This is a genomic window from Simplicispira sedimenti, assembly GCF_022760965.1.
In the GTDB taxonomy this organism is placed as follows: domain Bacteria; phylum Pseudomonadota; class Gammaproteobacteria; order Burkholderiales; family Burkholderiaceae_C; genus Simplicispira; species Simplicispira sedimenti.
This window is the reverse complement of the sequence record NZ_JAKVIJ010000004.1, coordinates 1-223,774: the sequence shown is the minus strand read 5'-3', so window position 1 is coordinate 223,774 and position 223,774 is coordinate 1. Positions and strand designations below refer to the sequence as shown.

Sequence of the window (223,774 nt, the reverse complement as noted above, 5' to 3'; positions counted from 1 at the left end):
AGCCCAGCACATTGCCAAAGCGCACCATGGAAAAACGCGTGGGGCATTGCCATGCACGGGCCTGCTCGGTGGCTGGGCCGAATGGAGGCTGGGGGCTTGCGGCCACGGCCTGCAGGATCAACTCGGCCACGCGCTTGCTGGCCCCCATCACATTGGTGGGGCGCACGGCCTTGTCGGTGGAGATGAGCACGAAATGCCGTGCCCCATGCTGCAGGGCCATCTGCACCATGGTGAGGGTGCCGAACACATTGTTGAGCACGCCTTCACCCGCGTTGGCTTCCACCATGGGCACGTGTTTGTAGGCCGCGGCGTGGTACACAAGGGCCGGGTGGTATTGCGCGCCAATGTGCTGCATGCGCTGCGCATCGCACGCACTGGCCAACAAGGGCACCAGCTCGCAGCGGTGTGCGCCCTGGTCGCGCAGGGTTTGCAGCTCGTGGTGGATGGCGTAGAGCGCGTATTCGCTGTGCTCCACCAGCAGCAGTTGCGCGGGGCCTTCGTTCACGATCTGGCGGCACAGCTCGCTGCCGATGCTGCCTCCGGCCCCGGTCACCAGCACTACCTGGCCCGCAAGCGCAGGGCCCAGCAGGCCGGACAAGGGGGCCACGGGCTCGCGGCCGATGAGGTCTTCCAGCCCCAAGTCCTGGAAATCGGCCACCGTCACGCGGCCACTCGCCAGGTCCGACAGGCCCGGCAGCGTGCGGATGCGCAGTGGCAGCCTGTGCAGGCCCTCCAGAATGGCGCGGCGGCGCTGGCGCGGTGCGCTGGGCATGGCCAGCAGCATGTCGGTGACGCCCAGGCGCTGCACCAGGTCGGGCAGGGTGTGCGTGCCGTACACGCGCACGCCATTGATGCTGCGGCCCACCTTGATCGGGTCGTCGTCCACAAAGCCCACCAGCTCATACTGGCGCATGCCGGCCAGACCCGCTGCCGTCTGTGCGCCTGCGCTGCCTGCTCCGTAGATCAGAAGATGGCGTGGGGCCTCGCCTGGCTGGCCGGCCAGCCACAGCCATCCCAGCGCACGGCTGGCGCCCACCAGCAGCAGAAAAATCAATGGCTGCAGGATACCCACGCTGCGTGGCACGCCCTCCCACTGGGCCAGCAACAGAACGGCCAGCAGCAGCGCGCCATACCAGGCGACGGCCCGGCCCGTGGTGATGAGCGCGCGAATGCCGGTGTAGCGGAAGATGGCGCGGTAGAGCCCCAGGTTCACAAAAATGGGAAACGCGAGCAGCGGCCCCAGGGCATAGACCAGCCACTGAAGCCCTTCGGGGCGGTGCAGTGTTTCGAGCCGCAATGTGAAGGCCAGCCACATGGCGAGCAGGCCCATGCCTGTGTCCAGAGCCACCACCACCAGGCGCTTGGCGTTGCGGGGCCATAGCAGGATGCGGGTGGGCAAGGTGCTGGACATGGCTGGCTGCGTGTGGTGTGTGCTACGCCCGCGCAATGCCCGTACGGTCGAGCACGTCCGCCACGAGCTCCAGCCGCACCAGCGGGTTGTCCAGTTGCATCAGCTGCTGTTTCAGCTCTTGGGGAACGGGCAGCAGTTCACACCAACGGTTGGCCACCCAGCCGCAGTCGCCCAGTTGGTCTGCGGTGGGCTGGGGGGTCGGCCGGTGGCCTGGCCGCTCGGGTAACGAGGCCATTACCCGCGCCAGCGCCGCGCTGGCCACCATCAGGTGGGGGGGGACTGCCGTGGGGTGGTCTGCGGGCAGCAGCTGCACATCGGCCACCCAGAGGCCGTGGGGCAGGACATGGCTGCGCTGGATGTGAAAGCGCTGGGTGCCCTCGCATTCCAGGTGGATCAGCGCAGGTTGGGGGCTTTGCAATTGGGTGATGCGGGCCAGTGTCCCCACGGCGTGCAGTTGCTCTTGTGGGGCGCCCGCCTTGCGCACCTCGCTGCCGCTGCGCAGGCAGACCACGCCGAACGGCGCGCCTGCTTGTTGGCATTTGCGCACCATGTCGAGGTAGCGCACCTCGAACACGCGCAGGGCGAGGTGGCCACCGGGCAGAAGCACGGCGGCCAGCGGAAACAGCGGCAGGCTGGTGAGGGTCAGAGGCTGGGGCATGGAAATGAAGGGGCTATCATCCCATGCCGCCGTGCGGTCAAGAACGGATTCCAGCGATGCTCCATCAGATTGTTACTTTTTTGCTCGACGTGGTGGCAGGCCTGCTGTGTGGCATGTGCCTGCTGCGCATCTACATGCAGTGGCAGCGCATCCCTTTCTCCAACCCCGTGGGGCGCCTGGTGTTTGCGCTGTCCGACTGGCTGGTGCTGCCCTTGCGTCGTGCCATTGCACCGGTGGGGCGCCTGGATCTGGCCAGCCTGCTCGCTGCCTTGGCGGTGGAGCTGGTGCAGTACCTGTTGTTGTGGCTGCTCTTTGGTGCGGGCACGGGTTGGCAGTGGCTGCCCTGGCTGGCGGTGTTTGGCATGGTGCGCGTTGCGCTCACGGGCATGGCGGGATTGCTCATTGCCTATGCCGTGCTCTCGTGGGTGCAAGCGCACTCGCCGGTGTCGGACGTGATTGCGCGCCTGAGCGAACCCTTGCTGCGGCCCGTGCGCCGGGTGTTGCCACTGGTGGGCGGGGTGGATCTGTCCCCGCTGGTGGTGCTGGTGCTGGTGCAGGTGGCGCTGATGGCATTGGGCCATCTGCAGTTCGGGCCCTTGCGATGAAATCACACTAAAAACGGGCCCTGGGGCTTATCTGCAGGGCGCTAGCAGCTATTGTTTTTGTAGCTTCCAACCGCCGTGGGTGGTGGTTGGCAGAGTGGTTATCAGGCCACGGCGTCGGCCGGCAGGCGTTGCAGCATGGCCAGGCTGCTGGCAATGGTGTTGCGTAGCTCGCGGCGGTCGCAGATCAGGTCCACGGCACCCTTTTGCATCAGGAACTCGGCGCGCTGGAAGCCCTCGGGCAGGGTCACGCGCACGGTGTTTTCAATGACGCGCGGGCCGGCAAAGCCGATCAAGGCCTTGGGCTCGGCAATCACGATGTCGCCCACAAAGGCAAAACCTGCACTCACGCCGCCCATGGTGGGATCGGTCAGCACGCTGATGTAGGGCAGGCCCTTCTTGGCCAGGCGCGTGAGCGCCGCGTTGGTCTTGGCCATCTGCATGAGCGAGAGCAGGCCTTCCTGCATGCGCGCGCCGCCGGTGGCGGTGAAGCAGATGAAGGGCACTTTTTGCTCGATCGCGCTTTCCACGCCGCGCACGAAGCGCTCGCCGACCACACTACCCATGGAGCCGCCCATGAAGTCGAATTCGAAGCAGGCGGCCACCACGTTGATGCTCTTGACCGCACCGCCCATGACGATGAGGGCGTCAGTCTCGCCCGTGTTCTCCAGGGCTTCCTTCAGTCGCTCGGGGTACTTGCGGCTGTCCTTGAACTTGAGTGCATCGACCGGGATGACCTCCTGGCCGATTTCGTAGCGGCCTTCCGCATCGAGGAACGCGTCAAGCCGGGCGCGCGCGCCGATGCGGTGGTGATGGCTGCACTTGGGGCAGACGTTCTGGTTCTGCTCCAAGTCGGCCTTGTAGAGCACGGTCTCGCAGCTGGGGCACTTGATCCACAGGCCCTCGGGCATCTGGCGGCGCACCGTGGGGTCGCTTTGCTGGATTTTGGACGGCAGGAGTTTTTCAAGCCAGGACATTCGTCTTCCTTTGTATGAGTGGGCCAGCAGAATGCGGCCTGTGAAACTGGCACACCCCATGCCAGGGACGCCGTGGAACTGGCTTTGCCAGGCCACCGGCGTCGTCCCCCTTCCCGCAAGCGAAGCGCAGCGAGAGAAGGGGGAAGCGGCAAAGCCGCTCAGGGGGGTGCCTTCTTATTATGCGTCGAGCGCCTTGCGCACACCGCGCAGGAAGTCCACGGCCACGGGAACGATTTTCTCGTGGGGCTGGTCTTCGAGCAACTGGATGATGCGGCTACCGATAACGACGGCGTCGGCCACCTTGCCGATGGCCTGGGCCGTGGCCGCGTCGCGGATGCCGAAGCCCACGCCCACGGGGATGTGCACATGCTGGCGGATGCGCGGCAGCATGGCCTCGACGGCGCCGGTGTCGAGCGCGCCCGAGCCCGTCACGCCCTTGAGCGACACGTAGTACACGTAGCCGCTGGCCACGCGGGCCACTTCCTGCATGCGCTCTTCCGTGCTGGTGGGGGCCAGCAGGAAGATCAGGTCCATGCCGTGCGCGCGCAGCTTGGCGGCGAAGTCGGCGCATTCCTCGGGCGGGTAGTCCACGATGAGCACGCCATCGACGCCCGCCTCGGCGGCGTCGCGCACGAAGGCATCCTTGCCGTGGATCTGGTCGTAGCGTTCCACGGGGTTGGCGTAGCCCATCAGCACGACGGGGGTGTCCTTGTTGCGGCCGCGGAATTCGCGCACATGGCCCAGCACCTGCTTGAGGCCGGTGCCCAGCGCCAGGGCCTTTTCGCCGGCTTTCTGGATGACCGGGCCGTCGGCCATGGGGTCGGAGAAGGGCACGCCCAGCTCGATGATGTCGGCACCGGCATCGACCATGCCATGCATGAGCGCGGGGGTGATGTCGGCAAACGGAAAGCCGGCCGTGACGTAGGGAATCAGCGCCTTGCGGCCCTTGGCCTGCAGGGCGGCGAAGGTGGCGGCGATGCGGTTCGGTGTGGTGTTCATGCTGCGGGTCCTCCCTTCACGGCGTGGCCGCGCATGGAGGGGCGGTCGTAGAAATCTTCGCCCGACAGGTCGGCCACGGTGCCGATGTCCTTGTCGCCCCGGCCCGAGAGGTTGACCAGGATGGACTGGTCGGGGCGCATTTCCTTGGCCAGTTTCATGGCGTAGGCAAAGGCGTGGCTCGATTCGAGCGCGGGGATGATGCCTTCGGTGCGGCACAGGTAGTGGAAGGCGTCGAGCGCCTCGCTGTCGGTGATGCCGACGTACTGCGCGCGGCCGATTTCCTGCAACCAGGCGTGCTCGGGGCCGACGCCGGGGTAGTCCAGGCCCGCGCTGATGCTGTGTGTCTCGGTGATCTGGCCGTTCTCGTCCTGCAGGATGAAAGTGCGGTTGCCGTGCAGCACGCCGCTGGAGCCGCGTTGCAGGCTGGCCGAGTGCTTGCCGCTGTCCAGGCCCTCGCCGGCGGCCTCGACGCCGATCAGGCGCGTCTTCTCGAACGGAATGTAGGGGTGGAAGATGCCCATGGCATTACTGCCGCCGCCCACGCAGGCGACCACGGCGTCGGGCTGCTCGGCCGCTATTCTTTGCTCGGCCAGCATGGCGGGCATCTGCGCGAGGCACTCGGTGCCGATCACGCTCTGGAAGTCGCGCACCATCATGGGGTAGGGGTGGGGCCCCGCCACGGTGCCGATGATGTAGAAGGTGTCATCCACGTTGGCCACCCAGTCCCGCATGGCCTCGTTGAGCGCATCCTTCAGCGTCTTGCTGCCCGATTCGACCGGCACCACGGTGGCGCCCAGCAGCTTCATGCGGAACACGTTGGGGCTCTGGCGCTTGACGTCCTCCGAGCCCATGTAGACCACGCATTCGAGGCCGTAGCGTGCGCAAATGGTGGCCGTGGCCACGCCGTGCTGGCCCGCGCCGGTCTCGGCGATGATGCGCTTCTTGCCCATGCGGCGCGCCAGCATGGCCTGGCCGATCACGTTGTTGATCTTGTGGGCGCCGGTGTGGTTGAGGTCTTCGCGCTTGAGGAAGATCTGCGCGCCGCCCATCTCGCGGCTGGTGCGCGCGGCGTGGTACACGGGCGAGGGGCGGCCGACGAAGTGCGCCAGCTCGTAGTTGAATTCGGCGATGAACTCCGGGTCGTGCTGGTAACGCGCGTAGGCCGCCTGCAGTTCGCGCAGGGCAAAGGTCAGCGTCTCGCTCGCGAAACTGCCGCCGTAGGGGCCGAAATGGCCCGAGGAATCAGGTTGGTCGTACTGGAACATGGGATTGCTTTGCAAGTTGCTCGTCGGCCGCGCGCACGGCGGCCACGAAGCGCTGGATCTTGCCGGCGTCCTTGACGCCCTTGATGGGCTGGCCATCGGGGCCGTCAAGCTCGACGCCGGAACTGACATCAACCGCCAGCGAGATGCCTCGCGGGCGCACCTGCAAGATGCCATCGGTCACGTTTGCAGGCGTGAGTCCACCACTTAAAACGAGGTGAGAGGCGACGCTTGGAGGAAGGAGTGACCAATGGAATGCCTTGCCGCCACCGCCATAGCCTTCGACATGGGCGTCGAGCAGGATGGCCCGGGCGCGGGAGTGAACATGGGCATATTCTACGAGGTCGAATCCGAAACCTTGCTCCCCCAGGGGAATGCGCGCGGCGCGCAGGTAAGGGCGGGTGCCTCGGCCGCTGGCCTCCCAGCACTCTTCGGCCGTCTCATCACCATGAAATTGCAGCATTGCGCCCGCCACCATTGCGCTAGCAGCTATCACATTCGTAGCAGTTTCGTTGACGAACAGCAGCACCGGGGTGACGAAGGGCGGCAGGCGCGCTGCCAGTTGCGCCGCGCGCTCGGGTGTCACGGCGCGCGGGCTGGGGGCGTAGAGCACGAAGCCCACGGCGTCCACGCCGGCGGCGACGGCGGCATCCACGTCCTGCTCGCGCGTGAGGCCGCAGACCTTGATGCGCGTGCGGGCGGCGGGGAACGGTGCGGAAAAGGGCGGGGTTTGCGGGCTGCTCATGGCAACGCATCATACGCAGCCGTGCGGCTGGGCAGGCCCCAGGCGGCGTCGTAGAGCGGGCCGAGGAAGTACAGGCCATCGGGCGAGAAGGTGGGCGCGGCGGCGTCGCGCGAGCGTGCCGCCAGCACTTCGGCCATCCAGGAGACTGGCTTGGCGCCCTGGCCGATGGCCACCAGGCAGCCCATGATGTTGCGGATCATGTGGTGCAGGAAGGCGTTGCCTTCGAACTCGAAGCGCCAGTAGCACGGGCTCCAGTCCTCGCCGGGCTCGGGCTGGGCCGGGCCTTTGCGGGTGATGTCGATGCGGTGCAGGGTCTTGACCGGCGAGAGCGCCTGGCAGGCCGAGGCGCGGAACGAGGTGAAGTCGTGCTCGCCCAGCAGGTGGGCGGCGGCCTGGCGCATGGCATCGCCATCGAGCGGGCGAAACACCCAACCCACGCGCCCGGCCTCCACGCTGGGGCGCACGGGCGACTGCAGCAGCACGTAGGCATAGCGCCGCGCGGTGGCGCAGGCACGGGCGTGGAAAGCTTCCGGTACGGGCCGGGCCCAGTGCACGGCGATGTCGGGTGGCAGGAAGGCGTTGGTGCCGCGCACCCAGGAGAACGGGCTGCGTTGCAGCTCCGTATCGAAATGCACCACTTGCATGAGCCCGTGCACCCCGGCATCGGTCCGCCCTGCGCACAGGGTACTGACGGGGTGGGTGGCAAATTGTGCCAGCGCGGCCTCCAGACAGTCTTGTACCGTCTGGCCTGAGGGCTGGCTTTGCCATCCCTGGTAGCGCTGGCCGAGGTAGCTGACGCCCAGCGCCATCCGCATGGGAGGTGCAGTGCCTTTCAGCCGAGTTCGGACAGCATCTTCTGCGCCCGGGCCTTCAGGTCGCCGCTGGCTTCGGCAATCACTTCTTCGATCAGTGTGCGCGCGCCGTCGCTGTCGCCAATGGTGTTGAACTCCTGGGCCAGTGCCAGCTTGGTGGCCAGCGGGTCGTCGGCCAAGTCACCGGAGGCGGTGGTGGGCTCGTCCATCGGGACAGCGGCGGTGACCTCGGAAGCTGGGGTCTTGAGATCCAGCGAAATGCTGTCGAGGTCGAAATCCATCAAGCCGGAGTCAGAGGGCACATAGGGCTTGGTGGCGGGTTTGTCCAACGCGGTGGGTTGGGTGTCGATGGCCGGCAGATCCAGAGGAACGTCCAGCGGCATATCCAGTGGGTTGACTGCTGCCGCCGGCATGGGTTGCGTGGCAGCAGGCGGCTGCCATTCTGGCGCGGCAGAGGGACTGTCGTAGTCGGGGATTTCCAGCGGCACTGGGGCGCTGTCTTCCAGCACCGGCTGCTGAGCGCTATGCGCTGCGGCAGCAAAGGCACCTGCTGGCGCCGGAGGGGCCTCGGTCAGTGCATCATCGGGAAGGTCCAGATCCAGATCCAGGTCCAGATCCGGTGGAGATGTCACGGCCGCAGCGGCGCCTGTGGCGGCAGCGACGGCGGTAGCTGCTGCAGGGCGACCACCGGGCTGGTACAACGCGTTGTCGGGGTCCAGCGTGCGGCCCAGCTCGGCCACACGGTTCCAGTCGGGACCATCGCCCTGGGTGAGTTGGTGGATCTCGCTGGCCACCGATTCCAGGGCCTTGCGGTCTTGTCGCTTGGCATAGATCTCGGCCAGCTTGGCATGGATGGAGACGCGCGTCGGGTTGTGGCGCACGGCTTCCTTGAGGATTTCCTCCGCCTGTAGATCGCGGCCATAGGCAAGGTAAACATCGGCTTCAGCCACTGGATCGACATCACCACCTGCATCCAACTGGCTGGGCGAATAGGCCATGGATGATCCACCGGTGGTGGAGTCGGTATTGGCCGTGTCCACGCGCTGGCCGCCGCTGGCGCCAAAGAAGGAATCGGGCTGCAGGCGGCTTTCCAGGAAGGAGCTGTCCATGCCAGCGCCAGCGCGGCGGCGCTGGATGACGCGCCATGCGCCAAAGCCCAGCAGCAATGCCAGCAGGCCGCCACCCGCCATGGGGATCATGGGGTCTTCCATCAACTCAGAGAAGAAGCTTGGCTCTTCCACCGGGGCAGGGGGTGGCAAGGCCACACTCGGTTTGGCAGGAGCAGAGGCGGGCTCGGACGCCGGAGCTGCGCTGGGCTCGGAGGCTGCGGCCACTGGAGCCGGAGCGGCTTCGCTCGCGGGGGCGGCAGGGACTTCTGCAGATGCAGGCGCTTCTGCTTGGGGGACTGCAGGAGCAGACGGCTCGGGCGTTGCAGCGGGGGTGGGCGGCGGCACGGGCACGGTCACACCGGGCGCACTGGCGGCAGCGGCGGGTGCGGCGCCCACCGAAGCCGATGCGGTGCCGAGCTTGTTCAGCTCGCTGATGTTTTTGGACAATTCTTCCACGCGCGCAGCAGCCTGCTGCGATTGCTTGCGCTTGGCCAGTTCTTCTTCGGTCGCCTTCTGGCCTTTGACTGCGCCCTTGGAGAGGGTGAGCTTGTCGGGGGCTGCGCTTGCAGGACGCTGGTCTTGCACCTGCGCCTGAACTGCGCCGCTGGCAGAGCGCCCGGAGGTTCCTACATCAGCAGAAGGGGCCGCACCGGCCAGCTTGCGCCGGAATTCGTTGAAATCGCGGCTCTGTGCGGCCAAGACTTGGCGAGCCTCGTCCTTGGAGATCGCGTTGGCCTGGGCCTGGCTCGGCATCTGCAAGACGGCGCCAGAGCGGATGCGATTGACATTGCCTTGAATGAACGCCTCAGGGTTGGCGCGCAACATGGCCACCAGCATTTGATCCAGCGACACATCCGCAGGGCGGTTGGCATTGGCAATGCGTCCGGCAGTGTCTCCGGGCTTGACGGTGACGGATTGTTCGCCTGCCGGTGCGGCCGCACTGGCCCCAGGCGCGCTGCGCACGGGGGCAGAACGCTGCGGGGTGGATTCCACGGGGCGTGCAGGTGCAATTTCGGGTTTGGCAGCCACCTCCACCGGCGCTTTGCGCATGGTGGGGGGATCAAACAGCATGGTGTAGCTGCGCGTCAGTCGCCCGGTGTTCCAGTTGGCATCCACCACCAGGTCCACAAACGGCTCGTTCACGGGCCGATCGCTGCTCAGGCGCAGCACCGTGGAACCGTTGGGGCGCTTCCGCATCTCAATCTGGACACGCGTGACCACGGGCGAATATTCCATGCCTTGGGCGCGGAAGGTCTCAGGGGTGGCGGTGGTGACACGCAGCGTTTCTGCTTCGGAAGAGGTGACCTGCACAAGCTCGATTTCCGCGCGCAGGGGTTCCCCCAAGGCGGACTGAACGGTGATCGGGCCCAGCGCAAGTGCCAAGGCGTTCGAGCTGTACAGACCGAACGATGCCACTGCGGCCGCCGCCAAGGCAGAGTATTTCCAACGATGCATGGTTGCCATCAACTGATTAGATTTGGTAGCTCGGTGGAGCGGACTGGTATTGGTCATGGTCATATGCCCGCTGCGCTCCAGCGTCTGAGAATGTGTAAAAGCACCTTAGCAGCAATGTTTTGCACTGACAAGCTCACGTAGTGGCGAAGCTCCGGCAGGATGCATGAACGGGGGGCAATGCCCCCCACTGTGTTGTCAGACGACAACGTGGGTAACCAGATGTTTCCTCTGGGTACCAAAAGAAAAAGCGCCGTGGGGCGCTTTTTCAAGGGGCAGATTATGCATCCAGCAAGATGCGCAGCATGCGGCGCAGCGGCTCGGCGGCGCCCCACAGCAACTGGTCGCCAATGGTGAAGGCGCCCACATATTCGGGTCCCATGGCCAGCTTGCGGATGCGGCCCACGGGGATGGTCAGTGTGCCGGTGGTCGCCACGGGGGTCAGGTCGGTGATGGTGGCTTCGCGCGTGTTGGGTACCACTTTGACCCACTGGTTGTCGGCAGCAATCATGGCCTCGATGTCTGCCACCGGCACATCCTTCTTGAGCTTGAAGGTCAGTGCCTGGCTGTGGCAGCGCATGGCGCCGATGCGCACGCAAAAACCGTCCACGGGAATGGCGCTGGTGCCGAAGCCTTCGCCCATACCCAGAATCTTGTTGGTTTCGGCCATGCCCTTCCACTCTTCACGGCTCATGCCGTTACCCAGATCCTTGTCGATCCAGGGGATGAGCGATCCGCCCAGCGGCACGCCAAAGTTGGCGGTTTCGGCGCCAGAGAGGGCGCGTTGCTTGGCGATGACCTTGCGGTCGATTTCCAGGATGGCGCTCTTGGGGTCGTCCAGCAAGGCCTTGACCTCGGCATTGAGCGTGCCAAACTGGGTCAGCAACTCGCGCATGTGCTGTGCGCCGCCACCCGATGCGGCTTGGTAGGTCTGCGTGCTCATCCATTCCACCAGACCCGCCTTGTACAGCGCGCCCACGCCCATGAGCATGCAGCTCACGGTGCAGTTGCCGCCGATCCAGTTCTTGCCACCCTTGGACAGGGCGTTCTTGATGACGGGCATGTTGACGGGGTCGAGGATGATGACCGCGTCGTCCTTCATGCGCAGGGTGGAAGCTGCATCAATCCAATGGCCATTCCAGCCCGCTGCGCGCAGCTTGGGAAATACCTCGGTGGTGTAGTCGCCGCCCTGGCAGGAGATGATGATCTCGCAGCGCTTGAGCGCGTCGATATTGAACGCGTCTTGCAGCGTGGTTTCGTTCTTGGCCTGCGCCGGGGCCTTGCCACCGGCGTTGCTGGTGGAGAAGAACAGGGGTTCGATCAGGCCGAAGTCGCCTTCAGCCTCCATGCGATCCATCAACACCGAGCCGACCATGCCGCGCCAGCCCACCAGACCTACCAACTTGCTCATTTCAACGCCCTTTCAAGTGAATATACAGTACCCGACCGGACTGTTCGCCTGGCTCGTCTGGCCAGGAGGGGCGCACGACGAACCGGGGCGGATCAGCCCTTAATGGTCGTGGTTTTGGTGATGGTTGCGCGCGCAGCCAAACCTGCCGAGGTGGCAGGAGCATTTTTCAGAGCGAACGGGTGGGCGGCAAACATTGTGGAATATTGTAATGCAAGGCAAACATAGGGCATTTGCACTGCCGCAAGAGCTTGTGGGCAATGAAAAAGCCAACCGCGGAGCGGTTGGCTTTTTGTGGCAGGTGGTGGAGCTGGCGGGAATTGAACCCGCGTCCGCAAGCCTTCTTCGGGCAGATCTACATGTTTAGCGTTCTGTTTTGAATCTCGCCATCGGTGCCGCGCAGGCGCACGCTGCATCGACGGCCAGCACCCTTGGATCTCGCCTCCTGCCAAGGTGCCCGGCAGGGTGCCAGCTGATGAAAATTCCCTTGCAGCCTGGAGGTATTGCTACCCCCTTGCCCAGCCCATCAGCGTGCTGTTGCAAGGCTCACCGGATTTAAGCGGCGAGTGCGAAACGTTCGTCGTTTGCAGTTAGTTTTTTGAACCGAGATTTACGAGCGTGATTCCAGCTCGACATGCACCACACCGATTCCGAACCCACGTCGAAACCAGGGCAGCCCCTTGGATGGGTATTTTAGGTCAGTCGCAGCAATTGCAAGAGGGCCAGTGGGGTATTTATTTCAGCGTGGGCGCCCCACCGGCGGATATCGGCTTGCGCACCCAGGTAGCCGTAGGTGGCTGCCACCGTGGGCATGCCCGCCGCATGGCCGGCCTGGATATCGCGTTCGTCGTCGCCTACGTAAAGGCATTGCTGTGGAGGTAGGTCCAGACGGGTGGCGGCCTCCAGCAGCGGAGCGGGGTGGGGCTTGGCGTGCGGGGTCGTGTCGCCACTCACCACCGTTTGGGCGCTGGCGAACAAAGGCATGGCCTGCGTCAGAGGGTTGGTGAAGCGGCTGTGTTTGTTGGTGACCACTCCCCAGGCCAGGCCGTGGTCGCGCAGGCGCTGGATCAGGTCTTCCACGCCGTGGAAGACCTGGGTGCGCTCCGTCAGACAGGCTTCGTAGTTGGCGAAGAACTCTTCCTTGAAGGCCGAAAAATCGGGGTGCTCTGGGGGCATACCGAAGGCGCAATCCAGCATTCCCCGGGCTCCAGCGCCTGCCATGGGGCGGTAGTGCTCCAGGGGCAGGGCGGGCAGGCCGCGGTCGGTGCGCATTTTGTCTGCAGCAGCGCCCAGGTCGGGGGCGCTGTCGATCAGGGTGCCGTCCAGATCGAACAGCACAGCACGGATGTGGGCAAACATGTGCTCAGGCGCTGCGGCGGGTGGCCAGCAGGTAGTTCACGCTGGTGTCGCCGCTGAGCCAGTAGCGCCGCGTGATCGGGTTGTACTGCAAGCCCTTGGTCTGCTGCAGGTCCAGCCCCGCATCGCGGCAATGGGTGGCCAGTTCGCTGGGGCGGATGAGGCGGGCGTATTCGTGCGTGCCCCTGGGCAGCATGTTGAGGACGTATTCCGCGCCCACAATCGCCAGCATGAAAGCCTTGGCGTTGCGGTTGATGGTGGAGAAGAACACCCAGCCGCCCGGCTTGACGAGTTGGGCGCAGGCGCGCACCACCGAGCCGGGGTCGGGCACGTGTTCCAGCATTTCCATGCAGGTCACGGTATCAAAGCTGCCTGGTTGCTCTGCGGCCAGGGCTTCCACGCTCACTTCGCGGTAGGTGACGCGCGGGGTCTGTGCTTCCAGTGCGTGCAACTGGGCCACGCGCAGGGACTTGGTGGCCAGGTCTATGCCCAGCACCTCCGCACCTCGGCGGGCCATGGCGTCGGACAGGATGCCCCCGCCGCAGCCCACGTCGAGCACACGTTTGCCGTGCAGTGGTGCCAGGCCGTTGATCCAGTCCAGCCGCAGGGGGTTGATTTCATGCAGGGGGCGGAACTCGCTTTCCGGGTCCCACCAGCGGTGCGCCAGATCGGAGAACTTGGCCAGTTCGGCCGGATCGACGTTGAGGGTGGTGTGGTTCATGCTCGTATTGTCCAACAGCGCGGCAACAAAAAAGCGCCCCGGAGGGCGCTTCGTTGTTTTTGCTGGCAGCGCACCCGTTTCAAACGGCGGGCAGCAGGGCTGCCCGGGCTGTGTGTGCTGTGAGTGAAAAGACTCAGGCAGCGGCCAGGGCCAGGGCCTTGACCTTTGCGGACAGGCGGCTCTTGTCGCGGGCCGCCTTGTTCTTGTGGAAAATGCCCTTGTCGGCAACGTTGTCCACCACGGACTGCATCTTGGCGAACAGTTCGGTGGCTTTGGTCTTGTCGCCTGCCAGAATGGCTTTTTCAACGTTCTTGACGGCGGTGCGGTACTTGGAACGCAGCGAGGAGTTGGCTGCGTTGAGCTTGACGTCTTGGCGCGCGCGTTTGCGGCCCGACGCCAGGCGCGGGTTCTTTTTCTTGGGCTTGGTAGATGCCATGGTAGATGTTCCTTGTGTCTGTGGATGTTGCCAGCAAAGCCGAGCATTATAGCCCACTGAGCCAAGGTGGGTGCAGGTGGCGCCGGGCCGGGTGCCGCGCACTGCGGGCGCAGCGCATACACTGTGCGCCGTGACATTGTTCAAAGCCGCTTCCACCGTCTCCTTGCTGACGCTGGCTTCCCGTGTGACGGGGCTGGTGCGCGACCTGCTCATGGCCTCGGTCTTTGGCGCCAATGCGCTGACCGACGCCTTCAACGTCGCCTTTCGCATTCCCAATTTGTTTCGGCGTTTGTTTGCCGAAGGCGCCTTCAGCCAGGCCTTCGTGCCCGTGCTCGCCGCCACCAAGACCCAGGAGGGCGAAGAAGCCACGCGCGTGCTCATTCGCAGCGTGGCAACGGCCTTGGCCTGGGCCTTGGTGCTGGCCTGCGTGTTGGGCGTGCTGGGTGCGCCGGTGCTCGTGTGGCTGCTGGCCAGCGGCCTGCGGCAAAACCCAGAGGGCTACGACGCCGCCGTGCTCATGACGCGCTGGATGTTCCCCTACATCGGCTTCATGTCCATGGTGGCACTGTCGGCCGGGGTGCTCAACACCTGGAAGCGCTTTGCCGTGCCTGCCGCCACCCCCGTGCTGCTGAATCTGTGCATGATCGTGGCCGCCTGGTGGGGCGCGCCGCTGCTGGCCGCGCGCGGGGTGGAGCCCATCTACGCCATGGCTGGCGGCGTGATGCTGGGCGGTGTGCTGCAACTGGCGGCGCAGGTGCCCGTGCTGCACCGCCTGGGCCTGCTGCCGCGCATTGGCGTGACCTGGGGCGCGGTGCGCACGGCGTGGCAGACGCGGCAGGTGCGCCGCATCCTGACGCTCATGGCGCCCGCGCTGCTGGGGGTGGGGGTGGCGCAGCTCTCGCTGATGATCAACACCCAGATCGCGTCGTACCTCGCGCCCGGCAGCGTGACCTGGCTGTTTTATGCCGACCGTCTGATGGAATTTCCCACCGCACTGCTGGGGGTGGCACTGGGCGTGGTGCTGACACCGCAGCTGGCATCGGCCAAGGCGGCGGACGACAGCGCGCGCTATTCGGCCATGCTCGACTGGGGCCTGCGCATGGTGGTGTTGCTGGCCGTGCCTTGTGCCGTGGCGCTGCTGACCTTTGCGCAGCCACTCGTGGCCACGCTGTTCCACCACGGCAAGCTGACCGATGGCGATGTGGGGCAGATCGCCGTGGCCCTGGCGGGCTATGGTGCGGGTCTGCTGGGCCTGGTCGCCATCAAGGTGCTGGCGCCGGGCTACTACGCCAGCCAGGACATCCGCACCCCGGTGAAGATTGCTGTGGTGGTGCTGGTGGTCACGCAGTTGCTCAACGTGGTGCTGGTGCCCCGGATGGCGCATGCGGGCCTGGCGCTGTCCATCGGGCTGGGGGCGCTGGTCAATGCGCTGTGGTTGCTGGTGGGCCTGATGCGGCGGGGGGCGTATGTGCCCGCGCCGGGGTGGCTGCTGTATGCGCTGCAGGTGCTGGCGGCCAGTTGCCTGATGGCGGTGCTGCTGCTGTGGGCCTCAGACCACTTTGCCTGGCTGGCCATGCGTGCCCACAGCCTGCAGCGTGCTGGCCTGCTGGCCTTGCTGGTGGTGGCGGCGGCGCTGTTGTACTTTGCCGTGCTGTGGGTGGGTGGGTTGCGCCTGCGCAGCCTGTTGCGGCGCTGAAGCGGGGGCAAAGGCATGCCGATGAAACTGGCCGTTCCCACCCCGCTGGAGTATTTCGCGTCGCTGGTGCACAGCGACGAGGGCTTTCCGCTGCTGGAGGCAGCAGCCAGCATTGCCCAGGACGAATACCCCCAGCTCGACATCCAGCAGGTGCAAAGCGAGGTGGACCATCTCGTGGCGCGCCTGCAGCGGCGCCTGGCGCAAGATGCCCCGGCCCTGCAGCGCCTGCGCATGCTCAACCAGTTTTTCTTTGCCGACCTGGGTTTTGGCGGCAACGTCAACAACTACTACGACCCCGAAAACAGCTACCTCAACGACGTGCTGCGCACGCGCCGGGGTATTCCCATCAGCCTGGGGGTGTTGTGGATGGAGCTGGCCCACGGCATTGGGCTGCAGGCCCACGGCGTGGCGTTTCCGGGGCATTTCATGGTCAAGGCGCAGGTGTCGCGGGGGCAGGTGCTCATCGACCCGTTCACCGGCCAGTCGCTCTCGCGCGAAGACCTGGTGGAGCGCCTGGTGCCTTTCCAGCACGGTGTGCCCGAGCCTTTACAGGCCGACGACCTGCCGCTGGGGCTGTTCCTTCAGCCCGCAGCACCGCGCGACATCATTGCGCGCATGCTGCGCAACCTGAAAGAACTGCACCGTTCCAACGAGGACTGGCAGCGCCTGATCGCCGTGCTCGACCGCATGATCATTCTGCTGCCCACCGACTGGCAGGAGTTGCGGGATCGGGGGCTGGCCCACGCCGCTAGTGGCCAGCATGCCCTGGCCTTGCAGGATCTGGAGGCCTACCTGGCCCATGCGGGCGACGCTGCAGACGCCCTCCAAGTGGCGGAACAGATCCGCCAACTGCGAGAAAACTAAGCAAAAACAGCACGCAGCGCCCATTTGGCAAGCGCTGAGTGCTATTTAAATGATAGCAATCAGGCGCTGGGTGCCTTGACGCAGAGCACCGGGCAGGACACGGTCATGAGCAGCTCCTGTGCCACGCTGCCCAAAATCAGCTTGCCCACGGCGGTGCGCTTGCGCAGACCGATCACGAGCACCGAAATGTCCATGGTATCGACCAGCTCGTTGATTTCTTCCACCGCATCGCGGCCGCGCACAAACTGCTTGAACTCGGCCTGCACACCCTGGGCTTCGAGCATGGCCTCGATCTGTTCCACCTCGTAGCCTGGCGCCAGCGATGTGTCCTCCTGCGAGCCTCCGGGGCCTGCGTTGACAACCAGCAGCCGCTCCTGGCGGCGCTTGGCGATTTCAATGCCTTTGTCCAATGCGGCCCGGCCTTCGGGGCGGGGTACGTAGGCGACGAGAATGGTCATGAACGGTCTCTCCTGATTTATACCTGTGTGTGATGACATGTGTGCCCGTCCCTCGGCTTGTGGTCGAGAGACGGGCTGGATGGCACGCCCTGTCGGGATGCGCCTTGCATGGTAGCGCAAGCCGGTCGGTCAGATCAGTCGCAAAGATGCCAACTCTTTTTTCAGGTAGGCATAGCACAGCGGCGCCGCCACCAGCCCGGCAGGGCCGAACACGGCCTCGGCCACAAACATCACCGACAGCAGCTCCCACACGCCCATGTGCGTGCGTCTGCCCACCACCTTGGCGTTGATGACGTATTCGGCCTTGTGGATGAGGATCAGAAAGCCCAGGCATGCCGCAGCCGCCAGCGGCGACACCGACAGCCCCACGATGGTGATGACCACGTTGCACACCAGGTTGCCCACGATGGGCACCAGCCCCGCCACAAAGGTGAAGCTGATGAGCAGCGGCGTGTAGGGCAGGCGAATGCCCCAGTACGGCAGGATGAACAGCAGGAACAGTGCGGTGAGCAAGGTGTTGAACGCCGCAATCCAGAACTGCGCCGCCACGATTTGCCGGAACGCTTCGCCAAACAGCGTGATGCGCTGTGCCAGTTCACGCGCCAGCGGGCCTTGTTGGGTGCTGCGCTGGCGCACGGCGGCCAGTGCGCCGATGATCAGGCCCACATAGGCAAACAGCAGCCCCGCCAGCCAGGCGCGGCCCGTGGTGGCCAGTGCGCCGGCCTTGGCGCCCAGGTAGTTGGCGATCACGCGCTGCACTTCGGCGGCGCCCTCGGGCAATTGCAGCGGAAAGTCGGCCGGGAGCTTGAGGCGCAATTCACGCACCGTTTGCGCCATGTACTCCAGCAGCTCGCGGTACTGCTGGGGCGCTTCGATCAGGTAGGTGCGCGAATGCGTCAGCCCCAGCCCCAGCAGCCCCAGGGGCAGCAACATCACCAGGGCCGCCGCCGCGACTTCGGCCCCACGGGGGGGCAGCGGCGGCAAGGCGCCGGGCCGCAGCCGGGTGAGCCAGCCCACCCAGGCGCGGGTCAGCAAAAAGCCCAGGCACACACACAGCAGGCCGGGCAGGAGGCCGCGCCACAGCACCAGCAGCAGTGCGGCAGCCACCAGCAGGTAGCTGGCCAGCACCACACTGCGTGGTGCTGGCGCGCTCAGCGCAGGCGTGGGTTCAGAACCGGGGGCAGGCGGGGTCTGCGCCATGGGCTGCGCAGCAGGCTCAGGCCACCACCACGGCGGCACCATCGCCGCGCGGCGCAATCGTGCCAATGGCGTACACCGACTCGCCCAAGGCGCGCAGCGTGGCTGCGGTGGCGTCGGCCTGGGCGGCATCGACCACCACCACCATGCCAATGCCGTTGTTGAAGGTGCGGTTCATTTCGATGTCATCGATACCTGCCGTCTTCTGCAGCCAGGCAAACAATTCGGTTTGCGGCCAGCTGCCCTTCTTCAGATGGGCAGCCGTGCCCTCGGGCAGCACGCGCGGGATGTTCTCCAGCAGGCCGCCACCGGTGATGTGGGCCAGGGCCTTGATGGGATGTTGGGCCAGCGCGGCCAGCACATTCTTTACGTACAGGCGGGTGGGGCGCATCACCGCATCCTTGAAGGGCATGCCATCCAGCGTGGCGGGCAGGTTGCCAGCGGCGCGCTCGATGCACTTGCGAACCAGCGAGAAGCCGTTGGAGTGCACACCATGCGAGGCCAGGCCCAGCACCACATCGCCAGGCTTCACGTCCTTTCCGGTCAGGATCTTGCTCTTTTCGACCGCACCCACGCAAAAGCCCGCCAGGTCGTATTCGCCGGCAGGGTACATGCCGGGCATCTCGGCTGTTTCGCCACCGATCAGTGCGCAGCCCGACAGCTCGCAGCCCTTGGCGATGCCACCCACCACGGCGGCGGCGGTGTCCACATCGAGCTTGCCGCAGGCAAAGTAGTCCAGGAAGAACAGCGGCTCGGCGCCCTGCACCAGCACATCGTTCACGCTCATGGCCACCAGGTCGATGCCCACCGTGTCGTGCATGTTCCACTCGAATGCCAGCTTGAGCTTGGTGCCCACGCCGTCGGTGCCGCTCACCAGCACCGGCTCCTGGTAGCGCTTGGGTACCTCAAACAGCGCGCCAAAGCCGCCAATGCCGGCCAGCACGCCCTCGCGCATGGTCTTTTTGGCCAGGGGCTTGATGCGCTCGACCAGCGCGTCGCCCGCGTCGATGTCAACGCCAGCGTCTTTGTAGGACAGGGGGGAGGGGGTCGCAGAGGTGCTCATGGGGTGCTATGGGTGCGGGAAGGCGGCCCAGGCGTGGGCCGCAAGCAGGAGATTTTAAGGGGCTCCACCGCCCGGGTGGGTGCCAGGGGCATGGTGCCGGGGTGGTGCCAGTGCGCCGCGCGCCATCAGGACCAGCACACCGCCCAGCGCCAGCAGCGCCAGAACCATGCCCGCAGAGAAGGTCGCGCGCGCACCCAGCTGGTCCCACAACAGGCCCGCCAGCGCGCTGGCCGCCAGCATGGCGACGCCGCAGACCAGGTTGAACATGCCGTAGGCCGTGCCGCGCAGGTCGGCCGGGGCGGTGTGGGCCGCCATGGCGGCCAGCAGCCCCTGCGTGGCCGCCATGTGCAGGCCCCACAGGGCCACACCCAGCCAGGCTGCGGGGCCCTGGCCGCTCCAGGCCAGCAGCGCATCGGCGGCCACCAGCGGCACCAGCCCCCAGGCCAACAGCTTGCCGTGGTCCATGCCGTCGGACAGTTTGCCCAGCGGATAGGCGCCCAGCGCATACACCAGGTTCATGGCAATTAGCACCAGCGGCGTGAACGCCAGCGGCAGGCCGTCCTGCTGCAGGCGCAGCACCAGAAAAGCCTCGCTGAAGCGCGCCAGCGTGAACACCGCACCCAGGGCGACCACACTCCAGAACGCAGTTGGCAGGCGCCGCAGGTTGTCACGGCGGATGGGGTTGGTCCGCCGCTCCTGGGGCGCGCGCTCGGGTTCCTGCACCCCCCAGGCGAGCAGCGCCACGCACAGCGCTGCGGGCACCACGGCGGCCCAGAAGACGGCGCGGATGTCGTTGGCCCACAGCAGCATCAGCAGCATGGCCAGCAGCGGCCCCAGAAAAGCGCCCACCGTGTCCAGGGACTGGCGCAGCCCAAAGGCCGCGCCGCGGGCCTCCGGGGGGGCAATGTCGGCCACCAGCGCGTCCCTGGGGGTGCCGCGTATGCCCTTGCCGACCCGGTCGATCATGCGTGCCGCCACCACCATGCCCATGCCGGTGGCCAGCGCGAACATCGGTTTGGTCAGCGCGCCCAGGCTGTAGCCCATCAGTGCCAGGGGCTTGCGCTTGCCCCACCAGTCGCTCAATGCGCCTGCAAACACCTTCACGATCAAGGCCGTGGCCTCGGCGGCGCCCTCGATCAGACCCACGGTCAACATGCTTGCGCCCAGCACGCTGACCATGAACACCGGCAGCAGGCTGTGGATCAGTTCGGAGGAGACATCCATCAGCAGACTGACGAATCCCAATACCCAAATGGCAGCCGGGAGCTTGGTGTGTGCGGGGGTGGGAGAGGGCATGGCTGCCTGAAGGCGTCTAAAATCGCGCCATTGTCGTCCATGCGTGCGACGGTATCTGCCCGCGCCGCATGCCCGGGTTATGGCCGCAGTTGCCTGTGGCTGCAGGCCCCACCCCATTCCACAGCGATGCCGCCGATCCACCTCCCGCATTTCATCCTGGCTTTCCTGGCCCTGGCCGTGCCCATGCCTCGGGGGCGCCGCGCATGAAGCAACTGGCCCTGGACATCGGTCTGGCCACCGGCCCCTCGCTGGGCAACTACTTTGCCGGGGCCAACGAGGCCGCGCTGCAGCACCTGCGCCTGTGGGTGGGGCAGGGCAGCCAGCAGGCCACGCGCGCGCCCGTGCCCACCTACCTGTGGGGCGCGCCCGGCAGCGGCAAGTCGCACCTGCTCAAGGCCGTGGCCAGCGCGCTGCGCGAGCAAGGCGCCAGCGTGGGCTGGCTGGACCCCAGCGTGCACGCACGCCCCGAATTCGATGAACGCTGGGCCGCCGTGCTGCTGGACGACGTGCACCTGTACTCCACCGCGCAGCAGGCCCTGGCGTTCAACTGGTTTGTCAACGCCACCAGCCCGGGCAGCGGCGCGCCGCGCTGGGTGTTGGCCGCAGGCAGCGTACCCCCGGCAGACCTGCCGCTGCGCGACGACCTGCGCACCCGCCTGGGCTGGGGCCATGTGTTCCAGCTCCAGGTGCTCGACGAAACCGCCCGCCGCGCCGTGCTGCGCCAGGAGGCCGACGCGCGCGGCATCTTCCTGGCCGACGAGGTGATGGACTACATGCTCAGCCGCTTCTCGCGCGACCTGGGCAGCCTGATGCAGCTGCTGGACCGGCTCGACGCCTACGCCCTGCGCGCGCAGCGTGCCATCACCATTCCGCTGCTCAAGGCCATGCTGGAAGCTGGATGAGGCACAACCCCCTGTGGCGCTGCGCGCCTTCCCCCTTCTCTCGCGCCGCTGTGCGACGCGGGAAGGGGGACGCTCCCGGCGCGGCGGGGCGGCCCTTGCGCGGGAGCACTGGCTTGGGCCGTGCCGATTGCTGCCGCTGACGGCCTAACCACACCAAGAATGAATGACTGAAACCCCGAACCATCGCCCCCGGCTGACCCTGTTCGACCTGGACCACACGCTGCTGCCGCTCGACTCCGACTACGAGTGGGGCGAGTTCACCATCCGCATCGGCTGGACCGACCCGGTGGACTTTGCCCGCCGCAATGCCGAGTTTTACGCCCACTACCAGGCCGGTACGCTGGATGTGCACGACTACGTGCGCTTTGCCACCGAAGCCGTGCGCCAGCGCGGCCCCGAGCAGGCGCGCGCCGCGCACGAACGCTTCATGCGCGAGGTGATTGCGCCCGCCATCCGGCCCGAGGCCCAGCAGCTCGTGCGCCAGCACCAGCAGGCGGGGGACAGGGTGCTCATCGTCACCGCCACCAACGAATTCGTCACCCGCCCCATCGCCCAGGCGCTGGGCGTGCAGGAGCTGCTGGCCATGCAACTGGCGCGCGACGCCAGCGGCTGGTACACCGGCGCCATCCAGGGCACGCCCACCATGCGCGAAGGCAAGGTGCAGCGCATGGAAGAATGGCTGTCTGCGCACGGCCTGCGCTGGGCCGACGTGGAAAGCACCTTCTACAGCGACTCCATGAACGACGTCCCCCTGCTGGAGCGTGTGGACCACCCCGTGGCCACCAACCCCGATGCCCGCCTGCGCGCCCTGGCGCAAGAGCGCGGCTGGCGCATCCTCGACCTGTTTTCTGCACACCCATGATCAAAACCTTCATCGACAAACTGCTGGGCAAGGCCGCCAAGGGTGGCAAAGGCGGCAAGCCGCATTTCGGCAAACGCGTAGAGGTGCCTGCAGCCCAGCACGGCATCGACCCCACGCTGGTGGATCGCCGCGCTGTGGAGGTGGTGCACACCCTCAAGCAGGCAGGCTACGAGGCCTACATCGTCGGCGGCGCCGTGCGCGACCTGCTGCTGGGCCTGCGCCCCAAGGACTTCGACGTGGCCACCAACGCCACGCCCGAGCAGGTCAAGCAACTGTTCCGCCGCGCCTTCATCATCGGCAAGCGCTTTCGCATCGTGCACGTGGTGCATGGGCGCGGGCGCGAGCACGAGGTGATCGAGGTCTCCACCTTCCGCGCCTACCTCGACAACGTGGCCGCCGAACAAGTGGGCGGCAACGAGAAAACCAGCAAGGCGCAACTGGCCGGCATGCAGCACGCCGTGGACGCATCGGGCCGCGTGCTGCGCGACAACGTCTGGGGCCCGCAGGACGAAGACGCCACGCGGCGCGACTTCACCGTCAACGCCATGTACTACGACCCCGAAACCCAGACCGTGGTGGACTACCACAAGGGCATCGAGGACGCCAAGAAAAAGCAGTTGCGCATGATTGGCGACCCCGCCCAGCGCTACCGTGAAGACCCCGTGCGCATCATCCGCGCCGTGCGCTTTGCCGCCAAGCTCAGCGGCCTGGGCTTTGCCCTGGACCCCAAGACCGCCGCGCCCCTGGCCCAGTCACAGCACCTGCTGCAAGAGGTGCCGCAAAGCCGCATGTTCGACGAAATGCTCAAGCTCCTGCAGACAGGCCACGCGCTGGCCACCGTGGAGCAACTGCGCAAGCTGGGCCTGCAGCGCGGCATCTACCCGTTGCTGGATCTGGTCGTTGAACGCGCCGACACCCCCCTGGTGCACGCCGCGCTGCAAGACACCGACCGCCGCCTGGCCGAAGGCAAGCGCGTGGCGCCCAGCTTCCTGCTCGCCTGCGTGCTCTGGCAAGACGTGCGCGAAGGCTGGCAGCGCCGCCTGGACGCGCGCGAACACGCTTTCCCCGCGCTGCAGGACGCCATCGACGAAGTCTTCAACCAGCGCATTGGTGACGTTTCTGGCCGCGGCAAGCTGGCCGCCGACATGCGCGAAATCTGGGTCATGCAGCCCCGCTTTGAAAAGCGCGTGGGCCGCATCCCCGAAAGCATGGTGGCGCAACTGCGCTTCCGCGCAGGTTTTGACTTCATGCGCCTGCGCGCCGACGTGGGCGAAGTGGACGAGGCCCTGGCCGACTGGTGGCAAAAGTTCAGCACCGCCGACGAAGACGAGCGCTACGACCTCATGGAGCAGGCGCGCGAAGAGCAAAAGGCCCGCAGCCGCCAGGCCCAGGGCACCGTGCACCGCGTGCCACCACGCACCAAGGTCGCCGACCCGCGCGGCCTGGCGCTGGACGAAGGCGCCGACAACCACGCCCCCGACGCCGACACCGCACCGCCGCCCGAAGGCAGCGCCCCCAAAAAACGCCGCCGTCGTCGCCGCAAACCCGGCGGCGCCGCAGGCGGCAGCGCCCCCGCTGCCGACGCGTGAGCACGCCCGCAAACCCGCCCCCCGCATCGCAGGCGGGCACACCAGCCCCCGCAGTGCACGCCTGGGTCGGCCTGGGCGCCAACCTGGGTGATGCCGCCGCCGCCCTGCGCCAGGCCCTACAGGCCCTGGCCCACACCCCAGGCATCTGCCTGCTGCGCACCTCGTCGCTGTACCGCAGCGCGCCGGTCGATGCCCACGGCCCCGACTACCTCAACGCCGTGGCCGAAATCGCCACCACCCTCAGCCCCCACGACCTGCTCGCCGCCCTGCAAGCCCTGGAGCACGCTGCCGGGCGCGAACGCCCCTACCGCAACGCCCCGCGCACGCTGGACCTGGACCTGCTGCTGTACGGCACCCAGCACATCACCACCCCCGACCTCACCGTGCCCCACCCCCGCATGTTCGAGCGCGCCTTCGTCCTGCAGCCCCTGGCCGAACTGGCGCCCCAGCACGTGCCCGCGCAGGCGCTGCAGGCCGTGCAGGGGCAGGTGATGGAGCGGTGCCAGGGGGCGGGGTGGGCAGATGGATGTGGAGTGTCTGCGGAAATTTGATGAAAAATCGACCGCATCGCACGCCTAGTAAGCGCAAGTAGCTATAAAAATAATAGCAAAATTGGGCCGCCGACCCTGTGCCCGCGTTGGGCAACACGACCCCAAAGCAGCAGTTCAGCCGCTAATTGCTGCGCGACAGTTCTGAGTACGCGATCCTTGTCTGGTTGCGAGCTATAGTTTGCCTCGTTGGCGCCTGCCAGGTTTTGCGGAGTTTTTATGCCTGATTGTTTGAACAGGCCATCCCTGAAACCTATGCTGCAAGCCGCTTCCGGGAGAAATCAGTGTCCAGAATATCCCGCGCGATCCAGTTTATGCTGCGGTTTTGCGGGATAAATTATGTTAGGTATCCAAGAAGGGAGACTCGAATGAGTATATTTAGCTGGTTTACTGACTTGTTTAGCTCAAAATCTGTTTCATCATCTATTGCTGATGGCATCAGTTCGAGTGCCGGAATCGATTCGTTTGGAATAAACTCGCTTGATGATTTTGCGATAAACCCCGCAAATGGCCTACCGATGGTGGATGGTACTGGGGGTGTAGACGTCGAAGGAAATCCTTACGGCACTGACTTTTCGCATGATCATTTAAGTTCTTCGGGCATCGACGATAGTTGGTCATCCAGTTCTTCCTCTAGTTTTGATGACACATGGAGTTCTGGCTCCAGTGACGGATTTTTGGATTGGTGAGCAGTAATGAAGTGGAAAGCATTGGCTGTAATCGGATGGATAATAATCGTATTCGGGTTTCTCTACGTTCTTTCCCTTGCTTATGAACAACAGAAAACGTTCACCTTATTTGTTTTCTTGGCATTCTCGGGGAACATGGCGTACGACGTCACAAAGACCCTTATCAGCTTACACCCGTTATACCGATCAGACTGGGCCGCATTATGCAGGAAAGGATTATGGTCGGTAATCCTTGTGGTGCTTTCTTTTGGTGGTATCGCGTTGGATATATTTTCCGTATTGCCAGCTCACCTAGGTTTACTCATGTGGCTGATTTTTTACATATGGGCAATGTTCCGCCTCTCTGAAATGGAGGCTCACTTCCGGCGTATGCGGAGCAACGGCATCGCCTAACAAACATATATGGACTCCCCCACAACAGCAAGAGCCTGACCGATTGGTGACCAGAGGGTAAAACACCTGCAGTCGTATATCCGGCATCTGTAGTGGGATCGTGAATGTCCCGTGCCGACATGGAATTTGCGGCACCGCGTCGCCATACGTTGCAAGCGGCAGGCAAGCTGCCGGAAGAGTTATCGGCGTCGTGCGGTGTGGGAGGAGCCCGATGGGCCATGAGGGTCGATCAAACTCTTGATTTCATAGCTGCCAGCGCCCATCCCATAAGCGCCAGAGCCCAGTTTCCTTCAGAAAATCAGCGCGGATGCTTGTCCGCCTCCGAGGTAAACGCATCGGCGTAGAACTCCTCCGGCGGCAGGCCGCGCTGGGCGGTGTAGGCGGTGCGGGCGGAATCGACCACGATGGGGGCGCCGCAGGCATACACCTGGTGGCCCGAGAGGTCGGCAAAGTCGTCCAGCACGGCCTGGTGCACAAAGCCGGTGCGGCCGTTCCAGGCGTCTTCGGGCTGGGCGTCGGACACCACGGGCACGTAGTGCAGTTGGGGCATGTGGGCGGCCTGCTCGCGCACCCAGTCGTCCAGGTACAGGTCGGCCGGGCGGCGGCCGCCCCAGTAGAAGTGCGTGGGCCGGGTGATGCCCTTGTGGCGCAGGTGCTCGATGATGGCCTTGATGGGCGCAAAGCCCGTGCCCGAGGCCAGCAGCACGATGGGCTTGTCGGAGTCTTCGCGCAGGTAGAAGCCCCCAAACGGGCCTTCGATGCGCAGGATTTCCTTCTCCTTCATGGCGCCGAACACATGGTCGGTGAAGCGCCCGCCGGGCATGTGGCGGATGTGCAGCTCGATGCCGGGGGCCTGCGCCTGCGTGTGCGGTGCGTTGGCCATGGAGTAGGCCCTGCGCGCGCCGTCACGCAGCACAAACTCCACGTACTGCCCCGCGTGGTAGCGGAAGGTATCGGCCGCAGGCAGTTGCAGTTGCAGTTGCATCACATCGGCAGAGCGGCGCTGCAGCGTGCTCACGCGCACGGGCAGCTTTTTGATGGGGAAGGCGCTTTCGTCGGTGACCTGGCGCGATTCGAGCACCACCGGCGTCTGTGCCACGCCGCAGCAGGTCAGCACCCAGCCTGCGGCTTCTTCGTCGGCGCTCAGGGCCTTGTCCTGGTGTGTGCCGTGCACCACGGTGCCCTCCAGCATCTTGCACTTGCACGAGCCACAGGCGCCGTCCTTGCAGCCGTAGGGCAGGCCCACGCCGGCGCGGATGGCGGCGGCCAGGATGGTTTCGCCCGGCTGGGCTTCAAAGCTGCGGCCGCTGGGCTGCACGGTGACGGTGTGGGGCAGGGCGGGGGTGGGCGCTGCGGTGGTCATGTTTTGGTTATCCTCGCGGGGGTCGAACACGGCAATGCCCTGGATTGTGCCCGCAGTGTTTACCCCTTTTGCGCGCCGGGCCGATGGCTGGCGCGGCGCACCTTTGAGAGCCCTTGCATGAGTTCTGCCTCCCCCGCCTGCAACCTGGGCGCGCTGCCTGCGCGCTTTCGCCGTGCGCGTGTGCTCATCGTCGGCTGTGGCGACGTGGGCCTGCGTGTGGCGCAGGCCTTGCGCGCCAGCGCCACGGGGCGCTCGCCGGTGCGTGTGCTGGCGCTCACCTCCAGCCCCGAGCGCGCGCCCGCCCTGCGTGCCCAGGGTATCACGCCGCTGCTGGGCAACCTGGACCATGCCGCCAGCCTGCGCCGACTGTCCGGCCTGGCCACGCAGGTGCTGCACCTGGCGCCCCCGCCCGGCCAGGGCGAGCGGGACCCGCGCACCCAGGCCCTGGTGCGGGCGCTGCGCTTGCGCTGCCCGCCTGCGGCGCTGGTGTATGCGTCCACCAGCGGGGTGTATGGCGACTGCGGCGGCGCCTGGGTGACCGAAACCCGCGCCCTGGCCCCCGCCACCGCCCGTGCCCGCCGCCGGGTGGATGCCGAGCGCCTGGTGCGTTTTGCGGGCCGCAGCGGCCTGCGCGCCAGCATTCTGCGCGTGCCCGGCATCTACGCCCCCAATCGCGAGGGCGGCACGCCCGAAGCGCGCCTGCGCCGCGGCACGCCCGTGCTGGTGCCTGCCGACGACGTGTACACCAACCACATCCACGCCGACGACCTGGCCCGCGCCTGCGTGGCGGCGCTGTGGCGCGGCGCCCCCCAGCGCGTGTATCACGCCAGTGATGACAGCGACTTGCGCATGGGCGACTACTTTGACCTGGCCGCCGACCTGTATGGCCTGCCCCGCCCGCCGCGCATTACCCGCGCCCAGGCCCAGACCGACATTGCCCCCATGCTGCTGAGCTTCATGAGCGAATCGCGCCGCATGGACAACACCCGCCTGCACCGCGAACTGCGCGTGCGCCTTTGCTACCCCACGGTGGTGCAGGGGCTGCGCTCCTGATCAGCACGGCGCACGGCCGCCCGCAGAACGGCAGGTGCCGTCCGGCCCGGGCAGGCGCCCTGGGCCTGCCCGGGGGTAGCCCTTGCCCTGGTCGTCAAAGCACTGGAATTCGGAGCAGTGCGTGAGCCGGGGCCGGGGCGGCGGCAGGGTGGGCCGGGGGCGTGCCGTGGGCACGACCACAACCTGCGGGCGCTGGGCACGGGCTCTTTCCATCTCTGCGTAGCCCTCGGGGCCCAGGCAGTCCAGGTCCATCTGGCGCTGGGCGGCTTCCAGGCCGGGTTGCAGCACCATGGGTTCGCGGGTCTGGGCTTCGTTCAGCGTCTGCCATTGGCGGCGCGAAGCCTGGCATTGGGGGGACTGGGCATAGTTGGGGCGCGGTGCCGGGGGGCGTTCCAGCAGTTCGCGCTGGCGCTGTGCTTGCAGGCGGGCGGTTTCGGCCTCCTGGCGGGTTCTTTCCAGCTCTAGGCGCTGCTGTTTGCGCTCCAGGGCCTCGGCGGCCTGGGCGCGTTCCTGGGCCAGTTCTTCGGCGCTTTTGCGCGCCTGCACTTCGCGGGCTTTATCGCCGCCGGAGCATTCGCCGTCGGTGTAGGTGACCTGGCCGGTGCGCGGGTCCTGGCAACGCACCACCTGGGCCTGTGCGCTGGCCGCCAGCAGGCCAGTGCACAGCACCCAGCGCAGGATGACGTGGGCGCGGAGCATGGTGGTGCGTGGATGCGCTGTCAGGGCATGCTCTCGGAACTGGGCAGGCACTGGCCGGTCTTGGGGTTGTAGCGGTCGTAGTCGCAGCGCCCTGGGTTGGGCCGCACGGGGCGCTCGCGGTCGCGCCGGTCGCGTTCTCGGGCTTCGCGCTCACGGCGTTCACGGTCGCGATCCCGTGCCTCGCGGTCATGCCGTTCGCGTTCGCGGGCTTCGCGCTCGCGTTCGCGCTGTTCGCGTTCACGGTCGCGGGCCCAGCGGTCGCGGTCGCGCTGTTCGCGTTCCCAGCGTTCACGATCGCGGCGCTCGCGTTCCCAGCGCTCGCGTTCACGTTCGGATTGGCGCCAGTCGGGGGCGGGGTAGGCCGGGTACACGGGCTGCACGCCGGGGCTGTGGATGATGACCGGGTCTGACGGGTACGGGTAGGGACGGGTCGGGTAGCCCGGACCGTCGCTGTAATAGGGCTCGCCGGTGCTGACGCAGCCCGAAGCCAGCAGCGCCAGCGAGCCCAGGGCCAGCCAGCGTGCATAGGGGGGAATGTGTTTCATGGGGTGTGCTTTCAGGCAAGCGGAGGGCCTGCCAAACATTGACGCGCCAGCCATCCCTGCGGTTGACCTGAGGGGATGGGGCCAGCGCCGTCCAAGGCGTATGGTGCGCCCTATCGCCTGCCCGCGCAAGGGTGCGGCCCATGGTTGGTTTTGCAACCATTTTGTCCATTTTGGTGGGCGGGTGCTTTGCACAATGGCACGTCGCATTCCTGAGGAAACCTTGCCATGACCGTTGCCCTTGCCCCGGACTGGAACATCGCCCCGCTCAACGGCCTCTCGCAGGTCAAGGGCCGGACGGACGCCACGCTGTCGGAGGCGCCCATCCACCGCTTCCTGCTCGATACCGTGCAGCGCTTCGCCGACCGGCCCGCCGTGGTCTTCCGTGAACAGGGTGTGCGCTGGACCTGGGCGCAGTTCCAGGCCGAGGTGGACGCGCTGGCAGCGGGCTTCATCGCGCTGGGCCTGCGCGTGGGCGACCGCGTGGGCATCTGGTCGCCCAACCGTGTCGAGTGGCTGGTGACGCAGTTCGCCACGGCGCGCGCGGGGCTGGTGCTGGTCAACATCAACCCGGCCTACCGCATCGCAGAGCTGGAATACGCGCTCAACCTCTCGGGCTGCCGCGCCCTCGTCACGGCCGAACAGCTCAAGACCTCGAAATACCTGGAGATGCTGCAGCGCCTGGCACCCGAGCTGGCCACCTGCGCGCCGGGTGCCCTCAAGGCCGCGCGCATGCCCGCGCTGGAGATGGTGATCCGCATGGGCACCGACCGCACCCCCGGCATGCTCAACTACGACGACGTGCTGGCCAGCGGCCGCGCCCGCGCGGACCGTGCTGCGCTGGATGCCCTGGGCGCTGGCCTCTCGTGCCACGACGCCATCAACATCCAGTTCACCAGCGGCACCACGGGCAACCCCAAGGGCGCCACGCTCACGCACCACAACGTGGTGAACAACGCGCGCTTCATCGCCCAGGCCATGGACTTCACCGAGAACGACAGCCTGTGCATCCCCGTGCCGCTGTACCACTGCTTCGGCATGGTGCTGGCCGTGTTGGCCTGCGTCTCCACGGGCGCCGCCATGGTGTTCCCGGGCGAGTCGTTCGACCCCGTGGCCACGCTGCAGGCCGTGAGCGAGGAGCGCTGCACCGCGCTGCACGGCGTGCCCACCATGTTCATCGCCGAGCTGGACCACCCGCGCTTTGCAGAGTTCGACCTCTCGCGCCTGCGCACCGGCATCATGGCCGGCTCGCCGTGCCCCATCGAGACCATGAAGCGCGTGATCGCCGAGATGCACCTCTCCGAGATCACCATCGCCTACGGCATGACGGAAACCTCGCCGGTGTCGTTCCAAAGCTCCACCACCGATCCGCTGGAGCGCCGCGTCTCCACCGTGGGCCGCATCCAGCCCATGCTGGAGGCCAAGGTGGTCGATGCCGAGGGCCAGGTGCTGCCCGTGGGCGAGAAGGGCGAACTGCTGGTGCGCGGCTACTCCGTGATGCAGGGTTACTGGGGTGACGCCGAGCGCACGCGCGAGGCCGTGCGCGACTGCTGGATGCATACCGGCGACCTGGCCACCATCGACGCCGAGGGCTACTGCAACATCGTCGGCCGCGCCAAGGACATGCTGATCCGCGGCGGCGAGAACGTCTACCCGCGCGAGATCGAGGAATTCCTGTTCCGCCACCCCAAGGTGCAGTCGGTGCAGGTGTTCGGCGTGCCCGACGCCAAGTACGGCGAGGAAATCTGCGCCTGGATCGTGCCCAAGCCCGGCCAGACCTGCACCGAGGACGAGGTGCGCGACTTCTGCCGCGACCAGATCGCCCACTACAAGGTGCCGCGCTACATCCGCTTCGTGGACGACATGCCCATGACCATCACCGGCAAGGTGCAGAAGTTCGTCATGCGCGAGCGCATGATGGCCGAGCTGGGCCTGCAGGAAGCCAAGACGGCGTGACCTAGCGGGCGCGCAGCCCCTGCACCAGCGCGCCCAGGGCAATGCCGCCCAGCGCCCACAGCAGCGTCCAGTTGCCCGTGCCCAGGCCCGCAATGGCGGGCCCAGGGCACACGCCGCACAGCCCCCAGCCCACGCCAAACAGCGCTGCGCCCACGGCGGTGTCACGGTTCCAGGCGCTGGGGTGGGCATGAAAGCTGCCGCCCAGCAGCGGGCGTGCCCGCAGGCGCGGCGCCAGCTTGTAGGCCAGCAGCGTCACCACCACGGCGCCGCCCATCACCAGCATCAGGCCAAAGTCCTGAAAGCGCAAAAAGCCGAGCACGACCTCGGGCCGCACCATGGTCGAGAGTGCCAGGCCGAAGCCGAACAGGGCGCCCGCCGCCAGCACGGCCACAAAGCGCGATAGAGACATGCCTTGCGCGCTCATGCCAGCCACCATGCCACGATGTTGGCTGTCAGAAAGGCCGTACCCATGAAGGTCAGCACCGCCAGCAGCGACGGCCACTGCAGCGAGCCCAGCCCGCAGATGCCGTGGCCCGACGTGCAGCCATTGCCCAGCCGGGCGCCGTAGCCCACCAGAAAGCCGCCCGCCAGCAGTTGCCACACCGGAATGCTGGTGGACTGCGGTGCGCCATCGGCAAAGCCCAGCCACCACAACAGCGCGCCCAGAATGAGGCCCAGTGCATAGACCAGGCGCCAGCCGCGTGAATCGGTAAAGCGCGCCTGCTGGAAGAACGGCCGCTGCACCACGAACGACCAGGTGGACGAAAACACCGTGCTCATGCCGCCGATCAGGCCGGTGAAGACAAACAGCAGCGCCACCGCGCTGCCGATGAGCAGCCCGCCCAGCAGGTAGTGCTGCCAGCCGAAGGGAAAGAGGGAAAGGGTCAGGTTCATGGAATTTGCTGCGGGTCTGAAATCCGAAGGGGTGAAATGGTCAGTTCGGTAGAAACAGCGCTGGGTCCACCATGGCCCGGTTGAGCATCACGCCCCAGTGCAGGTGCGGCCCGGTGGCGCGGCCCGTGGCACCCACGGCGCCCAGCGGCTCTCCGGTGCGCAGCACGTCGCCCACCTGCACGGTGATCTGGCTCAGGTGGCACACCATGGTGAGCAGCCCGCCGCCGTGGTCCAGCCACACGGTGTTGCCGTTGAAAAAATAGTCGCCCGTGTCGATCACCCGGCCTGGCAGCGGCGCCACCACCGGCGTGCCCGTGGGTGCAGCGATGTCCATGCCGCTGTGTGGGTTGCGTGCCTGCCCGTTGAACACCCGCCGCAGCCCGAACGAGCTGGAGCGCCGCCCCGGCGTGGGTACCTGCATGCGCAGGGAGGCATGCACGGCAGGATCGGGCTCGGTGAACGTGGCCATCACCCCCTGCTGATGGGCACGCTCGCGTTCAAAGCGCGCCTGGTCTTCGGGCGACAGGTCCACGGTGCGCGGCGACACCTTGAGCTGCTGCTCGGCGTAGCGCTTGGCGGCGATGCGGTAGCCCACCGGGCGCGAGCTTCCGTCCGGCAGGCGTACCTTGATGTGCGCGGTGCCGGGCTCGGCCGCCAGGGCAATGCCCACCACGGCCGTCCACTCCCGCGCATCGCCCACCACCAGCAGCGGCACATCGCCCGCAAAGGCCTCGGGCCTGGTGGCCGCAGGCCCCAGCGAGAGGCGGGCCACCCCGCCGGGCACAGGCAGTGCGCGGGGCCAGACCTCAGCATCCGCCGCCGGAGCCGTGGCCGCCGGGGCCGCAAACGCGCGCGCTGGCAGTGCCAGCAGGCCGAGGGTGCCCAGCAGGGCACGCCGCGAGGGAAAAGGGCGGGTGAAACGCATGGCCTGCATTGTGCAGCGGCCATCGGTCCGGGCGCCGTGCGCCTTCAGATAGCATGGCGCATGACCACCCATTACGAGAGCGTGCACCCCGACACGCTGTACCCTGAAGCCTTCCACGTGGCGCCGCCCGACACGCCCCTGGGGCGCAGCCTGGTGCCGCGCCGGCCCGGCGTTTTCATCCGCAAGGCGCCAGCGCCGGAGCAGGCGCCAGTGCAGGAACCCCAGGAGCCGCCCACGGAGCGCGAGAAACCCGTGCGCGAGCTGGCGGCAGGCCAGTTCGGCCTGGTACCGCAGTGGGTCAAGTCGGCGTCCGATGCCAAGCTGCGCTCGACCAAGCTGGTCAACGCGCGGGCGGAAACCGTCACCACCTCCAACAACTTCCGCGAGGCCTGGCTGGGCGCGCGGCGCTGCATCGTGCCCATGATGGCCTTCTTCGTGGATGACCTGCGCAGCGGCAAGCCCGTGCCCACGCGCATCGCGCGGGTGGACGGCCAGCCGATGGGCGTGGCGGGCCTGTGGGAGTGCTGGACGGGGGCCGAGGGCGAGACCATCACCAGCTACACCCTGCTGACGGTGAACGCCAACAACCACGCGCTGATGCACCGCTATGGCCATGACGGCAGCGAAAAGCGCATGCCTGCGGTGCTGAGCGAAGGCGCCTACGACGCCTGGCTTGGCGCCCACCCGGAAAAGGCCCGCGAGTTTTTGCGCAGCTATCCCGCCAACTGGCTCACGGCCAACCCGGTGCAGAAAGAGCGGGTGCGACCAGCGCAGAACTTTTCAGCAAAAAGTGGCCCAAACGCTTGATGGAAAAGCGCTGACAGCTATGAACAATGAAGCAAAAAAAGACCGTTGGAGGGTTTCGGCCGCAGGGGCACTGCTCTGCGCCGCGCTGGTGCTGGCGGGGTGCGCCGCACCACCTCTGCCGCACCATGGGCCGCAGGAGAACTTCGCCTCGGTGGCCACCTATGCGCGCCTGTTCGATGCCGCCCCCGCGCACACCTGCGAGGCTGCGCGCCGCGCCTTGCTCAGCCAGGGCTACCTGATCCAGGCGGCATCGGCCGAGCAGGTGGAGGGGCGCAAGAACTTCCAGCCCGACGCCGAATCGCACCTGCAAATCTACATCCGCGTGGTCTGCGTGCCCGATGCGCCGCAAGGCGTGCTCAGCACCGGCTTTGTCACGGCGGTACAAGACCGCTACACGGTCAAGAAAGTCAGCAACTCCGCCAGCCTGGGCGTGGGCGGCATCGGCTCGGTGTCGGTGCCGCTGACGGCGGGCAGCGAGGCGCTGGTCAAGGTGGGCAGCGAAACCATTGCCAGCGAGGCCTTCTACGACAGTTTTTTCGAGCTGGTGCGCGGCTACCTCGGCACGGCCGAGGCGCAGGAAGACTGAGCGGCCAGGCCTTACTCCTGCGCCACAAACTCGTAGGTCACGGCCTCGCTGTCCACCATGTCGAGGATGTCGTTGAGTTCGTCCTCGTCCTCGGTGCTGCTCCACACGTCCTCGGGGTTGGCGGCAAACAGGGGCTCCACGGCCATGTCCAGGAAGGCGCCGTCGGCCATGCGGATGACTGGCGTGCCTTCGGAGGTCTGCACCAGTTGCCAATCGTCCGGGACGGACATTTCCAGTTCGATGGTGACTTTGAGGGTTTTCATGCGGGCGCTCCAAGGGTAGGTGGGGCCCGAGGGTAACCCATGTGTTGGCACAATGGTGCGAACCACCACCTGCCCACGCGCTGTTTGCCATGCCCTCTGCCTTTGCCCACGCCACCATCGGTACCCCAGGCCAGCCCTGGGGGCCTGCAGACATCGCCCAGTGGCGCGCGCGCCAGGTGCGCCAGCGCAGCCATGCCGACGATGTGCTGGCCGTGCTGGCGGGGTTGGATGCGCAGTGGCAGCGTGAGCCCTACGGCGAGCTGGTGTACGGCAGCCGCCGCTACCCCCTGCACGCCCTGCGCAGCAAGGACTGGCAGGACCACCGACCCACCGTGCTGGTGACGGGCGGCGTGCACGGCTACGAAACCAGCGGTGTGCACGGCGCGCTGCGCTTTGCACGTGAGCATGCCGCACGCTACGCCGGGCGGGTCAACCTGCTGGTGGTGCCCTGCGTCAGCCCCTGGGGCTACGAGCACATCCAGCGCTGGAACCATGACGCCATCGACCCCAACCGTTCGTTCCGCGAGCCCAGCCCGGCGCAGGAGGCAGCGGCGCTCATGCGCCTGGTGGCGCCGCTGCACGGGCAGTTTGCCGCGCACATTGACCTGCACGAAACCACCGACACCGACGAAACCGAGTTCCGCCCCGCGCTGGCCGCGCGCGACGGCAAGCCGTTCGAGCCCGGCAGCATCCCCGACGGCTTCTACCTGGTGGACGACACCGAGAACCCCCAGCCCGCCTTCCAGCAGGTCATCATCGAAGCGGTGGAAAAGATCACCCACATCGCGCCCACTGACGCGCAGGGCCAGCTCATCGGCTCGCCCGCCGTGGCGCGCGGCGTGATCCGCTACCCGCTGCGCACGCTGGGCCTGTGCGCCAGCGTGACCGGCGCGCGCTACACCAGCACCACCGAGGTCTATCCCGACAGCCCCCGCGCCACGCCCGAACAGTGCAACGCTGCACAGGTGGCGGCGGTGTGCGCGGCGATCGATTTCGTGCTGGCGCAGGCGTCGGCCTAGCCGTTGCGCAGTTCGTCCGCCAGCAGATCGAACACGCAGCGGATGCGGCGCGCCGTGTGCAGCTCGCGGTGCGTGACCAGCCATACCGGAAACCGCACCGCAGGCACCTCGTCCAGCACGCGCACCACGCCCGGCGTTTGCTGCGCAATCTCGTCCATCATGGTGCCAATGCCCAGGCCCTGGCGCACCATCTCCCAGGCGGTGGAGGCGTTCTCGGCCAGCACCTTGAACTGCGCCGCCCCCACCGGCAGGCCATGCGCCTGCAGGTAGGCCTGGTAGCGGCCTGCGCGGTCGGCGCCGATGAAGTCGCAGTGCGCCGCATCGGCGGCAGTGCGCGGGTGCCCGTGTGCAGCCACCCAGGCGCTGCTGGCGTAAAAGCCCGCCGTGGCGTGGCGAATCAGCCGCCCGATCAGGTCCGGCTGGTCGGGGGCCACATGGCGGATGGCGATGTCTGCCTCGCGGCGCAGCAGGTCGCTGAGCTGGTTGGTGGTCACCACCTCGATCACGATGCCCGGCGCCTGCTGGCGCAGCCGCGCCACCGCGCGGGGCAGGATGTGGGCCGCCACCGCATCGCTGGCCGACACCGACACCACCCCCTCCACCGCCTGCGAGCGCCCCGTGGCCATGAGCGCCAGGGCATCCGCCGCAGCGCCCATGGCGCGGGCCTGGGCCAGCAGCGCCTGGCCCGTGGCCGTCAGCACCATGCGCTTGCCCACGCGCTCGAACAGCATCACGCCCAGTTGCTGCTCCAGCGCGGCCACCTGGCGGCTCAGCGTCGGCTGGGTCTGCCCCAGCTTGCGCGCGGCGGCCGAGAGCGAGCCGGTGTCCGCCGTCTCCAGAAACGCGCGCAAAAGGTTCCAGTCGGGGTGATTCATGCAAAAACGTATTACCTAACTGCAAATTATGGGCCTATGCAGTTGATTGGTGTATGGATAGCATCGCTGCATGTTTTCACGCCCCGCCATGACGACCACGCCCACCCCCCTGGCCACAAACGCGTTGCCGCCCGCGCCACCCGACCCCGCCGCTCTGCGCCAGAGCGCTCGCTTCTGGGACAAGATGGCGCGCAAGTACGCCGCCAGCCCCATTGCCGACGAGGCCGGTTACGAGGCCAGCCTGCGCCGCACCAGCGAACTGCTGGCCGAGTCAGACCAGGTGCTGGAGATCGGCTGCGGCACCGGCACCACGGCCTTGCGCCTGGCCCACCGGGTGCGGCGCCTGCATGCCACCGATGTGTCTTCCCAGATGGTGTCCATTGCCCAGGAAAAGCTCGCGGCCACCCCGGTGGCGCAACTGGACTTTGCCGTGCTGGACGCTGCAGGCGCCGCCCAGCAAGCACCCCAGGCCTACGACGTGGTGCTGGCCTTCAACGTGCTGCACCTGCTGCCCGACCTGGACGGCGGGCTGGACGCCGTGTGGCAGGCGCTGCGGCCGGGCGGGTTCTTTATCTCCAAAACGCCGTGCGTGGCGGAGATGAACCCGCTGATCCCTTGGGTGGCGCTACCGCTGGCGCGCGCCCTGGGCTTGGCACCACCCGTGCACTGCTTCCAAGGGCCGGCGCTGGAGGCCACCATTGCGCGCCATGGCTTCGAGGTGCTGGCCGTGGAGCGCCACGCCACCAAGGGCCGCGACGTGCGCCCCTACATCGTGGCGCGCAAGCCGCACCAGGCGGCCACGGTGGCCGACCCCGCATCGGCCCCGCGCTGACGGGTGTGTAAGATCTGAATGAAATTGGCCTCTAACGCCCATCAGTAAAGCGCTGGCAGCTATTGAAACAATAGCGCCATCACATGGCCGGAATCTCTGGCTCCACCAGCAGCGCCAGCAGTTGCAGCGAATCCTGCCAGCCCAGGTAGCACTCGGCGGTGGGGATGGCGGCAGGAATGCCCTCCTGCACCACGCGCAGCTCGGTGCCCACGGCCACGGCCTGGAGCGTGACCGTGGTGCGCATCTCGCCCGGAAGGTCGGGGGTGTCGAAGCGGTCGGTGTTCACGATGCGCTCGCCCGGCACCAGCTCCAGGTACTCGCCGCCGAAGGCATGCACCTGGCCGTTGCCCAGGTTGGTGAACTGCATGCGGTAGCGGCCGCCCACGCGCAGGTCCTGCTCCAGCACCCGCCCAGTGAAACCGTGCGGCGGCAGCCATTTGGCCATGGCGTCGGGGTCAAGGAAGGCGCGGTACACGCGCTCGGGCGGCGCGCGCAGCACGCGGTGCAGGGTGACGGTGCCGGTGGGGGCGGTCATGGGCGGGCTCCTTTCGAACAGCGGTGCCGGCAAGGTCCGGGGCGGCACGACCCGGCGCCCACTGTACGACGATCGGATTTTTTCCGCTTCGGACCGCCGCGCCCGGCAGCGCAGCCATAAGGCCGGGCCTTCAGGCCGCGATGGTCTGCACGCGGTAGCTCTCGCTGCCCTCGGCCCAGGCCAGCAGGCGGTCGATGTTGGGGTGCTTGCCGGGGTGGGTCAGCGCGTCCTGCGTGTGCTCGGCGTACCACTCCAGCCCCAGGTGCGCGGCGGCGGGCGTGATGTGGCCGCCGTACAGCGCCGCCAGTGCGGCGTACACCGCCAGCGAGCCGGCCTGGCCGGGTTTGTTCTCCAGGGTGGCCAGCACCTGCCCGTCCGCGCCCAGCAGGTGCAGGGCGGCCAGGTGGGAGGCGGAAGGCAGTTGCTTGAGGCGGTCGGCGAAGTTCATGGTCTGTGGGGGCAGAGGTTTGGATGAAAAGTGCCTTGAAGGCATGTGTATCAAGCGCAAGATGCTACCAAAACCGAAGCAATCAGCGGCTCCCCACGGCGATGGCACGGTGCCGGTGCCGGGCGGATCGCAAGACAACGCGCCCCCTTGCTTGTGTAGTGTTTCACTCTGATTGGCACTTTCAGAGCCCCGAAAAAGCTGCCCGGCTAGGCGCGGCGCGCAGGCAATGGTGGCGCCCTTGTCAAGCGCTGCAACGACGCTGGGCGGCTTTTTCGGGGCTCCCTTCGGGCCAGTGGCCAAGGGGCCATCTGCGTTGTTGCAGTGGCTTGACGTAACCCGTTATGCCTGCGCCCCTGCGCCTAGCAGCTGACCCCTTGGCCACTGGCTGAAAGTACCAATCAGAGTGAAACACTACACTAGAATCCGCCCCACGGGTGCTGAGGGGCGCCCGCCCGCACAAGAGGCTCTCACCCTCGGCCCGCACCACGGGCTTTTTTCTTGTTGCCTGACAGCTTCATCCCTTGTTTCGTCGGCCCCGCGCGGGGGTGGCCGCACACGATGCCAAGGAACCTGTCATGGACTCTTCCCCCGTTTTCCCGTCCCCCCAGCCCGGCGCCGCCGCGCAGCGCCGCGCGCTCACTCGCCACTACAAAGACAACCCGCCGCCCATGGGCGTGTACGCGATCCGCTGCGAGGCGGAAGGGCTCGTCTGCGTCAAGGCCAGCACCAACCTGCCGGGCGCGTTCAACCGCGAGCGCTTCCAGTTGCGCATGGGCGGCCACCCCGACCGGCGCCTGCAGCAGGCCTGGCGCACGCACGGCGAGGCGGCGCTGCGCTTCGAGGTGCTCGATACGCTGAAACCCCGCGCCGATGCCACCGACGCCGAGCACCGCGCCGACCTGGCCGCGCTGCTTGCGCTGTGGCAAGAGGAGCTGGCGGCATGAGCGCGCCGGCCCTCGATCTCTGCCTGGGCATCAGCCTGGCCCACGCCCGGCTGCAACTGGCGCTGGACGACGCGCTGGGCACCTGGCACGGCATTGGCCATGCCGACTTCATCCTGCTGCACGTGCTGGCGCGGGCCGAGGGCGGCTGCCTGCCCACGGCCGCGCTGGTGGCGCCACTGGGCGTGCCGCTGTCGGCGGTGGTGCGCCGCCTGATCCCGCTGGAGAAGACCGGCCACATCGCGCGCGCGGCGGGCCAGGTCAGCCTGCGCCCCGCCGGCCGTGCCGTGCTGGACGAAGCCCGCGCCACGGCCAGCTCGCTGTGTGCTGACGCGCTGCAGGGCCTGCCCGAGGGTGCCACGGATGCGGCGGCGCTGCTGCGCCACCTGGCGCCCACCACCATGGCGGGGTCGGCGTGAACAGCGCGCTGGACGAACTCAAGACCCGCGCCCGCGTGCGGCTCAACCGCGCGCGGCGCGAGGGCGTGGCGGGCAGCCTGCAACTGGCCGACTGCCTGCACGACGCCGCGCGTGCCGTGGGCTTTGCCCACTGGGACCACGCCCGCCGCGTGCTGTGTGGCCAAGCTGCGGCGGGGGACGATCTGGGCGACTTCTGGCACGCACCGGGCACCGGCATCCTGCTCAACCATTGGTTCGCGCGCCACGAGGACGCCCTGGCCGTGCTCGGCACGGATCGCACGGCCTACCTGCTGCCCTACCGGCGCCAGTGCTTCATCGTGCAGGCGCCGTTCATTGAGGCCCTGGGCCTGGACCCGGACGACCCGCACTGGGGCGCGCTGCGCCACGACCTGGTGGCAGGCCTGGGCACGCCCGCGTGGCTGGCGCTGGCGGCGCAGCGCGTGCGCGCGCCGCTGGCGACGTTCGCGGGGCGGTAAAAGCCCGCCAGGCCAGGCCGCCGGCCTGGCAGCGGGCGCTACTCCTCGTCCTCGTTGTCGTCGTCTGCTTTCACGCGGCGGTCCAGCCGCTCGCGCAGCGCCCCGGCTTCTTGCGTGAACTGGGGCACCGGCACGGCGGGGGCCACGCGCAGGCTGGGCGGGAACAGGCTGCTCATGTACAGCTGGTTCGACAGCCGCGCATGGTTGAGCCACTGCACCCCCATCCAGGCGGGCAGGCCCAGGGCCAGCACGGCGCCCACCGTCCAGGCCAGGCCGGTGCGGCGGCGCGGCAGCACGGCGGCCAGGTGGGCGTAGATGCCTGCGGCCAGCACCAGGGTGATGAGCACATAGCCAAAGCGCGAGACAGCCTCCCACGACAGCGCAAACGCCGCCAAGCTGGTCGCCAGCGACACGGCTTCGGCCCCCAGGTACAGCGCGCAGGCAATGCGCATGTGGCGCCAGAACTGCAGGTGGCCGTCGAACACCTTGTTGGCAATGGCCCACAGCCCGGCCCAGCCGCCCATGAACAGCGCTATGCCCAGCAGCGCGCCGGGCAGCGCCTTCAGGTACTTGGTGCTGTCGTCGGCCTTCAGCCACTCAGCGGCCAGCACGGCGGCCAGCATCAGTGCCAGCAGGGCCACGGTGGCGGCCAGTGTGCGCCAGGGGAAGTGCGGCAGCGGCAGCTCTTGCGCGATGGGCGCATCGGCCAGGCGCAGTGCAATGCGCGTGCGGCCGATCTCCAGCGGCGCGCCGTCGGGCCAGTCGAAGCGCTCGCCACTGGCGTGGCGCTTGCGCTGCAGCAGGGCGCCGTTGAGGGTGTGCTGCACCTCCACGCTCACAGTGCGGGGCGCGTCCGCAGCCCGGTCGATGCGCAGGTGTGTGGGCGCCACATGCGGGTCGTCCAGCACCAGGTCGCATTCCAGGCTGCGGCCCACGGTGACGGGCCAGCGCGTGACGGGTGCGCGCGCCAGCAGCGCGCCGTGGCGGTCAAAGGCCTCCAGCAGGGCCAGGGTGGGCATCATGGCGCGGCCTCCCACCGGAAGGACTGCAGAAAGCGCTCGGCCAGCTTCAGGCCGTTGTCAAAGCCAATGCCGCGCACGTCCAGGCGGCCCAGCACGCCCTGCGTGGGCTGGTTGAGGGTGGCGGCCAGCACCGTCATGTCGTACAGGCCGGGCAGCTTGCGGTAGGCCGACATGCAGACCACCGCGCGCAGCGGCAGGCCGCCCTGGTCCACAAAGCGCTCGGCACACTCGGCCGCCGTCTTTTGGCGGCTGCCCCGGTTGAGAATGCGTTCATTGGCAAAGCTGCGCGAATACATGTGCGCGAAGCGCGCCGCGCCGTAGCTGGGGGCGCTGTAGGCCTCGTAGCCCAGGCGCACCGTGCCGGTGCTGAAGTCGCCCGCCACCACATGGCTGTTGGTCTGGCATGCCGAGCGCTCCAGGTGCAGCGCGCTGTAGTCCGGGTCGCGCCCGCTGCCCCAGCAGCGCGCCAGCGCGTCGTCGGGCACGGGCACCAGGTAGTTGCCGTGGCGCTGCTCCTGGAAGGGGGTCTGCAAAAAGCGCTCGGTCAGCAACTGCTGGTGCACCAGCAGTTGCCGCGCCACCTCCTTGTGGGCGGGCTGCGTGATGGGCTGGGCGCTGGCCGCGCGCTGCACCAGGGCCTGGGCAAACTCGGCCGGGATGAGAAAGCTCACCTGCTCGCCATCGAGCCGCTTGGCCACGTTCACGCCCAGCACGCGCCCCGCGTCGTCCACGGCGGGGCCGCCGCTCATGCCGGGGTTGAGCGTGCCGCCAAAGAAGATGCGCGGGTAAAAGCTGCGCCGCACCAGGCCGTTGTAGGTGCCTTCGGTCACGGCAAAGCCAATGTCCAGTGGGTTGCCCAGCGAGTAGATGCGCTCGCCCTGGGCCAGGGGCTCGGCGGCGGGGCGGAACTCCAGCACTGGCGCAGGGGCCGTGCGTTGGCGTGCGCGCAGCACGGCCACATCGTGCTGCACGTCGAACGCCAGCAGATCGACGTCACCCTCCTGCCCGTCGATGGTGACGTACACGCCCCGGTAGCGCTCGGGCTCCAGCGCCAACTGGCTGGCCACATGGAAGTTGGTCACGATCAGCCCATCGGCCGACACGAAAAAGCCCGAGCCAATCGACGCCTGGGTGTTGGAGTTGCGCAGCAGCGTGCGGATCTGCAGCAGCTTGTCGCGCGACAGCGCATGGATGCGCCGGGCGTCACGTGAGAGCGCCGCCGCCTGCGCCGCCGAAGGTTGCGCGGCCGAGGCGGGGGCGCCGGGCGCATCGGCGTTGATGGGTGGGTTCTGGGCACTGGCCAGGCCGCAGGCCAGCCAAAGGAGAGGGGTAACAAGCCGGCGCGGCCAGCGGGAGATGGAAGGCATCGCGGCATTCTAAGAACGTGATGCGGCGCCAACACTGCGCTCGCGCAAGCTCCGGCCTGGGCCGGGTCAGAACGACGAGCCCGGCTCGCTCAAAAACGCCAGCTCCTGCGCCGTGGACGCCCGCCCCAGCACGGCGTTGCGGTGCGGATAGCGGCCAAAGCGCTCGATGATGGCCTGGTGCTGCAGTGCGAAGCGCAGGTTGCCCTCCAGCCCCGGCTGCGCGAAGAGCCGCACCGACTGCGCGTGGATGGCGGCCGACTCGCTGTGCATGTAGGGCATGTAGGCAAAGGCCCGCTGCGCCGGGGGCAGGGCGCGGTCCTGGCCGCTGGCCACCAGCTCTTGCGCCAGCACCAGGGCCATGCCGTCCTGCGCGAAGGCGCGCGGCGTGTCGCGCCACACGTTGCGCGAGAACTGGTCCAGCACCACGATCTCGGCCAGCCGCCCCGGCGTGCTGGCGCGCCAGCCCGACAGCTCGCCGCGTGCGGCGGCCTCCAAGGTGGGGCCGAAGCGCTGGGCAATGGCCGCGTCGAGCGCGGCATCCTTGGCGAAATGCTGCGCGGCGCTCAGCTCGTCGAACCAGAAATGCAGGACGGCTGCTGGATCGGTGGTGGTTGGTGAAGTCATGGTGCATGCCAAAAGTGGTTCGCGGGGCGCATGGGCAAAGCGCTGCAAGTGGGGGTGGCCAGTGGCCTTCAAGCCTGCCACACCCCAAACCCCGCCGAGCGCAGGTCGATGCCGATTTCGATCTCCCTGTCCACCGCCTCTTCATAGCCCATGGGGTTGAAGCCCTCGTACAAGTCAGGCAGCAGCCGCAGGCCGTATTGCGTCACAAACCGGTTGGCCTGGATGCCCGCCTTGTGCTTGTCAAAGCGCACGTCCGGGTCCAGCCCCGTCATGCCCACGTACACGCAGGGCTTGCCGTCGATGTAGCCGGGGTTGCACTTGCGAAAGCGCGGCTCGTTCAGCACGTCCTTGGAGAGTTCGACCACGTAAACGTGGTGGTGGGGTTTGCGGCGGCGCATGGGGGTTGTGGGCCTTCTCACACCTCGGGCACAACCCGCCGCAGGGCGCGCACCTTTTGCCACAACACCGCCTTGGGCATCTGCATGGCCATGGCCTGCATGCAGCGCTCCAGCCAGCCGGTGCGCGTCTGCAGCCGGTCGATCGCCTTGCCCAGGTCGCGCGCCACCGAGGGGCCATAAGCCTCTTCCGCCTTCGCCAGCGCGGCGCGCAGGGCGGGCAGGGGCAGGCCCATCATGGCCAGGTCAATCACGTCGCGGCTGAACACGCCGTCGTCCGCCTGGCGGTCGGAATTGGCCAGCAGCTTGGATGTGGCCAGGTCCAGCCGCGTCAGCGTGCTCACGCCGCACAGCGTGTCGTCGGCCACCTGGGGCTCCAAAGCAATGCGGGCCTCGCGCACGATTTCCAGTTTGATCGCCTGCCCATCCATCTGCACCTGCGTGCGTATGCCGTACTGGTCGGCCCGTATCTCACGCAATGCCGCCAATGGCTGCGCGTGCGCGTGGGTGATGGCAGCCAGCCCGTGCGGGCCGGTGAGCAGTTGCCGCAGCTCGTGGTAACCCGCCGCGTCAGACACCAAAAAAACAATGTCCACCGACTCGCGGTATTCGCCATGGCGCAGCGCAATGCAGGTGCCGCCGCCAAACAGGCAGCCATGCTGGCGCAGCGTGTCCCCGTTCAGTGCCTGCAGCACATGCGCAATGCGCTGGTGGTGCGGGCGCTCAAACTGCATCGCTGGCCCCCGTGCCGGTTTCGGCGCTGGGCGGCAGGGCCAGCCGCAAAGCCTGCAGCAGGGCCTGTTCGTTGGCAGACATGGCCTGCATGTCGAGGTGCCGCGCATTGCGCTCGTATATGCCCAAGGCCTCCGCAGGCGTGAGCGTGTCGGTGCCATGCACCTGCCAGGCCAGCGCGCGCAACTGCGGGTAGTCGGCCAGCGGCACCCGGGCCGGAATCCAGCCGGTGCGGTCGGGTGCTGGCTTTGCTGCATCGGCTGCGCTGGGTGTTGCCTGCAGCCCCATGCCCAGCGCCGCCAAGGCGTTGCACCACGCGCCCATGGTGACCGATGGCTCGCCCTTTTCGATGCGGTGCAGTGTCACCCGCGACAGGCCCGCTGCCTCGGCGGTCACCGTCGCACTCAGCCGCAGCGCCTTGCGCTGGGCGCGAATTTGTGCGCCCAAGGTTTGAAGTTGGGCGGCGCATTGCTCGGGGGTAAGGGGTGCGGGTGATGGCATTTGTTTCTCATTATTTTCAAAACATCAATTTTGTCAAATATGAGAATCACTTTTCCATCTATCGAGCGTTATGGTGCGTAACCTCCGCGCCTATTTCGATTTTCAAAGCCAAATTCGGCTCTGACTCTTGATAGGCAAGCGCAAGCAGCTATAAAAACAGAAGCAAACTGGGTACGCAAGGAATCAAGGCAATGACCCCGGCGTGCCCGCCAGCGCCCCCAGCAACCGCGCGCTCACCTCGGTGGCGTCGGGGGTGGCGAACTGCATGTTGTGCTGCTCTGTCAGCGGGCCGTGGCCGGGCTCCATGCCACCGTCAGCGCCGTAGCCCATGGCCTTGAACTTCCAGACCCCGCCCACCTCTTTGAGCGAGCCCACATGCGTCCCATCGGCCGTGTGCACCGCTACCACCTCGGCGCTGATGGGTAGCAACTGCAAGGGGCCCGCCACCGGGCCGGATGGTACGTGGGCGTAGGTGGGTGCAAAGCCAGGCGGTTGGGGCGGGGTCAGAGGCATGGCGATGTTTGTATCCCAAAACCGCGGCACCCAACCCAGGTGACGGCTGCCTTGGCCTTCACGTCGTCGGCGTAGACGTTGTTGTTTCTGGCGCCGGCCATCGTTTTCACTGCAATCAGTGTTCGGACGTGCTGGCTGGGGCCGCTTGCTCCGTGTGCGCTGTGGTCTTGCGCTTTTCTGCCGGCACCACTTTGCCGAAGGCCTGGGCCAGTTTTTGGGCCTGCTGGGCGGATTGCAGCAGGGCCTTTTGCAGCGCGCGGGGGCTGGGGGTCAGTCGCGGGCCATGGTTTGCAGTTTGCGCCATAGTGCTGTGTCCTCGATGGTCTGCTGTCCGTGGGTCAGATGGGCCACGGTCTGGGCGGTGTGCCCGCTGGAATTGTCAAACACCATCCACTCGTCTGCCACGCCTGCATAAAGCTGCAAGAAGTTCCGCAGGCTGCGCCCGAAGCGGCGCTTGATCACGTCGGCCGGCACATCGTGGCCGCCCAGGGCTACGCGGTGTTTGACGCGGCGCTGGGCCAGCCGGCTGCTGCTCAAGACAAAGTAGTAGATGGCCACATGGTAGCCGCGCTCCTTGAGCCGCAGCAAGAATGGGTGAAAGCTCCTGCTGGACAAAGTGGATTCAAAAGCAAAGTCGGCACGCGCCTGGGCCAGCTCGCGCAAGCGGTTGTGCATGATGCGGCCCGCCGCAAAGGCCACGGTCTCGGTGCGTTGGCCGGCCAGGCCGCGGGCAATGTAGTCCGCATTGACGAAGGTGGGGATGCCCAGCGCTCCCAAGATCGCATCGGCGTGGGTGGACTTGCCGGCCCCGTTGGGGCCAGCAAACACCACGACGCGCGGGGCGGGCGGGTCAAGGGGCATTCACTTCCCCCACGAGTCCTTCAAGCCCGTGACCCGGTTGAACACCGGCTTGCCCGGCGCATGGTCCTTGCGGTCGGCCACGAAGTAGCCAAAGCGCTCGAACTGGAACTTGTCGTCGGGCTGCGCTGCCGCCAGCGAGGGCTCCACATAGGCGGTCACCACCTTCAGGCTGCCCGGGTTCAGCAGGGCCAGGAAGTCCTTGCCGCCTGCGTCGGGCTGGGCGTCGGTGAACAGGCGGTCGTACAGGCGCACCTCGGCCTGTACACCGTCGGCCACGCCCACCCAGGTGATGGCGGCCTTGGCCTTCACGCTGTCGGCGCCGGGGGTGCCGCTCTTGGTGTGGGGGATGACCTTGGCGTGCACTTCGGTGACCTGGCCGCTGGCGTCCTTGGTGCAGCCGGTGCATTCGATAACGTAGCCGCCCTTGAGGCGCACCACGGCGCCGGGGGACGTGGACCCGTCAGGGTTCACCTTGGGCGGGGTCAGGCGCTTGTAGCCCTTGGGCGGCACTTCCTCGAAGTCTTCGCGTTCGATCCACACTTCCTTGCCGATCTGGAACACGCGGTCGGGCGGGGGCGTCTGGCCTTCGGCGATGGCGCTGTGGGGCAGGGCGGGCTGGGTGCAGGCCTCCAGGTAGGCGTCCGAGCCAAACACTTCGGCCCAGTTGGTCAGCACGAGCTTGACCGGGTCCAGCACGGCCATGCCGCGGTGGGCCTTGTTTTCCAGGTCTTCGCGCAGGCAGCCTTCCAGGGTGCTGTAGTCGATCCAGGAGTAGTCCTTGGTCACGCCGATGCGTTCGGCAAAGAGCTGGATGCTGCCTGGCGTGTAGCCGCGGCGGCGCAGGCCCACGATGGTGGGCATGCGCGGGTCGTCCCAGCCGCTCACGTGCTTGTCGTTCACCAGTTGGGCGAGCTTGCGCTTGCTGGTGATGACGTAGGTGAGGTTGAGGCGGGCAAACTCATACTGGCGCGGCGCGGGGGCGGCGAGCAGGCCGCCCTCAATCAGGCGCTCCATCAGCCAGTCGTAGAAGGGGCGTTGGTCTTCAAATTCCAGCGTGCAGATGCTGTGGGTGATCTGCTCCAGCGCGTCCTCGATGGGGTGCGCGAAGGTGTACATGGGGTAGATGCACCATTTGTCGCCCGTGTTGTGGTGTGTGGCGCGGCGGATGCGGTAGATGGCCGGGTCGCGCATGTTGATGTTGGGGCTGGCCATGTCGATCTTGGCGCGCAGCACCATGCTGCCGTCTTCGTGCTGGCCGTCGCGCATTTCGCGGAAGATGCGCAGGTTCTCGGCCGGGGTGCGGCTGCGGAAGGGGCTGTCCACGCCGGGCTTGCCGAAATCGCCCCGGTTCACGCGCATTTGTTCGGCGGTTTGTTCGTCTACGTAGGCGTGGCCGGCCTCGATCAGGCATTGGGCGGCGCGGTACATGAAGTCGAAGTAGTCGCTGGCCTGGTAGGGCTTGTCGTTGCCGGGCTGGGCCCAGTCAAAGCCGAGCCATTTCACGGCGTCGATGATGCTGTTGACGTACTCCTGGTCTTCCTTCTCGGGGTTGGTGTCGTCAAAGCGCAGGTGGCACACGCCGCCGTAGTCGCGCGCCAGGCCGAAGTTCAGGCAGATGCTCTTGGCGTGGCCCACGTGCAGGTAGCCGTTGGGCTCGGGCGGGAAGCGGGTGCGGATCTTGGCCGGGTCGGGCTGGCCGGCCGCGTGGTGGGCGGCGTCGCCGGGGCTGCCGGCCCAGCGGCGGCTGGCGTAGGTGCCTTTTTCGAGGTCGTTCTCGATGATTTGGCGCAAGAAGTTGCTGGGACGGGTGGTTTCGGCAGCCGCGGCGGTGGCCGCGGGTTGGGTGTTGGCGGGGGTGGGGGTGCTCATGCGGGCATTTTAGGGGGCGCCCCCGTGAAGTTTTGCGCGCTGCCAGATGGCGTGTGTACGTCCAGAAACAAAAAAGTGGGCGGTTTCTGCCATCCTTTGGCCTACCTCGTGCGTTAGCTGCACATGGGCAGGGTCTGGCACGGTGCCGGGGCCCTGGCTGGTAAAGGAGATTGTGATGTCCTCAACCCGTTCTTTCCTTGGCATGGTGGCTGCGGCCGGTGTGGCATTGGCACTGGCCGTGGGTGCAGCCCCTGCGCAGGCGCGTGATGTGTATTGGTCTGTGGGGGTCAACTCCCCTGGGGTGTCGGTAGGGGTGGGCAATGGCGGTTACCCCGTGTATGTGGCCCCGGCGCCTGTGTACTACGCACCACCGCCTCCGCCGCGCCCGGTCTATTACACGGCGCCTGCTCCGGTGTACTACGCACCGCCTCCCGGCCATTACTACCGGGAACATCGTCACCACCGCCACCATCACCGCGGCCATCGGGGTCACCGAGACTACGACCGCTGGGATCGCTGATCCCCACCCTGCGGCTGTTGCCGCAGGCCAGGCCGCATAATTCCGCAGGCGGCCCACCATGGCGGTGGGCGCCATGCCACCCCGGAGAGTGCTGCCTGTGAAAACCGTTTTTGTCCTCAATGGCCCCAACCTGAACCTGCTGGGCACGCGCGAACCCGCCGTCTATGGTGCGCAAACGCTGGCCGATGTGGAGCAGATCTGCGCCGCAGCTTGCGCGCGCCACGGTTTCTCGCTGCGCTTTCACCAAAGCAACCATGAGGGCGCGCTGATCGACTGGATCCACGAGGCGGGCCGCCTGCAGGCTGCCGGGGAGTTGGCGGGCCTGGTGCTCAACGCCGGGGCCTACACACACACCAGCGTGGCGCTGGCGGACGCCGTCAAGGGCACGGGCGTGACGCTGATCGAGTTGCACATCAGCAACGTGCACGCGCGCGAGGCGTTCCGCCACCATTCCTACCTGTCGGCGGTGGCGCGGGCCGTGATGTGCGGCTTTGGCGTGGCGGGCTACGGGCTGGCCATCGACGCGCTGGTGCAGATGCAGTGACGACGGCCGCGGCCCTGCCCGCCATCACCGAGGACGAGGTCGAAATCACCGCCATGCGCGCCCAGGGCGCGGGCGGGCAGAACGTCAACAAGGTGTCGAGCGCGGTGCACCTGCGCTTCGACATTGGCGCTTCGTCCTTGCCCCTGGACGTGAAGGCGCGCCTGCTGGCGCTGCGCGACAGCCGCATCACGCAAGAGGGCGTGGTCGTCATCAAGGCCCAGCAGTACCGCAGCCAGGAGCAAAACCGCGCCGACGCGCTGGCGCGGCTCAATGCGCTGGTGCAGAGCGTGGCGCACGCGCCGCTGGTGCGCAGGCCCACCAAGCCCACTTACGGATCGAAGCAGCGCCGGTTGGAGTCCAAAAGCCAGCGCGGCCAGACCAAGGCTTTGCGCGGCAAGGTGCCCATGTAGGTACGTTGTGCTGCCGCGAAGGGCCCCATGGAAGTCATTCGCACCATTTTTGGAACGTAGAGTCGGCGGGCAGGTGCTTTATGCGCGCTTCCTAAACTTTTACAGTGCCGGTAAAGGATGACCACCATGACCGCCACTGCCTCCGCCCACCCCGTTGTTCCCTCGTTGTTCGTGTCGCACGGCGCACCCCTGTTTGCCGTGGATGCGGGCGAGACCGGCCCGGCGCTCACCCGCTGGGGGCAGGCGCTGCGTGCGCAGTTTCCGGGCTTGCGGGGCGTGGTGGTCATGTCGCCGCATTGGATGGCGCGGGGTGTGCGCGTGACCACCGGTGCCCAGCCTGCCACATGGCACGACTTTGGCGGCTTTCCGTCGGCGCTGTATGAACTGCAATACCCCGCGCCGGGCGCACCGGCGCTGGCGCAGGAGGTGCTGGACCTGCTGGCTGCCGCAGGCGTGGCCGCGCAAGGCGATGCACAGCGCCCCTTCGACCATGGCGCCTGGGTGCCGCTGATGCACCTGTTCCCTCAGGCCGATGTGCCCGTGGTGCAACTGGCGCTGCCCGTGGGCGCCGGGCCCGCGCAGGTGCATGCCTTGGGGGCGGCGCTGCGCCCGCTGGCGCAGCAGGGGGTGCTGCTGGTGGGTACGGGCAGCATGACGCACAACCTGGCCGAGTTCATGGGCGGTGGTGATGGCGAGGATGCGCCCGACCCCTATGTGCAGGTCTTCAGCCGCTGGGTGGAAGACGCTGTGCAGCGCCACGATGTGTCGGCCCTGCTCAGCTACCGGGAGCTTGCTCCGCATGCCCGGCGCGCGCACCCCACGGACGAGCATTTTCTGCCCCTGTTCTTTGCTCTGGGTGCGGCGCCGCAGGATTGGCACACCCAATACCTCAGCCGTGAGGTGATGTACGGCATGCTGGCCATGGATGCGTTTGCACTGCAGCCGGTGGTGTGATCGCACCGGCTTGCAGTACCATCAGGCACCACTGCTTTGGGGGCCTGACCATGTTGGATTTGCCGCTCACTTTTCTGCAGCGCCCTGCGGCGCCCGCCACGCCCAAGCCCTGGCTGCTGGTGCTGATGCACGGGGTGGGCAGCAACGAGCAGGACCTGTTTGCCCTGTCTGCGCAGTTCCCGGACCGCTACTACGTACTCAGCCTGCGCGCACCGCACCGCATGGGGCCGGGTTCGTTTGCGTGGTACGACTTTTCCCTGGAGCCCGGTGGCGCGCGCAGCATCGACGAAGCGCAGGAGGCCGCCAGCCGCCAGCTCATCACCCAGACCATTGAGGCCGCGGCCCAGCAAACGGGCATACCGCCCGAGCGCACGGTGGTGGGCGGCTTCAGCCAGGGCGGCACCATGGCACTGTCCATGCTGCTCACGCGGCCCGAGCTGATGCTGGGCTGCATCGTCTGGCATGGGCGGCTGCTGGCGCAGATGCAGCCCCTGGAGGCCAAGGCCGACGCCTTCCATGGCCGCAAGCTGTGGGTGAGCCACGGCGTGCACGACGACGTGGTTCCGCGCTCCAGCGCACAGGCCATCACCCACCATTTCGACAAGCTGCCGGTGTCGGTCACGTTCCGCGAGTTCTCCAGCGCGCACGAAATCCGCCCGTCCGAGCTGGCGCAAACCCTGGCCTGGCTGGAGGGCCTGTCCACCACGCCCACGGCGTTTTAGGGCGTTGCCCTATACCGGCAGCGCCACCGTGCGCTTGACTTCCTTGAGCGAAAAGCTGGTGGAAATCTCGCGCACCCCCGGCAGGCTGCGGATGCTGGTGCGCACAAACTCGGCAAACACCTCCAGGCTGGGCGCCACCACCTCCAGCTGGTAGTCGTAGCGGCCCGAGAGGTTGTGGCAGGCCAGCACCTGCGGCAGCGCCTGCACTTCACGCTCGAAGGCGGCGGTGACTTCCGCCGTGTGGTTGTGCAGGCCCAGTTGCACGAAGCCCAGCACGCCCCAGCCCGCGAGGTGCCGGTCCAGGTGGGCGTGGTAGCCGCTGATCAATCCGGATTCCTCCAACTGCCGCACGCGCCGCCAGCAGGGCGAGGGCGACAGTGCCACGCGCTCGGCCAGCTCGCCCACGGTGGCGCGGCCGTCCTGTTGCAGGGCATGGAGCAGGCTGCGGTCCACAGCGTCGAGTTCGTGTTGGGGTGCGGGCATGAATTGCCTCAATGGTCTGTCAATAAGGCAATTATTTCCAAAAAACGCGCAGATTGGCGCGAAATGAGAGAAAAATTGCCTGCGCCATTGGCAAACAATTTGGCCATACCAACCACTTGACGGAGACATTGCCATGACCCAGGCCACAGACCACAGCGGCGGCTTCGCGACCCGCGCCATCCACTTTGGCTACAACCCGGCCGAGAACCAGGGCGCGCTGGTGCCGCCCATCCACACCTCGGCCACCTGGACGTTTCCGGATGTGGGTTACGGCGCGCGCTGCTTTGCGGGTGAGGAAAGCGGCTACATCTACACCCGCATTGCCAACCCCACGCTGGCGCTGCTCGAAGGGCGCCTGGCCAGCCTGGAGCAGGGCGCGGGTGCGGTGGTGTTCGGTTCGGGCATGGGCGCCATCACGGCCACGCTGTGGTCCATGCTGGAGCCGGGCGACGAGGTGCTGACCGACCTCACGCTCTATGGCTGCACCTTCTCGTTCCTGCACCATGGCCTGGCGCGCTTTGGCGTCACGGTGCGCCATGTGGACATGACCGACGCGGCCAACGTGGCCGCCGCCTTGGGCGACAAGACCCGCGTGGTGTACCTCGAATCCCCCGCCAACCCCAACATGCGCCTGGCCGACATTGCCGCCATTGCGGCGCTGGCCCATGCCAAGGTTGCCAAGGTAGTGGTGGACAACACCTACTGCTCGCCCTACCTGCAGCAGCCGCTGGTGCTGGGTGCGGATGTGAGCGTGCACTCCATGACCAAGTACCTCAGCGGCCATGGCGACTTGACCGCCGGTGCCGCCATCTTTGCCGACGCCGAGCTGGCCCAGCGCGTGCGCCTGTACGGCCTCAAGGACATGACGGGCGCCGTGATGTCCGCCTACGACGCCCACCTGGTGATGCGCGGCCTCAAGACCCTGGCGCTGCGCATGGATCGCCACTGCCAGAGTGCCCAGACGGTGGCCGAATTCATCGCCGCGCACCCGGCCGCCGCCGTGGTGCACTTCCCCGGCCTGCCCAGCTTTCCCCAGCACGCGCTGGCCAAGAAGCAGATGCGCCAGATGGGCGGCATGATCGCCTTCGAACTGCACGGCGGCCTGCCGGCGGGCGTGCGCTTCATGGATGCGCTGCGCCTGGTCACCCGCGCCGTGAGCCTGGGCGATGCCGAAACGCTGGCCCAGCACCCGGCCAGCATGACGCATTCCACCTACACGCCCGAAGAGCGCGCCGCGCACGGCATTTCCGAAGGGCTGGTGCGCCTGTCGGTGGGGCTGGAGGATGTGCAGGACATCCTGGCCGACATCGGCCAGGCACTGGACCTGGTGCAGGCGCTGGACTTCAGCCGCGCGCAACCGACGACGGCTGGGGCAGCGGCAGCGCCGTCTTGTAGCGCACCTGCTTGAGGGCGAAGCTGGAGCGGATCTTCTCCACCCCCGGAATGGGCGAGAGCCGCTCCAGAATGAGCTTTTCCAGCGCCGCCATGTCGGCCACGGCCACGCGCAGCAGGTAGTCGCTGTCGCCGGTCATCAGGTAGCACTCCATCACTTCGTCCTGCTCGGCGATGCGGCGCTCGAAGTCGGCCAGGGCCTCTTTGCTCTGGGTTTTGAGGCTGACGCTGATGAACACATTGAGCCCCAGCCCCAGCGCGGCGGCGTTGGCCAGCGCCACGTAGCGGCTGATGACGCCCGCGGCCTCCAGCGCCTTCACACGCGCCAGGCAGGGCGAGGGCGAGAGATGCACGCGCCGGGCCAGCTCCACGTTGGAGAGCGAGCCGTCGGCCTGCAGTTCGGCCAGGATGCGCAGATCGATGGCGTCCAGCTTCATATGCTGCGTTGGATTTTGAAATTGGAATTTTGTGCTGCGAGCAGGCCATTTTGCCCGCAATACAGCACCCTGTTTTGCCAGCCAAGGAATAGAGTGGCGACCATGAATGCTCCCATCCCACCCCAGGCCCTCGTGCGCCCCGCAGGCTTGCCCGAGGACACCGACCCCCAGGAAACCGCCGAGTGGCGCGAGGCCTTCCTCGCCCTGGTGGCCACCGAAGGCCCCGAGCGCGCGCGCTTCGTGCTCGACGAATTGGCGCGCATGGCGCGCGCCCAGCGCGTGGGCTGGCAGCCGGGCCTGAACACGCCCTATGTGAACACCGTGGCCGTGCAGGACCAGGGTGTATTCCCCGGTGACCTGGCCATCGAAGAGCGTCTGGCGTCCATCATGCGCTGGAACGCGCTGGCCATGGTGGTGCGCGCCAACCAGGCCTATGGCGAACTGGGCGGCCATATCGCCAGCTACGCCAGCGCGGCGGACTTGTTCGAGACTGGCTTCAACCACTTCTTCCATGCCCGCGAGGGCCTGGGTGCGGGCCAGCACCGGGGCGACCTGGTGTTCTTCCAGCCGCACAGCGCGCCCGGCGTGTACGCGCGCGCCTTCCTCGAAGGGCGTTTGAGCGAGCAGGACCTCATGCACTACCGCCAGGAGATCACCGCCCCGGCGCAGGGCGCGCGCGGCCTCTCCAGCTACCCGCATCCCTGGCTCATGCCCGATTTCTGGCAGTTCCCCACGGGCTCCATGGGCATCGGTCCCATCAGCAGCATCTACCACGCGCGCTTCATGCGCTACCTCACGCACCGCAACCTGCTGGACTGCGCTGGTCGCAAAGACACAGAAGGACGCACCGCGATGCGGCGCGTGTGGGGCGTGTTCGGCGACGGCGAGATGGACGAGCCCGAGAGCATGAGCGCGCTCACGCTCGCGGCACGCGAGGGTCTGGACAACCTCGTCTGGGTGGTCAACTGCAACCTGCAGCGCCTGGACGGCCCGGTGCGCGGCAACGGCCGCATCATCGACGAGCTGGAGCGCCTGTTCGCGGGCGCGGGCTGGAACGTGGTCAAGCTCGTCTGGGGCAGCGACTGGGACGGCCTGTTCGCCCGCGACCTCACGGGCGCGCTGGTGCGCACGCTCGAAGGCACGGTGGATGGGCAAATGCAGACCTTCGCCGCCAAGGATGGCCGCTTCAACCGCGACAACTTCTTCGGCCAGAACCCCGAGCTGGCCGCGCTGGCCCAGGGCATGACGGACGAGCAGATCGACCGCCTCAAGCGCGGCGGCCATGACCTGGTGAAGATCCACGCCGCCTACGCGGCCGCCAGCGCGCACCAGGGCCAGCCCACAGTGATCCTGGCCCATACCAAGAAGGGCTACGGCATGGGCCAGGCGGGCCAGGGCAAGATGACCACGCACAGCCAGAAGAAGCTCGACGACAGCGACCTCATCGAATTCCGCAACCGCTTCAACCTGCCGCTCAGCGACGCACAGGCTACGGGCCTGGCCTTCTACAAGCCGCAGGAAGACAGCGCCGAAATGCAGTACCTGCGCCGCCACCGCCAGGCTTTGGGCGGCTACCTGCCCCGGCGCGAAACAGTGTGCGAGGCCCTGCCCGTGCCGCCCATCGCCAGCTACGCGCAGTTCGCGCTGGCCGCCGATGGCAAGGAGATGAGCACCACCATGGCCTTCGTGCGCATGCTGGGCACGCTGCTCAAGGACGCCACGCTCGGCCCCCGCATCGTGCCCATCGTGGCCGACGAGGCGCGCACCTTCGGCATGGCCAACCTGTTCAAGCAGGTGGGCATCTACAGCAGCGTGGGCCAGCGCTACGCGCCCGAGGACATTGGCTCGGTGCTCTCGTACCGCGAGGCGCTCGATGGGCAAATTCTCGAGGAGGGCATCAGCGAGGCCGGGGCGATTGCGAGCTGGACGGCGGCGGCCACCAGCTACAGCGTGCACGGCCTGGCCATGTTGCCGTTCTACATCTACTACTCCATGTTCGGCTTCCAGCGTGTGGGCGACGCCATCTGGGCCGCCGCCGATCAGCGTGCGCGCGGCTTCCTGCTCGGCGCCACCTCGGGCCGCACCACCCTGGGCGGTGAGGGCCTGCAGCACCAGGACGGCAGCAGCCACCTGGTCGCGGCCACCATCCCCAACTGCAAGGCCTACGACCCGGCCTACGCGGGCGAGATGGCCGTGATCGTGGACGCCGGCATGCGCGAGATGGTGACCGAGCAGCGCGACGTTTTCTACTACGTCACGCTCATGAACGAGAACTACGCCCAGCCCGACCTGCCCGCTGATGCACACGAGGGGGTATTGCGTGGATGCTATCAATTCAATAGCTATTCGCGCACGATGGAAGGGCATGGAGAGCCAATTTCGTCCAAGAAATCGGTCACCCTGCTGGGCTCCGGCGCCATCCTCACCGAGGTGGTGAAGGCCGCCGAAACGCTGGCGGCTGAGGGCGTGGATGTGACCGTGCTCAGCGTGACCAGCTGGAGCGAACTGGCCCGCGACGGCGTGGCCTGCGAGCAGCGCGCGCTGGCGGGCGAGGCCGAGCCTGGCGTGCCTTGGTTGACGCAGCTACTTGCGGGCACGCAGGGGCCGGTGATCGCCGCCACCGACTATGTGCGCTCGGTGCCCGAGACGGTGCGTGCCTTCGTGCCGCCGGGCCGCCGCTTCATCACGCTGGGGACGGATGGGTTTGGGCGCAGCGATACGCGGGCGGCGCTGCGGGCGTTTTTTGGGGTGGATGCGGCGGCGGTGGTGCGGGTGGCGTTGTTGGCTTGCTGATGGGTGTTGCTGGTGCTTTTTTGAGGGTGGCTGGCCGGGATGTGCGCCCGGCGGCGCAGTAACTTTCTTTTGCTTCGCCAAAAGAAAGTCACCAAAGAAAAGGCGACCCACAGTCTGCGACCCCTGCGCTGCGCTACGGGGCAAACCTGCGTCGGGGCGCTTGCGGGGTGCGCCGTGGAACTCACTGCGCTGCTGCGCAGCTCCGTTCGGACAACCCCGGCGAGTCAGTGGACGAAGCATGCGCGCTGCGACGCGCATGCCCACCCCGCAAGCGCCCCGCCGCAGGCGCAGCCAGAAGGGGTTTGAAGGCCGCAATCCACACGGGCCATCGCTGCGCCCTGTGGGGCCGAGCGCAGCGATGGCCCGTATGGCCAAGGCCCCTTTTGCCCGTGCCGAGAAGCGCAGGGCGCGGGGTGGGCGTGTGCCGCAGGACACACGCCTTTGTGGTCTGACTTGCTGCGGTTGTCCGAACGGAGCGCCGCAGGCGCGCAGTGAGTTCCGCAGCACGCCCCGCGAACGAGCATCGCAGGCTGCCCCCGCGCGCAGCGTGGGGGTCACGGGCAGCAGGGTCGCCCTTTCTTTGCTTACTTTCTTTCGGCGAAGCGAAAGAAAGTGAGTCGCCCGCCGGGGCGAGACCCGGCTCCCGCCCTCAACAAAAGCAAGCCATCAAAAAAGATAGCTATCGCCGCAATCCCAGCAAGCGCCAAAGCCCCATCGAGGCACAAAATCAGTCCCCAGGCCGAAAGAACGCATCCAGCACCGGCACCAACCCCGGAAACTCCAGCGCAAACCGCTCACGGTTCACAAAGTAGGCCTCGCAGGCCACCGCGAAGAATTCCGCCGGAGCCGTTGCGCCATAGGCATCGAGCCAGGGCCAGTCGGTACCAAAGCGCTCGGCCTTGATCACGGCCTCGCGGAAATGCTGGTAGGCCGGCTCCCAGGCGGCCCACCAGGCCTCGTGCGCGGCGCGCGCGCTGCGCGTGCCCATGAATCCGGCAGGCAGCGGCGGGCAGCCGTTGGCGTGGCCGCTGCGCATGTCCAGCTTGTGCACAAACTCGTGCACCACCACGTTGCTGCCGTGCTGGGCACTGTGCGCCGCGCCTTCCACATGGGGCCAGCTCAGCATCACCGGGCCGCGTTCCATGGCCTCACCGGCCAGCACCTCGGTGTAGCGGTGCATGACCCCGGCTTCGTCCATGTGCTCGCGCCGGGCCACGGCCTCGCTGGGGTGCACGACGATGGTTACGAAGTCGTCGTACCAGCCCAGTGCGTCGCGGGGCTCGCCCCAATGCAGCAGCGGCAGGCAGGCCTGGGCGGCGATGTCGATGGCCATGGCGTCGGTGACCACCAGGCCGTGCGCACCATGGAACTGCTTGCCGTCGAGGAAGAGGGCGCTCAGGGCGCGTAGCTTGGCCTGTTGGGGCAGGCCCAGGGCGGCGAGGAAAGGGTGGCGCCGCAGGGTCTCCAACCAGAGTTCGGCCGGGATGTCGGGCACGGGGGCGAGGGTGCTGCGCAAGCGGTTGCGCAGGCGGTTCAAAAAGGCGGGCATCGTCGTCAGGTGGGGACGATGGCGACGCGTTCCAAGCCCTGGGGCGTGAGGCGCAGCACATCGGCGCGCGGCGGGTGGGCGGCAGCGTCCCAGTCGCTCAGCACCACGCGGGCGAGGCCCGGGACCAAAGCGTGTTCAGCCGGGCGGTGCGTGTGGCCGTGGACCAGGGTGGTGGCGCGGGCGGCCTGCAGCCAGGCGATGGCGGCAGGGCCGTCCACGTCGGCATACACCGCACCGGACTGCTTGCGTGCTTCGCTCTCGGCGCGGATGCCGCGTGCCTGGGCGCGGCGCTGCGCCAGGGGCTGGGCCAGGAAGTGCTCTTGCCACTGCACGCTGCGCGCCTGCACGCGAAAGCGCTGGTAGTCCACATCGTCCAGGCACAGCGCGTCGCCATGGCTGAGCAGCAGGCGCTGGCCTTGCCAGACCAGCACGGTGGGGTCATGCAGCAGGGTGGCGCCGGTGTGCCGGGCAAAGCCGGGGCCGATGAGAAAGTCGCGGTTGCCGTGCAGAAAGAACAGCGCACGCTGGCGGCTGGCGGCTTGGAGCAGGGCACAGGCCTGGGATTCAAAACTGCCGGGGTCATCCAGTGCGTCGTCGCCCACCCAGACTTCGAACAGGTCGCCCAGGATGAACAGGGCATCGGCGGGCGTGGTCTGCAGGTAGTGGTGCCAGGCGGCCAGGGTGTCGGGCTCGCTGGCCTGCAGGTGCAGGTCCGACAAAAAATCGACCGTGCGCCAGTGCGAAGGAGCGACAAGCTCCTCGAACCGGGGCACGGTCGGGCTCACGCGGGCGCTGGCGTGGTCAGAGTGCCACGGCCTTGTCGATCACCACGGCGTCGAAAGGCACGTCGTCGTGGTAGCCCTTGCGCGTGGTGCGCACCTTGCGGATGGCGTCCACCACGTCCTGGCCCTTGACCACCTTGCCGAACACGGCGTAGCCCCAGCCCTGGGGCGAGGGCGAGGTGTGGTTCAGGAAGGCGTTGTCCACCACGTTGATGAAGAACTGGGCCGTGGCGCTGTGCGGGTCGTTGGTGCGTGCCATGGCGATGGTGTAGGCATCGTTCTTCAGGCCGTTGGCGGCCTCGTTCTCTATGGGGGCGTCGGTGGCCTTCTGCTGCATGTCAGGGGTGAAGCCGCCGCCCTGGATCATGAAGCCCTTGATCACGCGGTGGAAGATGGTGCCGTCGTAATGGCCCTTGTTCACGTAGTTCAGGAAGTTGGCGGTGGACTTGGGGGCCTTGGCGTTGTCCAGTTCCAGGGTGATGACGCCGGGGGTGGCGGTGTCAGCGACGTTGATGGTGACGTGCAGTTCGACTTGCGGGTTGCTCATGGCGGTTTCCTTGGGGTTCAGTTACTTGACCAGCGTGGCCGAGGTGATGACGACGGGGGTGGTGGGCACGTTCTGGAACGGGCCCTTGTTGCCGGTGGGTACGCCCTTGATCTTGTCCACGACCTCGGTGCCCGAGACCACCTTGCCGAACACGGCGTAGCCGTGTCCGTCAGGCTGGGGCGCGTTGAGCATGGCATTGTCCTTCACATTGATGAAGAACTGCGCCGTGGCGGAGTCGGGCACGTTGGTGCGCGCCATGGCGATGGTGTAGGTGTCGTTCTTCAGGCCGTTGGTGGCTTCCAGCGGGATGGGCGGGCGCATGGGTTTTTGCACCATGTCGGGCGTGAAGCCGCCGCCCTGGATCATGAAGCCGTCGATCACACGGTGAAAGATGGTGCCGTCGTAGTGCTTGTCGGCCACGTACTTCAGGAAGTTTTCCACCGTCTTGGGGGCCTTGGCGGGGTTGAGTTCGACCACGATGTCGCCCAAGCTGGTGGCGAGCTTGACGCGCGGGGCGTTCTGGGCGTGTACGGGTGCTACAAAAATAGTAGCTGCTGCGGCAATACTGGCAAGCGCCAGAGCGGAATTTCTTCTGGAAATCATCCAATCACTCCTTCGTAAATGATCTGCCAATGCTTGCCCCGGCGGGCCCAGAACTGGCGTTTGACGGGGCCGGTGCGCGACCCGGAGGCCACCTCACCGAACGTGACCACCATGGTGTCCATGCTGTCGGTCCAGCGCAGGATGGCCTTGTCCTTGAGTTCGATTTCGCGTCCGCCCAGGGCCTGGGTTTCGGCGTGCAGTGCGGTGGCCCATTGGGCCAGGGTGGTCTTGCGCTGGCCCTGGAAGTCGGGGGCGTAGAAAGCCATCAGCCGCTGCATGTCGCCCGCCGTCTTGGCATTGCGCCAGCCGTCCAGCACCGCCTCGAAGGCCTTGTGCTCGGCCTGTACGCTGTGCGGTGCCACCCAGTCGAGCTGGCGCGCGATGACCACGGGCGTGGTGCGTGGCTCCACGGTGCGCAGCAGGCGTTCCAGATCGGGGTTGGCCAGGGCCACGCAGCCGTCGGTGGCCTGTGGCGCGCGCGAGAACTGGTCGGGCGGCGTGCCGTGCAGCCAGATGCCGCTGCCGGTCTTGCCGCGCAACTGGTCCAGCGGGTTGGGGTAGTTCAGTGGCAGGGCACCGGCGCCGTAGAAGTCGCGCAGCGTGGCCGGGTCCAGGCGGCTGGTGATGAAGTACACCCCCAGCGGCGTGCGCTGGTCGCCTTCCACCGTTTTTTCGATGCCCAGCTTGCCTACCGAGGCGTAATAGTCGGCCACCAGGCGCAGGCCCTGCGGTGTGTTCTCGAACAGGTACAGGCGCGAGCGCGAGGCATCCACCGCGATGGCGTGGCGGTAGCGCGGCGCCAGTTCAAGGAACTGCGAGGGCACTTTCTGCTGCCCAGGGCGGGCGCCGCGGGCTTCCACGCGGCGCTGGAGTTCGGTGCGCAGCTCCAGCAGCGTGGTGCGTGCCTCGGCATGCAGCGCGCTGGGCACATCGCCCGGCTGCTGCAGGGGGCGGGCGCGGGCGGCCAGCAAGTCACCCAGGGCGAGCTGGGCGAGTTGGAAGTTGGGGTAGTCGCGCACCAGGCGCTCGGCCTGGGTCAGCGCATCGCGCGTTTGCCCCTGGCGCGTGAGTTCCAGCACCTGCAGCAAGCGCTCTTCGGCCTGGCCGTCGCGCAGGGGCGCGGGGGCGGGCGGTGCAGGCCGGGCTTTTTTGGTGCGTGTGGCCTGGGGCTTGCGTGCGGCCTGGGTGCCACGGGAGGCTGACTTGGCCGGTGCCCCCTGGGCTGCGCTGGCGCGCAGCTTGGGCGTGGAGCCCAGGTTCTTGGCCTGCGCATGGCCGCCCAGCTGCACCAGCAGCAGGCACAGCAGCGCAGCCAGTGCGCCGCGCAAAGACACCAGAGACCCCATGCGCAGACTCAGCAAGAAGACCATGCCGCCGGTGGGCGGCCTCCAAGGGACGAAAAACGCTGCATCAGCCGCCGGTGGACTCGCGCACGATGGTCCAGCGGCCCTGCTGCTGCACCAGATCCAGTGTCTTGCGGCTGGACACGTTCAGCGCATCGGCGCTGTAGGCCTGCTGGAAGCGCACGGTGGCCTTGTCGCCTTGCACGCTGACCTGCAGGTTGGAGAGCTTCACGCTGATGCGCGACTTGCCCACGATGCGCGATTCGCGCTCTTTCTCCCAGGCGGAGCGGCTTTGGCGGCCGGGTGGGCTGAAGTCCTTGCCATAGGCGCCCAGGTAGGCCTTCATGTCCTTGGCGGACCAGGCGGCAGCCCAGGCTTCGACGGCCGCCTTCACCTCACGCTCGGCGGTGTCATCGTCGGCCACTTTGGTACTGGCTGGCGCGGGTGCCGGTGTGGGCGCAGCCGCAGGTGCCGGGCTGGCCGTGGCCGCTGGCACTGGCGCCGCAGGGGCAGCGCTGGCCTGCGGGGCGGGCGCTGGGGTGGGGGCAGGGGTGGGCGCTGGGGCTGCGGCCACGGTGGTGCTGGGTTTGGCGGGCTGGGCCGGTGCGGCCGTGGGCGCTGCGGGAGTGGCAGCGCCGGGGCGTGCGCCACGGCCTGCGTCGGCACTGAACAGACTGCGGATCATGGCCAGCTTGGGCTTGACCGAGTTGGCCGTGTTGGCGTCGAGCTGCAAGGCCTTGCTGTAGGCCTGGCTGGCGAGCTTGGCGTAGATGTCGCCCAGGTTCTCGTGCGCGGTGGCGTAGCTGGGGTTGGTGCGGATGGCCATTTCCAGTGCGGCGCGGGACTTGTCGAGCTGGTTCTGGCCTGCGTACAGCACGGCCAGGTTGTTGTAGGGCTCGGGCAGCTCGGGGTATTCCTCGGTCAGCTTGGTGAAGGTGACGATGGCTTCGTTGTGCTTGCCCGCATCGGCCTGGGCCACGCCGCGCAGAAAGCGCAGCTGAGGGTCGCGCGGGGTTTCAGCCAGGCGCTGGTCGGCCTTGGCCAGGGCGTCGGCGGGTTTGCCGGCCTTGAGCAACTGGGTGATTTCGTTGTAATCGTTGGCGTGGGCCAGGCCGGTTCCCACCAGGGTTGCCAGGGCCAGCAGGCGCAGGAATCGGGGGAGAGTGCGGCGAACGTGCGTCATGGGTGCTGTTCAGGGGGATGAAAGCGCCCGAACCCGGGCCGGGCTTATACTTCGGCGGATTGTAGCTGAGGGGGTCTCATGCACGAATCCTGTTGCCACTGGTGATTACCCATGGCGCCCGGCCCTGTCACAGCGGTTGGCGGCGCTGCGAGCCCGTCGTGCCCGACTGCGTTTTCGGCGCGGCAACCACCCCCTTCATTTCCTGAACACCATCCCATGAGCTTGCGTATCTACAACACGCTGTCGCGTGCATTGGAGGATTTTTCCCCGCTCGAACCCGGCCATGTGCGCATGTATGTGTGCGGCATGACCGTGTACGACCTGTGCCATCTGGGCCATGCGCGCTCGATGGTGGCCTTCGACGTGGTGCAGCGCTGGCTGCGCGCCAGCGGCCTGCGCGTGACCTACGTGCGCAACATCACCGACATCGACGACAAGATCATCCAGCGCGCCGTGCAGAACGGCGAGACCATCCGCAGCCTGACCGATCGCATGATCGCGGCGTTGCGCGAGGACGCCGACGCCCTGGGCATCCAACGCCCCGACCATGAACCCCGTGCCACCGACTACGTGCCGCAGATGCTGTCGCTGATCGGCCAGCTCGAAGGCAAGGGCCTGGCCTACCAGGCGGGCAATGGCGACGTGAACTACGCCGTGCGCAAGTTCCCCGGCTACGGCAAGCTTTCTGGCAAGTCGCTCGACGAGTTGCAGGCTGGCGAGCGCGTGGCCGTGCAGGAGGGCAAGGACGACCCGCTCGACTTCGTGCTCTGGAAGAGCGCCAAGCCCACCGAGCCCGCCGAGGTGAAATGGCCCAGCCGCTGGGGCGAGGGTCGGCCGGGCTGGCACATTGAATGCTCGGCCATGGGCTGCGAGCTGCTGGGGCAGAGCTTTGACATCCACGGCGGCGGCGCCGACCTGCAGTTTCCGCACCACGAGAACGAGATCGCCCAGAGCGAGGGCGCCCACGGCCAGCCGCTGGCGCGCTTCTGGATGCACAACGGCTTCATCAACGTGGACAACGAGAAGATGTCCAAGAGCCTGGGCAACTTCTTCACCATCCGCGATGTGCTCAAGGAGTACGACGCCGAGACAGTGCGCTTCTTCGTCGTGCGCAGCCACTACCGCAGCCCGCTGAACTACAGCGACATGCACCTGGACGACGCCCGCGCCGCACTCAAGCGCCTGTACACCGCGCTGTCGCTGGTGGCGCCCGAAGAGGTGACCATCGACTGGACGCAGCCCCATGCCGCGCGCTTCAAGGCCGCCATGGACGAAGACTTCGGCACGCCCGAGGCCGTGGCCGTGCTGTTCGAGCTGGCGGGTGAAGTCAATCGCAGCCAGTCGGCGCAAGCCGCAGGCCTGCTCAAGGCCTTGGGCGGATGCCTGGGCCTGTTGCAGGGAAATCCGCAGGCTTTTTTGCAGGCCGGTGCGGGATTCGACGAGGCCGCCATCCAGGCCCAGATCGCCGCCCGCGCTGCGGCCAAGGCAGCCAAGAACTTTGCCGAGGCCGACCGCATCCGCAAGGAGCTGCTGGAGCAGGGCATCGTGCTCAAGGACTCACCCACAGGCACCACCTGGGAAGCTGCGGCGTGATATTTTTACAGATGAAGTTGGCTTCCAAGGCATATGGGGTAAGCGGTGCCAGCTACTAAAAAGATAGCGGTTGAGGCGTCCGGCCCGGCCTCGCCCGGCTATTGGGCCGAGGCGTGCAAGCACCTCATGAAGAAGGACCGGGTGATGAAGCGCCTGATCCCCCAGTACGGTGACGCCGTGCTGCAGTCACGCGGAGATGCCTTCGTCACGCTGGCGCGCAGCATCGTGGGTCAGCAGATCTCGGTAAAGGCCGCGCAGACGGTGTGGGAGCGCTTTGCCGCGCTGCCGCGTGCCATGACGCCCGCGGCCGTGCTCAAGCTCAAGATCGACGACATGCGGGCGGCGGGCCTGTCGGCACGCAAGGTCGAGTACCTGGTGGACCTGGCCCTGCATTTCGACGCGGGCAAGCTGCATGTGGACGGCTGGCACGGCATGGACGACGAGGCCATCATCGCCGAGCTGGTGGCGATCCGGGGCATCGGCCGCTGGACGGCCGAGATGTTCCTCATCTTCCACCTGCTGCGGCCCAACGTGCTGCCGCTGGACGACGTGGGGCTGATCAATGGCATCAGCCAGAACTATTTTTCCGGCGACCCGGTCAGCCGCAGCGATGCGCGCGAGGTGGCCCAGGCCTGGCAGCCCTGGTGCAGTGTGGCCACTTGGTATATTTGGCGCTCGCTGGACCCGCTGCCGGTGACGTATTGAAGATATGGAGTGGCACTCCCCTGAGGCGCTTTGCGCCTTCCCCCCGCTCTCGCGGCGCTGTGCGCTGCGGGCAGGGGGACGCTCCCTGCGCTGCGGGGCGGCCCTTGCGCGGGAGCCCTGGCCTGGGCAGCGCCGGTTTTGCCCGTAGCGCGCAGCGCATGGATATTTGAAAGACAAGAGGAGAACCATCTTGGCGAAAAAAACCTTCCTGGACTTCGAGTCCCCGATTGCCGAACTCGAAACCAAGATCGAAGAACTGCGCTATGTGCAGACGGAAAGTGCCGTCGATATTTCCGACGAGATCGAGCAGCTCAGCAAGAAGAGTCAGCAGCTCACCAAGGACATCTACTCCAGCCTCTCGCCCTGGCAGATCACAAAAATAGCCCGCCACGCCGAGCGGCCCTACACGCTGGACTATGTGCGTGACCTGTTCACCGACTTCGTGGAGCTGCACGGCGACCGGCACTTTGCCGATGACCTGTCCATCGTCGGCGGCCTGGCGCGCTTCAACGGCCACGCATGCATGGTGCTGGGCCACCAGAAGGGACGCGACACCAAGGAGCGTGCTGCGCGCAATTTCGGCATGACGCGGCCCGAGGGCTACCGCAAGGCCCTGCGTCTGATGAAGACGGCCGAGAAGTTCAAGTTGCCCGTGTTCACCTTTGTGGACACGCCCGGCGCTTTCCCCGGCATCGACGCCGAGGAGCGCGGCCAGTCTGAAGCCATCGGCCGCAACATCTACGAGATGGCGCAACTCGAAGTGCCCATCATCACCACCATCATCGGTGAGGGTGGCTCGGGCGGCGCGCTGGCGCTCTCCGTGGCCGACCAGGTGTTGATGCTGCAGTACTCCGTGTACTCCGTCATCAGCCCCGAGGGCTGCGCTTCCATCCTCTGGAAGACCAGCGACAAGGCCCAGGAGGCGGCCGAGGCCCTGGGCATCACGGCGCACCGCCTCAAGGCGCTGGGTTTGGTGGACAAGATCGTCAACGAGCCCGTGGGCGGTGCCCACCGCGACCCCAAGCAAATGTCCTCGCTGCTCAAGCGTGCCCTGGGCGATGCTTTCCGCCAGGTGGCGGACCTGAAGGTGAAGGACCTGCTCGACCGCCGCTACGAGCGCCTGCAGAGCTACGGGCGCTTTACCGACACCAAGGCCGACCACTGATCTGGCGCGGGTGGGGCGCCATCGTGGCGCCAGGCCCACGGGTGCTTGCAAACCCGTGGGCAGCCAATTGCATCCAGATGTAATATCTTCTCCAAAGCCGCCTCAGCAGGCGGACATAGGAGAGCACCATGGCCATCCTCAAGACCCTGCGGGGTCAAATCTTGTTGATTTGTGTGGTCTGCCTGCTAGCGGGTCTGGGTGCCCTGGCCACGGCCAACTACCTATCGGTGCGCAGCCAGGCCTACAGCCAGCTCAGTGCCCAGTCGCGCGCATTGGCCCTGAGCCACACAGAGGCCCTGCGCGACTGGGTGCGCGCCAAGGCGGCCATCGTCCAGTCCTCGGCTGCCGTCCTCGAAGAGGCAGACCCGGCGCGCTACCTCAACATGCTGCAAAAGGCAGGCAGCTTTCACACCACCTACCTTGGTTACGCGGACAAGCGCACGGTGTTCTCCGAGCCGCAGAATTTGCCGCCCGACTACGATCCTACGGCCCGTCCCTGGTACCAGCAGGCTGCCGCGGCACAGGGGGGCATTCTGACGGCGCCCTATGCCGATGCGGGTGGCGCTGGCTTGGTGGTGACCTTTGCCCAGGCGGCGCGCCAGGGCAGTGACATCAAGGCGGTGATGGCGGGCGATGTCTCGCTGGCGGCGGTGGTGGCCAATGTGGCCTCGATCAAGCCCACCCCCTCCAGCTACGCCTTCCTGGTGGGGGGGGACGGCAACATCATCGCCCACCCGGAGGTGAAGCTGGCCCTCAAGCCAGCGGCAGAGCTTTCGCCCCAGTTGTCTGCGGCGGCATTGGCTGAAATGGCGCGCAGTGCCGAGCTCAAGGGCATGGAACTGCAGGGCCGCCCCGTGCTGCTGGCCGTCGCGCCGGTGGAGGGCACGGGCTGGATGCTGGCCATTGCGTTGGACAAGGCCGAGGCGCTGTCGGCCATCGGTACCATGCTGCAGGTGTCGGTGCTCACCGGGCTGGTGGTGCTGGTGGTGGCAGGTACGGTGCTGGCAGGCATTCTGGCGCAGCGGCTGCGGCGCCTGACGCAGGTGCGCGATGCCATGCGCAACATTGGTTCGGGCGAGGGCGACCTTTCGCGCCGCATCGACGCCCATGGTGAGGACGAACTGGCGCAGATTGCCGAGGGTTTCAACAGTTTTGCCAGCAAGCTCGCCGGCGTGCTGGTGCAGATCCGCGATGCCAGTGGCTCGGTACGCGTGGCCGCCGAAGAGATCGCCACTGGCAACCAGGACCTGAGCAGCCGCACCGAGCTGACGGCCTCCAGCCTGGAGGAAACCACCGCATCGATGCAGCAGTTGACCGAAACCGTGCGCCACAACGCCGATGCCGCGCGCCAGGCCAACCAGATGGTGGCCCAGGCCTCCACTGTGGCGCAGCGCGGAGGCCAGGTGGTGGGGGACGTGGTGCGCACCATGGACCAGATCAACGCCGCTTCGCGCAAGATCGAGGACATCATCCAGGTGATCGACGGCATTGCCTTTCAAACCAACATCCTGGCACTCAACGCCGCTGTGGAAGCCGCACGTGCCGGCGAGCAGGGGCGTGGCTTTGCCGTGGTGGCCAGCGAGGTGCGTGCGCTGGCAGGGCGCAGCGCCGAGGCGGCCAAGGAGATCAAGCAGCTCATTGGCACCTCGGTGGAGCAGGTTTCCAACGGCTCGCGCCTCGTCAACGATGCGGGCACCACCATGTCTGAAGTGGTGCAGGCCGTGCAGCGGGTGTCCGACATCATGGCCGAGATCGCGGCCTCGACCAATGAGCAAAGCACCAGCATTGCCGAGGTCGGACAGGCCGTGGGCCACCTGGACCAGATGACGCAACAGAACGCCGCCTTGGTCGAGGAAAGCGCCGCAGCGGCGCAAAGCCTCAAGGACCAGTCCGTGCGCCTGACCGAGGTGGTGGGGAGCTTCCGCCTGGCGTCGTGACGCGGATTTTCTCCCCTTGCGCAGGGTACTGAAGCGCGGCGCACCGCGCAGCCTGCGCGCTACCGCGCGTCCACGCAGGGCGTCCTGTCGCACAATCAGCGCATGTGCACAGTGCAATTGTCTGGAGCCCGCCGGTGACCTTGGCGATCGATGAGGCCATGGCGGGGTTTGACCCCGTGCTGCCCCTGGCGGTCGCCTTCAGCGGCGGGGCCGATTCCACAGCCTTGCTGCTGGCCTGCGCTGCACGATGGCCGGGCCAGGTGGCGGCCATCCATGTGCACCACGGTTTGCAGGACGCCGCCGATGCCTTTGAGCAGCAATGCACCGCGCTGTGCCAGCGCTTGGGTGTGCCCCTGGTCGTGCAGCGCGTGGATGCGCGCGCGGCACCGGGGCAGAGCCCCGAGGATGCGGCACGCATTGCAAGATACCAGTGTATTGAAGCTGCAGCGCTTGCTGGTATTGCGGAACTAGCTATCAAATCAATAGCATTGGCGCAGCATGCGGATGACCAGGTCGAAACCCTGCTGCTGGCCTTGTCGCGCGGTGCCGGGGTGGCGGGGCTGGCCTCCATGCCGGCGCATTGGCGGGCGGCGGGGCTGCATTGGTACCGTCCGCTGCTGCAAGTGCCCGGCGCCCATGTGCGCGACTGGCTGCGCGCGCGTGGCCAGGATTGGGTGGAAGACCCCAGCAACCAGAATCTGCAGTACACGCGCAACCGCATCCGTGCGCAACTGCTGCCTGCGCTGGAGGCCGCCTTCCCCGCGTTTCGCGATACCTTTGCCCGCAGTGCAGCGCATGCCGCTCAGGCCAGCGAGCTGCTGCAGGAGTTGGCGGCGCAGGACCTGGCCCAGGTGGGCTGCCCGCCGCGCATTGCCGCGCTGCAACAACTGGGTCGAGCGCGCCAGGCCAATGTGCTGCGCCATTGGCTGCGCCAGGTACACCACACCACCCCCAGCGCTGCACAACTGCAGGCGCTGCTGTTGCAGCTCGACGCCTGCCGCACGCGCGGCCACCAGATCCACCTCAAGGTCGGGCGCGGGATGGTGGTACGCGATGGCGATGGCCTGCGTTGGTACAATCCCTGAGTTTTGGCCCCAACTGCACGAAGCCTGGCGGCGCCCACCAAAACAGTGTCCACCCCGCGCCGCAGCCACCGGATTCGTCACACAGCTCTCCCATGGCATTGATCGTTCACAAATACGGCGGCACCTCGATGGGTTCGCCCGAGCGCATCCGCAACGTCGCCAAGCGCGTGGCCAAATGGGCACGCGCAGGCCACCAGATGGTCGTGGTGCCCAGCGCCATGAGCGGCGAGACCAACCGCCTGCTGGCCCTGGCCAAGGAACTGGCGCCCGAGCGCGCCACGCAGGCCTACAACCGCGAGCTCGACATGCTGGCCGCCACGGGCGAGCAGGCCTCTTCGGCGCTGCTGGCCATTGCGCTGCAGGCCGAAGGCATGGAATCCGTCAGCTACGCCGGCTGGCAGGTGCCCATCCGCACCGACAGCAGCTACACCAAGGCACGCATCGAATCCATTGACGACCAGCGCGTGCGTGGCGACTTGGCCGCCGGCAAGGTGGTGATCGTCACCGGCTTCCAGGGCATCGACGAACACGGCCACATCACCACGCTGGGCCGGGGCGGCTCCGACACCTCGGCCGTGGCCGTGGCGGCCGCGATGAAGGCCGACGAGTGCCTGATCTACACCGACGTCGATGGCGTTTACACCACCGATCCGCGCGTGGCGCCTGCCGCCCGCCGCCTGACCACGGTGAGCTTCGAGGAAATGCTGGAAATGGCCAGCCTGGGCAGCAAGGTGCTGCAGATCCGCTCGGTTGAATTCGCCGGCAAGTACAAGGTGCCCATGCGCGTGCTCTCCAGCTTCACGCCCTGGGACATCGACATCAACGAAGAAGCCAAGTCCGGCACGCTGATCACTTTTGAGGAAGACGAAAAAATGGAACAAGCCGTCGTATCCGGCATCGCCTTCAACCGCGATGAAGCCAAGATTTCCGTGCTCGGCGTGCCCGACACCCCCGGCATCGCCTACCGCATCCTCGGCCCCGTGGCCGATGCCAACATCGAAGTCGATGTCATCATCCAGAACCTGAGCAAGGACGGCAAGACCGACTTCAGCTTCACCGTGCATCGCAACGACTATGCGCGCACCATCGAGCTGCTCAAGGAAAAGGTCCTTCCGGCGCTGGGCGCCCAGGACGTGGTGGGCGACGCCAAGATCTGCAAGGTGAGCATCGTCGGTATCGGCATGCGCAGCCACGTGGGCGTGGCCAGCACCATGTTCCGCGTGCTGAGCGAAGAGGGCATCAACATCCAGATGATTTCCACCTCCGAAATCAAGACGTCGGTCGTCATCGACGAGAAGTATCTGGAGCTGGCCGTGCGTGCCCTGCACACGGCCTTCGACCTCGACAAGCCCGCAGAGTGAAAAACGGCCTCAATCTGAGGCATAATATTGGGATTGCCTGGAAACGTGACCGAGTGGCCGAAGGTGCTCCCCTGCTAAGGGAGTATGGGGTGTAGAGCCTCATCGAGGGTTCGAATCCCTCCGTTTCCGCCAAGCATCCAAAGCCCTGCACCTGTTCTGGTGCAGGGCTTTTTTGTTGCTGCTTCGCTGTGGGTTATTCGTCCACCGATGCACTCCAGCGGTCGCCCCAGCCACCGCTGCGCTCGCGTTCCAGTTGGCGGCGGTCGCGTTTGGTGGGGCGGCCTTCGCTCAGGGTCAGGGCGGGTTCGGGGGCCAGGCGGCGCAGTTCCTGCAGGTGCTCGCGTGCCGCGATGCTGTCGGCCGTTTCTTCATAGAGCAGCTGGGCCACCGGCGCAGGCCCGCGCTGCGCGCTGAGGGCGCGTACCGTCACGGTGCGCTGCACCGGGCCCTGGCGCAGCACCACCGTGTCTCCCGGCCGCACCTCGCGCGAGGCCTTGGCGGTCTGGCCATTGACCATGACACGGCCCTTGCTGATTTCTTCGGCCGCGATGCTGCGTGTCTTGAAAAAGCGTGCGCACCACAGCCACTTGTCGATGCGCATGGAATCCAGGGTATTCATGGAGGCATTGTGCCGCGGGGCGTGGCGGCCTGCGCGCTACCATCGGGGCCCATGCCAGACACCTCCGACTCCATACCCGCGCTGCCGCTGGATGCCCAGGGCATTCTGGAGCTGGCAGCGCGGTCGATGTTTCAGCTTTTCTCCACCGTCAGCCAGGGCATGTTTCTGGTGGATTTGCGCGGTCGCATCGTTTGGGTGAACGAGGGCTACCAGCGTTTTTTCCCGGACCTGGGCATCACCTCGGTGGATCAGTTCGTGGGGCGCACGGTGGAGGAGGTGATCCCCAACACCGGTATGCGCCGTGTGCTGGAGACGGGTCAGGCCGTGCTCATCGACCTGCTCACCAACAAGGCGGGCACCTTTGTGGTCAGCCGCATCCCGTTGCGCGACGATGTGGGAAAGGTCATTGGCGCCATCGGCATTGTGCTGTTTGACCACCCCGAGACCACCTTGCAACCGCTCATCAGCAAATTCGCGCTGTTGCAGCGCGACCTGGACGAAGCGCGCCGTGAACTGGCGGCGCAGCGCAGCCAGCAGTTGCGCGGTGCGGGCTCGGGGGATCGCCGCACCAAATACACCTTCGCCAGTTTCGTCGGTTCCAGCCCTGCGGCCACCGAGGTCAAGCGCCAGGCACGGCGCGCGGCGCAATCGGCCAGCCCGGTGCTGTTGCTGGGCGAAACGGGCACCGGCAAGGAACTGCTGGCCCATGCCATCCACGCTGCGTCCCAGCGTGCCAGCGGGCCCTTTGTGGGCGTCAACATTGCCGCCGTGCCCGACACCTTGCTGGAGGCCGAGTTCTTTGGTGTGGCCCCTGGCGCCTACACTGGCGCCGACCGCAAGGGCCGCGACGGCAAGTTCAAGCTGGCCGACGGAGGCACGCTGTTTCTCGATGAAATCGGCGACATGCCCCCCAGCCTGCAGGCCAAGCTGCTGCGCGCGCTGCAGGAGGGGGAGATCGAGCCGCTGGGCTCCAACCAACTGGTGCCCTTCGACGTGCGCGTGATTGCCGCCACCTCGCGCGACTTGTCGGCGCTGGTGCGCGAGGGGCGTTTCCGCGAAGACCTGTTCTACCGCCTGCATGTGCTGCCCGTGCGCGTGCCGCCGCTGCGCGAGCGCCCGGGCGACATTCCGGCGCTGGTGGAGGTGCTGGGTGAGGAAATCGCCCTGCGCAACGGCATTGCCCCGCCAGAGCTGTTGCCCGATGCCATGGCCTTGCTCGCGGCCCAGCCCTGGCGCGGCAACATCCGCGAGTTGCGCAACGTGCTGGAGCAGGCCGCGATGCGCAGCGATGCGCAGTCCATCGATGCCGAGATGCTGCGCGCCCTGCTGCGCGAAGCGGGGGTGGAGCCGGCTGCCCCCGTCAACCAGCCCGCCATGGCGACAGGATCTGCCGCGCCCGACAGCCTGTTGCGCCCCCTGGCCGTGCAGGTGGCCGAACTGGAGCGGCGGGCCATTGCGGCCTCCCTGGCGGCCACTGGGGGCAACAAGCTGGCCACGGCACGGCAGTTGGGGATTTCGCGCGCCACGCTTTACCAAAGGCTGGAAAACCCTGATGAAAATTTGAACATCTGACTGAATTTCAGGCAAAACGATTGTCTGGAATCCAGCCAAATGTGGGTGGTTTGACGGTGCTGTGACAGGGAGGTGACGTTGCGCAAGGGCTGGCACGATTGCTGCAACATTTGGTCACAGATCATTTGCAGGAGACATTCCCATGCACCGCAGAACCCTGGTGGCCTTGGCCGCCCTGGCCACAGGCTTGCCCGCCGCCACCGTTTCCCTCGCGCAGACGGACGAAATCCGCATTGCGCACGTGTACAGCAAGACCGGCCCGCTGGAGGCGTACGGCAAGCAGACGCAGACCGGCCTGATGATGGGGCTGAGCTACGCCACAGGCGGCAGCATGACCATCAACGGCAAGAAGCTGGTGGTGATCGAGAAAGACGACCAGGGCAAGCCCGACCTGGGCAAGAGCCTGCTGGCAGCGGCCTACTCGGACGACAAGGCCGACATTGCTGTGGGCCCCACCAGCTCGGGCGTGGCGCTGGCGCTGCTGCCGGTGGCCGAGGAATACAAGAAAATCCTGCTGGTCGAACCCGCCGTGGCCGACGCCATCACGGGCGACAAGTGGAACAAATACATCTTCCGCACCGGCCGCAACAGCAGCCAGGACGCCATCAGCAACGCAGTGGCGATCGACAAGGCCGGCGTGACCGTGGCCACACTGGCGCAGGACTACGCCTTTGGCCGTGACGGCGTGAAAGCCTTCAAGGACGCGCTGAAGAACGCCAAGCTCGTGCACGAGGAATACCTGCCGACGAACACGACCGACTTCACCGCCGGTGCCCAGCGCCTGATCGACAAGCTCAAGGACCAGCCGGGGCGCAAGATCATCTTCATCATCTGGGCGGGGGCGGGCAATCCTTTCAAGATTGCCGACCTGGACTTGAAGCGCTACGGCATCGAGATCGCCACGGGTGGCAACATCCTGCCCGCCATGGTGGCCTACAACCAGTTTCCGGGCATGGAAGGGGCCACGTACTACTACTTTGGCTTCTCGCGCAACCCGGCCAACCTGTGGCTGGTGACCAACCACTACACCCAGTTCAAATCACCGCCCGACTTCTTTACCGCCGGGGGCTTCACCGCCGCCATGGCGCTGGTCAAGGCGCTCAAGACCACCGGTGGGGATACCGAGACCCAGCGCCTGATACGCACCATGGAGGGCATGAGCTTTGAGTCCCCCAAGGGCTGGATGACCTTCCGCAAGGAAGATCACCAGGCCCTGCAAAGCATGTACCACTTCCGTGTATCGGCTGGTGCGCGGCCCGGCACGCTGGCGGACCTGCGCCTGGTGCGCGAGATCCGTCAGGAGGAGATGGATCTGCCCATACGCAACGCCCGGCAAGACACCGTACAAACCCTGATAAAAACACAGACAATTGTTCAAAAATCAGACAATTGATATGTCTGAAAAATAGACAAATTGTTCTGGCTGCTTGTAAAAATCGTTACCAATCAACGATGTACATGCTGGCACGAAGTGTGCAATATGCAGTCATCACCACAGGAGGCAATCCCATGCAACGACGCACCATGATCTCTCTGGCCGCTCTGGCCGCCACGCTGTCCACCGCTGCCCTGGCGCAGACGGGCGAAATCCGCATTGCGCACGTGTACAGCAAGACCGGCCCGCTGGAGGCGTACGGCAAGCAGACGCAGACCGGCCTGATGATGGGGCTGAGCTACGCCACAGGCGGCAGCATGACCATCAACGGCAAGAAGCTGGTGGTGATCGAGAAAGACGACCAGGGCAAGCCCGACCTGGGCAAGAGCCTGCTGGCAGCGGCCTACTCGGACGACAAGGCCGACATTGCTGTGGGCCCCACCAGCTCGGGCGTGGCGCTGGCGCTGCTGCCGGTGGCCGAGGAATACAAGAAAATCCTGCTGGTCGAACCCGCCGTGGCCGACGCCATCACGGGCGACAAGTGGAACAAATACATCTTCCGCACCGGCCGCAACAGCAGCCAGGACGCCATCAGCAACGCAGTGGCGATCGACAAGGCCGGCGTGACCGTGGCCACACTGGCGCAGGACTACGCCTTTGGCCGTGACGGCGTGAAAGCCTTCAAGGACGCGCTGAAGAACGCCAAGCTCGTGCACGAGGAATACCTGCCGACGAACACGACCGACTTCACCGCCGGTGCCCAGCGCCTGATCGACAAGCTCAAGGACCAGCCGGGGCGCAAGATCATCTTCATCATCTGGGCGGGGGCGGGCAATCCTTTCAAGATTGCCGACCTGGACTTGAAGCGCTACGGCATCGAGATCGCCACGGGTGGCAACATCCTGCCCGCCATGGCCAGCTACAAGAACTTCCCCGGCATGGAAGGCGCCACCTACTACTACTTCGGCATCCCCAAGAACCCGGTGAACGAAGCGCTGGTGGCCGCCCACTACAAGGAATTCAAGACCCCGCCCGACTTCTTCACCGCCGGGGGCTTCTCCTCCGCCATGGCCCTGGTCACTGCGCTCAAGGCCACCAATGGCGATACCAACACCAACAAGCTCATCAAGACCATGGAGGGCATGAGCTTTGACACGCCCAAGGGCAAGATGACCTTCCGCAAGGAAGACCACCAGGCCATGCAGAGCATGTACCACTTCAAGATCAAGGTGGACCCGGCCTTTGCTTGGGGCGTGCCCGAGTTGGTGCGTGAGATCAAGCCCGAGGAAATGCAGATCCCGATCCGCAACAAGCGCTGATTCCGGTTGGCGAGGCCCGGCGCGCCAGCGCGTGCGCCGGGGTGCATCCCGCAGGGGCGGCCGCCCCTCTTTTTCCAGTGAACGCAAGAACCCCGGGCACACGGGGAGGGCGGGCTGTTGCCTGCCCCGACAACCCCACAGGAGACAGACAAGATGACGATGAGATTCCTTCAGACGGCGGCCGCCGTGGCAGTGTGTGCGATGGCGGGCTCGGCCTGGGCGGCGGTGGAACTGCCCGCCCTGCAACTCGACAAAACCCAGACCACGGTATCGGGCCTGTCCTCGGGCGGGTACATGGCGGTGCAGTTGCACGTGGCGTTTTCCTCGGTGTTTGCCAAGGGGGCGGGCGTGGTGGCGGGCGGCCCGTTCTATTGCGCCGAGGGATCGGTGGTCAACGCCACAGGGCGCTGCATGGCCAGCCCTGCGGGCATTCCCACCAGTACGCTGGTAAGCACCACCAACACCTGGGCCAGCCAGGGGCATGTGGACCCGGTGTCCCACCTGCAGAATTCCAAGGTCTATCTGTTCTCGGGCTCGGTGGACAGCGTGGTCAAGACCAGCGTCATGGACGCCCTCAAGACCTACTACAACAGCTTTGTACCTGCCGCTAACGTGGTGTACAAAAAAGACATCGCCGCAGAGCATGCCCTGGTGACCGACGACTACGGCAGCGCCTGCTCGGTCAAGGGCTCGCCCTACATCAACGATTGCAACTTCGACCTTGCCGGTGCCATGCTGCAGCACCTGTACGGGCCGCTCAACGCGCGCAGCAGCACGGCCCTGCCCGAGAGCAGCTTTGTCGAGTTCAAGCAAAGCAGCTTCATCAGCGGCCACGGCATGGCCAGCAATGGCTGGGCCTACATTCCGCAGGCTTGCCAGAGCGGCGCCACCTGCCGCCTGCACGTTGCGCTGCACGGCTGCAAGCAGAACGTGAGCGACGTGCAGCAGCAGTACGTGCGCAACACCGGCTTCAACCGCTGGGCCGAGACCAACCACATCGTGGTGCTGTACCCGCAAACCAGCACCGCCGCCACCAACAGCTGCTGGGACTGGTGGGGCTACGACAGCGCCAACTACGCCAAGAAGACCGGCCCGCAGATGGCCGCCATCAAGGCCATGGTGGACCGCCTGGGCAGCGGTGGTGCAACGCCGCCCGACCCCGACCCGGTGCTGCTGCCCGCTCCCACGGGCGTGAGCGCCTCGGGCGCCACCGCCAGCAGCATGGCCCTGGGCTGGAACAGCGTGGCTGGGGCCGACGGCTACCACGTGTACCGCAACGGCAACAAGGTCAATGCGCTCACCGTGTATGGCACCAGCTATACCGACACTGGCCTGTCCGCCTCCACCACCTACCAATGGACGGTGCGTGCCGTGGACGCCCAGGGCGTGGAAGGCACCGCCTCGGCCCCCGTATCGGCCACCACCCTGGCGGCCAGCGGCGGCGAGACACCCACCTGCACCACTGCCAGCAACTACGCCCACACCCTGGCGGGCCGGGCCTATGCGCTGTACGGTTTCACCTATGCCAACGGTTCCGGCCAGGGCATGGGGTGGTGGAACATTTTCACGACCACCACACTGAAGAAGACCGGCCCCAACTACTACGTGATCGGCACCTGCCCCTGAGCCCACAGGGCCTGCCTGGTGGCGGGAACACCCAAGGAACGAGACAGTGAAAGCGAGCAAGAACCCATGAGTACCCTGGCCACCCGGGACTTGACCATCCGCTTTGGCGGCCACGTGGCGGTCAATGCCGTGACCTGCGCCTTCGAGCCAGGCACGCTGACCGCCATCGTGGGCCCCAACGGCGCGGGCAAGACCACCTACTTCAACCTGATCTCCGGCCAGCTCAAGGCCACCAGCGGCTCGGTGACGCTGGGCGGTCGTGAGCTGACGGGGCAATCCGTCTCGCAGCGCACGCGCGCCGGGCTGGGGCGGGCGTTCCAGCTCACCAACCTGTTCCCCAACCTCACGGTGCTGGAGAACGTGCGCCTGGCCGTGCAGGCCACGCAAGAGGGCAAGCACCGCCGGGGCCTGAATCTCTGGAGCATCTGGAGCGACCACCGCCAGCTCACCGAGCGGGCGCAGGCCATCTTGCACCAGGTGGCGATGTTCGAGCGCCGCGATACCCCGGTGGCCAGCCTGCCGCACGGCGACCAGCGCAAGCTCGAAGTCGCGCTGCTCATGGCGCTGGAGCCGCAGGTGTACATGTTCGACGAGCCTACGGCGGGCATGAGCCACGACGAGGCACCCGTGATCCTGAACCTGATCCGCGAGCTGAAGAAGGACAAGACCAAGATCATCCTGCTGGTGGAGCACAAGATGGACGTGGTGCGCGAGCTGGCCGACCGCATCATCGTGCTGACCAACGGCACGCTGGTGGCCGACGGCCTGCCGGCCGAGGTGATCGCATCGCCCGTGGTGCAGGAAGCCTACCTGGGCGTGAGCAAGGACGCAGACAAGGAGGCCGCATGAGCACCCCCCACCTTCTGGAACTCAAGGGCGTGCACACCCATATCGGGGCGTACCACATCCTGCACGGCGTGGACCTGGCCGTGCCGCGCGGCGAGCTGACCATGCTGCTGGGCCGCAATGGCGCGGGCAAGACGACCACCCTGCGCACCATCATGGGCCTGTGGCAGGCCTCGCAGGGCAGCATCCACTTTGGCGGGCAGGACATCACGCGCATGCACACGCCGCAGATTGCAGGCCTGAACATCGCCTATGTGCCCGAGAACATGGGCATCTTTGCCGACCTCACGGTGAAGGAAAACATGCTGCTGGCCGCGCGCAAGGCCAGCCATGCCGGGCAGATGGACCAGGCCCGGCTGGAGTGGATCTTCAAGCTGTTCCCGGCCGTGGAGAAGTTCTGGAACCACCCCGCCGGCAAGCTCAGCGGCGGGCAGAAACAGATGCTGGCCGTGAGCCGCGCCATCGTCGAGCCGCGCGAGCTGCTCATCGTGGACGAGCCCAGCAAGGGTCTGGCGCCGGCCATCATCAACAACATGATCGACGCCTTCGACCAGCTCAAGAAGAGCGGCGTGACCATCCTGCTGGTTGAGCAGAACATCCACTTCGCCAAGCGCCTGGGCGATGCGGTGGCCGTGATGGACAACGGCCGTGTGGTGCACTCCGGTCGCATGGCCGACCTGGCCGCCGACGAGGCGCTGCAGCAGTCCTTGCTGGGACTCGCACTCTGAGGAGGTTTATATGAGAAATATGCCTCTAAAGCCCATGAATAAAGCGCAAACAGCTATAAAAACAATAGCAAAACAAACCGCAGGAAAGGCCACGCCATGAACCGCCGCGACCTGGATTGGAAACCCCTGGCCCTGGTGCCGCTGCTGGCGCTCATCGTGCTGCCGCTTATCGGCTCGCCCAGCACCTGGCTCACGCTCACGGTGGCGGGGCTGGCCATGGGCATGATCATCTTCATCATCGCCTCGGGCCTCACGCTGGTGTTCGGCCTGATGGACGTGCTGAACTTCGGCCACGGCGTGTTCATCGCGTTGGGCGCCTTTGTGGCCACCAGCGTGCTCGGCGCCATGGGCGACTGGACGGGCAGTGCCGAGCTGTGGCGCAACCTGGTGGCCGTGCTGCCCGCCATGCTGGTGGCCATGGCCGTGGCGGGTGCGCTGGGCCTGGCGTTCGAGCGCTTCATCGTGCGCCCGGTGTACGGCCAGCACCTCAAGCAAATCCTCATCACCATGGGCGGCATGATCATTGGCGAGGAGCTCATCAAGGTCATCTGGGGACCGCAGCAGATCCCGCTGCCGCTGCCCGAGGGCATGCGCGGCTCGCTGCTGGTGGGCGATGCAGCGATCGAGAAGTACCGCCTGGTCGCCGTGGCCGTGGGCTTGGTGGTGTTCGGCGTGCTGGCCTGGACGCTCTCGCGCACCAAGGTGGGCCTGCTCATCCGCGCGGGCGTGCAGGACCGCGAGATGGTCGAGTCGCTCGGCTACCGCATCCGGCGCCTGTTTGTGGGCGTGTTCGTGGCGGGCTCGGCGCTGGCAGGCCTGGGCGGCGTGATGTGGGGGCTGTACCAGCAGAACGTCGTTCCGCAGATGGGCGCGCAGGTCAACGTGCTGATCTTCATCGTCATCATCATCGGCGGCCTGGGCAGCACGGGCGGTGCGCTCATCGGCGCTTTGCTGGTGGGCCTGATGGCCAACTACACCGGCTTCCTGGTGCCCAAGGTGGCGCTGTTTTCCAACATCGCCCTGATGGTCGCCGTGCTGCTGTGGCGCCCGCAGGGTGTCTATCCCGTGACGAACCGTTGAAGAGGCGCCCGACATGTTTAACCGACTTCTCTCCGGTGACTACCCGCGCAGCAAGGTGCTGGCGGTCATTCTGCTGGCCATTTTGCTGGGCCTGGCGTTTGCGCCCTTCCTGTTTCCTGGTGTCAAGCCGCTGTCGGTGGCCGCCAAGGTGCTGGTGTTTGTGGTGCTGGTGGCCAGCTTCGATCTGTTGTTGGGCTACACCGGCATCGTGAGCTTTGCGCACACCATGTTCTTCGGCATTGGTGCGTACGGCATTGCCATTGCGACCACGCGCCTGGGCGCCACCTGGGGCGCACTGGCCGTGGGCGTGGGTGGGGCGCTGCTGCTGTCGCTGCTGCTGTCGCTGGCGGTGGGGCTGTTCTCGCTGCGCGTGCGCGCCATCTTCTTTGCCATGATCACGCTGGCCGTGGCGGCGGCGTTCCAGACGCTGGCCTCGCAGCTTTCGGACTTCACCGGCGGTGAGGACGGCCTGACTTTCAAGGTGCCCGAGCTGCTGTCGCCCAGCTTCGAACCCTTCGAGGAACCCTTTCTGGGCGTGACCATCGACGGGCGCCTGATCTGCTACTACCTGCTGTTTGTCACGGCGGTGGCTCTGGTGCTGGCGCTGCTGCGCATCGTCAACTCGCCCTTCGGCCGTGTGCTGCAGGCCATCCGCGAGAACGAGTTCCGCGCCGAGGCCATTGGCTACCGCGTGGTGGTGTACCGCACCACGTCCAGCGTGCTGTCGGCCCTGTTCGCCACGCTGGCGGGCTGCATGCTGGCGCTCTGGTTGCGCTACAACGGGCCGGACACCTCGCTCAGCTTCGAAATCATGATGGACTGCCTGCTCATCGTGGTCATCGGCGGCATGGGCACCATCTACGGCTCGGCCATCGGCGCCGTGCTGTTCCTGGTGGCGCAAAGCTACCTGCAAGACCTGCTGCGCCTGGGGCATGAAGCAGCTTCCAGCCTGCCCTGGCTGGCCGCGCTGCTCTCGCCCGACCGCTGGCTGCTGTGGCTGGGGGTGCTGTTCGTGCTCTCGGTCTATTACTTCCCCACGGGCGTCGTCGGCCGCCTGCGCGCCGCGGCAGCGCATTGAGACCACGCCACGCACCCCGCACCACAAGGTTGCCCACCATGTCACCCCAATCCCGCTACGCCACCTGCGCTGGCTATGAAATCCACTACACCGAATGGGGTGCAGGCGATGCCCCCGTGGTGATCGCCTGGCACGGCCTGGCGCGCACCGGGCGCGACATGGACGACCTGGCTGCGCACCTGGCAGGGCGCTACCGCGTGATCTGCCCCGACACGTTGGGCCGGGGCCTGAGCCAGTGGAGCCGCAACCCGGTGCAGGACTACCGCCTGGCCTTCTACGCACGCCTGGCGGCTGACCTGTTTGACCAGTTGGGCATTGCCCAGGCGCACTGGATCGGTACCTCGATGGGGGGCGCCATCGGCACGGTCTGCGCTGCAGGCCTGTTCGAGCCGCGATTGCACGGGCGCATCCGCAGCCTGCTGCTCAATGACAACGCGCCGCGCCTGGCCGATGCGGCGCTGGAGCGCATCAAGTCCTACGCGGGCCAGCCCCCCGCGTTCGATACCGTGGCCGAGCTGGAGGCCTTCTTCCGGCAGGTGTACCAGCCCTATGGCTGGCTGAGCGATGCGCAGTGGCGCCGTTTGACGGAGACCTCCACCCGCCGCCTGCCCGACGGCCGCGTGACGCCGCACTACGACCCGGCCATGGTGCAGCAGTTCACCCACCACGAGAACGACTACCTGATCTGGGACCACTACGACCGGCTCGACATCCCCGTGCTGTGCCTGCGCGGGGCAGATTCGGACCTCGTGCTGCCCGAGACCGTCGCAGAAATGCTGACCCGAGGCCCTGGTGCACGCGGCCTGGCGCAGGTGATCGAGGTGCCCGGCTGCGGCCACGCACCCGCGCTCAACGTGCCCGCGCACTACGCGCTGGTGGACGCCTTCCTCGCGAGGGCAGAACAGGCAGTTTGAGCCCCTCCCGTGCTGCCGCCTGGTGGGCGCGCGGGAGGGCTTTCTTTGCGTTCGTTGCACCGCTTGCGGCGTATCCAACGGGCGCAGCCCAGTCCGGCAACCATCGCGCAAGGGCCGCCAGTGCTCCGAGTGTGGGCGCAGCCGCTCAGGGGGCTGTCCCCTTTACCTCCTGAACCGCTCGCCGTTGAAGTAGGTCAGCTCCACGAAGTCGGTTCCGTCGTGGTCGTTAGGGCCGTAGCGCACCTCGAAGCCGCCCATGTCGTAGGGGCGCATGGAGTGCAGGGCCTCGATGAATTTCTCGCGCGAGGCGGCGCGTCCGGCGCGGCGCAGGGCCTCGATGAGGATGCGTGCATTCACATAGCCCTCGAACGAGGAATAGCCAATGTCCACATTCCCCAGCTTCTTGATGGCCTCCTGGTAGGCCTTGACCACCGGGATGGCGGGATTCGTGGGGTTGGGCACCACTTGCGCCACGGTGATGCCGGCGGCCGCTTCGCCCAGCGCCGCCAGCAGCGGCCGCGAGCCCAGGAACGAGATCGAGAACGCAGGCGCCTTGATGCGTTGGCGCAGTGCCTTGTAGAACGGAATGCCGCTGGCGCCGATGGCCAGGGACATCAGCGCATTGGGCTGGAACTGCACGATCTCCTGCACCGCTTTTTCAATGCCTTCAGGGGTTTCCTGCACCAGAAATGGCTTCCACTGTGTGTTGTTCGTGGCACGGGCGGCCGCCTCGAAGGCCGCCAGCGTGGCCTTGCCGAAAGGGTTGTCGAAGTAGCCCACGGCCATCTTGGTAAAGCCCGTGGAGCTGAGCTGGCGCGCAATCTTGGCCAGTTCCTGTGCGTAACTGGCCCGGGTGTGGAACACCAGTGGGTTGAAGGGGCGCAGCGCGTCCGAACCCGTGGCCGGAGCCAGCAGCGGTACCTTGGCTTCGGCCAGCACCTTGAGCGCACCCATCACGCTGGTGGTGCCGCCGCAGGCAAACATGGTGAACACCTGGTCCTTCTTGAGCAGCGTGGCCGTGTTTTCGGCGGCCTTCTCGGGGACGCCGGCGTCGTCCAGGCTGAAGAACTCGACCGGGCGCCCGTCGATGCCGCCGCGGTCGTTCACCTCCTTGAAAGCGGCGGCAATGCCCTTGTTCATCTCCACAAACGGGAAGGCCAGCGGCCCGGTCAGCGCGGCCGTCTGGCCGATGCGCCATGCATCGCCCTGCGCATGGGCCCAGGCCGAAGGGCCCAGGGTGGCCAGGGCGGCGGTGCCCTGGAGCAGGCGGCGGCGGTCCAGAAGGGGGAGGGTGCTGGGCGTTGGTTGGTTCATGGTGGGGTTCCGGTGTGTGTTCCCAAGATCGGTCAAAACGTGTCCAGAAGTATCGATTTGTATGTTTCTGTGCGTTATTCAGGGTAACCCTTGCGCGCAGGCCCAATTCGTCACATCCGTGACACATTCTCTATTGGATACAAGGCGCGATGGCGGTGCATTGCCCTTGGTCAACCTGGCAGGTACAGCGCGCGAAAGTCGTTCACGTTGGTGAAGGTGGGGCCGGTCACCACCAGGTCGCCCAGGGCAGCGAAGAAGCTGTAGGCGTCATGCCGCGCCAGGTGGTCTGTGGCCGACAGGCCCAGTGCCTGGGCGCGGGCCAGGGTGTCGGGGGTGATCAGGGCACCTGCGTTGTCTTCCACGCCGTCGATGCCGTCGGTGTCGGCCGCCAGGGCGTACACCCCGGGCTCGCCCTGCAGGGCCAGGGCGCAGGACAGTAGAAATTCGCTGGCTCGGCCGCCCCGGCCCCGTGGGTGGGCGCCCGGGGTGCCCAGCGTGACCGTGGTCTCCCCGCCGGACAGCAGCACGCAGGGCCTCGTGAATGGCTGGCCCTGGCGTGCCACCTGCCGTGCCAGGGCGGCGTGCACCTTGCCCACGTCGTGGCTCTCGCCCTCGATGGCATCCGACAGGATGTGTGCCGCCACGCCTTGTGCACGTGCCAGTGCGGCGGCAGCCTCCAGGCTGTGCTGGGGCGTGGCGATGAGGTGCACAGCATGGCCTTGGAACCGCGCATCTCCGGGCTTGGGGGTCTCGAAGGCGCCGCTGGCGAGGCCGGCGTGCGCCGCGGCAGGCAGGGGTAGTTGGTAGCGCTGGCAAATGGCCAGTGCGTTCTGGCAGGTGCTGGGGTCGGGTACGGTGGGGCCGCTGGCGATGACGGCGGGGTCGTCGCCCGGCACGTCGCTGATGAGCAGCGACACCACGCGTGCCGGGGCGGCCAGCGCCGCCAGCCGCCCGCCCTTGAGGGCCGAGAGGTGCTTGCGCACGCAGTTCATCTCGTCAATGCTGGCGCCGCTGGCCAGCAGCGCCTGGTTCAGTGCCTGCTTGTCGGCCAGGGTGATGCCAGGCGCAGGCTGGGCCAGCAGGGCCGAGCCACCGCCGGAAATGAGTGCCAGCACCAGATCGTCCGGCCCCAGGCCTGCTACCTGCGCGGCGATGCGCGTGGCAGCCTGCTGCCCGGCGGCGTCGGGCACGGGGTGGGCCGCCTCCAGCACGGCAATGCGCGCCTGGGGCTGTGGCAGGCCGGGCGGGACATGGCCGTAGCGTGTGACCACCAGGCCTTGCAGTGGCGCATCGGCGGGCCACAGCGCATCGACCGCTGCGGCCATGCTGGCAGCGGCCTTGCCCGCGCCCACCACCACGGTGCGCCCACGCGGGGGCGGCGGCAGGTACGGGGCCAGCACCTGTGCGGGCTGGGCGCGGGCCACGGCGGTGTCGAACAGCGCGCGCAGAAAGGCGCGGGCGTCGGTGGGGGCGGTCATGGGGTGCCGGGCCCGCCGTGGATGGGGGCGCGCAGGCGTGTGGTGGCACGTGATCGGGGCCGCAGTGCCGCCTGGCAGGCGCGGCGGTAGGCACGCAGTTGGGCATCGGCCAGGGCCACCACGCTGCCGGGTTCTGCGGTCACGCCGCGTGGGTGCATGCCTGCGGCCTGGCCGGTAAGCAGTGCAATGCCCTCGCTCACATGCTGCACGGCCCACAGGTGAAAGCGCCCCTGCGCCACGGCCTGCACGATGCGTGGCTCCAGCATCAGGTGGCGCTGGTTGCGCGCCGGGATCAGCGCCCCCTGGCTGCCGTCAAGCCCAGCGGTTTCACAGGCGCGAAACCACCCTTCGATCTTTTCATTGATGCCGCCCACGGGCAGCACCTCGCCGTGCTGGTTGAGTGCGCCGGTCACCGCAATGCCCTGCGCCAGCGGCAGGCCCGAGAGCGAGGACAGCAACGCATACAGCTCGGCGCACGAGGCCGAGTCGCCCTCCACGCCGCTGTACTCCTGCTCGAACACCACCGAGGCATTGAGCGCCAGCGGCGCCAGGTGGCCGAACAGCGCGTTCAGGTAGCTGTGCAGGATGAGCACGCCCTTGTCGTGGATGGGGCCGGACATCTCGACCTCGCGCTCGATGTTGAGCAGCCCCTCCTGCCCGGCAAAGGTGCGTGCGGTGATGCGCACCGGAAAGCCGAAGCGGTAGTCGCCCAGGTCGATCTGCGTGAGCGCGTTGATCTGGCCCACCTGCCAGCCGTGCAGCGCGAGCAGGCGCTCGCCGTCGGTGATGCTCTCGTGCAGGCGCTGTTCGGGGTAGTTGTGGCGCAGGGTGCGGGCCTGCAGGGCGGCTTCCACGTCGTGCAGGGCCACCAGGCTGGCACCGCGCGCGCGGCACAGGGCGGCGGCCTCGATGGCCAGGGCCTCGGTGTAGGCGAACAGGGCGCTCTGGCGGGTCTGGTCGTCGGCCTCGCGGTGGCTGTGCTCCAGCATGCGGGCCACGGCATCGGGGCCAAAGTGCGGCAGGCCGCGCTTTTTGCAGGTGTGCGCCACGAACACGGCGCTGGCCTGGTAGGTTTGCGCACTGGCGCTGAAGGACTCGGCAAAGTCCACCTTCACACGGAAGCGCCGGGCCACTTCGGGGTCGCCCTCCTGCAGGGCGTAGTACTCCTCGATCGAGCCGACCAGCACAAACTTGACCTGCACATCCACCGCCTCGGGTTGCAGCGCAGCGGTGGCCTGGATCCCGTGGCTGCTGCCCAGCTCCTCGATCTGCAGGCGGCTGCAGCGCAGAAAGCGGCGCAGGCGCTCCCACAGGCTTTCGTTGCCCAGCAGGTCGCGCAGATGCAGCAGCAAAAAGCCGCCATGCGCCTTGAGCAGGCTGCCCGCGTGGATGTGGGAGAAGTCGGCCTGCACGGCGTCGTCTTCGGCCTGTACCTCGATGCTGCCAAACAGGCTGCGCAGCTGCGGGTTGTCCTCGATCAGCACGGGCGCAGTTTGCAGCCCGGCGTTGTCCACGGCCAGGTTCACATGGCAGCGCGAGAGCAGGGTGTCCAGCTGCTCCTTGCGCTCGTCTTCTGCAGCCTCGTTGCCCTGCACGGACATGAAAAGGTCGAGCTGCTCCAGCACCTGCTGGCGCACCTGGTCCAGCCACTGTCCGAGCTTGACGGTGTCCTTGATCTGTTTGCGCAGGGGGTTGCGCACCTCTTGCAGCCCATGGTCCAGCAGGGGGCGCACCACCTGGCGCCGCAGTTGCGTCAGTGCGTCGTCGCGCTGGCGCTCCAGTGGGCGCATGTCGTCCAGAAAACGTGCGATGGCGTTGCGCAGCTTCTGCTCGGCATCGTCAATTTCGGCGCGGCGCTCGCGCGTGAGGGCGCGGGCGTCGGCTTCGGTCAGCGGCTCGCCCTGGGGGCCGAGCAGGGTGAAAACCATATGCCCCTCGTCGCGCGAGAGTCGAAAGCGCAGCGACTCGGCCAGCGCATCCAGTTCGGCAAAGGCTTGCGACTCGCGGGCCTGGTAGGCCTGCTCGATGCGCGCACTCTCGGCGCGGAAGTCGGCACCGTCCAGGCGCCTGGGGATGTCCGCCTGCAGCGCACGGGTGAGCTGCTCCATGCCCTGGCGCAGTGCGCGCCCCTGGCCCGCGGGCAGGCGCAGCGCGCGTGGGCGCTCGGGGTTGTCAAAGTTGTGGAGGTAGCACAGATCGGGGGGCACGGCCCGCTGGGCGGCGGCCTGCTTCATGGCCTGGTGCAGCAGCGACGCGCGGCCGCTGCCCACCTCGCCGAGCACAAACAGGTTGTAGTCCGGCTGCTCCAGCCCCAGGCCAAAGCGTGCGGCGGCCTCGGCGCGCTCCTGTCCGATCCAGGGCAGCGGTTGGTCCTGCAACTCGGCGGTGCTGGCGAAGCCCAGGCGGTCGGGGGCAATGTTCAGGCGCAGTTGTTCGGGGGCAAGAGCGGTGGCGGACATGGGGTATTCAATAGAAGCAAAAATCGGTTTCTGCGCAGTGGTGGCAAGCGCTTCGTGCTATCAAATTTCAAGTATTTGCCTGGGTGGCCATCTGCTTTTCTCGCAGGTGCACCAGGGTCTGCAGCATGCGATTGGCAGGCGTGGCGATGCCCAGCGCCTCGCCCTGGCGCACGATGTAGCCGTTGAGGTGGTCGATCTCCGTGGGCCGTCCGCGCGCCAGGTCCTGCGCGGTGGACGAAATCTGAGTGGGCATGCTCGCAGCCAGCGGCAGCACTGCATCGGCCGTGCCCGCAGGCAGTGCGATGCCCTTGGCGTGGGCCACGGCCAGGCATTCCTGCACGATGTCGTCCATCATGCGGGGCACGTTCAGCCCCGGGCTGTCCACGATGGCGCCGTAGGCCAGCCCCGTGAGCGCCGAGAGCGGGTTGTACACACAGTTGAGCACCAGCTTGGCCCACAGGGCGCCGGCCACGTTGTCCGACACCTGCACCGGAATTCCCGCTGCCGCAAAGGTCTGTGCAATGGCCTGGCTTTGCGGTGCGGGCGCAATCACCAGTTCGCCCCGGCCATGGTGGCGCACATGGCCCGGCCCGGCCATTCCAGCGGCCACATACACCACGGCGGGCAGCACCGTGTGCGCCAGCGCGGTTTGCAGGCGCTCGGCGTTGTCCACCCCGTTCTGCAGGCTCATCACCACGGCGTCCGGTGCCAGGTAGGGCTTCATGGCCTGCCCGGCACTCTCGGTGTCGGTCGATTTGACGCAAAAAAGCACGCACTGCGCGCCTTGCACGCCGCTGGGCTCGGTGTCGGCCTGCAGGCGTACCCGTTCCGAAAACGACAAGGTGTCCAGCAGCAATCCGTCTCGGCGCACGGCCTCGACATGGGCCGCGCGTGCCACCAGCACGACCTCGTGCCCTGCGCGTGCCAGCATGCCGCCGTAGTAGCAGCCCACGGCGCCAGCGCCCATCACGGCAATTCTCATGGCAACGTCCTTTCAACAGCTTGTGTGTGCCTGGGCATCGTGCGCAGGCAGACATGGGGCAGTGTAGGACAAGGGTGCAACGGGTGGCACACTGTGCAAATCCTTCGCTAACAGACTTCTGCCGTGTCCTCCAATCCCTTGCCCGAACCCATGACCTGGACGGTGGATGTGTCCTTGCTTGGCAGTCCCGTGGTGCTGCGTCAGACGGCGGGAGTGTTTCTGGTGACCTTTGCCGTTGTGTCGCTTTTTGCGTGCGGATTGTTCGCTGTCGAGGGCGATTGGGCAGGCATTCTTCCCACGCTGGGGGTGTTGGCGCTGGTGCATGTGGGACTGGTGTTGGGGGCGCTTGCTGTCATGGTGCTGTATTTCGGGAACCGCATTGCCATGGAATTCACGGTAGATGAGCGTGGCGTTTTCTCGCAGGTGCGCGATCGCAAGGCCCACAAGGCATCGCAGTTGGCCGTTGTTCTGGGTTTGGCAACGGGCAGATTCACGGTGGCAGGTGCGGGCATGCTGGCGCGCAGCGGCGCCAGCAGTTTTGTCCCCTGGAAGGCCGTGCAGCGGGTGCGCTGCGACGAGGCGCGCCACACCATTCATCTGGACGGTGGGTGGCGAACGCGCGCCGCCTTGTTCTGCACCCCGCAGAACTACCACCTGGCACGCACCTGGGCCTTGCGCATGTGCCCAAGCACATGAAGACACGCGTGTTTCTGCTTTTGTTGGGCGCTGTGCTTGTGCTTTGGGGCGCGGGGCTTCCCATGGTGCTGTGGTTGGGTGCCGAAGCGCCGGGCACGGTCACGCAGGTGCGGCGGCAGTTGGGCGACAGGGGTGAGGCCATTCCCAATCGCTACACCTACACCATCGCCTATGAGTTTCGACTCCCCAATGGACAGATGGCGCAGGGCCATACGCAGCGGGTGGGCGATTTTTTTGCCCCACGCGACATGGCGGTGGGCAAGCCAGTGCGCGTGCGCTATCTGCCTGGCGCACCCTGGCTGAACGAGATTCCGGCGGTTCATTGGGCGGCTGGCCTGGAGCGCGCCATCGTGACCGTGGTGGGTGCGGGACTGGTGGCGCTGGCCTTCCGGCGACCCAAGACCATGCCCGGCCCAGGCCGTCGATCACGCCGTCCTGGATGAGCCTTGTCGGTTCAACGTCACGTTGACTTCTGGGGATATTGCCGGGAAGATACAAAAAGATACAAGGAGGTCGCATGCGTCTAGGGAAATATATCGTTCGTGCGTTGGCATGTGGTGTGCTGGCGATCGGGGGCCTGGGGACCGTGTTTGCCCAGACCCAGGGAGGGTTCTGGGGACGACTGGCCTTCGACACTGCGGTGGGTGAGGGCGACAACCGGTTTCGGTACGGAAACTGGTATGGCCCCGGTTGGTGGGGTGGCAGCGAGCTGTCTGATCGGGTGGGCGGATTGCCGCCGGTGGATGCGCTGGATGCCGTGGCGCAAAAGCATGACTTTGGCTATGAGCTGGCAGAGGAGCTGGGTGCCGGCAACCGGGCCCTGGAGGCCCACTACAAGGCCTTGGCCGATGTGATTGCGGTGCGGGATACGCTTGCTTTGCCCGAGGACCCCAGGCGATGGAGTCCACCTGCGAAAGACCCGGAACTGGCCCGCAAGTACCGTGAACGCATTGCGCTGGGTTTCCCGAACTACCAGCAACGATTGAATGAACTGAAGGCGGTGGTTCCGTCGCGCATCGATCCCAGCCACCCAGAGGCCTTGGATTCTGTGTTGGAAGGAAAGAAGCCCATCGACGCAGCCGAGCTGGAAAGACGGATGAACCAGCGGGTGCGGGCGTGGAACAAAGCCTACATGGATCGCCAGGCGCAAAGCGGCAGAGCGAATGTGCTGGATATTCCGTCTGCAACCCCCCAGCAGCCCAGGCCAGACGCCACGGCTGTGATGCTTTGTACCTGCGAGGATTGGAACAGGGACGGTTTGTACGGTGTGGTTCTCAAAGGGGAAATACTCTCGGCCAATTACGGCCCGTACGCAAAATGCATGGACTATGCCCGCAGCCTGCGCCAATGCCGGTCTGTTCCGCAGGCAGAGCGGCCGCGCCAGCCGACTGCGTCCGGAAACAGCTGCACCTGCGAGGACTGGGACAAGGATGGGCGCTATGGAGTGGTGCTCAATGGAAAGACGGTGTTGGCGCCCAATGTGGGGTCGCACCACCAGTGCATGTCCCGCGCCCAGTCCATGCGGCAATGTCAATAGCACCCTGGAGCCTTGCTGGGGGTTGGCACATGGAGCGGCCACTTTAGACTCGAAAACCCTAACCAGGGGGCACTTTTCCTGAGGGGATGTGCGCCGATAATCCCCCCATGGAGCCCACCGCCAACGATCCATTCGATCCCAGCCAGTGGAATGAAGACACCATGGCCGGGGAGCCTCTGGCCGAGTTGCCCGCCGTGGTGGAACTGCTGCGGCGGCGCTGCGGGGTGGATTTTTCTGGTTACAAGACGACCACCCTGACACGCAGGGTGCGCCACCGCATGGCGCAGGAGCAGGTGGAAACGGGCGCACAGTACCTGCGGCGCCTGGAGACCGATGAGGCGGAGCGCCAGGCTTTGTGTGGCGATCTGTTGATCCATGTGACCGAGTTCTTCCGCGATACGTCAGCGTTTGCGTACCTGGCCGAGGTGGTGCTGCCCGACCTGCTGCGCGGTCGCCCTTCCACCGAAGACTTGCGTATTTGGTCGGCGGGCTGCGCCACGGGGCAGGAGGCCTACACCTTGGCCATGCTGGCGCTGGATGTGGCCGGGCGCATGGGGTTCCATGGCAATGTGAAGGTTTTTGCGACCGACCTGGGCACCCAGGCGCTGGAAGTGGCTTCGCGCGGGCAATACGACGATGACGCGCTGGCCGCCGTACCGGAGGCGCTGCAGGGACGCTACTTCGTGCGCGAGGGGCAGGAGGCCATGCGGGTGGACGGCTCCCTGCGCCGCCATGTGGTGTTTGCCCGGCACAATCTGCTGACTGACCCGCCCTTCACGCGCATCGACCTGGCCGTATGCCGCAACCTGCTGATCTACCTGCAGCCCGAAGCACAGGTCAAGGCCTTGTCGCAGCTGCATTTTGCGCTCAGGCCGCACGGCATTCTGATGCTGGGGGCCAGCGAGACCATCGACGCGCTCGACGCCCCCGCCTTCGCCCCGCTGGACCGCAGCGCCAAGCTGTTCCGCAAGCAGGGCGTGGCGCTGGTCCGGGTGATCGACGCGCCCACCCAAGGTGCGCAGGCCGTGCCCGGCGTGCCCGACGGCGCCTTGGCCGATGGCAAGGATGAGTCGCCTTCGCATCTGCTGCAGGCCGAGCTGCAGGCGACCCGTGAGCGTCTGCAAGAGATGGTGGTGGAGCTGCAGGCCAGCCACGAGCGCATCGACCTGAGCAACGAGGAGCTCACCGCCTCCAACGAGGAGCTGCAAAGCGCCAACGAGGAGCTCAAGTCCGTCAACGAAGACCTGTACGCCCTCAACCGCGAACTGCACGCCAAGAACGAGGAGCTCGCCGCGCTCACGCGCGACTACGACCACCTGCTCGACAGCACCGACATCGGCACGGTGTTTCTGGATGCGCAACTGTGCCTGCGCCGCATCAGCCCAGGGGTCGAGGACTACCTGGCCCTGCGGCCCACAGACATTGGGCGGCCCGTGGCCGACATCCACTATCGGCTGGGGCCGCAAGAGGCCTTTCTGGCCGATCTGCAGCGTTGCGCGCGCACGGGTGCACGCATCGAAACCGAGGTGCGCCTGCCCGATGGGCGCTGGGTGTTCCAACGCATGCTGCCCTTCAAGGAAGAGGGCAAGAGCGACGACGGCGTGGTGCTGACCTGGACCGACATCAGCGAGGTCAAACGCATTCAGCACCTTGCAGACCAGTTGGCCAGCGACCGCTCGCGCCTGATGGCCATCATGGATGCATTGCCCGACGGGGTGTACATCACCAACCCGAGCTACGCCATCGAGTACATCAACCCTGCCATGCAGAAGGAGTTTGGCCCGGTGCAGGGGCGCAAGTGCTACGAGTACTTCCATGGCCGCCAGTCCCCTTGTGACTGGTGCAAGAACGCCGATGTGTACGCGGGCAAAACGGTGAATTGGGAATGGACCAATGCGCAGGGCCAGTCCTACGAGCTGTTCGACATGCCGCTGCACAACGCCGACGGCAGCATCAGCAAGCTGGAGCTCATCCACAACGTCACGGCGCCCATGGAGCAGCGCCGCCGCATGGAGCAGGTGGCGCGGCTGGCCCACGTGGGGCATTGGGAATGGACCGTGGCCAGCGGTGAACTGCGTTGGAGCGATGAAACCTTTGCGTGCTTTGGTTATGCGCCGGGGGCGGTGACTCCCTCCTTCGACCTGTTTTTGCAGCATGTCGATTCGCTGGACCAGGCGCGGGTGCGTGCTGCCGTGCAAAAGTCGCTCGATGACTGCAAGCCCTATGAGGTGGAGTTCCGCTTTCGGCGCGCCGATGGCCATGTGTGTGTGGGCCTGGCCATGGGGGAGGTCTCCTGCGATCCATCGGGCAAACCGGTGACCATGGCCGGTGCCATGCAGGACATCACGGCGCTGCGCGACACCGAAAAGCGTTTCACGGTGGCCTTTTCGGCCAGCCCGCTGGCGGCCTCCATTGCGCGGGCCTCCGACGGCATGTTCCTCGAGGTCAACGACAAGTACGAGGCATTTTTTGGCTGGACCCGCGATGACCTGGTGGGTCACACCACGCTGGAGATCGGCCTGTGGGTCGATCTGGCTGCACGCGAGGCTTGGCTGGAAGAGCTGCGTCTGCACGGCTCGGTGCTGGATTACGAATGCCAGTGGCGCAGCAAGTCTGGCGGCATTCACCATGTCAGCATTTCGGCCGGGCTGGTGGACGTTGAGAATCAACCCCTGGTGCTGGCCTTCATCCAGGACATCACCGAGCGCAAGGAGACCCAGGCGCGCATCGACTTCCTGGCGCACCATGACCCACTCACCGGCCTGCCCAACCGCGTGCTGTTCCGCGACCGTTTTGAGCTGGCGATGGCCTGGTCCGAGCACTCGGGCACCAAGGTGGCGCTGCTGTACCTGGACCTGGACCACTTCAAGACCATCAACGACACCCTGGGTCACCCCGTAGGTGATCAGATGCTGCAGCAGGTGGCCCAGCGCCTGCGCAGCTGTGTGCGCGACACCGACACCATCAGCCGCCAGGGCGGAGACGAATTCCTCATTGCGCTGACCGGCGTGCAGGACATGGATGCCGTCAACCGCATGGCCACCCAGGTGGTGCAGGCGCTGGCAGAACCGTTCCAGATCGAGGGCCATGAACTGGCCGCCAGCCTGTCGGTGGGCGTGGCCGTGTGGCCCGACGACGGAAACACCTTTGACGCCCTGCTGCAGCGCGCAGATACCGCGATGTACCAGGCCAAGGCGGCTGGGCGCAACACCTACCGCTTCTATACCGCGGCCATGAACACGCAGGCGCTGGAGCAGCTCAAGCTGCGCACGGCCCTGCACTGGGCGCTGGATCAGCGCCAGTTCGTGCTGCACTACCAGCCGCAGATCGATCTGGCCAGCGGCCAGGTGGTAGGCGTGGAAGCCTTGGTGCGCTGGCAGCGCAGCCCCGAGGAGTTGCTGCCGCCGGGGCGTTTCATCGCCACGGCCGAAGAAAGCGGGCTCATCGTGCCCATGGGTGAATGGGTGCTGCGCGAGGCCTGCGCCCAGGCGGTGCGCTGGCAGCAGGCCGGGTTGCCCGAGCTGACCATGGCGGTCAATCTTTCGGCAGTGCAGTTCCGGCGTGGCGACCTGTTGAACAGTGTGACCCAGGCGCTGGCCGATTCGGGCCTGGAGCCCTCGCGCCTGGAGCTGGAGCTGACCGAGTCCCTGCTGATCGATGACGCCGAAGAGGTGCTGGAGAAGGTGCGCCGTTTCAAGGCGCTGGGCGTGTGCCTGTCGATCGACGACTTTGGCACGGGATACTCCAGCCTGGCCTACCTCAAGCGCTTTGCGGTGGACAAGCTCAAGATCGACCAGTCCTTCGTGCGCGACATCGTCAGCGACCCGGACGACGCCGCCATCGTGCGCGCCATCATCAGCATGGCGCGCAGCCTCAAGCTCAAGGTCATTGCCGAGGGCGTGGAAACCGCCGAGTTGGCCGGCTTTCTGCGCCTGTACCACTGCCACGAGGCGCAGGGCTTTCACTACGCCAAACCCATGCCGGCCGATGCCTTTGCGCAGTGGTTGCTCGACTACCAGGCGTCGGCGTGATGGCGCGCGCTGTTCTCTTCTTTTGATTGTTTCATGGCTACCAAGAACGCTTCGTCCGAATTTCGCATCCTCTCGCTCAGTGGCGGTGGCTACCTGGGGCTGTACACCGCCGTGGTGCTGGCCGACCTGGAAGCACGCGTCGGTGAACCCCTGGGGCGGCGCTTTGACCTGATTGCCGGCACCTCGGTGGGCGGCTTGCTGGGGCTGGCGCTGGCCTATGAAGTGCCCATGGCCCAGATCGTCAAGCTGTTTGTGGAAAAGGGCGAAGACATCTTCTCGGCGCGCAAGCTGCCCAGCGGCGCCGTTACGCGCTTGCTGGATCTGACGCGTTCGGTGCTGGGCCCCAAGTACACCGGCGAGACCTTGCGCCAGGAGCTGACGCGCCACCTGGGTGAGCGCACGCTGGGCGATGCCCTGCACGCGGTGGTGATTCCTGCCGTCGATGTGTCACGCTGCGCCACCAAGGTCTTCAAGACCCCGCATGCCGATACCTCGCTGGGCGACGAGGACGTGCGCGCCGTCGATGTGGCCATGGCCACCAGCGCCGCACCGGCTTACTTTCCCAGCGTGCAGATCGGCCACACCCTGTACGCCGACGGCGGCCTGTTTGCCATGGCGCCCGACCAGGTGGCGCTGCACGAGGCCGAGCTGTTCATGGGCGCCAAGCCCTCGCGGGTGCGCATGCTGTCGGTGGGAACGGCCGCCATGGGCTACCGCCCCGCCGACCAGATCGAGGCCGACGCAGGCGCTGTGGGCTGGCTCAATGATGGCCGTCTCATCCTGACCATGATCTCCGTGCAGCAGCAGCACGTGGTCGCGGTGATGGAAGACCGCCTGGAAGACCGTTACATGCGCATCGATGCGCCCTGGCCGGCCCGCGCCGGTTTGGGCATCGACATTGCCACCCGCTCGGCCGCACTCACCCTGACGGCCCTGGGCCGCGAGACGGTGGCACAACTTGATGCACAGCGCATTCGTGCGTTTTTATGAGCCTTTTTGGCGGTTGGCGCTTAATTCATAAGCGTGAGTAGCTATAAAAATAATAGCGTAAAGCGCCAAAGAGGGCGCGGCGGTGCCCTTTACTTTTGCCGACAATTGCAGGACGATGGTTCATATTGCAGCGCAACGGAGGCAAAACATGGACGCCATCGCACGCAACCCACAACCCGACAATCGCTTTGCTGCACCCCAGGCTGCGGCGGCAGTCAACGCCAGTGCGGCCTATAGCCGCAACGCCACGGCGCAGAACGTGCCCGCCGCCGAGCCTGACAACGAAACCACCGTCACCCTGAGTCCACGCGCCCAGGCACTGGCACAACAGGCGCAGGCTGCGCCTTCGACCAGTGGGCCGGACGCTGCTGCCGAAGCAGAACGCAACAGCAGCGAGCAGCGCTCCCAGCTCAATGCCCAGGTGCGCCGAGCGTATCTGTCCGAGTAAGGCCGGGAGATCACCATGCTCGCTATCGGCAGCAATGCAGCGGTACCTGCGCAGGCACAGATCAAGGTGCAGGCTGCGCGCCGCGAGGCTGACCAGGCTCAGCGCGCAGCGCGCACCCTGGAGCAAAGCGCCGAGCAGGCCCAGCGCAGCGCCGACCAGGAACAGGCGCGCGCCGACGGCCTCACCCGCCAGGCGGACGGTGCCAACCGCCGCTCCGATGCCGCCCAGCGCACCCTGGCCGGACTGGAATCCGGCCTGCAACAGCAAAGCCGCTTCAACCCCACCCCCGCCACCGTAGGCCGCCTGGTTGACGCCTTCGCGTGAGAAGGTGTGAACGAACCCGACATGCCTGCTCATTGGCATGTCTGAAGAAAGAGGCGCTGCACAACACCAGGGCTCCCGCGCAAAGGCCGCCAGTATCGTGAAGTTCGGGCGCCGGGAGCGTCCCCCTGCCCGCATCGCGCAGCGATGCGAGAGCGGGGGGAAGGCGCCGCAGGCGCCACAGGGGGGTGTTTCTTACTTCGGCAACACGCTGCGAATCGTGTTGGCCAGGTCTTCGGCCACAAACTTGGCCACATAGCCGTTGGCGCCCACGCTGCGTACATGGTCCTCGTTGGCCGAGCCTGACAGGGACGAGTGGATCACCACCGGCAAATCACTCAGGCGAGCATCCTGCTTGATGTTGCGCGTGAGGCTGAAACCATCCATCTCGGGCATTTCCAGGTCGGTCAGCAGCAGACTGACCTTGTCCAGTATGGTCTTGCCTTCGGCTTCAGCCGCTCTGGCCAGGACGTTGAGCCGATCCCAGGCTTCCTTGCCCGACTTCACCATTTCGTAGGGCGCCTGCAGTGCCTTGAGCTCCTGCTCGATGAGCGAGCGCGCCACAAACGAGTCGTCGGCCGCCAGGATGATGGTGCCGGGCTTGAGCTTCAGTTTGGGGCCCACCTTCTCGGGATCGACCTGGTGTTTTTCTTCCTCGGGCGAAACCATTTGCAGAATGGCCTCCACGTCCAGTACCTGCGCCAGGCGCGTGCCGTCGGTATTGCCGTCCAGTCGCGCGATGCTGGTCACGAGGTTGTGGCCCGCGCCGCTCGACTCGGCCGAAATCACCTGGTTCCAGTCCAGGCGCACGATGTCTTCCACCGACTCCACGGCAAATGCCTGGGTGGTGCGCGCGTATTCGGTCACCAGCATGATGTTCAGGCCTGTGGTGGGCTTGCAACCGACGATGGAGGGCAGGTCCAGCACCGGGATGACCTGGCCGCGCAGGTTGACCACGCCCAGCGAGTGTGCCGTGGCGCCCACGATGGGGGTAATGGCTGGCATGGCCACGATCTCGCGGATCTTGAACACGTTGATACCGAACAGCTCGGACTGGCCCAGTGCGCCGTCTGTCCCCAGGCGAAACAGCAGCAGCTCGAACTTGTTGGAACTGGTGAGGTTGGTGCGCTCGTCGATGTCTTTCTGGACGGATTTCATGGGAGGCCTCTTTCGCGCAGAAACTTGCGCCTCCAAATTCTAGAAGCAGAATCGTTCTGTTACAGCAGTATATTTTTTGGTGTTAACCATGGCTTGACGGAGTAGTCCCCGTTATTGGTAGCCTTGGCGCAGGCGCAGTGCGTTGAATATCACCGACGCCGAACTAAGGCTCATTGCCAGCGCCGCGATCATGGGGGACAGCAGCCATCCGGTGAACGGGTACATCACGCCGGCAGCGATCGGCACTCCGACGCCGTTGTAGATAAAGGCGAACATCAGGTTCTGGCGCATGTTGCGGGCGGTGTCGATGGAGATGTCGCGCGCCGCAGTGATGCCGCGCAAATCGCCTTTCACCAGCGTGACCTGGCCGCTGTTCATGGCCACATCGGTACCGGTGCCCATGGCCACGCCGACATCGGCTTTGGCCAGCGCTGGAGCATCATTGATGCCGTCACCGGCCATGGCAACAATGTGGCCTTCCTTCTGGAGTTTTTCCACCAGCGCGAGCTTGTCGGCTGGCTTGACTTCGCCATGCACTTCGTCGATGCCCAGCCTTGCGCCCACAGCCTTCGCCGTGGTCAGGCCATCACCCGTCGCCATGACGATGCGCAAACCGCTGGCGTGCAGAGTTCGGATGGCCTCCAGCGTTGTCGCCTTGATCGGGTCGGTCACGGCCAGGATGCCTGCCAGTTGGCCATCCACGGCCAGGTGCATCACACTGGCGCCTTCGCTGCGCAAGCGCTCGCCGTCGCTCCTGAGTGCATCGATGGCGACTCCCTCCTGTTCCATCAACGCGGAGTTGCCCAAAACCAGGCGCTTGCCATCGATCGTGCCGCGTACGCCGATGCCGCTGCCTGATTCAAACGCATCGGGTTTGGTCAGCACCAGCCCTTGTGCGCGAGCGGCATTGACGATGGCATCGGCCAGCGGATGTTCGCTGCCCTGGTCCAGGCTGGCAGCCAGCTGCAACACTTCGTCGGGGGTGTGGCCGGGAGCAGCAACCGCTTTTTCAAAAGCGGGTTTGCCTTCGGTCAGGGTGCCGGTCTTGTCCACAATCAAGGTATCGACTTTGCGCATTTTCTCGATGGCACCCGCATCCCGGAACAGCACGCCCTGTGTTGCTGCCCGACCCGTAGCCACCATCACCGACATGGGCGTAGCCAGGCCCAGCGCACAGGGGCAGGCAATGATCAGCACGGCCACCGCGTTGATCAGCCCAAACACCCAACTGGGCTCCGGGCCGAACAGCCCCCAAACCAGGAACGTGGCAACTGCGATGAGAACCACCACGGCCACAAACTTTCCGGCCACCACATCGGCCATGCGCTGCATGGGCGCCTTCGAGCGTTGCGCATTGGCGACCATCTGAACGATCTGCGACAGCATGGTGGCCGCGCCGACCTTCTCGGCCCGCATGACCAAGGTACCGCTGGTGTTCAGTGTGGCGGCGATCACCTTGTCGCCGATGCGTTTGGTCACGGGCACAGGTTCTCCGGTCAGCATCGATTCATCGACAGCGCTGCTGCCTTCGACCACCACGCCGTCAACAGGCACTTTTTCGCCGGGGCGGACACGCAGAAGATCTTCCACATGAACATGGTTCAGCGGCACATCCTCTTCGCTGCCATCCAGGTTGATGCGGCGGGCGGTCTTGGGTACCAGGCCGAGAAGCGCCTTGATCGCCGCAGAGGTTTGCGAACGCGCCTTCAGTTCGATGATCTGGCCCAGCATGGTCAGCGAAATGATGACCACTGCCGCCTCATAGTAAACCGCCACCCGCCCCATGGAGACGAACGAGTCCGGGAACACGCCTGGCGCCAGGGTAGCGACCAGACTGTAGAGGAAAGCCGCGCCTGTACCCAGGCCGATCAGCGTCCACATGTTGGGGCTGCGCTGCACCAGCGACTGCCCACCGCGCACAAAGAAGGGCCAGCCGGTCCACAAAACGACAGGCAGGGAAAGCGCCAACTCGACCCAGGTTTGCACCTTCATGTCCAACCATCCGAGCCGGTGGCCGAACATCGCAAGAAGGGTCACGACGACCGTGAGCGGCAGCGTCCACCAGAATCGCCGCTGGAAGTCCAGCAGTTCGTGGTTGTCTTCCTCGTCGAGGGGAATGATGGGTTCCAGCGTCATGCCGCACTTGGGACAAGTGCCGGGGTGGTCTTGGCGCACCTCGGGGTGCATGGGGCAGGTGTAGATCGTGCCGCCCGGCTCTGGCGGCGTGGTGCCTGGTGCGTTTGCAGGCGCAGGCGCAGGCGCCGCTGGTTGCGCGGAGTGGCTGACATGTTCATGGGAGTGCCCATGGGGCACCTCGCTCTCAGGCACCAAATGCATGCCGCACTTTGGACAGCGCCCCGGGTGGTTCTGACGAACCTCGGGGTGCATGGGGCAGGTGTAGACAATGGATGTGCTCGCTGGCATGGTGAATGCCTCCAGATTCGGCCCGATGGTGAAACCTTCTCCCTGGCCAGCAAACTGGGCTGTGTCCAGAGGGTTGGCCGGGCTTAGCGGCCCGGCGACTTTTGGTACTGCGCGTTGACCTGGTCGTGCCGTGCTTGAATCTCTTTGGGCCACTGTGCCTTGATCCATGAAAGCACGGCATTGATTTCGGAGTCACTCAACACACCGTCGTAAACAGGCATGTGGGTCTGGTAGTCCGGCTGCTGAATCAGTTTCGCCAGCCCATATTTGGTGATGGCGAAGAGTTGTGCGTCCGGGTGGTGCCAGGTGTGACCGCTTTCGTCATGCGGCGGGGCTGGTAGGCGGCCATCGGGGCCATGCTCGCGCCAGTTTGGCTGCCCTTCACCACGGGCTCCGTGGCATGCGGCGCAATGCTGGGTGTAGATGCGGGCACCAAGGGTCACCACTTGGGGGTCATCGGGGCGCAACACACCGGCTGTGTTGTCCCGCGCACCGACTCCACTCAGCGCATACGCGCCTGCAGCCATCAGCAACACCACCAACATTCCGCCCAGACTCCACGTCAAGAGGCTTCTGCGCGGGGAGGTGGCGGGTGCGTCAGCCATTACAGCAGTCTCCTGCCTTGGCTGGCCGGGTGAACGGTGCTGAAGCAACCGCAGGAAAAACGCGGGCCAGGTCGGCCGCATGGTCCTGGGACGCCTTCAGGCAGAAACCGTTCAATCGGCCAAGTTGTTTTTTGGGGCATGGGGTGGTCCAGCGGGAGTCCCTCATTTGCCTGCAGGGGGCACCGGAGTATGCGACTGCATGCGGTCCATCATCATCTGCATCATGGACTCCATCATCTCCATGCGCATGCCCATCATGCGGTGCGATTCATGCATGTCGCACGCCATGGCCTTGCCGCCTTTCGGTGCGCCCATGCCGCCCATGCCACCGGACTGCCCCATCTTCTGCATCATTCCCATGCCGTCCCGCATGGTCTGCATGTGTTCGGCCATCAGCGCGCTGCGTTCCTCGGGCGTTTTGGCATTCATCATCTTTTCATGCATGGCTTTCATGGCCTGCATCTGTTTTTGCATCGCCTGGCGTTGCACCTTGGCGTCCATGTCGGGCGCAGGGGCAACGGCTGCTGGAGCTTGCGGGTGGTGGGCCGAGTGATCCGGCTCATGGTTGGCGGCCAAGCTTGATGTGCTGGCAACCGCGAGCGCAACCGCCAGCGCGAGGGCGCTGAGTGGCTGAGTGGAGGTGGTTCTGGAATTGGTCATGGCGTTTTTCCTAGGGTGTACGGCGGATGAAGCGAGAACGGAGAGGCTCCGATGTCAATGCTTGGTGTGATCCATATGGGCCTCCATGGGTTTGAGAAGCGGCGTAAATCGCGCGGTTTCAGGAGACTGGCCCTTGGCCGTGAAGCTGACGATGGCCTTCATGTCGGCGGTGGAGGCATAGCGCCCGGTGCCTTTGAGGCGGTTGTCTCCGTCGGGCACCAGTGCCACGCTGGCCTTGCCCTTGGCAGCAAGGATGGTGGCGTTCCCGGTGGCACCGTCGGTAGAGACTTTTTGCCCCGCGTGGTCGGTGACATAGACCACCACGGTTTTGTCGGCTGCCTGCGGGGTTGATTTGTCCACCACCAGTTCCAGGTGGTAGGCGCCTGCCATGCGCAACTGGCCGCCATGCGGTGCCTGCTGTGTATCCAGGTAGGCGTCGTCGTGGGCCTGCACGCTGGTGGTTGCGGTGGCCAATGCCAGGGCAATGGCGGGGATGAATCGGATTTTTTTCATGGAGACTCCTTGGTATAGGCCCGGCCTTTCGCAGGGTGCTAGAAACTGTCGGTGGTTTTTTCCTGGCGGTGCAACGTGAGCAGGCGTTCCAGGGGCTTTTCGCCCCAGCGCCAGAACATCAGCGGCGTCAGCAAGGTGTCGAGCAGCGTGGAGCTGACCAGGCCGCCGAAAATCACCACGGCCACGGGGTGCAGCACTTCCTTGCCGGGGGCATCCGCCGACACCAGCAGCGGCACCAGCGCAAAGGCAGCCACCAGCGCCGTCATCAGCACCGGGGTGAGGCGCTCGAGCGAGCCGCGCACGATGAGTTGCTTGCCAAATTTTTCACCCTCGAACGCGCACAGGTTGATGTAGTGGCTGATCTTGAGGATGCCGTTGCGCGTCGAGATGCCCGTCAGCGTGATGAAGCCCACCAGCGCGGCCACCGACAGCGGCTGGCCCGAGATCCACAGTGCCAGCACACTGCCCACCAGGGACAGCGGAATGTTGCCCATGATGATGAGGGTCAGCACGGTGGAGCGGTAGCGGCTGTAGAGCACGAGGAAGATCAGGGCCAGCGACACCAGGGCCAGCAGGGCAATCAACCGGGCCGCCTGCTCCTGGGCCTGGAACTGGCCTTCCAGCGCCGTGAAATATCCTTCGGGCATGGGCGTGGCAGCCAGCGTGCTGCGGATGTCGCCAATGATGCGCGCCATGTCGCTGCCGTCGGTATTGGCCGAAACCACGATGCGTCGGCGGGCGTTCTCGCGGCTGACCTGGTTGGGGCCTTCGCCGTCTTCGATGGTGGCCAGCAGGGACAGGGGCACCGCCCCTGTGGGGGTTTCGATCAGCAAGCCCTTCAGGGCGTGCAACCCGCGGTCGTCCTCGGGCAGGCGCACCACCAGGTCAAAGCGGCGGTTGCCTTCAACGATCTGGGTGATGCGCTCGCCTTCGATCATCTGCTGCAAGGATCGCAAAACGGCACCAGGTGCGACGCCGTAGCGTGCGGCCTGCTCGTAGTCCAGGTGGATCTTGATCTGCGGAATCAGCACCTGCTTCTCGATCTGCAGGTCGGTGATGCCCGGAATGCGCGACAGTCGGTCGCGCAGGTCGCCTGCCAGACCGCGCAGCGTGTCCAGGTCGTCGCCGTACACCTTCAGCGCAATCTGTGCCCGGACGCCCGAGAGCAGGTGGTCCAGACGGTGCGAAATGGGTTGCCCCACGCTGGTGGCTGCGGGCAGGGTGGCCAGTCGGGCGCGAATGTCCTGCACCACGACATCGCGGCTGCGCTCGGACACCTTGAGGTCGATGTCCATCTCGGTGTAGTGCACCCCTTCCGCATGTTCGTCCAGTTCGGCGCGGCCGGTTCGGCGGCCCACCTGGGTGACCTCGGGGACTTGCAGCGCCAGTTGCTCGGCCAATGTTCCGATGCGGTTGGACTCCTCCAGCGAGGTGCCGGGGTTGAGCAACACGTTCACCGTGAGCGTGCCTTCGTTGAAGGGCGGCAGGAACGAGCGCGGGAAGAAGGGCACGCTGGCGGCAACCGCCATAACCACGACCAGCGCAACCGCCAGCAGGGTGCGGGAATGATCGAACGACCCATTCAACAAGCGGGCATCCCAGCGCTTGAGCCAGGCCGCCAGCGGGCTGTCGCCCGCATGCAGTTGCTTCATGCGCGGCAGCAGGTAGTAGCACAGCACGGGCGTGATGGTGACGGCTACCACCATGCTGGCCAGGATGGACACCACATACGCAATGCCCAGGGGTGTGAACAACCGGCCTTCAATGCCGGGCAGCGCAAACAAGGGCACAAACACCAGCACCACGACCAGGGTTGCATAGACGACGCCCGTACGCACCTCGCGGGAGGCGGCGGCAATCACTGTCAGGGCCGGGAGCGGCTGCGGTTTCAGGCGGTTTTCCTTCAGGCGGCGCAGCACGTTTTCGACGTCCACCACCGCGTCGTCCACCAGCTCGCCAATGGCGATGGCCAGCCCGCCCAGCGTCATGGTGTTGATCGACAGGCCGAAATAGCGGAACACCAGCGCGGTCACCATCAGCGACAGCGGAATGGCCACCAGCGAGATGACCGTGGTGCGCACATTCAGCAAAAACAAAAACAGCACGACCGCCACCAGAATGGCGCCATCGCGCAGGGCTTCCTGGACGTTGCCCACCGAGCGTTCGATGAAATCGGCCTGCTTGAACAGGAACTGCGGCGTTTCAATGCCCTGGGGCAGCGCCTTGTTCAGCGTGGCCATGGCCTGCTCGACCGCCTGGGTGAGCGCCACGCTGTCGGCGCCGGGCTGCTTCTGCACCGACAAAATCACCGCTGGCTGGCCCTTGTAGCTGGCATCGCCGCGCTTGACGGCCGGGGCCAGCCGAACGTCGGCCACCTGGTGCAGCAGGATGGGCTGCGTGCTCTTCACACCCACCACCACGTTGCGCAGGTCTTCGATGCGGCTGGTGCGGCCCACTTGCCGGATCAGGTATTCACGGCCCTGCGCCTGCAAGAAGCCACCGCTGGTGTTGGCGCCAAAATCGCGCAGCGCGGCGTCCACTTGCTCCCGCTCGATGCCCAGGGCCTGCAGCTTCGCCGGGTGAATCTCGACCCGGTACTGGCGCACCTCTCCGCCGATGGGCGTGACCTGGGCAATGCCCGGGATGGTGAGCAGCCGGGGGCGAACCACCCAGTCGGCATATTCGCGCACCTGCATCGGGCTGACCTTGGCGGGGTCGGCGGGCAGGGCGATCAGCAGAATCTCGCCCATGATGGAAGAAATCGGCCCCATCTGCGGCACGATGCCCTCGGGCAGCTGTTCGCGCACCAGGTTCAGGCGCTCGGCAATCTGCTGGCGGTTGCGGTAGATGTCGGAGCCCCACTCGAACTCGACATACACGATCGACAGCCCCACGCCGGAGACCGAGCGCACTCGGGTCACCCCGGGCATGCCGTTCATGCCCGACTCGATGGGAAAGCTCACCAGCTGTTCGACTTCTTCCGGCGCCATGCCGCCCGCTTCGGTCATCAGCGTGACGGTGGGCTTGTTCAGGTCGGGGAACACATCGACCGGCATCTGCCGCAGGCTCAAGGCTCCGTACACCACCAGAAACAGCGACAAGCCCAGCACCATCAGGCGCTGGCGCAGGCTGGTATGAATGATGAAGTCAAACATTTCAGCGCACCTGGGCCAGCAGGCTGGCGCCCTGGGTGACCACGCGCTCCCCGGCGGCAATGCCGGAGGTGAGAGCGGTGCTGTCTGCGCTCAGGGCCTGTGCGCGCACCGTGCGGCGTTCGAATTTTTCGGCCCCCGTATGCACCCACACCGCCTGATCTCCCCCCGCACCGCGTACCACGGCCGCCTGCGGAACAGCGGCGCCTTTGTGCGTCTGCCGTGTGGTGGCGATCACTTTGACCGACTGGCCCACCGCCAGTGCATGCTGGTCCGACGGAATGCGGAACTGCAGTACCCAGGCCTGCTCACGCAACTGCCTTCCGCTGCCGACAAACTGCAGTTCGGTGCCGGTGCCTGCCACACTGGTGCTGGCCGCTGTAACACCCTGGGCCAGGGCGGGGTCGTAGGCCAGTGCCTCCACGGTCAGCTGTGCGGGGTTGACCACCTCGAACAGCGTTTCTCGCGCATCGACCACCTGTCCGGCCATGACATGCACCGCGCTGACCACGCCCGACACCGGTGCACGCAGCGGCTCCGGCGCCTGCAGACTGGCCTGCAAGGCCTGCCTACGCTGGCGCAGTGCCTCTGATTCAAGCCGCGCGGCATCAATGGCCGACTGCGGCACGGCGCCCTTGAGCTGGGCGTATCGATCGGCCTTGCGCTGGGCGATGGCTTGTTGTGCATCCAGGTCGGCCAGCTGGGCCTGCAGGCCGCCGCGTTCGGTGTTGGACACAGTGGGCCGCACATACGCCAGCACTTGCCCTTTGCGGACCAGCTGGCCCAGGGTGGGCAAACCCTGGGCCGGTGCTTCGATACGCCCCGGCTGGGTGGATTGCACGCGCCCTCCGGCGTTGGCATCGGCCACCACCTTGCCTTGCAGCTCGACTGAGGTGGGCAGATCACGGATGTCTGCCCGCACGGTGCGCAAGCCCCATTGCCTCTGGATGGCCTTGGGGATGAACAGGCTGCCGTCGGCCAGGCGCTGGGGGGCCGTGGTGCCTGTGGCGGGCAGGGGCGCTGCGGCGGGGCCGTGGTCGTGGTCTTCGCCACCGTGGGCGAAGGCTGCACCATGCAAAGCCAGCAGGCATGCGGCTACCAGGTGGGAAAAATGGGAGGATGTCATACGGTGGACCCAGGGGTGATTGCACGGGGGCGACGGCGCAGGGCCACGAGGCCCGCGCCCGAGAGCAGCAAGGTGCCACCCAGGCCCCAGGCCATCCAGGGTTCGGTTCTCAAGCCGGTCGCGGTAGCCGGGGTGGCAGCGGCTGGGGTGGGCACCTCCAGCGTGGCGCTCAGAAGATCGGCGGTGTCTTCAGTTTCGATGGTGATGGTCAGCGGGTGCTTGCCCGCCTGGCCGAGCGTGCCCTGGGCCATCCAGTACACGCCGGGAGACGATTGCGTGGCCTTGGCCTGCATGGTGCCGGTGTCCACTTCCACCTGTGCGCCTTCGACAGGTTCATTGGTGTCGAAGCGGTCGATGTGCAGCACCAGCCGATCCTGCGCCAGTGTGGCCACCAGTTCGAAGGCATCGGTCTGGGCTTCGGCGCGAGGGCCTTGCGCGGCCATGGGCACAGCAGCGACGACGGGATTTGGCTCGCTGTGGTCTTCATCGCCATGGGCCAGGGCAGGCCACGCCACAGCGGCAAGGGCGGTGCCCAGCAAAAGGTTTCGCAGGTTGTTCATTTCGGAAGGACTCCCAAGGTTTGGAGCATGCGGGACCGGGCGGCCATCAGGGCCACCTGCTGCTGGCCCACCAGGGCCTGGGCTTCCAGTGCGTCGGCGCGTGCGCGCAGCAGGGCGGTGAGGTCGGTCTCGCCGAGGGCAAAGGCTTTTTCTGCCAGTTGGAGCGTGTCGGTGTCCAGGGCCAGGCGCTCCTGCGCCTGCTTCCACTGGCGTTCCGTGGTTTCCAGGTGGCGGCGGGCCAGGGCAGCATCAAGCGCCAGCGTGCGTTCCACCTGGTCTATTTCTGCCTGGGCCTGCGCCAGCTCGGCCAATGCGGCCGACTGGGCCTGGCGCACCAGCGGCTCGGACGACAGCGGAATGGTCAGCTTGACCCCCAGGGTGTTTGCATACGGTTGTCCAGCCGCGCCGCGGTCGCGCACCATGCGCAAGGCCAGCTCGGGTGACGCACGGCGTGTGGTGTCTGCCGACCGCACCCGTGCCTGCGCCTGGGCGAGGGTGGCCGAGGCAGCGGCACGCAGGGGGTGCTCCTGGCCGGGGGCGTCCCGAACAGCGGGAGGTTCGGGATCCAGTTGCTGGGGTGCGGCAGTGCCAGTGAGCGCATGAAAGCTCTGCTCGGCCAGCAGCAGGGCGGCGTCGCTGTCGGCGAGGGCGCCCTGGGCGGCGAGCACTTCGCGCTGGGCCAGATTGGCGTCGATGCGTGCCAGCTCACCCGCGCGGTAGCGGCGCTGCACATTCGCCAGGAGGGCCTGGGCCGTGTCCACGCGCTGCTGGGCCTGGGTACGGGTTTGGCGCGCAGCCGCCACGGTCCACCAGGCGGTGCGCAGCTCGCCCGCCAGTTGCAGGCGCAGCGCATGTTGTTGCGCCACGACCTGGGCCTGGCCGCTGGCAGCCTCGGCGCCTTGCGCCGCTTTCTGGCCGGGCAGCCACAGCGGAACGGCCATTTCGACCTCCCATTCGCGCTGGCCCTGGTTGGCGTGAAAGCGGTCGCTCGCGGATCCCAGTGACAGCGTGGCCGGTCCCGGCGTCAAGCCGCTGGCCGCTTCGACGCGGGCTGCGGCCTGGGCGTTGCGTGCGCTGCCCGCCTGGGCCTGGGGGTGCAACAGCCAGGCCTGCTCCAGGGCCTGGGCCATTGTTTGTGCGGCGGCTGGTGTAGTGGCCAGTACGAAGGTCAGCAACCATCCCGTGAATCGGCCCGGTCTTCTGTATTGCAAGGGGTGTGAGAGCATGGCGTGCATGGTGCTGCGTGTCCCCCGACGGGCAGATTTCCGGAAGATTACAAATCTGTCATCTACGTTCCTGGCCCCTGTGAGGCAGGCACAATCCGGCGCAGAGCCCTGTCGCAGCACCGCGCCCATGAAAATCCTCATCGTTGAAGACGAGCCCAAGACGGGCGACTACCTCCAGCAGGGTCTGGCGGAGTCGGGCTTTGTGGTCGATCTGGCGCGCAATGGTGTGGACGGTTTGCACCTGGCGGTCACCGGCGACCACGACCTGCTGGTGCTCGACGTGATGCTGCCCGGCCTCAACGGCTGGCAGGTGCTGGAGACTTTGCGCCGCAGCGGCAAGGAAATACCGGTGCTTTTTTTGACCGCGCGCGACCAAGTAGAGGATCGTGTCAGGGGCCTGGAGCTGGGGGCTGACGACTACCTGGTCAAACCGTTTGCGTTCTCGGAGTTTCTGGCGCGTGTGCGCACCCTGCTGCGCCGGGGCCGAAGCGTCATGGAGTCCACCGCGCTGCGCGCCGCCGACCTGGAACTGGACCTGTTGCGCCGCCGCGTGGTACGCGGTGGGCAGCGCATCGACCTGACCGCCAAGGAGTTTGCGCTGCTGGAGCTGCTGATGCGCCGTCAGGGCGAGGTGCTGCCGCGCTCGCTGATCGCCTCGCAGGTCTGGGATATGAATTTCGACAGCGACACCAACGTCATCGAGGTGGCCATGCGCCGCCTGCGCGCCAAGGTGGACGATGCCTTCGAGCCCAAGCTCATCCGCACCGTGCGTGGCATGGGCTATGTGCTGGAGGCTCCGTGATCGCACGCCTTTCGCTGACGGCGCGGCTCACGCTGCTGTTCACCCTGGGTTCGGTCGCCGTGCTGCTGGCTTTGGGCGGGCTGGTCGGGGGGGCGATCGAACGCCACTTCGAGGATCTGGACCGTGCTGAACTCACGGGCAAGCTGCAGCATGCCCAACACCTCATTGCGCAGGTGGATTCCCTGGCACAACTCGAACGCCTGTCCGCGCCGCTGGGGGATGCATTCCTGGCGCACCATGACTTGGTAGTGCGAGTTCTCGGGCCAGACCAGCAGGTCTTGCTGGCGACGCCCGATGCGCAGTGGCCACCGCAGTTGCCGGTGCTGGCCACAGAGCTGGCCTTGGCGCCGCTGTGGACATGGGCGCAGGACGGAAAGAACTACCGGGGTCTGGCAGCAACGTTCCCAACGGCCATGGGTACGCAGGTGCAGGTGACCATGGCCATCGACAGCGAACACCACGATGCCTTCCTGCGCGCCTTGCAGCGCAGCCTGTGGCTGTTTGTGGCTTGCGCGGCCTTGCTCATGGGGCTGTTGGGTTGGTTTGCCGCGCGCCGGGGTCTTGCGCCGCTGCGCTCCATGCGTGAACAGGCGGCCGGGGTGACGGCACACAGCCTGGACCGGCGCCTGCCCGCGCAGGCCGTGCCTGCCGAGCTGGCCGACCTCGCCGCCACCCTGAACGAAATGCTCGAGCGTCTGGAAGAGGCCTTCCGGCGCCTGTCCGATTTTTCCTCTGACCTGGCCCATGAGCTGCGCACGCCCATCAGCAATCTGATGATGCAGACGCAGGTGGCGCTGAGCCGCCCGCGTGATGCCGATAGCTACCGTGCCATCCTGGAATCGAACGCCGAGGAGTTCGAGCGCCTGGCGCGCATGATTGCCGACATGCTGTTCCTGGCCAAGGCCGAGAACGGCCTGACCATCGTGCATGGCGAGCCGGTGGACCTGGCGCGCGAGGTGCGCGACCTGTTTGACTTTTACGAGGCGCTGGCCGACGAGCGGCGCATCGCTTTGGTGCTCACGGGTGACGGCATGGTGCAGGGTGACCGGCTTATGCTGCGCAGGGCGTTGAACAACCTGTTGTCCAATGCCCTGCGCCACACTCCGCCGGAAGGCCGGGTGACGGTGACCATCGTGCGCCAGGAAGGCCCGTTGTTGCTGCAGGTGGAAAACACGGGCGAGACGATTCCCGCGCAGCATCTGGACCGCTTGTTTGAGCGCTTCTACCGTGTGGATCCTGCGCGCCAGCATGCCGCAGGCGAAGGCACAGGGCTGGGTCTTGCCATCACACAGGCCATCCTGCGCGCACACCAGGGCGAGGTGTCCGCCGCGTCGGCCGGTGGACGGACCGTATTCACCCTGCGCTTTCCCTACTGATTCAAACCGCCCGGGCGCAGGGGCGTTCGGCAACGCGGTCGCGCCAGGCCTGCAGGTGGGGCATGTCCTCGGCGCCAGGGACAAACTTCATCAGTCCGCGGGCGAACTCCAGCGCGCAGAAGGCGGTGATGTCGGCAATGGTGAAGCGCTCGCCCGCCACATAGGGTTGCTGCGCCAGCGTGTCGTCCAGCCAGCGCGCAGCCTCGCGCATCTTGAGGCCTTCGCTCTGGCCGTAGTCGGGGAACTGGGGCTGCTCCAGCACCGCCAGGCCGGGGTGCGTGTGGCGAATGCAGTGGCCAATGCGCGCAAACAGGTACCACTCCACGCGCCGGTCGGCCATCTCGATGAAGGCGCGCTCCTCGAAGTCCTGGCCCATGAGGTTGGGTTCTGGGTAGCGCCCTTCCAGCCAGGTGCAGATGGCGCGCGTCTCGGTCAGGATGCGGCCATCGTCCAGCTCCAGCGCGGGAACGGTGGCCAGCGGGCTTTTGGCACGAAAGGCCTGCGCCTTGTGCTCCTGGGCGTTCAGATCCACGGGCACCAGCGTGATGCCGGTGATGCCCTTTTCGGCCATGAACATGGTCACGCGGCGTGGGTTGGGGGCGCGGGGGGCGGTGTAGAGCTGCATTGCGGGTCTCCGGAACGGTTTCAGACGCCCGATGGGCGCGACTGGCCCATCTCCACCATCTTGCGTGCTTCCTCGGCAAACTGGCGTTCCTTTTCCTCGCGGTCGGGACCGTTCTCGCGCATGGAGGGCGGCATGAGGATGCCTTTTTGAACGGCGGGGCGCGCGCGGATGGCCTCCACCCAGCGCTGCAAGTGGGGCAGGTCGTCGATCGGAACGCCCGACCAGCGGTGCGTGCGCACCCAGGCCCAGTTGGCGATGTCGGCGATGGAATAGTCGCCCGCCAGGTATTCGTGCTCTTGCAGGTGGGTGTCGAGCACGCGGAACAGGCGCCTGGATTCGCCCTGGTAGCGGTCGATGGCGGGCTGGATCTTCTCGGGGAAGTAGCGGAAGAACACGTTGGCCTGGCCCATCATGGGGCCAATGCCACCCATCTGGAACATGAGCCACTGCACCACGCGCGAGCGGCCCTTGGCGTCCTGGGGCAGCAGCCGCCCGGTCTTCTCGGCCAGGTACATCAGGATGGCGCCGGACTCGAACACCGCGAAGTCCTCTGCGTCGCGGTCCACGATGGCTGGAATGCGCCCGTTGGGGTTGATGGCCAGGAACCAGGGCTCCTTCTGAACCCCGCGCGCGAGGTCGAGCACATGCATCTCGTAGGGCAGGCCCAGTTCCTCCAGTGCGATGGAGACCTTGTGTCCGTTGGGCGTGGCGGCGGTGTAGAGGTCGATCATGCGGGCCATTATGCTCAGCGGGGCGCAGGCCTGCTGTCGCCAGGGTTCAGGCGGCCAGGGCCTGCGGCTGCCGTGCTCGCATGCCCGCCGCCAGGGGCTCCAGCAAGGCGCGGGTGGCGCCGTCGTGCGGTGCGCAGGCCAGGCCCAGATGGCGCTCGAAGGTGACGGTGCCTGCCTCCAGCGGACGCACGACCGTGCGGCGCGCATGGTGCGCGTGCGATGCGGGAACGATGGCCAGGCCCAACCCCAGCTCCACCATGTGCAGCAGGAGCTCTTCGCGGGCCGCGCTGGCGCGCACGTCTGGCACTACGCCGCGCTCGGCCAACAGCCGCGCGAACGACTGCTGCTGCGGGCAATAGGGTCGTTCGATCAGGGGCATGCCTTGCAGGTCGTCCAGGGCAAAGCCTTTGCGAAAGCGCAGCGGGTGGGATTCGGGGACGAGCATCACATAGGGCTCGCGCCACAGCGGCACAAAGACGTCGGTAGCGCGCTTGCAGCTTTCGGCCACCAGGCCCAGTTGCGCCTCGTCCATGGACGCCGTGAGCCGCAGGGTGGCGCCGAGCAGGTGCTGGTCGAGCAGCGCGATCAGCGGCGCGGCGGTGTGTACGAGCACATCGTCCTGCAGGTACAGACCCAGGGTGGCGCGCGGGCTGTCGCGGAAATCGCGCACCATGGCCGTGGACTGGGCCAGCAGGCTGCAGGCGCGCGGGTACAGGCGCTCGCCCGCCGGGGTGGGCGCCAGGCCGCTGCGGCTGCGCTCGAACAGCACTGTGCCCAGGGCCTCCTCCAGCCCCTTGATGGCCATGCTGATGGAGGGCTGGGCCACGAAGCAGCGTCGCGCCGCTGCCGTGACGGACCGCTCCTCGAAGGCGGCGACGAAGTAGCCCAGGGCGCGCAGGTCGAACAGCATGGCGGGTGCTTTCAGGCCGCGCCCGCGGGCTCGGCGGCGAGGGGGGTGATGGTGGCGACGGTCTCGCGGAAGTAGTCCAGAAGACCGTCCCGCGAATGGCTCACGATCCAGGTCTGGCTCTCCACCTCGCGCTGCTGCAGGCCGTAGTGGAATCGCTGGTGGAACTGCGTGAGCACCCAGTTATCGCCCAGTGCCTGGCTGTGCGCGCGCAGGATGCGTGTGCCCTGCGGAAAGATCTCTGTCGCCAGGCGCTGCAGCACCGCCAGCACGCCGGCCTTGCCCTGGGCCTGCTGCCAGGCCACGTCGGCGTCGTCGCGGTAGTGGTCGATGCGGAAGTCCACATCGTCGGCGATGAGCGCGAGCAGCCGGGGCACGTCGCCCTGGGCGAAAGCGGACAGCACGTGGTCGATGGCGTGGAGGGCGGGTGCGGGGTGGGTCATGGCAAGGCTCCTGTGAAAAGCCGCGACTGTAGGGAGCGGCTTGCCATCGGTAAATTATTTTATTTGTTTATTGAATCAATAAATTTTTGATGGTTCAAGACGATACGCCAGGCAAGGCCCGCAAATAGCCCTGCAAGGCCTCGATGGCCTGGCGCACCTTGGCGGGCTGGGCGTCGCGCTGCGGGGTGACGGCCCAGATGTCCAGCGTGCCGAACGACCACTGCGGCAGCAGCCGCACCAGGCGCCCGGCCTGCAGGGCCTCCTGCACATCCATGCTGCCCATCAGCGCCAGGCCCAGGCCGGCCTCGCACATCTGCTGGATCGAGAGCTGGTTGTTGCTGGCGATGCGCGGCTGCACCACCAGGCCGCGCGCCGTGCCCGCCGGGCCCTGCAGCTCCAGCCGCAGGCCCGTGCCCTCGCGGGAAAAGCCCAGCCAATCCTGGGCGTGCAGCGCGTCGGGGTCGAGCGGCGCGGCGTGGCGCGCCAGCCAGCCGGGGCTGGCGCACAGCCACCATTGCATGGCGCACAGGCGCCGCGCGGCCCAGGTGGAGTCCGCCAGGCGGCCAAAGCGCAGCGCCAGGTCGATGCGCGACTGGATCAGGTCGATGGGCGCATCGTCCACCAGCAGCCGCAGGCGCAGTGCGGGGTGGCGTGCCAGCATGTCGCCCAGGGCTGGGGCGATATGGCGGGCAAAACCCACGGTGGCCGAGAGGCGCAGCTCGCCGCTGGGCGCGGCGTGTGCCGCGGCCAGCTCGGCGCGCGCCTGCTCGGCCGCCGCGCACAGGGCTGCGCAGTGCGTGTGGTAGCGCTCGCCCGCCTCGGTCAGCACGAGCTTGCGCGTGGAGCGGTGCAGCAGGGTGACGCCACCGGTGCGCTCCAGCAGGCGCACCTGCTGGCTCACGGCGGAGGTGCTCATGCCCAGGGCACGCGCCGCACCGCTCATCGATCCGTGCTGCACCACGCTGGCGAACACGGCCATGCGCCGCAGGTCATCCATGGGTGTCTCCTGGCTTGATTGTGAAGTAGGGCTTCATTGTGAAGGCTATTTTCACCCTCTACCGCAATGATTGTGCAGTTCGTAAGCTTTCAGCATCGCAACTTTGGAACCAGGAGAACCCCCATGAACATCGCTCTGATCGGCGCCACCGGTTTTGTCGGATCGGCCGTGCTCCAGGAATTGCTGCAGCGCGGCCACCGCGTGACGGCGTTGGCCCGCAACCCGGCCAAGCTCGCCCCGCGGGAAGGCCTGACGGTCCGCGAGGCCGATGCCCAGGATGCCGCCCAGGTGGCGCGCGCCGTGGCCGGGCACGATGCCGTGGTCAGCGCCTACAACCCAGGCTGGGACAACCCGCGCATCCACGACGAGTTCTTGCGCGGCACCCGCGCCATCATCGATGGCACCAAACAGGCAGGCTTGCGCCGCATTCTGGTGGTGGGTGGTGCAGGCAGCCTGTTCGTGGCGCCCGGCGTGCAACTCGTGGACACGCCCCAGTTCCCGGCCGAATGGAAGCAGGGCGCACTGGCCGCGCGTGAGGCGCTGAACTGGATCCGGGCCGAAGACACGCTGGACTGGACCTTCCTGTCGCCCGCCATCCTGCTGCAGCCGGGCGAGCGCACGGGGCAGTACCGGCTGGGGACGGAATCACCCCTGATGGCCGGCGAGCAGCCCGGCACCATCAGCGTGGCCGACCTGGCCGTGGCCATCGTGGATGAGCTGCAGACGCCGCGCCATGTGCGCCAGCGCTTCACCGTGGCGTATTGATCTCAGGTTCTCAGGCGGCTGGCCGTGGCAGGCGCTGCAGCGCAGGTGCGGCGCTGGGGTGCTGGGGTGCTGGGGTGCTGGGGTGCTGGGGTGCTGGGAGCTTGCGTCGGAAGACAGCTTGAACACGGCCACGGCGCGCACCAACTGCTCGGCCTGGTGCTGCAGGCTGCTGGCGGCGGCAGCACTTTCCTCGACCAGCGCGGCGTTCTGCTGCGTGGCCTGGTCCATGTGGGTGATGGCTTCGCCGACCTGGGACATGCCTGCGCTCTGCTCGCTGCTGGCCGCGCTGATTTCGCCCACGATGTCGGTCACACGGCGGATGGAGGAAACCACCTCGGCTATGGTGGCGCCTGCCTTGTCCACCAGGGCAGAGCCTTGCTCCACACGCTCCGCGCTGGCGTGGATGAGTTCCTTGATCTCCTTGGCCGCCTGGGCGCTGCGCCCGGCCAAGGATCGCACCTCGCTGGCCACCACGGCAAAGCCCCGGCCTTGCTCGCCCGCGCGGGCGGCTTCCACGGCGGCGTTGAGTGCCAGGATGTTGGTCTGGAAGGCAATGCCGTCAATGACCTGGATGATGTCGGCAATGCGCTTGCTGCTTGCGTTGATGCCCTGCATGGTGCGCACCACATCGGCCACCACGTCGCCTCCCTGCACGGCCACGGTGGAGGCGTTCATGGCCATCTGATTGGCCTGGCGAGCGTTGTCGGCGTTGGCCTGAACGGTGGAGTTCAGCTCCTCCATGGAGGCAGAGGTTTCCTCCAGTGCGCCGGCCTGCTGCTCCGTGCGGGCGCTCAGGTCATGGCTGCCCTGGGCGATCTGCGTGCTGGCCGAGGCCACCATGTCGGCGTTCTGGCGCACGTTGTGCACCACCTGGGAGAGGCGGCCCTGCATGGCATACAGGGCGTTGAGCAGCAGTGCGATTTCGTCCTTGCCCTGGCTCGCCGTGGCCACCGTCAGGTCGCCCCCAGCCACGGCCTGGGACACCTGCACCGCGCGGTCCAGCGGCTGGGTCACGGTGCGGCTGAAGAGCACTGCGGAGTTGATGCGCTGCCGCGCAGACGATGAGCATGACGGCCAGGCTCATCACCGTGGCGTTGCGTGCGTGTTCGGCGGCTTTGTCTGCGGTGGCGGCTGCGGCCTTCTGGATCAGTTCGCCCGCCTGGTCCAACAGCTTGGCGGGCTCGCGATCCATGCCTTTGACGGCCTGGTCGCCTGCCTGCGGGTCTTGCCCGGCGCTGTGGAAGGCCTCCAGGCCCTTGCGGTAGTCGGCGCCCATGCGCTGGTGCGCCTGGGCAAACTGCTGCACCCGCTCGCGTGCGTCCCCTGCGGGCAGGCCCTTCAGCAGCTGGGCGGCTTGGGTTTGGATGGCGGCTTCTTCCTTTTCAAAGGCCGCCCAGTAGCGCTTGAGTTGTTCGGCATCCTTGCCGCGCAGCAGCACGTTCTTCCACTCCTGCACCTGCACCTTGAAGGCGACCAACATGCTGGCAGCGGCGCGCTCGTGGTCCACACTGGCGGCCACTTCGGTTTCGTAGGTGGTGAGGGCCTGGTTGAGTCACGCAATGCCAAACAGCGCGGCGGCCAGCAGAAGCAGCAGGGCTGCCGTGAACACCAGGGGGAGCTTGAGGCGCAGCTTCATGGCGATCTCTCCGAACGATGTGTGGGGGCAGGTCGTGGCAGGGCCTGTCGAGGCCCTTGAGCGCTGCGGGTGCGCTCCAGTTATGGGTGCGCGTTATCGCCTGGTGCTCCGCACAAACCTGATGGCCTGGTCTGGGCTCAGGCAGCGTCTTCGATCACCGGCTCGCAGCGCACCTCGCAGCGCACGGAGTTGGCGATGAAGCATTCCTCGTGTGCGCGGTGGTGCAGGGTGTGGATGGCCTCGGTGGTGGGGCGCAGGTGGCCGCTGAAGTGCACCTGCGGGCGCAGGGTGACCTCGGAAAAAGCAAACTTGCCCGCGATGTTCTGTGCCATGGTGCCGCTGGCGCGGTCTTCGTAGCGGTCCACGCAGTAGCCTTCGCGGGCCGCCAGGGACAGGAACCACAGCATGTGACAACTGGAGATCGAGGCGATGAAGGCCTCTTCCGGGTCCACCGCCGCCGGGTCGGACCAGGGCAGGGGCACCACGTGGGGGGATGAGGAGCCAGGCACCTCCAGGCCACCATCGAAGCGCAGCCAGTGGCGGCGGCTGTAGCGCTGGTCCACAAAGGCTTGGTCGCCGCGTTCCCACACCACCTGGGCTTCGTAGTTGGCCATGAAAGGCTCCTTTGCTATAAAAATAATAGCTGTTGGCGCAATGAATATGAGCGCTGGAGCCCGTTTTGTATCACACCACCCCTTGGGCCTGCAACTGGGCGATGCGCTGTGCGTCCAGCCCCAGTTCGCGCAGCACCTCGTGGGTGTGCTGGCCCAGCGCGGGCGGGGCGTTGCGCAGCACAGGCGGCGTGGCGGACAGGCGCAGCGGGCTGGCCACGCCGGTGATGTGCTGCACGCCGTCGGCGGCTTCGCCCTGCGGCCAGCGCGGCAGGGTCACAGCCAGCCCACGTGCCTTGACCTGGGCATCGTCAAAGGCCTGGGCCACGGTGTTGATGGGGCCGCAGGGCACGGCCTTGTCTTCGAGCAGTGCAATCCAGTCGGCGGTGGTGCGCGTGCGCGTGACCGCCTGCATGGCCGGGATGAGGTCTGCGCGGTGCTGCACGCGCAGCGTGTTGGTGGCAAAGCGCGGGTCTTGCGCCCAGGCGCCCTGGCCGGCGGCGGTGCAAAAGCGCTGGAACTGCCCGTCGTTGCCAATGGCCAGCAGCATGCTGCCGTCCAGCGTAGGGAAGTCCTGGTACGGCGCCAGGCTGGGGTGGGTGTTGCCTTGGCGCACGGGCGCCACGCCAGTGGCCAGGTAGCCTGCGGCCTGGTTGGCGAGCACGGCCATGCCCACGTCGAGCAGGGCCATATCGATGTGCTGGCCCTGGCCGGTGCCGTTTTTGGCGTTGTCGCGCACATGCAGCGCGGCCAGGATGGCGTTGCTGGCGTACAGGCCGGTGAACAGGTCGATCACCGCCACGCCCACGCGCTGTGGGCCGCCGCCGGGCTCGCCATCGGCGCGGCCGGTGATGTCCATCAACCCGGTCATGGCCTGCACCATGAGGTCGTAGCCCGCGCGCTCGGCGTAGGGGCCGTCCTGCCCGAAGCCGGTGATGGAGCAATAGATGAGGCGCGGGTTGAGCGTGCGCAGGCTTTCATGGTCCAGCCCGTACTGCTTCAGGCCGCCGACCTTGAAGTTCTCCACCACCACATCGGCCTGCTGCGCCATCTGGCGGATGAGCGCCTGGCCCTCGGGTGTGGCCATGTCGATGGTCACCGAGCGCTTGTTGCGGTTGCAGGCGGTGAAGTAACTGGCCTGCGTGGTGTCGTTGCCGTCCGCATCCTTCAGGAAGGGCGGGCCCCAGTGGCGCGTGTCGTCGCCCGCGCCGGGGCGCTCGACCTTGACCACATCGGCGCCCAGGTCGGCCAGGAGTTGCGTGCACCAGGGGCCAGCGAGCACGCGCGAGAGGTCGAGCACCTTGATGCCTGCGAGGGCGCCTGGTGAGGGAGAGGGGGTGGTCATGAAGTACTATAAATTTGATAGCTGGTAGCGCTTGTCCATAAAGCGCTAGAGGCCTAAAACACTTGAAATGCGCGGCGATGCGCCCTGGAGGCACCCTCTCCCCTTGCGGGAGAGGGTGGGGGAGAGGGGGAGATGAGGCACACCGCATGCGCCGCCACCCCCTCTCCCCCGGCCCCTCTCCCGCGAGGGGAGAGGGGAGTTCTGATTGACGCAGCGGACAGCGGGGAGCGAGGGGCCCGCTGTCTCAGTTGGAAAACGCCGCAATGCCCGTCTGCGCCCGCCCCAGGATCAGCGCGTGCACATCGTGCGTGCCTTCGTAGGTGTTCACCACTTCCAGGTTCACCAGGTGGCGCGCCACGCCAAACTCGTCGCTGATGCCGTTGCCGCCCATCATGTCGCGCGCCAGGCGGGCAATGTCCAGCGCCTTGCCGCAGCTGTTGCGCTTGATGATGGAGGTGCCTTCCACGCTGGCCGTGCCCGCGTCCTTCATGCGGCCGAACTGCAGGCAGGCCTGCAGGCCGATGGCGATCTCGGTCTGCATGTCGGCCAGCTTCTTCTGGATGAGCTGGTTGGCGGCGAGAGGCCGGCCAAACTGTTTGCGGTCCAGCGTGTACTGGCGGGCGGTGTGCCAGCAGAACTCGGCCGCACCCAGCGCGCCCCAGGCGATGCCGTAGCGCGCGCTGTTCAGGCAGGTGAAGGGGCCCTTCAAGCCCTGCACTTCAGGGAAGGCGTTCTCTTCGGGCACGAACACGTCGTCCATCACGATCTCGCCGGTGACGGAGGCGCGCAGGCCCACCTTGCCGTGGATGGCAGGGGCGCTCAATCCCTTCATGCCCTTTTCCAGCACGAAGCCGCGGATGGGGCCCACGGCACCGCCTTCGGATACTTCCTTGGCCCAGACCACGAACACGTCGGCCACGGGGCTGTTGGTGATCCACATCTTGCTGCCCTTGAGCTTGTAGCCGCCATCCACCTTGTAGGCGCGCGTGGCCATGCTGCCGGGGTCGGAGCCGTGGTCGGGCTCGGTCAGGCCGAAGCAGCCAATCCACTCGCCGCTGGCCAGCTTGGGCAGGTATTTCTGCTTCTGCGCCTCGGTGCCGAATTCATGGATGGGCACCATCACCAGCGAGCTTTGCACGCTGGCCATGGAGCGGTAGCCCGAGTCCACGCGCTCGACCTCGCGGGCGATCAGGCCGTAGGCCACGTAGTTCAGGCCGGGGCCGCCGTATTGCTCGGGGATGGTGGGGCCGAGCAGGCCCACTTCGCCCATCTCGCGGAAGATGGTGGTGTCCATCTTCTCGTGGCGGAAGGCGTCCAGCACGCGCGGGGCCAGCTTGTCCTGGCAGTAGGCGGCGGCCGCGTCGCGGATCGCGCGCTCGTCGTCAGTCAGTTGTTGGCTCAGGAGGAAGGGATCGTCCCATTGAAAAGCGGCGTGGGCCATGTGCGTGTCTCCGGTGGTGTGGGTTGCGGGGGTGGATGAAAGCCATTTCACATGCCAAATCAGCATGCATTGGGACGATAGTAGGGGGGTGCGAAAGGATAAGCAAACGAGTTGTTCGCATCCAGATATGCGGTTTGCGAATGTATGATGCGTGCCATGCGCCGCCATCTCCCCTCCACCCAGGCCCTCGCCTGCTTTGAAGCCGCCGCCCGGCATGAGAGCTACACCCGTGCCGCGCAGGAGCTGGCGCTCACGCAGAGCGCAGTCTCGCGGCAGATCCAGGCGCTGGAGGAGCAACTGGGCGTGGCCCTGTTCCGGCGCACGCGCCATGGGGTGGTGCTCACCCCGGCGGGCCAGCGCTACGGCCGCCAGGTGGCGCGCTGGTTGCAGGTGCTGGAGCAGGGCACGCTCGACGTGATGGCCCGCCAGGGCGTGGGCGGTGCGCTGGCGCTGGCGGCGGTGCCCACCTTTGCCACGCGCTGGCTCATTCCGCGCCTGCCCCTGCTGGCGCAGCAGCACCCCGACATCGTGGTGCACCTGGATACCCAGACCCGCCCCTTCCTGTTTGCCGACACCGCCTACGATGCCGCGCTGTACGCCGGAACGCCCGAGCAGGTGGCGCAGTGGCCGGGTACGCAGGCCCAACTGCTGCTGCACGAGGATGTGCTGCCTGTGTGCAGCCCGCAGTTGCTCGAATCGGTCGCCACCCGGGGTCGGGGGCGCGCGCACCAGCCGGTGGAGCCTGCGGCCCTGGCCGCACTGCCGCTGCTGCAGCAAAGCACGCGCCCGCTGGCCTGGCGCCAGTGGTTCGACGCCATGGGCGTGGACGCCCCGCGCGCGCTGGACGGGCCGCGCTACGAGCTGTTCTCCATGCTGGCCCAGGCGGCCACGCTGGGCATGGGGGTGGCGCTGATTCCGCCGTTGCTCATCGAGGCCGAGCTGGCCAGCGGCCAACTGGTGGTGGCCTGCCCGCGGGCGCTGCCTGGCGAGCGTGCGTACTACCTTGTCCAACCAGCGCAGCAAGCCCCATCCCCGGCACTGGCGGCCTTTGGCGCATGGCTGCAGACGGTGGTGGGCGCTACCGACCCATCCGCAGCGCAGGGTTTTTGACGCCGGCCATGGCCTGCGCAACAATGAAGCCGTCCTGACACATCAGCGAAAGGCTTGCCATGACCACCTACCATGCACCGCATTTCGACCCCACCGTGGACGAGCTGGACACGCTCAAGCAACTGGAGATGGGCAAACTGGTCAGCACGCCGCAGGCACTCAAGGAGCATATGTCTGGGCGCCTGTACGAGCGCGGCTACATCGCCAAGAACGCATCGGGCCAACTGACCATCACCGACACCGGCCGGGCGTTGATCCGGCGCCAGGACAACTGAGTTGCGTTGGGCTCCTGACGTGTCCCTGCCGGTCGGTCTGCAACGAGCGCTGTGCCTTGCCCTCCTGCTGTTGTGGGTCCTGTTGCTGCAAGCTTGCAGCGCCGTCAGGCTGGCCTACAGCCAGGTGCCGCAGCTGGCGTACTGGCAGTTGGACCGCTACCTCGACCTGTCGGATGCACAGACCGACCGGGTGCGCAGCGAATTGGATCTGCTGCACCAGTGGCACCGCAGCACCATGCTGCCCCAGCACGCCAGGTTGTTGCAGCAGGTGCAGCAGCAATTGCCTGCCACCGTCACGCCCGACCAGGCCTGCCGCATCTACGACGAGGTGCGCATCCAGCTGGATGCGGTGTGGGCACAGGCCGAGCAGCAACTCCTGTGGCTGGCGCCGCAGCTCAGCCCGGCACAGATCCGCACGCTGGAAGTGCAACAGGCCCAAAGCAACGCCGACTGGAAGAAGCAGTGGCTGGATGCATCCCCCGAGCGGATGCGCGAGCAGCGCTACAAGCAACTCCAGTCGCGCGCCGAAACCTTCTACGGCACCCTGGACGAACCGGCCCGGGAAGCGCTGCGCAGCTATGTCGCCCGCTCCGCCTTCGACCCGCAGCGCAGCTACGCAGAGCGCCTGCGCCGCCAGAAGGACCTGGTCGGGGTGCTGCAGAGCATCGCGCAGGACCGCAGCGACCACCAGCGCGCCCTGGGCCTGCTGCGCGGCTACCGCGACCGTTTCAACGCATCCCCCGATCTTGCCTACCAGCGCTACGCGCAGCGCCTGGTGGAGGAGGGCTGCGACGCCTTCGCGCGCATGCACAACGCCATGTCGCCCGCGCAGCGCATGCAGGCGGTGCAATCGCTCAAGGGGTATGAGCGCGACTTCTGGGTGCTGGCAGCGCAGTAAGCTGACCAGGGCGCTGCCCAGCGGCCGCTGCCTGAAATTGCGGCAGTGCAACACAAGCCCTTGCGTGGCGGGCACTTGCGCACGCCTTGCCCATGCAGGCCACGGGTTGTCCACAGGTTTGTCCAAGGCCAACGGGGACAACCCTTCGGGTGCCGCACGCAGGCTGCGGTGCCCCTCTGACCCGTGCAAAGGCACGCGGGCCAGAGGGTCTGCGCCTGTCAATTGCTTACGAAACCGACCTGAAACTTGCTGAAAAATGGCGCAATTGTCGCCAAATGCTGCGATGTTCTCATTTGCAGAGCTCTGTTGCAGTTCATTAACCCTTTGGGGGTCGCCAACGCAGACAAGGTCACTTAGGCTCCGGGTCGATTCATTCCTGCAATCGAATCAATTTATCCATATCCAATCTTAAAAGGGGAAATCGACATGAAAAAATGGATCGCTCTTGCGTGTGCCGCTGGCTTGATGTCGGGTCTGAGCACGCTCAGCCTGGCTGCAGCAGAGTCTGGCTCGGCTGCTGAAGCACGCGCCATGCTGGACAAGACCATTGCAGCCATCAAGGCCGACAAGGCGGCTGCGCTGTCGCAAATCGCCAAGGGCGAAAACGGCTTCAAGGACCGTGACTTGTACCCCTTCTGCGGTGGGCCAGACGGCAAGTTCACTGCCCACCCCACGCTCACCGGCCAGAGCATGAAAGACCTCAAGACCAAGGACGGCGACCCGATCGGCTCCAAGCTGTACGAACAAGCCAAGGAAGGTGCCGTGGCCGAAGTCGGCTACCTGCCGTATCCTGTGCGGCGATACGCAACTGCTCGCCGAGATCCGCGAGCAGATCGCCGACTTGCCAAGCTACGGTTACCGGCGAGCCTGCGCCCTGGTCAATCGCCAGCGGGCCACGCAGGACGGTGCCCGGGTCAATCCCAAGCGGGCTTACCAGGTGATGGCTCAGGCTGGCTTGCTGCTGCCCAAGGCGCCGCGCCGCAGGCACTCCAGGCGCGTGCATGACGGCCAGGTGGCTGTGAACCGCAGCGACCTGCGCTGGTGCTCGGACGGCCTGGAGATCAAGTGCGACTCGGGCCAGACGGTGACGGCCACGTTCGCCAAGGACTGCTGCGACCGCGAGGTCATGGCCTGGCGCGCGTGGGAGGGAAAAGGCCTGCCCGGCGAGCCCGTGCGCGAGATGTTGATCGAGGCGGTGGAAAAGCGCTTCGGCACGGTGGAGGCCATACCGGCCGACCATCGGCTGGAGTTCCTCACGGACAACGGTGGCGCCTACATCGCCGCCGACACGCGGGCGATGGCCCGTTCGCTGGGCCTGGTGCCGGTCAACACGCCGGTGTGCAGCCCACAAAGCAACGGCATGGCCGAGAGCTTCGTCAACACGTTCAAACGCGATTACGTGGCCCGCATGGACCTGCGTGACGCCAACACTGAGCTGGCGCAACTGCCCGCCGCCTTCGAGCACTTCAACGAAGTGCATCCGCACTCATCGTTGAAAATTCGATCACCCCGTGAGTTCAGGCGGCATCAAGCCGCTCAGGCGCGCCAGCACCCCGTGAAGGACCTGGCGCTACATTGCGAATAGGACGGGTCCGGGAATACAGGGGCAAGACCACTTCACAGTGAATTTGCCGTCCACCACGGCGACGACGATGTGTCCGTTTGTGGGCTTGATGGCCTTGTCCACCACGATTAGATCGCTATCATCGATGCCAGCATCACGCATGGAGTGATCCGCTACACCCATGATGTAGGTGGCCTGTGAACGTTGCGGCGTAACGAATCACCGCGCGCTCGATCACCATGCGGCTCTTGATGTCCGGGTGGATCTGGCGTCCCCGTGCCTCGTATGCCGCAAATGCTGCCAGATCGTCGGGGGTTGGATGGAGTGCGGTCAGTGGCATGGCTGTTGAGTCCTTGGAATCTTTTGTTTCAAGGTACTACGGGTCGTCGCTCCGTCAATAGCCTGAGTCGGGGCTTTGCGTTTGGCCCTCCCCGCCCTGCCCCCCCGACCACCTGTGCTGTTGGCGGGATCGCTCTCCGGACCAGCGGCAGTATTTTCTAGGAATCATCTTGCAACATTAATGACGAATTGTGACGTTCAAATTGTGGCAAACTCCGGTTGGACAGATAGTTGATGCTTGAAATCTGTTAAGCCATCGCATTGTCAGCGATGTTTCACAATTAGCCAAGAGAGGTTTTATGGTCCGTCGAGTAATTGCTGCCATAGGGGTGACGTTTTCGCTTTTGTCTGGTGTCGCCAATGCCCAGAGCGCACCAGGCACTTTATATGCTCGCGAATGGAATTACGACTGGGCCTACCCCAATCGATTCCTGTTTGACAAGGGCATTCTGACCCAGGGGGGGCAACTCAAGCTGCAATCCCGCTTCATCTGGACGGGCGCCGGGAGCATTCCATACACCAGTGGTGAGCACGCTATTGTCGCCTTTACACAGGTACTTGATCCCAATGCCCCTAAGAACCATCAAGCGCAATCCCCCAATAATCAGCCTTTATTTGGAACGGGCGTTGGTGCTTTTGTTTCGTCGGGCGGGCTTGCATTGGAGCTGTGGCACAGCAACGGACATGCAATTGTCTGGGATAAAAAGTCAAATTACTGTGCACATTGGATTCCGGCATCGGATGATCCCACTCCGGGACAGAGTGACATGTGTTTGGCAAGTTCCTACAATATGGAACAGGGGTTTTTGACGCCTTTTAATTACAGCTCCCTTAATAAGGGGCAAGAATATTGGGTTCGAGTCACCCTTACTGGTGTGGCGGGTTCCTATTGGACGTATTTGAATGCCGACTTGGTCACGCATGTGAATGGCACCCTTCAGGTCGTTCAGCAAGGTGGAATTGGATTCGACTCGCGGTCCTTCTTCACCAGCACCTCGACATCCATGCTTCAAGGCACCTTCGGGCAGGCCCAAACATCGAGCAACATCAGCTTTTATGGGTTCGTCGGCGGGTTCTAACGCCTGAGCCCCGATCTCGTAAACAAAGCAGCCCAGTCCGACTGGACTGCTTTGCTCTTACTGGACGCGCTCGAGCTTGCGATTCACGCTGAATGAGTTGTTCCGGGTGTTGAAGTTGTATTCGAGCGGCAGGCCGGTGGCGGCATCCATCGTGATGCTGCCCGTGATCTTTTCGCTCGTGGCCAGCAACAAGTTGGTGCCCCAGCCAGGGCCGGTGGCATAGCCGTCTACGGTGACGCGCAGCGCCGGACGGGTTTCACCAGAAGGCAGCGCGATCTCATGCGGGCCGATAGAGGAAACGGTCACTTTCGCGGCGGATTGACCGTCTGCGCTGAACATTTCCGCAGTCCAGGTCTGGCCGGGCAGCGTGCCGCGCCGGTACAGCGCCGTTGGCGCTGATCGCATACCGGCCGCTCTTGCGATTGCCATCGTTGTCGGTCACGTATTCGCCGTTGTTGAATTCAATGACCGCCGCATCCTGGTGGGTCACAACCAGGCGCTGGTTGCCGGCTGATGCACCATGGAGCGGATCGGTGTCGGTGAAGACAAACGTGGTGCCCACGATCCTGCGCTGAGGCTGTTCGGCCACGGGTTGTTGCGCGCCAACCGTGCCCGGCCCTTCACCCGGCTGAACGGCGGTCGGCGCCGACGCGGTCGACGGCTGGGCGCCCGCCGTGCGCATGCTGGATTGACCTGCCCCCGGATTCCGGCACACTTCCAAGGACGTTTGCGCACTAGTCAAAGCCACTCCCCATAGGGAAAAAGAAAAAGGCCGGAAGCTTGTGGAAGCTACCGGCCTTATCTGTGGTGCCCGGGGCCGGACTCGAACCGGCACGCCTTGCGGCGGGGGATTTTGAGTCCCCTGCGTCTACCAATTTCACCACCCGGGCGGGAATCAGTGAAGACTCAAATTATGGCACAGTAGGGAGCATGAATTACCCAACCATTGAAGATGCGATCGGCCGCACGCCGCTGGTTGCGCTGCAGCGCATCGGCGCGCGCGAGAACGCCGAGCGCGGCAACGTCATCCTGGGCAAGCTCGAAGGCAACAATCCCGCCGGTTCGGTGAAGGACCGCCCGGCTCTGTCCATGATCCGGCGCGCCGAGGAGCGCGGCGACATCCAGCCGGGTGACACGCTGATCGAGGCCACCTCGGGCAACACCGGCATTGCGCTGGCCATGGCCGCCGCCATCAAGGGCTACCGCATGGTGCTGGTGATGCCCGAAGACCTGTCCATCGAGCGCGCCCAGACCATGAAGGCCTTTGGCGCAGAGCTGGTGCTCACGCCCAAGAGCGGGGGCATGGAGCATGCCCGCGACCTGGCACTGGCCATGCAAAAGCGGGGCGAAGGCAAGGTGCTGGACCAGTTCGCCAACCCCGACAACCCGCGCATCCACTACGAAACCACTGGCCCCGAGCTGTGGGAGCAGACGGGTGGGCGCATCACCCATTTCGTCAGCGCCATGGGCACCACGGGCACCATCACCGGCGTCTCGCGTTACCTCAAGGAAAAAAACCCCAAGGTGCTGGTGGTGGGCGCGCAGCCACAAGAGGGTTCGCGCATTCCCGGCATTCGCAAGTGGCCGCAGGAATACATGCCCTCCATCTACGACGCCAAGGCGGTGGATGAGCTGGTGCTGGTCAGCCAGAGCGACGCTGAAGACATGTGCCGCCGCCTGGCGCGCGAGGAAGGCATCTTCGCAGGCATATCCGCTGCCGGCGCGTGCTGGGTGGCGCAGCAGATCGCCGCGCGCGAGCGCAATGCCTGCATTGCCTTTGTGGTGTGCGACCGGGGCGACCGCTACCTGTCCACAGGCGTGTTCCCGGTTTGAAGAAAAATAGGCCTCTATCGCCCTAAATATAAGCGCTGGTAGCTATAAAAATCATAGCAATGCAGTACCAAACCCGCTTTTGCACCCACTGCGCCACGCCGCTGGCGCTGCTCACCCAGGCCGAAGATGGTGGCGATAAGGAACGCCTGCGCTGCCCCGCTTGCGGCTGGACACACTGGAACAACCCCACCCCGGTGCTGGCTGCCATCGTCGAGGTGGAGGGCAAGGTGCTTCTGGCGCGCAACGCGGCCTGGCCGGCCAAGATGTTCGCGCTCATCACCGGCTTCATGGAAGCGGGCGAGTCACCGCAGGAAGGCATCGCGCGTGAGGTGAAGGAGGAGACCAACCTCGACGTGCAATCCTGCACCCTGGTGGGCGCCTATGAATTCCTGCGCATGAACCAGGTCATCATTGCCTACCATGTGGTGGCTCAAGGGCAGGTGCGGCTGTCGCCCGAGCTGGTGGACTACCGCCTGTTCGACCTGCACGAGCTCAAATGCTGGCCCGCGGGCACGGGTTACGCGCTGGCCGACTGGCTGCGCACGCGCGGCCACGAGCCGGTGTTCTTCACCGCGGAGGAAAATGCCGAACGCCGCCGAGGGTTGGACCAACCCGCCGCAAAGGACTGACAACATGCAAACCCACAAAGAAATCGACACCCGGGGCCTGAACTGCCCCCTGCCCATCCTCAAGGCCAAGAAGGCCCTGGCCGACATGGAGAGCGGCGAACTGCTCAAGGTGCTGGCCACCGACGTGGGCTCGCTGCGCGACTTCCAGGCCTTTGCCAAGCAGACAGGCAACGAGCTGGTGGAGCAGCAGACGGTGGGCGAGGAGTTCATCCACGTCTTGCGGCGTCGCTGAGTAGGCCGCCCTGCGGAACCGCCAGTGCGCACGGTGCGGGACTACGTGCGCTCCCATGGTGCGAAGCCTGCCTCGTCGTACAGCCGCTGGTACAGGGCATAGGCACGCAGTTCGACGGCACGCTGGAAGGAGAGCGCACGCGGCCTGTCCCAGTCCGTGTTTTTGCCGCCTTCGGCGGGGGAGCAGGCGATCCAGTGCGGAGCGTGCGACGGGTCCATGGCGCTCCACCCCATCCATTGATTGGGATCTTCCGACTTTTGCAGCTTCTCCTGGGGCGAAGCATCACCGTCGCTGCGGTTGTGTGAGGCATCCCACACGCGGATGTTGCCGATGCTGTTGCCCAGCACACTGCGGGCTTCACGAAAATCCTCCACCGCTCCGCTCTTGCCGACGATGCGCCAATCCGGCGACCAATGGGCAGAGGGAAGGATATGGTCGAAGTCGTAGGGCGTGTCTTCGTCCATCCCTGCCAGGGGTTCGGCGTCCAGGCCGTTCAGATAGCTGCGCTGCAACCACAGCAGCATGGGATGCTGGTGGCTCCAGGGTTGCCACCAGTGGCGGTAGAACTCGCGGGTGCGGCGGTTTTTCTCGCTGTCGTCTTCCGGGGTGGCAAAGCGCTGGTGGCCCAGCAGCGTGGCCGTGTCGCTCAGGTGCAGTCCGAGCGCCGCGATGGCTGCGGGCGGCTGCATGGCCAAGCCCGCGCCCGCTTCGACCACCGCATGGGCGATCTGCCGGTCGAGGTCCGAGCGGTCGATGCTGTTCTGGATCACATCAAAGGCTGTGCGGCTGGCCTTGGGTTTGTCCCAGACCCAGCGCATCCACCACAGCACCAGGCGCAGGGCCTGTGCGCGCGTGGCTTCGTTGACCGGGTCCTGCAGAAAACCCGATTGGGCCAGGCGCAGCAGGACCTGTACCAGTGGCCGCCCCAGGTAGGGCAGCATCAGGGCGGGCAGGCCAGCGTCGCCTTCGCCCCGGTAGCGCAGGTTCTTCTGCACGATGTCAAAGTAGCCTTGCAGGACCTGCGGGCCTGCGCTGCCGAGCAGGGCCAGCATGTCGGCCTGGCGCTGCTGGGGGGCGCCATCCTTGGGGCGTATGACCATGCGGTGAAAGTCATCCTTGCTGGGGTTGTCATGGTCCGAAACGCCTTCCCATCGCACCGCAGCCAGGCGCAAGGCCGACATCACCAGGTCGGTCGCGGTCAAGAGCCCGGCGACCCTGGAATGGGCGTGCAGGCGCTCCACCATGCCGTGGACCGTGGGCATCATGTGCTTGAGGATGGAATAGATGTAGTCCGCATCCGATAGCGGGGTGGCATTGCTGCCGATGCGCTGGAATAGGCGTGCCAGCGGTGGTTCGGTGCCGTGCTCGCTGTCGGCTTGAAAGAGCGCCGGATCGACCCGCACCAGGGGAATCTGGGTGGCAAAGATCCGCTGCAGCCCGAGGGCCAGTTGGTCCAGCCGCTGGTGGATGTGGGTGCGTTCAGCAGGCGGAATATCGTCCCATGGGGCACGCAGGACGGCGGTGCCATCCGCGATGGCCAGAGTCTGGACGCTTTGCAGCTCCTGCAGCAGGGCGTGCTTCCAGGCGTCGGCATCCTGGAGCTGGCGCCACGCTTGCACCCATTGGCCCCAGTCCACCGGAGCGCTGTACTTGGCGCCTGCCGGATGGGGGCGGGCCTGCGCCAACAAATCCTGCGCGGTCACGGCGGCATAGGCCTCCCTGGCCCGGCGACGCTGGTCCAGCGACAACTTGCGATTGGGATCATGGCGGTCGTAGCCAAACGGCTGGTGGCGGGTGCTGACGCGCAGCCGCACGCGGTGGCCTGCTGCGGGCTCATCGGCCAGGTCCACCCACAGGCGGCGTTGCCCGGCACCTGCTGCGAAGGCGCACCAGCCCGTCAGCATGGCCAGGGTGCGTTGCTGGCCATCGACCAGCCCCAGGCGCTGCGCAGCCGTGGCCGCCTGGGACCCTTGGGCCAATGCCACACGGGCATCGTCGTGCCGCAGTTCGCTGACCATGAGCGCGCCGATGGGCATGCCTGACAGCAAGGAGTCCCACAGGTCGATGATCTGCTTGGGCTTCCACACAAAGCCGCGCTGAATCATCGGCAAATCGACGCCGATGGCGGGATGCTCTCCGGCGGCCATATCCAGCCAATCGGCCAATGCAAGCACGCGGATGGTGTTGCCGGGGGTGAAAAATCCCGTGGTGCTGGGGGGCGGCGTGTCTTGTGCACCGTCTGAACGCGGTTCATGCAGGGACATGAAAAACTCCTGATTTGATAGCTGGTAGCGCTTGCTGTGAAAGGGATAGCGGCCGTTTATTCTTCTGCGCTGCAGGGCGTTTTGTGCACGCTGCGCACCGCGTCCCCAAACCCGCGCAGCCACCAGTCCAGCATCGCGCTGTCCACCACCGTCGCGGTGATTTTCAGCCAGCCGTTGCCCTGGTCCTGGACCTGCTGGTCTCTGGACAGCGGCGTTTCCAGCAGGTGAAAGCCAGCATCGTGCTCGATGCCAAACTGCAGCCGGATGCGGCGCCCCTCGCCAAACCCAAACCGCCCATCGGCGTCGTATTTCTGCAGGTCGAAGCCGCGCGGGCGCTCAAAGGCCATCGTCGAGACCTCGGCCTTGCCAATGCGGTGCAGGGCCAGGCTGCGCTCGTTGTCAAAACCCTCAAAACGGCACACCAGGTACAGGCGCGGGCCTTGCTGGGCCAGCCCCAGCGGCATGACCCTGGCCTGGCGGCGCTGGCGTGCGGCGTTCCGGTAGTCCAGGTCCAGCCAGTGGTTGGCGTACAGCGCTTCGCTCACTGCTTCCAGCACGCCGCTGGCAATGGTGGGCGCCAGCAGCGGCTGGCTCGTGGCCACCACGCGCACCTTGCGCGGCCATTCGCGCTCCAGGCGCGCGTTGGCGCCGTCGCCCAGGTTGCGCCGGGCCTGGGTGAAGAACCCCTCCATCGACCGCATCAGGCGTGCCGGCAGCAGGTTTTTCAGGTGTTCCTCGGCCAGTTGCAGGAGCAGCGATTCCTGGGGCGTGAGTTGGGGCAAGGCCAGGCCCTGGGCGCGCTCCAGCCAGCGGTAGCCGTAGGGTTTGCTGCGCTCGTCGCGCTCGATGTCGAAGTGCTCGCTCAGGATTTCCAGCTGGCGCTGGATGGTGCGCAGGTCGCGCTCGAAGCCTGCCCCCTTGAGCTGCTGGTGCAGTTCGCTGGTGGTGATCTTGCGCCCGCGCGGGATACGCCGCAGCAGTTCCAGCATCAGCAGGGCGGTGTCCAGGGTGTCGGGGCGTTGGGCCATGCGGGCAGTTCTCGGGTGGGGGCGGGAGTGTCGAATTGTGTCAAACAAAGCCGATGGCGCGTGGGTCGCCTTGTTTGAGGGTGCACTCGGCTTTCAGCGCGTCCACCAGCGCCTGCGCGTCGGGCAGGGGCCGAAAGCGCTGCTGGCGCAGCACTGCGGCAAAGTCGCCGGGGGTGAGCTGGCGCAGCCGTGCCATGCGTGCCTGCTCTGTTGCGCCCGGCGCGGGCAGGCCGAGCTGGGCGCAGTGGCGCAACAAGAGCGCCCAGGCCTGATCCTGGCGCAGGTAGTCCAGCCGCACCTTCAGGTCGAAGCGGCGCAGCGCCGCCGGGTCCAGCCCGCCCATGAGGTTGGTGCTGGCAATGAACACGCCCGCGAAGCCTTCCATCTGCGTGAGCATTTCGTTCACCTGGGTGACTTCCCAGCTGCGCTGCGCGCCCCGGCGATCCTGCAGGAAGCTGTCCACCTCGTCGATGAGCAGCAGCGCACCCTCGTCCTCGGCCTCGCGAAAGGCGCGGGCGATGTTCTTCTCGGCCTGGCCCACGTACATCGACAGCAGATCCGACGCGCGGCGCACCAGCAGCGGGCGGTCGAGCTGCTCGGCCAGCCAGCGGCCAAATGCCGTCTTGCCCGTACCGGGCGGGCCGTACAGGCACAGGCGCGCTCCGCCAGCACCGCCGGTGCCCTGCGCGGCCTCCAGGCCCTGGGCCAGTTGCACCAGATCGGTGTCGGCATGCAAGAAGGCGGGGTCATACACCTCGGGCAGGCGGTGGGGGTCATGGCGCAGCAAAGGGCGGTGGCCCTGGGCCTGCAGGGTGTGGCTGACCAGTTGCTCGAAGGCGCTGGCGCTGGCTGCGCGGCCCACTTCGGCCCGCATCGCCTGCGCCACGGTGCTGGCACGGGCCACCACGGCGGGGGCCAGGTGCTCGGCCTGGGCTACGCGGGCCAGGGCCGGGGCGTCCAGCAGCGTGTCACAGTGCGCCTGCACGATGCGCTGGCGCTGGCGGCGTGGCGGCATGGGCAGTTCAAACACCATGTCGAAGCGGCGAATGAACGCGGCGTCCACCCCATCGACGCTGTTGGACAGCCACAGCGTGGGCACAGGGTTGTCTTCCAGCGCACGGTTGAGCCAGGCTTTGTGCGACTGGGCCGTGCTGCGCAGCAAGGGGCTTTCGGTGAACACGTCTTCCACCTCGTCGAACAGCAGCAGGGCGCGGCGCTGGGCGAGAAAGCTCTGCGCCGTGCGCAGGGCACGCAGCCGGTGGTGGCCGTTGATGGGGTCGCCGTCTTCGTCCTCGCTGGCCACCTCGAACAGCTCACAGCCCAGATCGCGCGCCAGGGCGCGGGCCAGTTCGGTCTTGCCGGTGCCCGGTGCACCGTAGATCAGCAGGTTGACCCCGCGCCGCTGTGTGCCCAGTGCGTGGCGCAGCCAGGGCTGGGCGATGTCCAGAGTGGGCTGGATGTGGCCATAGTCTGCCAGTGCCAGCCGCCCGTGCGCGGCCGGCGCAATCTTGCCGCGCAGCAGGGCGATGGGGTCGGCATCGCCGGCCACCATCTGGTCGGCAAAGCTGTGGGAGAGCAGATCGAGCTTGTTCTTGAGGCAGCCGATGCTGCGCTGGTCGAGCACCACCAGGCCCGAGCGCGTCAGCAGGCCCTGGCTGCCCAGCGCCTGGCGCACCTGCGCATCGGGCGCCTGCACCAGCAGGGCCAGGGTCTGGATGACCTGGGTGGACGAGACGGAGTCCAGCAGGTCGGCGGCGTCGTCGAGCAGCGGGTCGGTGTGCAGGCACACGGCAAAGGCCAGGATCTGGGCATCGACCGCACTGAGCCCTACCAGCGCGGCCAGGCGCTGCACATTGCCCTGCAGCGGGGTGGGCAGCAGGGCCTGGGTGCCGTCCTGTTCTGCCTTGGCCAGCAAGCCGTACAACTCGGTGCGCACCGTTTGGGGATGGAAGGGGCGATCCTCGGGGTCTATCCAATGGTCCAGGCCCAGGGCAAAGGCGAGGCGATCGTGGGAGAAACCGGAATTGCGCACGAACTTCTGCAGGCTGTCGGGCGCGGTGACCAACCGCAGCATCCACAGGGCGATGTGGGGTGCCGGTTTCTGGGGTGGGCGGGGGTGGCGGTAGGCCATGCGAGTCCTCCTGGTGGTTCAGGAGGACATTGTTCGCAATGCTGCGACGGAATGTGTCGCTGATGAGGGAGGGTCGCTACGCCCCGATGCCCTTGTTTGCCGAGCGCGACCAGCGCTCGATGTGGAGGCTCATCGCCGTCCGGCGATGCACAGTGCCACCAAGGAAACGCCGTCTGGCAGGTCTGCAGGAATCGAAATCAGACCACCAGCCCCTTGAGGTATTCGCGGAACTGTGCGCCCACCTGCGGGTGCTGCAGTGCCAGCTCCACCGTGGCTTCGAGGAAGCCTTCCTTGCTGCCGCAGTCGTAGCGCTTGCCTTCGTACTGGTAGGCATAGACGACTTCGTGTGCCATGAGGCGGGCGATGGCGTCGGTGAGTTGGATTTCTCCGCCCACGCCGCGCGGCTGGTTGCGGATCTCCTCGAAGATGCGCGGCGTGAGCACGTAGCGCCCGGCCACGCCCATGCGCGAGGGGGCCACCTCGGGCGCGGGCTTTTCCACGATCTGGTCGATGCGCAGCAGCGGCCCACCCGCCGCCACGCCGCTGACGATGCCATAGCGGCGCGTTTGCTCGGGCGGCACTTCCTGCACGGCCAAGAGCGAACGGCCCTGTTTGGCGAAGGCTTCGGTCATCTGCGCCAGCACGCCGGGACCGCCGGGTTTGCCCACCATCAGGTCGTCGGCCAGCAGCACGGCAAAGGGCTCGTCGCCCACCAGCGCCTCGGCGCAGAGCACGGCATGGCCCAGGCCCAGGCTGCGCGGCTGGCGCACATAGGCGCAGTCCATGTCGTCGGGCTGGATCGAGCGCACCAGGGCCAGCAGTTCCTGCTTGCCCGCCGCTTCCAGTTCGCTTTCCAGCTCGTAGGCGGTGTCGAAATGGTCCTCGATGGCGCGCTTGCTGCGGCCGGTGACGAAGATCATGTGGCGGATGCCGGCGGCGTAGGCCTCTTCCACGGCGTACTGGATCAGTGGCTTGTCCACCACAGGCAGCATCTCCTTGGGCGATGCCTTGGTGGCAGGCAAAAAGCGCGTGCCCAGCCCGGCGACGGGGAAAACGGCTTTGCGAACGGTGGCTTGCTGCATGCTGTGTGCTCCTGAATGAGGAGCTGCTGGCGCTTGTTTTTCAATGGTTTCAGGCTGTTTTTATGCCGAAAACCAATGAAAACAAGCGCTGGCAGCTATTCTTTTGATATCAGCCCAGGCGGGCCAGTTGGTCACGCAGGCGGGCGAGCGTGGCGCCGAAATCGGCCACGCGCTTCTTTTCCTGCTCCAGCACGGCGGCCGGTGCCTTGGCGACGAAGGCCTCGTTGGACAGCTTGGCGTTGGCCTTGGCGATCTCGCCCTCGATGCGCGCCACTTCCTTGGACAGGCGGGCCTTCTCTGCCGCCACGTCGATCTCCATGTGCAGGCACAGGCGCGCCTCGCCCACCACGGCCACGGGCGCGGCCTGGGCGGCCTGGCTCCAGGCGGCTTCGTCGTCGAACACCTTGACCTCGCTGAGCTTGGCCAGCGCCTGCAGCACGGGGGCAGCGCCGCGCATGAACTCGGCATCGCCCACCACGAACAAGGGCAGGCGCGTGGCGGGCGAGACGTTCATCTCGCCACGCAGCGTGCGGCAGGCGTCCACCACGGTCTTGAGGCGCGCCACATGGGCTTCGGCCACCTCGTCGATGCGCTCGGGCTGGGCCTCGGGGTAGGCCGCGATGCTGACCGAGGGGCCAGCGCGGCCGGCCACGGGCGCCACCTTCTGCCACAGTTCTTCGGTGATGAAGGGCGTGATGGGGTGGGCCAGGCGCAGGATGGTCTCCAGCGTGCGGATCAGCGTGCGGCGTGTGCCGCGTTGTTGCGCCTCGTTGCCGGTCTGGATCTGCACCTTGGCGATTTCCAGGTACCAGTCGCAGAACTCGTTCCAGACAAAGTCGTAGATGGTGTTGGCGACGTTGTCGAGGCGGTAGTCCTCGAAGCCCTTGGCCACTTCGGCCTCGACGCGCTGCAGGCGCGAGGCGATCCAGCGGTCGGCCTGGGTGAAGTACAGATAGCCGTCGTTGCAGCTGCCGCCGCCCTGCGGGGCTTGCAGGCCGCAGTCCTGGCCCTCGCAGTTCATCAGCACGAAGCGGCTGGCGTTCCAGAGCTTGTTGCAGAAGTTGCGGTAGCCCTCGCAGCGCTTGCTGTCGAAGTTGATGCTACGGCCCAAGGACGCCAGCGCCGCGAAGGTGAAGCGCAGCGCGTCGGCGCCGTAGGCCGGAATGCCCTCGGGGAATTCCTTCTGCGTGTTCTTGCGCACCTGGGGCGCGGTCTCGGGCTTGCGCAGGCCCTGGGTGCGCTTGTCGAGCAGGGGTTCGAGCGCGATGCCGTCGATCAGGTCCACCGGGTCGAGCACGTTGCCCTCGGACTTGCTCATCTTCTTGCCCTGCGCGTCGCGCACCAGGCCGTGGATGTAGACATGCTTGAACGGCACGCGGCCCGTGAAGTGCGTGGTCATCATGATCATCCGGGCGACCCAGAAGAAGATGATGTCGTAACCCGTCACCAGCACGCTGCTGGGCAGGTAGAGGTTGTAGTCGTCCGTCTCGGCCGTGCCTTGGTTGGGCCAGCCCATGGTGGAAAACGGCACCAGGGCGGAGGAATACCAGGTGTCGAGCACGTCCTCGTCGCGCTTGAGTGTTTTGCCCGGGGCCTGGGCCTGCGCCTCGGCCTCGTCACGGGCCACGTAGACCTTGCCGTCCTCGTCGTACCAGGCCGGAATCTGGTGGCCCCACCAGAGCTGGCGCGAGATGCACCAGTCCTGGATGTTGTTCATCCACTGGTTGTAGGTGTTGACCCAGTTCTCGGGCACGAAGCTCACCTGGCCGCCAGCCACGGCGTCGATGGCCTTCTGGGCGATGCTCTTGCCCGTGGCATCGCCTTCGCCCACCTTGTTCATGGCCACGAACCACTGGTCGGTCAGCATGGGCTCCACCACCTGGCCGGTGCGGGTGCAGATGGGCACCATGAGCTTGTGCTTCTTGGTCTCGACCAGCAGGCCCAGGGCTTCGAGGTCGGCCACCACGGCCTTGCGGGCGACGAAGCGGTCCATGCCCTGGTATTTGGCCGGGGCGTTGTCGTTCACCGTGGCCTGCAGCGTCAGCACGCAGATCATGGGCAGCTTGTGGCGCTGGCCCACCTGGTAGTCGTTCGGGTCGTGCGCGGGCGTCACCTTGACCACGCCGGTGCCGAACTCGCGGTCCACGTACTCGTCGGCGATCACCGGGATCTGGCGGTCGCACAGCGGCAGATTCACCATCTGGCCGATGAGGTGCTTGTAACGCTCATCCTCGGGGTGCACCATCACGGCCACGTCGCCCAGCATGGTTTCGGGGCGGGTGGTTGCCACCACGAGCTGGCCCGAGCCGTCGGCCAGCGGGTAGGCGATGTGCCACAGCGAGCCGTCCTTCTCCTCGTTCTCGACCTCCAGGTCCGACACGGCGGACTGGAGCTTGGGGTCCCAGTTGACGAGGCGCTTGCCCCGGTAGATCAGGCCCTGCTGGTACAGGCGCACGAAGGTTTCGGTGACCACCTTGGAGAGCTTGTCGTCCATGGTGAAGTATTCGCGGCTCCAGTCCACGCTGTCGCCCATGCGGCGCATCTGCGTGGTGATGGTGTTGCCCGACTTCTCCTTCCACTCCCAGACCTTGGCGACGAAGTTCTTGCGGCCCAGGTCGTGGCGGCTCACGCCCTGTTCCTGCAGCTGGCGCTCCACCACGATCTGCGTGGCAATGCCCGCGTGGTCGGTGCCAGGCACCCAGGTGGTGTTGAAGCCCTTCATGCGGTGGTAGCGCGTGAGGCTGTCCATGATGGTCTGGTTGAACGCATGGCCCATGTGCAGCGTGCCTGTCACGTTGGGCGGCGGCAGCTGGATGCAGAACGCAGGTTGGCCCGCCTCGGGCGTGCCGGTGCCCCGGAAACCGGCGACTCCGTAGCCGCGCTTTTCCCATTCAGGCCCCCAATGGGCTTCCAGAGCGGCGGGCTCGAAGGATTTGGACAGGGACTGCAGGCCGGGTTGCTGGACAGGATCGTTCATGGGTACGGTGGGTCTCTGAAAGAACAACGGCATCCCTCGGGATGCCGCTGCGCCACCTGGTGTGGCAGGGTGTGGGACGGTGATTTTATGCCATCACGTCCCGTCGCACGGTGTGCTTACTGCTTGACGGCCTCGATCTGGGCGATCAGGCGCACGTTCTTGGGGAAGCCCCATTCCACGCCGTAGTTCATGCCCCACTGCGTGCGGTCGATGGTGGCTTCGAAGTCGCCGCCGCAGACCTCGCGCTTGAGCATGGGGCTGTCGTAGCAGTTGAACTGGTTGGCCTTGAGGGTCAACGGGCCGGTCTTGCCCAGCAGCGTGAGCTGACCTTCGACGCTGGCGACCTTGTCACCGTTGAAGACGAACTTGTCGGCCACGAACTTCATCGTGGGGTGCTTGGCGGAGTCGAACAGGTCGGCGCTCTGCAGGTGCTTGTCGAAGGCCGGGGTGCCGGAGTTCACCGACGTGGTGTCGAAGCTGATTTCCACCTTGCCCGACTTGGCGGCCTTGTCCAGTTGCACGGAGCCTTGCTTCTTGTCGAAGCGGGCACGGTTCACGGTGGCGCCGAAGTGGCTGATCTCGAAGGTCACGAAGGTGTGCGTGGGGTCGATGGCGTAGTTGGCCGGCTCAGCCTGGGCGATGCCGGTGGCGAGGGTGGCGGCTGCGGCCAGGGCGATGAGGGAAGTGCGCATGGAAGAGCTCCTGTGGAAAAAGAACGATGAAAAAAAGAAACGCAGGGGGAAAACAGCAGGGCGCTGGATCAGAGCTTGCCCACGCCCGTGAGCGCGAGCTTGAACTTCACCTGCACCTCGTCGGCCACCATGGAGGTGTCGGCCCATTCGCCGTCGCCGATCTTGAAGGCCAGACGCTTGATGGGCAGCACGCCGGTGGCGGTGGTGGTGGCGCCCGATTGGGTCAGCACCACAGGCACCGACACATTGACCGACGTGCCCTTGATGGTGAGCTTGCCCGCCACATCGAACTTGCCACCGCCCAGGGCCTTGATGGTGCTGGACTCGAACGTGGCTTGCGGGAACTGCGCCACGTTGAACCACACCTGCTTGGGCAGTTCGGCGTCGGTCTCGCGGGCGCCCATGGTGGCGCTGCCGGTATCCACGCTGAAGCGGATGCGGCTGCTCTCGGGCTTGGCGGGGTCAAAGCTCAATTGGGCGTCGAACTTGCGGAAGTGGCCTTGCATGGGCACGCCCATTTGCTTGGCGGCAAATTCGATGCTGCTCTGGGCAGGCACCAGTTGCTGCTGGGCCTGGGCGGAAACGGCCACCAGCAAGCCGGCGGCCAGGGTCAGGATGGGGAGGGTGCGCAATGTCAGCATAAGACCTCGGAAGTTGTCTGCAAAAACGGGTGGAAGGGTCAGTCGCGGCCGGGCAACATGCGGGACATCAGGCCGTCGCCGTCCACGAAGTGGTGCTTGAGTGCGGCGGCCACATGCACCAGCACCAGCAGCGCCAGCCCCATGGCCAGTACGTTGTGGCCCAGCTTGAGGTTGTCGGCCAGGGCCTGGCTGACGGGTACGAAGTCGGGCAGGGCAATGCGGCCGAACCACAGCACCCGGAACCCCGAAGCCGAGCTGTAGGCCCAGCCGGTCAGGGGCACGGCAAAGAACAGCAGGTACATCAGGCCATGGGTGCCATGGTGCGCCAGGCGCTGCCAGGCCGGCATGGCCAGAAGCATGGTTTGCGGCAGCGGGGGCGGACGCTTCCACAGGCGCCACAGCAGGCGCACCAGGGCCAGGGCCAGCACGGTGACGCCAGCCCATTTGTGCCAGTTGTAGAGCTTGAGCCGCGCGGGGGAGACCGGCAGGTCCACCATGTAGACGCCCACACCGAACAGCCCGATCAGCACCAGTGCCATCAGCCAGTGCAGGCCCATGGCGACAAGGCTGTAGCGGGCGGTCGGTGAAGTTGCGGGCGGGTGTTGCATGGTGGGCGGTACGGTAATGAAAAGTCTGGCAACCCCCAGATCGGTGGGGCAATGCCCCAGGTCCTGGGGCGGTATGCAGGCAAGTGTAGAAAGCGCGCAGTTCTTGCAGTTTCAACGGAATTGATGCCATCGTTCAACGGGCGTGAACGATGAGCCCCTGATCCGGGGTGGTGCAGGGGGGAGCCGCTCAGATCGCCTGTGCGGCTTTTTTCCAGGCCTGGGCGGCCGCCGCAGTGTCGTCGCGCTGCTCGGCCAGCTCGGCCAGCTTGCACCAGGCGTTGCGGCGCAGCCGGGCGTCCTGCAACTGTGGCGCTGCCTGGGCCAGCAATAGCTGCGCCTTGCCCCACAGCTGGCGCTGTGCGCAGGCCATGCCGGACAGGTATTGCAGGCGGGCGTCGCTGGGGAGGGCCTTCTGCGCGGCTTCGATGCGTGCCAGCCAGGCGGCGTCGCTGTCGTCCAGGCTGCCTTCGAGGGTGGAAATCAGGCGCTGGACGTGCACGTCGGTCATGGACGAGGGCAGCTCGACAAACTGCTGCCACACCGGTTGCAGCCATTGGCGCACCTGTGCGCTGTCTCCGCCGAGCAGGGACAGGCGCTGGGCCGCCTGCAGGGCGACTTCGGGCATGGCGCGGTCGCTGGCTTCGAGTGAAAGCCAGGCCGCTTGCAGTTGCGCCGGGTCGTGCGACTGCTGGATCAGCTCAATGGCCAGGCCGCGCACCAGGCTGCGCGCCGCATCGGCCGAGAAGGCGCGGTGCTTGCCCAGCAGGCGTGCCGTGTCCAGCGCATCGCGCGTGCGGCCCGCCAGGCGGCTGGCCTTGAGGCGGATGCGCAGTGCCAGCGTGCGCCGTGCCGCGCCCTGGGGCAGTTGGGCCAGGCGTTCGAGCGAGCCTTCGGCGTCGCGGTCGTCCAGGCTCCAGCGGGCGGCGCGCATGTGCGCGCCTTCGTGCAGTTCCTGGGCGACGTGGCGTTTTTCCTTGGCGTGGTTCAGCGCCAGCTCGAAGTAGCGGTCGCGCAGCGTGCGGTCTTGCAGTGCGTGTGAGGTCTCGGCCGCCACCATGTGCGCGAGCGCGCGGATCTGGTGGCCGTGGGGCGGGGTTTCGCCTTCCTGGCGCAGGGCCTGTTCCTGGTCCATCGCCGCCAGCGCGGCCTTGCGGGCGCGCAAGAAGCGGCCGGCGAGCATTTGTGCAAAGGCGTCGAGCAGTGCGGCATGCATGCTGCGCTCGCGCTGTTGCAGTCGCCAGCGTTGGGCCTGGCGTGGCAGCTCCAGCAGCGCTGCCAGCGCACGCAGCGCGGCATGTAGGGTGACAAAACCCAGCACCAGCACCAGCAGCACCAGGTTGAGCGACAGGTCCACGCGGTAGGGTGGCCAGAACAAGGTGACCGTGCCCTGGTTGTTGCCCGCAAACAAGGCCACGGCCACGGCCACGCCAAACAGTGCCAGGAGCCAGAGTGCTGCACGCATCGGTTGGTCCTTGCCGGTGGGCGGTCAGCGGCCGGCGGCCGCCGTGGCCAGGGCCGAGAGGGTTTCGTCGGGCCGGGGCAGTTCGGCCACCTTCATCGACGCCTGCACCTGCTGCAGCACCGTGGCCGCACTTTGTGTGCGGCGCGATGCGGGGTCGAAATAGCGATTGAGGGCCGCGGTGGCCGCCGTGAGGTCGGTGCGGGCCGAGTCGAGCTGGCGCGCCAGCACACCCATGCGCGCATTGAGCAGCTTGAGCTTGAGGTTCTCGCGCAGGAAAAAGGCCTGGTCGGGCGCCAGCAGCGCGGCTTCGGGTTGGTCGATGCGGCTCAGGCGCACCAGACCCTTGGCTTCGTCGAACACCACCTGCCCGACGCGTTGGAGCCAGACCCACCAGGCGTCCTGCCCGCTGGTGTCGGCCTCGGGGTCGGCCGGCTGGGCCTGCAGGCGGCGGGTGGATGCGGCCAGCGCGACGGCGTTGGCCAGCGGAAGCTCGTCCACCTGGCGCACCAGGTCGTCCAGCCGGGACAGCAGGCCCGAGGTGTCGGCCACGCTGGCACTGCCAATGCGCTCCAGGTCGCGCCCAATGGCGCGCTGCACCGGCGCCAAGCGCGGCTGGGCGGCGCGTTCGATGCGTTGCTGCGCATTCTTGAGTGCACCCACCAGCGGCTCCAGGCTGCCGGTGAGCTGGGCCTGTTGCTGCGCCAGGCGCAGCGAGGATTCGATGTCCACCACCAGGTTCTCGTCGCGCGAGCGCGAGAGGCTTTGCATCAGCTCTTCCAACTGCCCGCGCTGCAGGGCCACTTCGTTGACGCGCGCCTCCTGCACCGCAAGGCGGGCGCTGGCTTCGGTCACCTGCTCCTGGGCCTGGCGGGCCAGGGTGCGCGCTTCGATGGCCTGGGTGTTGGCTTCCTGGCTCTGGCGTGCCAGGGCCTCTTGCATGGTGTCCAGCCGTTGCCAGAGCATGGTGCTGCTGGCCAGTCCGGCCACCGCAATGCCTCCCAGCACATAGACCAGGAGCCTGGACGGCGTGCCCCCGGAGCCCACCGGTGTGGGGGCTGCCACGGGGCCGGGAGCAGGGGCGGATTCGGGCGCTTGGCTCATGGCTGGGATTCTATCGAGGCTGCCACGTCGGCCAAGGCCGGGCGGCACTCGCGCACCTCGCCAAAACCCGCGTTCCGCGCTGCTTGGGCAATGCGCGGGTGCGTGGCCAGGGCGCGCGCCTGGCGCCAGTCCTGGCCTGGCAGCGCGGCACACAGGTGCTCCAGCGCCTGCGAGCTGCTCAGCAGCCACAGCGAGCCATCGCGGGCGGCTTCCCGTGCCAGGGCCTGCTGTGGCGCATTCCATACAGGTGCGCCGCGTGTATAGGCCACGACAAAGTCCACCGCCCCCCCGGCGGCGCGGATCTGCTGTGCCAGCCAGTCGCGCCCGGTGCCCTCTTGGGTGGCACCGGCGTCGGTGCCGCGCACGATGAGCACGCGCGCGCCGGGCCCCACCTGGCTGTGCACCTGGGCCCACAGCGATTCGGAGTCGAACTGCGCGGCATCGGGTGCCGGGGTGTCGATGCGCGAGCCCTCCACGCCCAGGGCCTGCAATGCGCGGGCCGTGCCGGGGCCGGGTGACCATACTCTTGTTTTGATAGCGTCTAGCGCTTTCTGGGTAAGCGCTAGAGCCGTTTTTTGATCAAAAAAATGCTGGCCTGCGTTGCTGCTCACCACCATGACGGCGCTGTACGCGCCCGCCTGCACCTGGGCGCGGGCCAGCTCCAGCGCCTGCACATCGGCGGGCGGGGTGATGGCAATGAGGGGGAGTGCCAGCGCGTCGATGCCGCGGGCCTGCAAGGAGGCCACCCACTGCAGGGCCTCGCGCTCGGGCCGGGTGACAATGACCATCTCAGCCCGTGGCGCCGCCCGCGCGCAATTGCGCTGCCACGGACATGCCCAGCGCGTCGGCCTGTTCCAGCGTGGTGGCCGGGCCGCTGGCACTGGCGCGCACCAGGGCGATGCGGCCTTCGGGGTCGCCCCAGGCGGCGTCGATGCGCAGTTGGTCACCCTCGAACCGGGCATGCGCCGCCAGCGGCATGGAGCAGCTGCCGCCCATGCTGCGGCTCACGGCGCGCTCGGCGGTCACGGCAATCCAGGTGGGCTGGTGGGCCAGGGGGCGCAGCGCCTCGACCAGGTCCACTCGGTCGGCGCGCACCTCGATGCCCAGGGCGCCCTGGCCTGCGGCGGGCAGCATCTGGTCGATGGGGAATTCGGTGCGGATGCGGCTTTGCAGCCCCAGGCGTTTGAGCCCCGCAGCCGCCAGCACGATGGCCTGGTACTGGCCTTCGTCGAGCTTGCGCAGGCGCGTGTCCAGGTTGCCGCGCAGGGGTTCGATCTTCAGGTCCGGTCGCAGCGCGTGCAGCAGCACCTGGCGGCGCAGGCTGGACGTGCCCACCACCGCGCCCTGCGGCAGCTCTTGCAGGCTGGCGAAGTGCGGCGACACAAAGGCGTCGCGCGGGTCTTCGCGCTCCATCACGCAGGCCAGGGCAAAACCCTCGGGCAGCTCCATGGGCACGTCCTTGAGCGAATGCACGGCAATCTGCGCACGCCCGTCGTGCAATGCGGTTTCCAGTTCCTTGACGAACAGGCCCTTGCCGCCCACCTTGCTCAAGCTGCGGTCCAGGATCTGGTCGCCCAGCGTGGTCATGCCCAGCAGCTCCACGCTGTGCCCGCGTGCACGCAGCAGGGCCTGCACATGTTCGGCTTGCCACAGGGCCAGGCGGCTTTCCCGGGTGGCAATGGTGATGGGGGGGAGGGTGGGGCGCTCGGTCGTCATGTTTTTGCAGGGTAAGGCTCAGCGCGCGATGCTAGCATCCCGCGCTGCAGCATTCCGGCACCGCACCCAGGAGACAAGCCTTGAGCGCCAAAAAAACCGACAAAGACTATCCCTTGATCCAGGACATCCGCCTGCTCGGGCGCATTCTGGGTGACGTGATCCGCGAGCAGGAGGGCGAGGCGGCCTTCGCCCTGATCGAGCAGATTCGCCAGTTGTCGGTGGCTTTCCGGCGCGACGCAGACCATGAGGCCGACAAGACCCTCAAGAAGCTGCTCAAGGGCCTGAGCGGCGACCAGACGGTGAGCGTGATCCGCGCCTTCACCTACTTCAGTCACCTGGCCAACCTGGCAGAAGACCGGCACCATATCCGCCGCCGCACCGTGCATGAGCGCGCGGGCGACACCCAGGAGGGCAGCATCGATGTGGCGCTCTCGCGCCTGCGCTGGGCGGGCATTGCGCCGGGCACCATTGCCCAGACGCTGGCGCACAGCTATGTCTCGCCCGTGCTCACGGCGCACCCCACCGAGGTGCAGCGCAAGAGCATTCTGGACGCCGAGCGCGACATCGCGCAGTTGCTGGCGGCGCGCGACGACATCGTCGAGCGCGCGCAGCTCTACAACACGGCGCGAGACGCCCTCACGCCGCGCGAGCTGGCCGCCAACGAGGCGCAGTTGCGCTCGCGCGTCACGCAACTGTGGCAGACGCGCTTGCTGCGCTACAGCAAGTTGACGGTGGCCGACGAGATCGAAAACGCGCTGTCCTACTACGAGGCCACCTTCCTGCGCGAGATCCCACGCATCTATGCCGACCTGGAGCGAGCCCTGGGCACGGAGCCGGTGCACAGCTTTCTGCGCATGGGCCAGTGGATTGGTGGCGACCGCGACGGCAACCCCAACGTCACGGCCGCCACGCTGGTGCAGGCCCTGCGGCGCCAGAGCGAAGTGGTGCTGCGCCACTACCTGACCGAGGTGCACCTGCTGGGCGGGGAGCTGTCGCTGTCGGCGCGGCTGGTCGAAGTGACGCCCGAGATGCAGGCGCTGGCCCTCAGTTCGCCCGACACCAACGAGCATCGCCAGGACGAACCCTACCGCCGCGCGCTCACGGGCATCTACGCGCGCCTGGCTGCCACGCTGCACGAGCTGAGCGGCGGCGTGGCCGCGCGCCACGCCGTGGCGCCACAGAACCCGTACGCGAGCGCGGCAGACTTCCTGGCCGAGCTGCGCACCATCGAGGCCTCGCTCCAGGCGCACCACGGTGCGGCGCTGTCGGCGCAGCGCCTGCGCCCGCTGATCCGGGCGGTGCAGGTGTTTGGTTTTCACCTGGCCACGGTGGACCTGCGCCAAAGCTCCGACCAGCACGAGCGCGTGGTGGCCGAGCTGCTGGCCGTGGCCCGCATCGAGCCCGACTATGCCGCGCTGCCCGAAGACGATCGGCGTGCCGTGCTGCTCCGCCTGCTGCAGGACGCACGGCCACTGCGCGTGGTGGGCGCCGCCTACTCCGAGCACACGAGTGGCGAGCTGGCCATCTTTGAAGCGGCGCTGCGCATGCGCCAACGCTACGGACACGATGCCATCCGCCACTACATCATCAGCCACACCGAAACGGTGAGCGACCTGCTGGAAGTGCTGCTGCTGCAAAAGGAAGTGGGCCTGGTGCGAGGCACGCTGGACGACGCAGCGCCCTCACAGGCCACGGCCGACCTCATCGTGGTGCCCTTGTTCGAGACCATTGAGGACCTGCGCAACGCCGCACCCATCATGCGCGAGTTCTATGCGCTGCCGGGCATCGCCGCCATGGTGCAGGCCAGCGGCAGTGAGCAGGACATCATGCTGGGCTACTCAGACAGCAACAAGGACGGCGGTATCTTCACCAGCAACTGGGAGCTGTACCGGGCCGAGATTGCGCTGGTGGCGCTGTTTGATGAGCTGCCCGGGATTCGCCTGCGCATGTTCCACGGTCGCGGCGGCACCGTGGGGCGTGGCGGCGGCCCCAGCTACCAGGCCATCCTGGCGCAGCCACCGGGCACGGTGCGCGGCCAGATCCGCCTGACCGAGCAGGGCGAGGTCATCGCCTCCAAGTACGCCAACCCGGAGATCGGCCGACGCAACCTTGAAACCCTGGTCGCTGCCACGCTGGAGGCCACCTTTTTGCAGCCCACCAAACCGGCCACGCCCGCCTTCCTGGAGGCGGCGGCGCAGCTCTCGCAGGCCAGCATGGCGGCCTACCGTGCGCTGGTGTACGAAACGCCGGGCTTCACCGACTACTTTTTCAATTCCACGCCCATCCGCGAGATTGCCGAACTCAACATCGGCTCGCGCCCCGCGTCGCGCAAGCCCAGCCAACGCATCGAAGACCTGCGCGCCATTCCCTGGGGCTTCAGCTGGGGCCAATGCCGCCTCACGCTGCCGGGCTGGTATGGCTTTGGCACGGCGGTGCAGGCCTTTGTGCACCACAGCGGCAAGGACCCCAAGGCCCAGCTCGCCCTGCTGCGCAAGATGGAGCGGCATTGGCCCTTTTTCAGCACGCTGCTGTCCAACATGGACATGGTGCTGGCCAAGAGCGACCTGGCCCTGGCCTCGCGCTACAGCGAACTGGTGCAGGACGCCAGGCTGCGCAAAAAGGTGTTTGCTGCCATCGAGGCTGAATGGCACCGCACGGCGGAGGCGCTCACACTCATCACGGGCGACAAGCAGCGACTGGCGGACAACAGTGCGCTGGCGCGCTCCATCAAGCACCGCTTCCCGTATATCGACCCGCTGCACCACCTGCAGGTGGAACTGGTGCGCCGCTGGCGTGCAGGGCAGGGCGATGAGCGCGTGCAGACGGGTATTCACATCTCCATCAACGGCATTGCCGCAGGGTTGCGCAACACCGGCTGATGCTTGATGGCATGGGCGGCGTCAAACCCAGGCACGCGCGCGCATGGTGCGCCTGCGGCATCGCCCCCGCTGCGCTTCAGCTATCCATAGCGTTGCGCGCCACCCGCAGCCCATGAAACCGGTGCGCCCCAGGCCAGGGCAGCCGCGCAAGGGCCGCCCCGCCGCGCTGGCTGCGTCCCCCTGCTTGCATTGCGCAGCAATGCGAGAGCGGGGGGAAGGCGCGCAGCGCCGCAGGGGGTGTTTCATTTCAGTTATCCATAGCGCATGCGCGCCACCCACAGGGCATGAAACGGGCACGAACCAGGCCAGGGCTCCCGCGCAAGGGCCGCCCCGCCGCGCTGGGAGCGTCCCCCTGCCCGCAGCGCGCAGCGCTGCGAGAGCGGGGGGAAGGCGCGAAGCGCCGCAGGGGGTGTTTCATTTCAGCACGCGGGCAGCGTGCCGCCCTTGTTCATGGCGTCCACCGTGCCCAGCAGTTGGATCCAGTAGGCTGGCAGCTTGGTGACGGTGCGGACGGTGGTCTCGTCGGTGGTGAACACCAGGCCGGTGTTGGTGCGCGCCTTGTTGGCGTGCTTGAGGCTGTCCTGCATGGCAGTGCAGGTGCTGGCGCTGTGCACCAGCATGGCCTGCGATGTGTTGGCCAGGCTGTACACCCAGGTGTTGGACGACTGTTGCGGATCCAGCGCCTGGAAGGCCGCGGCCGTGCCCTCGAACGTGGTCAGCGCATCGGTCGCGTCGGCATAAGCCTGGTCCGGGAAAATGCCGGGGTTGCCAATCACGACCAACGCGGGCACTCCGGGGTCTCTGGGCTTGCCCTTGATATAGGTGTAAATGGCCTGGTAATGGGCCAGGCGGTTGCTGCCCGAGGCCATTTCGTCGATGAAGAAACCGTCCAGGGTGGGGTACAGCTCCAGGTACTTGTCGATGGTGGCCTTGATGTCGGCTTCCGAACGCGCACCGTTGCCATACAGCGTGGACACATAGGCCACCACCTTGCCATTGGCGGTCTTGAGGCTGGCCATGGCCGTGGCCAGGTCGGTGTTGGCGGTGGTGGTCGAGGTGAGCACTCCGCCGTTGGGGTTCATGATGGCGGTGATCTTCACATCCGGGTAGCTCTTGGCGCCCGACACCAGGGTCGTCCAGGGGGAGTCCTTGGCGGCGCTGAAATAGGCGGGCACCAGCAATTCCAGCGGCTTGCGCACCGGTCGGATGTAGAGCTTGAGGCTTTCGTTGGCCGAATGGGTGGTGCTCGTCACCGTGGCATTGACCACCACCGGGCCGATGACGTTGCTGTTGAGCACCGACGTGGCCGCACCACCCAGGGTGGTGGGCACCGTGGGCGCCAGGCTGGCGCTGATGGAGTTGGTCGTCAGACTCACGGGCGTGCCGTTGGGCGCGGGGTTGCCGTTGATGGTGACGTTGACCTGCAAGGGAATGGCGCTGGCCACGTCATGCACGTTGTTGGCGGCCACCGGGCTGGTAAAGCCCACGGCCAGGGGGCCGGGCTGCACCGGCGGTGGAGGGGTGGGCGTGTCCTCCTTGGCGCCACCGCAACCAACGATCAAGGCGCTGAGTGCCAAAAGGGACAAGGCATGGGGCAGGGGGCGGGGAAGGATGCGGCGCATACGCTCTCCAGGAAGTTCACGGTGGATGGGCAATTGCAAGCCATTGTCCATCCACCCAGCCACCGGCAAGCCGCCGTTCTGACCGGGAAAAGCCATTTTGTTGCGCGGATTGGACGGCAGGGCCGCGCATACCATCTGGTGCATGCGATCCCCAAGCCTCCTCCTTTGCGTCCTGGCGGCAACGGCGCTGCTGGCAGGCTGCAGCACGCTGGACAAGCCGCGTGCCGACAACTACCCGGCCACGGGCCAGAAAAAGGCGCGCGCCGTGCACCACTGGGACGTGCTGGCAGACGATGTGGCGGCCCGTGTGTCGGAAAAAATCGCGGGCTGGCCTGAGGGCGAGCACCCCATCCACGTGACCGTGGCCGACGGCTCCAGCTTCAACCAGGGTTTTCTCAAGCTCCTGCGCGTGCGCTTGCTCGACCGGGGCGTGACGCTGGCCACCGGCCCCACTGCCGTGGAGCTGGAAGTGCAGACCCAGGTGGTGCAGCACGAAGCGAACGACCCCACCAACCAGATCATCCCCTTGCCCTGGACGATGCTGAGCGCCGGAGTGGGCGTGTGGCGCGACTGGAAAGTGCATTACTACAACCGCCCCTTCCTGCCCGGTGTGGCCACGGCCCTGGGGGTGGGCACCGGCCTGGCCCTGGACATGATGCAGCGCCACAACCAGGGCGCCGCAGCCGGTGGGCCCACACGCACCGAGGTGCTCATCACCACCACGCTCAAGACGCCAGACCGCATGCTGACCGGGACCGCAGACATGTACTACATCGAACGCGAGGACGCCGTGCTCTACCAGCCGCCCGCCCCTGTGGCGCCCCCGGCGCCGGTCAAGACCTGGCGGGTGGTAACACCATGAAGCGCCGCGCCTCCCTGCTCGCCCTGCTGACCCTGGCTGCCGCCATGCCGGGCTGCGCGCACTATTACTACTACGGCGAGCGCGGCGGGCCTGCAGTGCGGTCCGATGTGCTGCAAACCAATTACGAAGCTGCAGACCGCCTGTTGCAGACCGCACCGCTGGACCCGCGCCGCAGCGTGATCGTGGCCACGCTGGTCAGCGTGGACCACCTGGGCGAATCGTCCCGCCTGGGGCGCATGTTCTCGGAGCAGATCGCCTCGCGCTTCGTGCAGCGCGGCGTGCCGGTGGCCGAGGTGCGCCTGCGCGAGCAACTGGCCCTGCAACCGGGGCAAGGGGAGTTGCTGCTGTCACGCGAACTGCGCGAGGTCAGCCAGAACCACGACGCCCAGGCCGTGGTCGTGGGCACCTATGCGGTGTCAGGCGCCATGGTCTATGTGAGCCTCAAGCTGGTCAGCCCCCAGGGCAACCAGGTGGTGGCCGCCACCGACTATGCGCTGCCGGTGGACGACAACTTGCGGGGCTTGCTCCGGGGGCGTTGAGTAAGCTATAAAATTTGTAGCTATTGGCGCTTTACTGATAAGAGGTATAGGCGTTCTTAATGCTCAATGCAGCATCAGCGCGCCTGCGTTCTTGCTCTTGCCAGCGCGTGCGGGAGGGTTGCACAGACCGCAGGTGTAGTGGCGGTTTTCGTACAGCTCGGTGACGAACAGGCCGCCGCATTGCGCGCACTTGGTGCGCTGAAGCATGCCCGCATCGACAAACTTGACCAGTCGCCATGCGCGTGTGAAGGACAGCAGGGGTTCGACCTGGGCGGTTGCGATCTGTTCGGTGTACAGGCGGTAGGCCTTGGTGAGCTGGTCCACCGGGTCCAGGTCCATGCCCTTGGCCAGGTACTCGTAGATGTTGAGGAACAGCGAGGAGTGGATGTTCTCCTGCCAGGTGAGGAACCAGTCGGTGGAGAACGGCAGTTGGCCCTTGGAGGGGGACTTGCCCGCAATCTCCTTGTACAGGCGGATCAGCCGTTCATACGACAGCGTGGTTTCCGATTCGAGCACCTGCATGCGTGCGCCCATCTGGATCAGCATGGCGGCGCGCTCGATCTGGCGCGACTCATTGAGCACGCTCTTGACGGGGGCGGCCGTCTTGGTGGTCTTCTTGTCGGCGGCGGGGCGGGTGAGGGTGGCGGTCGTCATGGCGGGGCTCCAGGCGGTGTGCGGTGTGTCGCGCTTCAAAGCACTTCAGAAACGCGGCTGGCCATCAGGATGTTGGCGTGCAGCGTGTTGGTGGCTTCGTTGCCCACCTTGCTGGGAGCGTGGTTGGTCAGCAGGCTCCAGACCAGGTTGTCGTCCACGCGGAAGCTGCAAAGAAGCGTGTTTCTGGACGCCAGTTTCATCAGTTGCGCGGCCGACAGTGATGCCAAAATGTCGGCAGCGTCTTCGTTCAGGCCCAGTCGGAACACGGCCTCTGCCTTGTCCTGGCGGATCAGGGTCTGGGCCAGCATCAGGTAGGTGAGGTTGGCTTCGCGGATTTCGGCCAGCAGTTGATCGTTAGACATGGGGCACTTCCTTTCCATTCGCGGGATTCGCGCTGTGTCTGCCTCATGCAGCGTTTCGCGATCCGTTGAAATGGATTGTGAATTTGGCCCAATCAAAAATTAAGTCGGGAAGCGGCTGTGCCGCACGTCAGGCAGTGCGGTGGGTCTTGTAGGAATTTGCCTGACAAGGCGTGTCGGCGTCTGCTGCCGATTGCTACGTATTTTGTAGCCCTTCAGCCGCGTTCCACTGGACGTTGCGGGTCACTGCACCACTCGCTCCAGCTCCCGGCGTACAGCGCGGCGCGGCCCAGGCCTGCAAGCTCCATGGCCAGCACGTTGGGGTTGGCCGTGACGCCGCTGCCGCAGTGGAGCACCACGGTGGCAGGGTCGCGCCCATCCAGCAAGGCCAGAAACTCGGTGCGCAACTGCGCCGGGGCCTTGAAGCGCCCATCCGGCCCGAAGTTGTCGGTGAATGGGCGGTTGAGCGCCCCAGGAATGTGCCCGGCCACCGGGTCCAGCGGCTCCACCTCGCCGCGGTAGCGCGCAGGGGCGCGGGCGTCGATGATGGTCTGGCCCGCAGTGCCCAGGCTTTGCAGTACCTGCGCAGTGGTGGCCAGCGGGCGCAGCGCTGCACTGGGCTGAAAGACCCCAGGGGTGCGCGTGGCCTGTGGGCCTTGTTCGAGGGCGCCACCGGCCTGCGTCCAGGCCTGCATGCCACCGTCGAGCACGGCCACGGCCTCGTGGCCCAGCCACTGCAGCATCCACCACAGGCGGCCGCAAAAGGCGCTGCCGTTGCGGTCATAGACCACGGCCTGCATGCCCGCGACAAAGCCCTGTTGGGCCAGCCAGGCAGCAAAGGCTTCGCGGGTGGGCAGCGGGTGGCGTCCGCCCGAGACGCGCTCGCCGTGGGCCGGTGCGGACAGGTGTTCGTCCAGGTGCGCGTACACGGCGCCAGGGATATGGCCTTGCAGGAATTGTTGCGCGCCTGAGGCGGGGTTGGCCAGATCGAAGCTGCAGTCGAACACCATGCAGGGGGTGCCGCTGTCCAGCAGCGATTGCAGTTCAGGAGCGGAAATCAAAAGCGAATAAGGCATGACGGCTTGGGGAGTGTGACGAGGGTGTTGCGGGGCGCAACCATGGGCGGATTTTGGCAGGCTCATGCAGGGTTGCGTGTACTGCGGGCGCGCAGCACCGTGGCCAGAATGCCGCTGCCCACAATCAAGGCCATGCCCAGCCAGCCCAGCGTGGGGATGTGGTCGTCAAACAGCAGCACGCTGTAGAGCGCCGCGAACACGATGCCCGAATACTGCAGGCTGGCCACCACCAGGGTGCCCTTGGCGGAGCGGGCGTTGCCATAGGCGCGCGTCATGCACAACTGCCCCAGCGCGGCCAGCACGCCAATGGGCAACAGCCACAGACCGTGCCAGCCTGGCCAGGGCGAGTACCCGATGAGCAGTGAGACCGCGCCCCCGGCCAGCGCAGAGCCCAGGGCAAAGTAAAACACGGTGCGCGACTCTGGCTCGCCCATGCGCGACAAATGGGTGACCTGCAGGTAGGCCATCGCCGCTGTCAGCCCCGACAACAGGCCCAGCGCACCGCCCCACAGTTGCTGCGGCGTTTGCTCGATGCTGGGGCGCAGCATCAACACCACCCCGGCAAACCCGACCAGTACGGTGAGCACCAAAGGCAGTTGCAGGGACGGGCGCTGACCCTGGGCGGCCTGGCGCCAGGCCCACAGACTGCCTGCCACCAGAAAGGCAGCGATCCACACGCTGCTCATGTAGTTGAGTGTCACGGCCGTGGCCAGTGGCAGTTGGGTGATGGCATAAAACCAGGTGCCCAGCGAGACCACGCCCACCAAGCTGCGCCAGGCGTGCTTGCCGGGGTGGGCGGTGGCCAGGGTGGCACCTTGCGAGCGTGCCAGAACCCACAGCAGCACCATGCCGATGATGCCGCGCCAGAAAATCATCTCGGCCGGGTGGAAGTAGGCCGAACCCAGCTTGACGCACACGCCCATGCTTGCAAACAGGAGCGCGGCCAGCACCATCCAGAGGGCATGCATGGGGTGTGTCGGGTGGATTCTTCAAAGAATTGGCCCGCAGCGCCCGTAGGGCGGGCGCTGTGTGCTACTTGAATGGTAGCAAAGAAAAATCGCCAGCGGCGTGTCGCGCTGGCTACAAGCTTCATTGATCCGAGCGCCACCCCTTCCATCAGGGCGCCCGCACAAGGGCCGCCCCGCAGGGCCTCAGGGGGGTGTCAGCTCCATTTTTCTGCGGTACCACTCATGGAAGTGCTGCATGCCGTCTTCCATGGGGCTCTGGTAGGGGCCGACCTCGTTGTCGCCGCGCGCCAGCAGGGCCTTGCGGCCTGCGTCCATGCGTTCGCCGATCTCGTCGTCCTCGATGCAGGTTTCCATGTAGGCGGCCTGCTGGGCCTCGACGAACTCGCGCTCGAAGGCGACGATTTCCTCGGGGTAATAGAACTCCACCATGTTCAGCGTCTTGATGGGGCTCAGCGGTTGCAGCGTGGACACCGTGAGCACATGCGGATACCACTCCACCATGATGTGGGGGAAGTAGGTCAGCCAGATGGCGCCGCGCTCGGGCAGCTTGCCTTCGCGGTAGCGCAGCAGCACCTCATGCCACTTCTTGTACACGTCGGAGCCTGGCTTGCCGAATGTGGAGGCCACGCCCACGGTCTGCACCGAGAACTCCTCGTGGAATTCCCATTTCAGATCGTCGCAGGTCACGAAATTGCCCAGCCCGGGGTGGAAGGGGCCGACGTGGTAATCCTCCAGATAGACCTCGATGAAGGTCTTCCAGTTGTAGTTGCACTCATGCAGTTCCACGCGGTCCAGTGCGTAGCCGTCGAACGACAGTTCCGCACGCGGGCCCAGGCCTGCCAGGTCGGCGTCGATGTCGCGGCCGTTGTCCTCGAACAGCATGCCGTTCCACTCACGCAGCGGGTAGTTGCTGAGGTTGAGGCAGGGGTCGTTGGCAAAATGCGGCGCGCCCAGCAAGGTGCCGCTGGGGCTGTAGGTCCAGCGGTGGATGGGGCACACGATGTTGCCGCCCGCGCTGCCCTTTTGCTGTTGCTGCAAGGAGCCGCGCCCTTGCAGCATGATGGCCTGGCGGTGGCGGCAGATATTGGAGACCAGCTCCACCTTGTCGGGTGCAGTGCGCACCAGCGCGCGGCCTCCCAGTTCCTGGGGCAATACGTGGTAGTCCCCCACTTCGGGAACGCTGCGGCTGTGGCCCACGTAGCGCGGCCCGTGCTGGAACAGCACCTGCAGCTCACGCTGGAAGAGCTGTTCATCGAAATAGCTGGAGACGGGTAGCTGGCTGTGGGCCTGCTGCAGTCGAAGACTTAAATCAGACATGGGTGACCTGACCAAATCAAGCGCCGGGGCGCAGACACAAAAAAAGAAACCTGCATGGCGCAGGTTGAAGCAGTAAGGGATTATAGGCAGTAGGGGTATAGGTGTCTGGATTCCCGCACCCCGTCTGCGTGATTGTCCGATTGCGGGGGCTGTGGGCAGGTGCTGGGCGTGGGTCGTAGAATTCGGCGTTTTCACTCAGCGCTTGCGCGCTGCCTTGCCCCCATGCCCAAGAAACCCGCCGCCGAACCCGCCAGCTACGAGCAGGCGCTGGAAGAACTGGAGCAACTGGTCGGCCGCATCGAGTCGGGCCAAATGCCTCTGGACCAGCTGCTCGCGGGCTACCAGCGTGGCGCGGATCTGCTGGCTTATTGCCGAGGCAAGCTGGAGGCCGTGCAGAACCAGATCCAGGTGCTGGACAACGGCGTGCTGCAACCGTGGACGCAGGACTGATGGACACTTTTGATTTCGCATCGTGGAGCCAGGCCTGCCTGCTTCGCGTGGAGCAGGCCCTGTCGGACGGGGTGGGTGTGGGCGCCCCGGCGGGCCTGGGCGAGGCCATGCGCTACGCCGTGCTCGACGGCGGCAAGCGGCTGCGCCCGTTGTTGGTGCTGGCAGCCCGCCAGGCCGTGGTCGCTACCGATGGTGAGGCCAGCGCCAGCGCCGGGTTTGACGAAGCAGCGCTGCGCGCAGCCTGCGCGGTGGAGCTGATCCATGCCTACTCGCTCGTGCACGACGACATGCCCTGCATGGACAACGACGTGCTGCGCCGAGGCAAGCCCACAGTGCATGTGCAGTTCGGGCAGGCGCAGGCCTTGCTGGCGGGCGATGCGCTGCAGGCCTTGGCGTTTGAGCTGCTGGCGCCCGAGGGCGCGGCCGTGCCCGAGCCGGTGCAGGCGCGCCTGTGCCGGCTGCTGGCGCGGGCCGCAGGCGCCCAGGGCATGGCCGGTGGCCAGGCCATCGACCTGGCCCACGTGGGCTGCGGCATGACCGAAGACGCCTTGCGCCACATGCACCGCCTCAAGACGGGCGCCCTGTTGCAGGCCAGTGTGTTGATGGGCGCGCATTGCGGCAATGCGGCACCCGCCGCACTGCAGGCGCTGGCCGACTACGGTGCGGCGCTGGGTCTGGCCTTTCAGGTCGTGGACGACATCCTCGACGTGACGCAAGACTCGGCCACCCTGGGCAAGACGGCGGGCAAGGACGCCGAGCAGGGCAAGCCCACCTACGTATCCCTGCTGGGGCTGGAGCGCGCCCAGGCCTATGCCCGCGAGCTGCTGGTCCAGGCGATGGCGGCACTGGATGCCGCCGCGTTGCCCGATACGCGGGCGTTGGCGGCGCTGGCCCAAATGGTGGTGAACCGATCGCACTGACAGTATTTCAAAGGAAATATGCTGCTGGCGCAATAAATACAAGCGCAAGTAGCTATCAAAATAATAGCAATGTCCACGACCACCTATCCTCTGCTTTCGCTGGTGAATGACCCGGCCGACCTGCGCCGCCTCTCGCGGCCAGAGCTCAAGACGCTGGCGACGGAGTTGCGCGCCTTCTTGCTCGACAGCGTGTCCAAGACCGGCGGACACCTCAGCTCCAACCTGGGCACGGTGGAGCTGACCGTGGCCTTGCACCATGTGTTCAACACGCCCTACGACCGTCTGGTGTGGGACGTGGGTCACCAGACCTATCCGCACAAGATCCTCACCGGTCGGCGTGACCGCATGTCCACGCTGCGCCAGCTCGGGGGGCTTTCGGGCTTCCCCCAGCGCGCAGAGAGCGAGTACGACACCTTTGGCACGGCCCACTCCAGCACCAGCATCTCGGCCGCGCTGGGCATGGCGCTGGCGGCGCAGCGCAAGGGCGAGCAGCGCCAGGTGGTGGCCATCATCGGCGACGGAGCCATGACCGCAGGCATGGCGTTCGAGGCGCTCAACAACGCGGGCGTGGCCGATTGCAACCTGCTCGTCATCCTCAACGACAACGACATGAGCATCAGCCCCCCGGTGGGCGCGCTCAACCGCTACCTGGCCCAGCTCATGAGCGGCCAGTTCTACGCTGCGGCCAAGAACGTGGGCAAGACCGTGCTCAAGAATGCACCGCCCCTGTTCGAGCTGGCCAAGCGCCTGGAGCAGCAGGCCAAGGGTATGGTGGTGCCCGCCACGCTGTTCGAGAAGTTCGGCTTCAATTACATCGGGCCCATCGACGGGCACGACCTTGATTCGCTCATCCCCACGCTGGAAAACATCAAGAGCCTGCAAGGCCCGCAGTTCCTGCATGTGGTCACCAAGAAGGGCCAGGGCTACAAGCTGGCCGAGGCCGACCCCGTGGCCTACCACGGCCCCGGCAAGTTTGACCCCCGCGTGGGCCTTACGCAGCCCGCCACGCCACCCAAGCAGACCTTCACCCAGGTGTTTGGTCAGTGGCTGTGCGACATGGCGGCACACGACAGCCGCCTGGTGGGCATCACGCCCGCCATGCGCGAAGGCTCCGGCATGGTCGAGTTCCACCAGCGCTTCCCCGAGCGCTACTACGACGTGGGCATTGCCGAACAACATGCCGTCACGTTCGCCGCCGGCATGGCCTGCGAAGGCGCCAAGCCCGTGGTGGCCATCTACTCCACCTTTCTGCAGCGTGGCTACGACCAAATGATCCACGACGTGGCGCTGCAAAACCTGCCCGTGGTGTTTGCCCTGGACCGCGCGGGCCTGGTGGGCGCAGACGGCGCCACGCACGCTGGCGCGTACGACATCCCCTTTGTCCGCTGCATTCCCAACATGGCGCTGGCCTGCCCGGCCGATGAGCGTGAGTGCCGCCAACTGCTCGGCACTGCCTATGCCCAGAACCACCCCGTGGCCGTGCGCTACCCGCGTGGTGCGGGGGTGGGCGTGGCGCCGCTGGCAGGGCTGGATGCGCTGCCCTACGGCAAGGGCGAAATCCGCCGCACGCGCCAGGCGGCCGCAGACGGCAAGACGCCGCGCATTGCCATCCTGGCCTTTGGCACGCTGCTGTACCCTGCGCTGGAGGCCGCACAGGCCCTGGATGCCACGGTGGTGAACATGCGCTGGGCCAAGCCGCTGGACGAGGCGCTGCTGCTCGAAGTGGCCCAGAATCACGACGCTCTGGTCACGGTGGAGGAGGGCGCCCTGATGGGCGGAGCAGGCAGTGCCGTGCTGGAAGCCTTGCACGCACATGGCGTGCAGCGCCCGGTGCTGTGCCTGGGTCTGCCCGATGTGTTCATCGAGCACGGCGACCCCGCGCGCCTGCTGGCGCTGCAGGGGTTGGATGCCGCGGGCATCCAGCGCTCCATCGAAGCGCGGTTCCTGTCCACATCAGCACGCTGACGCGTCTGCGTGATGCTTGCAGAAGCCTGAACGCCCGCCTGCGCGCGGGCGTTTTTGCGGGGAAACCCTCACGGGATTGACGGGGGTGGTTCCTACAATGGCCACGGCTTCCACAAGTCCATGGCCTGCCGCGTGATAGCAATGTGGTGTGGCGCGTGTTGTGCAACATACCTTCGGAGAAAACCATATGGATCGTCGTTCACTCATCCAGCGTGCTGGTATTGCTGGCGTGCTCGCAGCTGGCGTGGCACCTGCTGTGCATGCCCAGGCCGCCATTCGCTGGCGCCTTGCTTCCAGCTTCCCCAAATCGCTGGACACCATCTATGGCGGCGCCGATGTGTTTGCCAAGGCGGTCAAAGCCATGTCGGGTGGCAAGTTTGAAATTTCGGTGCATGCGGGCGGCGAGCTGATGCCTCCGTTCGGCGTGCTCGATGGCGTGCAAAGCGGCACGGTCGAGATGTGTCACACAGTGCCGTACTACTTCTACGGCAAGAACCCTGCCTTTGCTCTGGGTTCGGCCATTCCCTTCGGCTTCAACGCGCGCCAGATGAATGCCTGGATGATGCATGGCAATGGCCGCAAGCTGATGAACGAGTTCTACGCCAACTTCAACGCCATCAGCTTTGCCGGTGGCAATACCGGCACCCAGATGGGTGGCTGGTACCGCAAGGAAATCAAGAGCCCTGCCGACTTCAAGGGTCTGAAGATGCGCCTGGGCGGTGGTCTGGTGGGCGAGGTCATGCAAAAGCTGGGCGCCGTGCCCCAGAGCATTCCTGGCGGCGAAATCTACCAATCGTTGGAAAAGGGCACGCTGGACGCCTGCGAATGGGTGGGTCCGTACGACGACCAGAAGCTGGGCTTCAACAAGGTGGCACCGTTCTACTACTACCCCGGTTGGTGGGAAGGCGGTCCGGAGGTGGACCTGTTCGTCAACAACAAGGCCTTTGACAGCCTGTCGGCGGAAAACAAGGCCATCATCGAGGCAGCATCGGCCCTGGCCCACAACGACATGTTGTCCAAGTACGACTCCCTGAACCCCGGTGCGCTCAAGCAGTTGGTGGCTGCCAAGACCAAGGTGCTGCCCTTCCCGCAAGCGGTGCTGGAGGCGTCGTTCAAGGCATCGATGGAGGTGTTCGAAGAGAACAACGCCAAGAGCCCCGAGTGGAAGAAGATCTACGCCGACATGCGCAACTTCCAGCGTGACCAGATCCTCTGGTTCCGTTTTGCGGAATCGCGCTTTGACACCTTCATGTCGTCCAAGAAGCTCTGATCCTTGGACGCAGCGGCTGCGGGGGCTTGCGCTCCCCAGCTTCTCACAGCCCGCCTGGCACCCGCCACGCGGGCTTTTTGTTGGGCAAGTTAGAATGCAGGTTATCGTTGACCCTTCCACAAGAGCGAGAAAGGCACCCTGGTTATGACACCGCGAACTCGTTGGAGCCCTTCCACCTGCCGTTGAGGCGGGCTGTTCGCGCCTGTTCGTGAGACCTTTCTTACCCTTGCACAGCGCGGACGTCCTCCGCGCTTTTTTGTTTTTTGGGGTACGGAGACACCGCCCCCCAGTTGACCGATTCGAAAGACACCCATGATCCAAATCACGCTTCCCGATGGCTCCCAGCGAGAGTTTCCCGGCCCCGTCACTGTGGCCGAGGTGGCCGCTTCGATCGGCACGGGTTTGGCCAAGGCCGCGCTGGCGGGCAAGATCGGCGACAAGGTGGTGGACACGAGCTACACCATTGCCCAGAACAGCCCGCTGGCCATTGTCACGGCCAAGGACGCTGAGGGCCTGGAAGTGATTCGCCACTCCACGGCCCACTTGCTGGCCTATGCGGTCAAGGAGCTGTTTCCCGATGCCCAGGTCACGATCGGCCCCGTCATCGAAAACGGGTTTTACTACGACTTCTCGTACAAGCGTCCCTTCACCCCCGAAGACTTGGCCGCCATCGAAAAGCGCATGGCCGAACTGGCCGCCAAAGACGAGCCTGTGGTGCGCCGCGTGCTGCCACGCGATGAGGCCGTGGCTTACTTCAAGGGCCTGGGCGAGCACTACAAGGCCGAGATCATCGCCAGCATTCCCAGCAACGAGGACGTGAGCCTGTACCGCGAAGGCGCCTTCGAAGACCTGTGCCGGGGCCCCCACGTGCCGAGCACGGGCAAGCTCAAATTCTTCAAGCTCATGAAGGTGGCCGGCGCCTACTGGCGCGGCGACCACCGCAACGAGATGCTCCAGCGCGTCTATGGCACGGCCTGGGCCACCAAGGACGAACTGCAGCAGTACCTCACCATGCTGGAAGAGGCCGAGAAGCGCGACCACCGCAAGCTCGGCCGTGAGTTGGACCTGTTTCACATCGACGAACACTCGCCTGGCACCGTGTTCTGGCACCCCAAGGGCTGGACGCTGTGGCAGGAAGTGGAGCAGTACATGCGTCGCGTGTACCGCGAGAACGGCTACCAGGAGGTCAAGGGTCCGCAGATCCTGGACAAGACCCTGTGGGAAAAGACGGGGCACTGGGACAAATACCGCGACAACATGTTCACGACCGAGAGTGAGAAGCGCGACTACGCCCTCAAGCCGATGAACTGCCCGGGCCACATCCTGATCTTCAAGCAGGGCATCAAGAGCTACCGCGACCTGCCGCTGCGTTACGGCGAGTTTGGCCAGTGCCACCGCAACGAACCTACGGGCGGCCTGCACGGCATCATGCGCGTGCGTGGCTTCACGCAGGACGATGGCCACATCTTCTGTACCGAAGAGCACATCCTGGGTGAATGCACGGCGTACACGACGCTGCTGCAGAAGGTTTACAAGGACTTCGGCTTCGAGAGCATCATCTACAAGGTAGCCACGCGCCCCGAGGCGCGCATCGGCTCCGACGAGAGCTGGGACAAGGCCGAGCATGCACTGATGGAAAGCCTGCGTGCTTCCGGCTGCGCGTTCGAGATCGCGCCGGGCGATGGCGCCTTCTACGGCCCCAAGATCGAATACACCCTCAAGGACGCCATCGGCCGCCAGTGGCAGTGCGGCACCATGCAGGTGGATTTCTCCATGCCCGAGCGCCTGGACGCCGAATACGTGGGCGAGGATGGTGCCCGCCACCGCCCTGTGATGTTGCACCGCGCCATCGTCGGCAGCCTGGAACGCTTCATCGGCATCCTGATCGAGCAGCATGCCGGTGCCCTGCCAGCCTGGCTGGCGCCGGTGCAGGTGGCGGTGCTCAACATCACCGATGCGCAGGCAGACTACTGTCGCGAAATTGCCCAAAAAATCGAGAAAGCAGTACCCCAGAATCCGCTGCGCGTGGCCCTCGATCTGCGTAACGAAAAGATTACGTATAAAATACGGGAGCATTCCATGCAGAAATTGCCCTTCATTGTGGTCGCTGGCGACAAAGAACGGGCATCTGGAGCCGTCGCAGTGCGTGCCCGGGGCAACAAGGACTTGGGCGTCATGCCAGTCGATGCATTCATCGAACTCATCGTCCAGGCCGTTGCATCCAAAGCCTGACCGGAATTGAGCCCGTAAGCCGTGTGCTTGCGGGTTTTTCCTGTGCCGCTGCGTTTTGTCGTGTTTTTGATCAAGGGTGAAAGCCATAGCTACTGAATTTCGTGACCGTCGCCAGCGTGAAGAGCGCAAGCACCGCCTGAACCGCGAGATCACCGCGCCCGAAGTGCGCCTGTCCGGGCCGGAGAACGAGCCCATCGGAGTGGTCAGCCTCATGGAGGCGCTGCGCATGGCGGGCGACCTGGATGTCGATCTGGTCGAAATTGCCGCAACGGCCAATCCGCCGGTGTGTAGGCTCATGGACTATGGCAAGTTCAAGTACCAGGAGCAAAAGCGCGCGGCCGAAGCCAAGGCCAAGCAAACGGTCATTGAAATCAAGGAAGTGAAGTTCCGTCCGGGCACCGACGATGGCGACTACAACATCAAGTTGCGCAACATCCGCCGGTTCCTTGCTGAAGGGGACAAGTGCAAGATCACGCTGCGCTTCCGTGGCCGTGAGATCACGCACCAGGAACTGGGTCTGGCGCTGCTCAACCGTTTGCGCGATGACCTGGCCGACTCCATCCTGGTGGAGCAGTTCCCCAAGCTCGAAGGCCGCCAGATGATCATGATGATCGCCCCGGCGCGCAAGAAGGCAGGCGCCAAGTCTGCGACCGAGGCAGCAGGAAGTGCAGAGCAGGTGGGCTGAGTAGCCCGCCGAGAATCGAATCTGGCGACGGTGGCAGCAATGCCGGTGTCGCCAAGATCCGCAGCGGAAGACGCTGCGGCCCTGGCGGGCGAAAGCCCGCCATGAAAAGTGGCTCGGGGCCAACAAGTTTGCAAGCAGGTTTGCAAACGCCTCACGAGCACAAAAAAGAGGAGCATTCACATGCCCAAAATGAAGACCAAGAGCAGCGCCAAAAAGCGCTTCCGCGTTCGTCCGGGTGGTACCGTCAAGCGCGGTCAAGCCTTCAAGCGTCACATCCTGACCAAGAAGACCACCAAGAACAAGCGCCAACTGCGTGGTATCACTGCCGTTCATGAGACCAACATGGGTCACATGGCACAGATGCTGCCCTTCGCTGGCCTGTAATCAACTGACGAACAAGGAGTACTCACATGCCTCGCGTCAAACGTGGTGTAACGGCCCATGCCCGTCACAAGAAGGTTCTGGCCCTTGCCAAGGGTTTTCGCGGTCGCCGCGGTAATGTCTTCCGTGTCGCCAAACAGGCGGTAATGAAGGCAGGGCAATATGCCTACCGTGACCGCCGTGCCAAGAAGCGCGTGTTCCGCCGCCTCTGGATTGCCCGTATCAACGCCGGTGTGCGTGAACTGGGTCTGACCTACAGCCAGTTCGCCAACGGCCTGAAGAAGGCTGCCATCGAGATCGACCGCAAGATGCTGGCCGACCTCGCAGTGCACGACAAGGCTGCCTTCGGCAGCATCGTGGAGCAGGTCAAGGCCAAGCTGGCTGCCTGAGTTCCCGGCGAGCAACTATCATTTTGATAGCTGCTAGCGCACAAACTACAAGGGCTAGGGCTTTGAAAGGCACTAGCCCTTGTTTCTTTTTTGAAGTACGCATATGAACGAGTTGGACTTGCTGGTCGAAAGTGCGCGTGAGCAGTTTGCGCACAGTGCCACACCCGCCGATCTGGAAAACGCCAAGGCCCAGTTTCTGGGCAAGGCCGGTCGCGTGACCGAGCTGATGAAGGGCATGGCCCAGCTTTCCGTCGAAGAGAAAAAGACGCGCGGGGCTGCCATCAACCTGGCCAAGCAAGCCATCGAAGCGGCGCTCAACGAGCGCCGCCAGGCGCTGCAGGATGCCCAGTTGCAGGCCCAGCTCAAGGCCGAGGCGCTCGACGTCACTCTGCCGGGGCGCCAGCGCGGCGCGGGCGGGCTGCACCCGGTGTCGCTGACGCTGGAGCGCATCCAGGGCATTTTCGGGTCCATGGGCTTCGATGTGGCCGAAGGCCCCGAGATCGAGACCGACTGGTTCAACTTCACGGCCCTCAACACGCCCGAGGACCATCCCGCACGGTCGATGCACGACACCTTCTACATCGAAGGCGGCACACCCGGTGCGCCCAACCTGCTGCGCACCCACACCAGCCCGGTGCAGGTGCGCCATGCGGTGCAGCATGTCAAGCAGCACCGTGCCTTGCTCGACGCAGGCCAGTCCATGCCCGAGATCCGCGTGATCGTGCCTGGCCGCACCTACCGCGTGGACAGCGACGCCACGCACTCGCCCATGTTCCACCAGTGCGAAGGCCTGTGGATTGGCGAGAACGTCAGCTTCAAGGACCTGAAGGTCGTGTTCACCGCGTTCTGCCGCACCTTCTTCGAGAGCGACGACCTGGTGCTGCGCTTCCGTCCCAGCTTCTTCCCGTTCACCGAGCCCAGCGCCGAAATCGACATCCAGTTCCAAGACGGGCCGCTCGCCGGCCGCTGGCTCGAAGTGGCCGGCTCCGGCCAGGTGCACCCGAATGTGGTGCGCAACATGGGCCTGGACCCCGAGCGCTACATCGGCTTTGCCTTCGGCATGGGGTTGGATCGCTTCACCATGCTGCGCTATGGCGTGAACGATTTGCGCCTGTTCTTCGACGGCGACATCCGTTTCCTGTCGCAGTTCCAGTAATGCAAAAAGGTGAGCTGCCAGCGCACGCCCACATTGGGTTTGAGGCTGTTTTCATGCTGAAAACCAATCCTGAAAAGCGCCAGCAGCTCTCTTTTTAAGAGCACGCCAAAGAAGTCTGACTATGCAATTTCCTGAATCCTGGTTGCGCGAGTTCTGCAACCCGCCGCTTTCCACCCAAGAACTGGCCGACGCCCTGACCATGGCGGGGCTGGAGGTCGAAGAACTGCAACCCGTCGCGCCCCCGTTCACCAAGATCGTGGTGGGCGAGATCAAGGACGCCCAGCAGCACCCCAACGCCGACCGCCTGTGCGTGTGCCAGGTGGACGTGGGCCAGGGCGAGCTGCTCAACATCGTTTGCGGCGCGCCCAATGCGCGCGTGGGCATCCGCGTGCCCTGCGCCCTGGTGGGCGCCGAACTGCCGCCCGGCGAGGACGGCAAGCCCTTCCTCATCAAGGTCGGCAAGCTGCGCGGCGTGGAAAGCCAGGGCATGCTGTGTTCGGCACGTGAGCTCAAGCTCTCCGAAGACCACGGCGGTCTGCTGGAGCTACCGCTCGACGCCCCGCTGGGCCAGGACATCCGCCAGTACCTGAATCTCGACGACACGCTGTTCACGCTCAAGCTCACGCCCAACCTGGCGCATTGCCTCAGTGTTTACGGCGTGGCGCGCGAAGTGGCCGCCCTGACCGGCGCGCCCCTGAAGACGCCCGCGTTCCCTGCCGTGGCCGTGGCGCTGGACGACAAGCTGCCCGTGAAGATCAGCGCCCCCGACCTGTGCGGGCGTTTTTCCGGCCGCATCGTGCGCAACGTCAACACGCAGGCCAAGACCCCGCAGTGGATGGTGGACCGCCTGGCGCGCTGCGGCCAGCGCAGCGTGACTGCGCTGGTGGACATTTCCAACTACGTGATGTTCGAGCTGGGCCGCCCCTCGCACATCTTCGACCTCGACAAGATCCACGGCGGCCTCGATGTGCGCTGGGGCAAGGCGGGCGAACAGCTCAAGCTGCTCAACGGCAACACCGTCGAAGTGGACGAGAAGGTCGGCGTGATCGCCGACGACCACCAGGTCGAGTCGCTCGCCGGCATCATGGGCGGCGACGCCACGGCCGTGTCCGACGACACGCGCCACATCTACGTCGAGGCCGCGTTCTGGTGGCCCAAGGCGATCGCCGGCCGCTCGCGCCGCTACAACTTCTCCACCGACGCCGGCCACCGTTTCGAGCGTGGTGTGGACCCGCAGCTCACCGTGGAGCACATTGAGCGCATCACCCAGCTCGTCATCGAGATCTGCGGCACGCCTGAGACTGTCTGCGGTCCGGTGGTGGACCAGCAGGTGGCCATGCCCCAGCCACAGCCCGTGACGCTGCGCGTGGCGCGCGCGGCCAAGGTCATCGGCATGCCGCTGACGCAGGCGCAATGTGCCGATGCCTTGCAGGGCCTGGGCCTGCCGGTCACGCTGGGCGAGGGCACGGTCACCGTGGCGCCCCCCTCGTACCGCTTCGACCTCGCCATTGAGGAAGACCTGATCGAGGAAGTGGCCCGCATGGTGGGCTACAACCACCTGCCCACCACGCCGCCGCTGGCGCCCATCACGCCCAAGCTGCAGCTGGAAAGCCAGCGCAGCCCGTTTGCGGTGCGCCGCATGCTGGCCGGGCTGGGCTACCAGGAGACCATCAACTTCTCCTTTGTGGAGGAGCGCTGGGAGCGTGAACTGGCCGGCAATGCAGACCCGATCCGCCTGCTCAACCCCATTGCCAGTCAGATGAGCGTGATGCGCTCCAGCCTGCTGGGGTCGTTGCTGCAGGTGCTGAAGTTCAACACCGATCGGCGTGCCGAGCGCGTGCGCGTGTTCGAACTGGGCCGGGTATTTTTGCGCGATGCCTCGGTGGCCAACACCGACACCACCGTTCAGGGCTATCACCAACCCATGCGTGTGGCCGGGCTGGCCTATGGTGGCGTGGATCTGCTGCAATGGGGGCGCAAAGAGCAGGCGGTGGATTTCTTTGACGTGAAAGGGGATGTCGAGGCATTGCTGGCGCCGTTGAGTGCACGCTTTGAGCCTGCCGAGCATCCGGCCATGCACCCTGGGCGCTGTGCGCGCGTGTGCCTGGGCGAGCGGGTCATCGGCCATGTGGGCGAGCTGCATCCCCGCTGGCGCCAGGCCTGGGAGCTGCCCCAGGCGCCCGTGCTGTTCGAGCTGGAGCTCGATGCCGTGCTCCAGCGCCCGGTGCCCCGTTTCGCCCCCGTACCCAAGCACCAGATGGTGGAGCGCGACCTGGCCGTGGTGGTGGCGGAAGCCGTCACGCATGGCGCTATCATGGGCGCGATCCGGGCGGCACTGCCTACCGAGTTGCTGCGCGATGCCGTGCTGTTTGATGTGTTCCGTCCGCAGCAGGGCAAGGGCGTGCAGGTCGGATCGGCCGGGCTGGAGCTGGGTGAGAAGAGCCTGGCGGTGCGCCTGACCCTGGGCGGCCATGCGCCGCTGACCGAAGCGGACATCGATGCGGCTGTGCAGGCCGTGTTGGCTCAACTCAAGGCCCAGGTGGGTGCAAGGTTGCGTGGATGATGCTGGAACGGAGCAACGAGGTGATCGAATTTGCCGTCGAAAGTCTGGAAACACCCGCGCTGACCAAGGCGCAGTTGGCGGACTTGCTGTTTGAGCACATTGGCTTGAACAAGCGCGAGTCCAAGGACATGATCGATGCCTTTTTCGACCTGATCGCCCAAAGCCTGGTGGATGGGCAGGACGTCAAGCTCTCGGGTTTTGGCAATTTCCAGATCCGCACCAAGGCCCCGCGCCCAGGCCGCAACCCGCGCACGGGCGAAACCATTCCCATTGGAGCGCGCCGGGTGGTCACGTTCCACGCCAGCAGCAAACTCAAGGAACAAATCCAAGGCACCGTGGACTGACGTGCTCCGGGCTGCCGCGACTGTGGTTCATTCGCCGCAGTGCGGTGGCGTGTTGCCCAGGTCTGAGGTACGCTTGACGGTTTGGCATCGGCATGGTCGCTGCTGCCAGCCTTTTGTGGCTTTGTCCAACCATGGGTACTGTGCTCCCCTCTATTCCAGCCAAGCGCTACTTCACCATTGGTGAGGTGGCCGAGCTGTGCGGCGTCAAGCCCCATGTGCTTCGCTACTGGGAGCAGGAATTCACGCAGTTACGGCCCATGAAGCGGCGTGGCAATCGGCGCTACTACCAGCACCATGAGGTGCTGATGATTCGCCGCATTCGCGACCTGCTGTATGACCAGGGCTTCACCATCAGCGGTGCGCGCAACAAGCTGCAGGAAATGCTTCATGCGCAGCGCAGCACCACGACCACGGATGCAGACATGGACGGCGGTGTCCCGCAGGATGAATCTTGGGCCAGTGCGGTGCAGCCTTCTTCGGCGCTGGCGCTGCACGACATGGCTGCCGTGCGCAAGGAGCTTATTGAAATTCGGCAGATGCTTTCGATTGATGGCTGAAAACTGGTATATAATCTAACTCTTGTCGGCGTGTAGCGCAGCCTGGTAGCGCACTTGCATGGGGTGCAAGGGGTCGCGAGTTCGAATCCCGCCACGCCGACCATTTTTCACCGAAGACAACGGGTTACAGTAGAAATGCTGTAGCCCGTTTCTTTTTTGTGTCCCTGGATTTGCGCGGTGTGCACTTCCAGTGCGCTTATCGGAGTTTGCCATGGACAAACATTACCTGACCCCTCTGTTTGCACCACAGACAGTGGCCGTTTTTGCCGGCCGTGACGAGGACGAGGGATTGCAGCATCCCCAGGCCAAGGCTTTGCACGAGGCGCTGCGCGCCCAGCGCTTCACCGGGCGACTGGTGTTTCTGGACATCCACACGTCTGGCACGCTGGCCGATTTGGCGCAGAGCAGAGCCGATCTCGCCATCATTGCACTTCCCCACGAAGACATTCGCACCGCACTGGAAGTCGCGGGCCGCATGGGGTGCCGTTCCGTGATGGTGATTTCCAGCGGCATTGGTGCCGACCTGGCTGCGCAGTTGCGCGAAATTGCCGAGAACGAGGGCATGTTTCTGCTGGGTCCCAACTGCATGGGCCTGCAGCGACCTGCCTTGCAGCTCAACGCCAGTGTGGCGGGGCCGCTGGCGCGCGCGGGCTCATTGGCGCTGGTGTCGCAATCGGGTGCGTTGACGGCATCCATCCTGGATTGGGCACGCAACAATGCGGTGGGCTTTTCCTCCGTGGTGTCGGTGGGCCCGAACACAGCGATTGACATCGCCCAGGTATTGGATTTTCTGGCTTCCGACCCGCAGACGCACAGCATCGTGGTGTACCTGGAGGGCATCTCCAACGCACGCCGCTTCATGAGCGCCCTGCGCTCTGCGGCCAATGCCAAGCCCGTGGTGGTGCTCAAGGCCGGGCGCAAGCCTGCCGGCAACGAGGCCGCGCAAACCCACAGCGGCGTCATCGTGGGCAGCGACGATGTGTTCGACTCCGCGTTGCGCAGGGCGGGTGCCGTACGGGTGCGCTCTTTCGTCGCACTGTTCTCTGCCGCCAAGTGTCTTGCGTCGCGCTACCGCCCGGTGGGCAAACGTCTGGCCATCGTGACCAACGGGGGCGGGCCTGGCGTGCTGGCTGCCGATTGGGTCAACGAAATTCTGCTGGACCTGGGGCGCCTGTCGCCCGAGAGCGTGGCAGCACTCAAGCCCCAGTTGCCTGCACTGGCATCCCTGGCCGATCTCATCGATCTGTCCGAGGAGGCCACCCCTGAGCACTACCGCCTGGCCATTGACGCTGCATCGCGCGATAGGCAGATTGATGGAGTGTTGGTCATCCATTCGCCCAAGTACGGTGTTGATCCGGCCGAAATTGCACGTGCTGTGGCCGATGTCAAACGCCAGATGAGCAAGCCGCTCCTGTCGTGCTGGATGGGCGACGCCACGGTGGTTCCTGCCCGTGGCGTGCTGCTGGAAGCCTCCATTCCCAATTTCCGCACGCCCGAAGCTGCTGTGGGCGCTTTCGGCAACATTGCATCGTTCCACCAGAACCAGCAACTGCTGCAACAAACACCGCCGCCGTTGTCGGCCATGGCGCGGCCCGACATTGAGGGTGCGCGCCTGCTGATTGAAAGCGTGCTGGCCGAGCGCCGCAAGGTGCTTACCGAGATGGAATCCAAGACGTTGCTGGCGGCGTTCCACATCCCGGTCACGCGCACCATCCTGGCGCGCTCTGCGCATGAGGCCATGATGATCGCCACGCAAATGGGCTTTCCGGTGGCGCTCAAGATCGATTCGCCCGACATCCTGCACAAATCGGATGTGCAGGGCGTGGCGCTGAACATCATGAACGGCGCCAGCGCCCGTGACACCTATACCGACATGGTGCAACGCGTGGCTCGGCTACAGCCCCATGCGCGCATCAACGGGGTGACGGTGCAGAACATGGCGCCCACCCGGCGTGGCCGCGAGGTGTGCATTGGTCTGGTCACCGACGATCCGTTCGGCCCGGTGATCTCCTTCGGTGCGGGGGGCACGATGATCGAGCTGATCAACGACCGTGCCATGGAATTGCCACCGCTGAACCAGTTCCTGGCGCGCAGCCTGATCCAGCGCTCGCGCGTTGCCGAAACCCTGGGCGAATGGCGTGGTTCGCGGGCCGTGGACCTGGAGGCGCTGGAGCAGGTGTTGCTGCGCGTGTCTGAAATGGTGTGCGAGTTGCCGCAGCTGCGCGAGATGGATATCAACCCCATCATCGTGGACGAATCGGGTGCGGTGGCGGTGGACGCGCGCATTGTGGTGGACCATGCTCCCCAGGTGGCGGGTGGGGCGTCCAGTCGCTACAACCATCTGGCCATCCTGCCGTACCCGGCACGCTACGAGCAGATCTGGCCGCTGCGCGGTGGAGGTGAATACACCGTGCGTCCCGTGCGCCCGGATGATGCCCAGATGCTGCAGGAGCTGGTGCAGAACCTCTCGCCCGAGAGCCGCTACTTCCGCTTTGTTTCGACCATGGCCAAGTTGCCGCCGGCCATGCTGGCGCGCTTCACGCTCATCGACTACGACCGCGAAATGGCATTGGTCGCGGTGGTCAAGAACCGCCAGGTGGATGACGATGGAATGGTGCACGAGACCGAGCGCATCGTCGGTGTCTCACGCTACGTGACCAACCCCGACCTCACCAGCTGCGAGTTCGCGCTGGTGGTGGCTGACGACTTCAGCGGCAAGGGCATGGGCTCGCGGCTCATGCTGAGCATCATGGATGTGGCGCGCGACAAGGGCCTGGCAACGATCGAGGGCCTGGTGCTGGCCAACAACCCGGACATGCTCAAACTGATGCGCAACCTGGGCTTCTCGATCAAGGCCTACCCGGACGATCCGGAGTTCAAGCTCGTGACGCACGCGCTGTGACCAGCGCGTGCGGTCAGGGTGCCTCTCTGGTCTATCAGTGTGGCATCTGGATGGCTTTCCAGCCTGCATGGTCAAAGTACTTGCCATAGGCGTTCACCGCCTGGGCTACCTTGACCACGCCTGAGGCGCGCTTCTTGTCGCCTTGTTTGCCCTGGGCGATTTCCATGCCCTCGCTCATGTCTGCCACGATGGTGTGGAGTTGAGCGTCGGCCTTGGGATCGAGCTTGCAGTTTTCCACGATGTAGGCGATCTGTGCAGACACGGTTTGGCCAAACGCGTCATAGTCCGAGGCCTTGGCCTTGCCGGAATGGGCTGCCGGCAAGGTCTGCGACACCGACGCGTGGATGGTTGTCATGCCCTGGCGCAGTGCGTCGTCAGTGCTCCATTTCTTGCCTGCATTGAGCTCCAGTTTGTGGGGGGCGGCTTTTCCATGGTCATGCGCGTCGGCAGCGAATGCGCCCATGGGGGCTGCGAGAGCGATGGCAAGAAGCAGGGGCAGGGTGGGTTTCATCAGGTGCTCCAAAAGAGATTGAACAAAGGAGGTGCGCCACGCGGCGCGACCTTGCCTTCTTCAACGAACCTCGGAGCCAAATGTTCCAAGCTTTTTTGCAGGTGCTTTGATTTCACTCGCGATGCAGCAATTCTTCCTCGGAGGATTCCTGCGCATAGCGACGCAGCAGCAGTTCCATCAAACGGACACGCTGCGCTTCGTTGAGCAGTGCGCGCTCGGCCAGCAGTTGGGCAATCACGCGCTGTTGCTGTTCGGCCTGCAAGCGTGCGATGGCGGCTTGCTCGGCGTCGATCGCCTGCCGGTCTGGGGCCGCGGCGAAGATGTGGCGCACCAGTGCTTCCCGGTGCTTGCGGATGGCGTTCCAGTTGGCCGAGACTTCGGTGAGAAAGCCGGGCTCCAATTGCTGCCAGTGCTGCCGTTGTTCGCCGGTCAGTTCCAGATAGTCCTGCAGATTCACAGGGGCCTCGTGGGCGGTCGCAGGCGGATCTGCGGGGGGTGGTTGACGCAAGACCAGCGCTGCCACGACGCCCAGATTCAGCGCGAGCGAAATGGCCAACAGAGAACGTGTCCAAGTGGCGTGGTTCATGGCATTCCTTTCGAAAGTCGGCAGATCTCGCTGACCGTGCAGAGACCGCCAGGGGGAACCGGATCAAAAACGCGCACCGAGACAGAGGGCCGCGCCACGACGGCCGATCCACCACCGACCAGCAGTCCTCCGAGCCATATGCCCGAGGCCAATGCCATGCCTGTTGCGAGACCGGCGGGCAACCAGCGGATCCAGTCTCCAGCCTGCATGTGCCAGGGCCTGCGCCGGTTGGGCGCCGGGCGTGACAAGCGCTCTTCCAGGTGGCGGGCCACGTCAAATCCCAGCGGGGGGGATGGCAATGTGCGCAGCCCCTGTCGCAAGGCCACGAAGCCGTCGAGCTTTTGCTGGCAATGCACGCAGGTCTGCAGATGGAGCGCGATGGCGCGCTGCTCCGAGGCCTCCAGGATGCCGTCGGAATAGGCGGAAAGTTCTTCTGTGCAAGGGCAGGTCATGGTGGTGTCTCCGGTCAGGGCGGCATATGCTCCAAAAGTCCAGCGCGCGCGCGTGCCAGGCGCGATTTCACGGTGCCCAGATGGATGCCGAGCACTGCGGCAATGTCCTCATAGCCCAGGTCTTCGATCTCCCGGAGCAGCAAAATTTCCCGGTGCTCGGCCGGAAGCCTGGCCAGGGCCCGCTCCAAGGCGTGCAGGCGTTGCGTGGTCTGCAAGGCGGCCTCAGGGGTGGGGCCGGCATCCTGAATGCCCGATGCCTGCTCTTCTTCCAGCGTCACGAATTCGACGCGCCGGGATCGGCGCAACTGATCAAAGGCCAGGTTGCGGGCGATCTGGAACAACCAGGTGGAAAAGCGCGCCTGCGGGCGCCAGCGGCCCAACGCCTGGTAGGCGTTGAGGAAGGTCTCCTGCGTCAAATCCAGCGCGTCGTCCGGCGATCGCGTCAGCCGTGCGAGAAAGCGGTAGATGCGGTCCTGATGGCGCGACACCAGCTCTGAAAACGCCAGCACATCGCCCTGCTGGGCGCGGGCGATGCACTCGCTTTCATCAAGATGGCGGCAGGATTTCATGGTGGACGACCATGTCAACGAACCAGCGGCGCAAATGTTCCCGGTTTTTCGTTGGCAAGTCAGACGGAGGCCGTGTCCCTGCTTGGGAGCAGCCAGCCGCTACCGCCCATGCTACAGCGCCCTGCGCCGCCGCCAGGGGCGCAGAGTCCTGGTCAGATCCGGTGCTGGGTGGGGTCTGACCCTTCCATCCATCAGCCGATGGTCATCAGGCTCGCGTTGCCCCCGGCGGCTGCGGTGTTCACGCTCACCGAGCGCTCGTGCACCAGGCGCTCCAGGGGAACGTCGGTGGCACCTGTCGGCAGGCCCGTCACACCGACGATGGGGCCAGGGCGCTGCGCTACCGCCTGGCAGACTGCGCGCAGCGCGTCGGCGTCGCCATGGTGCAGCACCGCGTCGAACCACACGCTTTCGGCCTGCCATTGGGCGACCAGCGACACATGTTCCTGCACGGCTTCAGGCAGTTGCTGGTGCAGGGCCTCGCATTCCGCGGGCCACAGGGCCTGTCCGCCCGCCGCCAGTACCGCTGCCAGCTGGGTCAGGCGGTCGGCATCGCTGGAGGCCAGGCACAGCACCCGTGCACGCGGCAGGATGCTGTAGGTGTTGCTTTCGCCCGTGGGGCCGGGCAGGGCCTGGGTGATGTGGGCGGGCGACAGGCGGGCCATGCGTTCGCAAGCGCTCGCGCATGCGGTGTGGCGCTGGCTGGCCCAGGCCTGCAATGCCATGAGTGCCGTGGGCGCGTGCCCCTGCGGCTGCTCGCCGCGCAGGGACAGGGCCAGTGCGCCCGCAGGATGGCGCGAGAGCATGCGCAGCAGGTACAGCGGGCCTCCGGCCTTGGGGCCGGTGCCCGACAGGCCTTCTCCGCCAAAAGGTTGCACGCCCACCACAGCGCCCACCATGTTGCGGTTCACGTAGATGTTCCCGGCATGGGCCAGCGCCAGCACTTGTGCGATGGTTTCGTCAATGCGGGTGTGCAGGCCCAGCGTAAGCCCATAGCCGGTGGCGGCAATCTGCTGCATCAGGCGCGCCAGGTCCTTGCGGGCGTAGCGCACTACGTGCAGCACGGGGCCGAACACTTCTCGCTGCAGTTGGGTCAGGCTGTCGATTTCGATCAGTGTGGGGGGCACGAAGGTGCCGGCATCCGAGGGCCGGTGTTCGTCCGCCTGGAAAACCCGGTTGCCCTTGGTGCGCAGGGCTTCGATGTGGGCCAGGATGCCTACCTGCGCTTCGCGGTCGATCACCGGCCCCACGTCCACGCGCAGGGCGTCGGGCCTGCCCAGGCGCAGTTCGGCCATGGCGCCCTGGAGCATGGCCACGATGCGGTCGGCCGCTTCCTCCTGCACGCACAGCACACGCAGGGCCGAGCAGCGCTGGCCTGCGCTGTCAAAGGCCGAGGCCACGGCATCGCCCACCACCTGTTCGGCCAGCGCGGACGAGTCCACCACCATGGCGTTCTGTCCGCCGGTTTCGGCGATCAGCGTGACCGGGTTGCCGCGTGCGTCCAGCCGTCCGGCCAGCGTGCGCTGCAGAATGCGCGCCACTTCCGTGGAGCCAGTGAACACCACGCCCATGGTGCGTGCATCGCCCACCAGGCGTGCGCCCACGGTCTCGCCCTGGCCGGGCAGCAGCTGTACGGCGGCCCGGGGCACGCCTGCCTGCCACAAGGCGCGCACGGCTTGCGCGGCGATCAGCGGTGTCTGTTCGGCGGGCTTGGCAAGCACCGTGTTGCCTGCGGCCAGAGCCGCAGCCACCTGACCCACAAAAATGGCCAGCGGAAAATTCCATGGGCTGATGCAGACCACCGGGCCCAGGGGGAGGTGGGTGTCGTTGTGGAAGTCGGCCTTCACCTGTGCGGCGTAGTAGCGCAGGAAGTCCACGGCTTCGCGCACCTCGGCCACGCCGTTGGCGCAGGTCTTGCCTGCCTCGCGCATCAGCAGGCCCAGGAGCTGCGGCATCTGCGCTTCGAGCAGGTCGGCGGCGCGCAGCAGGGCGTTGGCACGCTCCGCCGGGGCAGTGGCTGCCCAGGGGGCAGCCGCCTCGCTGGCCCAGGCCAGGGCCTGGTCCACCTCGGCCAGCGTGGCTTCCTGCACCTGGCCGACCACATCCTGGTGGTCTGCTGGGTTGCGCACCGGCTGGGTGGTGCCGGGGGCGGTGTCTTGGGCCAGCAGCGGCCCGGCGTGCCAGGCCTGCAGCGCGCTTTGGCGCAAGGTGGTGGACAGGTCGGTCAGCACCTGCTCATTGGCCAGATCCAGCCCTTGCGAGTTGTTGCGCTCCGAGCCATACAGCCGCACCGGCAGCGGAATGCGTGGGTGGGGCAGGCCGGCGACACCCTCCATCTGGGCCGCTTGCAGCACGGCAGCCACCGGGTTTTGCACCAGGTCTTCCAATGCCACAGCGGGGTCGGCAATGCGGTTGACGAAGGACGTATTGGCGCCGTTTTCCAGCAGGCGGCGCACCAAATAGGCCAGCAGGGTTTCGTGCGTGCCCACGGGGGCGTAGATGCGGCAGGGGCGGCCCAGCTTGCCTGCGGTGACGGCGCCCACCACCTGCTCGTACAGCGGCTCGCCCATGCCGTGCAGGCACTGGAACTCGTACTGGCCCGCGTAGTAGTTGTGGCCCGCCATGTGGTAGATGGCCGCCAGCGTGTGTGCGTTGTGCGTGGCAAATTGGGGGTAGATGGCTTCGGGTGCGGCCAGCAGCTTGCGCGCGCAGGCGAGGTAGGACACGTCGGTATGCACCTTGCGCGTGTACACGGGGTAGTCGGCCAGGCCATCGACCTGGGCGCGCTTGATCTCGCTGTCCCAGTACGCGCCCTTGACCAGGCGCACCATGAGGCGGCGCTGCGTGCGGCGGGCCAGGTCCACGCAGAAGTCGATGACGAAGGGGCAGCGCTTCTGGTAGGCCTGGATCACGAAGCCAATGCCGTTCCAGCCCTGCAGGCTGGGTGCGTGGCACATGCGTTCGAGCAGGTCGAGCGAGGTCTCCAGGCGCTCGGTCTCTTCGGCGTCGATGTTCAGGCCGATGTCGTACTGGCGCGCCAGCTCGGCCAGGCGCAGCACGCGCGGGAACAGCTCGTCCATCACGCGCTGCCATTGGGCGCGGCTGTAGCGTGGGTGCAGGGCCGACAGCTTGATGGAGATGCCGGGCCCTTCGTAAATGCCGCGCCCGTTGGATGCCTTGCCGATGGCGTGGATGGCCTGTTCGTAGGACTGGTAGTAGCGCGCGGCGTCTTCGCTGGTGAGCGCGGCCTCGCCCAGCATGTCGTAGGAGTAGCGGAAGCCTTCGGCTTCCATGGTGCGGGCGTTGGACAGCGCATCGGCAATGGTCTCGCCGGTCACGAACTGCTCGCCCATCATGCGCATGGCCATGTCCACGCCCTTGCGGATCAGCGGCTCGCCGCCTTTGCCAATGAGCCGCCCCAGCGATGCCGAGAGGCTGCCCTCGCTGTGCGTGGCCGTGAGCTTGCCGGTCAGCAGCAGGCCCCAGGTGGCAGCGTTGACGAAGAGCGAGGGGCTCTTGCCCAGGTGGTGTTCCCACTGCCCGTTGCTGATCTTGTCGCGGATCAATGCGTCGCGCGTGGCGGCGTCGGGGATGCGCAGCAGGGCTTCGGCCAGGCACATCAGCGCCACCCCTTCTTGCGAGGAGAGGGCAAATTCCTGCAGCAGCCCCTGCACGATGCCGGCGCGGCCTGCCGAGGCCTTGCGCTGGCGCAGTGTGCCCGCGATGCGCAGGGCCAGTGCGTGGGTGGCCTGGTCCTTGTCCTGCGGAAGGCGGGCCTGTTCCAGCAGAGGGGCCAGGGCCACGGGTTCGGGCACGCGGGTGGCGGCAGTGATGGCGGCGCGCAGCGGGCTCGTGTCGGCTGGGCGGGGGGCGAAGGCGGCAAAGGCTGTGGTCATGGCGGTGGTGGGGATGTGGTGGGTCCAGGCACCTGTGGCCCGGAATGTGCGCATCATCCTTCGAAGAAGGATGAATTAATATCCAAATACTTGCATTGAAAACAAATAATTCACTACCAATGGAAAGACACCCCGATGATCTGGACCGTATCGACCGCAAGATTCTGGCGATCCTGCAGGAAGACGGTCGCATATCGAACCTCAAGCTCGCCGAGAGCGTGGCGCTCTCACCCACGGCCGTGCTGGCGCGCGTGCAGCGCCTGACGCGCGAGGACTACATCGTGGGCTACGAGGCGCGGCTCAATCCGCTCAAGCTTGGCGCCGGGATGCTGGTGTTTGTGGAAGTGCTCCTCGACCGCACCACGCCCAATGTGTTCGAGCAGTTCAAGGCCGCAGTGCAGGTGCGCCCCGAGATCATGGAATGCCACATGGTGGCGGGCGGCTTTGACTACCTGCTCAAGACGCGCACGGCCGACATGAATGCCTACCGCGAATTTGCGGGCGCTGTGCTGTGGCAACTGCCGGGTGTGCGTGAGACGCGAACCTATGCGGTGATGGAGGAAGTCAAGCACAGCACCCGCTTGCCGCTGTGAGGGCTTGCCTGGCCAGTGTGGCCCGGCATAATCGCGCCAGACTAAGTTCTAAGCAAACCGAGGAGAAGAACCATGCGCGCGTTCCGTTGTGCTGCCCTGGCCCTGTGCGGGGTGCTGGGTGCCCAGCAGGCACTGGCCACCTGCTATGTGGTCTATGGCCCGGATGACCAGGTGCTGTACCGTTCGACGGAGCCGCCGGTCGATCTGTCCTTGCCACTGCACCAGACCCTGCCCAAGGTGGCGCCGGGCGGAAAGTTGGTGTTCTCGCTGGACAACTACGGTTGCGATGCCGAAGTCAACCGCCTGACCCCCAAAATGGCCTTGCCCGCGCCAACCCAACCCCCCATCCCCAAAGCCAGCCCCGACCCGCAAGGCTGAGACAATCGGGGGCATGAGCGAATCCAAAGACCAATCCCCCGATACCCCCTCGGGCCTGAGCGCGGCCCCCGAACTCCCTGACGGCCATTTGCTGGTGCAGGCCCTGGACCTGGATGCCCAGGGCGTGGCCCGCAAGCCTGATGGCAAGGTGGTGTTCATTGATGGCGCATTGCCCACCGAGGTGGTCAGCGCCAACACCCACCGCAAGAAGAACAACTGGGAACAGGCCAGCCTGACGGCCATCCACCGCGAATCGTCCCAGCGTGTGCGGCCTGCCTGCCCGCACTTCGGCCTACACGCCGGAGCCTGTGGCGGCTGCAAGATGCAGCACCTGGACATGGCGGCGCAGGTTGCCGTCAAACAGCGTGTGCTGGAGGACAACCTGTGGCACCTGGGCAAGGTGCGGGCCGAAACCCTGCTGCGCCCCATCGAAGGGCCTTCCTGGGGCTACCGCTACCGTGCCCGCCTGTCGGTGCGCCACGTGCTCAAGAAGGGCGTGGTGCTGGTGGGCTTTCACGAGCGCAAGAGCCGCTACATCGCCGACATGCAGACCTGCAAGATCCTGCCGCCGCATGTCGATGCCCTGCTCATGCCGCTGCGGGCGCTGATTGCCCGCATGGATGCGCGCGACACCTGCCCGCAGATCGAGCTGGCGTGTGGCGACACCGTCACCGCCCTGGTGCTGCGCCACCTGGAGCCCCTGTCCGAGGCAGACAAGCAGCAGCTGCGCGCCTTTGCCCAGGCCCATGGCGTGCAATGGTGGCTCCAGCCCAAGGGGCCGGACACGGTGCATTTGCTCGACGAAGCCGTGGAACCCTTGGCTTACGCGCTGCCCGACTTTGGCATCACCATGCCGTTTCGGCCCACCGATTTCACGCAGGTCAACCCGCACATCAACCGCGTGCTGGTCTCGCGTGCGCTGCGCCTGCTGGAGGTGCGGTCCCACGAGCGCGTTATCGACTGGTTTTGCGGCCTGGGCAACTTCACGCTGCCGCTGGCCACCCAGGCGCGCGAGGTGCTGGGCATTGAAGGCAGCGAGACCTTGGTCGCCCGCTCGCGTGAAAACTATGAGAAAAACAAGGCTCTAGCGCCCGCCCATAAAGCGCTGGTAGCTACAAAATTTGTAGCGCGCAACCTGTTTGAGATGACGCCAGAGATGCTGGTGGCCGACGGCCAGGCGGACAAATGGCTGGTCGATCCGCCGCGCGAGGGTGCGTTTGCCCTGTCCAAGGCGCTGGCCGACATCGAACAGGCGCGGCGTGGGGCCGAAGGTGCACCCGTGCTGCCGGCCGCCGCGCAGCACTGGACGCCGCCGCAGCGCATCGTCTATGTGAGCTGCAACCCCGCGACGCTGGCGCGCGATGCGGGCCTGCTGGTACACCAGGCGGGCTACCGCTGCACGGCGGCGGGGGTGGTCAACATGTTCCCGCACACGGCACACGTTGAAAGCATGGCCGTTTTTGAGCGCGGGTGATTACTTCTCGGCGCTGGCTTCGCGTTTTTCCGCGGCCGCGGGCTTGGATGCGGCGGGGGCAATGACCGAAGGGCTGCCTTCGATCTTGTTCTCGCGCATGTACTGGTCCATTTCCTTCCAGCCCGCAAAGATGGCGGACTTGCTGGCCTTGGGGTTCAGCGCGTAGCAGTCCTCCGGGCCGCGCAGGGCATGGCGGCATGCGCCGCCGATGGCCTTGGCTTCTTCCTCGCGCTGGGCAATGCGTGGGTCCGGCCCCATGCCGGGAATGGCGGCCAACTGGTCGCATCCGGCCAGCAACAGGGCCAGGGCGGTGGCAGAGAGAGCGCGAAGACGCATGTCGGAAGGGCTTTCAGCGGGGTTCTGCCCCCATTATCGGCAGCCGCGCCCTGGGTTTGAGGGTTGTGGGCACGCGCCGGGCACAAAAAAGGCCCCGGGTCGGGGCCTTGGCGCGGGGCGGGCGGCGTTTATTCGCGTTCGCCACCCATGATGCCCAGCAGAGCCAGCAGGCTCTGGAACACGTTGAACAGGTCCAGGTACAGCGCCAGCGTGGCGCTGATGTAGTTGGTTTCGCCGCCATCCATGATCTGCTTCAGGTCGTACAGCATGTAGGCGCTGAAGATGCCGATGGCTGCGACCGAGATGGCCATCATGCCCGCCGACGAACCCACGAACACGTTGATGATGGAGCCGACCATCAGCACCATGGCGCCCACGAACAGCCACTTGCCCATGCCCGAGAGGTCGCGCTTGATGACCGTGGCCAGGCTGGCCATGACAAAGAACACGCCTGCCGTGCCGGCGAAAGCCGTCATGATGAGATCGGAGCCGTTCTTGAAGCCCAGCACCATGCCGATCAGGCGCGAGAGCATCAGGCCCATGAAGAAGGTAAAGCCCAGCAGCACCGGCACACCAGCGGCCGAGTGCTTGGTCTTCTCGATGGCGTACATGAAGCCGAAGGCGCCGCCGAGGAACACGATCAGCCCCAGGCCGCCGCGCAGCGCTTGGGTGATGCCCGTGGCCACGCCAATCCAGGCGCCCAGCACGGTGGGCAACAGGCTCAGCGCCAGCAGCCAGTAGGTGTTGCGCAGCACCTTGTGGCGCTGCTCCTGCGAAATGCCGTAGCCATAGTCCGCAGAGGGGAGGGTGGTGACCCGTTCGTTCATCGTTGCTCTCCTGAGTGACCTGCACAGCGCAGGTGGGCGCATTGTAGAGGCGTGGGTGCCAGGGGCCTGTTTTGCTGGCATGCAATACCCCGTTTTCGGTCAAGGTTCTTTTGACCGGCAGGCAGGTGACGTGGATGCGCGCCCTGGCTATGCTGGCCGCTCACCCGTTCCCGGCCCTCGCGGTCGATTTCACCCTGGCCCACAAGGCTTTGCACACCATGAAGACCATCTCCACCCTTGAATTGGCAGACATCAAGACAATCGCTGCGGCGGCGGAGGCCGAAGCCCTGCGGAACCAGTGGGCCGTGACCATCGCGATTGTCGATGCCGGAGGCCACCTGCTGTGGTTGCAGCGCCTGGATGGCGCGGCGCCTGTCTCTGCACACATTGCACCCGCCAAGGCGCGCACGGCGGCGCTGGGGCGGCGCGAGAGCAAGGTGTACGAAGACATCATCAACAATGGCCGCACCGCCTTCCTGAGCGCGCCCGAGATCGATGGCTTGTTGGAGGGCGGTGTGCCCATCCTGCAGGGCGGCCAGTGTCTGGGCGCCGTGGGTGTGAGTGGTGTGAAGTCCACCGAAGATGCGCAGATCGCCAAGGCTGGAATCGCAGCCTTGGGGCTTTGAATGCTATAAAAGCAATAGCTATCTGCGCTTGTAAATAGGGCGCTGGAGGCCGATTTGAGCAAGAAAAAACCGGCAGATGCCGGTTTTTTTGTGATTGAAGGCGGGAAAAAAAGCCTGGCTACGCGGGGTTGAACCGTTGGCTGGCTAAAACGACCCTTGGGGACCGGGGAGCCGGTCCGGGAGTCGCCCCACGATGAAACTATTTGGTCAAGATCAGCTTGCCCAGACGGGTGGCCTGCAGGCGATACAGCGTGCCGTTGTGCTGGATGGTGACGGCCTTGTGTCCGCGCAGCAGGCTGTGGCTGTCCACGGCGGGCAGGTTGGGCGCATCAGACATGGTTTCCGGGGCTGCGGGCAGGATGCCTTGGGTGAGCGCAGAGGGACGGGGCATGGCGGCTTGCATGGTGGAGGGTCTGAAAAGCAGTTTGATGAAGTAATGATAACGATTCGCAATTACTTGTCTAGTGCCTTGCGGAGTTCCTTTGCAAAGCCTGGGGTTATTGCTGCGGATCGGTCACAAAACCAATCTTGCGCAGGCCCGCGCGCTGGGCGCTGGCCATGGCCACTGCGACGCGCTCGTAGCGCACTTCGCGGTCGCCGCGGATGTGCAGGTCGGGCTGGGGCTCCTTGGCGGCTTCGGCCTGCATCATGGAGGACAGCTCGGTTTCTCCCACTTCCTGGCCGTTCCAGAAGTAGCGGCCGTCGGCGGTCACGCTCAGGCGGATGGTTTCGGGCTTCACCTCTTCGGGTTGGTTGGCTGCGCGTGGCAGGTCCACCTGCACCGAGTGCTTCATCACCGGCACGGTGATGATGAAGATGATGAGCAGCACCAACATCACGTCCACCAAGGGCGTCATGTTGATTTCGTTCATGACGTCGTCTGCGTCATCCTGGGTACCAAAGGCCATGGTCAGTTCCCTTTCTTGAGCGGGCGAACGTTGCCAGGCTCGTTGGATGCTCCGACGCGGGCGCCCGTGACGAAATAGGCGTGCAGGTCGTGCGCAAAGCTGTTGAGGCGGGTGAGGATGTGCTTGTTGCCGCGCACCAGTGCGTTGTAGCCCAGTACGGCCGGGATGGCCACGGCCAGACCGAGCGCGGTCATGATCAGCGCTTCGCCGATCGGGCCCGCCACTTTGTCGATGGTCGATTGGCCCGACATGCCAATGGCGAGGAGTGCATGGTAGATGCCCCACACGGTGCCAAACAGGCCGATGAAGGGGGCAGTGGAACCCACCGAGGCCAGGATGGCCAAGCCCGCCTGAAGCCGGGCAGTAAAGCCATCGATGTAGTTGCGCATGCACCCGGTGACCCAGTCGCTCACATCCAGGCTGTCGTGCAACTGGGCTTTGGTGTTGCGGTGGTGAGCCGTGGCTTCACGGCCTTCGATGGCCAGTTGGCGGAACGGGTTGCTGGGGTCATTGCCCAGGCGGTTGAGTCCGTCGGCCAGGTCGTCGCTGTGCCAGAAAGTGGTGACGGCCTGGGCGTATTTCTTGAAGCGCACGATGTCCAGCGCCTTGATGAGGATGACGATCCAGGAAGCCAGGGACATGCCAAGCAAGAGCACCGCGACGGCGCGGGTCACAAAGTCGCCCTGAATCCAGACGTTGGCAATGCCGAATTGCGTATCCATGAAAACTCCTGAGGTTTATTCGAGAACAAAATTGATGGGGACGAGGTACCACATGGCTTCGGGAACGCCGTTGCGTTTGCCGGGTACGAACTTCCAGCGGGAGACCGTTTCCTGGGCCTGCCGGTCAAGCCGTTCGAAACCGCTGGAGCGGTTCAGTTCGATCTTTTGGGGCAGCCCATCTGTCCCAATGAACACCCGCAGCACCACCTTGCCTTGCTCTCCCATGCGTTTGCTGATGGCGGGGTAGGTGGGCGCCGGGTTTTGCAGATAGGCAGCGTTGCTGGAAGGCAACTCGATGCGCGGTGGCGCAGGGGGGGCTTCGGGTGCGGTCACGGGTGCTGCCGTGACCGGTGCGTTGCTCGGTGCCGCGGGCTCGGCCGATACCATGGGTGCGTTGTCCGAAGGAGGGGCGTTGGTCACGGGCAGCGGTGCGGGCGCGGGGCGCGGCGTGGGGGTGCGCACGGTTTTGGGTTGCGGCTTGGGGGGGGTGGGCAACGGGGGGGGAGGTTCTGGCGCGACCACCGGGGCTGGAGGGGTCACGAACTCGGACAGCAACACGGCGGGAACGATCACCTCTACTGCGCGCCGCAGCAAACCTGTGTGGAGAGCCCACAGCGCCACCACATGCAGCAGCACTACGCCGATGGCGATCAGGGCGTTGCGTCCCAGGCCGGAGGGGGGCGCTTCTTCGTATGTCATGGTCATTGAGAGTAGAGACAAAGGCTCATGTGGGGCGTATGAGGCACAGCCGCCCAGAGCTGAAAATTGGGCCCGGTGCAGCTAGCGGCGAAAGGTCCACACGGAACCTGCCACCACCAGCAAAAGACAGACAGCAAGTGTGGATACGGGCTCCATGGTCTCAGCCGGCGCAAGCACATGCCCGCTGGGCATGGGCATCATTGTGCACTGCCGCGAGGGGGGCACTTGCGTGGCATTGGCTCACCAGCTCTCGCGCACAACCTTCGCAGTTGCCGCATTGGGTGGCAACGCCCAATTCCAGTTGGATCTCGTCAAATCCCATGCCTGCCCGGGCGAAGCGGGTAATCTCGCGGTCGGAAATCCGATGGCAGACGCAGACGATCATGGTGAGACAGGGCCGGGTTGCTGATGTATTGATTATAAATACGAATTGATCGCATTACTAGTCATGTGGATGTATCCAATAAAAAACCGTCCAGGGTGGACGGTTTTTTTGGGGCGCTCGCTGGGCGTCAGAACTTCATGCTCGCGGTGATCTGGAACAAACGACCGGCGCCAGGAATGTAGTGACCGGGGTACAGCGCATCGGCGTACAGCTTGTTGGTCACGTTGGTGAGGTTGGCCTTGAGGCTGTAGCGGTCGTTGATGGCGTACTCGGCCATCAGGTCGGCGGTCACGTAGCCAGGCGCCGACCACCCAGGGTTGCGAATGGGTGTTTGCGAACTGCGGAAATTCAGACCGCCGCCCACGCGCAACTGTGGCGTGATCTGGTAGGTGGTCCAGATCGTACCGCTGTGGCGCGGTGTGAGCGATGGACGTGTGCCTTGGCCTTCGGCGCCTTCGGCACCTCGGTCGATTTTTGCGTCCGGCATCCACATGTAGGAACCATAGACTTCCCACTTGGGCGTCAGGCGACCGGTAATGTCGATTTCTGCCCCCGCCACATGGCGCTTGCCCGACAGCACGGCGATGTTCAGGTCGGGGTCGGTGTTGCGCTCGTGGAGCTTGGCCGCATGGAACACCGCAAGACGGGTGGTGAAGCGCTTGTCGGCAGAGTCGATTTTTGCGCCGATTTCGATGTTGCGGCTCGACTCAGGCGGCGTGTTGACCGTCGCTGCGCTGTATGAATAGGTGTCCCCTGAAGTGTTGAACGAGGTGCCATAAGAGAAGTGGTACGACTGCAGGGGCGTGGGCTGGTACAGCACGCCAAAGCGTTTGCTCCATTCGGAAATCTTCTGTCGATAAGCGGTGGTGGTGACCGGCCCTGGTGCAGCGTTCGGGATGGCGTACGAGTTGTAGTCGCCGTCCATGCTGTCGTAGCGCAGGCCACCCAGCAGCTTCCAGTGGGGCGCTACCTGCACAAGGTCTTGCGCATAGATGCCCCAGCCCTTGGCCTCAAAGTCGCTGGTGGTGCGCAGCACGCGGCTGCGTTCATCCACCCACGCGCCATCGTTGGGCGTGCCGACCGTCGTGGTGGGCTTGTTGATGGTCACGCCGCCCTGGGCGGCACTGCGAGCGCCATACACTTTCTTTTTTTCATGTGCAAAGTCGAAGCCCGCCAGCAGTTCGTGGCGTACGCCCAGTGCCTGGAACTTGTCACTGAAGTCGCTCTGCAGGTGCACGGTGTCCATGTCCTGGATTTTCAGGTGGTTCCCCCGCGTGAGACGGGTGGCGGGACCGAAGTTCGCCAGGCTTGCGGCCACGCCGCCAGGCTGCTGTGCTGCGGCGGCCAGGCGAATGGCGCCTGCGCGCTGGTCGCGCTCGAACTGGCCTGCACGCACTTGCGTCTTGAGTTCGGCGCTGCCTTCAAACCGGTGCACATGGGACAGGGTCACCATGCTGGCGCTGCCATCGTTGTAGTCGCTCTTCGCGCCGTAGTAGTTGGCAGGATCCAGCGGCAACAGCGTGGTGTCGGCCACGCCAGCGTTGGCTGTGGGCCGAATCCAGGGCATGCCGTAGTTCATGCCGTTGTTGTTGTCCAGGTGGTACAGGCTGACGGCGAACTCGTCGCGCGTGCCGATACCCCAGGCGTAGGTGCCTGCAATGCCGTTCTTGTCCAGGCTGCTGCCCGCGCCGTTGTTGTTGGCCTTGGTGGCCATGGCATTGATGCGCAAAGCGGCGTTTTCGCCGGTGTGCCAGTTGAAGTCGCCAGTGACACGGCGGTACGCGTGGTTGCCCAGCGTCAGGTCCACCTGGTGGGTGTCGATCAGTCGCGGTGCCTTGCTCACCTGGTTGACGGCGCCGCCGGTCGATCCACGCCCAAACAGCATGGAGGCGGAGCCGCGCAGCACTTCCATGCGATCCAGATTGAAGGTATCGCGCTCGTAGAACGCTGGGTCGCGCATGCCGTCGATGAACATGTCGCCCGTGCTTTGCAGGGCAAAGCCGCGCAGGCGAATGTCTTCTTCGCCGCCTTCCGCTGCCAGGAAGGTGATGCCTGCGGTGTTTTTCAGTGCTTCCTTGACGGTGTCGAGGTTGCGATCATCGATCAGGCGTTCGGTCACCACGGTGACCGACTGCGGGATGTCGCGCAACTGCTGCTTGCCCTTGCCGATGGTGGTCTCGGTGGCGCGCACACTGTCTTTGCCTTCGGCGGCCTCGGCGCGTTCACGCACCGTGACCGGGGCCAGGCTGCGGTCTGCGTCGGCGGATTGGGCTTGCACGTCCAGGGACGCCGCCAGCATCAGAATGGCCAGCGGCAGCAATCGCAGTGGCGAGGGGGGTGTGAGAGAAAACTGCTGCGCGCTCGGGTTGCGCTGCACGGGGGGGTATGCCAATCGGGCCTCCATGGGTAAGAGCAATGCACATGGCTGCAGGCGATTGAACGCATGCAGTGAAAGAGGCGAGAGGGCAATGGCTGGCGCGGAGGTTTGGCTATGCAGGAACTCGCAAGAGAATGTTAAGCCAAACGAGATTGGTTAGCATTCAAATTGATGCGGCTCAAGGGGCATATTGTTGCTTGTGGCCAACAAAAAAGCCGACAGAGCCGGCTTCTTCTCGGAGGGGCCGTCCTTACTGGACGTGCTTGCCAATCAGGCCCGCCATTTCAAACATGGACACCTGATCCTTGCCGAAAATGGGCTTGAGCTTGGCGTCGGCGTTGATCATGCGCTTGTTGGCGCTGTCCTGCAGCTTCTGGGCCTTGATGTAAACCCACAGCTTGCTGATGATCTCGGTGCGAGGCAGCGGGCTGGCACCCACCACGGCGGCCAGCGCAGGGCTGGGGGTGAGCGCCTTCATGAATGCTGCGTTGGGGGTGCGCTTCTTGGCGGGAGCAGCGGTCTTGGCTGCGGCGCTCTTGGCCGGGGCTTTCTTAGCAGTTGCCATTTTCGGATTTTCCTTATGGGGATTGGTCAATAGCGCCAGCGAAAACCTGCATGTCCACTGGCAGGTCGATGCTAACGGCAAAAAAACGGCTTTCCAAGCGAGCGGGATGTTTTTTTGCTTCGGCTTGTTGCTGTGGCGCCAAGCTCTGGCGCCAAGGTCTGGCGGCAAAGTCTGCGGTGTGGCGCGTTCGCAGCGGCGTCCTGTGGGGTAAGTCTGCCGCGGCGCAAGGGGTTCAGTGGCAGGCAGCCTGGTTGTTGACGATGCGATGCAGTGCCTCGGGACTCAGTATCCGCACGTGACGCTGCTTCACTTCCACAATGCCGTCGTCCACGAACTTGGAGAAGGTGCGGCTCACCGTCTCCAGCTTGAGGCCGAGATAGCTTCCGATTTCCTCTCGGGTCATGCGCAAAATCAGCTCGGATTGCGAGAATCCGCGTGCATGCAGTCGCTGCACCAAGTTGAGCAAGAAAGCCGCCAACCGTTCCTCTGCCCGCATGCTGCCCAGGAGCAACATCACCCCGTGCTCACGCACAATTTCGCGGCTCATGATTTTGTGCACATGGTGCTGCAGCGCATTCACCTCGCGGGAGAGTTCTTCGATGCGCTCGAAGGGCATGACGCACACTTCGGCATCTTCCAGTGCCACGGCGTCGCAGGTATGGTGGTCGTTGACGATGCCGTCCAGACCAATGATCTCGCCAGCCATCTGGAAGCCGGTGACCTGGTCGCGCCCATCTTCAGTCGCGACACAGGTCTTGAAGAACCCCGTGCGTATGGCAAACAGCGAGGTGAAGGCTTCACCGTTGCGGAACAAGGTGCTGCCGCGCTTGATTTTCCGACGCACGGCCACCACGTCGTCAATACGTCGCAGTTGCTCATCGGAGAGAGCCAGCGGCATGCAAAGCTCACGCAGATTGCAATTGGAGCAGGCAACCTTGATGGTCTGCGGTGTCATATGCAGGGGTGTCTGTGAATCCTCGCATGCCGATCCTTCCGTTTCGGAATCAGGTAACGAACGGACGATGGGTATGCGGGCGGGGTGTGACATAGGTCAAATTATGACCTATCCGCTTGGTGATGATCCAATCCTGCACTCGGATGTCGGATGCTTGACGGGAATCAAGGGTCGCAAGGGCAATCTGGTGCACATTAAGCACGCTAGCCAGGAATAACAATGACAATTGTCACCCCCGAACTGCTGACCCGCTACGACGTTTCCGGTCCGCGCTACACCTCTTACCCCACTGCCGATCGCTTCGTGGATGCGTTTGGAGAGCAGGACTACGTGCTTGCCCTTGGGCAGCGCCGCCAAAGTCCGGTGGGCAAGGCGTTGCCGCTGTCGATCTATGTGCACATTCCGTTCTGTGAATCGCTGTGCTACTACTGTGCTTGCAACAAGATCATCACCAAGCACCACGACCGTGCCGATGTGTACCTGCGCTACCTCCAGCGCGAGATCGATCTCCATACCGCCCATTGCGGTGTGGGCCAGATGGTCAGCCAGATTCATTTTGGCGGAGGGACGCCGACCTTTCTATCCGATGCAGGCCTGCGTGACCTGATGGGGATGCTGCGCAGCAGCTTCACGCTGGTGCCGGGGGGGGAGTACTCGATTGAGGTCGATCCCCGTACCGTGGATGCGGATCGCCTGGCGCTGCTGGCGGAACTCGGATTCAACCGTCTGAGCTTTGGCGTACAGGACTTTGATCCCGAGGTGCAGAAGGCCGTGCACCGCATCCAGCCAGCAGAACAGGTGTTTTCCTTGGTGGAGTCTGCGCGCAGCATCGGCTTCGACTCCGTCAATGTGGATCTGATTTACGGTCTGCCCAAGCAGACGCCGGAGTCCTTTGACCGCACATTGGCCCAGGTGGCCGAATTGCGGCCTGACCGCATCGCCCTCTATGCCTATGCCCACCTGCCCGAGCGCTTCAAGGCGCAGCGGCGCATCGTGTGGGCTGACCTGCCCATGGCGTCGTCCAAGGTGTCCATGCTGGCACGCTCGCTCGAAGCCTTCAGCACCGCGGGCTATGTGTATGTGGGCATGGACCACTTTGCACTGCCCGAGGACGCGCTGGCCGTGGCCAAGCGCCAGGGAAGGCTGCATCGCAACTTCCAGGGTTACAGCACGCAGCCGGACTGCGACCTGATCGGTCTGGGCGTATCCGCCATCGGCCGTGTGGGTGCTACCTACAGTCAGAATGCCAAGACACTGGAAGACTATTACGACCTGCTCAACCAGGGTCGTCTGCCTGTGGTGCGTGGTCTGGCGCTCACGCGCGATGATCTGGTGCGCCGCGCCGTCATCATGGCCATCATGTGCCAGGGCGAACTGCTGTTTGAGCCGCTGGAGCAGGCCTGGCTGATCAATGTGCGGGACTATTTTGCGTCGGAGCTGGAGCAGCTCAAGGAACTGGAGCAGCAGGGCCTTGTTATGGTCAGCAACGAGGGCTTGGAGGTCACGGCCATGGGTTGGTACTTCGTGCGTGCCATTGCCATGGTGTTTGACAGGTATCTGCAGGCCGACAAGAACCGCGCACGGTTTTCGCGGATCATCTAACTTTCCTCGCGGAATACGCCACCTGCATGCTTTCCTCACTGGCCTGGACCGCACTCATCATGGGGCTTGCGGGTGGGTCGCACTGCCTTGTCATGTGTGCCGCCCCTTGCAGCGCGGTGGTGTCGGGCGGCGGGGGGGGCGCCCAAGAGGCTGAACAACCCGTCCATTGGGCGAACCGTGCCGTGCCTTGGCGCAGGTTGTCCGCCTACCATGCAGGGCGCATCCTCGGATACAGCTTGGTGGGCGCGCTGGCTGCTGTGGCCATGCAGAGTCTGGCATGGCTGACACAGCAGGCGTCTGCGCTGCGTCCCGTATGGACTTTTTTTCATGTGGCCGTGCTGGCATGGGGCGTCTTGCTGTTGCTCCAGGCGCGTCAGCCTGTCTGGGTGGAGCGTGCAGGGCGCTCGGTGTGGCGGCGGGTTCAACCACTCGTTCAGTCACACACAGGTGTGTTCATGGCAGGCATGCTCTGGTCATTGATGCCATGTGGCTTGCTGTATTCGGCATTGCTGGTCGCCGCATTGACGGGGGGCGCACTGCAAGGTGCGTTGGCGATGGCCTTTTTCGCTCTGGGTAGCGGGTTATGGTTGTTGCTGGCCCCCTGGCTTTGGTTGCAGGTGCGCGTCCGCGTCAATGCCTGGCGAACCGATTGGGGCACGCGACTGGCCGGATTACTGCTCAGCGGCGTGGCGGTTTGGGCCCTGTGGCACGATTTGATCTATCGCCCATCACTGATCTGCGATTAGATACAAATGTTGCTATATTGCAGCAATTGGTCTGCCAAGCTGAAACGGTGGGAACAAGCGCTTGATAATGCAAAGCGACTATCCTGTGATCACTGAAACGCAGCATTCCTGCAATGGAAGAAGAGCCCTCCATCCTGGTGGACATCCACCAACTGCGCATCGGCATGTACATCGTGCTCGATCTGGGCTGGCTCAGCCATCCATTTCCGGTCAATCGGTTTCGCATTGCTTCGGATTCTCAACTCGAAATCCTGCGTGAACTCGGGTTGGACAAGGTCCGTTGCATTCCATCGCTGAGTGATTCTGATGCAATGGAAGAGGTGCATGCGCCGGTAAAAAAACCGGGCGTGCAGCCAAGCATTGGTGCTGCGCTCAATGGCAAGGGCCACACCACCCCCGCTCCGGATCTCGCGCAAATCGATGAGCAGCTCAGGCAGCAGCGCGAGCGCCTGGAGGCCTGTGATCGGCGGTTTGTCGAGACGACCCGGCAGTTCCGCAAACTGGCCGAAAACGTGCAGGGCAGTCCGGCCATGGCTCGCATGGAAAGCGAGAATCTGGTCAACGGATGCGTGCAGGAACTGCTGCAATGCAGCGAGTCCACGATTGTGCTGCTGTCCGAGGGCGTGGGGGAGCGCAATGCGCTGCACCCTGTCAACGTCATGGTTCTGTGCCTTCTCATGGGCAAGGCGCAGGGCTTGGAGCCCCAGGCATTGCAGGATCTGGGGATGGCGGCGCTTTTGCATGACATTGGCAAGCTCAAGCTTCCGGCATCCCTGGTGTTGCCTTTCCCTGGTATCCAGCCCATGGATCTGGCCCGCTACCGTGGGCATGTGGGCGAGTCCGTGCTGCTGGGAAAGGCCATGGGTTTGCCCAGTTCGGTGCTGCTGGCCATGGCACAACACCATGAAATGGCCGATGGCAGCGGCTTTCCGCTGCGCATGCGCGGCGAAGAGCTCTGCATGGCTGGGCGCATTCTCGCGCTCGTCAATCACTATGAGCGCCTGTGCAACCCGGCGCGTCCATCCATGGGCATGACGCCCCATGAGGCGCTGTCGGTCATGTTTGCTCAGCAAAAGGAGCTGTTTGACCCCTTGGTGCTCGGGCTGTTCATCCGGATGATGGGTGTGTACCCGCCCGGCTCGGTGGTGCAGTTGGCGAACAACCGCTATGCCTTGGTCGTATCGGTTAATTCCTCGCGCCCACTGCGCCCCAGGGTCATTGTTCATGACCCGCTGGTGCCTCGCGAGAGCGCGCTGGTGCTTGACCTGGAGACGCAGCCAGATCTGGGTATCCGCCGCAGTCTGCGGCCAGGGCAGCTGCCACGGGAGGCGCTGGAATACCTTTCACCGCGTCAGCGCATCTGTTATTTCTTTGAGCGTGCAGTGCATGCCCAGCGTCTGGAGGTGGGTACGTGACGCGTGAGCGCCTGGACGCCCCGCTGCTCAAGGCCTTTGATGGCCTGCAGGAGGGGGTCTGGTTGGTGGATACCCGCCATCGAACCATTCTGTTTTCCAATGCGGTGGCTGCGGCGCTTGTGGGCCTGGATCCGGCGCAACTGGTGGGCGAGCCGGTGCTTCGGTTCGCTTCGACCCCGCAAGACCAGTGCTTCTGGGCCGATGGGGCCGAGGTGCTGGCGCAGGGCTCCCAGTGCCAAACCCAGCTGCAGCGGTGTGACGGTACGCTGGTGCCGGTGGAGCAGCGGGTGGTGGCATGCCCGCAGGATCTGCATGACCAGGCATTGCTTGTCACCTTGACGGACTGTTCGGCACGCGAAGCTGCCGAGCGAGAACTGGAAACTCTGCTGTCGGAGTTGCGCGCCACATTGGACTCTGCGGCCGATGGCATGCTGGTGTGTACGCTGGATGGGCAGATCCGGGCCTTCAACCAGCGCTTTGTGCAGTTGTGGTCGCTGCCACAGTCTCTGCTGGTACAGCGCAATGATGCGGCTTTGCAGGCACACATGGCCCAAAGGGTGAGCGATCCGCAGGCCTACCGTGCTGCCATTCAGGCGCTTGAATGCGATCCGCAGGCCGATGCCTGCGAGGTGCTTGAACTCTGTGATGGAACGTTGCTGGAGCGACGCAGCGTGCCGCAGCGCAGCCATGGGGTGGTGGTGGGGAGGGTGTACTCCTTCCGTGACATCACGCGTGACGTGCAAGCGCAGGCCGCATTGCGACTGGCGGGCCGGGTGTTTGAAGCCAGTCCCTACCCCATCTTCGTGGCGGACGCGCAGCACCACTTGGTCCAGGTCAATCCCGCCTGCGAACGGATCTTGGGTAGGCCGCTGCAGGATGTGCAAGGTGCCCAGATCTTGGATTTGCTGGGGGTGGGCGTGCCACGCCAGTTCATGGAATGTGTGCAGCGTGATTGGGACCATGGCGGTGTATGGAATGGCGAGCTTTGGTTAACCCGCGAAGGCGAGAGCGGCTGCGCTGTGCATCTGTCCTGGGTGGCTCTGCGCGATGGCGATGGGCGGCTTGAACAAAGCATTGGTTTCGTGCGTGATCTGACCCAACAGCACGCAGCACAAAAGCGAATTGACGAACTGGCCTACAGCGACACCCTGACGGGGTTGCCCAACCGATTGCTCTTGTCGCAACGTGTGGAGACAGCCATTCGCACTGCGCGGGCCACGGACCCCGGTTTTGCGATCCTGTTCATGGATCTGGACCGCTTCAAGCTCGTCAATGATTCGTTGGGGCATCAATTCGGTGATCGCGTGCTGAAGGAAGTCGCAGCCCGGCTTCAGACCTGCCTGCGCCAGAGCGACATGCTTTGCCGCATTGGGGGAGACGAGTTCGCCATGTACCTGCACGGCGGCGATGCCAAGGTGGCCGAGCAGGTGGCGCGTCGCCTGCTTGATGTGATGCTGCGTCCCTTTACGCTGGACGGCATGGGCTTCTCCATCCAGTGCAGTATCGGACTGGCGTTGTTCCCGCAGGACGGAGGCACACTGGACGAGCTCATCAAGCAGGCCGACACGGCCATGTACCAGGTCAAGGAGCGGGGGCGGGGGAGCTTTGGGTTTTACCAGCCTCAGATGAGCACCCATCTGCTGGAGCGCATGCAGATGGAGCATGCACTGCGCCAGGCGCTTGCCCATCAGCGACTGAGTGTGCACTACCAGCCCCAGGTGGATCTGGCGACGGGATGCATCGTGGGCGCCGAGGCGCTGCTGCGTTGGACCGACCCGCAGTGGGGCAAGGTGTCGCCAGGGGTGTTCATTCCACTGGCAGAAGAAACGGGCTACATCGTCACGCTGGGTGCATGGGTGTTGGAGCAGTCGGTCGCGCAGGCTGCCCGCTGGGCCCAGGCAGGTCTTGCGGTCATGGTGTCCGTCAATATCTCGGCGCTGGAGATGCGCCAGCCGGACTTTATCGATCGGCTCACCACGCTCCTGCAGGACTACCGCTTACCCCCACACCTGCTGGAACTGGAGTTGACCGAATCGATTCTGCTGCAGGATGCGCAGGAAGCGGCCCAAAGGCTGGAAAAGGTGGCTGCGCTGGGCGTGGCCCTGGCCATTGATGATTTTGGAACCGGCTACTCCAGCTTGGCTTACCTGAAGAATCTTCCCATCCATAAGCTGAAGATAGACCAGTCCTTCGTGCGCGGAATCCCTGGGGATGAGGGAGATCGTGCCATTGTCAGCGCCATCGTGCACCTTGGCCGAGCCCTGCACCTGAGTGTGGTCGCGGAGGGTGTGGAAACCGCCGCCCAACGCCAGGCTTTACAAGCCATGGCCTGTGACTTCTACCAAGGCTACCTGTGCTCAGCGGCACTGCCTTCCGACGACATGACGCTGCTGCTGTCGGAATCCACCCTGCGGCCGCCGGTCCCGCCGGCTCAAACCTCCATCTGAGGGCGCACGGCGCTCTTGGGCCTGAACGCCTTGCACACCGCATCGTGGGTCTGCAGGTAGGGGCCGCCGATCAGATCAATGCAGTAAGGCACCGCCGCAAAAATGCCGGGAACCAGCGGCTGGCCGCTTGCGTCCTTCAGGCCTTCCAGCGTTTCGGCAATGGCCTTGGGTTGGCCGGGCAGGTTGATGATGAGGCTCTGGTGCCGGATCACTGCCACCTGGCGCGACAGGATGGCGGTGGGCACAAAGCGCAGGCTGATCTGGCGCATTTGCTCGCCAAAGCCGGGCATCTCCTTGTGCGCCACGGCCAGCGTGGCTTCGGGGGTCACATCGCGCAGGGCGGGACCCGTGCCGCCCGTGGTCAGCACCAGGCTGCATTGGTGCTGATCCACCAGTTCCATCAGCGTCGCGCTGATGCGCTCTTGCTCGTCGGGAATCAGGCGGGACACAAACTCGATGGGGTTGTGCAGCGCGCGCAGCAGCCAGTCCTGCAAAGCGGGCAGGCCTTTGTCTTCGTACACGCCGGTGCTGGCACGGTCGCTGATGGAGACAATGCCGATGCGCACCGGCGCATGGGAGTGGGCGGCGGCGTCAGTCATTGGGCTCGTCCGCATCGCTGGAAAGGTCTGGCTCCTCGTCGGCCTGGGCACCCAGTTGGGCGCGCAGCAGGGCAAACAGCTCCCGGTATGCGCGGCCCTTGCGTGGGGCCTTGCCTTGGGACTGGGCCACGGCTGCATCGTGCGCGGGCAGTGCGTCCTTGCGCGCCTGACGCACCAGGGCGCGCAGTTGCTGCATGTCGGTGTCCGGAAACTGCGCGATCCATTCGGCCTGGGCGCCGTCGCGGGCGATGAGCTCGTCGCGCCAGTGCTCGGCCTGGTGCAATGCCAGGGTTTCACGCGCCGGGCCGCTGCGCTGTTCGGACAGCGCTTCGCGCACGGCCTCTACGGTGGTTTCGTCGAGTTTGCGCATGAGCTTGCCGACATACTGCATCTGCCGGCGCTTGCCCTCGAAGTTGGTGATGCGTCGGGCTTCGCCCAGGGCCAGCACCAGGGTTTCGGGGAGCTGCAGGCGCTGGAACAGATCAGCGCGCAGGCCGAGCAGGTCTTTGCCCAGCTCCTGCAATTCATCGCTTTCGCGCTTGAGGTCGGTTCTGCTGGTTTCGGTGCCCTTGAGTTCGGCCTTGAGCTGCAGATCCAGCTCGCTGCCTTCGGCAACGAACTGGCCTTTCACGTAGTAGCCTTTTTTGGGTTTGCGTGACATGGTGGATCGGGTGGGGAATGGGGGGCTTGCCGCAGCGGTTGCGTCATGTGCCGGGCGGCGTGTGCAGTGGCAAGTATCATAGCTGCCGCCATGAACCATACGCTTTCTGATACCGGCTTCAGCCATACCCGTGCCCAGTTCGAACACCTGGTGGACCTCGCCTTGCGCCACGCGCACAAGCTGGGCGCCACCGACGCCGGTGCCGAGGCCTCCGAGGGCTGCGGCCTGTCGGTCAGCGTGCGCAAGGGCGAGCTGGAAACTGTGGAACGCAACCGCGACAAGTCGCTGGGCGTGACCGTGTACCTGGGCCACCGCCGTGGCAATGCCAGTACGTCCGATTTTTCCGAGGCCGCCATCGAGCGCACAGTGCAGGCCGCCTACGATATTGCCCGCTTCACCGCCGAAGACCCGGTGGCGGGCCTGCCCGACGCCGACGACATCGCACCTGCCGCCGAGCACCGTGACCTGGACTTGTTCCATCCCTGGCAGATCACCAGTGAGGAGGCCGCGCGCCTGGCACTGGAGTGCGAGGCGGCGGCCTTTGCCACGCACAAGCGCATCACCAACAGCGAAGGCGCAGGCGTGTCTGCGCAGCAAAGCCATTTCTTCAGCGCACACACGCGGGGCTTCCGGGGGGGCTATGCGACCTCGCGCCACAGCATGTCGGTCGCGCCCATCGCATCGTTGCCAGGCAAGCACGGCGAGATGCAGCGCGACGCCTGGTACAGCTCGCAGCGCAGCGCTTCCGAGCTGGCCTCGCCCGCTGCCGTGGGCCGCTATGCCGCCCAGCGCGCCCTGAGCCGCCTGGGCAGTCGCAAGATCCCCACCACCGAATGCCCGGTGCTGTTCGAATCGTCCTTGGCCGCTGGCCTGCTGGGCGCCTACGTGCAAGCCACGAGCGGCGGCGCGCTGTACCGCAAGAGCAGCTTCCTGGTCGATTCGCTGGGCAAGCCGGTGTTTCCCAAGCACATCGACATCCTGGAAGACCCGTTCGCGCTGCGCGGCAAGGGCAGCTCGCCGTTTGACGAGGAGGGCGTGCGCGTGCAGCCGCGCAAGGTGGTGGACGCGGGGCGCGTGCAGGGCTACTTCCTCAGCAGCTACTCGGCGCGCAAGCTGGGCATGAAGACCACCGGCAACGCGGGCGGTTCACACAACCTGGTGCTGACCTCGCGCCGCACGAAGAAGGGCGATGACCTCGAAGCCATGCTGCAAAAGCTCGGCACCGGCCTGTTCGTCATCGAACTCATGGGCCAGGGCGTGAACTACGTGACGGGCGACTACTCGCGCGGCGCCAGCGGCTTCTGGGTGGAGAACGGCCAGATAGCCTTCCCGGTGCACGAGATCACCATCGCCGGCAACCTCAAGACCATGTTCAAAGGCATTGAGGCCGTGGGCGCCGATGCCTACGCCTACGGCGCCAAGACCGTGGGCTCGGTGCTCATCAACCGCATGAAGGTGGCGGGCAGCTGATTGAGCGGCAACGCACCCCTGCGGGCCTGCTTCCGTGATGCGATCCCGGAGATTGCGGAGGCTGCCGCGCTGTTGGACGCGGCGGTAACGGCCCACCTTTTGGGGGACGCGGCGCAGGCGGAGGCCTTGATCCGACGGGCCGACATGCCGCCGGTGGCCGCGTGGGTCGAGTCCATCCTGGGCAAGAACAGCCCCTACGTCGTTATCCAGTCCTCCGGTACCCCCGGCCTTGCGAGCGAGTACCGTGTGGCCGCGCGCATGCCCAATGCGCAGGAGCGTTGCCAACTGCATGTGCGCGATGGATTTCACTGCCGGTTCTGCGGCATTCCGGTCATCCGCGCGGAAGTGCGCGAGCGCATCCAGCGGGCCTATCCCCAGGCGCTGCGCTGGGGCAAGCGCAATGTGGAGCGGCACGCCGCGTTTTTCGCCCTGTGGGCGCAATACGATCACCTGCTGCCGCATGCCCATGGCGGCGGCAATGAACTCTCGAACATCGTCGTCACCTGCGCCGCATGCAACTACGGCCGGGGTGGTTACACCCTGGCCGAGGTCGGTCTCGCCCATCCGCTGGAGCGGCCGCCAGTGCGGTCGGCATGGGATGGGCTGGAACGCTTTGGGCGCAGGCCCACGTGATTGTCAGTAGGCGGTGCCGGGTGTGTGCGTTGACGGTGCACCACCGCTGAACCGGGCGCGCAACTGCCGCGCCGCGTGGGCGAACAGCAGCACGTCCACCCCCACGGCCACGAAGGTGCAGCCCAGCCGCAGGTAGCCCTCGGCCAGCGCCGGGTCGGAGGTGAGGATGCCCGCCGCCTTGCCGCTGGCGACGATGGTGGCGATGGCGCTCTCGATGGCGGCTTGCACCTCCGGGTGGCCGGGGTTGTCGCGGTGGCCCATGGAGGCCGACAGGTCCGCCGGGCCGATGAAGATGCCGTGCACCCCGTCCACGGCGCAGATCTCGCGCAGGTTGCGCATGGCGGTCACCGTTTCGGCCTGCACCAGCAGGCAGATCTCGTCGTCGGCCACGTCCATGTAGTCGGCGCGGGCCGTCCACAGCGAGGAGCGTGCCACGGCGCTGCCCACGCCGCGCACGCCACGCGGCGGGTACTGCGTGGCCGCCGCGATGGCGCGCGCCTGTTCGGCCGTGTCCACCATGGGTACGAGCAGCGATCTGGCGCCAATGTCCAGCACCTGCTTGATGAGCGCCGTGCCATCGTGTGGCACGCGCACCACGGCATGCGAATCGGGGTGGCCCTGGATGGCCTGCAGCGCTGCGAGCGTGCTGCGCAGGTCGTTGGGGGCATGTTCGCCGTCGATCAGCAGCCAGTCGTAGCGCGCCGTGGCGGCCACCTCGGCTAGGTAAGGCTCGGCCATGGAGAGCCACAGGCCGATCTGGGGCTGGCGGGCGGCGAGGGCGGTCTTGAAGGGGTTGTGGGCGGGCATGGGGCGGTTCTTTCTGGGTGGCGGTTGCAAGGGGCACCTTACCCCGTTTTGTGGCGGTTCACAATCAAAAATGCCTGTAGCGCCCGTCCATCAAGCGCCAAAAGCTATTGTTTTAGGAGCATTCGACGTGGATGCCATGGGGGGGCGACGCGGTGGTGCCTGCATCGTCACCCTTGCGCGATGCGCCGAGCAATGGCCTCGCCCACCTGCGTGGTGCTGGCCGTGCCGCCCAAGTCCGGTGTGCGCGGCCCCGTCTTGAGCACCTCCTCAATCGCCGCCACGATGGCGTCGTGCGCCGCGCGGCCCGCGCCTTGACCGTGGGTGAGGAAGTCCAGCATCAGCGCGCCGGACCAGACCATGGCGATCGGGTTGGCGATGTTCTTGCCGTAAATGTCGGGCGCCGAGCCGTGCACCGGCTCGAACAGGCTCGGAAAGCGCCGCTCGGGGTTGAGGTTGGCCGACGGCGCCAGGCCGATGGTGCCCGTGGTGGCGGGGCCCAGGTCGGAGAGGATGTCGCCAAACAGGTTGGTGGCGGCCACCACGTCGAAGCGCCCGGGCTGCAGCACGAAGCGCGCGGTGAGGATGTCGATGTGCTGCTTGTCCAGCGTGACCTCGGGGTAGTGCCGCGCCACATCGTCGGCGCGCTGGTCCCACCAGGGCATGCTGATGGCGATGCCGTTGCTCTTGGTGGCCAGCGTCACATGCTTGCGCGGGCGGCTTTGCGCCAGGTCGAAGGCGAACTTCAGCAGGCGCTCAGCGCCGTGGCGTGAATAGACCGATTCCTGGATGACGATCTCGCGGTCCGTGCCCTCGTACATGATGCCGCCGAGCGATGTGTACTCGCCCTCGGTGTTTTCGCGCACCACGAGGTAGTCGATGTCGCCCGGCTTGCGGCCCGCCAGCGGGCAGGGCACGCCCTCGAACAGGCGCACCGGGCGCAGGTTGATGTACTGGTCGAACTCGCGGCGGAACTTCAGCAGCGAGCCCCACAGCGAAATGTGGTCGGGCACGGTGGCGGGCCAGCCCACGGCGCCGAAGAAGATTGCGTCCATGCCCGAGAGCTGGGCCTTCCAGTCGTCCGGCATCATCTTGCCGTGCTGCAGGTAGTAGTCGCAGTGCGCCCAGTCGAAGGTATGAAATTCCAGCGGCAGGCCGAAGCGCCGGGCGGCGGCCTGCACGGCGCGCAGGCCCTCGGGCATGACTTCCTTGCCGATGCCGTCGCCGGCGATCACGGCAATCTGGTGGGTGCGGGACATGGGTTTCCTTGCGATGAATGGTGTTGCAGGCATTCTTGGGTAGAACACCGGCAAATACAATCGGCCAACTGTTGTCTCATTATTCACGGATCGTGCATAAAACCCCTTCGCCCGACGACCTGCGTGTCTTCACTGCCGTGGTGCGCAAGGCCAGCTTCGCCGAGGCCGCACGCGAGCTGGGCGCCTCGCCCGCTTTCGTGAGCAAGCGCATCCGTCTGCTCGAAGAGGACCTGGCGGTGAAGCTGCTGCACCGCACCACGCGCCGCGTGGCAGTGACGGAGGAGGGCGAGCGCGTGTTCCACTGGGCGCTGCGCATCCTTGATGACATGGATCAGTTGCTGCAAGAAGTGGCCGTGACCCGGCGCGAACCGCGCGGCCTGCTGCGCGTGAGCACCAGCTTCGGCTATGGCCGCCAGGTGGTGGCACCCATGCTGTCGCAACTGGTGCAGCGCCACCCCGGCCTGCAGGTGCGGCTGGAGGTGTTCGACCGCCTGGTGGACGTGGCGGGCGAGGGCTTCGACCTCGACGTGCGCGTGGGCGACGAGATCGCGCCGCACCTGATCGCGCGGCGCCTGGCCGACAACCACCGCGTGCTCTGCGCGGCCCCGGCCTACCTGGAGCGGCGCGGCGCGCCGCGCACATTGACCGAGCTGCAAGGCCACGACTGCCTGGTGATCAAGGAGCGCGACCACCCGTTCGGCGTATGGCGCCTGCGCAGCGGCGCCCAGGAGCAGGCGGTGAAGGTGCGCGGCCCGCTCTCGGCCAACCATGGCGAGATGGCGGTGCAGTGGGCCGTGGACGGGCACGGCATCGTGCTGCGCTCGCTGTGGGACGTGGCGACGCTGCTGCACGCCGGGCAACTGGTGCAGGTGCTGCCCGAGTGGCGCCAGGAGGCCAACATCTGGGCCGTGTACCCCACGCGGCTGGAGCGCTCGGCCAAGGTGCGGGTGTGCGTGGATTTTCTGCAGGAGCACTTTCGCACCGGGTGGATGGCGCAGGGTGCTGGCACCGACGCAAGAACACCGGTTTAGAGAAGAAACAGCCTCCAGCGCCCGTCTGGCAAGCGTTGGTAGCTATCAAAAAGTGACTGATTAACCGGTGGAGGGGCAAAACCGGCAAGGCGTACCAGGTGCTGGCGGCAGGTGCGCCGCTTGCTTGGTACGGGAGTATTCCGGTGATTGGGTGCTGTCAGACGGCTGAACTGCAAACCTCGCCCTCGGGGCTGTCGTGCGGGCTGTCGTGCAATTGCACCCGATTGCCGCCCGCACTCTTCGCTTCGTACATGGCACGGTCACCCAGGCGCATCAGTTCATGCTCGGTTCCTGCGTGTTCCGGGTAGATGGCGATGCCGATGCTGGCTGAGATGCACAGCTCGATTCCCTCGGGCGTAGTGCAAGGCCCTGCCAAAGCTGCACAGATTTTTTCTGCCACGGCCAGGGCAGCGGGGCCCGATGGGATGTCGGGCAACAGCACCAGGAATTCGTCCCCGCCCACGCGTGCCGCCGTGTCGGACGCGCGCAGGCAACCCATCAGGCGTTTTGCCACAGTCTGCAGCATGAAATCACCTGCCTCGTGCCCGTAGGTGTCGTTGATGGGCTTGAATTTGTCCAGATCCACAAACATCAAGGCGACCGACGAGGAGGTGCGCTGAGCACGCTTCAAGGCCTGGCCCAATCGGTCACCGAACAAGCGCCGGTTGGGCAATTGCGTCAGGGTGTCGAAAAACGCCAACTGGTTGACTTCCTGCTCCAGTCGCTTGCGTTCGGTGATGTCGCGCAGTACAGCCACGTGGTGGGTGACCTGCCCGGTACCGTCCTTGACGGCGGTGATGGTGATCTGCTCGGGGTACACCTCGCCGTTCTTGCGTTGGCTCCAGAGCTCGCCGTGCCACATGCCTGTGGCTTGGATCGTTGCCCCTATGGCATCGTAGAAATCGGGCGGGTGCCGATCGGACCGCAGTACGCGCGGCGTCTTGCCGATGACCTCGTGTGGTGCGTAGCCCGAGATCTGGCTGAAGGCATGGTTCACCCGCAAGATGGTCTTGTGGGCATCGGTCACGATCATGCCGTCTTGCGACTCGAAGGCGATGGCCGCAATCTGCAAGTCCAGCTCGGTGCGCTTGCGCTCCGAAATGTCCCGTGTCACGCCCAGAAAATTGACGAACTCGCCTGCCTCGTTGTACATGCAGGAGAACCGCACCTCGGTCCAGACCGTACCGCCGTGTTTGCACGGCTGCTCCAGCTCTGCACGGAAGTCCGGGGCCTTCTGGTGGGCCTGGATCGCTTCCAGGGCCCGCGCCATTCCTGCCTGTGCGATTTTGGCGCTGGCGGGCGTGAGCGCCTGGTCAATCGTCTGCTGCATGGCTTCGGCCACGGTGTAGCCTCGCAGCCGTTCCACGGACGGGCTCACGTAGGTGTTGCGCCCGTGGAGGTCCATGGTCCAGATCACGTCGGACGCGTTGTCGGCCAGAAAGCGGTGCCGCTCTTCAGAAAGCCGCAAGGCCTCGCGGGTCTCCTGGCTGGCCGTCAGGGCTGCCTGGAGCTTGCGGTTGTTCCGATAGATGTACAGCGCCACCAGTACGGCCAATCCCAGCAAGGCCAGCAAGGCATACACGCGGGCCCAGTCGATGCCTTGCTGTACTCGGATGGCTATGTGCTGGTTGGCAATGGCCTGGCGCTCCTGGGGCGTGATGGTCTGAATGCCCTTGTCCAGAATGGAGCGCAATACCGGCTCGTCTTTCAACACGCCCATGCGCAAATGGTTGGTGTATTCGGGGATCTGGCCGGAAATCTTGAGATTGAAAAGCCCCTCCGTTTTGATCGCATGGGCGGCCACAATCAGCGAGCGAATGGTCATGTCCGCCTGGCGCTCGGAGACCAGCTTCATGGATTCTGGTTCGCTGGCGGTCAGCACCACGCTCAAATTCGGGAAATCACGGCGCACGCGCTCCTCGACCATGGTGCCCCGCGGCAGGGCAACGCTTTTGCCCTTCAGTCCTTTCAGATCGCCAATGAAATCATGCTCCTCGCGGGTGATGATGACGTTCGGGTCGGAAAAAATCGGCGCAGTAAAAATCAGCCAGGCATCGCGGGCGGGCGACTGGTTGAGAAAACTCATGACCTGGCAGCGCTTGCCCTGGGACGCTGCCAGGCTTTCGTCCCAATCCTTGACGGGAAGGAGTTCAATGCGCAGCCCCACCCGCTGCGCGACCAGTTGCACCAGATCGGCCGCAATGCCCTCGTGCTGCCCCTGCGCGTTGATCCGCTCAAAGGGGGCCCAGTCGGGATCCACGCACATCTTGATCGCGCTTGCCTTGGCGATGTAGGCCTTTTCAGCCGGGGTGAATTCAATGGACGTGGCAGCGGTGGCGGTGCTGGGTGCGTTGGCCCAGGCGATCGAACTGACGGCCCACAACAGAACAGCGGCGAGCGCTTGCAACGAAACAACGAGAGGATGGCCCGGGCGCATGCGGAGGGGGTTCGAAGGGTTGTTCGTTCAGCCCGAATGTCACCAATGGTAAGCGATGGCCCAAGCCCACAGGCCATGCATTGATTGGCACGAAGGCATGTGCATCAGAGCGGCTGGATCCGTCCTCTTTGGGGGCGATTCACCACCCTGGCCGATGCAGGCTTGGTTTTGGAAACTGCAAGCAAAAATAGCCGCCACCGCCCGTCTGGTAAGCGGTGGCAGCTATCAAAAAGATACTGCTCAGAGGATGGTGGAGGCTTGTCAGCCCGCCAGCGCGGCCTTCACGGCGGCAGACACCTGGCCCATGTCGGCCTTGCCCGCCAGGCGCGTCTTGACCACGCCCATGACTTTGCCCATGTCGCCCGGGCCCTTGGCGCCCACCTCGGCCACGATGGCTTGGACGGCCGCGATCACCTCGGCTTCCGACATGCGCGCGGGCAGGTAGGCCTGCAGCACGGCCATCTCGGCCTTCTCCTTGTCGGCCAGGTCCTGGCGGCCCGCGCCCTCGAAGGCGGCGATGCTGTCCTTGCGCTGCTTGATGAGCTTGTCCACGATGGCGACGATGGCCACGTCGTCGAGCGTGACGCGCTCGTCCACTTCCTTCTGCTTCATCGCGGCCTGCAGCAGGCGGATGGTGCCCAGGCGCTCGCTGTCCTTGGCGCGCATGGCGGTTTTCATGTCTTCGGTGATCTGGTCCTTGAGGCTCATGGCGGCTTCCTTTTATTGGGTTAGGCTGAGACGGAGGGTTTGCACAAAGCCCCTCTGGCTAGGCGCCGCGCCGCAGGCAGTAGTGCTGCTACGACAAGGCGCTGCAACGACGCCAGAGGGGCTTTGTGCAGACCCGAAAAACAAAAACCCGCGCTTGGCGTCCCTAGCGCGGGTTTGGTGGCTGTCCGAGGACGGGCCGGGCTGTGCTTAGTACAGCTTCTTGGGCAGCTGCATGCTGCGCACGCGCTTGTAGTGGCGCTTGACGGCGGCGGCCTTCTTGCGCTTGCGCTCAGCGGTGGGCTTTTCGTAGAACTCGCGGGCGCGCAGATCGGTCAGCAGGCCCAGCTTTTCGATGGTGCGCTTGAAGCGGCGCAGGGCAACGTCAAAGGGCTCGTTCTCTTTTACACGGATGGTGGTCATTAGCTAATGTTTTCCAAAATGTGCCCGCAGAGGGTCACCAGGAAGATCGGGCCTGGTGACCGTGCGTGGCGGGTTTCCCCGTCTCAGTCAGTGACTGTAACTAGTATTTGGCCGACGGGGCTAGTGCCAGCAAAGCCGAGGATTATAGCCGTTGCCAGGCAAACATCAAGCGGCCAGCGCCTGCGCGCAGGCGAATGCGCTGGCCCAGGCCCACTGGAAGTTGTATCCACCCAGCCAGCCCGTCACGTCCACCACCTCGCCAATGAAGTACAGCCCCGGCTGGGCCTTGCATTCCATGGTCTGCTGCGAGAGGGCGCGCGTGTCGATGCCGCCCAGCGTGACCTCGGCCTTCTTGTAGCCCTCGGTGCCGGTGGGCGTGAGCTCCCAGCGCGCCATCTGCTCGGCTAACCGGGCCAACGCCTTGTCGGAGGCTTCGTTGATGGGGCGCTGCCAGTCGGCGTCCCGTCCGGACCAGGCGTCGGCCAGGCGGCTGGGCACGAGCTGGGCCAGCTCGTTGGCAATCCGCTTGCGAGAGCGGGCCTTGGCCTGCGCCAGGGCCTCCTGTAGATTGACCGTGGGCGCCAGGTTGATGTCCAGGGGCGAGCCCTCCTGCCAGTAGCTGGAGATCTGCAGCACGGCCGGGCCCGACAGGCCCCGGTGCGTGAACAGCAGATCCTCGTCGAAGGCCATGCGGGCCTTCTTGCTGCCGGTACTGATCTGCACCGGCAGGGCCAGCCCGGCGAGCTGCGCCCACGGCGCCCAGGCTTCGCCGTCGAAGGTCAGCGGCACCAGGCCGGGGCGGCGCTCCACCAGCGGTACGCCGAATTGCTGCGCCACCCGGTAGCCGAAATCCGTGGCGCCGATCTTGGGGATGGACAGCCCGCCCGTCGCCACCACGAGGCTGCGCGCCCGCACGGGCCCCCGATCGGTATCGATTTGATAGCTGCCAGCGCCCATTCCATCGGCCTCAGAGGCCAAAAAAGCTACTTTTTTGACACTGCAGGGCTGCCAGCGCTCCACACCGCCAGCCTCGCATTCGGCCAGCAGCATGGCGATGAGGTCCTCGGCTGAACGGTCGCAGAACAACTGGCCCTTGTGCTTCTCGTGGAAAGGGATGGCGTGTTTCTGCACCAGCGCGATGAAGTCGGCGGGTGTGTAGCGCGAGAGCGCCGAGCGGCAGAACTGCGGGTTCTGCCCCACAAAGTGCTTGTGCGGCGCCGCCGGGTCCAGGTCGCGGTTGGTGAAGTTGCAGCGCCCCCCGCCCGAGATGCGGATCTTCTCGGCCACCGCCTCGGCATGGTCGATGAGCAGCACCTTGAGGCCGCGCTGGCCGGCCTGGCCTGCGCAAAACAAACCAGCGGCGCCAGCGCCGATGATGACAACGTCAAAAAGTGATGTGCGCATGGACGCTGCGGATTGTAGGGCGCCATTCCTATGCGGCGCGGTAGCATGATGTCTTCATCGTCCGAGGGTTGCCCCATGAATTCGCTTCGCTACGCCGCCTGCATCCTGGCACTGGGCCTGGTGCCCCCGGCCTGGGCCATCAACAAATGCACGGATGCCCAGGGCAAGGTGTCGTTTCAGGACTTCTAAAGAGGGGGCATTTGGCGAAACCTGGCGGCGCAAGCAGTATCTGCAGTCCCAGGGCATTCCGCAGGCGCGCGCAGCCTTGGAGCGCAACCAGCGCGAATGCGCGGCGGCACCGGCAGAAGCTGTTGCCCACGCGGGGCCTCTGCGGCGTGGCAACCTCCCCCAAGGCTCCCAGTTCGTGCAAGAGCAGGAGGCCGCTGGCGCCAAGGACAAGGCGGCCTGCGAGGCACGCTCCGAGGAGCTGCGCCAGCAGCTCAAGGCGCTGGAGAAGGAACTGGAAGGACTCTGAACCGGCACGCACAGAACCTCGCGTGCGGCCTCAGGCGCCCGCTGCAGGGGTGCTGCAGGGGGGGCGTCGAGTGCTTTTGGGGCGCTCAGGCGGCGGGGTGCCGCGTCAGGTTCCGCGCGCTCTGGCCGTGCAGCGCCGCCAGCCCGCGCAGCACCTCACCCACAACGATGACGCTCGGGCTGCCCAGCCCTTCGTGCGCAATGGTGTCGGCCAGTTGGTCCAGCGTGGCCGTGGCATGGCGTTGCTGGGGCAGGCTGGCGTGCTGGATCACGGCCACGGGCGTGTCTGCGCTGAGCCCTTGCAGCAGCCCTTCCTGGAGTGGGCGCGCGCCGCTCATGCCCATGTAGATGACGAGCGTGAGCCGCGCTTGCTGCGCGGTGTGGGCCAGCAGCGCCCAGTCGGGGCAGGGACCGCCGGGGCGCACGTGGCCGGTGATGAACAGCACCCCTTGCGCGTGGTCGCGGTGCGTGAGCGGCACGCCCAGTGCCGTGGGCCCGGCCAGCCCGGCGGTGATGCCGTTGACCACCTCCACCGCCGCGCCCGCAGCGCGCAGGTGCTCGGCCTCTTCGCCGCCGCGCCCAAAGATGAACGGGTCGCCCCCCTTGAGGCGCACCACATGCTCGCCCTCGTGCACCGCCATGAGCATGAGCGTTTCGATGAAGGCCTGCGGCGTGCTCTTGCAGCCGCCGCGCTTGCCTACGCGCACGACGCGTGCGCTGCGCGGCGCCAGGGCGATGATGGCTTCGCTGACCAGGTCGTCCACCAGCAGCACGGTGGCCGACTCGATGGCGCGCACGGCCTTGAGGGTGAGCAGTTCGGGGTCGCCCGGCCCGGCGCCCACCAGGGTGCAGCGGCCGTGCGTGTCAGTGGGGTGCGGGTGGTGCGGTTGGGCGGTGGACAGCATGCGCGGGCTCCGTGGTCATCTGCGCTGCGAGACGCAAGATGTGTTCCACCTGCTGCGCAATCGGTGCCGGCACCGGCTGAGCGCCGTCCAGCACGCTGCGGATCCATGCGGCGGTGTGGGCCGCGTCAATGGCCGTGGGCAAGGAGGGCAGGGCCGCCAGGGGGCCCCCCTGCGCATCCTGCACCCGCTGGGGCTGTCCGTGCAGGAAGGCATCCATCTGCGGCGTGCGGCGCGGGTCGGCCACGGGTTCGCCCTCGGTGCCGCGCAGCAGCAAGGCACAGGCGCCGGTCAGCGCAAAGGTGGCAGCCATGGATTGGGCGTATTCCGGGTGGGTGTAGCTGCCCACCACGATGCTGCGCAGGCCCTGGTGGGCCAGCGGGTCCAGCAGCTTGACCAGGCTGTGTGCGCTGTTGCGCAGGCCCAGCACGCGGCGCACCTGCAGCAGGCGTTCCAGGCCGGGCAGCAGCAGCGCCGTGGGCGCATAGGCCACGCTGCCGGGGGCGGGGGTTCGCAAGACCTGCTGCGGCGCCATGCCCAGGTGGGCCAACACGTCGGCACTGCTGGCGCGCCGCTCCTCGGTGGCGCTGCCATGCACCAGCACGCACAGTCCCTGGCGCGCCAACAGCAGCGCCAGCAGCGGGGTCAGCAGTGGCAGCTTACGGGCGCCGTTGTAGCTGGGCAGCACCACCAGGGGGCGCTCGGGTGCAGCCAGGCGTGGCAGCCGCTGGTGGATGGCGTCCAGAAAGCCCGCCATTTCTTCGGGCGTTTCGCCCTTGACGCGCATGGCAATGCAGAAGGCGCCCACCTCCAGGTCGCTGGCCGTGCCGTCCAGCACCTGGCCCAGCAGGTCGGCGGCCTGGGTGCGGTCCAGGGAGCGTGCGCCCTCTTTGCCGCGTCCGATGTCTTTGAGGTAGTGGCTGATGGCCATGGTGCGTGGTCTGGAATGAAAACAGCAAGGGTGCCGATTGTGCTGTGAAAGCGCCGCCCCCTGCAGGCACTGGGCCTTGTCAGCGCAGGCTGTGCACCACGCCCAGGAGCAGCACCACCGCCAACCCCAGTAGCAGCGAAAGAGCGCGCCAGAACACCAGCGGGTGGCGCTCGGTCAGCGGCAGGCGGTGTTGGCGCAGGTAGGCTGCACCTGGGTGATGCAGGTCGTGCACGAATTCGGTGAGCGCCTGCTGGCGTTTGTGCGGCTGGGGGTGCACGGCACGTTCGAGCACGGCGTCCATCCATGCGGGAATGGGGCGGTGCTCGTCCAGCGCGCTGCGGTACTGCAGGCGGCGCAGGTCGGCGGGCGTGCGCACAGCGGCGCCCTGGCTGCCGTAGGGCAGGCGGCCGGTCAGCATCTGGTAGGTGAGCACGCCCAGGGCATACAGGTCGGCGCTGGGCGTGGGGGCTTCGCCCAGCAGGCATTCGGGGGCGGTGTAGTGCAGATGGCCCAGCACCGGCGGGCTCTCCCCAGCGGGTTGGGCCTCGGTCAGTCCGGCCACCTGCACGGCGCCAAAGTCGATGATCTTGACCGTGCCCTGGGCGTCGATCAGCACGTTCTCGGGGCGCAGGTCCAGGTGCAGCATCTCGCGCCGGTGAAAGGCCTGCAGCCCGCGCGCCACCTGGCCCACGATGTCTCGCACCTCCACCAGGCTGGGGCGGGGATGGTCGGTCATCCACTGCGCCAGGGTCTGGCCGCTCACATGCTCCATGGCCACGAACAGGTGCTCGCGCGTGCGGGGCTGCGCACCGTCGGCCGGGCGCAGCACATGGGGGCTATCGATGCGCCGCGCAATCCATTCCTCCAGCACAAAGCGGTCGAGAAAGGCCTGGTCTTCCTGCCGGTCGATGGACGGGGTCTTGATGACCACCTGGCGGCCGCTGCCTGGCTCGGTGGCCAGGTACACGTGGCTGCGGTGGCTGGCGTGCAGCTCGCGCACGATCTCGTAGCCCTCGAACTGCTGGCGTGCCGACAGCACCGGCGGCAGGCGCAGCTGGGCGCGCTGGTGCTGCATCTCGCTGGCGTCGGCCGGGGCCACGCGGTCGATGGCGACGATCTGTACCGTGCAGTTGTCCGGGCTGCCGTTCTCCAGGGCCTGCTGCACGATGCTGCGTGCAGCGGCGTCCAGGTCGGGGGCATGCGTGGCAATGGCCTGCACGATGGCACCGGGCAGCATGTGCTCGTGCACGCCGTCGGTGCTCAGCACAAACATGTCGCCCGCGTCCACCGGCAGACTGCGGTAATCGATCTCGGTCTGGGGCTGCACGCCCAGCGCGCGGCCCAGGTAGCTGCGCCCGTCGGTCATGCACACGCGGTGGTCTTCGGTGAGCTGCTCCAGCGTGCGGCCTTGCACGCGGTGGATGCGCGTATCGCCCACATGGAACAGGTGCGCCGTGGCCCCCTTCACGATGAGCGCGCTCAGCGTGCAGACGTAGCCCCGGTCCTGGTCAAAGCGGTAGGGGCTGCGCCGCGTTTGCGCATGCAGCCACGAGTTGGTGGCTGCGATCACGCACTGGGCCGAGCGCTTGACGCTCCAGGCGTCCGAGGTGCAGTAGTAGTCCACCAGCAGCGCATGCACGGCGGCGGCCGCGGCCACGTCGCTGACATCGCTGCTGCCAATGCCGTCGGCCAGCGCCACGGCCACGCCCTTGCTCTGGCGCTGCGGCCCGTCGGGCAGGCATGCGCCGTGAAAGTCCTGGTTGACGCTTTTGCGCCCCGCATCGGAATGCTGGCCGACACGCACCTGCAGCAGGGTTGACGTTGGCATATCAGTTATCCATTCCGCGAACGCATCACCCGCAGCGCATGAAACCGGCGCGCCCCAAACGAGGGCTCCCGCGCAAGGGCCGCCCCGCCGCGCCGGGAGCGTCCCCCCTCCCGAATCGCGCAGCGATTCGAGAGAGGGGGGAAGGCGCCGAAGGCGACTCAGGGGGGTGTTTCACTTCATGCCAGGTTGCGCTTGGGTGCCGTGCGCACGTGGGTGGCGTACAGCGTGAGGCCGGTGAACGCCAGGCCGCCCACCAGGTTGCCCAGCACCACGGGGATTTCGTTCCAGAGGAAGTAATCCATGATGGAGAAGTTGCCGCCCATCATCAGGCCCGAGGGGAACAGGAACATGTTGACCACTGAATGTTCGAAAGTCATGGCAAAGAACACCATGATGGGCATCCACATCGCGATGACCTTGCCGCTCACGGTGGTGGAGATCATGGCGCCGACCACGCCCGTGGACACCATCCAGTTGCACAGCATGCCGCGGATGAAGATGGTGATCCAGCCCATGAGGCCGTACTGCGCATAGCCCAGGGTGCGCGCTTCGCCGATGTGGCCGATCTTCTGCCCGATCTCGTTGGGTGGCACCGAGAAGCCGTAGGTGAAGATGAACGCCATCATGAAGGCCACCGTGAGTGCCCCCAGAAAGTTGCCCAGAAACACCAGCCCCCAATTGCGCAGGATGCCTTGGACGGTGACGCCGGGGCGCTTGTCCAGCCAGGCCAGCGGGGTCAGCACAAACACGCCCGTCAGCAGGTCGAACCCCAGCAGGTAGAGCATGCAAAAGCCCACCGGGAACAGGATGGCGCCGACCAATGCCGAGCCTGTCATCACCGTGGCGGTGACGGCAAACACCGCCGCCAGTGACAGGATGGCGCCGGCCATGTAGGCACGGATCAGCGTATCGCGCGTGGACATGTAGATCTTGGATTCGCCGGCGTCCACCATCTTGGTGACGAATTCGGCGGGGATGAGGTAGGCCATGGTGTGTGCTCCAGGTTGCGATGCGGTTTTGTGGTGCGTGGTGGCAGCGGGGCTGTCCCTCCACGGCTTGCACTCTGTTCAGCAAACTGCGTGCCAAGCCGGTGCGCCGGGCGTGGGGCCTGCATGCAGCCACCGTGCTGTACGCCGCGCGCACCACCATGCAGCACCCTGTGGCCCCGAGCGTGCACGCGGCGCCCTGGGTGCGCCATGCTGGTGCGCCAGCGACGGGTGCACGCAGCGCGCGGTGGGCTTTGAACAGGCGGCTAGAGGCTGGCCTGCACCATGCGCTGCAGTTGCGGCACGCAGGAGCCGCACTGCGTGCCGCAGCCCAACCCGTCCTTGAGCTGCTGCAGGCGCTGGGCCGCATCGCCGGTGCAGCGTTGCAGTGTGTCGGTGATGGTGTTCTCCGCCACACCCACGCAAGAGCACACGGTGGCGCCGCGGCTGGCCACCTGCACGGGGGGCTGGGCACCGGGTTGCAGCAGGGCGCGGCGCAGGGGCTGGGCGTTCTGGCGCTCTTGCAGCAGCGGCGCGATCCAGGCCTGGGCGCGCACGTCGCCTGCCAGCACCATGCCTTGCAGCAACTGTGTACTGCCTTCGCCCTGGAGCAGTGCGCGGCGCCACTGGCCACGGCGTGCATCCTGGTAGTGCAGTGCACCGGGGGCGTGCACGCCCAGGATCTGGGCGATGCGCTCGAGCAGCGCCGTCTCCACCGCCTGGTGCGCGGCGGCGCGCAGTTGCAGGCCTACGCCGGTTTCGGGGCGGCCAAACAGGGTGCAACTGGCAAACGGGAAGGCGGCCATCAGGCCCTCCAGCGTCTGGCGTGCCAGGTGCACCTGGGCCAGCGGCAGCCAGGCCTGGGCCCACACGCCCCAGGGCAGTTCGGCCTTGAGCACCTTGATGGCCGCGTGCTTGAGCTCGGGCTGGAGCGACTGCGGGCAGCGCGCCGCTGTGGTCAGTGCGTTCACGCCCGCCAGGCGCTTGCCGGTGCTGCTGGCGCCGCCCAGCACCTCGTCGCCCCAGTGCATGGCCATGAACACCTGGCCGCTGCGCAGGCCTTCGCCCGGCTGCACCGGCGCCAGCACGGTGCCCCGGCGGCTGGTGAGGTAGGCCAGCTCGCCGGGCGCCAGGCCCAGCCGGTCCATGTCTTCGCGGGCCATTTGCGCCACGGGCTCGCTCGCGTGGGCCCACAGGCTTTCCACGGTGCCGCTGCGGCTCATGCCGTGCCATTGGTCGCGCAGGCGGCCGGTGATCAACGCAAAGGGGTAGCGTGCATCGGTGGGCTCGGCCACGGTGCCGGGCTGGGGCAGCACAAAGCGGGCGCGGCCATCGGGCGTGGCAAAGCGGCCGTCGGTGTACAGGCGCGCGCTGCCCTGGGCCTGGCCCTGGGGGTAGGGCCATTGCTGCGGGGCGGCTTCCAGTTGTGTCCAGCTCAGGCCGGTGATGTCCAGGTCGCGCCCGCGCGTGCTTTCGCGGTGCTCGTTCCAGATGGCCTCGGGGCCGTCGTAGGGGAACAGGCTGGGCAGGTGGGCGCGCGTGGGCAGCAGGGGCTGCACGCGCCGCGCCACTTCGGTGACGATGCGCCAGTCCGCCCAGGCCTGGCCGGGCGCCGCCACCGCAGCGCGCACGCGGCTGATGCGGCGCTCGCTGTTGGTCACGGTACCTTCTTTTTCGCCCCAGGTGGCGGCGGGCAGCAACAGGTCGGCATAGCGTGCGGTGGCCGTGGTGGCATAGGCGTCCTGCAGCACCACGAACTCAGCACGCTGCAGGGCGCGGCGCACCAGGGTTTGGTCGGGCAGGCTGTGCGCTGGGTTGGTGCAGGCAATCCACAGCAGCTTGATCTGGCCGTCGGCAGCGGCCTCGAACAGCTCCACCGCCGCCTTGCCGGGCGTGGCGGGCACCTCGGGCACGCCCCACAGGGCGGCCACTTCGGCGCGGTGCTGCGGGTCGGCCAGGTTGCGGTGGGCGCTGAGTTGGTTGGCCAGTGCGCCCACCTCGCGCCCGCCCATGGCGTTGGGCTGGCCGGTGAGCGAGAACGGCCCCGCGCCAGGCTTGCCGATCTGGCCGCAGGCCAGGTGCAGGTGGATGAGGGCGGTGTTGTTGTCGGTGCCGCGCACCGACTGGTTCAGGCCCTGGCAATACAGGCTGAGCGTGGGGTTGCGGCCGGCAGGGCCTGCGTCCACGCCCGCAAACCAGCGTGCGGCCTGCAGTAGCTCGGCCGGGGCAATGCCGCAGTGCTGCTGCACGGCGGCGGGTGTGGCGTGCTGCACCTGGGCGGCCAGGGCGTCCCAGCCCTGGGTGTGCGCGGCGATGAAGGCCTGGTCCACCCAGCCTTGCTCCAGCATGCAGCGCAGCATGCCGTGGTACAGCCACACGTCCGAGCCCGGTTGCAGCGCCAGGTGCAGGTCGGCCAGCTCGGCGGTATCGGTGCGGCGCGGGTCGCACACGATGATGCGCAACCGCGGGTTGGCGCGCTTGGCGTCTTCGATGCGCCGGAACACGATGGGGTGCGCCCAGGCCGGGTTGGCGCCGGTGATGAACAGCGTGGCCGCGTGGGCCAGGTCTTCGTAGCAGGCCGGGGGCGCGTCGGCGCCCAGCGTGGCCTTGTAGCCCGCCACGGCGCTGCTCATGCACAGGCGTGAGTTGGTGTCGATCTGGTTGGTGCCCAGCAGCCCTTTGGCGAACTTGTTGAAGACGTAGTAGTCCTCGGTGAGCAGTTGGCCCGAGACGTACAGGCCCACGGCATCGGCGCCATGCTGCTGCACGGTGGCGGCGATGCGCTGGCCCAGGGTGTCCAGCGCCTGGTCCCAGGCCAGCGGCAGCGCCGCGCCACCGCGCTGTGCGCGCTGCAGGGGTTGCAGCAGGCGCACCTGGTCCTGCACTTCGGGGCGGGCCGTGAGGTGCAGGGTCGAGCCCTTGGAGCACAGCCGCCCGAAGTTGGCGGGGTGCTCCGGGTCGCCGCGCACGCGGGTGATGCGGCCGCCCTCGCTGTCGATGAGTACGCCGCAGCCCACGCCGCAGTAGGGGCAGGTGGAGCGGGTGGTGGCGGCCTGCGTCATGCCACTGCAGCGCGCAAGGCGGGCCCGGCCAGCGGGCGGGTTTCGGTCAGGGCGCGGTGGGCCAGCTCGTCGGCGTCCAGGTACACGGCGCCGTCTTCCAGCTTGACCTGGAAGCTGGGCGTGCAGCCCTCGTCGGGCGCAGCGGCCTGGCCGTCGCACAGGCCGATGGTCCAGTTGTGCAGCGGGCAGGCCACACTCTTGCCAAACACGATGCCCTGGCTCAGCGGGCCGCCCTTGTGTGGGCAGCGGTCCAGCAGGGCAAACACCTCGTCCGTGGCGGTGCGGAACACGGCCACCTCCAGACCCTGCGCGCGCGTGACGCGGCGGGCGCCCAGCACGGGGATGTCTTCGAGCTTGCAGATGTATTTCCACTGTGTCATTGCTATACCTTTTGTAGCTGTTTGCGCTTGTCAATAAAGGGCTGGGGCCACTTTTTGCTTAAAAAATGGAGGGCGGTGGCTTCAGGCCACGGCAATGGGGATGAACTGGCGTGCATCGACCCGCGCCTTTTCGCCTTCGAACCAGGGGTCGGGCTCGCCCTCCAGTGCCGCCTGCAGCCGCGCCCACAGGGCCTTGCGGTTGGCGTGGTCTTCGAGCACCTTTTTCTTGGCGTAGTCCAGGCCCACGCGGGCGATGTAGTGCACCGTGCGCTCCAGGTACCAGCCCTCTTCGCGGTAGAGCTGCAGGAAGGCGCCGCTGACTTCCAGCACCTCTTCGGCGGTCTTCACCTTGGTGAAGAAGTGCGCCACCTCGGTCTTGATGCCGCCGTTGCCGGCCACGTAGATTTCCCAGCCCGAGTCCACGCCGATCACGCCCACGTCCTTGATGCCGCTTTCGGCGCAGTTGCGTGGGCAGCCGCTGACGGCGAGCTTGACCTTGTGCGGTGCGTACATGCGCCACAGCGCGCGCTCCAGGTCGCGGCCCATCTGGGTGCTGTCCTGCGTGCCAAAGCGGCACCATTCGCTGCCCACGCAGGTCTTCACGGTGCGCAGGCTCTTGCCGTAGGCGTGGCCGCAGGGCATGCCGATGTCGTTCCACACGCCCTGCAGGTCTTCCTTCTTCACGCCCAGCAGGTCGATGCGCTGGCCGCCCGTGACCTTGACGGCCGGGATCTTGTACTTGTCCACCACGTCGGCAATGCGGCGCAGTTCGTCGGCCGTGGTCTCGCCCGCCCACATGCGCGGCACCACGCTGTAGGTGCCGTCTTTCTGGATGTTGGCGTGGCTGCGCTCGTTGATGGCGCGGCTTTGCGGGTCGTCCAGCGCCTCCTTGGGCCAGGTGCTGATGAGGTAGTAGTTGACGGCCGGGCGGCAGGTGGGGCAGCCGTTGGGTGTCTTCCACTCCATGAAGGCGAACACTTCCTCCTTGGACAGCAGCTTGTTGGTGCGGATCGCGTCGCGCACGGCCTGGTGGCCGTGGTCGGTGCAGGCGCACACGGGCTTGGTCTTGGGCGTGGCGGAATAGTCGCCGCCTACCGTGGCCATCAAAATCTGCTCGACCAGGCCGGTGCACGAGCCGCAGCTGGCGCTGGCCTTGGTGTGCTTGCGCACCTCGTCCAGCGTGAACAGGCCTTTTTCCTTGATGGCCTTGCAGATGGTGCCCTTGGTCACGCCGTTGCAGCCGCAGACCTCGGCTTCATCGGGCATGCTGGCGGCCTTGTTCTGGCCTGCGTGGCCGCTGTCGCCGATGTTGCTCTCGCCGAACATCAGCTTGTCGCGCAGGTCGCTCACGGGGCGACCGTCGCGCAGCAGCTTGAAGTACCAGCTCCCGTCCACGGTGTTGCCGTACAGGCAGGCGCCCACGAGCTTGTCGTCCTTGAGCACCAGCTTTTTGTACAGCCCGGCGCCGGGGTCGCTCATCACGATTTCCTCGGTGCCCTCGCCGCCCATGAAGTCGCCCGCAGAGAACAGATCAATGCCCGTGACCTTGAGCTTGGTGGACGTGAGCGAGCCCTGATAGCGCCCAATACCGAACTCCGCCAGGTGGTTGGCCGCCACCTTGCCCTGCTCGAACAGCGGCGCCACCAGGCCGTAGGCCACGCCGCGGTGCTCGGCACATTCGCCCACGGCGTAGATGCGCGCGTCGGTGGTGGTCTGCATGGTGTCGTTCACAACGATGCCGCGGTTCACGTGCAGGCGCATGTTCTGCGCCAGCGCCACGTTGGGGCGGATGCCCACGGCCATCACCACCAGGTCGGCGCTCACCTCGGAGCCGTCCTTGAAGCGCACGGCGCGCACGCGCCCGGCATCGTCGGCCAGCAGCTCCTGCGTCTGCGCCTTCATCAGGAACTGCATGCCGCGTTCCTGCAGTGCCTTCTGCAGCATCTTGCCCGCCACATCGTCGAGCTGGCGCTCCATCAGCCATTCGCTGGCGTGCACCACCGCCACCTGCATGCCGCGCTTGCACAGCCCGTTGGCAGCCTCCAGGCCCAGCAGGCCGCCGCCAATGACCACGGCGTGCTTGTAGTGCGCGGCCGCGTCGATCATGGCCTGCGTGTCGGCAATGTCGCGGTAGGCCAGCACGCCCTGCAGGTCCTTGCCCGGAATGGGCAGCATGAAGGGGTTGGAGCCCGTGGCCATGATGAGCCGGTCGTAGGGCACGCTCACCGTCTCGCCCGCCGCATTGGTGGCGTGCACCATGCGCCGCGTGCGGTCCACCTGCGTCACCGTGTAGCCTGCGTGCAGGGTGATGTGGTGATCCTCGTACCAGGACCAGTCGTTGAGGACGATCTGCTCCAGCGTCTGCTCGCCCGCCAGCACCGGCGACAGCAGGATGCGGTTGTAGTTGGGGTGGGGCTCGGCACCGAAGACGGTGATGTCGTACAGGTCGGGTGCGATCTTGAGCAGTTCTTCGAGTGTGCGCACCCCCGCCATGCCGTTGCCCACCATCACCAGTTTCGATTTCTTCATCGTGCCCTCGCGCGTTGCTTGTCCAGAAAGCGGCGGGCCTTGCTGGCGCGCCGTGCCTGCGGCCCTGGGGGCCACACACACAGGTCAATGCAACGACCGTGCCAACACGCTCGCGCCCCGCTTTGGCGCGGCGGCTCCAGGGCTGGGCAAGGGGTTGGGGCGGTGATCGCGCGAGTCGTGCCCGCAGGCTTGGACCACGCAGGCGCTGTTTTGGTGCATGCGCCGCTGCATTGCACCAGGGCGGGGGCAGGCTCCTAGCGATGCATTTTTTCCGCCACTACCATCACGATAATGGTGCAGTAGCCCGCAGCGACCAGGCTCATCAGCACCGCAGGCCACCACTTTCTGCTTTCTCGTGCGCTGCTGGCCATATGCAGCCATTCCGAAGCGGCATCGCCAAAGCTCAGGTGCTCAGCGCAATCCAGTGGTTGTCGGGCGACATCTCCTGTGGCCAGGCCAGCATGGCCGGGGCCAGGCGCGGGTGCCACAGGGCCACTCCGCGCGCTGCGCCCAGCAGCACGCCGCCGGGCTGGTCGGTCAAGGGCAGGGGGCTGAGCGCGCAGACCTCGCGCAGCTCGGCAATCGTCATCAGGGTGTCGGGCGCGTCGGGGTGCCACAGCACGCCCCGGCCCACGCGCTGGCCGCTGATCACAAAGCCGCCGCCCGGCCCCGGGGCAATGTCGCCTGCGTAGCCGCCCGCCGTGGCGGTGCGCGTGGGGATGCGCAGCTCCTTGCCGTCCCACAGTGCCAGCGCGGGCGCGGCGCGGCGCTGGTCGATGTCGTCGTGCTCGGCCTGCAGGGCCACGCCCAGCAGTGGCTGCTCCCCTGTGCTCCAGGCCAGGTGGCGAATGCTCAGGCGCGGGTCCGCCAGGCGCCACTGGCCCAGCAGTTCGCCATTGGCGGGGTTCAGGCGTACCAAGGATGGGGCCATCAGGTGCAGGTCGCGCTTGTCACCCTTGGCCGTGCGCGGAATGCCGCCATTGGCCACTACCAGCATGCCTTGCGTATCGGGCAGGAGCTGGTGCGGGTCCATGCCCTGCGTGGCCCACTGCGCCACCTTGGACAGGGTGCGGGCGTCGCGCACCGACACCCAGCCCTGGCCGGAATTGCGGTCGGTTTCGGTGGTGTACAGCCACTGCCCGTCGTTGCTGGCCATGATGTGGCCGTCAAAGCTGTGCGCCGGGGTCTCCTGGTCCAGCCAGTGCTGCTGCACCAGCTTGCCCTGCGCGTCCAGGCGCATCAGCCAGCGGCCTGGGCGGCTGGCAATGGCCAGGAAGCCGCCGCCCGCCTCGGCCAGCAGGCCATGCGCCCGGCCTTGCACCGGTGTGGCCTGGGCAATGCGCACCTGGCCAGCGGTCCAGTCCAGGTGCAATACCCCCACGTAGTCGGTGGTGCTGGCAGCGTCGGCACCCGCGCTGCGGGCACGCCAGGCGGCGGCCAGGCGGGCGGTGGGGGCGATTGGTGCCGCACTGGATTCGGGGCTGGATGCGGCCGCCATGCGGGCCCAGGCGCTGGGCGGCAGGGCAGCGGCGCCCAACAGCAGTGCGGCGCGTTGCAGGAAAGGGCGGCGAGAAAGTGACATGGCAGACGCTGCGAATAAGAATGCATATCATTTTATTCCATGCTGCCACTGGGTGGGGGGCAAAGCAAAAGCCCGCAGGCAGGGCCAGCGGGCTTTGGGGGGCGTTCAGTCTGCGGCCTGAACGCCGGGGGCTGCAAGCGCTTAGCTGCGCTCGCCCGTGGCAATGCCGTGGGCACGCATGGCGATGGCACCGTTGGCGCGCACTGCAGGGCGCTCCAGAACGCTGGGGGTCTTGGCGTAGCGGTCGGCGGGAGGGCCGTCGTTGAAGCTGGGCAGAGCCTTGCGGCCTTCGGCGCGCACTTCGGCGACGCTGCGCACCGATTGCACCTTGGATTCGAAGTCGGTGCCGTACAGGTCGCCGTTGAGTTCAGCGGCCTGGGCGCCCAGGGTAGCGAAAGCGGACAGGGCTGCGATGGTGAGGATGCGTGCGGTTTGCATGATGGTTTCCTTGATCAAAAGTGACTCCAAAGGTGCTCCGGCAAAGGCCATCGGGTGATTGCTGGAGCTCTGTCGCTGAGTTGCGCGGTAGCGTTGGGCTCATCGATGGGGTGAACTGTACGCCTGCAAAGACCACAAAAAAACTGCCCAGTCGTTAATTGACTATTCCGGTTTTAAGAATAATCGTCGGGTCGGCAGCGTGTTGTCTCTCGAAGATCCCTGCCGTTGTCATGCAGGCGCTACAGGCCCGCCATGTGCGCTGCACCTCGGGCTGCCACGGCTTGCAATCCGCTGCGGCTTGGGCTGAAATGAATGCCTGAACCATCACCCTTGAAGGGGCTACCGAGTATGACCACCGTTGCAGAAATTCTCAAATCCAAATCACACGCTGCGGTGTACAGCGTGGCACCCCAAGACAGCGTGTTCCAGGCCTTGCGCACCATGGCCGAGAAGGAGGTAGGGGCGCTGCTCGTGCTCGATGGCGGCACGATCGCAGGCATCTTCACCGAGCGCGACTACGCCCGAAAGCTGGCCCTGCGCGGGCGTACCTCCATGGACACGCCGGTGCGCGACGTGATGACCGCCTCTGTGCTCTGCGTGCGCCCCAACCAGACCAGCGAGCAGTGCATGCAGATCATGACCGGCAAGCGCCTGCGCCACCTGCCCGTGGTGGAAGAGGACGGCAGGCTGCTGGGCATGATCTCCATCGGTGACCTGGTCAAGGACATCATCTCCGAGCAGAAATTCATCATCGAGCAGCTGGAGCACTACATCACCGGTAGGGGGAGGTAGGGCAGGGCACAACCCCCTGAGCGGCTGCGCCGCTTCCCCCTTCTCTCGAATTGCTGCGCAATTCGGGAAGGGGGACGCCACCAGCGCCTGGACTCGGAGCACTGGCGGCCCTTGCGCGGCGGCTGCTGGCGTGGGCCGCGCCAGGCTCATTGGCCGTGAGCATTGTTTCGCGCCGAAGATGCAAAAGGCCCTGGCTGCACGCAGCCAGGGCCTTTGTGCGAGTCCCGGTCACGCCGCCTTTTCGACGTGCCCCTGGCGCGTGTACAGGAAGTCGATCACCGCCTTGCGGTAGTTCACATAGCGTGCGTCCTCGGCCAGTTCCACGCGCGAGCGCGGGCGGGGCAAATCCACGTGCAGCACTTCGCCGATGGTCGCGGCCGGGCCGTTGGTCATCATCACGATCTTGTCGGACAGCAGCACGGCCTCGTCCACGTCGTGCGTCACCATCACCACCGTGCTCTGCGTGCGCACCACGATCTCCAGCAGCTCGTCCTGCAGCTTGGCGCGCGTCAGCGCGTCGAGCGCGCCGAAGGGCTCGTCCATCAGCAGCACCTGCGGCTCCATCGACAGCGCCCGGGCAATGCCCACGCGCTGCTTCATGCCGCCCGAGATTTCGCCGGGGCGCTTCTGGCCCGCGTGCGTCAGGCCCACCAGGGCCAGGGCGGCGTCGGTGCGCGCCTTGAGCTGCGCCTTGCCCTCGCGGGCGCCGAACACGCGCTCCACGGCCAGGTAGATGTTGTCGAAGCAGGTGAGCCAGGGTAGCAGCGAGTGGTTCTGGAACACCACGGCGCGCTCCGGCCCGGGGCCCTTGATCTCCTTGTTGGCGCACAGCAGCGCGCCGTTGGTGGGCGTGGTGAGCCCGGCGATCAGGTTCAGCAGCGTGGACTTGCCGCAGCCCGAGTGCCCGATGAGGGCCACGAACTCGCCCTTGGCGATGGTCAGGTTGATCTCGCGCAGCGCCGGGAACAGGCCCTTGGCGGTGCGGAAGGTCTGCTCCACGCCCTGGACTTCGATGAACTTGGTGGACAGCGATGCGTTCATGATTTCACTTCCTCGAATGTGAAGGCGGTTGCCAGCTTGACCAGGGCCGCTTCGAGCAGCAGCCCGACGATGCCGATCACGAAGATGGCGATGATGATGTTCTTGACGTTGAGGTTGTTCCACTCGTCCCACACCCAGAAGCCAATGCCCACGCCGCCCGTCAGCATCTCGGCCGCAACGATCACCAGCCACGCCGTGCCCACGGCCAGGCGCACGCCGGTCAGCATGTAGGGCAGCACCGAGGGGAACAGGATCTTGGTGAGCACCTTCCACTCGCTCAGGTTGAGCACGCGGGCCACGTTCAGGTAGTCCTGCGGCACGCGCTGCACGCCCACGGCGGTGTTGATGATCATGGGCCAGATGGAGCAGATGAAGATGGTCCAGATGGCGGCAGGGTTCGCGCCCTTGAACACCAGCAACCCGATGGGCAGCCACGCCAGCGGCGATACCGGCCGCAGCAGGCTGATGAGCGGGTTGAACATGCGCGACAGAAACGCAAAGCGCCCGATGGCAAACCCCGCCGGAATGCCCACCAGCGCCGCCAGCCCAAAGCCCACGGCCACGCGCTCCAGCGAGGCCAGCACGTTCCAGCCCACGCCCTGGTCGTTGGGGCCGTTGCGGTAGAACGGGTTGCTGAACACCTCCACTGCCTGCAACCAGGTCTCGTAGGGCGTGGGAATGCTGCGGCCCGTGCTGGCCGACACCAGCGCCCACAGCCCCACCAGCAGCCCCAGGCCCAGCACGGGCGGCAGCACCTTCTGCCAAAAGGCGCGCGAAAGCGCACCAGCGTCGCGCTGGGCCAGGGCGGGTGCTGCGGGTGGATTTAAGGTTTTTTGGGCTTTAGCGCCCGTAGATAGGGCGCTAGTAGCTATGCTTTTAGTAGCATCGGATGCTTTGGCTGGCGTGGGTTCCAGCGGTGCATGAAAAACGGCGCTGACCATGGTGATCTCCGGTGGGTCGAAAGTGGTAGATGGCGAAAGCCGTGGTTTCAGGCCTTGATCTTGAAACCGTCGGCGTACTTGGCGGGGTCCTTGCCGTCCCACACCACGCCGTCGATCAGCTTGCTGGTGCGCAGCACGTCCTTGGGCACGCTGATCTTCATGGCGCTGGCGACCGACTTGTACAGGTCCACCTGGTTCACCTGCTTGGCCACGGCCAAGTAATCCGGGTGGCTCTTGAGCAGGCCCCAGCGCTTGTGCTGGGTGAGGAACCACATGCCGTCCGACAGGTAGGGGAAGTTCACCGCACCATCGTTGAAGAACTTCATGTGGTTCGGGTCGTCCCAGGTCTTGCCCAGGCCGTTCTGGTAACGGCCCAGGATGCGCTGGTTGATCGCATCCACGCTGGTGTTCACGTAGGCCTTGCCAGCCACCGTCTCGGCCATCTTGGTCTTGTTCGACAGGCTCGCGTCGATCCAGCGGCTCGCCTCCAGCACCGCCATCATCACGGCGCGCGTGGTGTTGGGGTACTTTTTCACAAACTCGGCCGAGGTGCCCAGCACCTTCTCGGGATGGTCTTGCCAGATGTCCTGCGTGGTGTTGGCCGTGATGCCGATGCCATCCATGATGGCGCGGTGGTTCCAGGGCTCGCCCACGCAGAAGCCATCCATGTTGCCCACGCGCATGTTGGCCACCATCTGCGGTGGCGGCACGGTGATCAGCTTGGCGCCCGACAACGGGTTGATGCCCGCCGCCGCCAGCCAGTAGTGCATCCACATCGCGTGCGTGCCCGTGGGGAAGGTGCCCGCGAAGGTGTATTCGCGCTTCTCCTTGGCCATCAGCGCCGCGAGCGAGGGGCCGTCCACGGCACCCTTGTCGGCCAGGGCCTTGGAGAGCGTGATCGCCTGGCCGTTGTGGTTGAGGGACATGAGCACCGCCATGTCCTTCTTGGGGCCCGCCGTGCCCAGGTGCACGCCGTACACCAGGCCATATAGCACATGGGCAAAGTCCAGCTCGCCATTCACCAGCTTGTCGCGCACACCGGCCCACGATGCCTCCTTGGTGGGGATGATGGTCACGCCGTACTTCTTGTCGAAGCCCAGCACCGAGGCCATCACCACGCTGGCGCAGTCGGTCAGCGGAATGAAGCCGATCTTCACCTCCTTCTTCTCGGGCGCGTCCGAGCCCTGGGCGTGCACAAGCGCGCGCAGCGCGGGGCTCACGCCCACGGCGCCCACGGTGGCGGCCTGCAACACGGTGCGGCGGTTGAGGCTGGTTTTCAGAACATCGGTCATGGGGCTCCCCTTGCATCGTGAAAAACAAAAAAAGGCGTCCTCACGCTGCGCACGCCAGCCAGGGGCCGCATGCGCAGGGTGGGGACGCCTTTGTCCGGTAACAGGCGGCAGCCACCCGCCGTTGGGTGGCGCCGCCGTGGTGACCCTGTGGGGGGTCTGCCAGCATCAATGCAAAGCGCGTGCCAGGTTTTGAAAGCTGCAGTTTGCTATCAAATTGAGAGCTGCAGGCGCAATTTAGAAGAGCGCCAGAGGCCGATTCGGCTTAAAGCGATGCAGGATGGAGTGCACCGGTGTTGTGCGGTGCACCAAGGCGGCGCGGAGGTGTGGTGCGCGAGGTGGGTAGGCGCTGGCACCCTCTGTGGGGTACCAACGTGGCCGCAAGGACCAAGGACTGGTTTGCAGGGATTGCAGCCAGTCATCCTCTGGCGCTGCGTGACTGGTCTCGGCCAGGAGCGGCCTGTGGCGGCAGATGAAAGCAGACTTTCAACGAATAAGGTAAGCCGCCCGCCTTTAGCGGGTCGGCTTAAGCGCCGGGTTAGCCCCAACGTTGGCTACTTCATGATGCAGTTTTAATTGCATTTTTCTCGGTATTTCTCAAGTACGCGGTCTTTTGAAAGCATGTAATCATCCACATAAATTCGACCTTCTCGATCTTGCCGTGGATAATAAACATCCTTGAATCCATATGATCCGATGTCACCTACGATGACATCACCCTTAGATGGATCGTATCCGCCGTACCATTCAAGGAGATAAAAGCCACGAGGGCCATCTGCTATGAAATAGCTACGACAGCCAGATTGATACAGAACAACTACAGCCTTTTCAGCGAGTGCATTCAAAGACAAGAGTCCAAGCAACGCACCAAAAATAACATATCGAATTCGGAACACGCGGACTCCTCTTTTTGCTAACGTCTGAATTAAGCCGCGCCGCGTAGCGGCGTCGGCTTGAGTGAACGGTTATGCCATAGGCGGATCACGACCGACATTTCCTTCATACTTTTCCAAAACCCCAGATAGCCTTCGAAACTCAGAATCCTTTTTCTCTTGGCTCCAAACTTCGTCATCTTCTATTGAGTAGATGCGCTGATGGAACAGGTGGATCATCGCGTCGGCTGGCTCCAGGCTCGTCACGAAGTGAACCCAGTGGCCCGGTTGATCTTCATATTCATTGCTGTAGTCGCCATCTAGAAATGGGAGCGCAATGCCTTGGAACAGGTTCCTTAGCATCTTGGCTGCGGCCAGTAGATCGGTACTACTGTCAATTGAGTTTGCAGCAACCTCGGCTAGCCCAGCAGCAACAGCGATTTTACCGACAATTGCCTCATCGGAGTTCCAGTAAATGTGCGAAGTGTATGTGCAGTGGAGAAATTCGTCATCTTTCAAAAGCCGCTTTCGAATCTCCTCATCAATGCACTTCACATTGTCGGGTTTTAAAACTGTTGATATACGATGAGAGCAAGGCCAGAGTTCGTAGGCGCGCTGAAATAGAGAATTTTGATCAACTTTCCGACCGAATCTGTAAGCGCGAATAATCTCTGCGACAAATTCTGCTCTTTCTAGGAATGAAGGATACGTGCTTGTCATGTGTGTGCTCGGTGCGGCCTCAAGGTATAACGCATAAAGTAAGCCGGCCGTCGCAGGCGGATCGGCTTGACTGCTGGGTTATGCCTCGGCCTTGAATGGCATACCTGAAGCATTGCATAGCTTCTCCAAGTTTTCCGCAAAATATCCGAGTGGTTGAATCCCTGCTGTTGATTCGTAACTCTCGTTCCCAAATTCCCGCCATGTCTCGATTTTGTTGTGCGCTACAGCGAACAACATGACGCCAAAGGTTGTAGGTGTAACGTTAAGGAATGGCATGGTTTTGTCGCCAATCGTATGGCTGTTGTACTCGAACTGAGAGAGGAGACCGAGCCGATGTAGAACGGTTAAATCACGGTCATACGGAAGCCGCCTTTGGCTCAATTCCAGTCCATTCATGAAGATATGCCAAGCTTGGACATCTGCGCTTTTCGCAACGTTTATCGACTTGCCACTTTGATTAAGTAGCCCTTGCCAAGCCTTGTATATGACATAGTGCAGTTCAAGTTGTCGCGCTGACATCGCTTTGATGGTATCGACGTAGTGAACGACTCCATCATCTTTTCCGTCTTCGCTGCGCGCAGCAGCGAGCATGCCACCAAAGTATTCAGCGCAGACTTCGTCTTCAGTGATTGCGCCATTCCAAAGTACATCGCGGGCTGCACGGATGTTTACCTTTTTTCCGTCGTCCGGGTTATCCACCTTCTTTGAAGCTATCTCGACAATCTTGTCTCGCCCCTTTACGTAGAGTTTGTTAATGTCGTCGCCCATGGTTGCAAGGGCTGTACCAAATAGTTTTGTTCCGATGTAGCCACCAACGGCAATAGCTGAAGTAACGACAATCTCTTCCCCGGCCATTAATTTATCTCCCGAAATATGAGCTTGTGGAATATCGGCCAATGGCGCGATTAGAGGCATAACGTTCGATTTCAGCGGCTGCCGAAGGCAGTCCGCTGCAATGACGGGTTGGACGGCTGTTCACGGTTCCCAAATGTTTGCGGTCTTCGCGTCGAAGAGGTGCAATTTCGGATGGAACTTGCCTTTAATTGATTCCATGTGCGCTGCATCCGCCTCGGAATACACGCCAACATATATGCTCCAAAGTTTTGGTGGCTGTTTTGAACCGAATTTGGCCGCCTTGTTGATCGCCTCGATGATGTGCTCATCGTAGGGGCCGAAATTGAAGCCGAATGTCACGAGTGATCCGTCGGCGGCACATAGCCTGTCGTAGCACGTCGAAAGATAGCGGTTGTGGCGAATGTGCTCCAACTTTTCGTCACCGTTCCCTGCAGTCACGAAGATCGGATAGTTTCCGGACTCGAGCCGTTCGCCAATGTTTTCAAGAAGGTAGGTGCCTTGGTCGTATTGCTCTTTGATTACCTCATGACCCGAATCAAAGAGATGTAGCGCTCCATGCAGGTAGTGAATGTTCTGATCAGCTTGATTTGGCCCCCAAAGAAGGTCAGACCATTCCTGCTCCTCACCTCTACTTGCTTCGACTGGATTCAATAGTTCTCGTCCAAAGCCGTCTATTGGGTTGACTACCCCTTGGCGCATAAGAACCCAGTAGAGCAGGAGGTCGTAGTTTGTTGAATAGATGTGCCCTCCGCTGGCCAAGAACAGACTGAGAAACTTGGCGCACGCTGCTGCCCTTTCTTCTGGCATTTTGTAGACATGCTCGGGATGCAACTCTTTAACGGATTTGAGTAGGCCATCCTTGAGGTGTTGGCTGGCCGCTTTGATCTGTTCCTGAAGCGCTGCTTCAGCACCAAATGCTTTCAGTAAAGCGATCGTGGTGTCGAGCTGGCGCATAACCAGCTCGAAATTTTTCGTCTTGATGGCGCCAAAAAGCTTGTTGATGAGATCGTCGTTTTGCGAGTTCAGAAACGTGTAAAGCGCGTTGTACGAAAAAATGTCTTTGTCGTATGCCATGCTGAAGCCATTGCCAATGAGTAGGGACATCGGCCGTTTCTTCTTCTGCAGATAGTCCACCACCTCGCTGAACTTCATCATCTTTTTCTCCCTTTCCGTGTGAGCCAGTTGGTTCCACAGCCGCCCAACTTATGGTTTATCTGACCAAACACCGGATACCCACAACCGTGGTCGTTAAACAAAGTCGCA

At 65.8% G+C, this 223,774-nt stretch carries 210 protein-coding genes, 3 tRNA genes, 1 other RNA gene and 3 pseudogenes (1 of these 217 cut by a window edge); 88 read left to right on the top strand and 129 right to left on the bottom strand.

The window, feature by feature from the left end; translation table 11 throughout:
- Both MJ602_RS06675 and MJ602_RS06670 read right to left on the bottom strand, forming a co-directional pair.
- Window positions 1–1,411 carry the 5' portion of a polysaccharide biosynthesis protein gene (locus MJ602_RS06675; RefSeq protein ID WP_243020072.1) on the bottom strand. 503 nt of this gene lie to the left of the window's left edge, so only the first 1,411 of its 1,914 coding nucleotides appear in the window; it begins with the start codon at window positions 1,409–1,411; its stop codon lies beyond the left edge, outside the window.
- 22 nt (window positions 1,412–1,433) lie between these two features.
- On the bottom strand, window positions 1,434–2,069 hold the full coding sequence (locus tag MJ602_RS06670; protein WP_243020071.1) for an LON peptidase substrate-binding domain-containing protein: 636 nt from the start codon (window positions 2,067–2,069) through the stop codon (window positions 1,434–1,436).
- Between the two features lie 56 nt (window positions 2,070–2,125).
- Between MJ602_RS06670 and MJ602_RS06665 the strand changes: the two genes are divergently transcribed.
- Window positions 2,126–2,674 (top strand): YggT family protein, encoded by a 549-nt coding sequence (locus MJ602_RS06665; RefSeq protein ID WP_243020070.1) that lies wholly within the window; start codon window positions 2,126–2,128, stop codon window positions 2,672–2,674.
- 101 nt (window positions 2,675–2,775) lie between these two features.
- On the opposite strand, the gene accD is transcribed toward MJ602_RS06665, so the two are convergent.
- The 11 genes from accD to rpsT all read right to left on the bottom strand — a co-directional run bounded on the left by accD (window position 2,776) and on the right by rpsT (window position 13,948).
- The gene (gene accD, locus MJ602_RS06660; protein ID WP_162015411.1) at window positions 2,776–3,648 is read right to left on the bottom strand and encodes an acetyl-CoA carboxylase, carboxyltransferase subunit beta; all 873 of its coding nucleotides are present in this window, start codon (window positions 3,646–3,648) and stop codon (window positions 2,776–2,778) included.
- 177 nt (window positions 3,649–3,825) lie between these two features.
- Complete coding sequence (gene trpA, locus MJ602_RS06655) at window positions 3,826–4,647, bottom strand: tryptophan synthase subunit alpha (RefSeq protein WP_243020069.1); 822 nt, start codon at window positions 4,645–4,647, stop codon at window positions 3,826–3,828.
- Window positions 4,644–5,912 carry a tryptophan synthase subunit beta gene (gene trpB, locus MJ602_RS06650; protein WP_243020068.1) on the bottom strand — a complete coding sequence of 423 codons (1,269 nt, stop codon included), beginning with the start codon at window positions 5,910–5,912 and terminating at the stop codon, window positions 4,644–4,646. The genes trpA and trpB overlap by 4 nt, the downstream gene beginning before the upstream one ends.
- A complete protein-coding gene (locus MJ602_RS06645; protein WP_243020067.1) occupies window positions 5,890–6,654 on the bottom strand; it encodes a phosphoribosylanthranilate isomerase in 765 nt (254 codons plus the stop codon). Before MJ602_RS06645 ends, trpB begins: the two co-directional genes overlap by 23 nt.
- Window positions 6,651–7,469 (bottom strand): tRNA pseudouridine(38-40) synthase TruA, encoded by an 819-nt coding sequence (gene truA / locus MJ602_RS06640; protein WP_243020066.1) that lies wholly within the window; start codon window positions 7,467–7,469, stop codon window positions 6,651–6,653. Before truA ends, MJ602_RS06645 begins: the two co-directional genes overlap by 4 nt.
- Before the next feature lie 17 nt (window positions 7,470–7,486).
- Complete coding sequence (locus MJ602_RS06635) at window positions 7,487–10,030, bottom strand: motility hub landmark protein FimV (protein WP_243020065.1); 2,544 nt, start codon at window positions 10,028–10,030, stop codon at window positions 7,487–7,489.
- A 277-nt stretch (window positions 10,031–10,307) separates the two neighbouring features.
- Window positions 10,308–11,438, bottom strand: a complete 1,131-nt coding sequence (asd, locus tag MJ602_RS06630; protein WP_243020064.1) for an aspartate-semialdehyde dehydrogenase — start codon at window positions 11,436–11,438, stop codon at window positions 10,308–10,310.
- Between the two features lie 299 nt (window positions 11,439–11,737).
- Window positions 11,738–12,115, bottom strand: a transfer-messenger RNA (tmRNA) gene (gene ssrA / locus MJ602_RS06625).
- Between the two features lie 13 nt (window positions 12,116–12,128).
- Window positions 12,129–12,794 (bottom strand): phosphoglycolate phosphatase, encoded by a 666-nt coding sequence (gene gph, locus MJ602_RS06620; RefSeq protein WP_243020063.1) that lies wholly within the window; start codon window positions 12,792–12,794, stop codon window positions 12,129–12,131.
- Between the two features lie 4 nt (window positions 12,795–12,798).
- Window positions 12,799–13,512 carry a bifunctional 2-polyprenyl-6-hydroxyphenol methylase/3-demethylubiquinol 3-O-methyltransferase UbiG gene (gene ubiG, locus MJ602_RS06615; RefSeq protein WP_243020062.1) on the bottom strand — a complete coding sequence of 238 codons (714 nt, stop codon included), beginning with the start codon at window positions 13,510–13,512 and terminating at the stop codon, window positions 12,799–12,801.
- 133 nt (window positions 13,513–13,645) lie between these two features.
- Window positions 13,646–13,948, bottom strand: a complete 303-nt coding sequence (gene rpsT / locus MJ602_RS06610) for a 30S ribosomal protein S20 (protein WP_162015420.1) — start codon at window positions 13,946–13,948, stop codon at window positions 13,646–13,648.
- Between the two features lie 130 nt (window positions 13,949–14,078).
- Between rpsT and murJ the strand changes: the two genes are divergently transcribed.
- Together murJ and MJ602_RS06600 are read left to right on the top strand one after the other, a co-directional pair.
- Window positions 14,079–15,644, top strand: a complete 1,566-nt coding sequence (gene murJ / locus MJ602_RS06605; protein ID WP_243020061.1) for a murein biosynthesis integral membrane protein MurJ — start codon at window positions 14,079–14,081, stop codon at window positions 15,642–15,644.
- A gap of 15 nt (window positions 15,645–15,659) precedes the next feature.
- Window positions 15,660–16,508 (top strand): SirB1 family protein, encoded by an 849-nt coding sequence (locus tag MJ602_RS06600; RefSeq protein ID WP_243020060.1) that lies wholly within the window; start codon window positions 15,660–15,662, stop codon window positions 16,506–16,508.
- A 59-nt stretch (window positions 16,509–16,567) separates the two neighbouring features.
- Here MJ602_RS06600 and MJ602_RS06595 read toward each other — a convergent pair whose 3' ends face one another.
- From MJ602_RS06595 to MJ602_RS06580, 4 genes are all read right to left on the bottom strand, one after another.
- Window positions 16,568–16,966 (bottom strand): universal stress protein, encoded by a 399-nt coding sequence (locus tag MJ602_RS06595; protein WP_162015423.1) that lies wholly within the window; start codon window positions 16,964–16,966, stop codon window positions 16,568–16,570.
- 129 nt (window positions 16,967–17,095) lie between these two features.
- Window positions 17,096–18,166 (bottom strand): AI-2E family transporter, encoded by a 1,071-nt coding sequence (locus MJ602_RS06590; protein WP_162015424.1) that lies wholly within the window; start codon window positions 18,164–18,166, stop codon window positions 17,096–17,098.
- 16 nt (window positions 18,167–18,182) lie between these two features.
- The gene (gene purM / locus MJ602_RS06585) at window positions 18,183–19,226 is read right to left on the bottom strand and encodes a phosphoribosylformylglycinamidine cyclo-ligase (protein WP_243020059.1); all 1,044 of its coding nucleotides are present in this window, start codon (window positions 19,224–19,226) and stop codon (window positions 18,183–18,185) included.
- A 54-nt stretch (window positions 19,227–19,280) separates the two neighbouring features.
- Window positions 19,281–20,522 carry an MFS transporter gene (locus MJ602_RS06580; RefSeq protein ID WP_243020058.1) on the bottom strand — a complete coding sequence of 414 codons (1,242 nt, stop codon included), beginning with the start codon at window positions 20,520–20,522 and terminating at the stop codon, window positions 19,281–19,283.
- Between the two features lie 203 nt (window positions 20,523–20,725).
- Here MJ602_RS06580 and hda point away from each other — a divergent pair, with 203 nt between their 5' ends.
- From hda to MJ602_RS06555, 5 genes are all read left to right on the top strand, one after another.
- On the top strand, window positions 20,726–21,424 hold the full coding sequence (gene hda, locus MJ602_RS06575; RefSeq protein WP_243020057.1) for a DnaA regulatory inactivator Hda: 699 nt from the start codon (window positions 20,726–20,728) through the stop codon (window positions 21,422–21,424).
- Window positions 21,425–21,587: 163 nt separating this feature from the next.
- Window positions 21,588–22,286 (top strand): histidinol-phosphatase, encoded by a 699-nt coding sequence (locus MJ602_RS06570; protein ID WP_243020056.1) that lies wholly within the window; start codon window positions 21,588–21,590, stop codon window positions 22,284–22,286.
- A complete protein-coding gene (pcnB, locus tag MJ602_RS06565; RefSeq protein ID WP_243020055.1) occupies window positions 22,283–23,875 on the top strand; it encodes a polynucleotide adenylyltransferase PcnB in 1,593 nt (530 codons plus the stop codon). Before MJ602_RS06570 ends, pcnB begins: the two co-directional genes overlap by 4 nt.
- Window positions 23,872–24,426, top strand: a complete 555-nt coding sequence (folK, locus tag MJ602_RS06560; RefSeq protein ID WP_243020054.1) for a 2-amino-4-hydroxy-6-hydroxymethyldihydropteridine diphosphokinase — start codon at window positions 23,872–23,874, stop codon at window positions 24,424–24,426. Before pcnB ends, folK begins: the two co-directional genes overlap by 4 nt.
- A gap of 365 nt (window positions 24,427–24,791) precedes the next feature.
- Complete coding sequence (locus tag MJ602_RS06555; protein WP_243020053.1) at window positions 24,792–25,112, top strand: hypothetical protein; 321 nt, start codon at window positions 24,792–24,794, stop codon at window positions 25,110–25,112.
- A 691-nt stretch (window positions 25,113–25,803) separates the two neighbouring features.
- Here MJ602_RS06555 and MJ602_RS06550 read toward each other — a convergent pair.
- Complete coding sequence (locus MJ602_RS06550; protein ID WP_243020052.1) at window positions 25,804–26,868, bottom strand: CDP-6-deoxy-delta-3,4-glucoseen reductase; 1,065 nt, start codon at window positions 26,866–26,868, stop codon at window positions 25,804–25,806.
- Between the two features lie 117 nt (window positions 26,869–26,985).
- On the opposite strand from MJ602_RS06550, the gene MJ602_RS06545 reads away from it, so the two are divergent.
- Complete coding sequence (locus MJ602_RS06545; RefSeq protein ID WP_243020051.1) at window positions 26,986–27,921, top strand: NAD-dependent epimerase/dehydratase family protein; 936 nt, start codon at window positions 26,986–26,988, stop codon at window positions 27,919–27,921.
- On the opposite strand, the gene MJ602_RS06540 is transcribed toward MJ602_RS06545, so the two are convergent.
- Both MJ602_RS06540 and MJ602_RS06535 read right to left on the bottom strand, forming a co-directional pair.
- On the bottom strand, window positions 27,922–28,620 hold the full coding sequence (locus MJ602_RS06540) for a DUF4124 domain-containing protein (protein WP_243020050.1): 699 nt from the start codon (window positions 28,618–28,620) through the stop codon (window positions 27,922–27,924).
- Between the two features lie 20 nt (window positions 28,621–28,640).
- Window positions 28,641–29,165: a hypothetical protein gene (locus tag MJ602_RS06535; protein WP_197904971.1), complete on the bottom strand. Its 525-nt coding sequence runs from the start codon at window positions 29,163–29,165 to the stop codon at window positions 28,641–28,643.
- A gap of 225 nt (window positions 29,166–29,390) precedes the next feature.
- On the opposite strand from MJ602_RS06535, the gene MJ602_RS06530 reads away from it, so the two are divergent.
- Window positions 29,391–31,118, top strand: a complete 1,728-nt coding sequence (locus MJ602_RS06530; RefSeq protein WP_243020049.1) for an AMP-binding protein — start codon at window positions 29,391–29,393, stop codon at window positions 31,116–31,118.
- Window position 31,119: 1 nt separating this feature from the next.
- Here the strand turns inward: MJ602_RS06530 and MJ602_RS06525 are convergent, their stop codons facing one another.
- The 3 genes from MJ602_RS06525 to MJ602_RS06515 are packed head-to-tail and all read right to left on the bottom strand — an operon-like array spanning window position 31,120 to window position 32,937.
- A complete protein-coding gene (locus MJ602_RS06525; RefSeq protein WP_243020048.1) occupies window positions 31,120–31,527 on the bottom strand; it encodes a DUF6691 family protein in 408 nt (135 codons plus the stop codon).
- 11 nt (window positions 31,528–31,538) lie between these two features.
- Window positions 31,539–32,012: a YeeE/YedE family protein gene (locus MJ602_RS06520; protein WP_243020047.1), complete on the bottom strand. Its 474-nt coding sequence runs from the start codon at window positions 32,010–32,012 to the stop codon at window positions 31,539–31,541.
- Between the two features lie 40 nt (window positions 32,013–32,052).
- On the bottom strand, window positions 32,053–32,937 hold the full coding sequence (locus tag MJ602_RS06515; protein WP_243020046.1) for a peptidoglycan DD-metalloendopeptidase family protein: 885 nt from the start codon (window positions 32,935–32,937) through the stop codon (window positions 32,053–32,055).
- A 60-nt stretch (window positions 32,938–32,997) separates the two neighbouring features.
- On the opposite strand from MJ602_RS06515, the gene MJ602_RS06510 reads away from it, so the two are divergent.
- Together MJ602_RS06510 and MJ602_RS06505 are read left to right on the top strand one after the other, a co-directional pair.
- On the top strand, window positions 32,998–33,744 hold the full coding sequence (locus MJ602_RS06510) for an SOS response-associated peptidase (protein WP_243020045.1): 747 nt from the start codon (window positions 32,998–33,000) through the stop codon (window positions 33,742–33,744).
- A gap of 19 nt (window positions 33,745–33,763) precedes the next feature.
- Window positions 33,764–34,330 (top strand): DUF2242 domain-containing protein, encoded by a 567-nt coding sequence (locus MJ602_RS06505; RefSeq protein ID WP_243020044.1) that lies wholly within the window; start codon window positions 33,764–33,766, stop codon window positions 34,328–34,330.
- A gap of 11 nt (window positions 34,331–34,341) precedes the next feature.
- On the opposite strand, the gene MJ602_RS06500 is transcribed toward MJ602_RS06505, so the two are convergent.
- Entirely contained in the window at window positions 34,342–34,593 is a 252-nt protein-coding gene (locus MJ602_RS06500) for a hypothetical protein (protein ID WP_162015440.1), read from the bottom strand.
- Between the two features lie 89 nt (window positions 34,594–34,682).
- Between MJ602_RS06500 and MJ602_RS06495 the strand changes: the two genes are divergently transcribed.
- Window positions 34,683–35,612 (top strand): M14 family metallopeptidase, encoded by a 930-nt coding sequence (locus tag MJ602_RS06495; protein WP_243020043.1) that lies wholly within the window; start codon window positions 34,683–34,685, stop codon window positions 35,610–35,612.
- Here the strand turns inward: MJ602_RS06495 and MJ602_RS06490 are convergent.
- Entirely contained in the window at window positions 35,609–36,487 is an 879-nt protein-coding gene (locus tag MJ602_RS06490; RefSeq protein ID WP_243020042.1) for a LysR family transcriptional regulator, read from the bottom strand. The genes MJ602_RS06495 and MJ602_RS06490 overlap by 4 nt on opposite strands.
- A 70-nt stretch (window positions 36,488–36,557) precedes the next feature.
- Here MJ602_RS06490 and MJ602_RS06485 point away from each other — a divergent pair, with 70 nt between their 5' ends.
- The gene (locus MJ602_RS06485; protein WP_243020041.1) at window positions 36,558–37,319 is read left to right on the top strand and encodes a class I SAM-dependent DNA methyltransferase; all 762 of its coding nucleotides are present in this window, start codon (window positions 36,558–36,560) and stop codon (window positions 37,317–37,319) included.
- Between the two features lie 79 nt (window positions 37,320–37,398).
- Here MJ602_RS06485 and MJ602_RS06480 read toward each other — a convergent pair whose 3' ends face one another.
- A complete protein-coding gene (locus MJ602_RS06480; protein WP_162015443.1) occupies window positions 37,399–37,854 on the bottom strand; it encodes an SRPBCC family protein in 456 nt (151 codons plus the stop codon).
- A gap of 130 nt (window positions 37,855–37,984) precedes the next feature.
- Window positions 37,985–38,302 (bottom strand): DUF2322 family protein, encoded by a 318-nt coding sequence (locus MJ602_RS06475; RefSeq protein WP_243020040.1) that lies wholly within the window; start codon window positions 38,300–38,302, stop codon window positions 37,985–37,987.
- A 575-nt stretch (window positions 38,303–38,877) separates the two neighbouring features.
- Here MJ602_RS06475 and MJ602_RS06470 point away from each other — a divergent pair.
- The 3 genes from MJ602_RS06470 to MJ602_RS06460 are packed head-to-tail and all read left to right on the top strand — an operon-like array spanning window position 38,878 to window position 40,138.
- Window positions 38,878–39,246 carry a GIY-YIG nuclease family protein gene (locus MJ602_RS06470; RefSeq protein ID WP_243020039.1) on the top strand — a complete coding sequence of 123 codons (369 nt, stop codon included), beginning with the start codon at window positions 38,878–38,880 and terminating at the stop codon, window positions 39,244–39,246.
- Entirely contained in the window at window positions 39,243–39,662 is a 420-nt protein-coding gene (locus MJ602_RS06465) for a MarR family winged helix-turn-helix transcriptional regulator (RefSeq protein WP_243020038.1), read from the top strand. Before MJ602_RS06470 ends, MJ602_RS06465 begins: the two co-directional genes overlap by 4 nt.
- The gene (locus MJ602_RS06460; RefSeq protein WP_243020037.1) at window positions 39,659–40,138 is read left to right on the top strand and encodes a hypothetical protein; all 480 of its coding nucleotides are present in this window, start codon (window positions 39,659–39,661) and stop codon (window positions 40,136–40,138) included. Before MJ602_RS06465 ends, MJ602_RS06460 begins: the two co-directional genes overlap by 4 nt.
- 38 nt (window positions 40,139–40,176) lie before the next feature.
- Here the strand turns inward: MJ602_RS06460 and MJ602_RS06455 are convergent, their stop codons facing one another.
- The 10 genes from MJ602_RS06455 to MJ602_RS06410 form a co-directional block, all read right to left on the bottom strand.
- On the bottom strand, window positions 40,177–41,160 hold the full coding sequence (locus MJ602_RS06455) for an FHA domain-containing protein (protein ID WP_243020036.1): 984 nt from the start codon (window positions 41,158–41,160) through the stop codon (window positions 40,177–40,179).
- Window positions 41,157–42,527, bottom strand: coding sequence for a S1 family peptidase (locus MJ602_RS06450; protein WP_243020035.1), 1,371 nt, complete (start codon window positions 42,525–42,527; stop codon window positions 41,157–41,159). Before MJ602_RS06450 ends, MJ602_RS06455 begins: the two co-directional genes overlap by 4 nt.
- 66 nt (window positions 42,528–42,593) lie before the next feature.
- Window positions 42,594–43,151 carry a DUF924 family protein gene (locus MJ602_RS06445; protein WP_243020034.1) on the bottom strand — a complete coding sequence of 186 codons (558 nt, stop codon included), beginning with the start codon at window positions 43,149–43,151 and terminating at the stop codon, window positions 42,594–42,596.
- Window positions 43,152–43,219: 68 nt separating this feature from the next.
- Window positions 43,220–43,549, bottom strand: coding sequence for a hypothetical protein (locus tag MJ602_RS06440; protein ID WP_243020033.1), 330 nt, complete (start codon window positions 43,547–43,549; stop codon window positions 43,220–43,222).
- Window positions 43,550–43,566: 17 nt separating this feature from the next.
- A complete protein-coding gene (locus tag MJ602_RS06435) occupies window positions 43,567–44,280 on the bottom strand; it encodes a nucleotidyl transferase AbiEii/AbiGii toxin family protein (protein WP_243020032.1) in 714 nt (237 codons plus the stop codon).
- Window positions 44,270–44,779, bottom strand: coding sequence for a helix-turn-helix domain-containing protein (locus tag MJ602_RS06430; RefSeq protein WP_243020031.1), 510 nt, complete (start codon window positions 44,777–44,779; stop codon window positions 44,270–44,272). Before MJ602_RS06430 ends, MJ602_RS06435 begins: the two co-directional genes overlap by 11 nt.
- A gap of 183 nt (window positions 44,780–44,962) precedes the next feature.
- Window positions 44,963–45,292 (bottom strand): hypothetical protein, encoded by a 330-nt coding sequence (locus MJ602_RS06425; protein WP_243020030.1) that lies wholly within the window; start codon window positions 45,290–45,292, stop codon window positions 44,963–44,965.
- A 115-nt stretch (window positions 45,293–45,407) separates the two neighbouring features.
- On the bottom strand, window positions 45,408–45,596 hold the full coding sequence (locus MJ602_RS06420) for a hypothetical protein (RefSeq protein WP_243020029.1): 189 nt from the start codon (window positions 45,594–45,596) through the stop codon (window positions 45,408–45,410).
- Window positions 45,563–46,153, bottom strand: coding sequence for an ATPase (locus tag MJ602_RS06415; RefSeq protein ID WP_243020028.1), 591 nt, complete (start codon window positions 46,151–46,153; stop codon window positions 45,563–45,565). The genes MJ602_RS06420 and MJ602_RS06415 overlap by 34 nt, the downstream gene beginning before the upstream one ends.
- Window positions 46,154–48,022 carry a glutamine--tRNA ligase/YqeY domain fusion protein gene (locus tag MJ602_RS06410; protein ID WP_243020027.1) on the bottom strand — a complete coding sequence of 623 codons (1,869 nt, stop codon included), beginning with the start codon at window positions 48,020–48,022 and terminating at the stop codon, window positions 46,154–46,156.
- 175 nt (window positions 48,023–48,197) lie between these two features.
- On the opposite strand from MJ602_RS06410, the gene MJ602_RS06405 reads away from it, so the two are divergent.
- The 5 genes from MJ602_RS06405 to MJ602_RS06385 all read left to right on the top strand — a co-directional run bounded on the left by MJ602_RS06405 (window position 48,198) and on the right by MJ602_RS06385 (window position 51,172).
- On the top strand, window positions 48,198–48,542 hold the full coding sequence (locus MJ602_RS06405) for a hypothetical protein (RefSeq protein WP_243020026.1): 345 nt from the start codon (window positions 48,198–48,200) through the stop codon (window positions 48,540–48,542).
- 73 nt (window positions 48,543–48,615) lie between these two features.
- Window positions 48,616–49,086, top strand: a complete 471-nt coding sequence (gene aroQ / locus MJ602_RS06400; RefSeq protein ID WP_243020025.1) for a type II 3-dehydroquinate dehydratase — start codon at window positions 48,616–48,618, stop codon at window positions 49,084–49,086.
- Window positions 49,083–49,496, top strand: coding sequence for an alternative ribosome rescue aminoacyl-tRNA hydrolase ArfB (arfB, locus tag MJ602_RS06395; RefSeq protein ID WP_341474740.1), 414 nt, complete (start codon window positions 49,083–49,085; stop codon window positions 49,494–49,496). The genes aroQ and arfB overlap by 4 nt, the downstream gene beginning before the upstream one ends.
- Window positions 49,497–49,613: 117 nt before the next feature.
- The gene (locus MJ602_RS06390) at window positions 49,614–50,450 is read left to right on the top strand and encodes a DODA-type extradiol aromatic ring-opening family dioxygenase (protein ID WP_243020024.1); all 837 of its coding nucleotides are present in this window, start codon (window positions 49,614–49,616) and stop codon (window positions 50,448–50,450) included.
- Between the two features lie 50 nt (window positions 50,451–50,500).
- Complete coding sequence (locus tag MJ602_RS06385) at window positions 50,501–51,172, top strand: alpha/beta hydrolase (RefSeq protein ID WP_162015466.1); 672 nt, start codon at window positions 50,501–50,503, stop codon at window positions 51,170–51,172.
- Between the two features lie 9 nt (window positions 51,173–51,181).
- On the opposite strand, the gene MJ602_RS06380 is transcribed toward MJ602_RS06385, so the two are convergent.
- Window positions 51,182–51,655 (bottom strand): Lrp/AsnC family transcriptional regulator, encoded by a 474-nt coding sequence (locus tag MJ602_RS06380; protein WP_243020023.1) that lies wholly within the window; start codon window positions 51,653–51,655, stop codon window positions 51,182–51,184.
- Between the two features lie 133 nt (window positions 51,656–51,788).
- Between MJ602_RS06380 and MJ602_RS06375 the strand changes: the two genes are divergently transcribed.
- Window positions 51,789–53,063: a methionine gamma-lyase gene (locus MJ602_RS06375; RefSeq protein ID WP_243020022.1), complete on the top strand. Its 1,275-nt coding sequence runs from the start codon at window positions 51,789–51,791 to the stop codon at window positions 53,061–53,063.
- Here the strand turns inward: MJ602_RS06375 and MJ602_RS06370 are convergent.
- Window positions 52,999–53,484: an Lrp/AsnC family transcriptional regulator gene (locus MJ602_RS06370; protein WP_243020021.1), complete on the bottom strand. Its 486-nt coding sequence runs from the start codon at window positions 53,482–53,484 to the stop codon at window positions 52,999–53,001. The genes MJ602_RS06375 and MJ602_RS06370 overlap by 65 nt on opposite strands.
- A 102-nt stretch (window positions 53,485–53,586) precedes the next feature.
- On the opposite strand from MJ602_RS06370, the gene mdeB reads away from it, so the two are divergent.
- Window positions 53,587–56,277, top strand: coding sequence for an alpha-ketoglutarate dehydrogenase (gene mdeB / locus MJ602_RS06365; RefSeq protein WP_243020020.1), 2,691 nt, complete (start codon window positions 53,587–53,589; stop codon window positions 56,275–56,277).
- 727 nt (window positions 56,278–57,004) lie between these two features.
- On the opposite strand, the gene MJ602_RS06360 is transcribed toward mdeB, so the two are convergent.
- From MJ602_RS06360 to MJ602_RS06335, 6 genes are read right to left on the bottom strand one after another with little or no spacing between them, the layout of a single operon-like run.
- On the bottom strand, window positions 57,005–57,826 hold the full coding sequence (locus tag MJ602_RS06360) for a M90 family metallopeptidase (protein WP_243020019.1): 822 nt from the start codon (window positions 57,824–57,826) through the stop codon (window positions 57,005–57,007).
- A 5-nt stretch (window positions 57,827–57,831) separates the two neighbouring features.
- A complete protein-coding gene (locus tag MJ602_RS06355; protein ID WP_243020018.1) occupies window positions 57,832–58,611 on the bottom strand; it encodes a UDP-2,3-diacylglucosamine diphosphatase in 780 nt (259 codons plus the stop codon).
- A 16-nt stretch (window positions 58,612–58,627) separates the two neighbouring features.
- Window positions 58,628–59,155 (bottom strand): peptidylprolyl isomerase, encoded by a 528-nt coding sequence (locus MJ602_RS06350; protein WP_243020017.1) that lies wholly within the window; start codon window positions 59,153–59,155, stop codon window positions 58,628–58,630.
- Between the two features lie 21 nt (window positions 59,156–59,176).
- Window positions 59,177–59,758: a peptidylprolyl isomerase gene (locus MJ602_RS06345; protein ID WP_162015474.1), complete on the bottom strand. Its 582-nt coding sequence runs from the start codon at window positions 59,756–59,758 to the stop codon at window positions 59,177–59,179.
- A complete protein-coding gene (locus MJ602_RS06340; protein WP_243020016.1) occupies window positions 59,755–61,128 on the bottom strand; it encodes a L,D-transpeptidase family protein in 1,374 nt (457 codons plus the stop codon). The genes MJ602_RS06345 and MJ602_RS06340 overlap by 4 nt, the downstream gene beginning before the upstream one ends.
- Window positions 61,129–61,168: 40 nt before the next feature.
- Window positions 61,169–62,284 (bottom strand): L,D-transpeptidase Cds6 family protein, encoded by a 1,116-nt coding sequence (locus MJ602_RS06335; protein ID WP_243020015.1) that lies wholly within the window; start codon window positions 62,282–62,284, stop codon window positions 61,169–61,171.
- A 216-nt stretch (window positions 62,285–62,500) separates the two neighbouring features.
- Here MJ602_RS06335 and cysS point away from each other — a divergent pair, with 216 nt between their 5' ends.
- The 7 genes from cysS to MJ602_RS06300 all read left to right on the top strand — a co-directional run bounded on the left by cysS (window position 62,501) and on the right by MJ602_RS06300 (window position 70,262).
- Window positions 62,501–63,877 carry a cysteine--tRNA ligase gene (gene cysS, locus MJ602_RS06330; protein ID WP_243020014.1) on the top strand — a complete coding sequence of 459 codons (1,377 nt, stop codon included), beginning with the start codon at window positions 62,501–62,503 and terminating at the stop codon, window positions 63,875–63,877.
- Between the two features lie 45 nt (window positions 63,878–63,922).
- Entirely contained in the window at window positions 63,923–64,582 is a 660-nt protein-coding gene (locus MJ602_RS06325) for a DNA-3-methyladenine glycosylase family protein (protein ID WP_341474739.1), read from the top strand.
- A gap of 190 nt (window positions 64,583–64,772) precedes the next feature.
- Complete coding sequence (locus tag MJ602_RS06320) at window positions 64,773–65,747, top strand: acetyl-CoA carboxylase carboxyltransferase subunit alpha (protein WP_162015479.1); 975 nt, start codon at window positions 64,773–64,775, stop codon at window positions 65,745–65,747.
- 128 nt (window positions 65,748–65,875) lie between these two features.
- Window positions 65,876–67,684 carry a methyl-accepting chemotaxis protein gene (locus MJ602_RS06315; protein ID WP_243020013.1) on the top strand — a complete coding sequence of 603 codons (1,809 nt, stop codon included), beginning with the start codon at window positions 65,876–65,878 and terminating at the stop codon, window positions 67,682–67,684.
- A gap of 134 nt (window positions 67,685–67,818) precedes the next feature.
- The gene (gene tilS, locus MJ602_RS06310; protein ID WP_243020012.1) at window positions 67,819–68,769 is read left to right on the top strand and encodes a tRNA lysidine(34) synthetase TilS; all 951 of its coding nucleotides are present in this window, start codon (window positions 67,819–67,821) and stop codon (window positions 68,767–68,769) included.
- Between the two features lie 92 nt (window positions 68,770–68,861).
- Entirely contained in the window at window positions 68,862–70,130 is a 1,269-nt protein-coding gene (locus tag MJ602_RS06305; RefSeq protein WP_243020011.1) for an aspartate kinase, read from the top strand.
- Between the two features lie 39 nt (window positions 70,131–70,169).
- Window positions 70,170–70,262: transfer RNA gene (locus MJ602_RS06300), tRNA-Ser, on the top strand.
- 61 nt (window positions 70,263–70,323) lie between these two features.
- Here MJ602_RS06300 and MJ602_RS06295 read toward each other — a convergent pair.
- Window positions 70,324–70,749 carry an RNA-binding S4 domain-containing protein gene (locus tag MJ602_RS06295; protein ID WP_243020010.1) on the bottom strand — a complete coding sequence of 142 codons (426 nt, stop codon included), beginning with the start codon at window positions 70,747–70,749 and terminating at the stop codon, window positions 70,324–70,326.
- Between the two features lie 51 nt (window positions 70,750–70,800).
- Here MJ602_RS06295 and MJ602_RS06290 point away from each other — a divergent pair, with 51 nt between their 5' ends.
- The 9 genes from MJ602_RS06290 (at window position 70,801) to MJ602_RS06250 (ending at window position 81,287) form a co-directional block, all read left to right on the top strand.
- Complete coding sequence (locus MJ602_RS06290; RefSeq protein ID WP_243020009.1) at window positions 70,801–72,321, top strand: sigma-54 interaction domain-containing protein; 1,521 nt, start codon at window positions 70,801–70,803, stop codon at window positions 72,319–72,321.
- A 142-nt stretch (window positions 72,322–72,463) separates the two neighbouring features.
- On the top strand, window positions 72,464–73,714 hold the full coding sequence (locus tag MJ602_RS06285) for a substrate-binding domain-containing protein (protein ID WP_243020008.1): 1,251 nt from the start codon (window positions 72,464–72,466) through the stop codon (window positions 73,712–73,714).
- A 116-nt stretch (window positions 73,715–73,830) separates the two neighbouring features.
- Window positions 73,831–75,015 carry a substrate-binding domain-containing protein gene (locus MJ602_RS06280; protein ID WP_243020007.1) on the top strand — a complete coding sequence of 395 codons (1,185 nt, stop codon included), beginning with the start codon at window positions 73,831–73,833 and terminating at the stop codon, window positions 75,013–75,015.
- A 153-nt stretch (window positions 75,016–75,168) separates the two neighbouring features.
- Window positions 75,169–76,641 (top strand): extracellular catalytic domain type 2 short-chain-length polyhydroxyalkanoate depolymerase, encoded by a 1,473-nt coding sequence (locus MJ602_RS06275; protein ID WP_243020006.1) that lies wholly within the window; start codon window positions 75,169–75,171, stop codon window positions 76,639–76,641.
- A gap of 66 nt (window positions 76,642–76,707) precedes the next feature.
- The gene (locus MJ602_RS06270; protein ID WP_162015523.1) at window positions 76,708–77,490 is read left to right on the top strand and encodes an ABC transporter ATP-binding protein; all 783 of its coding nucleotides are present in this window, start codon (window positions 76,708–76,710) and stop codon (window positions 77,488–77,490) included.
- On the top strand, window positions 77,487–78,215 hold the full coding sequence (locus tag MJ602_RS06265) for an ABC transporter ATP-binding protein (RefSeq protein WP_243020005.1): 729 nt from the start codon (window positions 77,487–77,489) through the stop codon (window positions 78,213–78,215). The genes MJ602_RS06270 and MJ602_RS06265 overlap by 4 nt, the downstream gene beginning before the upstream one ends.
- 96 nt (window positions 78,216–78,311) lie before the next feature.
- Window positions 78,312–79,295 (top strand): branched-chain amino acid ABC transporter permease, encoded by a 984-nt coding sequence (locus tag MJ602_RS06260; RefSeq protein ID WP_162015525.1) that lies wholly within the window; start codon window positions 78,312–78,314, stop codon window positions 79,293–79,295.
- 13 nt (window positions 79,296–79,308) lie between these two features.
- Window positions 79,309–80,373 (top strand): branched-chain amino acid ABC transporter permease, encoded by a 1,065-nt coding sequence (locus MJ602_RS06255; protein ID WP_243020004.1) that lies wholly within the window; start codon window positions 79,309–79,311, stop codon window positions 80,371–80,373.
- A gap of 38 nt (window positions 80,374–80,411) precedes the next feature.
- Window positions 80,412–81,287 (top strand): alpha/beta fold hydrolase, encoded by an 876-nt coding sequence (locus tag MJ602_RS06250; protein ID WP_243020003.1) that lies wholly within the window; start codon window positions 80,412–80,414, stop codon window positions 81,285–81,287.
- A 162-nt stretch (window positions 81,288–81,449) separates the two neighbouring features.
- Here the strand turns inward: MJ602_RS06250 and MJ602_RS06245 are convergent, their stop codons facing one another.
- From MJ602_RS06245 to MJ602_RS06230, 4 genes are all read right to left on the bottom strand, one after another.
- A complete protein-coding gene (locus MJ602_RS06245) occupies window positions 81,450–82,601 on the bottom strand; it encodes an ABC transporter substrate-binding protein (protein WP_243020002.1) in 1,152 nt (383 codons plus the stop codon).
- 170 nt (window positions 82,602–82,771) lie between these two features.
- Window positions 82,772–84,079 carry a glycerate kinase type-2 family protein gene (locus tag MJ602_RS06240; RefSeq protein ID WP_243020001.1) on the bottom strand — a complete coding sequence of 436 codons (1,308 nt, stop codon included), beginning with the start codon at window positions 84,077–84,079 and terminating at the stop codon, window positions 82,772–82,774.
- Complete coding sequence (locus tag MJ602_RS06235; RefSeq protein ID WP_243020000.1) at window positions 84,076–86,538, bottom strand: Lon protease family protein; 2,463 nt, start codon at window positions 86,536–86,538, stop codon at window positions 84,076–84,078. Before MJ602_RS06235 ends, MJ602_RS06240 begins: the two co-directional genes overlap by 4 nt.
- Before the next feature lie 67 nt (window positions 86,539–86,605).
- Window positions 86,606–87,520: a ketopantoate reductase family protein gene (locus MJ602_RS06230; protein ID WP_243019999.1), complete on the bottom strand. Its 915-nt coding sequence runs from the start codon at window positions 87,518–87,520 to the stop codon at window positions 86,606–86,608.
- Window positions 87,521–87,643: 123 nt separating this feature from the next.
- Here MJ602_RS06230 and MJ602_RS06225 point away from each other — a divergent pair, with 123 nt between their 5' ends.
- The 7 genes from MJ602_RS06225 (at window position 87,644) to MJ602_RS06195 (ending at window position 95,546) form a co-directional block, all read left to right on the top strand.
- Entirely contained in the window at window positions 87,644–88,216 is a 573-nt protein-coding gene (locus tag MJ602_RS06225) for a hypothetical protein (protein ID WP_243019998.1), read from the top strand.
- Window positions 88,217–88,278: 62 nt separating this feature from the next.
- Entirely contained in the window at window positions 88,279–88,659 is a 381-nt protein-coding gene (locus MJ602_RS06220; protein WP_243019997.1) for a hypothetical protein, read from the top strand.
- Between the two features lie 74 nt (window positions 88,660–88,733).
- A complete protein-coding gene (locus MJ602_RS06215; protein ID WP_243019996.1) occupies window positions 88,734–89,753 on the top strand; it encodes a phospholipase A2 family protein in 1,020 nt (339 codons plus the stop codon).
- Window positions 89,754–89,860: 107 nt separating this feature from the next.
- On the top strand, window positions 89,861–93,784 hold the full coding sequence (locus MJ602_RS06210) for an EAL domain-containing protein (protein WP_243019995.1): 3,924 nt from the start codon (window positions 89,861–89,863) through the stop codon (window positions 93,782–93,784).
- Between the two features lie 33 nt (window positions 93,785–93,817).
- Window positions 93,818–94,774: a CBASS cGAMP-activated phospholipase gene (locus MJ602_RS06205; protein ID WP_162015536.1), complete on the top strand. Its 957-nt coding sequence runs from the start codon at window positions 93,818–93,820 to the stop codon at window positions 94,772–94,774.
- A 148-nt stretch (window positions 94,775–94,922) separates the two neighbouring features.
- Window positions 94,923–95,222, top strand: a complete 300-nt coding sequence (locus tag MJ602_RS06200; protein WP_243019994.1) for a hypothetical protein — start codon at window positions 94,923–94,925, stop codon at window positions 95,220–95,222.
- Between the two features lie 15 nt (window positions 95,223–95,237).
- The gene (locus MJ602_RS06195) at window positions 95,238–95,546 is read left to right on the top strand and encodes a hypothetical protein (RefSeq protein ID WP_243019993.1); all 309 of its coding nucleotides are present in this window, start codon (window positions 95,238–95,240) and stop codon (window positions 95,544–95,546) included.
- Between the two features lie 192 nt (window positions 95,547–95,738).
- Here MJ602_RS06195 and MJ602_RS06190 read toward each other — a convergent pair whose 3' ends face one another.
- The 9 genes from MJ602_RS06190 to MJ602_RS06150 form a co-directional block, all read right to left on the bottom strand.
- On the bottom strand, window positions 95,739–96,701 hold the full coding sequence (locus MJ602_RS06190; protein ID WP_243019992.1) for a chemotaxis protein: 963 nt from the start codon (window positions 96,699–96,701) through the stop codon (window positions 95,739–95,741).
- Window positions 96,702–96,812: 111 nt separating this feature from the next.
- Complete coding sequence (locus tag MJ602_RS06185; RefSeq protein ID WP_243020108.1) at window positions 96,813–99,089, bottom strand: copper-transporting P-type ATPase; 2,277 nt, start codon at window positions 99,087–99,089, stop codon at window positions 96,813–96,815.
- A gap of 119 nt (window positions 99,090–99,208) precedes the next feature.
- Window positions 99,209–99,730 (bottom strand): c-type cytochrome, encoded by a 522-nt coding sequence (locus tag MJ602_RS06180; protein WP_243019991.1) that lies wholly within the window; start codon window positions 99,728–99,730, stop codon window positions 99,209–99,211.
- A gap of 162 nt (window positions 99,731–99,892) precedes the next feature.
- Entirely contained in the window at window positions 99,893–100,390 is a 498-nt protein-coding gene (locus MJ602_RS06175) for a hypothetical protein (protein WP_243019990.1), read from the bottom strand.
- A 54-nt stretch (window positions 100,391–100,444) separates the two neighbouring features.
- Complete coding sequence (locus tag MJ602_RS06170; protein WP_243019989.1) at window positions 100,445–100,903, bottom strand: hypothetical protein; 459 nt, start codon at window positions 100,901–100,903, stop codon at window positions 100,445–100,447.
- Window positions 100,904–100,941: 38 nt separating this feature from the next.
- The gene (locus tag MJ602_RS06165; protein ID WP_243019988.1) at window positions 100,942–104,058 is read right to left on the bottom strand and encodes an efflux RND transporter permease subunit; all 3,117 of its coding nucleotides are present in this window, start codon (window positions 104,056–104,058) and stop codon (window positions 100,942–100,944) included.
- Window position 104,059: 1 nt separating this feature from the next.
- A complete protein-coding gene (locus MJ602_RS06160; protein WP_243019987.1) occupies window positions 104,060–105,181 on the bottom strand; it encodes an efflux RND transporter periplasmic adaptor subunit in 1,122 nt (373 codons plus the stop codon).
- A complete protein-coding gene (locus MJ602_RS06155; protein ID WP_243019986.1) occupies window positions 105,178–105,741 on the bottom strand; it encodes a hypothetical protein in 564 nt (187 codons plus the stop codon). Before MJ602_RS06155 ends, MJ602_RS06160 begins: the two co-directional genes overlap by 4 nt.
- Window positions 105,738–106,871, bottom strand: a complete 1,134-nt coding sequence (locus tag MJ602_RS06150; protein WP_243019985.1) for a TolC family protein — start codon at window positions 106,869–106,871, stop codon at window positions 105,738–105,740. Before MJ602_RS06150 ends, MJ602_RS06155 begins: the two co-directional genes overlap by 4 nt.
- A 223-nt stretch (window positions 106,872–107,094) precedes the next feature.
- On the opposite strand from MJ602_RS06150, the gene MJ602_RS06145 reads away from it, so the two are divergent.
- Window positions 107,095–107,769 carry a heavy metal response regulator transcription factor gene (locus tag MJ602_RS06145; protein ID WP_243019984.1) on the top strand — a complete coding sequence of 225 codons (675 nt, stop codon included), beginning with the start codon at window positions 107,095–107,097 and terminating at the stop codon, window positions 107,767–107,769.
- A complete protein-coding gene (locus tag MJ602_RS06140) occupies window positions 107,766–109,145 on the top strand; it encodes a heavy metal sensor histidine kinase (RefSeq protein ID WP_243019983.1) in 1,380 nt (459 codons plus the stop codon). Before MJ602_RS06145 ends, MJ602_RS06140 begins: the two co-directional genes overlap by 4 nt.
- Window position 109,146: 1 nt before the next feature.
- Here MJ602_RS06140 and MJ602_RS06135 read toward each other — a convergent pair whose 3' ends face one another.
- The 5 genes from MJ602_RS06135 to MJ602_RS06115 form a co-directional block, all read right to left on the bottom strand.
- Complete coding sequence (locus MJ602_RS06135) at window positions 109,147–109,770, bottom strand: glutathione S-transferase family protein (RefSeq protein WP_243019982.1); 624 nt, start codon at window positions 109,768–109,770, stop codon at window positions 109,147–109,149.
- Between the two features lie 20 nt (window positions 109,771–109,790).
- Window positions 109,791–110,501, bottom strand: a complete 711-nt coding sequence (locus MJ602_RS06130) for a glutathione S-transferase family protein (RefSeq protein ID WP_243019981.1) — start codon at window positions 110,499–110,501, stop codon at window positions 109,791–109,793.
- Between the two features lie 46 nt (window positions 110,502–110,547).
- The gene (locus MJ602_RS06125; protein ID WP_243019980.1) at window positions 110,548–111,411 is read right to left on the bottom strand and encodes a LysR family transcriptional regulator; all 864 of its coding nucleotides are present in this window, start codon (window positions 111,409–111,411) and stop codon (window positions 110,548–110,550) included.
- An 11-nt stretch (window positions 111,412–111,422) separates the two neighbouring features.
- On the bottom strand, window positions 111,423–111,851 hold the full coding sequence (locus tag MJ602_RS06120) for a nuclear transport factor 2-like protein (protein WP_243019979.1): 429 nt from the start codon (window positions 111,849–111,851) through the stop codon (window positions 111,423–111,425).
- A 94-nt stretch (window positions 111,852–111,945) separates the two neighbouring features.
- Complete coding sequence (locus MJ602_RS06115; protein WP_243019978.1) at window positions 111,946–112,848, bottom strand: LysR family transcriptional regulator; 903 nt, start codon at window positions 112,846–112,848, stop codon at window positions 111,946–111,948.
- A gap of 123 nt (window positions 112,849–112,971) precedes the next feature.
- Here MJ602_RS06115 and MJ602_RS06110 point away from each other — a divergent pair, with 123 nt between their 5' ends.
- Complete coding sequence (locus MJ602_RS06110; RefSeq protein WP_243019977.1) at window positions 112,972–113,613, top strand: NAD(P)-dependent oxidoreductase; 642 nt, start codon at window positions 112,972–112,974, stop codon at window positions 113,611–113,613.
- On the opposite strand, the pseudogene MJ602_RS06105 reads toward MJ602_RS06110, so the two are convergent.
- The 4 genes and pseudogenes from MJ602_RS06105 to MJ602_RS06090 form a co-directional block, all read right to left on the bottom strand.
- Window positions 113,494–115,249: pseudogene (locus tag MJ602_RS06105) on the bottom strand (methyl-accepting chemotaxis protein). The gene MJ602_RS06110 and the pseudogene MJ602_RS06105 overlap by 120 nt on opposite strands.
- A gap of 137 nt (window positions 115,250–115,386) precedes the next feature.
- Window positions 115,387–115,863 (bottom strand): OsmC family protein, encoded by a 477-nt coding sequence (locus MJ602_RS06100; protein ID WP_162015559.1) that lies wholly within the window; start codon window positions 115,861–115,863, stop codon window positions 115,387–115,389.
- Window positions 115,864–115,933: 70 nt separating this feature from the next.
- Window positions 115,934–117,205, bottom strand: a complete 1,272-nt coding sequence (locus MJ602_RS06095; RefSeq protein ID WP_243019976.1) for a CaiB/BaiF CoA transferase family protein — start codon at window positions 117,203–117,205, stop codon at window positions 115,934–115,936.
- A gap of 244 nt (window positions 117,206–117,449) precedes the next feature.
- Window positions 117,450–118,646: an acyl-CoA dehydrogenase gene (locus MJ602_RS06090; protein ID WP_243019975.1), complete on the bottom strand. Its 1,197-nt coding sequence runs from the start codon at window positions 118,644–118,646 to the stop codon at window positions 117,450–117,452.
- Window positions 118,647–118,802: 156 nt separating this feature from the next.
- Between MJ602_RS06090 and MJ602_RS06085 the strand changes: the two genes are divergently transcribed.
- The 4 genes and pseudogenes from MJ602_RS06085 to MJ602_RS06070 form a co-directional block, all read left to right on the top strand.
- On the top strand, window positions 118,803–119,756 hold the full coding sequence (locus tag MJ602_RS06085; RefSeq protein ID WP_243019974.1) for a LysR substrate-binding domain-containing protein: 954 nt from the start codon (window positions 118,803–118,805) through the stop codon (window positions 119,754–119,756).
- Window positions 119,757–119,815: 59 nt separating this feature from the next.
- Entirely contained in the window at window positions 119,816–120,031 is a 216-nt protein-coding gene (locus tag MJ602_RS06080) for a hypothetical protein (RefSeq protein ID WP_162015563.1), read from the top strand.
- A gap of 1 nt (window position 120,032) precedes the next feature.
- Window positions 120,033–120,929 (top strand): DUF6279 family lipoprotein, encoded by an 897-nt coding sequence (locus tag MJ602_RS06075; RefSeq protein ID WP_243019973.1) that lies wholly within the window; start codon window positions 120,033–120,035, stop codon window positions 120,927–120,929.
- A gap of 763 nt (window positions 120,930–121,692) precedes the next feature.
- A pseudogene (locus tag MJ602_RS06070) lies at window positions 121,693–122,514 on the top strand (IS3 family transposase); the annotation flags it as partial.
- On the opposite strand, the pseudogene MJ602_RS06065 reads toward MJ602_RS06070, so the two are convergent.
- Window positions 122,500–122,688 (bottom strand): annotated as a pseudogene (locus MJ602_RS06065) (LexA family protein); the annotation flags it as partial. The pseudogenes MJ602_RS06070 and MJ602_RS06065 overlap by 15 nt on opposite strands.
- Before the next feature lie 443 nt (window positions 122,689–123,131).
- On the opposite strand from MJ602_RS06065, the gene MJ602_RS06060 reads away from it, so the two are divergent.
- The gene (locus tag MJ602_RS06060; RefSeq protein ID WP_243019972.1) at window positions 123,132–123,911 is read left to right on the top strand and encodes a hypothetical protein; all 780 of its coding nucleotides are present in this window, start codon (window positions 123,132–123,134) and stop codon (window positions 123,909–123,911) included.
- A gap of 57 nt (window positions 123,912–123,968) precedes the next feature.
- On the opposite strand, the gene MJ602_RS06055 is transcribed toward MJ602_RS06060, so the two are convergent.
- The 3 genes from MJ602_RS06055 to MJ602_RS06045 all read right to left on the bottom strand — a co-directional run bounded on the left by MJ602_RS06055 (window position 123,969) and on the right by MJ602_RS06045 (window position 124,801).
- On the bottom strand, window positions 123,969–124,217 hold the full coding sequence (locus MJ602_RS06055; RefSeq protein WP_243019971.1) for a hypothetical protein: 249 nt from the start codon (window positions 124,215–124,217) through the stop codon (window positions 123,969–123,971).
- The gene (locus tag MJ602_RS06050) at window positions 124,189–124,593 is read right to left on the bottom strand and encodes a hypothetical protein (protein WP_243019970.1); all 405 of its coding nucleotides are present in this window, start codon (window positions 124,591–124,593) and stop codon (window positions 124,189–124,191) included. Before MJ602_RS06050 ends, MJ602_RS06055 begins: the two co-directional genes overlap by 29 nt.
- A gap of 123 nt (window positions 124,594–124,716) precedes the next feature.
- Window positions 124,717–124,801: transfer RNA gene (locus MJ602_RS06045), tRNA-Leu, on the bottom strand.
- A gap of 40 nt (window positions 124,802–124,841) precedes the next feature.
- On the opposite strand from MJ602_RS06045, the gene cysM reads away from it, so the two are divergent.
- Genes cysM through MJ602_RS06030 form a run of 3 tightly spaced genes read left to right on the top strand, consistent with a single transcriptional unit; the run spans window position 124,842 to window position 126,605 of the window.
- Window positions 124,842–125,744: a cysteine synthase CysM gene (gene cysM / locus MJ602_RS06040; RefSeq protein WP_243019969.1), complete on the top strand. Its 903-nt coding sequence runs from the start codon at window positions 124,842–124,844 to the stop codon at window positions 125,742–125,744.
- 59 nt (window positions 125,745–125,803) lie between these two features.
- Entirely contained in the window at window positions 125,804–126,373 is a 570-nt protein-coding gene (locus MJ602_RS06035; RefSeq protein ID WP_243019968.1) for an NUDIX hydrolase, read from the top strand.
- A 4-nt stretch (window positions 126,374–126,377) separates the two neighbouring features.
- Complete coding sequence (locus MJ602_RS06030; protein ID WP_243019967.1) at window positions 126,378–126,605, top strand: sulfurtransferase TusA family protein; 228 nt, start codon at window positions 126,378–126,380, stop codon at window positions 126,603–126,605.
- Between the two features lie 41 nt (window positions 126,606–126,646).
- Here MJ602_RS06030 and MJ602_RS06025 read toward each other — a convergent pair whose 3' ends face one another.
- The 12 genes from MJ602_RS06025 to hemC form a co-directional block, all read right to left on the bottom strand.
- Entirely contained in the window at window positions 126,647–128,869 is a 2,223-nt protein-coding gene (locus tag MJ602_RS06025; protein WP_243019966.1) for a DUF262 domain-containing protein, read from the bottom strand.
- Between the two features lie 56 nt (window positions 128,870–128,925).
- The gene (locus MJ602_RS06020; RefSeq protein ID WP_243019965.1) at window positions 128,926–129,897 is read right to left on the bottom strand and encodes a helix-turn-helix transcriptional regulator; all 972 of its coding nucleotides are present in this window, start codon (window positions 129,895–129,897) and stop codon (window positions 128,926–128,928) included.
- A 40-nt stretch (window positions 129,898–129,937) separates the two neighbouring features.
- Entirely contained in the window at window positions 129,938–132,028 is a 2,091-nt protein-coding gene (locus MJ602_RS06015) for an AAA family ATPase (protein ID WP_243019964.1), read from the bottom strand.
- 197 nt (window positions 132,029–132,225) lie between these two features.
- Window positions 132,226–133,110 (bottom strand): UTP--glucose-1-phosphate uridylyltransferase GalU, encoded by an 885-nt coding sequence (gene galU, locus MJ602_RS06010; protein ID WP_243019963.1) that lies wholly within the window; start codon window positions 133,108–133,110, stop codon window positions 132,226–132,228.
- A 109-nt stretch (window positions 133,111–133,219) separates the two neighbouring features.
- Entirely contained in the window at window positions 133,220–136,087 is a 2,868-nt protein-coding gene (locus MJ602_RS06005; protein WP_243019962.1) for a valine--tRNA ligase, read from the bottom strand.
- A 116-nt stretch (window positions 136,088–136,203) separates the two neighbouring features.
- On the bottom strand, window positions 136,204–136,779 hold the full coding sequence (locus MJ602_RS06000) for a YceI family protein (RefSeq protein ID WP_162015579.1): 576 nt from the start codon (window positions 136,777–136,779) through the stop codon (window positions 136,204–136,206).
- Window positions 136,780–136,847: 68 nt separating this feature from the next.
- A complete protein-coding gene (locus tag MJ602_RS05995) occupies window positions 136,848–137,420 on the bottom strand; it encodes a YceI family protein (protein WP_243019961.1) in 573 nt (190 codons plus the stop codon).
- Between the two features lie 38 nt (window positions 137,421–137,458).
- Entirely contained in the window at window positions 137,459–138,028 is a 570-nt protein-coding gene (locus tag MJ602_RS05990) for a cytochrome b (RefSeq protein WP_243019960.1), read from the bottom strand.
- A gap of 187 nt (window positions 138,029–138,215) precedes the next feature.
- Window positions 138,216–139,490 (bottom strand): heme biosynthesis protein HemY, encoded by a 1,275-nt coding sequence (locus MJ602_RS05985; protein WP_162015582.1) that lies wholly within the window; start codon window positions 139,488–139,490, stop codon window positions 138,216–138,218.
- Between the two features lie 24 nt (window positions 139,491–139,514).
- Complete coding sequence (locus MJ602_RS05980; protein WP_243019959.1) at window positions 139,515–140,591, bottom strand: uroporphyrinogen-III C-methyltransferase; 1,077 nt, start codon at window positions 140,589–140,591, stop codon at window positions 139,515–139,517.
- Window positions 140,588–141,379 (bottom strand): uroporphyrinogen-III synthase, encoded by a 792-nt coding sequence (locus tag MJ602_RS05975; RefSeq protein WP_243019958.1) that lies wholly within the window; start codon window positions 141,377–141,379, stop codon window positions 140,588–140,590. The genes MJ602_RS05980 and MJ602_RS05975 overlap by 4 nt, the downstream gene beginning before the upstream one ends.
- 1 nt (window position 141,380) lies before the next feature.
- Complete coding sequence (hemC, locus tag MJ602_RS05970) at window positions 141,381–142,307, bottom strand: hydroxymethylbilane synthase (protein ID WP_162015585.1); 927 nt, start codon at window positions 142,305–142,307, stop codon at window positions 141,381–141,383.
- A gap of 80 nt (window positions 142,308–142,387) precedes the next feature.
- On the opposite strand from hemC, the gene ppc reads away from it, so the two are divergent.
- Window positions 142,388–145,186: a phosphoenolpyruvate carboxylase gene (gene ppc / locus MJ602_RS05965; protein WP_243019957.1), complete on the top strand. Its 2,799-nt coding sequence runs from the start codon at window positions 142,388–142,390 to the stop codon at window positions 145,184–145,186.
- A 419-nt stretch (window positions 145,187–145,605) separates the two neighbouring features.
- Here ppc and MJ602_RS05960 read toward each other — a convergent pair whose 3' ends face one another.
- Window positions 145,606–146,808 carry a spherulation-specific family 4 protein gene (locus MJ602_RS05960; RefSeq protein ID WP_243019956.1) on the bottom strand — a complete coding sequence of 401 codons (1,203 nt, stop codon included), beginning with the start codon at window positions 146,806–146,808 and terminating at the stop codon, window positions 145,606–145,608.
- Window positions 146,809–146,950: 142 nt separating this feature from the next.
- On the opposite strand from MJ602_RS05960, the gene MJ602_RS05955 reads away from it, so the two are divergent.
- Complete coding sequence (locus MJ602_RS05955) at window positions 146,951–147,670, top strand: hypothetical protein (RefSeq protein ID WP_243019955.1); 720 nt, start codon at window positions 146,951–146,953, stop codon at window positions 147,668–147,670.
- Window positions 147,667–148,209, top strand: a complete 543-nt coding sequence (locus tag MJ602_RS05950; RefSeq protein WP_243019954.1) for a FlgO family outer membrane protein — start codon at window positions 147,667–147,669, stop codon at window positions 148,207–148,209. The genes MJ602_RS05955 and MJ602_RS05950 overlap by 4 nt, the downstream gene beginning before the upstream one ends.
- Window positions 148,210–148,272: 63 nt before the next feature.
- Here the strand turns inward: MJ602_RS05950 and flhC are convergent, their stop codons facing one another.
- From flhC to MJ602_RS05925, 5 genes are all read right to left on the bottom strand, one after another.
- Window positions 148,273–148,863: a flagellar transcriptional regulator FlhC gene (gene flhC / locus MJ602_RS05945; protein ID WP_162015589.1), complete on the bottom strand. Its 591-nt coding sequence runs from the start codon at window positions 148,861–148,863 to the stop codon at window positions 148,273–148,275.
- Between the two features lie 35 nt (window positions 148,864–148,898).
- A complete protein-coding gene (gene flhD / locus MJ602_RS05940; RefSeq protein WP_162015590.1) occupies window positions 148,899–149,225 on the bottom strand; it encodes a flagellar transcriptional regulator FlhD in 327 nt (108 codons plus the stop codon).
- Window positions 149,226–149,437: 212 nt separating this feature from the next.
- Window positions 149,438–150,298, bottom strand: coding sequence for a sulfurtransferase (locus MJ602_RS05935; protein ID WP_243019953.1), 861 nt, complete (start codon window positions 150,296–150,298; stop codon window positions 149,438–149,440).
- Window positions 150,299–150,360: 62 nt separating this feature from the next.
- The gene (locus MJ602_RS05930; protein ID WP_243019952.1) at window positions 150,361–151,266 is read right to left on the bottom strand and encodes a DMT family transporter; all 906 of its coding nucleotides are present in this window, start codon (window positions 151,264–151,266) and stop codon (window positions 150,361–150,363) included.
- Between the two features lie 183 nt (window positions 151,267–151,449).
- Window positions 151,450–152,583 (bottom strand): aromatic ring-hydroxylating oxygenase subunit alpha, encoded by a 1,134-nt coding sequence (locus MJ602_RS05925; protein ID WP_243019951.1) that lies wholly within the window; start codon window positions 152,581–152,583, stop codon window positions 151,450–151,452.
- A 222-nt stretch (window positions 152,584–152,805) separates the two neighbouring features.
- On the opposite strand from MJ602_RS05925, the gene xseB reads away from it, so the two are divergent.
- The 14 genes from xseB (at window position 152,806) to MJ602_RS05855 (ending at window position 168,397) form a co-directional block, all read left to right on the top strand.
- Window positions 152,806–153,033 (top strand): exodeoxyribonuclease VII small subunit, encoded by a 228-nt coding sequence (gene xseB, locus MJ602_RS05920; RefSeq protein ID WP_162015594.1) that lies wholly within the window; start codon window positions 152,806–152,808, stop codon window positions 153,031–153,033.
- Window positions 153,033–153,953, top strand: coding sequence for a polyprenyl synthetase family protein (locus MJ602_RS05915; RefSeq protein ID WP_243019950.1), 921 nt, complete (start codon window positions 153,033–153,035; stop codon window positions 153,951–153,953). The genes xseB and MJ602_RS05915 overlap by 1 nt, the downstream gene beginning before the upstream one ends.
- A gap of 69 nt (window positions 153,954–154,022) precedes the next feature.
- A complete protein-coding gene (gene dxs, locus MJ602_RS05910; RefSeq protein ID WP_243019949.1) occupies window positions 154,023–155,918 on the top strand; it encodes a 1-deoxy-D-xylulose-5-phosphate synthase in 1,896 nt (631 codons plus the stop codon).
- Window positions 155,919–156,105: 187 nt separating this feature from the next.
- Window positions 156,106–157,188 (top strand): TRAP transporter substrate-binding protein, encoded by a 1,083-nt coding sequence (locus MJ602_RS05905; protein WP_162015597.1) that lies wholly within the window; start codon window positions 156,106–156,108, stop codon window positions 157,186–157,188.
- A 312-nt stretch (window positions 157,189–157,500) separates the two neighbouring features.
- A complete protein-coding gene (gene thrS / locus MJ602_RS05900) occupies window positions 157,501–159,420 on the top strand; it encodes a threonine--tRNA ligase (protein WP_243019948.1) in 1,920 nt (639 codons plus the stop codon).
- Between the two features lie 76 nt (window positions 159,421–159,496).
- The gene (gene infC, locus MJ602_RS05895) at window positions 159,497–160,105 is read left to right on the top strand and encodes a translation initiation factor IF-3 (RefSeq protein ID WP_243019947.1); all 609 of its coding nucleotides are present in this window, start codon (window positions 159,497–159,499) and stop codon (window positions 160,103–160,105) included.
- Window positions 160,106–160,285: 180 nt separating this feature from the next.
- Window positions 160,286–160,489: a 50S ribosomal protein L35 gene (rpmI, locus tag MJ602_RS05890; RefSeq protein ID WP_162015600.1), complete on the top strand. Its 204-nt coding sequence runs from the start codon at window positions 160,286–160,288 to the stop codon at window positions 160,487–160,489.
- A 26-nt stretch (window positions 160,490–160,515) separates the two neighbouring features.
- Window positions 160,516–160,875, top strand: coding sequence for a 50S ribosomal protein L20 (gene rplT / locus MJ602_RS05885; RefSeq protein ID WP_162015601.1), 360 nt, complete (start codon window positions 160,516–160,518; stop codon window positions 160,873–160,875).
- Window positions 160,876–160,978: 103 nt separating this feature from the next.
- Window positions 160,979–162,031: a phenylalanine--tRNA ligase subunit alpha gene (gene pheS, locus MJ602_RS05880; RefSeq protein WP_162015602.1), complete on the top strand. Its 1,053-nt coding sequence runs from the start codon at window positions 160,979–160,981 to the stop codon at window positions 162,029–162,031.
- Window positions 162,032–162,152: 121 nt separating this feature from the next.
- The gene (gene pheT / locus MJ602_RS05875) at window positions 162,153–164,594 is read left to right on the top strand and encodes a phenylalanine--tRNA ligase subunit beta (protein ID WP_243019946.1); all 2,442 of its coding nucleotides are present in this window, start codon (window positions 162,153–162,155) and stop codon (window positions 164,592–164,594) included.
- Window positions 164,591–164,938 (top strand): integration host factor subunit alpha, encoded by a 348-nt coding sequence (locus tag MJ602_RS05870; RefSeq protein ID WP_162015604.1) that lies wholly within the window; start codon window positions 164,591–164,593, stop codon window positions 164,936–164,938. The genes pheT and MJ602_RS05870 overlap by 4 nt, the downstream gene beginning before the upstream one ends.
- A gap of 131 nt (window positions 164,939–165,069) precedes the next feature.
- On the top strand, window positions 165,070–165,495 hold the full coding sequence (locus tag MJ602_RS05865) for a MerR family transcriptional regulator (protein ID WP_162015605.1): 426 nt from the start codon (window positions 165,070–165,072) through the stop codon (window positions 165,493–165,495).
- A gap of 26 nt (window positions 165,496–165,521) precedes the next feature.
- Window positions 165,522–165,598: transfer RNA gene (locus MJ602_RS05860), tRNA-Pro, on the top strand.
- 108 nt (window positions 165,599–165,706) lie between these two features.
- Entirely contained in the window at window positions 165,707–168,397 is a 2,691-nt protein-coding gene (locus MJ602_RS05855; protein ID WP_243019945.1) for a bifunctional acetate--CoA ligase family protein/GNAT family N-acetyltransferase, read from the top strand.
- Between the two features lie 34 nt (window positions 168,398–168,431).
- Here the strand turns inward: MJ602_RS05855 and MJ602_RS05850 are convergent, their stop codons facing one another.
- The 5 genes from MJ602_RS05850 to putA all read right to left on the bottom strand — a co-directional run bounded on the left by MJ602_RS05850 (window position 168,432) and on the right by putA (window position 174,408).
- On the bottom strand, window positions 168,432–168,908 hold the full coding sequence (locus MJ602_RS05850; protein WP_243019944.1) for a hypothetical protein: 477 nt from the start codon (window positions 168,906–168,908) through the stop codon (window positions 168,432–168,434).
- A 112-nt stretch (window positions 168,909–169,020) separates the two neighbouring features.
- On the bottom strand, window positions 169,021–169,494 hold the full coding sequence (locus tag MJ602_RS05845; RefSeq protein ID WP_243019943.1) for a Spy/CpxP family protein refolding chaperone: 474 nt from the start codon (window positions 169,492–169,494) through the stop codon (window positions 169,021–169,023).
- Window positions 169,491–169,946: an anti-sigma factor family protein gene (locus MJ602_RS05840; RefSeq protein ID WP_162015609.1), complete on the bottom strand. Its 456-nt coding sequence runs from the start codon at window positions 169,944–169,946 to the stop codon at window positions 169,491–169,493. The genes MJ602_RS05845 and MJ602_RS05840 overlap by 4 nt, the downstream gene beginning before the upstream one ends.
- Before the next feature lie 14 nt (window positions 169,947–169,960).
- Window positions 169,961–170,515 carry a sigma-70 family RNA polymerase sigma factor gene (locus tag MJ602_RS05835; protein ID WP_243019942.1) on the bottom strand — a complete coding sequence of 185 codons (555 nt, stop codon included), beginning with the start codon at window positions 170,513–170,515 and terminating at the stop codon, window positions 169,961–169,963.
- 191 nt (window positions 170,516–170,706) lie between these two features.
- On the bottom strand, window positions 170,707–174,408 hold the full coding sequence (putA, locus tag MJ602_RS05830) for a trifunctional transcriptional regulator/proline dehydrogenase/L-glutamate gamma-semialdehyde dehydrogenase (RefSeq protein WP_243020106.1): 3,702 nt from the start codon (window positions 174,406–174,408) through the stop codon (window positions 170,707–170,709).
- A gap of 119 nt (window positions 174,409–174,527) precedes the next feature.
- Here putA and MJ602_RS05825 point away from each other — a divergent pair, with 119 nt between their 5' ends.
- The 3 genes from MJ602_RS05825 (at window position 174,528) to rlmD (ending at window position 176,853) form a co-directional block, all read left to right on the top strand.
- Complete coding sequence (locus tag MJ602_RS05825) at window positions 174,528–175,001, top strand: Lrp/AsnC ligand binding domain-containing protein (RefSeq protein ID WP_243019941.1); 474 nt, start codon at window positions 174,528–174,530, stop codon at window positions 174,999–175,001.
- A gap of 72 nt (window positions 175,002–175,073) precedes the next feature.
- Window positions 175,074–175,379, top strand: coding sequence for a hypothetical protein (locus MJ602_RS05820; protein ID WP_243019940.1), 306 nt, complete (start codon window positions 175,074–175,076; stop codon window positions 175,377–175,379).
- Between the two features lie 13 nt (window positions 175,380–175,392).
- On the top strand, window positions 175,393–176,853 hold the full coding sequence (gene rlmD / locus MJ602_RS05815) for a 23S rRNA (uracil(1939)-C(5))-methyltransferase RlmD (protein ID WP_243019939.1): 1,461 nt from the start codon (window positions 175,393–175,395) through the stop codon (window positions 176,851–176,853).
- Here rlmD and MJ602_RS05810 read toward each other — a convergent pair whose 3' ends face one another.
- Entirely contained in the window at window positions 176,854–177,189 is a 336-nt protein-coding gene (locus MJ602_RS05810) for a hypothetical protein (RefSeq protein ID WP_162015615.1), read from the bottom strand.
- Between the two features lie 128 nt (window positions 177,190–177,317).
- Window positions 177,318–178,016: a Bax inhibitor-1/YccA family protein gene (locus tag MJ602_RS05805; protein ID WP_243019938.1), complete on the bottom strand. Its 699-nt coding sequence runs from the start codon at window positions 178,014–178,016 to the stop codon at window positions 177,318–177,320.
- A 218-nt stretch (window positions 178,017–178,234) separates the two neighbouring features.
- On the opposite strand from MJ602_RS05805, the gene MJ602_RS05800 reads away from it, so the two are divergent.
- On the top strand, window positions 178,235–178,642 hold the full coding sequence (locus MJ602_RS05800; RefSeq protein WP_162018019.1) for a GlcG/HbpS family heme-binding protein: 408 nt from the start codon (window positions 178,235–178,237) through the stop codon (window positions 178,640–178,642).
- 199 nt (window positions 178,643–178,841) lie between these two features.
- On the opposite strand, the gene hemP is transcribed toward MJ602_RS05800, so the two are convergent.
- The 8 genes from hemP to fnr all read right to left on the bottom strand — a co-directional run bounded on the left by hemP (window position 178,842) and on the right by fnr (window position 185,253).
- Window positions 178,842–178,979, bottom strand: a complete 138-nt coding sequence (hemP, locus tag MJ602_RS05795; RefSeq protein WP_243020105.1) for a hemin uptake protein HemP — start codon at window positions 178,977–178,979, stop codon at window positions 178,842–178,844.
- Between the two features lie 160 nt (window positions 178,980–179,139).
- Window positions 179,140–179,550 (bottom strand): ExbD/TolR family protein, encoded by a 411-nt coding sequence (locus MJ602_RS05790; RefSeq protein WP_162015618.1) that lies wholly within the window; start codon window positions 179,548–179,550, stop codon window positions 179,140–179,142.
- Window positions 179,551–179,552: 2 nt separating this feature from the next.
- Window positions 179,553–180,272, bottom strand: coding sequence for a MotA/TolQ/ExbB proton channel family protein (locus tag MJ602_RS05785; RefSeq protein WP_162015619.1), 720 nt, complete (start codon window positions 180,270–180,272; stop codon window positions 179,553–179,555).
- A 15-nt stretch (window positions 180,273–180,287) separates the two neighbouring features.
- Entirely contained in the window at window positions 180,288–180,977 is a 690-nt protein-coding gene (locus MJ602_RS05780) for an energy transducer TonB (protein WP_423246689.1), read from the bottom strand.
- A gap of 154 nt (window positions 180,978–181,131) precedes the next feature.
- Window positions 181,132–181,356 (bottom strand): (2Fe-2S)-binding protein, encoded by a 225-nt coding sequence (locus tag MJ602_RS05775; RefSeq protein ID WP_243019937.1) that lies wholly within the window; start codon window positions 181,354–181,356, stop codon window positions 181,132–181,134.
- 127 nt (window positions 181,357–181,483) lie between these two features.
- A complete protein-coding gene (locus MJ602_RS05770; protein ID WP_243020103.1) occupies window positions 181,484–183,655 on the bottom strand; it encodes a TonB-dependent receptor in 2,172 nt (723 codons plus the stop codon).
- A gap of 328 nt (window positions 183,656–183,983) precedes the next feature.
- On the bottom strand, window positions 183,984–184,298 hold the full coding sequence (locus MJ602_RS05765; protein ID WP_162015623.1) for an SWIB/MDM2 domain-containing protein: 315 nt from the start codon (window positions 184,296–184,298) through the stop codon (window positions 183,984–183,986).
- Between the two features lie 232 nt (window positions 184,299–184,530).
- Window positions 184,531–185,253, bottom strand: coding sequence for a fumarate/nitrate reduction transcriptional regulator Fnr (gene fnr, locus MJ602_RS05760; RefSeq protein ID WP_162015624.1), 723 nt, complete (start codon window positions 185,251–185,253; stop codon window positions 184,531–184,533).
- A gap of 219 nt (window positions 185,254–185,472) precedes the next feature.
- Here fnr and hemN point away from each other — a divergent pair, with 219 nt between their 5' ends.
- The 4 genes from hemN to MJ602_RS05740 all read left to right on the top strand — a co-directional run bounded on the left by hemN (window position 185,473) and on the right by MJ602_RS05740 (window position 191,463).
- Window positions 185,473–186,855, top strand: coding sequence for an oxygen-independent coproporphyrinogen III oxidase (gene hemN, locus MJ602_RS05755; protein ID WP_162015625.1), 1,383 nt, complete (start codon window positions 185,473–185,475; stop codon window positions 186,853–186,855).
- 26 nt (window positions 186,856–186,881) lie between these two features.
- On the top strand, window positions 186,882–187,601 hold the full coding sequence (locus MJ602_RS05750; protein WP_243019936.1) for a sulfite exporter TauE/SafE family protein: 720 nt from the start codon (window positions 186,882–186,884) through the stop codon (window positions 187,599–187,601).
- A 113-nt stretch (window positions 187,602–187,714) separates the two neighbouring features.
- The gene (locus MJ602_RS05745) at window positions 187,715–189,016 is read left to right on the top strand and encodes a cyclic di-GMP phosphodiesterase (protein ID WP_243019935.1); all 1,302 of its coding nucleotides are present in this window, start codon (window positions 187,715–187,717) and stop codon (window positions 189,014–189,016) included.
- Entirely contained in the window at window positions 189,013–191,463 is a 2,451-nt protein-coding gene (locus MJ602_RS05740; protein ID WP_243019934.1) for a sensor domain-containing protein, read from the top strand. Before MJ602_RS05745 ends, MJ602_RS05740 begins: the two co-directional genes overlap by 4 nt.
- On the opposite strand, the gene mog is transcribed toward MJ602_RS05740, so the two are convergent.
- Both mog and yjgA read right to left on the bottom strand, forming a co-directional pair.
- Window positions 191,448–192,062 (bottom strand): molybdopterin adenylyltransferase, encoded by a 615-nt coding sequence (mog, locus tag MJ602_RS05735; RefSeq protein ID WP_243019933.1) that lies wholly within the window; start codon window positions 192,060–192,062, stop codon window positions 191,448–191,450. The two genes, MJ602_RS05740 and mog, sit on opposite strands and share 16 nt — an antisense overlap.
- The gene (gene yjgA, locus MJ602_RS05730; RefSeq protein ID WP_162015629.1) at window positions 192,055–192,723 is read right to left on the bottom strand and encodes a ribosome biogenesis factor YjgA; all 669 of its coding nucleotides are present in this window, start codon (window positions 192,721–192,723) and stop codon (window positions 192,055–192,057) included. Before yjgA ends, mog begins: the two co-directional genes overlap by 8 nt.
- Before the next feature lie 90 nt (window positions 192,724–192,813).
- On the opposite strand from yjgA, the gene pmbA reads away from it, so the two are divergent.
- The gene (pmbA, locus tag MJ602_RS05725; RefSeq protein ID WP_243019932.1) at window positions 192,814–194,193 is read left to right on the top strand and encodes a metalloprotease PmbA; all 1,380 of its coding nucleotides are present in this window, start codon (window positions 192,814–192,816) and stop codon (window positions 194,191–194,193) included.
- Between the two features lie 126 nt (window positions 194,194–194,319).
- Window positions 194,320–194,826, top strand: coding sequence for an HNH endonuclease (locus MJ602_RS05720; protein WP_243019931.1), 507 nt, complete (start codon window positions 194,320–194,322; stop codon window positions 194,824–194,826).
- A 3-nt stretch (window positions 194,827–194,829) separates the two neighbouring features.
- Here MJ602_RS05720 and MJ602_RS05715 read toward each other — a convergent pair whose 3' ends face one another.
- Together MJ602_RS05715 and MJ602_RS05710 are read right to left on the bottom strand one after the other, a co-directional pair.
- Window positions 194,830–195,633: an aldolase/citrate lyase family protein gene (locus tag MJ602_RS05715; protein WP_243019930.1), complete on the bottom strand. Its 804-nt coding sequence runs from the start codon at window positions 195,631–195,633 to the stop codon at window positions 194,830–194,832.
- Between the two features lie 167 nt (window positions 195,634–195,800).
- On the bottom strand, window positions 195,801–196,889 hold the full coding sequence (locus MJ602_RS05710) for a tartrate dehydrogenase (RefSeq protein ID WP_243019929.1): 1,089 nt from the start codon (window positions 196,887–196,889) through the stop codon (window positions 195,801–195,803).
- A 92-nt stretch (window positions 196,890–196,981) separates the two neighbouring features.
- Here MJ602_RS05710 and MJ602_RS05705 point away from each other — a divergent pair, with 92 nt between their 5' ends.
- Window positions 196,982–197,920, top strand: a complete 939-nt coding sequence (locus MJ602_RS05705; protein WP_243019928.1) for a LysR substrate-binding domain-containing protein — start codon at window positions 196,982–196,984, stop codon at window positions 197,918–197,920.
- Window positions 197,921–198,077: 157 nt separating this feature from the next.
- Here the strand turns inward: MJ602_RS05705 and MJ602_RS05700 are convergent, their stop codons facing one another.
- The 4 genes from MJ602_RS05700 to MJ602_RS05685 form a co-directional block, all read right to left on the bottom strand.
- The gene (locus tag MJ602_RS05700; RefSeq protein ID WP_243019927.1) at window positions 198,078–200,303 is read right to left on the bottom strand and encodes a diguanylate cyclase domain-containing protein; all 2,226 of its coding nucleotides are present in this window, start codon (window positions 200,301–200,303) and stop codon (window positions 198,078–198,080) included.
- 315 nt (window positions 200,304–200,618) lie between these two features.
- Window positions 200,619–201,065: a GatB/YqeY domain-containing protein gene (locus tag MJ602_RS05695; protein ID WP_162015634.1), complete on the bottom strand. Its 447-nt coding sequence runs from the start codon at window positions 201,063–201,065 to the stop codon at window positions 200,619–200,621.
- 207 nt (window positions 201,066–201,272) lie between these two features.
- Entirely contained in the window at window positions 201,273–201,485 is a 213-nt protein-coding gene (gene rpsU, locus MJ602_RS05690; protein WP_007833691.1) for a 30S ribosomal protein S21, read from the bottom strand.
- Window positions 201,486–201,650: 165 nt separating this feature from the next.
- The gene (locus MJ602_RS05685; RefSeq protein WP_243019926.1) at window positions 201,651–202,889 is read right to left on the bottom strand and encodes a BaiN/RdsA family NAD(P)/FAD-dependent oxidoreductase; all 1,239 of its coding nucleotides are present in this window, start codon (window positions 202,887–202,889) and stop codon (window positions 201,651–201,653) included.
- A 75-nt stretch (window positions 202,890–202,964) separates the two neighbouring features.
- Here MJ602_RS05685 and MJ602_RS05680 point away from each other — a divergent pair, with 75 nt between their 5' ends.
- Entirely contained in the window at window positions 202,965–203,078 is a 114-nt protein-coding gene (locus MJ602_RS05680; protein ID WP_243019925.1) for a DUF4124 domain-containing protein, read from the top strand.
- 371 nt (window positions 203,079–203,449) lie between these two features.
- Here MJ602_RS05680 and cobA read toward each other — a convergent pair whose 3' ends face one another.
- The 9 genes from cobA to MJ602_RS05635 form a co-directional block, all read right to left on the bottom strand.
- The gene (gene cobA, locus MJ602_RS05675) at window positions 203,450–204,268 is read right to left on the bottom strand and encodes a uroporphyrinogen-III C-methyltransferase (protein WP_243019924.1); all 819 of its coding nucleotides are present in this window, start codon (window positions 204,266–204,268) and stop codon (window positions 203,450–203,452) included.
- Window positions 204,228–205,196 (bottom strand): DNA-binding protein YbiB, encoded by a 969-nt coding sequence (gene ybiB / locus MJ602_RS05670; protein WP_243019923.1) that lies wholly within the window; start codon window positions 205,194–205,196, stop codon window positions 204,228–204,230. The genes cobA and ybiB overlap by 41 nt, the downstream gene beginning before the upstream one ends.
- A 79-nt stretch (window positions 205,197–205,275) precedes the next feature.
- Window positions 205,276–207,024, bottom strand: coding sequence for a bifunctional protein-serine/threonine kinase/phosphatase (locus MJ602_RS05665; RefSeq protein WP_243019922.1), 1,749 nt, complete (start codon window positions 207,022–207,024; stop codon window positions 205,276–205,278).
- Between the two features lie 176 nt (window positions 207,025–207,200).
- Window positions 207,201–208,013 (bottom strand): formate/nitrite transporter family protein, encoded by an 813-nt coding sequence (locus tag MJ602_RS05660; protein ID WP_243019921.1) that lies wholly within the window; start codon window positions 208,011–208,013, stop codon window positions 207,201–207,203.
- 263 nt (window positions 208,014–208,276) lie between these two features.
- Window positions 208,277–211,072 carry a nitrate reductase gene (locus tag MJ602_RS05655; RefSeq protein WP_243019920.1) on the bottom strand — a complete coding sequence of 932 codons (2,796 nt, stop codon included), beginning with the start codon at window positions 211,070–211,072 and terminating at the stop codon, window positions 208,277–208,279.
- A complete protein-coding gene (gene nirD / locus MJ602_RS05650) occupies window positions 211,069–211,452 on the bottom strand; it encodes a nitrite reductase small subunit NirD (RefSeq protein WP_243019919.1) in 384 nt (127 codons plus the stop codon). Before nirD ends, MJ602_RS05655 begins: the two co-directional genes overlap by 4 nt.
- Before the next feature lie 81 nt (window positions 211,453–211,533).
- Entirely contained in the window at window positions 211,534–213,981 is a 2,448-nt protein-coding gene (gene nirB / locus MJ602_RS05645) for a nitrite reductase large subunit NirB (RefSeq protein WP_243019918.1), read from the bottom strand.
- A gap of 403 nt (window positions 213,982–214,384) precedes the next feature.
- Window positions 214,385–215,563, bottom strand: coding sequence for a DUF1513 domain-containing protein (locus MJ602_RS05640; protein WP_243019917.1), 1,179 nt, complete (start codon window positions 215,561–215,563; stop codon window positions 214,385–214,387).
- A 141-nt stretch (window positions 215,564–215,704) separates the two neighbouring features.
- Complete coding sequence (locus MJ602_RS05635) at window positions 215,705–216,001, bottom strand: DUF4148 domain-containing protein (RefSeq protein ID WP_162015644.1); 297 nt, start codon at window positions 215,999–216,001, stop codon at window positions 215,705–215,707.
- A 348-nt stretch (window positions 216,002–216,349) separates the two neighbouring features.
- On the opposite strand from MJ602_RS05635, the gene MJ602_RS05630 reads away from it, so the two are divergent.
- Entirely contained in the window at window positions 216,350–216,793 is a 444-nt protein-coding gene (locus MJ602_RS05630) for a CBS domain-containing protein (protein ID WP_243019916.1), read from the top strand.
- A 228-nt stretch (window positions 216,794–217,021) separates the two neighbouring features.
- Here the strand turns inward: MJ602_RS05630 and MJ602_RS05625 are convergent, their stop codons facing one another.
- The 7 genes from MJ602_RS05625 to MJ602_RS05595 form a co-directional block, all read right to left on the bottom strand.
- Entirely contained in the window at window positions 217,022–217,834 is an 813-nt protein-coding gene (locus tag MJ602_RS05625) for an ABC transporter ATP-binding protein (protein ID WP_243019915.1), read from the bottom strand.
- On the bottom strand, window positions 217,831–218,775 hold the full coding sequence (gene ntrB, locus MJ602_RS05620) for a nitrate ABC transporter permease (RefSeq protein ID WP_243019914.1): 945 nt from the start codon (window positions 218,773–218,775) through the stop codon (window positions 217,831–217,833). The genes MJ602_RS05625 and ntrB overlap by 4 nt, the downstream gene beginning before the upstream one ends.
- Window positions 218,776–218,822: 47 nt before the next feature.
- Window positions 218,823–220,067: a CmpA/NrtA family ABC transporter substrate-binding protein gene (locus MJ602_RS05615; RefSeq protein WP_243019913.1), complete on the bottom strand. Its 1,245-nt coding sequence runs from the start codon at window positions 220,065–220,067 to the stop codon at window positions 218,823–218,825.
- Window positions 220,068–220,636: 569 nt separating this feature from the next.
- On the bottom strand, window positions 220,637–220,960 hold the full coding sequence (locus MJ602_RS05610) for a hypothetical protein (RefSeq protein WP_243019912.1): 324 nt from the start codon (window positions 220,958–220,960) through the stop codon (window positions 220,637–220,639).
- A gap of 69 nt (window positions 220,961–221,029) precedes the next feature.
- On the bottom strand, window positions 221,030–221,656 hold the full coding sequence (locus MJ602_RS05605; protein WP_243019911.1) for a hypothetical protein: 627 nt from the start codon (window positions 221,654–221,656) through the stop codon (window positions 221,030–221,032).
- A 78-nt stretch (window positions 221,657–221,734) separates the two neighbouring features.
- On the bottom strand, window positions 221,735–222,571 hold the full coding sequence (locus tag MJ602_RS05600; RefSeq protein ID WP_243019910.1) for a hypothetical protein: 837 nt from the start codon (window positions 222,569–222,571) through the stop codon (window positions 221,735–221,737).
- Window positions 222,572–222,631: 60 nt separating this feature from the next.
- A complete protein-coding gene (locus MJ602_RS05595) occupies window positions 222,632–223,666 on the bottom strand; it encodes a DUF4917 family protein (protein ID WP_243019909.1) in 1,035 nt (344 codons plus the stop codon).
- Window positions 223,667–223,774 lie beyond the last annotated feature (108 nt).

Excerpts from the sequence above, each read along its gene's own strand:
- MJ602_RS05805 (WP_243019938.1), bottom strand. The coding sequence starts at position 178,016 with ATGAACGAACGGGTCACCACCCTCCCCTCTGCGGACTATGGCTACGGC.
- MJ602_RS05625 (WP_243019915.1), bottom strand. The coding sequence starts at position 217,834 with ATGAACGCATCGCTGTCCACCAAGTTCATCGAAGTCCAGGGCGTGGAG.
- MJ602_RS06195 (WP_243019993.1), top strand. The coding sequence starts at position 95,238 with ATGCTCGCTATCGGCAGCAATGCAGCGGTACCTGCGCAGGCACAGATC.
- MJ602_RS06235 (WP_243020000.1), bottom strand. The coding sequence starts at position 86,538 with ATGTCCGCCACCGCTCTTGCCCCCGAACAACTGCGCCTGAACATTGCC.
- mdeB (WP_243020020.1), top strand. The coding sequence starts at position 53,587 with ATGAATGCTCCCATCCCACCCCAGGCCCTCGTGCGCCCCGCAGGCTTG.
- MJ602_RS06205 (WP_162015536.1), top strand. The coding sequence starts at position 93,818 with ATGGCTACCAAGAACGCTTCGTCCGAATTTCGCATCCTCTCGCTCAGT.
- MJ602_RS06530 (WP_243020049.1), top strand. The coding sequence starts at position 29,391 with ATGACCGTTGCCCTTGCCCCGGACTGGAACATCGCCCCGCTCAACGGC.
- pheS (WP_162015602.1), top strand. The coding sequence starts at position 160,979 with ATGAACGAGTTGGACTTGCTGGTCGAAAGTGCGCGTGAGCAGTTTGCG.
- MJ602_RS06495 (WP_243020043.1), top strand. The coding sequence starts at position 34,683 with ATGCCCTCTGCCTTTGCCCACGCCACCATCGGTACCCCAGGCCAGCCC.
- MJ602_RS05905 (WP_162015597.1), top strand. The coding sequence starts at position 156,106 with ATGGATCGTCGTTCACTCATCCAGCGTGCTGGTATTGCTGGCGTGCTC.
- MJ602_RS05695 (WP_162015634.1), bottom strand. The coding sequence starts at position 201,065 with ATGAGCCTCAAGGACCAGATCACCGAAGACATGAAAACCGCCATGCGC.
- MJ602_RS06275 (WP_243020006.1), top strand. The coding sequence starts at position 75,169 with ATGACGATGAGATTCCTTCAGACGGCGGCCGCCGTGGCAGTGTGTGCG.
- rlmD (WP_243019939.1), top strand. The coding sequence starts at position 175,393 with ATGAGCGAATCCAAAGACCAATCCCCCGATACCCCCTCGGGCCTGAGC.
- MJ602_RS06520 (WP_243020047.1), bottom strand. The coding sequence starts at position 32,012 with ATGAACCTGACCCTTTCCCTCTTTCCCTTCGGCTGGCAGCACTACCTG.
- hda (WP_243020057.1), top strand. The coding sequence starts at position 20,726 with ATGAAGCAACTGGCCCTGGACATCGGTCTGGCCACCGGCCCCTCGCTG.
- MJ602_RS06670 (WP_243020071.1), bottom strand. The coding sequence starts at position 2,069 with ATGCCCCAGCCTCTGACCCTCACCAGCCTGCCGCTGTTTCCGCTGGCC.
- flhC (WP_162015589.1), bottom strand. The coding sequence starts at position 148,863 with ATGACGACCGCCACCCTCACCCGCCCCGCCGCCGACAAGAAGACCACC.
- asd (WP_243020064.1), bottom strand. The coding sequence starts at position 11,438 with ATGAGCAAGTTGGTAGGTCTGGTGGGCTGGCGCGGCATGGTCGGCTCG.
- purM (WP_243020059.1), bottom strand. The coding sequence starts at position 19,226 with ATGAGCACCTCTGCGACCCCCTCCCCCCTGTCCTACAAAGACGCTGGC.
- trpA (WP_243020069.1), bottom strand. The coding sequence starts at position 4,647 with ATGAACACCACACCGAACCGCATCGCCGCCACCTTCGCCGCCCTGCAG.
- MJ602_RS06295 (WP_243020010.1), bottom strand. The coding sequence starts at position 70,749 with ATGAATACCCTGGATTCCATGCGCATCGACAAGTGGCTGTGGTGCGCA.
- MJ602_RS05615 (WP_243019913.1), bottom strand. The coding sequence starts at position 220,067 with ATGACCGATGTTCTGAAAACCAGCCTCAACCGCCGCACCGTGTTGCAG.
- MJ602_RS05785 (WP_162015619.1), bottom strand. The coding sequence starts at position 180,272 with ATGGATACGCAATTCGGCATTGCCAACGTCTGGATTCAGGGCGACTTT.
- flhD (WP_162015590.1), bottom strand. The coding sequence starts at position 149,225 with ATGTCTAACGATCAACTGCTGGCCGAAATCCGCGAAGCCAACCTCACC.
- hemP (WP_243020105.1), bottom strand. The coding sequence starts at position 178,979 with ATGTCTGATGCGCCCAACCTGCCCGCCGTGGACAGCCACAGCCTGCTG.
- MJ602_RS06135 (WP_243019982.1), bottom strand. The coding sequence starts at position 109,770 with ATGCAGCTCTACACCGCCCCCCGCGCCCCCAACCCACGCCGCGTGACC.
- nirB (WP_243019918.1), bottom strand. The coding sequence starts at position 213,981 with ATGAAGAAATCGAAACTGGTGATGGTGGGCAACGGCATGGCGGGGGTG.
- truA (WP_243020066.1), bottom strand. The coding sequence starts at position 7,469 with ATGCGGATGGCGCTGGGCGTCAGCTACCTCGGCCAGCGCTACCAGGGA.
- MJ602_RS06080 (WP_162015563.1), top strand. The coding sequence starts at position 119,816 with ATGACCACCTACCATGCACCGCATTTCGACCCCACCGTGGACGAGCTG.
- MJ602_RS06425 (WP_243020030.1), bottom strand. The coding sequence starts at position 45,292 with ATGCCTCTGACCCCGCCCCAACCGCCTGGCTTTGCACCCACCTACGCC.
- MJ602_RS06060 (WP_243019972.1), top strand. The coding sequence starts at position 123,132 with ATGGTCCGTCGAGTAATTGCTGCCATAGGGGTGACGTTTTCGCTTTTG.
- MJ602_RS06305 (WP_243020011.1), top strand. The coding sequence starts at position 68,862 with ATGGCATTGATCGTTCACAAATACGGCGGCACCTCGATGGGTTCGCCC.
- MJ602_RS06635 (WP_243020065.1), bottom strand. The coding sequence starts at position 10,030 with ATGCATCGTTGGAAATACTCTGCCTTGGCGGCGGCCGCAGTGGCATCG.
- MJ602_RS06260 (WP_162015525.1), top strand. The coding sequence starts at position 78,312 with ATGAACCGCCGCGACCTGGATTGGAAACCCCTGGCCCTGGTGCCGCTG.
- MJ602_RS06245 (WP_243020002.1), bottom strand. The coding sequence starts at position 82,601 with ATGAACCAACCAACGCCCAGCACCCTCCCCCTTCTGGACCGCCGCCGC.
- fnr (WP_162015624.1), bottom strand. The coding sequence starts at position 185,253 with ATGACACCGCAGACCATCAAGGTTGCCTGCTCCAATTGCAATCTGCGT.
- MJ602_RS06015 (WP_243019964.1), bottom strand. The coding sequence starts at position 132,028 with ATGGCCTACCGCCACCCCCGCCCACCCCAGAAACCGGCACCCCACATC.
- MJ602_RS06550 (WP_243020052.1), bottom strand. The coding sequence starts at position 26,868 with ATGACCACCGCAGCGCCCACCCCCGCCCTGCCCCACACCGTCACCGTG.
- rpsU (WP_007833691.1), bottom strand. The coding sequence starts at position 201,485 with ATGACCACCATCCGTGTAAAAGAGAACGAGCCCTTTGACGTTGCCCTG.
- MJ602_RS06255 (WP_243020004.1), top strand. The coding sequence starts at position 79,309 with ATGTTTAACCGACTTCTCTCCGGTGACTACCCGCGCAGCAAGGTGCTG.
- MJ602_RS06345 (WP_162015474.1), bottom strand. The coding sequence starts at position 59,758 with ATGATTTCCAGAAGAAATTCCGCTCTGGCGCTTGCCAGTATTGCCGCA.
- MJ602_RS06130 (WP_243019981.1), bottom strand. The coding sequence starts at position 110,501 with ATGATCGACCTCTACACCGCCGCCACGCCCAACGGACACAAGGTCTCC.
- MJ602_RS05655 (WP_243019920.1), bottom strand. The coding sequence starts at position 211,072 with ATGACGCAGGCCGCCACCACCCGCTCCACCTGCCCCTACTGCGGCGTG.
- MJ602_RS05770 (WP_243020103.1), bottom strand. The coding sequence starts at position 183,655 with ATGCTGGCGGCGTCCCTGGACGTGCAAGCCCAATCCGCCGACGCAGAC.
- MJ602_RS05685 (WP_243019926.1), bottom strand. The coding sequence starts at position 202,889 with ATGCGCACATCACTTTTTGACGTTGTCATCATCGGCGCTGGCGCCGCT.
- MJ602_RS06085 (WP_243019974.1), top strand. The coding sequence starts at position 118,803 with ATGCGCCGCCATCTCCCCTCCACCCAGGCCCTCGCCTGCTTTGAAGCC.
- hemN (WP_162015625.1), top strand. The coding sequence starts at position 185,473 with ATGACAATTGTCACCCCCGAACTGCTGACCCGCTACGACGTTTCCGGT.
- nirD (WP_243019919.1), bottom strand. The coding sequence starts at position 211,452 with ATGACACAGTGGAAATACATCTGCAAGCTCGAAGACATCCCCGTGCTG.
- MJ602_RS06545 (WP_243020051.1), top strand. The coding sequence starts at position 26,986 with ATGAGTTCTGCCTCCCCCGCCTGCAACCTGGGCGCGCTGCCTGCGCGC.
- MJ602_RS05635 (WP_162015644.1), bottom strand. The coding sequence starts at position 216,001 with ATGCAAACCGCACGCATCCTCACCATCGCAGCCCTGTCCGCTTTCGCT.
- MJ602_RS05790 (WP_162015618.1), bottom strand. The coding sequence starts at position 179,550 with ATGGCCTTTGGTACCCAGGATGACGCAGACGACGTCATGAACGAAATC.
- MJ602_RS05825 (WP_243019941.1), top strand. The coding sequence starts at position 174,528 with ATGGAAAGACACCCCGATGATCTGGACCGTATCGACCGCAAGATTCTG.
- MJ602_RS05600 (WP_243019910.1), bottom strand. The coding sequence starts at position 222,571 with ATGCCTCTAATCGCGCCATTGGCCGATATTCCACAAGCTCATATTTCG.
- MJ602_RS05935 (WP_243019953.1), bottom strand. The coding sequence starts at position 150,298 with ATGCCTTATTCGCTTTTGATTTCCGCTCCTGAACTGCAATCGCTGCTG.
- ybiB (WP_243019923.1), bottom strand. The coding sequence starts at position 205,196 with ATGGCCATCAGCCACTACCTCAAAGACATCGGACGCGGCAAAGAGGGC.
- MJ602_RS05820 (WP_243019940.1), top strand. The coding sequence starts at position 175,074 with ATGCGCGCGTTCCGTTGTGCTGCCCTGGCCCTGTGCGGGGTGCTGGGT.
- MJ602_RS05960 (WP_243019956.1), bottom strand. The coding sequence starts at position 146,808 with ATGCGCCGCATCCTTCCCCGCCCCCTGCCCCATGCCTTGTCCCTTTTG.
- MJ602_RS05680 (WP_243019925.1), top strand. The coding sequence starts at position 202,965 with ATGAATTCGCTTCGCTACGCCGCCTGCATCCTGGCACTGGGCCTGGTG.
- MJ602_RS06600 (WP_243020060.1), top strand. The coding sequence starts at position 15,660 with ATGCCGATGAAACTGGCCGTTCCCACCCCGCTGGAGTATTTCGCGTCG.
- MJ602_RS06165 (WP_243019988.1), bottom strand. The coding sequence starts at position 104,058 with ATGTTTGACTTCATCATTCATACCAGCCTGCGCCAGCGCCTGATGGTG.
- trpB (WP_243020068.1), bottom strand. The coding sequence starts at position 5,912 with ATGTTCCAGTACGACCAACCTGATTCCTCGGGCCATTTCGGCCCCTAC.
- MJ602_RS06525 (WP_243020048.1), bottom strand. The coding sequence starts at position 31,527 with ATGTCTCTATCGCGCTTTGTGGCCGTGCTGGCGGCGGGCGCCCTGTTC.
- MJ602_RS06115 (WP_243019978.1), bottom strand. The coding sequence starts at position 112,848 with ATGGATGACCTGCGGCGCATGGCCGTGTTCGCCAGCGTGGTGCAGCAC.
- MJ602_RS05930 (WP_243019952.1), bottom strand. The coding sequence starts at position 151,266 with ATGCATGCCCTCTGGATGGTGCTGGCCGCGCTCCTGTTTGCAAGCATG.
- MJ602_RS06405 (WP_243020026.1), top strand. The coding sequence starts at position 48,198 with ATGTCCTCAACCCGTTCTTTCCTTGGCATGGTGGCTGCGGCCGGTGTG.
- MJ602_RS06315 (WP_243020013.1), top strand. The coding sequence starts at position 65,876 with ATGGCCATCCTCAAGACCCTGCGGGGTCAAATCTTGTTGATTTGTGTG.
- MJ602_RS05915 (WP_243019950.1), top strand. The coding sequence starts at position 153,033 with ATGGACACTTTTGATTTCGCATCGTGGAGCCAGGCCTGCCTGCTTCGC.
- MJ602_RS05630 (WP_243019916.1), top strand. The coding sequence starts at position 216,350 with ATGACCACCGTTGCAGAAATTCTCAAATCCAAATCACACGCTGCGGTG.
- MJ602_RS05665 (WP_243019922.1), bottom strand. The coding sequence starts at position 207,024 with ATGCCAACGTCAACCCTGCTGCAGGTGCGTGTCGGCCAGCATTCCGAT.
- MJ602_RS06370 (WP_243020021.1), bottom strand. The coding sequence starts at position 53,484 with ATGAAGCTGGACGCCATCGATCTGCGCATCCTGGCCGAACTGCAGGCC.
- MJ602_RS05955 (WP_243019955.1), top strand. The coding sequence starts at position 146,951 with ATGCGATCCCCAAGCCTCCTCCTTTGCGTCCTGGCGGCAACGGCGCTG.
- MJ602_RS05995 (WP_243019961.1), bottom strand. The coding sequence starts at position 137,420 with ATGCTGACATTGCGCACCCTCCCCATCCTGACCCTGGCCGCCGGCTTG.
- MJ602_RS06590 (WP_162015424.1), bottom strand. The coding sequence starts at position 18,166 with ATGGCGCAGACCCCGCCTGCCCCCGGTTCTGAACCCACGCCTGCGCTG.
- MJ602_RS06240 (WP_243020001.1), bottom strand. The coding sequence starts at position 84,079 with ATGACCGCCCCCACCGACGCCCGCGCCTTTCTGCGCGCGCTGTTCGAC.
- MJ602_RS06270 (WP_162015523.1), top strand. The coding sequence starts at position 76,708 with ATGAGTACCCTGGCCACCCGGGACTTGACCATCCGCTTTGGCGGCCAC.
- MJ602_RS05710 (WP_243019929.1), bottom strand. The coding sequence starts at position 196,889 with ATGTCCCGCACCCACCAGATTGCCGTGATCGCCGGCGACGGCATCGGC.
- MJ602_RS06250 (WP_243020003.1), top strand. The coding sequence starts at position 80,412 with ATGTCACCCCAATCCCGCTACGCCACCTGCGCTGGCTATGAAATCCAC.
- MJ602_RS05775 (WP_243019937.1), bottom strand. The coding sequence starts at position 181,356 with ATGATCGTCTGCGTCTGCCATCGGATTTCCGACCGCGAGATTACCCGC.
- MJ602_RS06360 (WP_243020019.1), bottom strand. The coding sequence starts at position 57,826 with ATGCCCGCCTTTTTGAACCGCCTGCGCAACCGCTTGCGCAGCACCCTC.
- MJ602_RS06025 (WP_243019966.1), bottom strand. The coding sequence starts at position 128,869 with ATGTCCCTGCATGAACCGCGTTCAGACGGTGCACAAGACACGCCGCCC.
- MJ602_RS06230 (WP_243019999.1), bottom strand. The coding sequence starts at position 87,520 with ATGAGAATTGCCGTGATGGGCGCTGGCGCCGTGGGCTGCTACTACGGC.
- MJ602_RS06500 (WP_162015440.1), bottom strand. The coding sequence starts at position 34,593 with ATGAAAACCCTCAAAGTCACCATCGAACTGGAAATGTCCGTCCCGGAC.
- putA (WP_243020106.1), bottom strand. The coding sequence starts at position 174,408 with ATGACCACAGCCTTTGCCGCCTTCGCCCCCCGCCCAGCCGACACGAGC.
- MJ602_RS06435 (WP_243020032.1), bottom strand. The coding sequence starts at position 44,280 with ATGCAGTTTGAGCGCCCGCACCACCAGCGCATTGCGCATGTGCTGCAG.
- MJ602_RS05750 (WP_243019936.1), top strand. The coding sequence starts at position 186,882 with ATGCTTTCCTCACTGGCCTGGACCGCACTCATCATGGGGCTTGCGGGT.
- MJ602_RS06335 (WP_243020015.1), bottom strand. The coding sequence starts at position 62,284 with ATGACGCACGTTCGCCGCACTCTCCCCCGATTCCTGCGCCTGCTGGCC.
- MJ602_RS05715 (WP_243019930.1), bottom strand. The coding sequence starts at position 195,633 with ATGCCCGCCCACAACCCCTTCAAGACCGCCCTCGCCGCCCGCCAGCCC.
- rpmI (WP_162015600.1), top strand. The coding sequence starts at position 160,286 with ATGCCCAAAATGAAGACCAAGAGCAGCGCCAAAAAGCGCTTCCGCGTT.
- cysS (WP_243020014.1), top strand. The coding sequence starts at position 62,501 with ATGAGCTTGCGTATCTACAACACGCTGTCGCGTGCATTGGAGGATTTT.
- MJ602_RS06120 (WP_243019979.1), bottom strand. The coding sequence starts at position 111,851 with ATGACCCACCCCGCACCCGCCCTCCACGCCATCGACCACGTGCTGTCC.
- cobA (WP_243019924.1), bottom strand. The coding sequence starts at position 204,268 with ATGCTGTCCACCGCCCAACCGCACCACCCGCACCCCACTGACACGCAC.
- MJ602_RS06510 (WP_243020045.1), top strand. The coding sequence starts at position 32,998 with ATGACCACCCATTACGAGAGCGTGCACCCCGACACGCTGTACCCTGAA.
- thrS (WP_243019948.1), top strand. The coding sequence starts at position 157,501 with ATGATCCAAATCACGCTTCCCGATGGCTCCCAGCGAGAGTTTCCCGGC.
- MJ602_RS06645 (WP_243020067.1), bottom strand. The coding sequence starts at position 6,654 with ATGAGCAGCCCGCAAACCCCGCCCTTTTCCGCACCGTTCCCCGCCGCC.
- MJ602_RS06415 (WP_243020028.1), bottom strand. The coding sequence starts at position 46,153 with ATGCCCCTTGACCCGCCCGCCCCGCGCGTCGTGGTGTTTGCTGGCCCC.
- MJ602_RS05835 (WP_243019942.1), bottom strand. The coding sequence starts at position 170,515 with ATGAAATCCTGCCGCCATCTTGATGAAAGCGAGTGCATCGCCCGCGCC.
- gph (WP_243020063.1), bottom strand. The coding sequence starts at position 12,794 with ATGTTTGCCCACATCCGTGCTGTGCTGTTCGATCTGGACGGCACCCTG.
- MJ602_RS06150 (WP_243019985.1), bottom strand. The coding sequence starts at position 106,871 with ATGGCCCAGGCCCTGGAGCAGGCCTGGCTGTTGCACCCCCAGGCCCAG.
- MJ602_RS06595 (WP_162015423.1), bottom strand. The coding sequence starts at position 16,966 with ATGACCATTCTCGTCGCCTACGTACCCCGCCCCGAAGGCCGGGCCGCA.
- MJ602_RS06380 (WP_243020023.1), bottom strand. The coding sequence starts at position 51,655 with ATGCCCGCACCCCAACACGAACTCGACGCTGTGGACCGCAGCCTGCTC.
- MJ602_RS06090 (WP_243019975.1), bottom strand. The coding sequence starts at position 118,646 with ATGGCCCACGCCGCTTTTCAATGGGACGATCCCTTCCTCCTGAGCCAA.
- MJ602_RS05925 (WP_243019951.1), bottom strand. The coding sequence starts at position 152,583 with ATGTCTGATTTAAGTCTTCGACTGCAGCAGGCCCACAGCCAGCTACCC.
- accD (WP_162015411.1), bottom strand. The coding sequence starts at position 3,648 with ATGTCCTGGCTTGAAAAACTCCTGCCGTCCAAAATCCAGCAAAGCGAC.
- MJ602_RS06280 (WP_243020007.1), top strand. The coding sequence starts at position 73,831 with ATGCAACGACGCACCATGATCTCTCTGGCCGCTCTGGCCGCCACGCTG.
- MJ602_RS05745 (WP_243019935.1), top strand. The coding sequence starts at position 187,715 with ATGGAAGAAGAGCCCTCCATCCTGGTGGACATCCACCAACTGCGCATC.
- pcnB (WP_243020055.1), top strand. The coding sequence starts at position 22,283 with ATGATCAAAACCTTCATCGACAAACTGCTGGGCAAGGCCGCCAAGGGT.
- MJ602_RS06050 (WP_243019970.1), bottom strand. The coding sequence starts at position 124,593 with ATGCGCACGGCGGGCGCCCAGCCGTCGACCGCGTCGGCGCCGACCGCC.
- xseB (WP_162015594.1), top strand. The coding sequence starts at position 152,806 with ATGCCCAAGAAACCCGCCGCCGAACCCGCCAGCTACGAGCAGGCGCTG.
- MJ602_RS06475 (WP_243020040.1), bottom strand. The coding sequence starts at position 38,302 with ATGAACTTCGCCGACCGCCTCAAGCAACTGCCTTCCGCCTCCCACCTG.
- MJ602_RS05765 (WP_162015623.1), bottom strand. The coding sequence starts at position 184,298 with ATGGCAACTGCTAAGAAAGCCCCGGCCAAGAGCGCCGCAGCCAAGACC.
- MJ602_RS06180 (WP_243019991.1), bottom strand. The coding sequence starts at position 99,730 with ATGGCTGACGCACCCGCCACCTCCCCGCGCAGAAGCCTCTTGACGTGG.
- MJ602_RS06155 (WP_243019986.1), bottom strand. The coding sequence starts at position 105,741 with ATGAACAACCTGCGAAACCTTTTGCTGGGCACCGCCCTTGCCGCTGTG.
- MJ602_RS06555 (WP_243020053.1), top strand. The coding sequence starts at position 24,792 with ATGAGTATATTTAGCTGGTTTACTGACTTGTTTAGCTCAAAATCTGTT.
- MJ602_RS05640 (WP_243019917.1), bottom strand. The coding sequence starts at position 215,563 with ATGTCACTTTCTCGCCGCCCTTTCCTGCAACGCGCCGCACTGCTGTTG.
- MJ602_RS05850 (WP_243019944.1), bottom strand. The coding sequence starts at position 168,908 with ATGAAACCCACCCTGCCCCTGCTTCTTGCCATCGCTCTCGCAGCCCCC.
- pmbA (WP_243019932.1), top strand. The coding sequence starts at position 192,814 with ATGAACCATACGCTTTCTGATACCGGCTTCAGCCATACCCGTGCCCAG.
- MJ602_RS06535 (WP_197904971.1), bottom strand. The coding sequence starts at position 29,165 with ATGAAACACATTCCCCCCTATGCACGCTGGCTGGCCCTGGGCTCGCTG.
- MJ602_RS06290 (WP_243020009.1), top strand. The coding sequence starts at position 70,801 with ATGCCAGACACCTCCGACTCCATACCCGCGCTGCCGCTGGATGCCCAG.
- MJ602_RS06005 (WP_243019962.1), bottom strand. The coding sequence starts at position 136,087 with ATGAACGATCCTGTCCAGCAACCCGGCCTGCAGTCCCTGTCCAAATCC.
- MJ602_RS05870 (WP_162015604.1), top strand. The coding sequence starts at position 164,591 with ATGATGCTGGAACGGAGCAACGAGGTGATCGAATTTGCCGTCGAAAGT.
- ntrB (WP_243019914.1), bottom strand. The coding sequence starts at position 218,775 with ATGGTCAGCGCCGTTTTTCATGCACCGCTGGAACCCACGCCAGCCAAA.
- MJ602_RS06420 (WP_243020029.1), bottom strand. The coding sequence starts at position 45,596 with ATGGCGCAAACTGCAAACCATGGCCCGCGACTGACCCCCAGCCCCCGC.
- MJ602_RS06580 (WP_243020058.1), bottom strand. The coding sequence starts at position 20,522 with ATGCCCTCTCCCACCCCCGCACACACCAAGCTCCCGGCTGCCATTTGG.
- MJ602_RS06185 (WP_243020108.1), bottom strand. The coding sequence starts at position 99,089 with ATGCACCCCGAGGTTCGTCAGAACCACCCGGGGCGCTGTCCAAAGTGC.
- MJ602_RS06000 (WP_162015579.1), bottom strand. The coding sequence starts at position 136,779 with ATGCGCACTTCCCTCATCGCCCTGGCCGCAGCCGCCACCCTCGCCACC.
- MJ602_RS06410 (WP_243020027.1), bottom strand. The coding sequence starts at position 48,022 with ATGAGCACCCCCACCCCCGCCAACACCCAACCCGCGGCCACCGCCGCG.
- MJ602_RS05780 (WP_423246689.1), bottom strand. The coding sequence starts at position 180,977 with ATGACCATGACATACGAAGAAGCGCCCCCCTCCGGCCTGGGACGCAAC.
- MJ602_RS05845 (WP_243019943.1), bottom strand. The coding sequence starts at position 169,494 with ATGAACCACGCCACTTGGACACGTTCTCTGTTGGCCATTTCGCTCGCG.
- MJ602_RS06030 (WP_243019967.1), top strand. The coding sequence starts at position 126,378 with ATGCAAACCCACAAAGAAATCGACACCCGGGGCCTGAACTGCCCCCTG.
- MJ602_RS06170 (WP_243019989.1), bottom strand. The coding sequence starts at position 100,903 with ATGAAAAAAATCCGATTCATCCCCGCCATTGCCCTGGCATTGGCCACC.
- MJ602_RS06450 (WP_243020035.1), bottom strand. The coding sequence starts at position 42,527 with ATGCCTTCCATCTCCCGCTGGCCGCGCCGGCTTGTTACCCCTCTCCTT.
- MJ602_RS06465 (WP_243020038.1), top strand. The coding sequence starts at position 39,243 with ATGAGCGCGCCGGCCCTCGATCTCTGCCTGGGCATCAGCCTGGCCCAC.
- MJ602_RS05975 (WP_243019958.1), bottom strand. The coding sequence starts at position 141,379 with ATGGTCATTGTCACCCGGCCCGAGCGCGAGGCCCTGCAGTGGGTGGCC.
- MJ602_RS06470 (WP_243020039.1), top strand. The coding sequence starts at position 38,878 with ATGGACTCTTCCCCCGTTTTCCCGTCCCCCCAGCCCGGCGCCGCCGCG.
- MJ602_RS06340 (WP_243020016.1), bottom strand. The coding sequence starts at position 61,128 with ATGGTCTTCTTGCTGAGTCTGCGCATGGGGTCTCTGGTGTCTTTGCGC.
- MJ602_RS06110 (WP_243019977.1), top strand. The coding sequence starts at position 112,972 with ATGAACATCGCTCTGATCGGCGCCACCGGTTTTGTCGGATCGGCCGTG.
- ubiG (WP_243020062.1), bottom strand. The coding sequence starts at position 13,512 with ATGAACCACACCACCCTCAACGTCGATCCGGCCGAACTGGCCAAGTTC.
- MJ602_RS06285 (WP_243020008.1), top strand. The coding sequence starts at position 72,464 with ATGCACCGCAGAACCCTGGTGGCCTTGGCCGCCCTGGCCACAGGCTTG.
- yjgA (WP_162015629.1), bottom strand. The coding sequence starts at position 192,723 with ATGTCACGCAAACCCAAAAAAGGCTACTACGTGAAAGGCCAGTTCGTT.
- dxs (WP_243019949.1), top strand. The coding sequence starts at position 154,023 with ATGTCCACGACCACCTATCCTCTGCTTTCGCTGGTGAATGACCCGGCC.
- MJ602_RS06455 (WP_243020036.1), bottom strand. The coding sequence starts at position 41,160 with ATGATGCCCACCCTGGCCCTGCTGGAGGCCTTTGACCGCCACGGCGCG.
- MJ602_RS06430 (WP_243020031.1), bottom strand. The coding sequence starts at position 44,779 with ATGCCATCACCCGCACCCCTTACCCCCGAGCAATGCGCCGCCCAACTT.
- MJ602_RS06125 (WP_243019980.1), bottom strand. The coding sequence starts at position 111,411 with ATGCTGTTCGACCTGCGCGCCCTGGGCTACTTCGTCGCCGCCTTCGAG.
- rpsT (WP_162015420.1), bottom strand. The coding sequence starts at position 13,948 with ATGGCATCTACCAAGCCCAAGAAAAAGAACCCGCGCCTGGCGTCGGGC.
- MJ602_RS06020 (WP_243019965.1), bottom strand. The coding sequence starts at position 129,897 with ATGGCCCAACGCCCCGACACCCTGGACACCGCCCTGCTGATGCTGGAA.
- MJ602_RS05985 (WP_162015582.1), bottom strand. The coding sequence starts at position 139,490 with ATGCGTGCAGCACTCTGGCTCCTGGCACTGTTTGGCGTGGCCGTGGCC.
- MJ602_RS06210 (WP_243019995.1), top strand. The coding sequence starts at position 89,861 with ATGGAGCCCACCGCCAACGATCCATTCGATCCCAGCCAGTGGAATGAA.
- MJ602_RS06035 (WP_243019968.1), top strand. The coding sequence starts at position 125,804 with ATGCAGTACCAAACCCGCTTTTGCACCCACTGCGCCACGCCGCTGGCG.
- MJ602_RS06385 (WP_162015466.1), top strand. The coding sequence starts at position 50,501 with ATGTTGGATTTGCCGCTCACTTTTCTGCAGCGCCCTGCGGCGCCCGCC.
- galU (WP_243019963.1), bottom strand. The coding sequence starts at position 133,110 with ATGCAGCAAGCCACCGTTCGCAAAGCCGTTTTCCCCGTCGCCGGGCTG.
- MJ602_RS05980 (WP_243019959.1), bottom strand. The coding sequence starts at position 140,591 with ATGAGCCAAGCGCCCGAATCCGCCCCTGCTCCCGGCCCCGTGGCAGCC.
- rplT (WP_162015601.1), top strand. The coding sequence starts at position 160,516 with ATGCCTCGCGTCAAACGTGGTGTAACGGCCCATGCCCGTCACAAGAAG.
- MJ602_RS05810 (WP_162015615.1), bottom strand. The coding sequence starts at position 177,189 with ATGCGTCTTCGCGCTCTCTCTGCCACCGCCCTGGCCCTGTTGCTGGCC.
- MJ602_RS06100 (WP_162015559.1), bottom strand. The coding sequence starts at position 115,863 with ATGGCCAACTACGAAGCCCAGGTGGTGTGGGAACGCGGCGACCAAGCC.
- pheT (WP_243019946.1), top strand. The coding sequence starts at position 162,153 with ATGCAATTTCCTGAATCCTGGTTGCGCGAGTTCTGCAACCCGCCGCTT.
- MJ602_RS06445 (WP_243020034.1), bottom strand. The coding sequence starts at position 43,151 with ATGACTTCACCAACCACCACCGATCCAGCAGCCGTCCTGCATTTCTGG.
- MJ602_RS05990 (WP_243019960.1), bottom strand. The coding sequence starts at position 138,028 with ATGCAACACCCGCCCGCAACTTCACCGACCGCCCGCTACAGCCTTGTC.
- MJ602_RS06515 (WP_243020046.1), bottom strand. The coding sequence starts at position 32,937 with ATGCGTTTCACCCGCCCTTTTCCCTCGCGGCGTGCCCTGCTGGGCACC.
- cysM (WP_243019969.1), top strand. The coding sequence starts at position 124,842 with ATGAATTACCCAACCATTGAAGATGCGATCGGCCGCACGCCGCTGGTT.
- MJ602_RS05840 (WP_162015609.1), bottom strand. The coding sequence starts at position 169,946 with ATGACCTGCCCTTGCACAGAAGAACTTTCCGCCTATTCCGACGGCATC.
- MJ602_RS06490 (WP_243020042.1), bottom strand. The coding sequence starts at position 36,487 with ATGAATCACCCCGACTGGAACCTTTTGCGCGCGTTTCTGGAGACGGCG.
- MJ602_RS06350 (WP_243020017.1), bottom strand. The coding sequence starts at position 59,155 with ATGAGCAACCCGCAAGTCGAACTGCACGTCACCATCAACGTCGCTGAC.
- MJ602_RS06485 (WP_243020041.1), top strand. The coding sequence starts at position 36,558 with ATGTTTTCACGCCCCGCCATGACGACCACGCCCACCCCCCTGGCCACA.
- MJ602_RS06505 (WP_243020044.1), top strand. The coding sequence starts at position 33,764 with ATGAACAATGAAGCAAAAAAAGACCGTTGGAGGGTTTCGGCCGCAGGG.
- MJ602_RS06160 (WP_243019987.1), bottom strand. The coding sequence starts at position 105,181 with ATGACATCCTCCCATTTTTCCCACCTGGTAGCCGCATGCCTGCTGGCT.
- MJ602_RS06095 (WP_243019976.1), bottom strand. The coding sequence starts at position 117,205 with ATGACCACCCCCTCTCCCTCACCAGGCGCCCTCGCAGGCATCAAGGTG.
- MJ602_RS06480 (WP_162015443.1), bottom strand. The coding sequence starts at position 37,854 with ATGACCGCCCCCACCGGCACCGTCACCCTGCACCGCGTGCTGCGCGCG.
- MJ602_RS05865 (WP_162015605.1), top strand. The coding sequence starts at position 165,070 with ATGGGTACTGTGCTCCCCTCTATTCCAGCCAAGCGCTACTTCACCATT.
- hemC (WP_162015585.1), bottom strand. The coding sequence starts at position 142,307 with ATGACGACCGAGCGCCCCACCCTCCCCCCCATCACCATTGCCACCCGG.
- MJ602_RS05855 (WP_243019945.1), top strand. The coding sequence starts at position 165,707 with ATGGACAAACATTACCTGACCCCTCTGTTTGCACCACAGACAGTGGCC.
- MJ602_RS05950 (WP_243019954.1), top strand. The coding sequence starts at position 147,667 with ATGAAGCGCCGCGCCTCCCTGCTCGCCCTGCTGACCCTGGCTGCCGCC.
- aroQ (WP_243020025.1), top strand. The coding sequence starts at position 48,616 with ATGCCACCCCGGAGAGTGCTGCCTGTGAAAACCGTTTTTGTCCTCAAT.
- MJ602_RS06570 (WP_243020056.1), top strand. The coding sequence starts at position 21,588 with ATGACTGAAACCCCGAACCATCGCCCCCGGCTGACCCTGTTCGACCTG.
- MJ602_RS06145 (WP_243019984.1), top strand. The coding sequence starts at position 107,095 with ATGAAAATCCTCATCGTTGAAGACGAGCCCAAGACGGGCGACTACCTC.
- MJ602_RS06440 (WP_243020033.1), bottom strand. The coding sequence starts at position 43,549 with ATGCGCCGCCGCAAACCCCACCACCACGTTTACGTGGTCGAACTCTCC.
- MJ602_RS06215 (WP_243019996.1), top strand. The coding sequence starts at position 88,734 with ATGCGTCTAGGGAAATATATCGTTCGTGCGTTGGCATGTGGTGTGCTG.
- MJ602_RS06540 (WP_243020050.1), bottom strand. The coding sequence starts at position 28,620 with ATGCTCCGCGCCCACGTCATCCTGCGCTGGGTGCTGTGCACTGGCCTG.
- MJ602_RS06665 (WP_243020070.1), top strand. The coding sequence starts at position 2,126 with ATGCTCCATCAGATTGTTACTTTTTTGCTCGACGTGGTGGCAGGCCTG.
- MJ602_RS06200 (WP_243019994.1), top strand. The coding sequence starts at position 94,923 with ATGGACGCCATCGCACGCAACCCACAACCCGACAATCGCTTTGCTGCA.
- MJ602_RS06390 (WP_243020024.1), top strand. The coding sequence starts at position 49,614 with ATGACCACCATGACCGCCACTGCCTCCGCCCACCCCGTTGTTCCCTCG.
- MJ602_RS06375 (WP_243020022.1), top strand. The coding sequence starts at position 51,789 with ATGACCCAGGCCACAGACCACAGCGGCGGCTTCGCGACCCGCGCCATC.
- mog (WP_243019933.1), bottom strand. The coding sequence starts at position 192,062 with ATGACTGACGCCGCCGCCCACTCCCATGCGCCGGTGCGCATCGGCATT.
- MJ602_RS05800 (WP_162018019.1), top strand. The coding sequence starts at position 178,235 with ATGAAGACCATCTCCACCCTTGAATTGGCAGACATCAAGACAATCGCT.
- MJ602_RS06190 (WP_243019992.1), bottom strand. The coding sequence starts at position 96,701 with ATGAAATCCGTCCAGAAAGACATCGACGAGCGCACCAACCTCACCAGT.
- MJ602_RS05605 (WP_243019911.1), bottom strand. The coding sequence starts at position 221,656 with ATGACAAGCACGTATCCTTCATTCCTAGAAAGAGCAGAATTTGTCGCA.
- MJ602_RS05595 (WP_243019909.1), bottom strand. The coding sequence starts at position 223,666 with ATGATGAAGTTCAGCGAGGTGGTGGACTATCTGCAGAAGAAGAAACGG.
- MJ602_RS06175 (WP_243019990.1), bottom strand. The coding sequence starts at position 100,390 with ATGACCAATTCCAGAACCACCTCCACTCAGCCACTCAGCGCCCTCGCG.
- MJ602_RS06220 (WP_243019997.1), top strand. The coding sequence starts at position 88,279 with ATGGTGCTGTGGTTGGGTGCCGAAGCGCCGGGCACGGTCACGCAGGTG.
- MJ602_RS05660 (WP_243019921.1), bottom strand. The coding sequence starts at position 208,013 with ATGGCCTACCTCATCCCCGCCGAATTCGTCACCAAGATGGTGGACGCC.
- MJ602_RS06265 (WP_243020005.1), top strand. The coding sequence starts at position 77,487 with ATGAGCACCCCCCACCTTCTGGAACTCAAGGGCGTGCACACCCATATC.